Below are 229,872 nucleotides of genomic sequence, written 5' to 3'. Positions count from 1 at the left end.
ATCCGCGCTGCCCAAGCCCTACCCGTCCGCCTTATGGCGGCACGGCCGGCATAGCCTATAGCACGGCCTACGCGCCGATCCGCGGTGGCGAGGTAGACTTCACCATTTGGTATCCGGCCACCCCGGGCGGTAAAGCCATTACAGTTGGTGGCAATCCGCGGATTGCATGTTACCAATCTCTGGGGACACTCGACGGTGTCTGTGGATATGGTGGTGCCTTGGGAATTGAGTCCGCGGACAACACTGCTGCTCTGACCTACGCGTTTGAGATCGACGGCGAGCGGGGTGACGACTATTCGATGAGCTCTGCCTCACTCAGTATCGAGCGCGCAATTGGAAAAGTCGTACTGAGCGGAACCGCTGGAATGACGTCACGAGGAAATGCAACGGTTGGCGGTAACTTCGAAATAAACTTCTGAGCGTCTTCCGGATAAGAGATGCGGTGGCGATCGGTTTTCGCCTCCGCAAGCTCGTCGTAAGCGTTACTTATCAGTAAGCTATCGCCGAAATGGCGCAAATCTTCAACCAATGAAATGCAAAGCGCTGTTTGTCACGCGCTGCTTTGAATATGAGAAATCCCAGTCTTCGTCTCCCGTCGCGACGATTTTGCCAATCTTCGATTTTTAGCTGGATACGCTGCCGGAAGAACCTGACGAAGCTTGGTCCATGTACTTGATCGCAGACCATCTTGCCTATGACAGATCAAGTCGAACGCTTAATATGTTGGATGACTTCAATCACGAGGGGCCGATCGATTTGGGTTTTGTTGTCGCATGTGAATGAACCTGTTCATTCAGGTTCTTAGACTACCGCATGGCAAGGCTGTGCGTGGCGCTAAGCCGCCTATGCCGTTACCGAACGGTCCTCGATACAGTCGGCAATCATCTAAACCCTCCATTCGCTGCTGAAGAGTTCAAAGAGAAAACGACTGCTATCAATTAGATGCTCCTCTCGTGCATCGCTGCGCGATACCCTGACGGGCAAGGGGCAGACCGACTTCACTTACTTCAAGATCATTGATTGGGGCTGGTTTTATCTGTCCACTATCCTGGATGACTACGGCCGTTACATCATCTCTTGGAAGCTGTGCACAACGATGCGCGCCAAAGATGTAAAGGATACTATCGCATTGGCTTTAGCAGCATCTGGCTGTGACAGGGCCGTTGTTCAACACAAGCCTCGTCTGCTCAGTGATAATGGGTCATGCTACATATCTGGCGAACTGGCCGATTGGTTGGAAGAACATAAAATGGGTCATGTGCGAGGTGCGCCGTTCCATTCCCAAACCCAGGGCAAGATCGAACGCTGGAATCGAACCATGAAAAACCGCGTGTTGTTGGAGAACTATTACATGCCAGGCGATCTTGAACAGCAGATCAAGGCCTTCGTCGAGTATTACAACAATCAGCGGTACCACGAAAGTTTAGGCAACGTCACACCGGCGGATCTCTACTTCAGCAGGGACAAAGCCATCATTAGCGAACGGAAAAATATCAAGAAACTGACAATCCAGAACCGACGCTTGTAACATCAAAAGCATGCAGCATAATCAAATCAAAATTGGACCAGAGCCTCCATGCTTCAAGCAGCCCTCGTGTCCCAAATTATCTGACGACAGACAGTTGGGACCTGAAAAAGCGACCAAATGATGGGTCCAGTCCGCACGCTCTGTTTCAGTCAATGGCAGATTTTCGTCATCAGCATCCTGGCAGATGTCACTATTAGACGCTACATTGATTGTGACATCGTTTAGCCGAATAATATGGGCGTTGCGTATGACCTTAACCCGAAATCCACGCTCGCGAAGAACAGCGGGGTCGTTCATCTCGCCTTGTACGACATTGCCAAGCTCAAGTTGGTGTAAAAATGTTAATCCTGATCGAGTGGGTCTCGGGACTCAGCAGCGACATTAGAGGCGTTCCGGTCCCCGCTTCGACGGGTAATAATAGCAAGTTAAGACATAATACTCTCCAAAATAAAAGCTTAATAAATAACGCTATAATAGCATAACTTGCGCAACAACACAGCCAAGACGAATGCTGCGGCCAGCTCAGGAGCCCTCGTCTATGCTAGGTCCCTTAAGGGATTGACCGAGGGCGACGCCGACGTTTCACTTGTTTAATTTTTCTTAAACGCAGCGTTTGGAGCCCTTGCGCAGCGAATAAGTTGCATCTTCGGAGCAAGCGAGTTCAAGAAACATGCGGCTCTTTACAAAAGTAATAAAGTAATACTTAATAGGTTCACTTTTACGTTCTTTGGGAGGAACTCATGAATATTAGATCAACGCTCCTTGCGAGCGCCGTTACATTTTTGCCTGTTACTGCGATGGCTCAGGAATTGACGATTGGCTTTTCTCAGATTGGTTCAGAATCTGGCTGGAGGGCTGCCGAGACGACCGTCACGCGCCAAGAAGCCGAAAATCGTGGTATCGATTTGAAGTTCGCTGATGCCCAGCAAAAACAGGAGAACCAAATCTCTGCGCTGCGTTCGTTTATTGCGCAAGGTGTAGATGCGATCTTGATTGCGCCCGTAGTGGCGACTGGATGGGATGAAGTGCTGGAGGAGGCCAGCGACGCAGAAATTCCGGTCATATTGCTGGATCGCACAGTTGATGCCTCGGATGAATTATATCTGACGGCAGTGACCTCCGACCTTGTGCACGAAGGATCCGTTGCCGGGCAGTGGTTGGTTGATACTGTAGACGGTGCGGATTGCCGTATCGTAGAGCTGCAAGGCACGACGGGTTCGTCGCCAGCAATTGACCGCAAAACCGGTTTTGAGAATGCAATTGCGGGTCATGATAACCTTGAGATTGTCCGCTCGCAGACGGGCGATTTTACCCGGTCGCAGGGCAAGGTCGTGATGGAAAGCTTTCTAAAAGCTGAGGGCGGCGAAAACATTTGCGCCCTGTATGCCCATAATGACGACATGGCTGTCGGTGCGATCCAAGCGATCCGCGAAGCCGGGTTGCAGCCGGGTACGGATATTTTGATCGTTGCGATTGATGCCGTGCCGGATGCACATTTGGCGATCGCAAATGGTGAAATGAACGCCACTATCGAGTTAACCCCAAATATGGCGGGACCCGCGTTAGACGCGCTCGAGGCGTATCTGGCAGATGGCACCACACCACCAAAGTGGATCCAAACTGAATCGCGGCTTTATACGGCGGCCGATGACAATCAGGCGATCTACGAAGAGAAAAAGGGCTTGGGTTACTGAGTTTTGTGCCAATATGGCACCTATTCATAAACCTTTGAGTCCCGTGTGAATTTTAGCGGGGCTCGCCTTTTATTGCAGGATTTCCGAATGACCGACGATAAGCGCCCAGTGCTCTGCGCCGAGGGTATCTCAAAATTTTTTCCCGGCACGATTGCGCTGGATGATGTGAGCCTGACCTTGTTTGAAGGTGAGATTCACGCGCTCTTGGGCGAAAATGGCGCGGGCAAGTCTACTTTGATCAAGTGCCTTACGGGTGCATATCGGCGCGATGCCGGAACGATCTCAATTGATGGAACTGATGTTAATCCAACCTCGACATTGGCGAGCCAGTCATTGGGTATTGGCACGGTCTATCAAGAGGTCAATCTACTTCCCAATTTGACGGTTGCTGAGAACCTGTACCTTGGCAGGCAGCCCACGCGTGGCCCGTTTGTCGCGCGGTCGCGGATGAATAGAGACGCGCGCGCGTCGCTCAAAGCATTTGGGATTGATATTGATCCGGCGCAGCCGCTGTCCTCATATTCGGTTGCTGTGCAGCAGGTCATTGCAATTGCACGGGCGGTAGAGTTGTCAGGCAAGGTGCTGATCCTTGATGAACCGACGGCAAGTCTGGATCGGGACGAAGTTCAGCTATTGTTTTCGGTCATTCATAAGCTCAAGGAACGTGGGCTGAGCATCGTTTTTATCACGCATTTCATGGACCAGGTGTTTGAACATGCAGATCGCGCCACTGTTTTGCGGAATGGGCAAGTCGTGGGAACACGGCTACTGCGTGACGTAAGCCAAACCGACATTGTGACGCTGATGTTGGGTCGACAGTTAGAGGCGCGGAAGAAGGCGCCGAAACACGTAGTCCAAGGGGATACGTTGTTGGAAATCAACGATCTGGCCAAGACGGGGACACTTGAACCGTTCTCACTGAATATTCGCGAGGGCGAAGTCGTGGGGCTTGCTGGCTTGCTGGGATCTGGGCGCACTGAGACCGCCAACCTCATCTTTGGGGTCGTAAAGGCAGAGTATGGCAAACTGCGTTTGCGCGAGCGAGATATTCGGGTGAACAACCCACGTGATGCAGTTGCGCACCGATTTGCGTTATGCCCCGAAGACCGAAAGAACGACGGTATCGTGGGTGATCTGAGCGTCCGCGACAATATCATTCTGGCTTTGCAGGCACGTCAGGGTTGGACACGCCCTATCCCACGCAGCAAGATCGATGAGATTGCCAATCATTACGTCAGGACACTCGATATTCGGCTGGCGAATTTGGACATGCCAATTCGTTTGCTTTCTGGTGGCAACCAACAAAAGGCGTTGTTGGCGCGTTGGCTGGCAACCGATCCAGATTTTCTGATCCTCGATGAACCGACGCGCGGTATCGACATTGGCGCCCATGCCGAAATTATCGCGTTGATCGAGCGTCTTCAGCAAGACGGGATGGCACTACTGGTCGCTTCATCAGAAATGGAAGAACTGGTCGCATATTCGAGCCGCGTCATTGTTATGCGCGATCGCCGCCAAGTCGGCGAATTATCTGGCGACGACATCACGACCGATAACATCATCCAAGCCATTGCGGCTGAGCCAATGACAGGAGCAGCCTAATGTCTGGTCGTTTGTTTTTGCGACGAATTACGCCCCAACTGATCATTCTTGCCGTTGTTCTGGGTCTGAATTTCATCGTCTTTCCGGATTTCTTTAAGATTGAATTTCAGAATGGTCGCCTGTTCGGCAACCTGATTGATGTGCTGAAGCGTGGTGCACCAACGGCGTTGCTGTGTATCGGCATGACCTTAGTCATTGCGACCAAAGGAATTGATCTGTCGGTCGGTGCGGTCATGGCCATTGCTGGGGCGACGGCAGCGTCATTGGTTGTTGATGGTCATCACTGGGTAACCGCGCTGGCAGGAGCGCTTGCTGTTGGGGCGCTATGCGGGTTGTGGAACGGGTTTTTGGTGGCCGTTCTGCGTATTCAACCTATTGTCGCGACGCTTGTTCTGATGGTTGCAGGACGTGGGATTGCGCAACTGATTACCGAAGGCACCATTCTGACCTTTTTGAACCCCGGTTTGATCCATCTTGGGGCGGGGACGGTCTTGGGCATGCCTACCCCCATCCTAATCTGGGTTCTTCTTGGTGCTCTTGTGACGCTTGCTGTGCGCAAGACCGCACTGGGGATGCTCATCGAGGCGATAGGCGTGAACGAAGCGTCGTCGCGGCTTGCTGGCATTAATTCGCGGGTTCTATTGCTATGCGTTTATGTCGTTTCCGGTATCGGGGCTGCTATCGCCGGGGTGATTGTTGCCGCCGATATCCAAGGCGCGGATGCAAATAATGCGGGGCTTTGGCTTGAGCTTGATGCGATCCTTGCCGTGGTGATCGGCGGGAATTCCTTGCTGGGAGGACGGTTTTCGATTGTTGCATCGCTCTTGGGGGCGATGATCATACAGTCAGTCAATTCCGTCATTTTGCTGTCTGGAATGCCGCCAGAGTTCAATTTGGTCATCAAAGCTATTTTGATCCTCGCCATCCTCGTGATCCAGTCACCCAAGGTCGGCCATCTTATCTATATTATCCGTGCGTCTGCCCCACCACCAAAGGTGAAACCAGCAACGCAAGTCAAGGAAACGACACAATGATCCGATCCACTCATCTCCCGCTACTTGTTACCCTCGCGACCTTTGTTCTGGCCTACGCGCTTTGCGCATCGCAATATCCTGCGATGCTATCAATGCGGGTCATTGCCAATCTGCTCACGGACAACGCGTTTTTGGGGATCGTCGCTGTTGGGATGACCTTTGTCATTCTATCGGGTGGGATTGATTTGTCAGTAGGGTCGGTCATCGCCTTTACCGGTGTATTCTTGGCCGTGGTGTTGCGGGATACATCAATCCATCCTCTGGTGGCATTTGTCGTCGTTTTGATCATTACCACGGCGTTTGGCGCGGCAATGGGGGCGGCCATCCATTACCTAGAGATGCCAGCGTTTATTGTAACGCTGGCAGGTATGTTTTTAGCACGCGGCGCGGCCTATGTGCTTTCGACAGATTCCGTGCCGATCACCCACGAATTTTATGACACCTTGCAATCCATGTATTGGAAGTCCGAAAGCGGCGGGCGATTTCGCTTAATTGGCGGGATCATGATCCTCACATTCTTGGTAGGCATCATCACAGCCCATCGCACGCGCTTTGGTCAAAACGTCTATGCGTTGGGTGGCGGCGCCATGACGGCACGGCTGATGGGGGTGCCTGTTGCCTCGACAACGATCGGGATCTATGCGATTTCGGGGGGCCTTGCCGGGCTGTCGGGAATTGTTTTTTCGCTGTACACATCGGCTGGGTATTCGCTGGCGACCGTTGGTGTCGAACTTGATGCTATCGCAGCGGTGGTCATTGGTGGCACATTGCTAACCGGAGGATACGGGTTCGTCGCGGGCACGTTTTTTGGCATCCTCATCATGGGGTTGATCCAGACCTACATTGTCTTTGACGGGACATTATCAAGCTGGTGGACAAAGATCGTGATTGGCGGTCTGTTGTTCGCGTTTATTCTACTGCAAAAGGGACTAACTTGGGTAACGACGGCACGCAAAAAAGCAGTGACTGGCTTCGCCACGCTATCATGAGCTTTGTCCACTCCGGCGCAAGAAGCGAGAAGGCTTCGAACCATACGAACTTTGTGGTCGAGCAATTGGGGCGTGCGATTGTCGCGGGTGAGTATCCGCCAAACACCATGATCCCCCTTGATCCCGACATTTGCGAAATGTTCGGTGTATCGCGCACAGTTGTACGCGAGGCGAAAAAAACGCTGATCGCAAAGGGATTGATCCAGTCCAAGGCCAAGGTCGGCACACATGTTCGATCTTCAGATGACTGGAACATGTTCGATGAGGACGTGTTGCGCTGGCATGCAACACTGCGCAACCCTGCCAAATTCTATGAGGATCTGTTCGAAATTCGTATGATCTTTGAGCCAGCGGCAGCGGCGCGTGCGGCGGAACAGGCGAATTCCATCGACAGTGCCCGCCTCACCGAACTGTGCGATGATATGGCGAACGCGACAGATCACGCTTCCTTTGCGATTGCCGATTACGAATTCCACAAGCAAGTTCTGAAACTGTCTGACAACCGGTTCCTGCATTCGCTTGGCAATATGGTTCAGACCGCGCTCTACTCGATGTTTTTGATCGAAGCCGATCAAGCATTTCCCGAGAGCAAAACAGATGTCGCCCACAAGCATCGTGTTATTGCTCTTGCCATCGCATCTGGCGAGGCGAGCAAAGCCAGCAAAGCAATGACAGACGTCATTCGCGAAAGCTACAACCGTACTCGTGTTACGCCCTAACGTCTGGAATATCGGGCAAAATAAATTGTTGGCCCACACCAATTGCAAGCCAACGCGACCCGACACCCCAACATGGTGCGCCGCAAATACCTTGTTTCCAGCGGGTTAAAATGGCACGAAGCCGCGACTTGGCGGCACCGATCCCGTTATTTCTCCACCGCAAAGACGCCATTTTCAATGGCAGTGTCACCAATATTTCCTTCTGCCATTCCTGCGATAGCGCCTACATCGTCACCGTTATGGGCAAAGAAGTCACCGTCCAGCGCAATGTCGCTATCGACTACCGTGCCCGCGTGCGTCAGCTGTCCTGACAGCGTCAGGGTCAAGGTTGAGAAGGTGGGCGAACCTGATTGATCAATATTGCCAGTCCCGGTCAATTGACCGTCCATTGCGCCGTCTGTTTCATGTATGAAATTTGATGCCGTACCGGTTACTTCGTCAGTTCCAAAACTCACATTCATAGTAACTTCGGAGACGACCCCACCTGTGCCGAGGTCCCCATGAAGAAAGCCAACATATGCGGAACTACCGGAATCGGGAAGGTCACTCGTTGTTGGGGAAGCACCCGGCGCGACCCGACCTTCATCATCCAAATATTTGGATGACATAGCGGTTGCCTCTGCATTCAGTTCGGCAAAGGTCGTTGCTTCGGGCTCGCTGTCATCGCCACTGGTTTCGCCGCAAGCCATAACTGAAAGAACGAGGCAGCTTGCACAAATACGCGTGATAGATTTTTTCATTAATTTTTGTCCGTTTATGTCTTTAAAATGTGAGAGGATCAGCAGCGACGATGAAATCGTCAATCGTTAGACTTTCATGATCCACGTCACGCAAGATCATGCGATCACTGTCTGTTTCCAACAACGCGCCTGTGCCGCGATATTCGGTGATTGTGACATCGCCAAAATCCATTCCATCTAACCGGATTTGGTCAACTCCGTCAGTAAAGTCATAGACAATGTCCAATTCCGTGCCCTGAGAAAACACAAATATATCCGCCCCATCGCCACCAAACATGCGGTCGATCCCTTTGCCTCCGACAATGACATCAGCACCGTCAGCACCCGCCAGTTGGTCGTGACCATTGGACCCCGCAAAGACCACGGTCAGATCCTCACTACTGGTTGGGTCGAGGGGCTCTTTATCCGTTAGCGTAGCCACGCCAGAAGCACCTGTCGCTTGGGCAAGATCGACCACGTAATCGGCGTCACTATTCGCGGCGATAATTGTTTCACCGCCATCTGTTTGTTCAATGGCGTCGCGCAATGCGGCTGGACCATCCACCATGATTGGATCCGGTGTTGGCTCAATTGGCGTGATAGTGCCGCTAGATACGTCCAGCTCAATATCAGCAAAGCTTAGTGTTTCGACATCAATTAACCTATCAATGTCACCGGTCGAAAGATGCGTAACAATGAGCGTTTCTCCGTCAGCTGCATAACTGTAGTCTGCCAAGTTGCCCTCAAAGATGGCTATATCATTGCCTTCGCCACCGACGATACGATCATTGCCAGTGCCGCCGCAAAGGATGTCGTCACCGTCGCCGCCATTCAGGCCATCATCATCGTCAAAACCGTAGAGAACGTCGTCACCGTCAAGACCAATTAGGAAATCCTCAGCCTTGGTGCCCCCAAGACTGTTGTTCAGATTGTCCCCAGTAAGAATTTTGCCTTGCTGAAACGCCTCTCCGGATCGGCCACCCCACCAGTTTGGTGTTGTCTCATTCAACTCATCAATCAGCTCAGCCCTCGGGTTTGTGTCCCCAATCCAAGTGCGCAGCGACCACGACCCATATTTGCTCGACGCGCCAACATCGCCAAATTGCATGTTGGGACCGTCACCAACTTCCATCCAGCCATCCCAGAGATCTTGGTAGAGATCAGCCATGTCTTGTGAGCGAACATACTCGGCTAGGAATGTCTCAAAGTCGGCGGCGCTGTCGTCGATTGCAAACAGGTGGTGAACGTGTTGTCCGCCTTCGTAAAGGATAAGCTCGAGTCCATCTTCAGCAATGATATTCTTGAGGCTTTTCAGCTGTTCGATTTTGCTTGGAACAGAGCCGCTGTATTCCGGGTCACGCAGCATGGCTGTCAGCCACGCATTTGCATCGACATTAGGGTCCGCAATCGCCGCAGCAAGCGCGTTGCGATTTTCTTCATCGGACATGATGCTGCTGCCAAAATAGCTAGTCGCTGCGATCGCATCGAATACATCTGCGGGCCGTTGATAGTTCTCGGGATCAGCCTGTTCCCACGTTTGCGCATTCAAGATTGACCGAAGTGTGAACTCGTTGCCGGTCTGGACACCAAGTGCCGTCGTTAGACGTGTTTCGGCTTCGTCGCCAAAGACTTCTTTCCAGATCAAAGCCATCTGAGTAGCTTTGTAGGCGTAATAGGAATTGACGTTTCTTCCTAGTTCTTCGCCAAACTCTTCTTTGGCCATGGCCAATAACTCTTGGGTCTGCTGAAAAGCCCAGTTCCAACCTTCATTCGTGTATTCGACAGTGACCTTCAGACCCTCGTCAAGATTGTCGCGGACGTAGGTGGCGAATTCGCGCATGTACTCTTCGGTGGCGAGGTGTGGCATGGTGAACCAAGGGTCCGCGCCGATTTGGTTGGCCAGTTCGACCATCACCTCAACAGGAGGCTGACCACCCGTCCAGGTCTGGTTGTCGATCATACCGCGCTCGCTCCACTCACTGATGGTGGAGTTGTTCGTCCCCATCCAGTCCATAAAGCGGATTGCACGGGTGTCCTCGATCACGTCCAACCAATCGGGATTGAAAATGGCACCCGCCTCGTGAAGGTCGAGGTGTTCTTCTTTGATCATCGTGAAATTGCGAAGGTGATCGCCGGTGCCATTCGGGTCCGTCTCTGAAATATTGAGAAAGATCGTGTTGCCGCCAGCCTCAAATGTAATTTTGTTTCCTTCTTGGCTGATGATTTCAACATCTCCACCGAGTCTGAACTCACCTTCGCCTTCGTACTCCAAAACATATGTGCCGGCACGCGTTGCACGAACACCTTCATTTTCGCTGGTGTTTGACCAAGCCCAAATTGTTCCAATAGAGTCAATTTCTTCCGGAATTTCTGTCGGCCACCCATTTTCATCGAGGTATCCCGCCTCTGACATTTGCTCATTGGAAAAAGCGCCCCACTGGTCGGTGTGCCCGACCAAGCCGCGAGAGGACTTCATGATATCCAGAAAAACCATACCCGTTGACCAGTCAGACAGACCGCCAAGACCATAAGCAATTGTCGGATCAGCCAAACCATCCAGACTTTGCATTTCAGGTACACTATCTGTTGTTGTTCCGGGCGCACCACCCGGTGTTGGCGAAACCGCAGCAGCAGCAGTTGTTGTAATCGTCAGGCGTGCTTCTGATACATTACCAGCCCCGTCCGTTACCCAATATTTGACGGTCTCGGTCCCCGTGTAATCCTGCGTGGGACGATATGTGATCGTGCCATCGCCATTGTCAAAAATTTGCCCGTGCTTCGGCGGGGTGATGCCATCTATAACCACATCATTTCCCTCGGGATCAGCGTCGTTCGCTAGCAAATTAAGGATGCTGTCCTGGTTGCCTTCAACTGTAACTGTTTCATCTGCGGTCACAGGCGCTGCGTTATTGAGGTCGACCTCACCTCGGTAAACAGCGTCGCGGTAATTAAAGAATTCATTCCCCAACTGTACATTGTCATCGATGAATACCGGGGTACTAAATTTGTAAATTTCACCTGTTAGTCGGTCTGAATAATACTGCTGGACAAAGAAAACATTCTGGCCATCAGCAGTGCTGTAGTACCCATCAGTTTCCAAGATATGGACCACCTGACTAAGACCTAAATTGTAACTGTCATCACCTGCTGGGATCGGTGTTTGACCTAGACTGTCGGTCTTCGTGCCCCGAATTTGGACCGTCCGACCGCCGGGTACATCATGCGCTCCGTTGTAAACCAACGCCTCGTCCAATGCGATGCTAACAGGCACCGGCGTGATAACTTGTCCTTCAATAAGAGTATCAAACTCAGGCAGGTAACCTGCAATTTCTTCTGCGTCATCGCCAAGATTCTTGAATTCTGGATTGACGATAAAGAACTGCTTCATGTCCAACGTGAGTTCGTCATTCGTCCAATGATGCGACAAATCAATTCCTGCACGGTTAAAACCGTCGATCGTTGCATTTGTTATAACGATGTCAGAGGCATTGTTGCCGATTTGTATTCCGTTTAACGCGTTTGAAAATGCGGTGGGTTCCTTACCGATCAAATCGAAATCGGTAAGAACATAATGCGCCGTATACTCAAGCTCCGCGCCAACTTGCACGGACCACGCCGTGAACTCAGAAAATTCGCTATGGATATCGTGTCCCTGATTTGGGTTGGCTTTAACGACGATTAAACCCTGATGCGAAGCAAAGGTTTCGTTATTGTGGAATGTAAGGATCGGCGCATCATCAATGGTGATTGATCCTTTCCCATCAAGCGCGTCGGCGAGCTCAAACTGACCATTCTCTAAATTGATGTTCCCGCGGACGCTCGGATCGTCTGTGCGCGGACCTCGATGAAAATATGTGTACCCATGAGTTACGCTTGCAGCAACGTTGCCTTCGGCATGTACGAGCCGGCCTTGGAACCAGAATCCATCGCCCGTCCGGCCCATATCAAACAGGTCGAGATCGACCGTGTTCTTAGGATTCGTGAAAGCAACGCCTTCAGCATTGATCGCGATATTGTTTGTCCAAGTTCCAATTTCGTTCCCTGTTTCAGCGACAAAACCTGCGCCGAACGTGTCAAACGTTGCATTATTGTGCACCAGAACATTGGAATTATGGTGCACCAGCCCCCAACCGGGGGACCCAAAGACAGCGTTGCCGACAGCCATCGCAGGATTGTCCGCATCATCCACACCGTTGCTGTGGAAATGCAGCGAATACCGCCCCTGCACGTTGCTATCTGACTGAATGTCATCCCCAAAAACACTGACGGCTTTCGCCTCAATGGATTTGTCGGTTCGGCCAAGTTCTTCAAAAGCCGCGTAGCGGATGTCGCTTTCACGCGAATGCAACATCACATGCCCGCGCTCGCTAACTGCGGCCCCTTCCTCGGACGAAAAGGTCACGTTGCGAGAATAGTTCGCCACCGAAATTTTGAGATCCGCGCGCGGGGAATCGTGATCATGCTCTAACGCCACATCAAACGTGATCGTATCGCCGTCTATTGCTGTGATCGTACGTACTTCATCTTCGGATTCGTGATAGCGAACGGCACGAATGTCCTGATCCCATTTATGACCATCATAGCGTGAACCCGCGATGACGATCGTATCACCAACCTGCCAATTGGTGGGAACTTCGGCCAAGGTAATTGTCGTATCGCCCGCCATTGGATCAGTGAGCGCTTTATGGTGCGCTGATTTTTCCTGACCGTGCACCTCAATTTCTCCCAGCGCCACCAAACCGCGGCTGAGCAAACTGGGGTCCCAATTGACATCAATCGCCCCATTGTTTGCAAACACAATATCTGCATTGACACCTTCAGCGACAGGAGCATCGGCAGTACCGATCGTCAGCTTGCCCGTGTAGCCCACAACCATCGTATCAACGACTAGCTTTGTGTCACTTTGCGTCGCAAAGTGAAGCTCACCCATAACCCCAACAGAAAAAATGCTCTCCTCGGACATCCCGTCATAAGACACATCAACGCCCGTCGGAATGAAAACCTTAGCGTCTGCGCCGGGTACTTCGCGGTCACGCCAAGTGTCTGGATCAAACCAAGATCCGTTCGAGATCGCGACATGCGTCGCGCCAGACATTGACACAAGATCGGCCGCGGGAGAGTGATTATCCATTTGGATCCCCATCTAAGAGATTTGAAAAATAAGTGGGCTTAATTTTCTGACTCAATTTACAGTCAGTTTTCATTCAGGACGGTTTGTGCTGATTTTCAGATACTTGAATTCACAAGCATAAAGATTGACTTGGTCAGGGCATGTGGCTCTCGCGTTAGAAACAAATTTGTACAAACTTGCCGTAGATTACTACGCCTGTCAGCAATAAGTATTACTTTATCAATAAGTGGCGATTATCTGCTCAATAGCAGTGTCACCTCAGTGGCGTTTTGGAACTGCGCATGTTTTATTTTTCTGCTCATGGACGAGCTATCATGGGCTGTGAACGTAGTTCTATCTCGATGTCAGCTGTGGGGAAGCGTGGCGGGTGTCGAAAGTATGTTTTCAGAGTTAGTCATCGCGGCGCAAGGACTTTCAGCGGTTTCGGTAGCCGAAAGCAATCAGATTCCGGTTTACTGCAACGGGGCCGATCTTATCCTAGCCGTTGAAGATCTGGTGTAAGTCAATCTGGCTGTTGAGCGAAGCACATTGCGTTAGCACAGTTTTTGCACCCGTTATTGGTCGGTAGTGCGGGTTGCGTCTACTTGAGGAAATTCAATAGGTTTTCATAAAATTTATTAGACCGGATTGAGCAATATGACGGCCGACGATTGGTTTCTTGAACATAACGAAACTCCGAATCCGACGGCGGCAAAGGGCCATGTCGTGATCACCCAAATCGCCAGGAAATCGCCTGCTGCCGCATTGGCGTTGGAGGCAGGTGATGCACTGGTCAGCGTGAATGGTACTCCGGCGGCCAAAGCTGATATCCCAGCGATATTATTGGCGAACAAGCAGGTGACCTATGTCTTTCATCGGCATAGGGCTGGCACTATGGTGCGGGTCAAAACTGCTGCCCTACCCATGGGGGTCCGCACAGAACCGTCATCTGACGACATCGTTGCACGGTATCGGACGCAAACGCTCGATCAATTTGAGGACGCGATGACCCTTTGGGAACGTGGCGATCATGATCATTTGCGCAAGATTTGTGATGGGACCGCTGCGACCAAAATCTTCAGGAAGTTTAGCCACACCACGAACGATAACGACCTTGTCACATTTGTGCGGGCAGTTTGCGATATAGAAGCGGGCGATCAAGAGGTGTTTAGGGGTATTCTAACGCTCCGAAACGAGATGGGGAACGGCACGAATGGCAGCGTGGCGCGGCTCGCCGATTTTTATGCCGCGCGATACAGATGGCAAGCTGGTGAAGAAGATGCTTGCCGCAATATTCTCATTCCGCTTATGCACGAGGGCGGTTGGGACAGCCCACGCATGACAGCCTTTGCCAAAGAGGTGGGCATCAAACAGTCTGAAAATTACTCCCGTCTCGGGAAGCAATACAATTACCTGTTGGACGCAATGGCCCTAGAGGTCGTCGCGGGGGGCGACTGGGTTGCAAACGTCACGGCGTGGGCTAAGGCTTTGCCGCCGGACAAGGTCATGCCGGTTTGTCTGATGCTGACATTTCGCGGGAACGGTCCCTACAATATGGGGCTGACAGCATTTCGGACCATGTATCCGTTCATAAAGGACCGTGTGGAACGTTTTGTTGTCATCACCAGTGTTCCCGATCGGGGGAATGATCCCAAAGAATGGTATCTGGCCGAGGATGCGGCGATAGCCGAAGGATTGCCGCTGGTTGTGTTGGCTGACCCATCGGCGTTTTTTGCCGATGCAAATGTATCTGCTGCGCCGGAATATATCGCGCTGAGTCATGAGAACCTCGTGGTCTGGGACGATTCCCTGCATGATGATTACGCGTATTGGGAAATGGTCGCCGACATCGGGGCAGACTGACTGCCACTCATTTGTAGGAGCCTTTGTGAACTCTGGGTCCTGAACGTGCGAGATTGTTACTGGCCGCAGACAATCTGACCACGATGCTGTTCGCGTCACACGGGGGGATCGGTGGATAGGCTTCGGACGACCAATTTGCAAATTCATTGGTATAAGCGACGCATTGCATAAACGCCTGCATCGTCGCCTCGGCTTGACCCCAACTTCTGCCACACGTCGAAGAGGTCATCGAGCTAGACCGCGCGACATGTGCTTGCGGAAATTAACTCCATGTCATCAGTGAAGAAGTGAGTTAGCGGCTGGACATTGTCCCCTCACAGTTCCGCGTGATCGTCGGGCGCGACATTCTTGAGTATATCGAACTGTTCTACAACCCGAAGCGTAAACACACGAACAACGGTATACTGTCGCCAGATAACTATGAAAACAGACAGAGCAAACTGGAAAAGGCGAGTGTCGAGCAAACTAGGGGTGCCCTCAGATTGCACCGAGCGCCTTAAGCCGTTTTGCGCATTTCATTAGCTGCTGTCTGTTCCTCTAAAGTAGCCCGTCGTTTTGCAAGGTGAGCACGTTGCCATTAATGACCTCGCCCTCGCGACGGCATAGTTCAGCGGAGCTGTCTTCGCTCAGAGTTTTTGCTGTCTTTCTTATCGTCCTCCTTTCGATGGCTACGATGAGTGTTAAACACTCATTTAGCAAATGATCCTATTTGGTCCCAGAAGTGCTGACGGCAAACAGTCAAGTACTTTCAAGCTCACTTTCCGTGGGAACATAGATGCGTTGTGGCAAAAGTTACTTTCAACTACGGTTGCGTAAAATATTGACGTGCAAATTAGTTGAAGAGAAACGTAAATGGGCCTTACTGCAGCAGATAGCACACATAAAGACATGATTACTTTTGTAATTCCTGTCTTTAACGAAGAAGCTGTGATCCCCCAATTGGTCGAACGGTTGGATGCGCTATTTGAGCGTGTTGATGCTGATGTTGACGTGGTTTTCGTAAATGATGGTAGCCACGACGGAAGCGCAGAATTGATCGAAAATTATGCGTTCAACAGGCCATATCGTTTAGTTAATTTGTCGCGGAATTTTGGACATCAGATTGCAATTACTGCTGGTGTTGCCGAAGCACAGGGTGATGCGATCATTATCATGGATGCCGACTTGCAAGATCCTCCTGAGGTGGCAATCGATATGATAGAAGCTTGGCGTAATGGCTATGATGTTGTTTCAGCCAAACGTGCACGACGACAGAATGAGAGGCTGTTCAAGCGCTGGACAGCGAGTGTTTATTATAGACTGTTGGCCAAAATGACCCCAATCGATATTCCGCAAGATGTGGGGGATTTCCGTCTTATTGATCGTAAAGTCGCTGATGCGTTGAATGCAATGCCTGAGCAAGATCGTTATTTTCGCGGGATGGTCAGCTGGGTTGGTTTCCGGCAAACGCAGGTCACTTTTGAACGACAGGGCCGTGCTGCCGGGGAATCAAAATATCCGCTTGGTGCAATGATACGGTTGGCGGCAAATGGAATTTTGGGGTTTTCTGATCTGCCCCTACGGATCGCTCTATGGTTTGGCATGATGATTGCTATGGCGTCATTCGCAGCAGGTATTTTTGTTTTTGTGGGTTGGTTGTTTGGCGGTGATACTGTTCCCGGTTGGGTGTCTAGCATGCTGCTTTTATCGTTCTTAAGTGGTGTGCAGCTTCTGACACTAGGTGTTGTCGGTCTGTATGTTGGGCGCATTTACAATGAAGCAAAAGGTCGGCCACTTTATTTAATAGATCAGATGCAGGACCGTCATATTGAGGCCAATTTAACAGAAGACAAGCAGGCCGGGCAGCGTCGGCAATAACTGCAGCAAGAAAAAGAGAAAGCAGAAAAAATGCAAGTTGCAATATTATGTGGCGGACTTGGTACGCGCATCAGAGAAGAGACTGAGCTAAAGCCAAAACCCATGGTGGAGATTGGTAACAAGCCAATCCTTTGGCACATCATGCGTGGTTACAGCCATTTTGGGCATAATGACTTTGTTCTATGTACGGGCTACAAAGGCGACGTAATCAAACAGTATTTTCTGAATTATCAAAACCACATTCAGGATATCGAAATTGATTTAAAGACATCCAAGGTATCACACCTTGGCACCATGGAAGAAAATTTACCATGGACGATCCGCATCCAAAATACAGGTGTACATACGCTGACCGGTGCGCGTCTAAAACGGGCCACGCGTTATATTGATGACGATATTTTTCTAGCCACATATGGCGATGGTGTTAGCAATGTCGACATCAACGCGGTGATTGCACATCATCACGCGGCAGGTAAACGCGCAACTGTTGTTGCTGTGCGTCCATCATCCCGGTTTGGGGAGCTCGCGCTAGAAGGAGACGCTGTTACATCTTTCAACGAGAAACCACAAACGGGCTCGGGTTGGATCAATGGCGGTTTTTTTGTGTTTCAGAAAGATATTTTCGAAGAGTTGCCCGACGATGACGATATAACACTCGAAGATGGCCTATTGCAGCAATTATCCGAAGCCGGAGAGTTAAGTGTCTATAGGCACAGTGGATTTTGGCAGTGCATGGACACCCAACGCGAAATGAATCTGCTTGAGAAGTATTGGCAATCAGGCAAAGCGCAATGGAAGCTTTGGTAATGTCGGACACTTGGTGGCAGGGTCGGCGCGTATTTGTCACCGGACATACGGGATTCATGGGGGGGTGGTTATGTAGCTATCTGCTGAGCAAAGGCGCAATTGTGTCTGGCTATGCTTTGGCCCCTGTTACTGATCCGTCATTCTTTCACGCAGTTTCGTTGGGCAAACGTCTAAATGCGTCCATAATCGGAGACGTGCGCGATTTAGACACTCTGTCGGCCGCAATGTCAGACGCCCGACCAGAGGTTATTTTTCATCTTGCGGCACAGCCATTGGTGCTGCGGGCAAATGCGGAACCGATCGAAACATTCGAAACCAATGTGATGGGCACTGTCAATGTGATGGAGGCAGCACGGCATCAAAATGACCTGTCTGCCATGTTGCTTGTTACAACGGACAAAGTTTATCAAAATAACAACTGGCATTGGCCATATCGCGAATCTGACCCGCTGGGCGGCAAAGAACCGTATAGTGCAAGCAAAGCAGCAAGCGAGCATGTCATCACAGCATATGCCAACAGCTATTTTCCCGATTTGGGTATTGCTGCCTTGCGCGTGGGGAACATTATTGGCGGTGGCGATTGGGCCGATAATCGCTTGCTACCCGATGCAATCCGTAGTTTTGCAAAAGCAGAACCACTGACGCTTCGTAACCCTCGGGCTGTGCGTCCCTGGCAACACGTACTGGACCCATTGCCGGGGTATCTTCAATTGGCGCAAGCGCTTGCAGAAAAAGGCACAGCGTTTTCTGGGGGGTGGAATTTTGGTCCTGTGGCATCTGATTGCCAGCCGGTCGCCATTGTTGCCCGCCAGATGGCACAGGCTTGGGGCGATGGGGCGAGTGTTCAGGTTGAAGAAACATCACATATATTCGAGGAAAAGCTTTTGTCTTTGGATAGCGCCAAAGCTCATGCGGAACTGGGTTGGTCCCCTACATGGTCTTTGTCAGACGGAATTCTTGCCTTAGTGGACTGGTATAAATCGCACTCTGAAGGCGCAGACATGTGGGCTTATACACAAGCACAGATTACGAAATTCGAAGAAAGACGTACATAAATGGCAACACATTGTAGGTTCTGTAATAGCCAACTGGAACACGTGGTTGTCGATCTTGGGCTTAGCCCAGTATCGAACCGTTTTCGTGACATGCCAAGTGCAGATCATGAAGGGCAAATGTTTTACCCACTTAAAGTTATGGTATGTGATACCTGTTGGCTGGTGCAGTTAACTGACGTAACAACACCACCGCATTTTGATGAAAACTACGCTTATTTTTCTTCTTTTTCAGTGTCTTGGTTGGCGCATGCAAAGCGCTATGCTGATATGATGCAGGAAAAATTGAACTTGGGTCCTGATGCGCTTGTCGTTGAGGTGGCAAGCAACGATGGTTATCTGCTTCAATATTTCAAAAAAGCGGGCATCAAAGTTCTGGGAATTGAACCATCAGCGAATGTCGCTGCCCATGCCAAAGAACAACACGGAATTGAAAGTATCGTTGATTTTTTCGGCGAGAACCTAGGTAAATCACTGCGGGAAAAGGGTGTTTCAGCAAATTTGATTGCTGGTAACAACGTGTTGGCCCATGTGCCAGATATCAATGATTTCATTGCCGGTATTGAGCTAATTCTTGCACCTGATGGGACAGTTACGTTCGAATTTCCGCATTTATTGCAAATGCTAACATTGGGGCAATTTGATACGATCTATCACGAACATTATTCGTATCTATCGCTTCTAACAGTTGAAAAAGTTTTGAACGCGCATGGCTTATCTGTTTACGGTGTTGAGGAACTGCCAACTCATGGCGGTTCATTGCGTGTATTTGCCAAGCACACGAACAGTGATGTTCAGGATAATACCCTTGCCAAACAGTTAGAAAAAGTGCGGCGTGATGAGGCAACCGCGCGTTTAAATAGTCATGCAGGATATAGCGCATTTGCCGCACGACCTGCACAGTGCAAAGCGGACTTGTTAGCATTTTTGATAGAAGCACGAAAACAAGGTAAGACAGTATGCGGTTATGGCGCACCCGCCAAAGGCAACACCATGTTAGACTATTGTGGAATTGGTCCGGAACTGTTGCCATTCACCACAGACCTAAGCCCGCAAAAGCAAGGTAAATTTCTTCCCGGAGCAAATATTCCTGTTCACGACCCCAGCGTCATTACAGAAACACGCCCCGATTACATTCTGATTTTGCCTTGGAACTTGCGAGACGAAATTGAAGCGCAGCTAAAAGATGCGCGCGATTGGGGCGGAAAATTTGTTGTAGCAGTACCAGAGCTGGAAATTTTCTAATGGAATTTACGCCAACGTCCATTCCAGATGTTCTAAAAGTTACTCCAGAGCCGCATCATGACATGCGCGGTCATTTTGCGCGAACCTATTGTGGCCAGCAATTCAAGGAGATGGGATTAGAGCAACCAATCGCGCAGATGGCATTATCGCATAACACCAAACGCGGAACACTCCGCGGCTTGCATTTCATTCCTGAAGCATATGGTGAGGCTAAACTGGTACGCTGTGTGCGCGGTGCCATATTTGATGTCGCTGTCGATTTGCGTCCGGGATCTGAAACCTATCGTCAGTGGACTGGCATCGAACTAAGCGCAGCGAATATGGGTGCGCTTTATATACCCCGTGGTGTGGCGCATGGGTTCGTAACCCTATCGGATAACACTGATATCCTTTATCAATTCAGCGCACCACACCGACCGGGTATTGAGGTGGGGATAGCTTGGGATGACCCGCAAATTGCTGTGCAATGGCCGATTGAACCTACTGTCATTTCAGAACGTGACACCGCACTGCCAAAACTGTCGCATATTGAACCCATATCATGACCAAACCACGCATATTGATCACTGGTGCGCGGGGATTTGTTGGGGCGCAGGTTCTTGCACAATTGGGTGACCAATTTGATTTGCACGCTGTGTCGCGTACAGTAAGCGCAGGAAAAGGCGTCACATGGCATGATGCTGACTTACGTGATGTTGCAGCAAGTGCCGCACTCATCCGCGATATCCGCCCAAGTCATATGGTTCATAGTGCTTGGGAAACAACGCACGGTGAATTCTGGGAAGCAGAAAGCAACCTAGATTGGCTTGAAGCAAGCAAGGCGCTATTTGCAGAATTTTGCGCGTATGGTGGTAAGCGTATTGTCGCCTGTGGTACCTGCGCAGAGTATATGGGTTCGTCCGAACCACTGCGCGAGGGTGATGATACGCAACACCCACCGTCGACCTATGGACAATCGAAAAACAATCTGCGGGTTGTCTTAGATAATACACCTGTATCCTATGCCTGGGCGCGAATATTCTATCCTTATGGTATTGGCGAAAATCCGAAACGATTTGTTCCATCCATTTGCCAGTCATTGTTAAAAGGTGAACCAGCTAAGTGTTCATCAGGTACACAGTTGCGCAACTTTATGGATGTGCGTGATCTGGGTCTGGCCATTTCAATGCTTGTAGAACATCCACTAAACGGACCCATTAACCTTGGGTATCCGACCTCTTACAAATTGGGCGACGTCGCAATGATGCTCGGAAAAATTGCGAATAGACCTGACCTGATAAAACTGGGAGCTTTGCCAGATCGCGTAGGAGAAGCACCAGTATTAATCCCAGACTTGTCACGGCAGAAAACAGAGCTGAAGTTTACCCCAAAGATGACGTTGCTCGAGGGTCTAACCACCGCGTATCATTGGTGGAAAGACCACATGGTCGATGATAGTACTGTGGGTCAAAAACCCCTATAGAACACATAAATTAAAGGGCTAGATATGGTAGACAAGTTGTTCGAGGATGAACGCAAAGCCAATATTAAGGCAATGCAGGATGATGCCGCGTTTGCGGAACGCACGAACGGTTGGCTCGCACATGCCCAAGAAAGAAAATATTCCTATCAATTCGATTGGATGGGCCTGCCAATCATCCAATACCCTCAAGACGTCATTGCGATGCAGGAATTGGTCTGGGCGATCAAGCCAGATTTGATTATCGAAACAGGTATTGCACGGGGCGGTTCTGCTATTTTCTACGCATCATTGCTTGAACTGAACGCGATGTGTGGTGGACCGGCTGATGCCAAGGTTGTTGCAGTAGATATCGACATTCGTGACCACAATCGTAAAGCGATCGAGGCGCACCCGATGGCGAAGCGTCTACATATGATCCAAGGCTCTAGTATCGACGCAGATATTGTTTCGCAGGTCAAAGCGCATGCGGAAGACAAGAAAACTGTTTTGCTGTGTCTTGATTCCAATCACACGCATGAGCACGTCCTCGAAGAGCTGCGCGCCTATGCGCCATTGGTGACCAAAGGCAGCTATGCGGTCGTATTTGACACGCTTATCGAAGACCTGCCCACAGAAGCGATCGGTGATCGTCCATGGGGGTCTGGTGATAACCCATTGACCGCGATCAATGCTTATTTGAAGGAAAACGACGGCTTTGAGATTGATGAGGAACGTCACACCAAGCTTCAGATTACTGTCGCCAAAAGCGGCTATCTAAGGTGTATCCGCTAGCATCATGGCCCAGTTTTCAGTTCTGATTCCCGTCTATAACGGAGCTAATTTTCTGGCGGAAGCGTTGCAGTCAATCGCGGATCAGACACTTGAGGGCGTGCAGGTTGTGGTCAGCGATAACGCGTCTACAGATGGCACAGCAGAAATATTACAAAATTGGCAAGACAGACTGAACCTGCGTGTCATCACCCAACCCGCTGTTTTACCAATGCAAGCACACTTCAACGCCATTCTGGATGCGGTTGAAACTGAATTTTATATGCTGCTGTGCCACGATGATTACCTAGCCGATCCTGATGCGCTGCGACTTGCACAGGATGCATTAGTTGCAACACCAGATGCCGCAGCCGTATATTGCGACCTTGTGTATGTGAACCCGCGTCGTAAAAAATTAGCGCAGCGCACGTTTCGACGTGGCACCCACTTTTCAGCAGATGAGGCAGGAAAAAGAACCATAGAGACAGCACGTAACCAGTTTGGAATTCCCATTGGGGTTAGGCGATCATCGCTGGGCGACCTACGCTATGACCCGCAGTTTCACTATGCGATGGATGTTGATCTGTCTTGGGCAATCGCACGTCATCAAGATGCACTGCATATTCCCAAACCACTCATTGCGAACAGGTATGGGAACACAAATATGACATGGGCATTGCTGTCTAAGGCGCTGGATGAATATTTGGCGCTGGCGAATAAATACGACATCAACATGAATATCACCGATCACATACGTTTGCGGGGGGTGAATTTCTTTGTTGCTCAGCAAAAGCGACTGTTTAGCCTTTATCAAGGTTTCATATCATGGCGCGGATAACACGCGATGCTATTGTCGCCTTATTAAATAACCAATTGATCCGTTTTGGTCTGGTAGGACTGGCAAACACGATATTCAGCTACGGAGTTTATGCCACAGGGGTCTACCTTGGGTTAGCATATTATATCGCTAGTCTCGTTGCCCTTTTGGTTGGGATTGTGGTCAGCTTTTTCATGCAAGGGCGTCTTGTCTTTCGCGCGCAGCTAAGTGGAAGATTTTCGTCATTTTTGGTCATGTGGGGGCTACTTTACTTACTAAATATCGGTTTGATCCGGTTATTCGTAACGTTTGGTATGGATTACTATTTTGCTGGACTGTTGGCGGCAGTTCCAGTCGTTGTAACATCATTCATCCTGCAAAAATTGATTGTTTTCAAAGGATAATCAGAATGAAAGCATCTGCCGCCCAACATACGGCCCCAGAGCTACGCAAGGGTCTGATCATTATGCTACTGGCAATTGCAGTTATGCGTATCGCTTTGACCTTTGTTCACGAAGCAAATTGGGACGAATACCTTAACCTTTCTATGGTTTACGAACACCAACGTGGTGAACTGCGCGAGATTTTACAAACAGGATTCGTTCATCTGTTTGGTTGGGTTACGCTTATCTCAGAGAATGAAGCCAATCAAATAATCGCCGCACGTGTGTTTTACCTCCTGATCGGCGTTCTCACATCATTCGCGATTTGGAATATCACATCAGTACTTACTTCTCAGAACGCAGCATATTTCGCCGTGCTATGTTATTGGGCCTTAGGGTATACATTAACCCACGCTGTGTCTTTTCGCACGGACCCTTTGGCAGCATGTACCATGATGTGCGCACTATGGTTGGTCGTTTGCAGGCTGCCGACGGTACGGGTTGCGTTAATGGCAGGTGCCTTAGTGGGTCTTGCCGGGGTTCTGACCATCAAGGCTGTGTTCTACTTGCCCGCTCTTGTTCTTATTGCGTTTATTCGCAGTGAAACGACCGCTAAGGGTGGCATGCTGATTATGTTCGCGGGTATCGCTGCTGCAATCAGCTTTTTTGTACTGACCACGCTGCATGCTGCAACATTCCCTCAATTTTCGTCCCCGTTTGACTTTCTTGATCGCACAACAGGCAGCACATTACAGACATGGGATTATTCAATCCTAACTGCATACCTTAGGTCAGCATTGCTACAAAGCACTGTATTTTTTGTGGTTCTAACTGTTGGTTTTTGTGGGTTTTTGATCCAACTAAAAGACGAGGCGCGCCATACAAACAACTGGATCGTACTTGCTTTACTGACGCCCCTTTTGTCAGTTTTTATTTATCGTGACGTTTATCCCTACTATTACCCATTTATCCTAGGACCGGTTATGGTACTTGCTGGGTTCGCCTGGGAATATTTTTCGAAGCACATCAACACCAAGGTGATGCTATTGATCGCAAGCATGCTATGTTTGAACGCTGCGCTAATCACAGTTGAAAAGTTGCAGCGCCCAATCAGAACGCAGCGCGTTACGCTGGAAGTGATACATAGTACCTTTCCAAGTGATGTGACTTATATCGATGGGCGCTCAATGGTGTCTTCTTTGCGTAAGCGAGGATTGTTCATGAGTAGATGGGGGATGACAGATTACCGCCACACCAGGCAGCCGGTTATGCAAGATATTATTCGCACAGAACAACCGCAGTTCTTGCTTGCAAACACATGGCATTTGCAACTGGATGTACTTTCCCCCGAAGTATCAGAAACCATGACGAGTGGATTACTTGCATCTGATCTGCGCGTGTTACAAAATAATTACACCCAATTTTGGGGGCCACTGTACGTACCTGGAAAGACGATCCAACCAGGTGGCGAAATGATGGATATTCTTTTACCGGGGAATTATAGACTTGTGTCTGATGGGGCAGTGACACTTGAGGAAATGATTGTATCTCCTGGGGACGTCGTGCATTTGAATATAGGTGGCTATTTTGTTGGCTCAAACGATACAGCTACATTCATTAAGAATATAGATACTCCACCGGTCCTTCCACCTGATCAAAGCTTGTTCGGGGGTTTCTGATGTAAGCGCATTTTCAGTGCTGCAACATCGATCGTGTGCGCTGATAAATGTAAGACACCAACAACTGCTGCTGTATCGAGGCTCTTGGCCCCATTGGTATCCGAGGATGGTGAAACCGCTGAATACAAGTCAACGGTTCTCGTACACGCAGATCGTACGCCAGACCTGATACCATGCGACATTCTTCTGGAGGCTGCGGGACAAGACGTGCTCGCGTAGGCATGGCACATCACCTGTGCCAAGGGCATGCTGTGTGGGAGACATCCGCCGCAGCAAACCCTTGCTATGCCCGGTTCGATGTGCTCAGCAAGCCGCCATGCCCCTTTCGGAAGTCCACTGGCTGCGTTGCAACTGCGATCTTGACCGCCTGTGCAGGGACGATCACCACGCCATCACATTGCGGGCGATCTCAACTACCTTTTTGCTTGGTGTGCTCTAGGGCAAGTGCACCACAAGCGCGCCCTGCACAAGCTCGAATCCGTCATGTGCTGGATGTACAGGCTCAGGCATCACCGCAACCGCGGCAAAGCCCAATGGCTGCTCCGGCACCGCCACGCGACGCGCCGCAACTTCGGCCACCGTCGCCCCAACCTCATATGTCTCCGATACAATCGCAGCGCGCTCAGTAACCGTCCGCTGCACAACCTTGCGCCGCCCAAATCTTTCATCACCGTCAAGCATCTCAAACCTCCACCATTCATTTGGGCAAGACTCGCAGATCATGATTGGCCAAGATACCATGGGGCGTACGAACCGCTTACTTTCTGAAAAAGTCTTTCAACTGTTCTTGTGAATCGTTGCTACCGGCATCCCGCAACCCAAGAACTCCGTCATCATACTCGATTACCTGAACACCGTCAGCGATCTTTCAGCCCGCCCAATTCCACGGCAACAGTTGATTGATGTGTTTCTGCTTGTGACCGTTTTCGATGGTCGTGAGGAAGCCTGTCAGGCAGCTGAGGGGTTTGACTTTGTTGAGCTTGTAGGCATTGACCTAGGCCTCTAGAGTTCCGCCAAAATTTTTTAGGGTCCGTCCAGCAAAGGACGGACAAATGAAGGCACGTTTGACGCATCTGGGTTGTTTTCCTTCGAAGATGTGGAAGTGCTGGGGTGGGATTGATATAAGGGCTCGATGCTGTCACCGTTTTGTATGCATCGAATGCGTCCTTTGTCTTGCGTCGCAGATATCCTCCGTAGAAAACTCTCAGTGTTTTCTACGGGAGCTGCTTTATTCGATTGCGGTACCATGGCAAATGTGGCGGCTCTTCGCTACGCCATTTATCGCCAAGGGCCGCCCAACGCCCAGCCCTTAGTGTTCTTTCAAACAAGCCGGTACAGGGAATGCGGTTGTTTGAATTCTTCATCAAAGGATGAATGTTGAGCGTAATTACTAACAAGGCGTATTTTCAAATCCGCAGTATAGGAGTGTTGTTGCTGGTACTGTGGTGATTAGTCTTGGGGGCCTTGTAGCGGGTTTATCGGACTGTTTTTCGATCATTGGGCTGCCGGAGTAGCCTTTCGAATTGGGCGTATGTGTTTCTCAAATGGCACGTATCGTTGTCGAAATGTTGCATCTTGCAGGCATTGGGGTTCGGTGATCCGGTCCATTCTAAAGTACCGAAAATCATCGCGAGAAGGGTCCCATGCGACCAAGTACCAAAGTGGTGGTAGGATTAGCATGGCCTGCGGCTCTACGGTCCGGCGCGTGATGCTGCCTTTTGCGTCACGGTATTGGAAACGTAGATGGAAGCGCCCCAGAAACGCAGGTTCAAACGCCGATAGTAGCGCGGGGTCCATGGCGCCCATATCGGATATATCGACCTGCGGTGCGAGCGGCCCGATATAGAGACAATCGAGGAAGCCGCGCAGGTCACGCACCTTATCAGAAGGTAATGATTTTTCTATTTTTGCTAGTCCGGCGTCGGCGAGCTCTGAAAAGGGGAGATTTCCAGCCGCGCGCATGGACGCCACGCTAATCAAGAGCGCAAAAATCTCGGGGACAGACAGCCGGGGGGTGGCCTGAACCGATTGCGGGTCCAACTGCAACCCTCCGCCGGGTCCTGGGTCAGAATGAATGACATACCCTTCGTCGCGCAGTGCACGAATATCGCGCAACACGGTTCGCCGCGAGGCGCCGACGTCGCGTGCGAGTTCTGCGACAGTCATGCTTTGGTTGCGGCGAAGGCTACGCACGATGGCGTCTTGTCGTCTACGTGGGTTCATTTTCACAAGCTAGCAGTTATTGGTGACAATATTTGGCACCATTGGATCTTAGACATTTGATCAAGGCATCGGCAATGCCGGTTCCAGTTTTCGTCAAGCATTCCACATGAAAAAGATAGGATCACCCATGTCTGCGATTTCCGATTTCCCGAAACCAACATACGTTCACACCAATGGTGTTGTCCTCGAAGTTTTTGAAGCTGGACAGCATAATGCAGGGAATCCGATTATACTCTGCCATGGGTGGCCAGAGCATGCCTATTCGTGGCGTTATCAGATACCTGCGCTTGTCGCAGCGGGTTATCATGTCATTGCTCCAAACCAGCGAGGGTATGGTAACTCGTCGCGTCCCGGCGAGGTCACAGCATATGACATTGCAAATTTGACGGGCGATCTGGTCGGTCTGCTGGACCATTTTGGCTATGCTGATGCCACTTTTGTCGGCCACGATTGGGGGGCTAACGTTGTTTGGGGCTTGGCGCTCCTTCATCCGGATCGTGTAAAGAAGCTGATCAATCTTGCGCTTCCATATCAGGTGCGCACTGACAAACCCTGGATTGCATTCATGGAAGAAGTGTTTGGTGCCGATAACTACTTTGTGCATTTTAATCGACAGCCGGGCGTAGCGGACGCTGTGTTGGACGAAAATGCCTCTCAATTTTTGTGCAACCTGTACCGTAAGAACCTTCCCCAGCTGCCGCCTCAGCCGGGTATGATGATGATCAATCTTGCCAAAACAGAGGAACCTCTTGGCGATCCAGTGATGAGCAACGAGGAACTCGCGGTGTTTGCCACTTCGTTCAAATCAAGCGGGTTTACAGGCAGCATCAATTGGTACCGAAATCTTGATAGGAACTGGCAGATTTTGGCGGATGTCGATCCGATTATTCGAAAGCCTGCGCTCATGATTTATGGAGAGCTAGACATGATCCCGCAGTTTGAAAACCTCAGCGATTTCGTGCCTTTGGTTGACGTGACAAGTCTGAATTGTGGTCATTGGATTCAGCAAGAAATGCCAGAGGAAACGACCCGTACCATCCTAGAATGGTTGGCAGGGCAGGAAACTGACTAAACTGCGGTTTCGAGGAAATCTCTCAGTCATTTCACCTAAGGTGCAATCATCAAGGGTGGAGTGACTAAGGAAAGCCTCAAGATGCGTGAATACGTTTTTGGCGGAGTGGGTAGCGTGATACGTAAATTGTGCCGATCCAAATCAGCATCTGTCCCAAGATAAACGGGCGCATCAACTCGCTTTCGACCATGCTCCGGGCGAGTTCGACGACAGCGACGCAGGTAAAAAAGACGAACGGCATACCGCCGCGCCGCAATAGCTGCGCAATGAGCCGGACAAAGGCCCAGCACAGCACAAATATCGCCAAGGCCAGTCCGACTAAACCGAAATGGACGGTGATTTCGAAATATGAATTGTGAAACGAAAAGACCTGATTGGGGCTTTTGTGAAATTCCGCAAAGATCTGGCGGACGAGATCGTTTTCTTCGTAGCGCCAGAAGCCGCCAGAGCCATGGCCGGTCCAAGGACGTTGGCGGATGACGTCTTCTGCGTAGCCCCATAGCTCTGTTCGGCCGGTTAATGTACTGCTTTTGCCAAGCCGTTGAAGAAGGAGTGCCAGCGGTGTTTCTGAGCTAGCTGAGATGGCAAAGGGGATCGCCACACCCAGGATGCCACATAGGATCAGCCCAAGAGCAAACCTGTCCATCGGTGTCCGCGATCCGCGTCCCGCAAAGAAGCTAAAGATGACGATCATAACTGCAATTAGGACCGCCAAAACAAGTGCGGTCGCAGAGTGGCTCGCGACGATGAGCATCAGCGCTAGTGCGGCAAGACCAAGAGCGATTGAGCGCACCCAAAGTCGCATCCAAGGGTCAAGCGCGACGCAGAGTGACGATAGCCACAGTAGCAGCATCTTGGCGCCGAGCATGTTCTTATGCGCAAAGATCCCAGTCATTGCACCGTCGTGATACGAGGTGAAAAACACACTAAGGATCCCGCAAATGCCAGTTGCGGCCAGCACAGTGAGCAGGATTTCTCGTGGGCGCATCCAGACGACCAATAGAATGCATACTTGCATCGTGAGGATCATCTGGATCGCGGTTCGAAAGGCCACGGATGGCAAGACTGCCGTGGCCGATGTGACCATCGCCCAAACAGGCAAAAGCATCAGCGGCCAACATCGCAAGAGGATAGGCAGGGTGGTGTGGGCTTGTCGAAAAAATGCATAAAAGAAATAGAGCGCGAGCGGATAGAGGATGAGCTCATCGCGGGGAAAAACCGTAAAGGTGACAACGAACCACATCACCGTCAGCAGCTTTTCAACGGGCCGGGCGGGTAGCCGTACCGCTGGGGCGGTTGGATATGTGCCGGTCATTACCATGCTAATGCAATCTTTGTTGGCGTGGCGCATCTTGGCCACAAATATGATGTGCCAGACGCATTGCTAAAGCAACGATTGTGTGGGTTGGCGGGGCCGAACCCGCGCTGCGAAACACGCTCGATCCCGCTATATAAAGCCCAGCGATACCGTGCATTTTGCAGTTCCCGTCGACCACGCTCTCGGTCGCGTCGCGACCCATGCGTGCCGTGCCAAGCTGATGATAACCGTCGCGTGCTTTGCCTCTGACGGCGTTATGTAGCTGTTCCGGGGCAAAGTCGAAGGTCAGTTTCGCCACCCCAGATTGGTCGAGCACCGTTTCTAGATTTTTATGACCATTTATTACATTTTGAATGTCAATATCTGAAAAATCATACGCTATTTTGATCTCTGGCAGGCTGTCGTCGTCGACATTTCCGGACAGGGTAATACGGTTGCTTAGGTTACGTGTTTGGTCTGCGTGATAGCAGAGTTTGAACCAATTTGCGCGGTTTGGGATCAGATGATCAAGTTGGCGTCTGTCTGGATGCCGACGACCACGCAGCAGGTCGGGCAAGGCCCGCAACGTGGTTGGCAGATCACCCAAAAGGTTGCTCAGGTGCGACATGATGCTTGTGGGCGTGGGCTTTTCTGGGGCGCCCAAGCCAGCGGCACTGACCAACGTTTTACGCCCGAGCAGCCGCGATTTGAGGTATTTGGCTGACAAGATGCCCGAACCGTGCCGGGCATCTTCTTCTGGGTGGTTTTTAGCCCAGAAAAACATGTTCATGCCGTCCATCACACCGCGTTTCGATGTTCGAAAGACGCGCCTGCGAAACCCGCCGTCGGGTGCGGTACGCCATCCAAAGACGCGGCTATCAGTATTCTTGGGAAAGGTGATATGCGCGATGCTGCCTGTCAGATGGCCCGAATAACCCCGCCCCAGCTCTGTCAGGTGTCCAAATATGTTGGGATTTCGGGCCTGATCTGCAAGCAAGAGCCGGGCGGTTTCGACCCCGCCGCTTGCGATGATGGTGACCCGCGCATGCAAGGCGATTGGCGCGTGTGTTTGTTGCGTGGGGCAGGCGCGCACACCGATGCAATTTGGATCTGACCCCTCTTGTGTCTGCATAAGAAGCCCAACCACCACGGTCGAAAGCAAAATATCCGGACCGGTGAGCGCCTGTAGTCTGCCAGCGTGGCGGCGCGATACAGGCCCGTCGGTGCCAAGCGTTTCTATCGCGTTCAAATCGAACGATGAGGAGTCATTTTCATCTGCGACCGACGTGTCAAATGCCGATCCACCTAGAAAAATTGCGGCCGCGTCATGATGTGCGGCGAGTTCATCATAAGATATCGGCCACGCGTCGCGCTCAAACTCGGGCTTGGAAAACGGCAGTATACGCCCACCCCAGAGCCATGATGTCCCGCCAAACGCGCGGCAATTGGTTTCGTTCAAAGGCGAATGGGCGGAAGGGACTGACCGTTCGGCGCTGGGGCCTGCTGTTGGTTGCTCGCCACCCGCGTCGATGAGCAAGACGGACCGCCCGTTTTCAGACATGGTCAGGGCGACGGCGATGCCAGCGGGGCCAGACCCGACGACACAGGCGTCATAGTCCCTTTGTGCGGCAGTTTGGAGGTCGATTATCGGCATTGGCTTGTCCATTCATCGATACGAACGTTCATGGCTAGTGCGCCGCGTTTGAAATCAGCGATATGTCTTGCCAGGGCACCGGGGTAATCAGATCGCTCTCAATCTGATCGAGCCACGTGTTCGCAGCGAATGCATTGGTGCATGTGCCGTCAGCCATGTCCAAAATGATCGGGGTGTATTGTTCCTGAAACTGAGGTTGAAAGAACAGCTGTTTCACACCTGTGTCATGTTGGCTGGCGGCCTCGGTCCAATTTTGGCGCTGGCAATTGGGTCTGTGAAATTGTGCAACAAGTTCGGGTTGGTGTTTCCAGAATGTATCCACGTCAAAGCTGGCGTGATTGCGGAAACCTTCTTTGATTGGGTTTGCGTGGGCCATTTCAACCCAATTCAATCCCATTAAATCGCGCAGTTCCCCGTCATAGGTCAGGGCAATGCCACCGGCAGCGGTGACACCCATCGTGGGCTGCGGATCGAATTGGTTCATATAGTCGCCAAAGACCTCGCCACGGTGCGAGAGCTCAAATTCCCACCCGATCCGAACGCGGGATTGGTAGTAGGAAAAGGCGTTGATGACGATCCAAGCCGACCCGGCAAGGACGAGGATCACCGCAAAATTACGATCAAATCGCGGGGCAAGCGCCAGATCGCGTAGCCAGACCGCGCATATCACAACGGGAAGCGCAAAGATCGGCATGATCGGCTGGTAGAAGCGCCATTGCACAAAGTGATCACCACCCAACATGACGTAGACGCTGAGCATACCCAACACCGTCGCTGTGGCGAGGATTTGAGTCCGATGCCCGGCGGCAGGGCGCGTGAACAACGCGAAAAGGCTGGTTCCGCCCAGCACCACCCATGCAACAATGATGAGTTCCGCGAACGGCTGCCCGCTTACAAAGCTGATCAGGTATTTTGCCCCGTCGATGATATTTTGTAGGCGGTCGGCGGACACTTTGGCGTAGTAAGTATTTGGGAACGGGTAACCGAAATAGGCAATCCGCCCGGCAATCACGGCCCCGAAAGAGATCAGCGCAGTGATCATTCCAATGCCTGCAACGCGCCAAATCGCGGGCCGTAAGATAACAGCAAGAGCGACGAGACCAAAGGTGACAGCGATGCCTTCGGGGCGGATGGCTGGTAATGCGAGCGCCACGACCCAGAACCCGATGTCCACGCGCGGTGGCTCTGTGGCTTCGTCTGTTAGATACGACAGCCGGTCGAGCAAAATCATGCAAGAGGCTGACCAGATGGCGACCTCCATCATGGACCATGTGGACCATAGGAAAAATGCAGGCATTCCCGCCAAGGCAAGCGCCATCAACCCCAGCGTCAGACGAGGCTGCGCATTGGCCGTGGCACGTGAAGCGATTTGAAACCCGAAATAGACGGCGACCGTCGTGAAAATCGCGGTAATGGTCAGTATTGTGATTTCCGGATTGTCGTTGAACAAGTAGGGCAGAACAAGGATCAGCGTCCAAAGCATCGAGGTCGCACCTTCGACCCGTTCGCCACCGATATTGTAAACAAACCCATGTCCGTTCGCGATATTCTGAGAATAAGACCGGGTGATCGCGGCATCATCAATACCATTCGTGCCCGGCGCGAGGGCCAAAAACCACGCGACGCCGATCATGACACAGGTCATCAATGCTGCAACTGCAATGTAGGTAGTACGATGTTGATACAAATTGCTGAAACCAGACATAAGCAAACCGGCACTAAATCAATAAAAAATGGCGCAAACTAAAAATACTGCGAGTCCAATGGTACGGTGAGCTTGGCTTTGATGCAAGTTTAGGAATGTTATTTGATCAACGCTCAAAATGCGGTAAAATTTCTCTCAGATAGATACTTATTTTATTATTTTTCTGCGTTTGCAGCGTTCTAGGAGCCAGTTTATTGTCGCCTTTTGCCAAATTTCGTTTTGCGCCATCTGGGCGGGATGCATCCCGTTACAGCGATGAAACTCTTACCATAATTGATGATCTCGGCGATATATCGCCCGATAATGCAACCTTAGTCTGCGAAGTCTCTATATGCGGTGATCCGGGCCAATGCTGCCTGATCCTTTCGCCCTCTGATGATTCGGGTACAAAGGATGCTGGTCGTGACCAATTATAGACGCGACATTGATGGGCTGCGTGCCGTGGCGGTTTTGCCCGTCGTTTTATTTCATGCGCATGTTGGGGGGATGTCGGGGGGATATGTCGGGGTCGATATCTTTTTCGTCATCTCGGGTTTTCTGATTACCTCAATCATCGCGCGAGAGATTGCGGCGGGCGAATTTTCGATCTTGCGATTTTACGAACGCCGTGCGCGTCGTATTTTGCCTGCGTTGTTTGCCGTTATCGCTGCCACACTGATTGCGAGCTATGTGTTCTTTATGCCGACAGAGTTTGTTGAAGCGGCCAAATCGGCGATTGCCACAGTGCTATTTGTGTCGAATTTCCTGTTCTGGTCCGAGACAGGTTACTTTAGCCCGGGCATCTATAGTCAGCCGTTGTTGCACACTTGGTCGTTGGCGATCGAAGAGCAGTTCTACATCTTTTTTCCGCCGCTCATGATGTTGCTGGCTTGGGTTGGCTGGCGTGCCCGGCGCGTCATTGTTGTGCTGACGGTCATTTCCTTTTTGCTCAGCGCGGTGACGACTGCGATGCGCCCAGAGATGGCGTACTATCTGTTGCCGTGGCGCGCATGGGAGTTGGGCCTAGGCGCGTTGATCGCGCTTTGGATCAGTGACATCCGCCTGTCGCGACCCATTCGTGAAGTGCTGAGCATCGCGGGTCTTATTGCGATTGCTGTCGCGGTGCTGGGGTTTGACGAGGCAACCGTTTTTCCGGGATATGCTGCACTATTGCCGGTCGTTGGTGCGGGTGCTTTGCTGATCTGTGGTGCCCAAGGCGATACGCTGGCCGCGCGGCTATTGTCGCTGCGTCCCGTTGTTTGGATCGGCTTGATTTCTTACTCGCTCTATTTGTGGCACTGGCCCGTGATCGTGTTCTATCAGCAGCTTACCTTTGATCGGCCAGATTTCTGGGGCTGCGTGATCGTTGTTGGACTTTCGATTGGCCTTGCTTGGTTAAGCTGGCGCTACATCGAGGCCCCATTTCGTAAGGCACCTGCCTCTGGGCATTTGGCGGCTGCGGGCAGGGGGTTTGCGCAGCGTACAATATTCGGGATGTCATTGGCCGGGATGGCAGTGGTTATCATGGCCGCAGGTGCGGTGGTGGTCGGGCAGGGGTGGTCTTGGCGGCTATCGCCAGAGGCTGCGCGGTTGGCCGCGTTTACCGATGATCGGCATCCGCAATTGCGCAACTGTACGGCTCGCTATGATGGCTGGCGTTCGCCAAGTGATCCTTGCATTTTTGGACCGGGTGACGGGCCGCCGACCGTTGCAATTTGGGGCGATAGCCATGCCGCCGCGATGCTGCCAGAGGTCGAAGCAGCCGCGCACCGCGCCAATTTACGCGTGGCCTATCTGTCGCGATCCGGTTGCCTGCCGGTGCGCAATGTTGACCGGCTGGATGGGCGCACTGGGCGCTGCGCAGAGTACGGCAATGGGGCGATGGACTATCTATTGCAGACGCCTTCTTTGACGACAGTGATCGTCGTTGCGCGCTATGCAATGGCGGCCGACGGGTATTTGACCGACTATGGATTGGCTGAACGAGATTTTGGTCCCACAATATTCGAGGACCTCGACACCGGACGCTGGCCCGAGGACGCGCGTTTAGGCGCGCTCATGGAGAAACTGGATGAAACAGTGTCGGGTTTAACTGACGCAGGGCTTCAGGTCGCTGTGATCTATCCGATACCCGAAATTGGCCACAAAGTGCCGGAAACGCTGGCGAAACTATCGCTTCAGGGGCGATCTGTGGGTGATTTTGGATTAGCACGCAGCGCCTATAATGCGCGCAATCAAGGTGTGATCGCCGGGCTTGACGAAATTACAGCACGGAACGGGGCGGTCCGCATTCGACCCGAACAGCAGCTATGCGATGAGAAGCTGTGCCGCACCTATCTGAACGGAGATGCGCTTTATTATGATGATGATCACCTGAGTAGCGTCGGCGCGGCGCTTCTTGGAAAAGAACTGGATCAAGTGATGCAAGCCGCACCATTGGCCGTTCAGTCGCAGTTATCGGATGGAAGATTGTGATGTTTGATGTGGTTTGTGCAATCGACCCGCGCTTTGCGGGCGGGACCGCCGCCGCGCTTGCCAGTGATGTGACTGCGTTCTTGGATGCGGGTCGGTCGGTCGGTTTGATTGAGGTGACGAGCCCCTATCTGGCCGATATGCGCGCGCCGCGCAGCAAAGTGATTGAGGCACTGCATCAAGACCCCCGACTGCGGATTGTGAACGCCGCGACCGACGGTGTGATCCGTGCAAAGACAGCGTTCTTGCATCATCCGATGACGTTTTTCTACGGGCTTGACCAAAAGATTAGGCTTGAGGTGGAAAGTGCATTTTTGGTCGCGCACCACCTGCCATTTCGTGGCGACGGTTCGTTGCAGTATGACCCGGTTGCCACCAGTTGGCGCAGCTATCGCGCGACAGGGGCTTGGCCTGTTTGGGCGCCTGTGTCCGGGGTATGTCGCCAGCAGTTGCAATCATTCGCGCCATTCATTCGCATCGCTGGAGAAGATTGGCCAAATGTCTTTGATATTTCGGAATGGACACCGCAGAGGCAGAAATTCGGGGATGACGTACTGACGATAGGGCGGCATGGGCGGGCGGATCCGCTAAAGTGGCCGGAAACTGCGGCCAAGGTCGCTGCCGGTTTGCCTGTGCTGCCGCAATCGCGCATTCGGGTGATGGGCGTGCCAGAGCAGGATCTGCGCGACATGGGCGTCGATATGTCTGGCTGGCAGATCACCCCATTTGATACCATGCCCGTGCCTGTGTTCGTCGATGAGCTGGATATTTTTGCCTATCATTATCATCCGATGTGGGCCGAATGTTTTGGACGTACGATTGCCGAAGCCATGTTGATGGGTGTTCCTTGCGTGTTGGACCCCCGGCTCAAGCCAACGTTTGGCGATTTGGCGATCTATTGCCCGGTTGAGCAGGCTGGCGAGATGATCGAAAAATTACGCGCTGACCCAGTGGGCGCGCGCAAAATGGCTGCCACCGCCCACGAAGCGATGATCGCCCGCCACGGCACGGGGTCTGTGGATGGCCGGTTAGATCGTTTTGCCTCTGGCAGCATGACGCGCGCATCGGTTCGGCGCGTGGCATCTCCTCTGGCGGTGCTGCGCAAGACGATGGGTATGATCCGCCGCAAAGAATATTTTTTATCGCACCTGAGTGCGAAACAGTAATGAGATTGGGCTATTTATGAAGCAACGTATTCGATCCGCCATTGTTTCCGCGTCGTTGCAGATGCGTCAGCACAAGCCCGAAAATGCAATCGTTCTCTCATGTGATCCGCGTAGCGGGTCGACGTGGCTGAGCGAGGTGCTGAGCGCGTCAATCCCGAGCGCGGTGATTTGGGAGCCATTTCACCGCGATCACGTGCCTCAGATCCGTGATATCGACTTTGCCTGGCGGCAGTATATTCCGCCAGAGGCGCATTGGCCCGAAGCCGAAGCGCTGGTGCGGAAAATTCTAGCCGGTGGTGTCGTGAATGAATGGACGACTTGGGCCAGCCCGGTCACGGATTTCGTCAAAGCGGAGCGGCTGATTGTAAAATGTTGCCGCGCGAACGGGTTCTTGCCGTGGATGGTGCGCCGCGTGGCATTTCAAAAGCGGCCGATCCATTTCTTGCGCCATCCTTTTGCGATTGCGGCCTCGCAGATCAGGATGGGCAATTTTGATACCGCTGGCATGGCCGAAGACCTTGCACGGGGTCGATATGCATCGGACCTAGAGGAAAGCGCCGCCTATATCCGGGGTCTGGAAACGCCTGAGGAAAAGATCGTCGGCATGTGGTGCCGGACCCAAAAAACGGCCCTCGAAGACGAGGTAACCCGCGCACGTGTGACGCGGATGTACTATGAGACATTGACCGTTTCACCCGCCGCTGAGATTGAGCGCCTGTTCGCAGGTTGGCGGGAATCGGTGCCAGAAAACGCGCTCGCACAGGTCCAAAAGGCCAGTCGGATGACGCAGGACCAAAGCCTTCTTGAGGACCCGGAGCAGCAGGTTAACAAATGGCGAAGCAAGTTTTCTGATCGCCAAGTTGAAAGAATGTGCAAAGTTTTGCTCAATTTTGACATCACGCTCTATGGCGAAGGCCCGATGCCGAATCTTGGCTAGCATTGGATTGGCCTTGGACGCGCCTAGAATTTTTATGGCATGGATTCAATAGGCTAGGCGACGTAGGGGCAGCTTGATCAAAGTGATATTGCGAAATGCAACCTAAGCGATAGCGTTTCCATAGCGATTTGGCTCTGTGCGAAGGCCCCAATGTAGGTGTGTTTATTAGGCAATTGCGCAACAGAGCATCACATCTGCGCAAGGTATGGTTAAAAATACCTTGCGATCATTTCCCGCTCCGATAAACATATGAGCATTGAAATAAATAAGTACGGCGGAGCGCCCCTGTTATTACAACCTTTGGGTCCGCTGTTTGTTAAATAGGTGGATTCAATCGATATGTATCATTCATATTCTCTACATATGCGCAGGTCTTGGACCACGTCTTCGCGGGGCAAACGTATTTTCGATATTGTCGTCGCTGCAGCCATGCTTGTGCTATTTACGCCCGTCATGCTGACGGTTGCTCTTATGCTGAAATGTTCAGATCGCGGACCGATTTTTTATGGCCACACACGTGTCGGTAAGGGCGGTGTCGAGTTTCAGTGCTTTAAGTTCAGAACAATGGCGACGAATGCCGATGAACGTTTGGAAGCGCTTCTGAAGACTGATCCAGAGATGCGCGCAGAATGGGAAGCATCACGTAAGCTACGCCATGACCCTCGGATTATTCCGGGCATTGGTCACATGCTACGCAAATCTAGTTTGGATGAGTTGCCGCAAGTGCTGAATGTCTTGTTAGGTGACATGAGCGTGGTTGGCCCGCGCCCTGTGGTCGAGGACGAACTGGATCGTTACGGCCGCTATCGTCATGCGTATTTGTCTGTGCGTCCGGGGCTGACTGGTCCTTGGCAAGCTGCCCAGCGTTCTGACAGTACCTATGGAGAGCGTGTTCGGCTTGATGCGGACTATGTGCGCAACGGAACCTTAATGCGTGATATCGTCATCATCATGATGACGGCGCGCAAGTTTCTCAAATTCAATACGAGTGGCGCCTACTAGATCGCTCTTATTCGAACCAGAGTTCTGGCCATTCGCTGCGTCGCGGCGGATGGTCAAATACGCATCTAGCAACACGATCGGCCCGCTCATGAGCCAAGCGCCGCAGATCCAAACCCACAATGTGCCACCTACGCTGATACACACGGCACCGGCGACGATGATGGTAAGGCAAATGATAAGAATGACGCGCTGTAGTTGCATATCAAAATTCTTATCATGTAAATATGTGGTTTCGGCTTCCATTTCTAATTGTACGCATCCAGAGCAGTCGCCAATAGGGCGCAATTATGTCATTTCGGCGGCTTCTTGCCGACAAAATGCAACAAATAGGCGTATAAGCGCCTATTGTCGCTATATCCTAGGTTAATCATGCGCGCAGTTCGATTGAAATCAACCAGCGATAGTTTTTTCGCCAGCGTTTCCCAGCTCATAAGCGCGCGCGCGCTTATGATGTTATTGCAGTTTTTGAGCCTGCCAATATTGGCGCGACTTCTGAGCGTCGAAGACTTCGCGATCATGAGTCTCGGAATGGTTGTGCCGCTTTTCGCGAATACTTTTAGCGATGCGGGGTTTGGCCGGTCACTTATTAGGGCGCAGCGGTACGATGTCGATGAATGGAGCACCGTGTTCTGGTTTCTCGGTGGGGTGGGCCTGCTATTGGGGTTGGCCGTTGCGGCCATCGCGCCGATCTATGCAAGCAGCATGAACCAGCCCGGATTGGTCGCGGTCATACTCGTCCTTTCACTTATGCCGATGTTGCAATCGTTTTTGTCGGTCCATCAGGCGGCGATCGAGCGCGATTTTCGCTTTGATGTGATGTCTGGTGTGATTGGCGTGTCAGGTGTGACGAGTGTGGCGGCTGCTGTGGCGCTGGCCTATTTGGGGGCGGGCTATTGGGCGTTGATTGCACAGCAAGTGCTGTTGGTTGCAATTCGGTTCATCGGCGTGATGAGCCTATCGCCATTTCGCCCAAAGTTCGTTTTTCGTCGCGCCTTGCTTCGGCCGCATCTCAGGTTTGGGGTGAATACCTTGCTCTTCTCGGGTGTGATGGTTTTGCACGCCCAAGCGCCGGTGATCGCCTTCAACCAACTCTTTGGAACCTTCGCGGTCTCGCTATGGGCGATGGTGGAACGGGTTTCGCGTTTTCCGCGGCTGGGGGTGATAGGCCCGCTTGCTCAGGTTGCGATGGTGTCGATGTCGCGGCAATGGCGTGACGGAGAAGGGCGCGCCGATGTAGCGAGATCGTATGTCTCGGCGATGCGACTGTTGGCTGTTGTTTTGTTTCCGGGAATGTTGGTTCTCGCCATGAATGGCCGTCCGGTGTTTACTTGGCTTTTGTCGGATCGCTGGGCTGATATGGCTTTTGTCTTTGGTTTAGCTGTTCCTGCATTCTTGGTCGATATGATGACATCGGTTGGCGCACGGGTGTTTATGGTCGCTGATCGGACAGACTTGCGCCTTCGGATGGCGATTGAGCGGTTTGTGCTGGGGATCACGGTTTTCCTATGCGCACTGCCCTATGGGTTTGAGCAGGCCGTGATTGCGCGCAGTGTTTTTGCTGTTCTCTACATGCCGCGCTATTGGAGCTACATGAACCGATGTGTGCCAATTTCAATACGTGAAGGGGCGGCGCCAATGATCGTTCCGACAGTGGTCGGGTTGATCTTTGGGTTGGCGGTCAATGGGCTTGTGGGCGCGACAGCTTGGGGCAATTTGACGACAGCAACGGCGGTCTTGGGGTTGTGCATAGTCGCAAGCGCGGCTGCGGGTTTGGTTACCTGGCGTGCCATCAAGCGCGATATCCAATGGCTGCAAGGATCAACCGCAGTGGTGAATGACAGATAAAACCTGACGGAATGGTCGAATGGTTCGCCCATAACCCTATGGTCTAAGCCATTCGTATTTAATATTTTTGCATGTATGTGCCGGGTACGGTTCTACCTAAAGATGGGCTTGCATCCCGTGTAGGGGATGATTATTCATTGCCGCAGCCGCCCGGTTGATGACTTGATCATGGTATCAAAAATCATCTACCTAGCTATTCAACAATAGCAGGCCGCAATATGACCTTGTTCGCAAAGCACGTCAGATTAACGCCGTTTAACTCTAGAAATACGGTTGTGTCATGAGAGACGTCACGCATGAAGTTCCAGATCTTTATGGTGTTTCCACCTGGTCTGATGGGTTGGTTGATATCGCAGATAGCGGTGATCTAGCGCTGCGCAATCCGCATGATGATAGCCTTCCGGTTTCGTTGCCAGAAGTCATGAGCGCGCTGACCCAGCGGGGCATTTCAGCCCCTATTTTGTTGCGTGTTCAGCCCTATCTGGATCGTGCGCTGGCCCGTTTGCATGATGCGTTTGAATCAGCCTTTCGTGAGGCAAACTACAAAGGTTGCTACAGGGGCGTTTTCCCGATCAAGGTGAACCAACAGTCGGATGTTGTGGAACGTCTGACCGAGGTCGGCCGGCCCTATCACTTTGGTCTTGAGGTTGGGTCAAAGCCTGAGCTTCTGATCGCCTTGTCTCAAACGATGTCGCCCGAATCTTTGCTGATCTGTAACGGCGCCAAGGACGCGGCTTTTATCCACCTCGCGATTTTGTCGCAAAAGCTGGGTTTCAACACGATTATCGTCTTGGAAAGCCTGCAAGAATTTGAGACCGTCCATCGGATTTCCACCGAGCTGAATGTGCGCCCGACGCTGGGCGTGCGGATCAAATTGACCGAAACCGTTACGGGTAAATGGCAGGCATCTTCGGGTGATCGTTCGGTCTTTGGCCTTAGTGCGCTGGACGTGGTTAAGCTGACCGCGCGTTTGGAAGAAACCGGTTTAATGGATTGTCTGGTGTTGCAGCACACCCATCTGGGATCGCAAGTGCCAAACATCATGGATGTGCGCCGCGCCGCGACCGAGGCTTGCCGCTTTTACGTTGAACTTAGCCGCCTTGGCGCGCCGCTTTCTTATATGGATTTGGGGGGCGGTCTGGGTGTGGACTACACGGGTGAACGCCGTCCAGACGAAAATTCGGTCAACTATACGGTCAATGAATACTGCGTGAATCTGGTCGAAACTGTCCGCTATGCGATGGACGAAGCCAAGATTGAACACCCCACAATCGTCACAGAGAGCGGGCGTTTCGTCGTCGCGCAATCGGCGATTTTCGTGTTCAATATCTTGGGGGCGACGCTTTATGATAATTCTGAAAAACCAGAGGTTTATGAGGGCGATCATCACCTTCTCACAGATTTGCTCGCGGTTGAGGGATATATCGCGGGGTCCCGTCTGCAAGAGGCGTTGAACGACGCGATTTATTACCGCGATGAAATCCGGGCGTTGTTCCGGCGCGGACAGATTGACCTGCAACTTCTGGCACGTGGTGAGCAGGCTTTCTTGTATCTGTTGTCGCGTTTCAAAACAGCCGCAAAACTCGAGGACAGCGCTGGCCAAATTGATGAGCAGCTAACCGGGTTCGTTGACTATTATCACGGTAACTTTTCGCTGTTCCAATCGTTGCCTGATGTCTGGGCGATTGATCAGCTACATCCGATTATGCCGCTCCAGCGTCTCAACGAGGAGCCAACGCGCAGCGCTGTTTTGACAGATGTGACCTGTGACAGCGATGGCAAAATCGACCAGTTTGTTTTGGCGGATGGTGTCGCGAATGCGCTGCCTGTGCACGAACTCCGCGATGGCGAAGACTACTATATCGGGGTCTTTTTCGTGGGTGCGTATCAGGAAACTTTGGGTGATTTGCACAACCTCTTTGGTGACCCGAATGTCGTAACAATCTCGCTGGATGGCGAGGGCGGCTTTGACATCGAACACGAAGTAGAAGGCGATACAATTGCGCAGGTGCTATCCTATGTTGAATATGACCCGCAAGATTGCCTTGCTACCTTCCGCAAGACGGTGGAGAAGGCCGTGAAAGCGGGCAAGGTGAACGCCGCAGAACGGCGCACAATGATGACGGCTTATAAAGATAGTCTTGCAGGTTCGACCTATTTTGGCACGGACGGCTGAATGAACATGAAGGATCAAAACATGGAAAAAGTTCTGGTTGTAGGGGCTGGCGGCGTTGGTGCCGTTGCCGTTGTCAAAATGGCGATGCACCCCGAGATTTTCAAAGAAATCACATTGGCCAGCCGTACGGTTTCGAAATGTGACGAAATCGCTGCCAACGTAAAGGCGCGGACAGGTGTCACCATCAAGACCGCAGCGCTGGATGCGATGGACGTTGCCGCAACCGTGGCCCTGATCAAAGAAACGGGCGCTGAACTGGTGGTGAACCTTGCGTTGCCGTATCAGGATTTGGCACTGATGGATGCTTGCCTAGAGGCGGGCGTGCATTATCTGGATACCGCCAACTATGAGCCCGAAGACGAGGCCAAGTTCGAATATCACTGGCAATGGGCCTATCAGGAACGCTTTGAAAAGGCGGGGCTGACGGCTGTTCTGGGCTCTGGTTTCGATCCGGGTGTGACATCTATTTTTGCGACTTGGATTCGCAAGCACAAGCTGGACGGCATTCGCCTGATCGACGTGTTGGATTGTAACGGCGGCGATAATGGCAAGCCATTCGCGACCAACTTTAACCCAGAGATCAACATCCGCGAAGTGACAGCCACAGCGCGTCACTGGGAAAACGGTGACTGGGTTGAAACGCCTGCGATGTCCCACAAGGTTGCGTTCGATTTCCCCGCTGTGGGCGAAAAGAACATGTACCTGATGTACCACGAAGAACTGGAAAGCATGAAAACGCACTTCCCCGAGATCGAGCGGGCGCGTTTCTGGATGACCTTTGGTGATGCCTACATCAACCACGTCACTGTTCTGCAAAACATCGGCATGACCAGCATTGAACCAGTGACCTATGAAGGCCACGAAATTATCCCGCTTCAGTTCCTGAAAGCCGTGCTGCCAGACCCAAGTGATCTGGGTGCGCTGACCAAAGGCAAGACCTGTATTGGTGACATCATCACGGGTCCTGCGGGCGACGGCGAAAAGACCTATTACATCTACAACATCTGTGATCACGAAGAATGTTACGCAGAAGTCGGCAGCCAAGCCGTTGCATACACCACTGGTGTCCCTGCGATGATTGGTGCGGCGATGATGATGAAAGGTATTTGGCTAGAACCGGGTGTTTGGAACACTGAACAGCTGGATCCAGACGCATTCATGGACATGCTGAACACCGATGGTCTGCCTTGGCAGGTGGTCGAGCTTGACGGGCATCCAGAGTTCTAAGCGGACAATGGATATCGAAGAACTCTCCCGCGCTAGTTTCGCGCGGTTTGACCTTACCCGAGTGCCTTCGCCATGCTTTGTCGTGGACGAAGTCGCGATCGAACGTAACCTGAGCATCTTGGCCGACGTGGCCAAGCAATCAGGTGCGCATGTTCTATTGGCGCTCAAGGCGTTTTCGATGTTTGCGACGGCGCCTTTGGTCAACAAATACCTGTCGGGTGTTTGCGCGTCGGGCCTTTATGAGGCCCGGCTAGGCCGCGAAAAATATGCGGGTGAGGTCACAACCTATTGCGCCGGGTTCAAGGCGGATGATCTGGATGAAATCATCCATCTATCCGATCACCTGATCTTTAATACGCCAAGCCAGCATCAGCGTTTCGCCAGCCAGGTACAAACCGCGCGGGATGCGGGCGAAACCGTTAGCCTTGGTCTCCGTATCAACCCGGAACATTCCGAAGGGTGGAATCCAAAATACGATCCGGCAGCGCAATGTTCGCGGCTCGGCACGCCGATATCAAAGGTCAGCGCGGCTGATCTAGTTGGCATCGACGGGCTGCATATGCACACGCTCTGCGAACAGGGTTTTGAACCCCTCAAGCGGACTTGGGATGCGGTCGAAGACCGTCTTGGGCCGTGGCTGAAGAACATGAAGTGGCTGAACCTTGGTGGCGGGCATCACATCACCAAGGCTGATTATGATCGCGCGGGGCTGATCGCGCTGATCCAGCACATCCGGGAAACCTACGGCGTTGAGGTTTACCTCGAACCCGGCGAGGCCTGCGCGCTGCATGCGGGCATCTTGGTCGGCGAAGTGTTGGATGTTGCCGAAAACGATATGCCGCTGGCCATCACGGATATCTCGGCGACATGCCATATGCCCGATGTGATCGAGGCGCCTTATCGCCCTGATCTATTGGGCGAGGTTGCAAAGGGCACGACCTATCGTTTGGGCGGGCCATCGTGTTTGGCGGGTGACGTGATCGGTGACTATACGCCGGCACAGGAATTGGCACCGGGCGACCGCATCGCGTTTTTGGATCAGGCCCATTATTCGATGGTGAAAACCAATACGTTTAACGGGGTTCCCTTGCCTGCGATTGCGCTGTGGAACTCTGACACGAATGATCTGCGGATGATCCGCGAATTTACCTACGAAGATTTTGTGGAGCGCTTGTCATGACTTATTTCCTAGAAGGCGAGTTGTCGCCAACCGAACGTGACCCACAATCGGCCAAATTTCGGGTGATCCCCGTGCCGCTAGAGCGTACCGTGTCCTATGGTTCAGGCACCGCAGGCGGGCCTGATGCCATTCTTGAGGCAAGTGTCGAACTAGAGCGCCTGTTTCGTGGCACCGAACCCTGTGCAAGGGGGATTGCGACCGAAGCTGGGGTTGACTGTGCAGGCCCCTTGCCCGAGGTGATGGAGCGCATCGCCGTCCGAACCGAGGCCGCGGTCAAAGACGGTGCCGTGCCCGTTACATTGGGCGGCGAACATGGGCTTTCTTATGGTGCGGTGCGCGGAGTGGTCCGTGGTCTAGGCCGAAATGTTGGAATTGTACAAATTGATGCGCATGCCGATTTGCGTCGTGCCTATCAAGATGAGCGCCATTCGCACGCGTCCGTTATGCAATTGCTTGCCGAAGAAGATAATATTCGGATCGCTCAGTTCGGCGTCCGGGCGCTTTGCACCGAAGAGGCAGAGCGTCGCAAAAACTGCGGCGTTTTCTATCGCGATGCCGAAGAACTGGTGACCGAAAACATCAGTGCAGTCGATCTGCCCGACGATTTCCCCCAAGACGTCTATGTTAGTTTTGATGTCGATGGCTTGGATCCGTCGATCTTGCCTGCGACGGGTACACCGGTGCCGGGTGGGTTGGGGTACTATCAGGCGCTGAATCTCGTGCGTCACGCGCTCAAGGGGCGTCGTTTGGTTGGGTTTGATGTGGTTGAACTGGCACCGCATGACGATAGTACGGTGTCTGACTTTACCACGGCGCAGATTACCTATGCGATCATGGAAATGGCTGATTAATTTCAGTTATTTCACCTCTGTCATTAAGAATAAGTTCCGCCGGAAGGTCGTCCGGCGGTTGTAGTCCAGCCGGTCGGTCGTTATCGTCCGCCGCAACAAGCCAAGCTGCAAGAGCCTAGCCAACAGTCCGTCATTTCAACGAGGCAGGCCATGGCGTCAGATCATCCCGCAAAAAAACCAAAACGTCTGTCGCCTTGGCGTATTTTGACTCCCGTCAAAATGCAGATCAGGCTCGCGATGGCGATCTCCGCGAGTTCAGCCTTGTTTGGTTTAGCGGTGATGTTGCAGTTGATGATGGTTGTGCAGCGGCTGATCGTTGACCCGACAACGGTGCCGTGGCTGTGGTTTGCGGGTGCTGCAATATGCACTGTGGGTGCCTATGTCGCCCGACTTGGTGCTTTCAATCAGGCGCATTATGCGGCGTTTCGGCTTGAACGGGTGCTGCGCATCGGATTGGCAGAGCGTCTAGCCCGCGTATCGCTAGGCTATGTCGAAACCCAAGGTGCAGGTGCGCTGGCCAAGGTCATTCATGACGACGTTAAGGCGCTGCATGTCTTTGTCGCAGATAGCACCCCGCTTTATGCCCGCGCCTATGTGACGCCTGTTGTCACGCTTGGGCTGTTAATCGCGTTGGATTGGCGACTGGCGTTGGTGACGCTGATCATTTTGGGGCTGGGCTATGGAATCTTGAGCGGCGCGCAAAAACGCCGTCGCGATATGGTGCGTAAATATAACGCTGCCCGTGAACAGGTTGGTGCGGCGGTCGTGGAATACGTGCAGGCCATGCCAGTTGTGCGCAATTTCGACAGCGGCAAGATGAGCTTTGGCCGCTATCAAGATGCGTTGGATGGCTATCTTAAGGTCATGTTGGATTGGTATCGCGCGGCTGGTTTTCCGGCGCGATTTTCTTGGCTTGTGCTTAGCCCTATGCCAACCCTGACATTGGTTTTGGGCACCGGGCTTTGGTTGACATCCGCTGGTGATTTATCTGCGTCGCGGTGGCTTGGCGTGCTGTTGATTTGCACCGGAATGGCCGAGGCGATGATGCCAATGATGATGCTGCGTCATATGATCGAGAAAGTCTCGCTTAGTGTCGCGCGCATCGAAGAAGTCATGAACGCCCCAGAATTAGGGCAGGGCGAGCCGGGTGAAACCCAGCCTGATCCGACGGCGCCCGCGCTGCAATTTGATAATGTGACCTTTGCCTATGGTCCTGATCTAGCCCCCGCGCTGCGCGACATTAGTTTTGATGTCGCCGAGGGCAGCGTCACCGCACTTGTTGGTCCATCGGGGGCGGGAAAGACCACCGTTGCACGCTTGATCCCGCGATTTTGGGACGTGGCAGAGGGCGCAATTTCATTGCATGGTCAGGATATCCGTCAAATGACGACTGATCAGCTGATGGAACAAGTTGCCTTTGTGTTTCAGGAAAGCTTTCTATTCGCGGAATCTATCGCGGCAAACATTCGGATTGGTAAACCGGATGCGTCCGATCAAGAGGTGATCGCTGCCGCGACTGCCGCCCAAGCGCATGGATTCATCAGTGATTTACCGCAGGGATACGATACCCCGGTCGGTGAACGGGGCGTGTTTTTATCCGGCGGGCAACGTCAGCGCATCGCCATTGCGCGCGCACTTTTGCAAAGCCGCCCGATCTTGGTGTTGGACGAGGCGACCGCCTTTGCCGATCCAGAAAATGAGGCAGAGTTGATCGCTGCCCTGTCCGAGCTGATGCGCGGGCGGACTGTGATCATGGTGGCGCACAGACTATCCACGATCCGCGATGCAGATCAGATTTTGGTCTTTGATCGCGGGCAGATCGCAGAGCGCGGCAAACACGATGAGTTGGTCACACAGGGCGGGGTCTATGCCCGGCTGTGGAACAATTATGAACAGGCGCAGAACTGGTCTTTGGGCGGTGCCCGCCAGACGAAAATGGCCCCAAAGATGCAGGAGCTGGCAGAATAATGTCGAAATCATCAAATGCTGCGCCGCGCAAAACAAATGCGAGCTCATTCCTAACCACCTTTCGCCAATTGGCGTATAGCGTCGGGCCAGAGGCAGCACCGGGCCTGCGTTGGTCATTGGCTGGATTAATCGCAGCCGCTGCATTCCAAGGATTTGGCCTAGCTGCGATTGCGCCGCTGTTCACCGCTGCCGCGACTGACCCTGACCTCAGCCGGGCGTTGGTCTGGTTGGGCGTGATGATCGCCCTGATGGGGACGGCATCGGGTTTGCGGTGGTTTGCGCAGGGGTTCGATTTCGACGGTCGCATGGTCCGCGCGACATGGCGTTTGCGCGGGCAATTGGGTGCGAAACTACGTGAAATCCCACTTGAACAGCTACAAAACAAACGTGCCGGAGAGTTGAATTCGATGGTGCTGGGCAACGTGGATGAGAACCTGCTTTATGCGCTGACCGTGCTTAATCTGGTGTTTACGGCGATTATCACACCGCTTTGTGCGGCACTGGGTATTTTGATGTTCGACTGGCGGCTCGGGCTGCTGCTGCTTTTGATTTTTCCGGCGATTGTCCCGCTGTATCGTTGGCGGCGGCCAGCGCTAGGGCGTGGTAAGCGCATCTTGGGGCAAGCCCACCAAGAGGCCAGCGCAGATGTGCTTGAATATACCCAAGGGCTCGCGATTTTGCGTGCCGCAGGTCGGGCCGGGGAAAAGGCCGAGAAGCTGTCTGAGACGTTTCACAAACTTGAATCCATTCAGGCCTTTGGCCATCGCAAAGGGGCGAAACCCAATATTATCGTCGCCAGCGTGGTTGAGCTTGGGCTGATTGTCGTCTTGGGGCTTGGTATTTGGCTGGTCGTTGCAGGCAGCTTGCATCCCGCAACTTTGGGCGCAGTTTTTGTTATCGTTGCCCGCCTGTCAGAGCCGCTATCCACCTTTATTTTGTACACTGCGATGCTTGAGGTGATGGAAGCCGCGCTTGAACGGATCGGTGCCTTGATGGCGACCAAACCCCTGGCGCAATCAGAACCCGCACAGGTGCCCGACAAATTTGGGATCGCCTTTGAGAATGTTGATTTCACCTACGCACAAGGCGATGGTCAGGCGATTAGTCGCTTTAGCGTGGAACTGCCCGAACGGTCGCTGACCGCGCTTGTCGGGCCGTCGGGTTGTGGCAAGACGACGCTCACTCGGTTGCTGCTAAGGCATTTTGATCCGCAGCAGGGTGCCGTCACCATCGGTGGCGTCGATTTGCGCCAAATTCCAGCGGACCAGATTAACAGCCTGATTTCTGTGGTGTTCCAAGATGTTTATTTGTTCAACGATACGGTGCTAGCCAATATTCGGATGGGCCGCCCAGAGGCAACTGACGAAGAAGTCCGCGCCGCCGCCAAAGCGGCACAATGTTTGGATTTCATCGAACGTTTGCCGCAGGGGTGGCAAACCCCGCTGGGCGAAATTGGTGGCCGCCTATCGGGCGGCGAACGTCAACGTATCTCGATCGCGCGGGCATTGCTTAAGGATGCGCCGATTATCGTGCTGGATGAACCGACCGCCGCACTTGATACCGAGAGCGAGCTTGCTGTTCAGCGCGCACTTGATGCGCTGGTATCGCAAAAGACCGTCATTGTGATTGCGCATCGGTTGTCCACCATTGTCGGCGCTGACCAAATTCTGGTGATCGAGGACGGCGCGTTAAAGCAAGCTGGCAAACATGATGATTTGTTGGCCGCTGGTGGGCGCTATGCACGGATGTGGGACGCACAAGGCGCGATCAAGAAATGGTCTGTCGCGCGTTAATCAGCGTGGCACGATCATCGGCGTATGACTGATGGGATCGTCAATGATGATCCCATCCAATCCAAACACTTGTTGCAGTAGCTTGGGCGACATGAGCGTACCAGGCGCGCCTTCGGCGACGATCTGTCCGTCTTTCATGACAATCAGATTGTCGGCATAGCGGCATGCTTGATTGAGGTCGTGCAATACGGCGACGATTGTGCGCCCGTTTTCATTGTTCAGCTTGCGCAAGAGTGTCAGCAGTTCAATCTGATGTGCGATATCTAGAAAAGTCGTCGGCTCATCTAGCAGCAAGATCGGTGTTTCTTGCGCAAGTACAAGTGCGATCCAGACGCGCTGTCGTTGCCCCCCGGACAGGGCGTCGACCTCTTGGTCGGCAAGATCGGCAACACCAGCGGCTTGCATCGCAGTTGCGACGATGCGTTCGTCCTCTGGGCTGTTTTGGCGGAATGGTCCCTGATGAGGATAGCGACCGCGCGCAACGAGGTCTGCCACACGGATACCCGCAGGTGCTTGGGCGCTTTGCGGGAGCAATCCAACCTTTTGGGCAAGGCCCCGCGCCGAAAGCTGTGCAATATCAGCCCCGTCCAGAACAACACGGCCGGTTTGGGGGGACAGCAAATTACACATCCCGCGCAAGAGCGTGGATTTGCCACAACCGTTTGGCCCGATAATGACCGAAATCTGTTGGTCGGGAACCTGTAGTGACAGGTTTTGGCTGATCACGCGCCCGGCGTAAGACAGTGACAGGTCTTGGGCGCTGAGGCGCGTGGTTGTTTGCTGGTTACTGGCGTCCAAAGTGGCCTCTGACTGGCATGTGGTTTGAAATCTAGGGCAATAGCTGCGCGAGAGGGCGGTCCACCGCATCCTGCCCGGCAAAGGCAGCACAGCTGTTTTGAACAGCACGGGTCAATGCAGTGACATCCTCTGGGCCGTAATGTGCGGTGCGGTAGCTCATCATCACGCGCAGTTGTTTCTGCCCTTCGATGACGTCTTCGACCACCTCGAATTGCAGGCCAAGCACGGATTCATTCTTGTCAGGGTCAACCTGCCTAAACCGGATCGTCTGATCCGGACCTTCAAGCGTGCCGTTTAATTTGTTCTGCGCGTGAATTTGAATAAAGACCTCGAACATATGTTCTCCCAATGGGGCTTGGCCGTTGGTTAGCGCCTCTTCGACAAGGTCGATTGGAATTTCGCAATAGGGCAGTGAGCCGTTGATCATGTCACGGACATTCCCAATTAGTTCGCGTGGGGTCAGGTGGTCCGGTGCTCGTAAGCTATGGGCTGTGACCGTGGTAAAGTAACCGACGGTGTCGAAATAATCTGGGTCCGTTCGTCCGGATGCTGACGTTCCGATGGTCAAATCGTCCAGCCCGGCGAGCCGCTGCAACGCCACAGAAATCGCGGCATATACCGTGTTGAACAGCGATGCAGAGCAATCTTTGGACAACCGATAAAGTGCGTCCGTCACAGATTGCTCGAGCGCAATTTCGGTCCACCCGCCGTCGGCGGCATGGCTCTCAGAAACGGCCAGAGGTGCGGCATCGGCCGCCCGAATGGGGCGCGGGTCAGATGCGTTCTTTAGGGCGTCGGTCCAATAGTCCAAGGCAGCTTGGTCAAAACCGGCCTCGGATTGTTTGCGTGCGAATGCATGAAAGGGCGCAATGGGTTGGTCCCATGTGGGAGCTTGGCCGATTGCGCGCGCCGCGTAGGCCCGTGCCAAGTCATCCATCATCAGGTTCACCGACCATTCATCCAGCACGATATGGTGGAACAGGAACGATAGGAGCTGCCCGTCTTCCCCTTGAATAAATCGCAAACGTATCGGCAGCTCTGTCGCCAGATCAAAGGTGTATCCTGCCTCTTTGGCCAAGATCGGATTGGGGTCTTGGACCGCCTCAGATGGCCAGAACCATTGAAGCTGGTCAACTTCGGCCATTGGTACGCATTCTTGTTCGACGGTGTCGCCATCGGCGTAAAAGCGGCTACGCAAGGCGGGGTGGCGCTCTAGAATGTCGCGAAATGCAGCGGCAAAGATTGTTTCATCGACGGGATCAAGAAACCGCAGGACAAATGGAATGTTGAACATCGGCCCAAAGCCCAAGGCCGCGTAGATTTTCCACAATGACGCCTGCGCAAGAGAGAGCGGAATGCGTGAGCGCGTTTCGTATTTTTCGGGCAAAGCTCCGGGTGTCACAGCGGCCCAATCGTCGGCGGGCTGATCGGTTTCCGGGGCCTCGTAATGCGCAATCTTTGCCAAAGATGCCGCGGTTGCGTGTGCAAACAGGTCATTGAACCGCAGTTCAATTCCGTGTTTTGACGCGAGCCGTCCAATGACCCGCGTTGCCACCAATGAGTGGCCGCCAAAATCGAAAAAATCGCTGTCGGCGATCATATCTGGCGCATCAAGCGCGAGCTGGAATTCGTTGAGAATAGTTTGGGTTATTGGATCGTTTTGCGTTTGCGTCGCGACTGCGGTCGCTTGGGGGGCCAATTGCGCAAAGAGTGTTTTGCCGTCGATCAATTCAGCCGCAATCGGATGCCGGATGAGCGCAAGGTGAACGGTCTTACCCGATAGGATCACGCCAAGGCTTACTGGTCCTTGTGTCGCCAAGTCCCACGGTTTTGCGGCGATTTCTGATGCCACCTTTCCGGCATCTGCGGGATCAGCAGCCCAACGGATATGCAGCCCATTTGTCGTCTTGGCAGGTTGCACCCAAAGTTCACCGGCATCGTCAAATTGGTATGTGCGTGCCAGCTCTGGATTCGCGGCGACCAACCCGACAAACGTGTTTGCAATCTCGCCAGCTTCGGTGCCATCGGGCAGCGCGACAAGATCGACCAGCGGCGCAAGGCCGTTTTCCGTTTGATGGTGTTCGAACCAAATGCCAGTTTCGGTATCCGTAGCTGGACGCACGCCAATTTGGGTATCTGGAAGCGGGTTATGGCTTGTCATGGGGTGTTCCTGCTGGTTCCGAAGGGGGTCGCAATATGGCTGGAGACCCTGTCATGACGGGCAGATCTGGCGCGTGTAAACAATGGCAGGGGGTCAGCAATGTCAAGTAAATTTGTCAGGATTACAGCCCCGCTCGCTGTCGTTGATATCCCGCCAGTAGCCAGATCAAATATAGCCCACCAATGATCCCTGTAACTTGGCCGATGGGCAAGGTGATCGCAAATGGAGCGACCCGCGTGAGCAGGTCGGCGGCGAGCATCAGGCAGGCCCCAACCAGAGTTGCCCCGACCAAAGGTTGCGTGCCGGAACGCCCCAATTTGCGGGCTAGTTGTGGCGCGGCCAATGCGACAAATGCGATGGGTCCGGTTGCGCTGGTTGCAAGCGCGGCAAGCAATAGGGCGGCCAAGAGCATCCAGCGGCGGGTTTGTTCAACAGCGACCCCCAATGGTCCGGCGAGGTCATCGCCCATTTCCATCATCGCCAGCGGACGCATGCCCAACAGCATCGGCCCGAACAGCACGATAAGCCCGGCCCACAGTGGCCAGACATGCCCCCAGTCGCGCCCGTCCACAGAACCAGCGAGCCACAGATTGGCCGAAATCGCGAGGTCAAGATCGCCCTTTACGAGCAAGAGCGCGTTGATCGCCTGAAGAATAGCGCCAACGCCAATCCCCGTCAGAACTAGCCGATATGCGCTGACCTTGCCGTGTTTTCGCGCCAAGAAATAAACTGCGCCACCCGCGATGAGCGCCCCAATCATTGCGGCCAGCACAACATTTGCACCGCTGCCACCAAAGACAATGATCCAAGTAAGCGCACCTGTCGCCGCGCCAGTGGTAAAGCCGATGATATCCGGCGATCCCAGTGGATTGCGTGAAATGGCCTGAAAAACTGCGCCAGAGGCTCCCAAGGCTGCCCCGGCCCCGATTGTAACCAGCAATCGCGGTATGCGGATATTGATCAGCACATGTTCAATTGCCCGGCTTGGTGGGGTGCCGCGAGCGACCTCCCACATTTCGCTGGGGCCAATCGGTAATCGCCCAAGTGTGAGCGCAACATATGAACCGAGGAACAAAAGGCCTAAGAGGATTACGTTCAGCCACAGCGCGCGTCGGGCGATAACCAGCGACCACTTTTTCCAGCGCAGTGTCATATGTGTTGTTGCTGTCATAGGCTATTCAATCTGAGCCGACGCGCAAGGACGACAAAGACGGGCCCTCCGATCAACGCGGCCATAATGCCGACGTCGATTTGCGAGGCAGGGTCGATCAGTCGCCCAGATAGATTGGCGAAACTGACCAGCGCTGCACCGATTAGCATTGAGACGAGCAAAAGCGGGAAATGCGCTGGACCCGTAATATGGCGTGCTAAATGCGGGGCGGCTAACCCGACAAAGCTGATCGGTCCGGCGGCGGCGGTTGCAGTTCCGCAAAGGACAACGACGACAAATGCGGCCGCGAACCAGATTTTGCGCGGATCGGCACCAAGGCTTTGGCCAAAGTCCTGCCCAAGCGCCAGCGCATCAAGTGGGCGGGCCAAGGCGATTGCGGCGATCCCGCCGATCACCGTCAAACCAATACTGGGCCAAAGTATATTCCAGCCGCGTCCTTGTAGTGATCCAACCGCCCAATGGCGGAATTGGTCAAACACTTGGGCCTCGGCATTTACCGTGATGACTTTGGTCACTGTCATCAGGACAATTGACAGCGCAGCGCCTGCCAAAACTAACCGGATCGGGTCGTGCGATTGGTTCATACCAGCGAGGAAAAACACGGTCACGCCTCCTGCTGACGCGCCCAATACGCCAGCCCATAGCGATGCCCCGATGTGGATTTGTCCAGTTGCTGCGATCAGACAGACAATCGCCAGCGTTGCCCCGGCAGAAATACCCAGCAACCCCGGATCAGCCAGCGGATTACGGCTTAGGGTTTGCATCACGGCACCAGCAGCACCCAGGCCTGCGCCCACAACCAGCGCCAAAAAGACGCGCGGCAATCGTTGGTCGCGTACCAGCAAATGCGCCCCGTCACCGGGGTCAAAGGCCGTCAGCGCGGCCAGCGTTGTCTGCATCGTAATGTCACGCGGTCCGACAAATAGGCTGGCGGCCGCGCTGATGACAACACCAAGGACAGCCGCCCAAAGAAGCCAGCGTTGCATTGTCATGCTCAGCTCCGGCCAAAGCGTTCGGCGATACCAGCAACGATTTCCGACGCACTGTAATAGTCGACGCGGAACGAATTACGCCCCAACCCATAAACCTGCCCGTTCTTGACGGAAGGTAGATTGCTGAGGATGGGGTCGTTCATCAGGCGCTGTGCATCTTCATCCGTACCTGCCAGAACAAAGGTCGTTAGCGCGGTCAGCTCGGTCAGATGTTCATAGGCTGCGCGGATAAAGTCCGCGGCGGGCGGTATATTCGCACTTTGCCATGATCGCGGTGGATCTTCGAGCGTAAAGCCAAGCGCCGAGAGCAGGCGCCCATGAACCCCATGTGCAGTCGCAATGGGATTTGGTGCGCCGGGGCCATTGTAGCTGATGATGTTAGTCAACCCCTGCGGCAGGTTGAGTTGGGCGCGCGTTGTGTCGAGTGTCGTTGCGAATTCATCTAGTAATGCTTGCGCGTGGGCCTCTTGGCCCGTCGCGTGACCAAGTTGAAGCGCCAGTTCCTGCCAGCCGACAGCGCCGTAATCCAATACGATGACTGGGGCGACCTGCGACAGGGCTGCGCGTTGGGCCAGCGCTGAATCTGCCCCACTTGCAGAGACAACGATCAGATCCGGGGCAAAGGCCCAAACGGATTCCAGATCAACCGCCCCAGCCCGCCAGAGCTTTTCGACACCGCGATCTGTTGCGATATCCTGCCATTGGCCAAAATAGTCGCCGCGTACAGTTGTCGCGCTCGCGATCAGTGGCGCGTCAATGGCCAGCAGGCTGCCCGATAACGTCACCGAGGTTGACAGTATTCGTTGCGGTTGTGACGGAATTTGGGTTGTCGAGCCGTCAGCGTTGGTCATATTGCGTGGCCACGATGATTGCGCCCATGTGCTGCGTGGCAATAGGCTCATGCCTGCCGCCGCACTCGCACTGGTCAGAAATGATCGGCGTTTCATGCGCCCTCCAACCGGCCAGCAATCGGCCGTTTCGGGGTTGATTTCTTTAGGGCGGGTTTGGGTGGCGCTGTGCTGATTGTCTGAAACAAATCATCCAGATTTTGGTCAAACGCCCCCGGTTCACATGCACGCAAGATAAACGGCACGAGGCCCGCGCTTGCTGCGTTGAATTCATCTTTTGATGCGGGGTCTGCGTCGATCCATAGCTTTAGCCCTTGGGCATCTGACGCGCCGCCCCAAGTCAAATTGAACCCATCACCGGGACCAGCGGCGAGCACTTCGCGGGTGGCGGTGCAGTTGATAAAGGTGGGTGAATCAAAGGGGATGACATTGATCAGTGGCGAAAAATAGAACCGCTGGCCTTCTTGCAGGCCCTGATCTGCAGCAAGCTGTTCCACCCGATAACGACCATAACGGCGCAATTTTCGAAAATCTTTGCCCACGCGCGAAAGGAACGCGCCCAAGGTTTCATTCGCCTCGGTATTCACCAAGAGCGGCAGGATATTCACAACGAGCGCGGGGATCTCGGCGCTGACGCTGCCAAAGCGGCTCATATAAGGCAACCAAATCGGAAGGCCTTCTTGCGTGGGTTTGAGTTCACGCGTGACCCAAGCCGCAGTCAGTAGTGTGAGCAAATCGGGCCAACCCATATCGTACCGCGCCGCAGTTTCACGCAAGAGCGCGGGCAATGACGCAGGTAGATCGGGTGCGCCCGATAGGGCGGTGCAGCCATAGTCTTCATCGTCTTTTTCAAGAATGGTCAATGCGGGACCATCCGCCAGATGTTGTGCCCAATATTCCTGGTCGCGGGTGTGATGTTTGCCAGCGCGATAGGTGTCTTCCTCTTCGAGGTAGCGCGGGAATGGTTGAAATGCCCCGAGTTCTGGCGTTGCACCAATCTCTTGGGCGTAAAGCGCTGCAGTCCTGCGTTCGATCAGCGACACACCGTAACCGTCCAGCATGATATGATGCCCGCGCAAATAAAATTGCCAGACATCCGCGTCAGTTTTCAGCAGCCAGAGAGCCGAAATCTGGTCGTTCTCCAGATCAATCGGCACGGCAATATCGGCTTCCATCATTTGGCGAGCGGCTGAGGTAGGGTCGGGTTCTTTTGTGAGGTCGTGAAACTGCACCGTTGGTATGCGGGCCGGATCAATCTGCTGGCGCGGCCCGTCTGGCCCATCGCGAAACCGCAATGCCAGTACATCTGTTTCCTGCGCAAGCTGCTGCAACGCTATGCGCATTGCGTCTTCGTTCAATGGGCCGCTGATTGTTGTGCAATGCGCGACCGTTGAAAGCGGCCGATCCGGGTGCAGTTTAAATTCTTCCCAAAAATCATATTGGGCCAGCGTGAGGGCAAGCCACGGCGCAGTCGGAGGGTTGGAAGACATCAGATTTCCTTTGCCTTATGTGGCTGAAAGAGCGGGCTGTTTGGTGATCAAGGCAGCAGCCTGGCGTGCGGTGCGCGCGCCGATCAATTGGGCGGGGCTTAGCTTGCAACCAAAGTTTTGGTTGAGATCACCTGCGATGAGAACAAGGTGTTTTGGACGTAATCCAAGCTGCATCAGCGGGCTGTCAGCATCGGCTGGGCCGGTCGTGCCGATGTGTTTTAGGTAGATGTCCAGAACGCCGGTGACCAAGCTGGGGTCGACATCATTGTTTTGCGGTTTAGGCGATGCCTTGGGACTGTCGCGCAGCATCCGTCTTGCTGCGCCACGGTCAAATTTACCATTGGCCGAAAGTGGCAATGTGGGCACCAGCAGGAACCGATCTGGCAGATGCGATTGGGGTAGCCGATCGCGCATGTAGCTGCGCAGCGCGGCGGTGGTGATATTGGCACCATCTTGGGCGACGCAAATGGCGGCAATCGTGGTCTCGCGTCCATCGTCAGATTGTAGATCGACGATCATCGCTTGTCGCAGATCAGAATGTTCACCAAGGACAGTTTCGATTTCGCCCAAGGACACGCGGACGCCGCGCACTTTGACGTAGCCGCCGACTCTGCCAGCGAACAGTATCGTTCCATCATCAGTCCATTGTCCCAGATCGCCGGTACGGAACGCACGGCGTAACCCGCCCTTGCCGTCCTGCAGCGTGACAAAATCCGTTGAGATGATTTCACTGTTAGCGAGGTAGCCAAGCGACAGGCAATCGCCCAACGTATGAATGCGCCCCACAACGCCGGGCGGGCAGGGTTCCCCATTGGAATTGCAGATGACGTATTCCGCGCCATCCAACGGCCGCCCATAGGGGATTGCACCAGTTTCATCGGTGATCTCGTGCCAGATGCTCCAGATGGTTGTTTCTGTTGGCCCACCAAGTGATACCAGCCGCGCATCGGGGCGCAAACTGCGTAGACGCGCAATTTGCGTAGGTTTGATATAATCGCCACCCTGCGCGAAAATCCGAAGCGTCTGCAATTGTTCCGGGCGCGCGCAGTCCAGCAGCATTTCGAGGATCGCAGGGACCGATACCCAAATCGTGACCTTATGGCGGGCGACAATTTGGGCCCATTCCATCGCGTCTTTGTCCTGACCGATCTCGGGCATGACCAGTGTTGCTCCCGCGCTGAGCGCACCAAAGATGTCAAACAACGACATATCGTGGTGAAGCGGGGTTGCCGACATCAGGACGTCATTTGCGTCGACATCCCATTGGCGCAGGGTTTGATCCAAGACATTGGCAGTTGCACGGTTGTTCAGAACAACGCATTTGGGCGCACCGGTCGTGCCCGAGGTGAACAGATAATAGCTCGGATCTTGGGTCAGACTACGTTGGCGCAGTTCCGTGTCCGAGGGCAGGGGTACACGTGCGGCTGGCAAATCATTTGGCGTAACGGTTGGCCAATCGGCGATGTCATCCATTGAAATGACAAGTTTTGGCGCGCAGCGTTGCAGTTGATAGTCGCGTCTTTCTTGCGGGGCGGCGGCATCAAGTGGCACCCAGATAAGCCCAGCACAAGAGGCCGCGATTTGCAGTGCAATATGTTCAATGCTGCGGGGCAAGTGGATGGCCAAGACATCGCCTGCGGTCAGCCCATGTTCTACAAAACCGCCAAGCAGCGCTTCGACAGTTTTGCGTAGTTCCGCATAGCTGATGCTGCGATCCCCTTGGATCAATGCGGTCCCAGTGCCTGTGCGCAGATGTTCCGCGATCTGAACCAGATGCGGTGCCGGATCAGGAATATCTGGGGTCTGTGCCGGCAGTTTTGCAGGAACAATGGGGAAGGGCAGCGATAGGGCGGTCTGGTTGCAGATGTGGTCGATCACCGAAACCATCGCGTCCAGCATCGCCGTCACGGTATCACGGTTTAGCGCGGCCTGAGCATAATCGGCGGCGATTTCGATGCCGCCATCTGGTGCATTCATTAGCCGAATATCCAGCGCGACCTGAGGCGTCTGGGTTTGTGTTGCGACCTCTCGCATTGGTGTATCAGGGTTCTGGCTGGCCCAGTTGAGCCCATTGGTCAAAACAACCGGCAGCGCGAGGGGCTCTTGGGTTTTTGCCAACAGATGCCGCGCAAGATCGACATCGGCATAGCCCATATGCGACAGCCCTTCCATGACTTGGGTCTGTAGGCGGGCGGCACGTTCGGTTGCCGTGCCATCAGTCGCATCGTGATCAACGACGATGAACGAAGACCGATTGCCCAACCCGGCGTCATCCAATGCAGGCGCTGTTGGTAGCCCAACGCAGATACGCATATCGGTCGTAAACCGCGCCAGCACTTCGAGCGCGACAAAGCTGAGCAGACTATTGATGAATAGCTTGTCTTGGGCGCCCGCGCGGCGCAGAGCACGTTTTTGGTCTGCGCTGATGTGTTGTGTGACCCTGCAATAACGAGATGATTTGATGTGGTGCAATGGGGTCTTCCACGGCAGTCGTGGGGCGCTTTCGACCGATTGGAGCGCCTTTTCCCAATATCGCTGATCGACGAGGCGCGCAGGCGCCGGGGCGGCATGGCGCGGTTTGGGTGGTTCTTGCTGGGTGATAGGATCGCTGTTGAACAATTGTGCGCAGACCTGCGCGATAGCTGGTCCATCAAGGGCAAGCGCGTCAAACTTCACCGCGACGGCATCGTCCTGACCATCTGGCATCTGAATGATGCAGACCTCCCACAGGGGGGCGTCTAGCGGTCGCGCGATATGCGCAAATTCATTCCACCAGTGGTCAAGATCGGCTTGGGCGTCTTGCGCGGTGCTGAGGTCGATGGTGCGCAGGACGGGTTGCACGTCGGCTGCGAATGACAGCGACAGGCGCGGCGCATCAATCTGTGTGCGCAGCGCGGGGTAGGCAGTGGTCAACTCAGAGAGCCGCGTTTTTATTTGCGCGTGGTTGGCCTTTCCACGGAATAGCCGGACCTCTTGCATAGCGACTCCACCCAGCGGAAGTGCTTCCTCGCGGCCCATCAAATATGCGCGTTGCAATTGTGAAAGGGGCTGGCTGCAAAGTGCAGTCTGGTTTTCGTCGGCCAACGATTGGAGCCGCGCGACAAACCTATCGAACAGCGCGGTGATCCAGTCCTGATCAACGAGGTCCAGCCGGATGTCCCAGTTGATGAGAATTCTGTCATCGAGCTTGGCGATTTGTGCATCCAGCGCGACACCGGGGCCCTGCGATACGCTATAGATCAGGTCTCCGAAATTGCGAGCGGCCCTTTCGGGCAAAATCGTGCCGAGCGGATGATCAAACCCCGCGGTAAATATGACAGGCGCGTCGGGCACTTGGCCCAAATGACGAGCAAGATCGCGCATAAGCTGCGGGCCGGGACGTGCTCCATGTGTTACCGCGTTTATCAGGTCGCTTTGCACGCGGGTCGCCGCATCGGACAGACTTCCCTTGCTACCAACACCGATGAGCGAGAAATCTGAAAAATCACCGATCAATGCGGCGTCAGGGCGATGAAATGTTGGGACGGTTAGGCGCAGCGCGTCTTGATCACAGGCTCGTGCCAGTTCAGTGCCAAACACCGTAAGAGCCAGCGCCGAAGGCGTGACGCGCAATGCACGGGCGACCTTGTAAAATTGATCGGATTCTTGGGCCGATAGGGTCGTCGCAAGGCGTGCGGTATTCGTGCCGCGATCACGTGGAGAAATCTTTGGTTTGGGCAAGGCTGGTGCGGGCGGTAACTTTGGAATTTGTTGTGCCCACCACTGTTGCGCGGCGTTTGTCCGCGCCGACAAATCGGGCGCGCGACGTTGCTGATCAAGATACTTGGCAAAATCGCCACCCTGTTCGGGCAGCGCATCTGGGCCGTCTTCATATAGAATGGCCAGTTCATCCATTAGATACGGAAAACAAGAAGGATCAGCGCCGACCATATCAATGTCGATGTGCAAACGACGCCGCCCATCAGAGAGCTGGGTCAGGGTGAACTCGCATGCTTCACCTTCGGAAAGGGCGAGGCGCTGATGAGTCTTGGCATCGCGAATACGGGCTAGTGCGGCCTCGCATCCCAAGGGGTCCAAGCCCCGGAGCACGTTGCGATGTAGGTTATGCGCTGGCGTGGGCGATACGACGCGTGGTTGCCCTTGTGGATCGACGGCAAGGCGCAATTGCGGGTGTCGTTTGACCAATGCGGCGACAGCTTTGGACAGCCGGGGTCCATCGATTTCAGCATGGTTTTTGGTCGTTTCGAGTTCAACATATAGATGCGCTGAGGGTTCTGTGCCTTCTTCGCCTTTGGCGTGTCCATTGACCCAGCAGGCGGCCTGCATCGCGGTAAGTTCGTACATCTGCATTCACCCGTTGACAATTCCAGACATAAATACTCAAGTATTAGTGTTCGTCAACCTGTGGAAATGACCTGTCGTATGTTGAGCCGCTATAAAGCTGAAATTGTTACATATTTATGGCCGCCTGCGAAATGTGGTGCCAAAACTGGACGAAGCTAACAATCGAAGCGAGCACAGGTCGCATCGAGAAAAACCGGAAATGAGATGACTGATTTCACCCCTTGGCCAGAAAATTTGGCGCAACTGTATCGGCAGAAAGGGTATTGGATTGACAAACCTCTAACGCATGGGTTGCGCGATCGGGCGGCATTGAGCCCCGATAGCACCGCGATTATTTGTGGTAATCGTGCGTTTACCTATGCCGAGGTTGATCGCATGTCTGATGCCTTGGCGGGTCGCTTGTTGGCAAAGGGTGTAAAGCCCGGCGATCATGCGGTGGTTCAGCTGCCCAATTGCGCTGAATTCTACATTACCTTTTTTGCACTGCTCAAAGCAGGTGTGATGCCAGTGAACGCATTGTTCAACCATCGTGCGCTCGAGTTGCGGTCCTATGTCGAACAACTGCAACCGACTTTGTTGATTGCGGCGCGGACCCATCCGCTGTTCAAGGATGACGCGTTCGCGTCGGAATTGCGCGACATTGCACCGACTTTGGCGCAGGTGATCTATCTGGGTGATGGCGACCCAGACCAAGATTTGACCGCATGGTTGACGGCTACGCAGGACGCGCCCAGCCTTCCTGAATGCGATCCTGCGGGTGTTGCTTTTTATCAGCTTTCAGGCGGCAGTACGGGCACGCCAAAACTGATCCCCCGCACCCATAACGATTATGATTATTCCATCCGCGCAAGTGCCGAGATATGCGCATTGACCCCGCAAACCCGGTTCCTATGCGCGCTGCCTGCACCGCATAACTATGTGATGAGCTCACCGGGTGCTCTTGGTGTGTTTTATGCGGGCGGCACGGTGGTAATGGCCGATAATCCGGACCCGAACCTGTGCTTTGGCATTATCGAACAACACGGTGTGACAATGGCGGCACTGGTGCCCTCTGCGGTCGGGCTATGGCTCGAGGCAGTACGCGAAGGTACACCCGCCTCCAAGAGCCTTGAGGTGTTGCAAGTTGGCGGTGCCAGCTTTGCCGAAGCGCTAGCGCGGCAGGTGCCTGCGTTGTTGGGATGTCAGCTGCAGCAGGTCTTTGGCATGGCCGAAGGGCTGGTGAACTACACCCGCTTTGATGACCCCGAGGAACGCATCTTTACCACACAAGGCCGCCCGATTTCAGAAGATGACGAGGTGCGGGTACGCAACGCTGACGGCTATGACTGCGCGGTTGGTGAACCCGGTCAACTATGGGTGCGCGGGCCATATACGTTCCGTGGTTATTTCCGCAGCCCGGAACATAACAAATCCGCTTTTGATGCCGAAGGGTTCTATTTCAGCGGTGACCTCGTGCAGCGGGATGCGGACGGGTATTTGCGTGTGGTTGGCCGCGTGAAGGATCAGATCAATCGTGGCGGTGAAAAGATCGCCGCAGAAGAGGTCGAAGGTCTGCTACTGCGCCACCCAGAGGTGCTTGAGGCGGCATTGGTTGCGCAACCTGATGATCGTCTCGGTGAACGTGGTTGCGCGATTTTGGTCACGCGCAATCCGCTGCGCCCGGTTGAATTACGCCGCCATCTGATGGGGCTGGGGATCGCGGAATATAAACTGCCTGACAAGTTTATCTTTGTTGAAACCATGCCGCTGACGGCAGTGGGCAAGATCAACAAGCGCGTTTTGCGCAACACAATTCTAGAAACTCAATGACGAAGGATATGAACGTGACTGTAACCACAACTGAAGCAATCAATTTCGATTGGTTGGAAGCCCGCGTAGCGACGCTAATCGAGGACGAGGGCCCGATTGATCCGGGTGAAAGCCTGATCTTTTATGGTTTGGATTCACTGCGTGTCATGAAACTGGCGGGTGAACTGAAAGAGCACGGGATCACCGTTAGCTTTGAAGATCTGGCCAAGGATCCGACCTTGAATGCGTGGTCAGCGTTGATTGATGCGCGCAAGGGTGGCTAAGGCGCGGGCCGTGTATGATGATTGGCAGGTCGCGCTTGGGCAACTACGCGCGGCGTTGCCGACTTGCCGGGTTGCGATGCGATCTGCTGATTGCGCTGGCGGCGCGCGGGAACGCCGTGCAGCGCAACATGATGCTGGTCGGCGTGCAGCGGCGGCTGCGGGGATGGACCTAACGGGAATGTCCTGTCTGGCTGGGCGTGGGGCAGATGGGGCACCTGAATGGCCCAATGGTTTGTGCGGTTCGATAAGCCATTGCGGGGGTTGCTCGGTTGCGATGGTAGGCGCCCTGGCGCATTGGAGCGGCCTCGGCATCGATATAGAACAGCATCTAAACACAGATATCGCGGCAGAGATTGCGCCTGTCGCGCTGACGCAAAGCGAACAAGATGAATTTGGATGTGATCCCTTACAGGTCGCCTTGGCCTTTTCGGCCAAAGAGAGCCTATTCAAGGCGCTGAACCCCTTGATCAAGAAACGGTTCGATTTCGATGCCGCAGAACTATGTTGGGCTGGTGGGTGCGAACCCCAGTTGCGTCTGGTCTATGACCTATCACCTGAATGGTCGGCAGGCCGTACCATTCAGCCGATTTTGATCCCGTGCCGGGCAGGGGTTTTAACCGCCGTCGCGCTGTCCGCCTAAGCGCGCAGCGTTGCCCCGCCGTCAATATATAGATCAGCCATTGTAATGTGGCCTGCTTCCTCAGACAGCAGGAATATCGCGGCTTTGGCAATGTCATCGGGGGTGGCGAGTTTGCCCAGCGGAATACCAGTGCGATAGTTTTCTAGATCACCCGCCAAGACACGCTTGGGGCCTTCGTCGTCTTGCCACATGCCAGTTTGCATCGGTGTCAGGGTCGAACCGGGGGCAATCACGTTACAACGCACGCCGTGTTCCGCCAGTTCAAGCCCAAGGCACCGTGTGAGCATTGTTAGCGCGGCCTTTGACGCGCAATAGGCCCCCATATTCATCCGTGGGATGCCAGCAGCGTTAGAGCTGACCACGACCAGTGCGGCATTGGATTGTGTGATCAGGCGTTTGCCAAGGGCCCGCATGACGTGAAAACTACCATTCAGGTTGATGTCTTGGACGCGCTGCCATTCCTCTAGGCTGGTTTCCAGTAGGGCGCCCATGCCCAAAACCCCGGCCGTATGTAGGCCAAGGCTGATCGGGCCAATCGCTGCTTCGGCTTGGGCGACCATTTGATTGACGGCGCGCGCATCGCGTAGATCGCAGGGGATCCATTCGGTTGATTGACTACGCTCATCCGCAGGGATCGCGTTAAGCGCGGCCTCGGTATCAGTGGCGGCGACCTTGGCTCCGGCGTCTTGCAATAGGGCCACGGCACGTTGCCCAATGCCGCCCGCCGCACCAGTAACAAGGATACCGCGGCCTTCGAATCCGGTTAGGCGCATGCGGCGACCTTTGGCATGTTGGCCAGCACATCTTGGGTTGAAACCACGCCGCCACAGCAGCCGGCGACCCAGTTCATAGCCATCTCGTGCCGTGCGCCATCGAAATCGGCCTGTGCATCTGCAATCGCAAAGGGTTCGATGTCGCGTTGGAATGCTTCGGCCGCAGTTGCGAGGCATCCAATATGGGCATAAATTCCGGTGATTAGTAACTGATCGCGACCGCGCGCGCGCATCAGCGTTTCGAGGTTCGACCGTTGAAATGCGCTATAGCGATGTTTGACCAATACGATGTCATCTTCTGCCGGGGTCAGTTCCGGCACGATCTGTTGATGCTCTTCCCGGCGTGACATGCCCGGCCCCCAAAGGTCTGCTTGCAAGCCGCGATCTGCACGTAGCTGATTGCCTTCTTGGGCGGTGTAAAAGACGGGAATACCTTGCGCCCGCGCGGCGCTTGCCAGTGCTGCGATGTTTTGGATGACATTTGGCAGAGGCGACACGTCTTGCGGGAAAGGCGCGCAGAAATAGCGCTGCATATCATGGATCAAGAGCGCCGCACGTTCGGGCGCAAATGCCCACGGGGCACGTGCAGTTGGCAAAGCGTCCTGTGTCGGTAGTGGATAGGACGGTATTCCGGGAAGAGCCATTGGGTGGTTTATCCTGTGGTTAGTTTAAGTCTTGAAGCGCGGCATCGCGCGGCAGGCCAAGCGCGGCCAGCAATGCACCGAATTTCGCACCTGTCTCTGCGGCTTCGCTTTGGGGTTCAGAGCCGAGGACAATACCAGCCCCTGCATATAGCCGCGCTTGGCTGCCACAGAGTTCGGCGCAGCGGATGGCCACATACCATGCCCCATCGCCAGAACGGTCGCACCAACCCACGGCACCTGCGTAAAAATCGCGTGGCACCGGTTCGAGTTCGCTGATCAGATTTGCCGCACGGTCGCAGGGCATTCCGCAAACCGCCGGTGTTGGGTGTAGTTTTGACGCCAAAACGACAGCCGGGGTTTCGGGGTCTTTTAATGTCCCTTGGATCAGCGTTCCGATATGCCACATGGACTTTGTTGTGGTCAGTGTCGCCCCGTCCGGCGCGCCCAGTTCAGAACAAAAGGGTGCCAATGTGTCTAGGATATACTCGACCACGACGGCATGTTCGCGTTGATCTTTGGCAGAATTGCGCAGGCCCTCAGCGGCGGCGGCATCTGCTGTCGGATCGTCCAGCCGCTTTGCTGACCCAGCGAGCGGGTGTGACGTGATTTGCGCACCGGACTTGCTGAGCAATAGCTCTGGCGTTGCTCCGACAAGGTGGCGGGGTGAGACTCTGCTGCCAGTTGTGGGGAGGGCAACCTGAAACGCGGTCACGGATGGATCGTATGATAGCCGAGCGAGAACATCATTCAGCGGAATTTCTTGCGCCTGTTGCAGCATCAATGTGCGGGCAAGAACAACTTTGCTCAACCCTTGGGGAAGCTTTTGTTCGGTGCGCATGATGTCGAGAGCGCGGCTCACGCTGTCCATATAGGTCTGTGCGGATGGCTGCGGACGCGGGCGCACGACAGTAATTTCGCTGGTGACGCCTTGGTCTTTATTCTGATCGCCAAGCCATACACCATCACCGCGACCAACTTGCCAAAGGTAGTCTGCTTCGGCCTTATTGAACGGCAATGCGCCCCCCAGCATTGCGCCATCCGTTGCTCCGTTGAAAAAGCCACCAACCCTATCCGCGAGCGTTTGATCACTGCCGCGTGGAATGGCCAGCGCGGGTCCTGCTGCGCATATCATCCCATTTTTGTTACGAAAAGCAAAGGGTTGATCCGGTATCGAATGCGCCCCTTCAGTGGAGTGAGCGTTAAGGAATGGCAATGTCATCTGGCTGCCTCGGTGTTACGCGCACATGTGTCTGGCGCGTCCTGTTCACGAAAATGCGGAATGCCCCGTGGGGTGCAATCTGCTGCGAATGATCGGGTTGGGTTTGCTTGTTCTTGGTCCACGTTTTAGGAACGTGGTCGAGAACTGGCCCGGTGCGGGCCTGGCTGCCTGCGCGGAACATGTCAGAGTGGCACACCGCCTTCAAGAAATAATTTAGTATATTGGTCAGGTATTTGCGGAAATCTGCTGTGCAACCCTAGGGCACGATGTAAAATAGTCACATTCCGACAATTTTAGTCGCCTATTATGTTGTATCAGAAATCACGGGACTACTGTCCGCGCGAATCCACCGCGTTTGTCGCCGCTGTGGTTTCAGTTCACTGCCAGCCATTTTTAGCCAGCCTTTCAACTCCAAGGGATAAAAATGGAACAACGGCGAACCGCGAGATTGCTCGGTGGTGTCAGTATTGTAGCGATTTGCGCAATCTCACCTTTGTCAGTGCTTGCTCAAGATACTTCGGACGAAACTTATTCACTCGGTACAATTTACATCACCGGTGATACGATGACACGCAGCCAACAGCGGACAGCATCATCTGTCACCGCCGTTGAAGACGACGAAATCGAAGCGCTTAAGGGTGCTGATGCGGTGAGTGATTTGCTTGGCGCGATGGCAAACGTAACTGCACCCGCCGAAGGAGGTCAAGACGGTACTCCGGCAGTGCGCGGTCAGGACGGTGAGGGCCCCAATTCTGGAGCGACTGCGTTCTTTGGGGGGTCTGCCCCACGTTTGGCTGTCAATGTAGACGGGCACTACCTCAGCTATAACGAGCTTGTTTATTCTACCAGTTCTCTGTGGGATGTAGAGCGTGTCGAGCTATTCCGTGGTCCGCAAACGGTCAGCCAAGGCGCAAATAGTATTGCTGGCGCATTGGTTATTGAAACCGCTGATCCGACCTTTACCCGTGAGGGTGCTGTGATGCTTGAGGCAGGAACCGGTGGCAAGCGTCGGGCAGGGCTGATGGCTTCTGGTCAGGTGGCGCCGGATGTTGCTGCGCGATTCACACTCGACCACACACAACGTGAAAACTTTATTGAATACACGAATCCGGCTTTCTCGATTGGCGACACAGATCAAGATCACTATTCAACGACAGGCCGGTTCAAATTGCTTTGGGAACCATCCCAATTGCAGCAGCTGAGTACGCAGTTCACCTACGCCTATTCTGATAGCAATCGTCCCACGTGGGAAGCCGCGAATGGTGACTTTGCTGACTACGAAAGCACGGTCGGAGCCAACCCAAGCTGGGGTCAGGTTACACAAACGGCTATTCACGACATCAGCTATGACTTTGACGAAGGTGTCACACTTTCCAATCAATTGCAGTTCTCTGCGATGGAAACAACGCGAACCACTTCTCCTGAGGCTGCAGGTAGCGCGGAAATCGACCAAGATAACATCTCGAACGAAACCCGTTTGGTCTTTGGCGACGAAACAGACACGCTGAGCGGTGTCGTTGGGCTGTTTGCGTCACATACCAAGAGTGATGAGATGTTGAACCTGCGCGGTATTTCAACGTTCGACGATGAAAAGGACAGCATAGGTGCGTTTGTCGGTCTGGACTACCGACTGACAGATCGTCTGTATGTCGGTGGGTCGCTGCGCTATCAAACTGATCGGGTCCAGCGGCTTGGCGAAAGCCCTTTCACCCCGAATGCTTTGGATTACGATCAAACATTCGAAGCTTGGCTGCCAAAGCTGACGGTTGCTTATGACGTAAACGAAGACACCACGATTGGTGCGATGATTGCTCATGGCTATAACCCGGGTGGTGTGACGCTTGGTTTCTCTTCGCAAGAATGGGTGGAATTCGACGAAGAGACTTCGGTGAATTTTGAAGTCTTTGGGCGTACTGAAGTGATGGACAATCGTTTGGGTTTGACCGCAAACCTGTTCTACACAAAGTTTGACGATATGCAGCGCTACGTGACCTCCGAAGCGGTCGATGGCTATTTCGAAGCGGTCACAGTGAACGCAGAAGCGGCGCATTCATATGGGCTTGAACTGGGCTTTGACTTTGAACCTAGTGACGTATTGCGGGTCAAAGGTAACCTTGGTCTGCTAGAAACTGAAACAGAAGAATTTACCAATGCTTCAGTTGATTATAGCGGCAATAGTTTTGGTAATGCACCGAGCAGCACCTTTAGCCTAAGCGCGGATTGGCAGGTTGTCCCAGACATCACGCTGAGCGGTCGTATCCGTCACACTGGTTCGTACTACTCGGATGATGAAAACACCGAAGCGGCCAAGATTGATGCCTACACCGTTGCCGATACACGCGTTGTCTTTACGCCGCGCGACAACGTTGAGCTCTACGGTTACGTCAACAACGTATTCGGTGAGGATGCTGTTACCAGCATGCGTTTTAGCCGTACCTTGGCAGAGTACGAAGCGACTATGGTACAGCCGCGCGAAATCGGACTGGGCGTGCAAGTTACGTTCTAATCGTTACCCATCGCGCCTGTTGTCAGGCGCGATGGTTCTCTGCGGGATTTGAGTTCATCCATAGTACAGCGACAGTTCAGTTTGGTCGGTGTCGTTTCGGTAATCTCGGAAGGGCGGCGTTCATACCTAGGCCGAGCGTGTTTTGGGCCTGCGACAACAGCTGCCACGAAAATCGAAATAAAATTGGCTCATGCCCGTTATGAGGTGTTTGCTCGATGTGATCCCAAGTGACCGGAAGATCGTCGGGCATTTGCATGTGAAAAAAGTAGCGGGTGACCACATGTTGTTGCGCCATGTGGGTATACACATGTTTATCTACCCCGAGTGGGACAGGTATGTTGTAACCATGCAATCCCGTTTCTTCGCGAAATTCGCGGATAGCGGCGTTGATTGGTGTTTCGCCGGGTTCGATGGTGCCGCCCGGTACTTGGAAGGGGACATCGGGGAAATCAGGTTCACAAAAGACAAGCAGGCCACGCGCGTTGGTCGCGTAGATTAGGGCTTTGTCCGGGTGCGTGACGGTTTTGGTCATCGGGTTACCTTGTTGAACAAAGTAACCCATCAATTGCAGGGGATCGCAAGCCTAGAGTAACCGCGTCAGCCGAAGTGCGTCATAAATCGCGGCATGGGTATTGCGGGCGGAAACCGCGTCGCCGATCCGAAAGACCCGGTAAGCCCCGTCGGGATTGTAATCGACTGATTGGGTTTGGCCGTTGACCAGTGCTTCGTAATCGACTGCGCCGCGATTGCGGGCGTTTGGCTTGAGGTCAAAATAGATATCGTCAAGCGGCCGGGTGCCGTGGTTGACGACCACCTGATCTACGACACGTTCGCGGGTGAAGTCCCCATAGTCCGAACCGAATACCGCGCGCAGTTGGTTGCCTTGTCGATGGACAGACTTGAGCCGCCAAGTGACCGTAAACGTCGTGTCGCGTTGTTGAAGCGCGCGCATATAGGGGACGAGGTTCATTGCCATGACCTCGGGGGCGAAGGCCCTATCAGGGGTGACGATTTCGACCTTGGCCCCGGTTGCGGACACAAAATCAGCGGCTTGGAGTGCGGCGTGATCACCCGCGTCATCGTAGATCAGAACATTTTGGCCGGGTTTGGCGTCACCGCCCAGAATATCCCAAGCAGAGATCACCAGTTCATTGCCTGCTTCCAAGACTTCGGTATGGGGTAGGCCGCCAGTAGCGATGATAACCTCATCAGGCGATGTATTCAGAACATCGGCTGCATCGGCAAAGGTGTTAAAGTGAAATGTCACTCGTTTCTTGACGCATTGCTGGAACCGCCATTCGATGATGGAAATCATCTCTCGGCGGCGTTCTTGAAGAGCGGTCAGGCGAATTTGTCCGCCGGGTTGGTCAGCGGCCTCAAAGACGGTGACGGTATGGCCGCGCTCTGCGGCGACGCGGGCCGCCTCGAGCCCGGCAGGACCGGCGCCAACGATGGTGATGCGTTTCGCGGTTTCAGCAGGCGCAATGGCATGGGGTTGTTCAATCTCGCGACCTGTTGACGGGTTGTGCAAACAGAGCGCCATACCACCTTGATAGATCCGATCGAGACAATAATTGGCACCGACACAGGGGCGGATATCGTCCTCGCGGCCTTCGATGACTTTGCGTACCAAATGCGGGTCGGCCATCTGGGCACGGGTCATGCCCACCATGTCCAGCTTGCCGCTGGCAATTGCGTGCCGCGCGGTGGCAACATCTGGGATTTTCGCGGCGTGAAAGGTCGGAAAATCAGTGGCGGATTTGATTTCTCCGGCGAAATCAAGATGTGGCGCGTTGCGCATCCCTTGGACGGGGATCACGTCGGTTAGCCCGGCATCCGTGTCGATATGCCCTTTGATGACGTTTAGAAAATCAACCAGCCCGCTGTTCTTGAGCTTATGCGAAATCGCCAATCCGTCGTCTTTGCTAAGCCCGCCTTGTAGGTCTTCGTCGCCAGTATAGCGGACGCCGACAATGAAATCCTCGCCGCAACGTTCGCGAATGCCGCGCAACACATCAAAGGTAAACCGCAGCCGATTATCAAGACTTCCGCCGTATGGCCCATCAAGATCATTGGTCAAAGGCGACCAGAATTGATCCATCAGATGCCCGTAAGCTTGAATTTCAACGCCGTCCAATCCGGCCTCTTTCATACGCTCGGCGGCGTCAACATAGTCCGTAATGATGCGGGCGATGTCCCAATCTTCGATTTTCTTGGGAAAGGCCTTGTGCGAGGCTTCGCGTTCATGGCTGGCGGACACGACAGGTAGCCAGTCTGCTTTGTCCCAACGGGTGCGGCGACCAAGATGGGTGAGCTGGATCATCACCGCGCAACCTTCGTCATGGCAGGCGTCGGTGAGGGCTTTCATATGGCCAACGACCTCGTCTTTCCAAGCAAGGATATTGTTGAACACCGGCGGACTATCGCGCGCAACGGATGCCGACCCTGCTGTCATTGTCAGGGCGACACCCGCTTTTGCGCGTTCGACGTGATAGGCGCGATATCTGTCTTTGGGCATCCCGTCTTCGGGGTAGGCGGGTTCGTGGCTGGAAATCATGATGCGGTTCTTCAGCGTCAAATGTTTGAGCTGATAGGGCTGTAAAAGCGGGTCGTTTGACATGTTGGCTGCCTTTGCGGGTAAGCGATCTGGAATCAGATTTGAAAAAATGTGCATGACTGTCAAGAAAAAGGTCATGAGTGATCATGATTGCCCGTCAAAATTAGCAAGCCTGTACATAATATGCACACTGGTGTTATCGTGACGGTCGAAAGAACGCATCGTCAGGTAGGGACACATATGTCGCAAGATTCACAGGCAGAACGCGGATGGCGTGGCTCTCCGGAACTATGGATTAATGCGGCCTACGACGCTTTGATCGACAAAGGGGTCGATGGGGTCAAGATTCTACCCCTGGCCGAGACTTTGGGCCTGTCACGCACGAGTTTTTATTGGTTTTTCGAGAATCGCAAGCAGCTCTTGGCAGCATTGATCGAACGTTGGGAGGCGCGTACGACCGAGGCCTTGATCCGCGCGACTAGCGATTATGCGGCGACCGAAACCGAAGCAATGTTGAACGTCATCAGCACTTTTTTATCCGAAGATGTGTTCGACACGCGGTTGGAATTGGCCGTTCGTGCTTGGGCGCAACAAGATGCAGATGTCTTGCGCCGGTTGCAAGAAGCAGACCAGTGCAGGTTGGATTCCTTGCGCGAAATGTTGATGCGCTGGGGCCATTCTGACGAAGACGCAGATGTTCGCGCGCGCACGATCTATTTGGTGCAGGTCGGATATATTTCTATGCGCGTGCACGAACCCATTGCTGAGCGACTGGCACGGTTTCCCAACTACGTCGAGATTTACACAGGGCAGCGGCCCCCTCAGCACGAGATGGATCGGTTTATGGCGCGGATCGGTTATAAAGACGGTCAATCATGAAGCTTGGTATCTTGGGTGGAACCGGATGGCTGGGCAGCGCGATTGGTAAGGCTGTTTTGCATCAAGGTGTCGTAAACGCCAGCGATCTTGCTGTCGTTAACAAGAGCGGAGCGCGCCGAGACTATTTTGGATATGATGTGCAGTGGCCAAAATCGGCCCAAGCATTGGTCGCCTTTGCCGATGTCATCATACTAAGTGTCCGGCCAGATGACTGGCGGCAAATTTCCATGCAGGCAGAGGGCAAGCTGATCATTTCCTTTATGGCTGGGGTGCCGCTTGATGTGTTGCAATCAACGGGTGCCCGTGTTGTCCGCGCCATTCCCAACGCAGGTGCCGAGAATTGCACCTCTTTTACACCGATGTGTGCGGGGCCGGGTGTCACCAATCAAGATCGGGAGATTGCCCATCGGCTGCTTGGCGCAATCGGGAGCGTTCGCGAAGTAGACACCGAAAATCAGCTAGAGGTTTTGACCGCAGTGACCGGGGGTGGGCCTGCATTTCCAGCGCTCTTGGCAACAACGCTGAGCCAGTATTTGACCACGAGCGGATTGCCTGCTTTCGTCGCAAAAGAAGCGGCGTTGAATGTCGTGCGCGATTGCGCGCAATTGATTGACGATCCACATGCGGTTGTAAAACGATTTGTGGATTATGCCGGTACGACTGCCGCTGGTATCAATGCGGCACAAGATGCAGGTTTTCAGACTGCAATCTTCGAAGCGATGGATGCCGTACGCAAAGGCCCCGCCACCTAAGTTCGCGGATTGCCTAAAAAATGCGCAGAGTGAATTGCCAACTGGGGCCTTCGCTCTTATGTTCGTTCTATCATTTTTTATCGGTGAAATATCTTGAAAACGCCATCAAAACGAAAAATCGTCTCGTCCCGCCACCTTGCTGAAGGGGAAAGCTGGGAAGCATCAGAATTTGAATTTGGGCTTATCATTGCGTTCAACGCTTTTTCGCGTTGGATGGTGAAATGTATGGCGGCATCTGGCCACACAGAAATGAGCCCGCTAGAGATCTTGGTGTTGCACAACGTCAACCATCGCGGACGTGACAAGCGCCTGAGTGATGTCTGCTTTTTGCTGAATATCGACGATACACACACGGTAAACTACGCCTTGCGGAAACTGCTTAAGGCGGAACTCATTGTTTCGGAAAAGCGCGGCAAAGAAGTATTCTACCGGACGTCAACGCAAGGGGCGAAACTGTGCGAAGCATATCGAGAAATTCGTGAACGCTGCCTGATTGATGGGCTGGGGCGCATGGATCTATCGGGCGAAGAGCTTAGCAGCATTGGCGCGAGTTTGCGGGCCTTGTCAGGGCAATATGATCAGGCAAGCCGGGCCGCGTCCTCGTTGTGACGCAGCCCGCATAGTTTAGCGGCTCATCGCGTCGGGCAAATAGGTTACGATCTGCGGGAACAGCGTGATGAGCACGACCGCTAAGAGCAGCAGTACAAAGAACGGCAAGGCCGCCTTGGCAATGCGTAAGATGTCAATTCCCGTGAGCCCTTGGATCACAAAGAGATTGAACCCAACCGGCGGGGTGATCTGGCTCATTTCGACGACAAGCACCAGATAGATGCCGAACCAGATCGGGTCGATCCCGACCTCCATCACCATTGGCATTATGATCGACGTCGTCAGCACAACAACCGAGATTCCATCCAAGAATAGCCCCAATATGATGAAGAAAATCGTCAACACAGCCAGCAAGACATAGGGCGATAGCCCCATTTCGCTAATCCACGCAGCGAGGTTGCGCGGCAGGCCCGTGAACCCCATCGCCACGGCCAAGAATGCGGCGCCGAGCAAGATAAACGCGATCATGCATGACGTGCGTGCCGCCGACAAAAGCGCGTCGAGAAAATCGCGCATCGCAAAGCTGCCTGATAACACAGCCAATACAATCGAAAGCAAAACACCAAGAGCTGCCGCATCAGTCGGGGATGCAATCCCAGTGTAAATCGCGCCAATGACGCCAGAGATAAGCAACCCAACCGGGATTAGGCCGCGCGCCTCCCAGAGCTTTTCGCGGATCGGCATCTTTTGTGTTTCATTGGGGATGAGCGATGGGTTCATCCATGACCACAGCGCAACATATGCGCCGAACATGGTCACGAGCATTGCGCCCGGGATCAGCCCCGCGACAAAGAGCCTTGCGATGGATTGTTCGGTTGCGACGCCATAGACGATCAAAATGATCGACGGCGGAATCAAAAGCCCCAGCGTGGCAGAGCCAGCCAATGTTCCCAAGATCAGGCTTTCGGGGTAGCCACGTGATTTGAGCTCTGGGATCGACATTTTGCCGATGGTCGCAGCGGTCGCGGCTGACGACCCTGAAACCGCAGCAAAGATCGCGCAGCCCAACACGTTCACATGCAAAAGCCGCCCGGGCAAACCACCAAGCCAAGGTGCCAGCCCGTTAAACATATCGCGACTTAGCCGTGACCGCAGGAGGATTTCCCCCATCAAGATGAATAGGGGCAGTGCGGTCAGTGACCATGAATGACTGTGTCCCCAAAAAGTGACGGCCATATTGAGGCCCACCGAAGAGTTGGAAAAGAACGCGAGCGCCACCGCAGCAACAGCCGATAGCGACAGGGCGATCCATAGACCGCTGGCGAGAAAGACAAACAACACACCCAGTAGGATAAGGCCGATGAGGGGGTCTGACATGACTTAGGCCTCCTCGGATGCTGCGATGACGGGTTCGCGGCGCGCAATGGTTTGAAACAGGCTGTCCACAATGGCTAAGCACAGCAACGCCATGCCGACTCCCATTGTTGATTGCGGAATCCAAAGCGGAATTGGAACGCTACCGTTGGAAACATCGCCGTAGTGAATGCTTTCGGCGATGAGAACGCCAATAAAATAGACCGCAAAACCGGTCAGAAATGCTGCGGCGCCAAGGGCTGCGATTTCAGCCCATAATTGGGCTGCCCGAGGCAGTCGGGCCGTGATCAGCGATACTTTGATATGGCCGCCGCTACGAAAGGTGTAGGGCATCGCCAAAAACGTCGAAGCGGCCAACATAAACCCCGAAAAATCGGCATAGGACGGAATGGTTGACGGCAAAGGTGCGTCGAAAACGCGGGTCATAAAGTTAAGGAAGATTTGCGCGCTAATAAGGATGGCGATTGCGAGGATCATAAACGCTGAAATCCAAGCCGCTGTCAGGTAAATCCGATCGAGGAGGTGACGCATAGTTCAGTCTTTCGTTTTGAGGCCCGGCACTGTGTTAAGGAAACTAGCGCCGGGCCTGTCTTGGCAAATGAAATCGGCTCAGCCTTGATCGGCTGTACGATTTATTGGCCCTGATAAGTCGTCAGAATTGACTTGGCCGCATCAGAGGCGCTTGCCTCCCAGTTTGTCAGCATGGTCGCACCGATTTCTTGCAAGCCAGCGGTCAGCGCGTCGCTAGGTGTGACGATGATCATGCCGTTTTCTGCCATGATGGCTGTCTTGGCGTCCGCTTCGGCTGCTGACATTTCCCAACCGCGTGCTTCTGCTTGGGCTGCTGCCTCGAGAACTGCGGTCTGGACATCCTCTGGCAGACGGCGGAACGCGCGTTCGTTGACCACGACAATGTTCTTTGGCACCCAAGCGTTAATCGGGGTGTAGTGCGTCACAAAATCCCAAGCTGTGGAATTTGCACCTGTAGAAGGCGAGGTTACCATCGCTTCGACTTGGCCCGTGGCAAAGGCCTGAGGGATGTCAGATGCTTCGACTTGCACTGGGGCAGCGCCTGCGAGCGTTGCGAATTCTTCGAGTGCGGCGTTATAGGCGCGAAAACGCAGGCCGTTGAGCGCTTCGACCGTTTCGATTTCACCGTTGGTATATAGCCCTTGCGCAGGCCAAGGCACAGAAAACAGCGGCACAAGACCTTGCTCGGCCAGTAGTTCGGTCACGACAGGTTTTTGTGCTTCCCAGAGTTTAGCTGCATCATCGTAGCTGGTGGCGACAAATGGCTGGCTATCAATGCCAAAGGCGGCATCGTCATTCACGAGGCGCGAAAGAAAGAATTCGCCAATAGGCACCTGACCAGAACGCACAACGTTCCGGATTTCGCCATGCGGAAACAGCGAACCGCCCGAATGCACTGTGATTTCCAGCGCACCGTCTGTTGCCGCAGCAATATCGGCCGCAAATTGTGAAATGTTTTGTGTGTGGAATGTGGCGTCCCCGTAGGGCGTCGGCATGTCCCATGTGTCAGCTGACGATACGGTCGCGAAACCACATGCGGCAACTGCAGCAATTAATACGTTTTTCATCGGTTACTCCTCTGTTGGTCAGCATTCAGTTCTTAGCATAACCAAATACAACGTTGACAATTTGTCAGCGTATTGCAAAGAAAGCAACAACTTTATGCAAAGGAGCAGAAGATGACAGCGCGCGCAGATGCGAAATGGGATTTCTGGATCGACCGGGGTGGCACCTTTACCGATATTGTCGCGCGGTCGCCCGATGGGGCCTTGCTGTCACACAAGATTCTTTCTGAAAAACCAGAGTCTTACAAAGATGCGGCTGTGCAAGGTATACGTGAAATGCTGGGCCTGAAAGCTGGCCAAGACATTCCACAAAACACGATTGGTGCCGTAAAAATGGGCACCACAGTGGCGACAAATGCGCTGTTGGAACGCAAGGGCGACGATACGGTTTTGTTTATCACCCAAGGCTTTGGGGATCTTTTGCGAATCGGCTACCAGAACCGCCCGGATCTCTTTGCGTTAGATATTCAGTTGCCTGACCTGCTCTATAAGGACGCGGTAGAAATCGACGAAAGGCTTGGTGCGGATGGCGAAGTCGTCCAGCCGCTTGATCTGAAAAAAGCACGCGAGGCGCTTTGCCGTGCGTATGGGCAGGGGTATCGATCAATTGCGATTGCTTTGCTGCACAGCTACCGCAATCCGGCGCATGAAAAAATGCTCGGAGATATGGCCCGGCAGCAGGGCTTTACCCAAGTATCGCTTAGCCACGAAGCAAGCCCGCTGATTAAACTGGTTTCACGCGGGGATACGACTGTGGCGGATGCTTATTTGACGCCGATCCTCAAGAGGTACGTAAATCAAGTGCGTGATGCATTGGGCGCAGGGTCGGTTGATCGGCTGATGTTCATGCAATCAAACGGCGGCTTGACGGATGCGGATTTGTTTAATGGTCGCGACGCGATCTTGTCTGGCCCAGCGGGTGGTGTTGTCGGCATGGTCAGTACTGCCTGCCAAGATGGCTTTGACAAGTTGATCGGTTTCGACATGGGCGGCACCTCGACCGATGTGTGCCACTACGCTGGCGATTTTGAACGTAGCTTTGAAACAGAGGTTGCAGGCGTGCGGATGCGCGCACCGATGATGAATATTCATACTGTTGCTGCTGGCGGCGGGTCCATTTTGTCGTTCCGTGATGGGCGCTTGCAAGTTGGACCAGAGAGCGCGGGCGCTGATCCGGGCCCAGCATCCTACCGCCGTGGTGGGCCGCTGACAGTGACGGATTGCAATGTTGTACTGGGCAAGCTTCAGCCTGAGAATTTCCCAAGCGTCTTTGGGCCGAACAGCGACGAGCCACTTGACGCAGAGCGTCCGCGCGAAATGTTTGCTGCGCTCGCCCAAGAGATCGCAGCCCAGACGGGTGAAGCACCCATGCAGGTCGAGAAATTGGCCGAAGGGTTCTTGCGCATTGCGGTCGATAGTATGGCCAATGCGATCAAAGAAATCAGTGTTGCACGCGGGTATGATGTGACGCGCTACACATTGAATTGTTTTGGCGGGGCAGGTGGTCAGCATGCCTGTCTGGTTGCCGATGCGCTTGGGATGACTTCGGTCTATTTGCACCCTTTTGCCGGGGTGTTGTCTGCACTTGGTATGGGGTTGGCCGACATCGTTGCGATGCGTGAAAAACAGCTTTCGCTGCCCGTCAGTGATCGCGCTGGGATTGCTGCGGCGGGTGAGATGCTCAGCACCGATGCGATCGCCGAAGTCACCGCCCAAGGGGTGCCCGCCGATCAGATCATGGTGCATCAAAAGGTCTACCTGCGGATTGCGACGTCACAGACGACGTTGCCTGTGCGGCTTGCCGCGCCCGAACAGATGATCGAGGATTTCCGAGCCGCATTCGAAACCGAATTTGGTTTCCGGCCTGATGGCGATGATATTATTGCCGAGATGATCTCGGTCGAGGCGGTTGGCGCATCCGGGGCACGGGCTGCGTTGCCAAATGCAGCAACCCAAGATAGCGCGCATGGCACAACGATGATGTGGGCCGCCCAAGAATTGCGGACCGTACCGACCCATGATCGCACAAAGATGGGCGTCGGTGCCGTGATAACAGGGCCAGCGGTGATCAATGAACCAACGGGTACAACCGTTCTAGAAGACGGTTGGCAGGCGAATTGTCTGGATGGTGGTGCGCTTGTGTTGCGCCGCGTCGTGCCGCTCAGCCGCAAAGAGGCGATAGGCACCTCTGTCGATCCGATTATGCTCGAAGTGTTCAACAACCTGTTTATGTCCATCGCCGAGCAAATGGGCGCGACACTGGCAAAAACCGCCGTGTCGGTAAATATCCGCGAGCGGCTAGATTTTTCATGCGCGATCTTTGATGCCGCAGGCGACTTGGTTGCAAATGCGCCGCATGTGCCCGTGCACCTTGGCTCTATGAGCGCAAGCGTAAAGGCCATCTTGGCGCAGAATGACGGTCAAATTGCTCCGGGTGATGTGTTCATGATGAATGATCCGTTTAACGGTGGCACCCATTTGCCGGATGTCACAGTGATCACGCCGGTTTTTGACCAAAGCGGCACCAAGATTGATTTTCTGGTCGCATCACGCGGGCACCACGCAGACATCGGTGGCAAAACACCGGGTTCGGCACCGCCAGACAGCCGCCACATTGATGAGGAAGGCATTCTGATCAAAAGCTTTAAGCTGGTTTCAGCAGGGCAATTGCAAGAGGCCGCCGCGCGCGCACTATTGGGTTCGGGGCCTTTCCCTTGTCGGAATATTGATCACAACATGGGCGATCTAACGGCACAGATTGCGGCAAACGCGACAGGCGCGGCCGAACTGCACAAGGCGATTGATCAATTCGGGACCGAAGTCGTGCAGTCCTATATGCGGCACGTGCAAGACAACGCAGAAGAATCTGTGCGTCGTGTGATTGATGTGCTGGACGACAGCCAGTTTAGTTATCCGCTTGATAGCGGGGCGAAAATCGAGGTGGGCATTTCCGTTGATCATGAGAACCGCAGTGCGACGATTGATTTCACCGGAACCTCAGAACAAGACGAATACAACTACAATGCGCCAATGGCGATTTGTCACGCGGTGGTTCTTTACGTCTTTCGGACCTTGGTCGGTGCTGACATTCCGATGAACGAAGGGTGCCTGAAACCGATCAACATCGTCGCCCCCAAAGGCAGCTTTATTAACCCGAATTATCCTGCGGCCGTGATTTCGGGGAATACCGAGGTGAGCCAAAGCATCGCGGACGCGCTCTATGGCGCGTTGGGTGTCATCGCGGGCAGTCAGGGGACGATGAATAACTTTGTCTACGGCGATGAGGTTCTGCAGAACTATGAAACGATCTGCGGCGGTACTGGCGCGGGGCCTGCGTTTGACGGATGCGCGGCTGTGCATAGCCACATGACGAACACGCGGATGACCGACCCAGAGGTTTTGGAAACGCGGTTCCCTGTGCGTGTGCGCCGCTTTGCCATCCGACATGGGTCTGGGGGTGCGGGCATGTATCAGGGTGGTGACGGTATTGTCCGCGAATTGGAGTTCCTGTCACCTATGACTGTGACGGTCTTGTCCAGCCACCGCAAAACCCAAGCCTTTGGTGTCGAAGGTGGTGGTGCGGGGCAGCCGGGCGAAAACAGTGTGCGGCGCGCCGACGGTCAAATCGAACCACTTTACGGTAATGACCGCCGCGAAATGAATCCGGGCGATGTGTTCGTGATGAAAACACCGGGCGGCGGCGGTTACGGCGCCGTGGGGCAGGTGCTTGATCAAGCGGCTGAATAGGATCGCTTAGTCACGGGCGCGCGACATTTGCGCGCCCGAGATATTTTATAGCTCTACAGTGACCTGCCCTTTGGGGTTGGAACAGCAAGCAAGGATATATCCTTCGGCGATTTCATCCTCGGTGATCCCGCCATTGTGGACCATATGGACCTCGCCTGCGGTTTTGCGCAGCTTGCAGGTGCCACAGATCCCAAAGGTGCAGCCCGCCGCAATACTGACGCCCGATGCCTTGGCGACCGACATGATTGTGTCGGTCTCTGAACAACTGGCCGTAACATCAGAGCCTGCAAAATAGACCTCTGCTGTCGCGGTTTCATCAGGTAAATCATCCTCGGGTGGGGCCGTTTGGGTGGGTATCGGTGCGCCAAAGCTTTCTTGATGATAGCGCGCCATGTCAAAGCCCAGCCCGGCCAAGGCTTCGCGGACGGCTTGCATGAAGGGCTCAGGCCCGCAACAAAATACCTCGCGGTCAAGGTAATCGGGTGCGACAAGCCCAAGCATCAGTTGGTTCAAGACGCCCTTATACCCGGTCCAGGGTTGATATTTGTCTGTGCCTTCGACGATCCACGCCAGCTCAATCCCGGAAGTCCGCGACGCCATATGCTCTAACCGCTCGCGAAAAATAATCTCGGACGGGCGTTTGGCACAATTTACAAAGACGATATCGGGGTGGCTGCCACGGTCATATATATGTGTGGTCATCGACATCATTGGGGTAATGCCCGACCCGGCAGAGATAAACAGAAACTTGCTGGCCCGTGTTTTCAGATACGTAAAGTCGCCAGCGGCACCGATCGCTTTGATCCGCATGCCCGGTCGCAAGTTATCAAGCATCCAGCGCGTGCCAATCGAATTTTCCTGCGCTTTCACGGTAACAGACAAGGACATCGGTCGAGAAGGCGAGGATGAAATTGTGTAGGTCCGATGCAGCGGCCCGCCCGCCACGGGCAGTTCGAGCGTCAGGAATTGCCCCGGATCAAAGCGAAATAACGCGCCCGAAGGGGCCTGAAACGTGAAAGTCACCGTATTGGGCGTTTCGGGCAAGAAAGAAACACATTCCAAGGGTTCCGCGTCCGTCCAAAACGCGAGGGTCGGCTGGTCAATATATTGCATTATTCGGCAGCCATTGTGTTAGGGGCAATGTAGTCTTGCATGGTCTGTGCGTACCAATCGACAAATTGGGTGACGCCGGATTCCTCGACCGGGCTATAAGGCCCCGGAATATAGGCCGGAGAGTTGATCCCTTGTTGGTTCGCTTCGACGATTTCACGATCTTCATCGTTCGTATGGAGCCAAACCTCGGTCAGTCGTTTGAGGTCGTAATCAACGCCTTCGACGGCGTCTTTATGCACGAGCCACGTGGTGGTGACCTCGGTTTCTTGGGTGCTGATTGGCGTCACCCGGAATGTCAGCGAAATATCGGGCAAAAAGTGGTTCCACGTCGATGGATAGTGAAACACGAGCAGTGAACCGGCATCGGGCAAACCCACCCGACCCAATGGACGATGGCTGGCCACTTTGCCGTCCATTGTGTAGCTGACAGCGCGTTCTTGCAGTGGCATCCGCGCGAACCTGAATTGTCCGGCACCGCCAAGCGCGAATTGCGCTGGTGCGCCCGCTGCCTCGCAGCGATCAAAATGCGCTTGCAGTTTAGGTGAAATGCTACCGTCAGGGTTTACCCCAGCGATTTCAGGGTCCAACGAAAACGAATTGCACAGGGCAGGATGCGAACCCGCACAGTGATAGCATTCGCGGTTGTTTTCCCAAACCAGCTTCCAATTTGCTTTCTCGATGATGCTGGACTGATGCGCCACCTTGGCACTGCTCAGATCATGGACGTCTAGATAGGGATGGCCAAGCGACGCAAAGGGTTCAAAGTCAGGCGCTTCATCGGCTAAACAGATATAGATCAATCCGGCGAGGTTGCGCAGGTGAACAGGGCGCAGACTATGCTGCGACGGATCAAAGTCCGGCCCCATCTCGCGCGCCCAGAGCAACGACCCGTCCAGTTCGTAGGTCCATTGATGGTATGCGCAGACCAGCTTGGCGACTTGTCCACCGCGCGATTTGCACAAAATGGACCCCCGGTGGCGGCAAGAATTGTGGAAGCCACGGATTTCGCCATCTGCCCCTTTGACGAGAATGACATCATAGGCCCCGATCTTAACTCTGGAATAGGCGCCGGGTTTTGTTAGCTCTGCCGCAGGGATCGCGAACAGCCAGGATTTGTAGAATATCGCGTCCATATCTTGCTGGAAAATATCGGCGTCGCGATAGAATGCCCCTTCAAGCGCGTAACCGGGCTTGCGTCGGGCGAGCAGGTCGGAAAGAGAAAGGGTCATATGAGCCCCATAAGTTAAGGTGAGAATGTATCACTATTCAAAGCCGATTTTATGTGTTTTCAATGGTATAAATATTCACGTGAGATGAGATGAAATCATCTTAGCACGTTTCCGACATCTCTATTTCTAAAGGCGACAGAATGGCCCGTCCCTATGATCTACCCTCGATGAGCGCTCTGCTGTGTTTTGAGGCAGCCGCGCGACATCTGAGCTTTAAACAGGCAGCGAGCGAACTGAATGTCACGCCAACCGCAGTGAGCCACCAGATTAGAAATCTCGAAGCTGATCTGGATCGGCAGTTGTTTGAACGCGGGCATCGCGGTGTAGATCTGACCGAAATCGGGGCCTATTTATTTGTTGCGGTGCAAAAGGCGCTGTCGGGAGTGTCAGACACGGTCAAAGACGTGCGCATGCGGTCGGATCGTGACGATGTGGTTGTTGGGTTGACCACGGCCATGAGCGCCTTTTGGCTGACACCATTGATCACCGACTTTTGGAAGGAGCACCCGGAAATTGTGGTCTCGCAGTCAGTAAGCGACGTTGGCCCAGGTACAGAACAGGTCGATATCAGCCTGAACTACGGGGAAATGCCGGATGACGATAGCGAATGCTATCCGCTCTTTTGGGATCGTATTGTCGCGCTTGGTGCGCCGGAATTTGCGCGCAATCACGCCATTGATGGGCTAGATGCGTTGCGTGCGGCACCACTGATCCACTTTGTCTCCGAAGGCGAGTGGACAGGGTGGGAGGATTGGTTTGCAGCGCTGGATCACCCAAAGCAATCTGGGCGACAGATTAACGTAAATAGCTATATGATTGCGATCCAGCTTGCCCAAGATGGCGCCGGGGCGGTGCTTGGCTGGCAAAACCTCGTGCGTCCGCTGCTAAGGTCGGGGCGGCTTGTGCCGCTGGTCCAAGAGGATGTGACATCACCCTTTCCATATTATCTCAAGCTGCATGCAGGCGCACCGCCGCAGGCGCGCATCTTTTGTGATTGGCTCATTGCGCATCAAGGCCAGCCCCACGTGTAATTGCGCGAAACCGTGCCGAGAGGAAAATTTCTAGAAATTTTCCCCGTTGCTTACGTAACGTAAGTGACTTTAATCGAGTGCGAGGATGCTTACCAATTTCTCTGCAAATAAAAGGATTTAAGCCGTGAAGAATATTGTTCGACTTGCAGCGTTTTTGTGCCTTGCAACGCCGTTGGCCGCGCAAGAAGATGCGGAAGGGTCGCAAGATCATCCATTGTTATCGCGTTACCCCGGTTTCCACATCGAAGACTTTAACGCCGCCGATTTTGATCAGGCGCAGATGATCGGATCGGTTATGGCGGATGGTGAATTTGCCCTGATCGACGTTGTCGGCAATGTCAGCAATATTGAATATCGGATCGAAGACGAGGGCCTTTCGGCTTTTCAAGTGATTGCGAATTACAAGGCCGCGCTTGACGCGCTTGATGCTGAGATCATCGTTTACTGTACGAACCCTACGGAATGTGGTGGGACTGGCAGCGATTTTTACAACCGGGCTGCCCGTTATCCGCTGTTGTTCGGCGGACCGCGGATCGAGTTTCACCAAGACTTTGGGATACTGACGGCCAAAGTTGCACAGGGTGCCGAGACGGCGCATGTGCAGATTATCGCATCAGCCACTGGGGGTGGTGATCGTCGTGATGTGTTTCAGTCGATTGTGACCAGCGCGGTTCTTGAGACAGGGAAAATTGGCGTTGGCACAATCGAAGACGTACGCGCCGCGATTGCCGATACGGGTACTGTCGTCCTTGAAGGTGTGTATTTTGATTTTGATACAGCCGATTTGTCAGCGGAATCCGCCGAGACCCTCGAAACGATTGCAGCCTATCTCGCTGAGAACCCGGATGAGGTGTTCTTTGTCGTTGGTCATACCGATAGTCAGGGCAGATATGATTATAACCTGCAACTGTCAGAACAACGCGCTGCTAGCGTGGCGGATGCTTTGGTAGCGCGCGGTGTATCTGCTGATCGGTTAAAACCCGCTGGGGTGGGGCCGGTCGCACCTATTGCATCTAATCGATCCGAAGAAGGGCAAGCCGAAAACCGTCGTGTTACGCTGGTCCTACGCCCTTAAGCATGGCCTATAGCAATCAGATGGGCCGCTTTGCGGCCCATTTGTTGCCTTATGGCTCTATCTTGATCTGAGCATTCGCCACAGGGTTCAGTTTAAGATTGCAATTGATCGCAAATTCATGTGGTTTGCAGCGCATAGAATTTGCGTATTTTCGGAGCCACCAATGAATGATTTCGCCCCACAGGCAGCAAACACTACCGCGCTTGGGCGGCATGCAATTGCCGAATTTTACGACGCCTCTGCGTTAGAGGAGTGTGCCCCAGCGGCGGCGGTTTTACGTGCGGCAGCTGAGGCGGCGAATGCTACCGTATTGGATGTTAAGCTGCATGATTTTGGCGAACGGGCAGGTTTTACGGGTGTTGCTCTCTTGGCAGAATCTCATATTTCGATCCACACGTGGCCTGAATTTGGCTACGCGGCCATTGATATTTTTATGTGCGGCGATGCCGATTTGGAAAGCTGTCTAAAGGTGCTGCGCGACTATTTCCAACCAAGCGATGAATCGCTGCGTGTGCTTGACCGTGGCGTTGGGGGACAGCCGTCTGAGATGCGTCAGGCGCGCATTGCCTAGTGGTTCATGACCGGCTGGAAAATTCCATACATTACCTTGGTGACGGTCGGTTTGTCCTTGTTCGGGTACTGGCGGTTTGGCCCAGCGATGGTCCCGGTTGCGCCAATTCCGCTGATGGATATCTATCTCAATGCCTTCAAGCACGGCAATCTGGGGCATCTGCTAACCAATTGCGTAATGGTATTGATTGCGGGCTATGAAACAGAGCGCAAAGTCGGCTCCTACAAGACCTTTGCGCTGATCGCAGGCTGTATCGTCATTGGGAGCACGGTCCAATTTGTTATGGTTGACCATCGCTTTGTGGGGATTTCTTCTGCGGCTTACGGGCTGGTTTCTTTTGCTCTGTTATCCCATGCAAACCCGCGTCATTACACGACAATAATCGCGTTGATTGCTGCGATCATCGCTCTTGAAGCAGCGGCACAGCCGGGTCAGCTTGCGCTTTATACTCATGTCACTTCGGCTCTCATAGGAGGTAGCTACGCCATGTTCGGATCACTATTTGGGAAAAAGGGTCCTCATTTGAAACCAATGCAGATGATCCATTTGCCCAAAGTTCTGCCCATCATCGCCCAAACCGACGAAGATGATGCCGCCGAGGCGGAGCAGGCGTTTTTGCAAGAGGGCTTTGACGGTATGTTTGTGCTGGTCGAGGGAAGTGAGGTTTTGGGCGTCACCGGTTATAGCCCGGACGAACAGGTGCCCGACGTGATGTGGCTCTCGTGGACCTACCTGCGCCAAGATCAAACTGGCGCCGGACTGGGGAGCCAGATGCTGAACAACCTACTTGGGAAGCTCAAGGATATGGGCATTCGCAAGCTGTTCATCGCAACCAGTGATTACGATGACTTTGGCAAGCAGATCTATGCCGCCGCGCATAAGATGTACGCCGAATTCGGTGCACGCATTGAGCTAACGGTGCCCGCCTATCATTCCCCAACTGAGGCCAAAATTGTCTACGGGCTTGAGAATCCGGAGTTTGATGCGATCCGCGATACAACGCCCGCCCCAAACACAGGGCTGTCGATTACGGGTTCCGGGGTCGAACCTGAAACCGATGACGTCTACGGATTGTCGTGGGAGGAAAGTCCAGTGGGGCTGGCCGGAATGGAGTTCGCGAAGGATAAGGCCATCGAGCGCGGCGCGCGCCAGCTGGTTCTTGCCATCCCAAGCGACCTGTCAGATGCCAATAGTGAGGCGCTTCAGTCACATAACTTTCGCCTATGTGGGCGGTTATCTGACTATTACAAATTAGGGTTGGACCAAGTTTGGTGGTTATGCTCTATAGGCGATCAATAATTATGAATTTTCCGTAAGCAAAAAGGAATTTGTTGATGCTTGAAAGAATCAAAGGTCTCGCGATCATCGGCGTCGTTGGCTATGTTATCTACTCATTCATTGGTGGTGGTAGCTCAACACAAACAGCGGACCTTGGCCAAGTGCTTGATCGGACAGAATACGCCCTGAACGCTTATCAAGGCTATCTGAACGACAAAAACATTGCGGAAACAACCGACGCAGATCTGGCTGAATTCACAGCGTTCTACACAGACGTTCTGAACACAGAAACACGTTTTTACGACACAACCTTGGGTCTGGTTATTCAAGAGGACGCAACTTTCCTTGGCTTTGCTGACGAAAACGCCAACCGCGTTCAAGACAGCGGCGAAGGCAAAGTGTTCACTGTTGAAATCGACGAAGCAAACAACCGTCTGATCGCAACAGATGTTGCGGGTAACTCGTCTGGGTTGCGCTTTTCTGGCGCTGGTTTCCTCGCGGGTGCTTTGATGGGCAACCTGATTGGCCGTCAACGCGCAGCAGGTGTTACTGCATCAAGCTTTAACAACCGTAATGTGACGCCACGCAGCTCTTATCGTGCGCCATCCAGCGCGCGTACTGGTGGACCACGTACAGGTAAATAAGCCAACGCAATTCACAAACCAAAGCCCGGTTGCGCGACGCGTGCCGGGCTTTTTTGATTTACGCCGCAAAGGAATACCCATTGTCTACTTCGTCGCCAGCGCAACCCAACTACGCAGAGCTGCCCAAAAAGCAAGCCGTTGTGTTGCTGCTTTCTATTGTGATCGTCGCCCTATGTGGGATCGTCTACGAGCTGATCATTGGCACAGTTTCGAGCTACCTTTTGGGGAACTCCGTTTATCAGTTCTCGCTGACAATCGGGTTTTTCATGTTCGCGATGGGTATCGGATCTTATGTTTCGCGCTTTATCGAAGGGAACCTGATCCAAGCATTCGTTTACGTGGAACTCATCCTCGCTTTGGTGGGCGGGCTGTGTAGTATTTCGCTCTTTATGCTCTTTCCGGCTGCGCCGTGGTTTTACATCGTCGGTATGTTTTCATTTATCTCGACTATTGGGTTTTTGGTTGGGCTGGAAATTCCGCTGTTGACCCGCGTCTTGTCGGAACGTTCGACAACGCGTGAATCCATCGCAGATGTCCTATCCCTTGATTATATCGGGGCGTTGATTGGGTCAGTGGCGTTTCCGATTTTATTGCTACCATCCTTGGGCCTGATCACCTCGTCCTTTGCGATTGGTTTGGTGAATGCATCGGTTGCGATGCTAAACGTGCTATGGCTATGGGATCATTTGAACGCGCCGAAACGGATGCTGGCCTTTGTTGCGGCGACGGTTGTGGCCCTGTTCACACTGACCTTGCTGGCCTCGAAAATCACGGCCTATGCCCAAGATCACCTCTATTTCGACCGGATCGTCTGGCGTAAACAATCGCAGTATCAATCGTTGGTGATAACGAATACCTGGCAGCAGAACAACTTGCGCCTGTTTATCGACGGGCATCTACAATTTTCAGAAGCCGACGAATTCCGCTATCACGAGGCGTTGGTCCACCCGGTGCTGGCGCTGGGTGATGAGCCAGAGAATGTGCTAATCTTGGGCGGTGGCGACGGGCTGGCCATTCGCGAAGTGCTTAAGTACCCGAGCGTTGCCTCTATTGATCTGGTTGATCTGGATCCCGAAATGACGGCGCTTGGGTCGGAATTTGCGCCGATTGTTCGCCTGAACCAAGGCAGTATGCAGTCTCCTAAGGTCAGCGTTTATAACCAAGATGCGTTTCTATTTGTTCAGCACACTGACAAGCAGTACGACCGGATTATTATCGACTTTCCTGATCCGCATAACGAAGCCTTGGCCAAGCTCTATTCCGTTGAATTCTACGCGATGGTGTCGGCAATTATGACCGACGATGGCGCTCTGGTGACGCAAAGCTCCTCGCCGTTCTTTGCCCGTAACGCCTATTGGTCAGTCGCGCGCACATTGGAAGACATCTTTCCCGAGGTGATCAGCTATCAATCTTCGGTGCCATCTTTTGGTATCTGGGGGTTCAATATTGCCAGCAAGACGACCGACACCCCGTTGCGCCCATTCCCAGAGAATTTGCGTTCAATGACTGCTGATACCTTTGCCGCATCGCAATTTTTTACGACCGATTTGACGCCCAACAAACCGATTCCGGTTAATTCGATTTTCGATCCAAAGATTTATCACCTCTACATTGCAGATATCCGCGGCCGCTAATGCGTTTTAAGCGTTGTGTGCACTATGCCACCGCTGGGCGGTGGCATTTATTTTGCGTGGCTTGGCCTTAGCCATAAGCATTACTCAATTTATCAATATTTATTATTCGTTATGCTAAATCATAACGATCGCGTATTTCTTTTCTTGCAAGGACGGCAGCGAGCCGAGACCTGCTTTGCGATGAGGGTGCAGAGCCCGCCCCGCAAGCTACGGCCCGCCGGCTTTGCAACGAGACACACCTTTTGTTGGGAAAGGAAAACCGATGAAAATTGTATTCAAGCCACTTCGTATCGCCACTATTGCGGTCGCTGGACTGTTGACCCTGTCCGCCTGCACCAGTGAGCAAGTGATCGACAACACAGTCGGGATGGCTGCCGGGACAAGCAAGCTCGCTGCGCGTGGTGTAGTTGGCGCCGGGAAGTTGGTCGTGCGCGGTGCTGGTGCCGCTTTTGATGCGGCAACCACCGACGAATAATCACCAAAGAATGACAGAGCCCCTCGTGTTGGTGGCGGGCATATTGTCTGCCCCTGATCACGTTAACTGGGCGGCTTCGTCCGCCCTTTTTTATCCGATGTGATGATGCCGCGTTTGCGATCATCACCAATTGCCATGGCCCAGGCGGAGGAATGACCATGAACAGTTGGACGACAATGACAGAACAGGATTCTGGTTTTGCAGAAGTTCTGGCAACCAAGAAAACTGGTCGGCCTTTTGGTTATCGACTTCAGGGAAGTAGTGCGGGACCGCAACTGGTTGTCGCTGCTGCACACCCCAAGACCGAGGCTGTATTTGAACGGATATTGCGGATTCCGACTTTGCCTTGGATGCGCGGCACCATGGTTTTGATCAAGTTGGATGCGCTTGATGACCTGTTTGCTGATCTGGGTCTGTTAGATCCATTAGGGCAGGTGGATCGGACAATCATGTTACCATGGGCCGACACCAAGGCCGCGCGTGATCGCCAGCTTCGCCATAACTACCACCTGATCCTGCGGGCCTGCACCGAACTGGGCATGATTTCAGGGCGTGGCGTTTCTTATCCGATTGCCAGCCGCGAGAACTAGTTTGTCCCTTTTAGGAAAATACATCCCGCAGCGAGGTTGGCCCCGATGGCCGTTCGCGTAGATCAAGCTGCGTGAGCAGATCTAACAGATGCTGTTTCATCAGCTCTTCTGCCTCGTCTGCTTGGCGGTCACGTAATGCTTTGACCAGCGCGTGATGTGCGTTGCTTTCGCATAGCGCATTGCGGCGGCGCCAGTACAGGGCGATCACCAACGATGACCGCGAGATCAATTGATGCAAAAACCCTTCGACGATTTTCTGGTCCGCAATCCGCGCGATCTCTAGGTGAAAATCCCCTGATAATTTGAGCGCAAGCCCCGCCTGTTCGCGTTCAATGGCGCGATGTTCATTTTCAATATGACGTTCGAGCGCGGCGATATCGTCGGCGGTCGTGCGCAATGCTGCGGCATGGGCCGTTTGCGGTTCCAGCAGTGCGCGGGCCTCAAATACTTCGCGAGCCTCTTTCAGGGTAGGTTTGGCGACAAATGCACCCCGGTTGCGTTCAATCGTAACCAACCCACTATGTTCCATCGTGTGAAGCGCTTGGCGAACCAATGTGCGGCTTACCCCGAAAATCTCGCCGACTTCATCCTCGCGCAGTTTGGTACCTGGCTGGACCTTATGTTCGTGCACTGCTTCGGTCAGGCGGGCAACGATATCTTCGACGGTCGAATTGGAATTTTGAACTGTGATTGGCACGCTAACTCTCCTGTTCTTAACTTGTCGAAGGTCGTCACGGTTCTCAAGGTCCATACGAATGTAAATCATATTGTATACAATTTATGCCTAACTATTGAACAAAAAGAATGACGATTGCCTAAACTTGGGCCGCAACGCGTGACCAGTAATGGCGAACGGTCGAAATTTATTGGCTGGTTTGCCTGTCGCTGTTCATCCTGAACCCGACTTAGGAGGCGACATGCGCAAGCAACTTGATCTGGAACTTATCAGTCTGACGAAACGCTATGGCAGCACAGTCGCGGTCGACGCGATCAGCTATCATTTTAAGGTCGGTACATATGCCTGCCTTTTGGGTCCGTCGGGTTGCGGTAAATCATCGACCTTGCGCATGATTGCGGGCCACGAAACCGTGTCGGATGGATCTGTAACGCTTGGTGCGCGTGACATTTCCCATTTGCCCCCAGCGAAACGTGGCACCGCGATGATGTTCCAAAACTATGCGCTATTTCCGCATCTGAACGTTCGCGACAACGTTGCCTTTAGTCTGAAAATGCAAGGCAAGGATCAGGCAGAGCGTCATAAGCGCGCGCATGAGATGCTTGAGCTCGTTGATATGGTCAATCTGGCAGACCGGCTGCCTGCGCAGCTTTCTGGTGGGCAACAACAGCGGGCTGCACTGGCACGGGCGTTGATCACAAAACCCGATGTCTTATTGCTTGATGAGCCGCTGTCTGCGCTTGATCCGTTTTTGCGAATTCGCATGCGCGCAGAACTGAAAAAGCTGCAACGCGAATTGGGTATCACCTTTATTCACGTGACGCATGGGCAGGACGAGGCGCTCGCTTTGGCGGATGAAATCGTCGTCATGAATAACGCAATCATTGAACAGGCGGGCGCAACACGTGCCGTGTTTGACGCGCCCAAGACGGCATTTGTCGCACGTTTCTTGGGCTCTCATAATGTGATTGCGATGCCCGAAGGCACGCTGGCCGTGCGTTCGGATGCACTACACATAAAGCAAGCCGAAGGGGCGAAACTGCCCGGCACAATTACCAACATTGAATATCAGGGCACGCATGTCGCGCTCACCGCGACCATCCCCGGTGAGCAAGAGGTCACCGCAATTCTATCAGACAAAGAGTTCTTCGAAAATCCGAAGAACCTAGGCGAGGCGATTGGTCTCGACTGGGAGGCCGAGGCCGCACACGCCTTGGCCGGATAAACAAAAGTTCAACAACGAGGACACAGCCATGACAACAATTTCCAAAGTACGCTATTCGCGTCGATCCCTGCTTAAGTCAGGTGGCGCGGCGGTGGCGGCCGCCGCGCTTCCGGCTCCAATGGTATGGGGACAAGAGACAAAAAACATCACCTTGCGCCAGTTTGGCACCGGGGTTTCCAACCTCAATGATGTTGCCACAAAAGTCAAAGAAGATTTGGGTTTCACGCTTGAAATGACTGCGCTGGATTCAGATAGCGTGACACAGCGCGCGGCCACCCAGCCCGACAGCTTTGACATCGCTGACATCGAATATTGGATCTGTAAAAAGGTCTGGCCAACCGGCAACCTGCAAGCGATGGACACGTCGAAAATTGCCAACTACGACAAGATCGTTGGCATCTTTCGCGACGGTAAACTGACCCCAGAAAGCACCATCGCCCAAGGCACCGCGCCACATACAGTTGGCTTTACTTCTGGTGTGAATGACACCGACTTCGTGAATGAAGAATCCGGGTGGATGACCCTGATCCCAACGATCTACAACGCTGATACATTGGGCATTCGCCCTGACCTGATTGGTCGCCCGATCAGCAACTGGTCTGAACTCTTGAACCCAGAATTCAAGGGCAAAGCTTCGATTCTTGATATTTCGTCGATCGGCATCATGGATATGGCGATGGTCGTGGAATCCATGGGTGAATACACCTATCCCGACAAAGGAAATATGACCAAAGAAGAAATCGACCTGACGCTTGGTATCTTTACCGAAGCCAAGAAAAACGGTCAGTTCCGGGCATTCTGGAAATCATTTGATGAATCCGTCAACCTGATGGCCAGTGGCGAGGTCGTGATCCAGTCGATGTGGTCGCCTGCGATTACTGCCGTGCGGAGCCAGGGTATCCCCTGCGTCTACCAACCGCTCGAAGAAGGTTACCGCTCTTGGGGTGGTGGTATCGGTTTGTCTGCCTCCCTGTCCGGGATGGAACTGGATGCGGCCTATGAATACATCAACTGGTATCTGTCGGGCTGGGTCGGCGGTTTCTTGATGCGTCAGGGTTATTATTCAGCCGTGCCTGAAACCTCTAAGGACTACATGAGCGCAGATGAATGGGGTTTCTGGTTTGAAGGCAAAGAAGCCCAAGGCGACATCACAAACCCATTCGGGCAGGTGATGGAAAAAGCAGGCGCAACACGCGACGGCGGTTCATTCTATGACCGTATGGGCGCTGTGGCATGCTGGAACGCCGTCATGGACGAGAACCAATATATGGTTCGCAAGTGGAACGAATTCATCGCGTCCTAATTCCATGCGCCAGAGGGTCATTGGCCCTCTGGCAGTTTTTACCTTTGAAATAAGCGAGGCACCGTGCGCAATCATTCGATCATTGGCTGGCTGTTGGCTACGCCATTAACCTTGGTATTGCTGGTCTTTCTGGTCGCTCCGATCTTGATGATCGTCACCGTCAGTTTTTGGGGCGCCACCGAATGGTCGATCTATCCCGCGTTCCAATTCGACAACTACGAATTTTTGCTTGGGTCGAATGTGACCTACCGGGTCTTTTTTAACACCTTCAAATACGCATTGATCACATGGGCCTTTACGCTGCTTATCGGGTTTACGGTCGCCTATTATCTGGCATTTCATATCCGTAGTCAGACGTGGCAGATTGCGCTGTTCTTGCTGTGTACAATCCCATTCTTGACCTCAAATATCATTCGGATGATTTCGTGGATTCCGTTTCTGGGGCGTAACGGGATCGCGAACTCCACGCTGATGTCGATGGGCGTCATTGATGAACCGCTCGAATGGCTTTTGTTCAGCGATTTCAGCGTGATCCTTGCGTTTGTGCATCTTTATACGCTGTTCATGGTTGTGCCGATTTTCAACACGATGATGCGGATCGACAAATCTCTGATCGAGGCCGCAGCAGACAACGGCGCTACGGGGTGGCAAACCCAGTGGCATGTTATCGTCCCGCTGACGAAACCGGGCATCATGATCGGGACGATTTTTGTGGTGGCACTGGTGATGGGCGATTTTATCACCGTGCGTTTCATGTCGGGTAGCCAATCGGCCAATGTGGGCCGAATGATCCAGAACGATATCGCCTTGCTGCAATATCCTTCGGCCTCGGCGACGGCTGTGATTTTGCTGATCACTGTTTTGTTGCTGATTGGTACGCTGCTGCGCTTTGTCGACATCAGAAAGGAGCTATAAATGGAACCGCGTCCCAAGTCTTTTTACGTGCTGACCGCGTTTTTCGTCGTCTTTTTGCTGTTTCTTTACGGGCCGACACTGACCATTGGGATATTATCATTCCAAGGGCCGGGGGGTGGTCTGACCTTTCCGATGCGTGGCGTATCGCTGCACTGGTTCCGTGACCTTTTCCAAGAACAAGCCGTGGGCGATATTTGGGGATCTTTCGCGCGGTCCTTTGTGCTGGGGCTGATGGTGATGGTGACCACAGTTGTGGTCTCGGTCATGGGTGGGCTTGCGTTTCGCCAACGCTTTGCCGGGTCAACTGTGCTGTTTTATTTGATCATCACATCTCTTGTGATCCCGTCGATCCTCATCTCGCTTGGGGTTGGGCTCATCTGGTCGCAATCCGGGATGCCAGTACACTGGGCCACTTCGGGGTTTGGGGCGCAGCTCACTTGGACGCTTCCGTTTGGGTTGTTGATCATGTTCGCGGTCTTTAACCGGTTCGATAAATCCTACGAAGAAGCGGCGCGTGATTTGGGCGCCTCACCAATCCAAGTCATTCGCCACGTGGTGTTGCCCATTATCGCACCCTCTCTGATCGGGGTGGCCTTGTTTGGGTTTACGCTTAGCTATGATGAATTTGCACGGACCCTGCTGACCTCTGGCAGCTACAATACGCTGCCGCTCGAGATTTTTGGCATGACCACAAATGTGACCACGCCCGTGCTATTTGCATTGGGCACGTTGACGACTGGGTTTTCATTGCTGATCATTCTGGTTTTCCTGCTCATCGTGTGGGGCCTGAACCGTCGTCGGGCAAAACAGGGGTCAGACGCTGGCCGGGGAATGCTTTGATGGCGGTGATCATCATTAATCCCAACAGCACCCAAAGCATGACAGACGCAATGGTCGCCACCGCGCGTCGTGCAGCACCCGGCATTGCATTTGAGGGTTGGACATCCACCCTAGGGCCCGCCTCAATCCAAGGTCCGCAAGACGGCCGCAAAGCCGCACCACACCTGCTGTCGCTTGTCGAGCGGGCTGTGGACCAAAAGGCGGATGCGATCATCATCGGGTGCTTTGATGATACCGCCCTGACCGAGGCTGCAAAGATCGCGCATTGCCCGGTCATTGGTATTGGTCAGGCGTCCTATCACTATGCCGCCTTGCGCAATTGGCGTTTTAGTGTGGTGACGACGCTCGGGGCATCGGTTCCGGTGCTATCAGAGAATATCCGCAGTTGTGGGTTGGACCGGTTTGTCGGGCGCGTGCGCGCTTCTGAGATTCCAGTGCTCGCGCTTGATTCCGATACAATCAGCGCGTCTGAACGGATCATCCAAGAGGCCAATTGCGCGATCAGCGAAGATGGGATCGACGCGATAATTTTGGGCTGTGCGGGTATGGTTCAGGTGGTGGACCAAGTTCGCAAAGCGGTCGCGGTCAACATCATTGATCCCGTCGCCTGCGCCGCCAAAAGCTGCGCTTGGCTGACCTAGTGGCGTGCGATGCTCAGGCGGGCGACGAGCCCCATTTTCCCCGGTTCAAATGACAGGCTGCCCCCATGCTCAATCGCGATGGTCGAGGCAATCGTCAGCCCCATGCCGAACCCTTCGATTGAGGCAGAGTTCGCGCCACGCTTGAACGGTGCGGTCATGTTTTGCAGCTCGAGAATAGTGTCTTGACCGCCTTCATCTTCGATCAGGATATGGGCGTATTCTGCGTCGGTTTCGATCGCGACAACCGCCCGGCGCCCGTATTTGAGCGCGTTATCAATCAAGTTGGTCAGGGCGCGTCGCAAAGCCACCGGGCGGGCTTGTAGGATGATCTGTGACTCTTCGGTCATTTCGGTGCGACCGCGTCGCGACATAAAGATGGATTGCCCACCTTCGACGACGACTTTGGTCGTTGCGCCAAAGCCGACTGGTTTGCCTATGTCCTCATAGTCAGACACGACCGCATCCACCAATGACGTCAGTGAGAGTTTGCGCGCATCTTCGGTGCTTAGCTCTGCGCGGGTGTAGGTCAGAACGCTTTCGATAATGCCGGTCATCTGGTCGATGTCGGCCTCGAATTTGCCGCGCAGTTCTGGGTCTGCAATCAAAGCTGCGCGCAATTTTAGCCGGGTCGCGGGGGTGCCCAAATCGTGACTAACACCTGACAAAACCAACGCGCGTTCGGCCAGATGTTCGCGTTCAACAATGCGATAGGCGTTGACCGCATCAATCAAGTCACGCAGTTCGGCGGGCCCAACTGGTGTAAACATATCAGCCTGACCAAGCCGGCGATGCGATCTTAGTTTTCCGGCAAAGGTCGAGAAATCGGTCGCGGCATTTGTTGTGATCCCGGCAAGTATCGCCAACGCCAGCAGGCCAAGCATCACCGCCCCAAGGCGCGTATCCGCGGGCGAGGCGGCGCATCCCCAGAGCCCTTGCCCCTCAAAGAGTTGCCAATCCTCACCGGCGATGCTGGCAAACAGCATTGCGTCACTACAATAGGTCGCGAGCAAAACAGTGATTTCGCCCATTGTGTTCTTCGTGGAATGGGTATCACTGAGCGCGATTTCCGAAACCGGATAGCGCAGGGCAGACGACACAATGGCGAGCCGCAGGCTCTTGCCCGACAGCAAATCAGCGTGGTCTGCGTTGAGTGTCAGATGCGTGACCATCGCAGGTCGCGGTACATTTGTGAGCCGCTCAAATCGACCGCGCTGTGCGACTGCTTGGGCGTAGGCGGGCAGTGGAGCTTGGGTAATGCCGGGCGGCATTTCGGCACCCAGTGTGATGGCATCATAAAGCGTTTCACCAGCAAACCGCGCCGATTGCAAATGTGCGTGCCAGCGATGCGTTGCGTTCAGCCATAGCGCCGCCGAGGCAATCCCGGCCATAAACGCAAGCGCCAATAGCATAGGTCCGGCATAGCGCAGGCTGATTAACTTGCGGATCATGCGTCGACTTTGTTCACGTCGGTGGCAAAGACATAGCCGACACCGCGCTGGGTCTTGATCAATTTTGGCTGCTTTGGGTTTGCTTCGATTTTCGTGCGCAAGCGCCCCACCAAAACGTCAATCGCACGTCCACTGGCGTCGCCTTCTTCGCCCGTTGCGTCCATTGCGGCGGCAATTTCTTCGCGGGTGAGCGGGATATGCGGGTTCGCCAAGAGCGCCTGAAGCAACCCGATCTCGCGCTGAGAAAGCGTCACCTGATATCCTTGTGGGGATGTAACCTCATCGGTGCGGCCATCGTAGGTCCAACCGGCAAATTCGAACCGTGTTAACCTGCGCCGATGCGCGAGCGATGCAGTCCGCCGGGTGCGTGACATCACGGCCTTGATCCGCGCCAGCAGCAATTCGGTGTTAAATGGCTTGGCTATGTAGTCATCCGCCCCAACGGCGTATCCGGCCATCCGTTGCTGATCTGTTGATAGGGCAGAGACCATGATGATTGGTACGTCGTCTTCTCTGCGCAGCTTTGCACAGATTTCAATACCGCTTTCGTCGCCCAGCATCACATCCAGCAAAATAAGGTCGATACGGCCCGATGCCATATGCTTGCGGATGTCAGCCTCTCCCGCAGCGGCGAGCGCGATGGTTCCGTTCTGTTGCAAGAACTGAGTCAGAATTTGACGCATTTCGGGGTCGTCGTCGACAACGAGTATCCGTAGAATCGCCATGTCCGCCTCCTCCTTGCGCACAGAAACTTTACAGGTTTGCCATGGTCTCTTGGCATCTCATGTGGCCTTGAATGTAACAACATGCAACAATTTCAATGCTTATGTAACACACCGTAACAGAGCTGACATAAATCTTGCGTGTTGGGGCTGAAACGGCAATTTGGCCTGTTGAACCCGCACCATTTATTGCGCTCTTTGGGGTCGCACAACGATTTGGGTGTGCTTTTGGGAGGAACCAGAGATGAAAAAATCCGTATACGCGGTATCCGCATTCGCACTTTGTGTTGCAGGCGCAGTTCACGCTGAGCCACAAGCAGAAGTGCTGCACTACTGGACATCCGGTGGCGAAGCAAAATCTGTCGCCGTTCTGCAAGAAGAGTTCGCTGCAAACGGCGGTACTTGGACAGATATGCCAGTTGCTGGTGGCGGTGGCGATGCGGCCGGTACAGCGCTGCGCGCACGTGTACTGTCTGGCAACGCGCCTACAGCGGCGCAAATTAAAGGCCCTGCAATTCAGGAATGGTACGAAGAAGGCGTTCTGGCCGATATTTCTGCTGTTGCAGAAGAAAACGGTTGGGCTGACGTTCTGCCTGCGTCCATCGCAAGCCACATGCAGTGTGAAGGCACATGGTGTGCAGCACCTGTAAACGTTCACCGCGTTGACTGGATCTGGGCGAACGCTGACGTATTGGCAGCGAACGACATTACCATGCCAACAACTTGGGAAGAGTTCAACGCAGCCGCAGAAAAACTGCAAGCTGCTGGCATCATCCCACTGGCCCACGGTGGTCAGGCTTGGCAAGACGCGACTGTCTTCGAAGCTGTTGCACTTGGCCTGCTGGGACCAGACGGTTTCCGCAAAGCATTCGTCGAGCTAGATCAGGACGCACTGACATCAGACGAAATGATCGCAGTATTTGATCAGATGCGCGTTCTGCGTGGCTATGTTGATCCAAACTTCCCCGGCCGTGACTGGAACCTGGCAACAGCGATGGTCATGAACGGCGAAGCAGCGTTCCAAGTTATGGGTGACTGGGCAAAAGGCGAATTCCTTGCCGCTGGCAAAACACCAGGCGAAGACTTCCTTTGCGCGTCAACACCTGGCGAAGGCTTCCTGTACAACGTAGACAGCTTTGCAATGTTCGACGTTGACGGTGACGACAAAAAAGCTGGCCAAGCACTGCTGGCCGAGTTGATCGTTGGTACAAAGTTCCAAGAAGTGTTCAACCTGAACAAAGGTTCGATCCCTGCACGTGTTGACGTTGCGCTGGACGCTTTTGACAGCTGTGCCGTTCTGTCTGCTGAAGATATGAACGCATCAAGCGAAGGTGGCTCACTGCTGCCAAGCTATGCCCACGGCATGGCGCTGCGCGGTGCGCAGTCTGGTGCGATCACCGACGTTGTGACTTCGCACTTCAACTCTGACATGAGCTCTGAAGAAGCTGTCCAACAGCTTGCTTCTGCTGTGTTGAACAGCCTCTAAGGCACTTTCGTCACAACATGCTAAACTAACCCTGTCGCCCAGTTTTGGGCGGCAGGTTCTCAAAACGCGCGAGGGTTCAGGATGCAATTCCTAGAGCGAAATCTACCAAAAATCATGTTGGCTCCGTCCTTTGTCGCGATCCTCATTTTCGTTTACGGGTTTATCGCCTGGACGGGATGGGTGTCGTTGACCCGGTCGCGGCTAATGCCACGTTACGAAATAGACGGATTGATCCAGTATCAACGTCTGTTTGATTCACTGCGGTGGGACACCGCATTTGGCAACCTATTCCTATTTGGGGCCTTGTTTATCGGGATTTCGATGATTCTTGGGCTCGTTCTGGCGATCTTTTTGGATCAGAACATTCGCGCCGAAGGGGCTATTCGGACGATCTATCTCTATCCGATGGCGCTTTCGATGATCGTGACCGGGACTGCTTGGAAATGGATCCTGAACCCGGGGCTGGGTCTAGAGGCGATGGTCAGAAGCTGGGGTTACGAAGACTTCACTTTTGACTGGCTCGTGAACTCTGACATGGCGATCTATACAATCGTCATCGCCGCAATCTGGCAAAGCTCTGGCTTTGTGATGGCGCTGTTCCTTGCTGGTTTGCGGTCTGTGGATGGCGAAATCATCAAAGCGGCGCAGATCGACGGTATCCCAACATGGCGCGTTTATTCGGCTATTATCATTCCCTCTATGGCGCCAATCTTTTTGTCAGCTTTCATCGTACTTGCACACCTCGCGATCAAAAGCTTTGACCTCGTTATCGCGCTTACCGGCGGTGGGCCGGGTTTTGCGACCGATCTACCCGCGACCTATATGTTCTCGATGGCGTTCTCGCGCGGTGACATTGGTCAGGCGGCTAGCTCTGCGATGGTCATGATGGGCGTCGTCTTTGCGATTGTCGTTCCGTACCTCTACTCAGAATTGCGAGCAAAAAATGACTGATACTGCTATCGCTTATAGCCCCGCACGTAGCCAAGGACAGATTATGAAACTCGTATTGCGTTGGTTGCTCTATGTGCTGCTGATCACCTTTGCGCTGTTCTATCTCGCGCCGCTTTTTGTGATGTTGACCACATCACTCAAAACCCTCGAGGAAATCCGCACCGGTGATCTTATCTCTCTCCCGCGAGAGGTCACGTTTGATGCATGGCGCACGGCATGGTCCGGGGCATGTACCGGTATCCAATGCGAAGGCGTCCGCCCGTTCTTTTGGAACTCTGTGCTGATTGCCTTTCCGGCTGTGATCTTGTCGACGCTGATCGGCGCGATGAACGGTTATGTTGTCGCCCAGTGGCAGTTCAAAGGCGCGAATATCTTCTTTGCTTTGCTCTTGTTCGGTTGCTTTATCCCATTCCAAGTTGTCCTGCTGCCGATGGCACGGATGCTGGGGCTGATGGGGATTGCTGGCACTATTCCAGGGCTCATCTTTGTCCACGTGGTCTATGGTCTTGGTTTCACGACATTGTTCTTCCGGAACTACTATGTCTCGATCCCGAGCGAATTGGTCAAAGCTGCAAAAGTCGACGGGGCAGGGTTCTTTCGGATCTTTTGGTCGATCTTCTTGCCGCTGTCGTTGCCGATTATCGTGGTCACCGTCATCTGGCAGTTCACACAAATCTGGAACGACTTCTTGTTCGGCGTTTCGTTTTCCCAAGCGGGCACGCAGCCTGTGACTGTCGCACTTAACAACATTGTAAACTCCACCACTGGCGTCAAAGAATACAACGTAGATATGGCCGCCGCGATTATCGCCGCACTGCCTACGCTGATTGTTTACGTCATCGCTGGTAAATACTTCGTCCGCGGGCTGACCGCTGGCTCCGTGAAAGGGTAAATCCAATGGCACCTATTCTTGATATCAAAGGGCTATACAAAAACTATGGATCTGCTGAGATCCTCAAAGACATCAACGTGTCGATTGAACAAGGCGATTTCCTTGTTCTGGTTGGCCCATCCGGTTGTGGTAAATCAACGTTGTTGAACTGTATCGCGGGACTAGAGCCGATCTCGGGCGGTACGCTGAGCATCGGCGGGCAGGACATGGCAGATGTCAGCCCCAAGGATCGCGACATCGCAATGGTGTTCCAATCCTACGCGCTCTACCCCACCATGACAGTTGCCAAGAACATCACCTTTGGCATGAAGGTGCGTGGCATTGATCAGGCGGTTCAGGACGAAAAGCTGGCCCGCGTGGCAGAGCAGCTTCAGATTAAGCCGTTGTTGAACCGCAAGCCGAGCCAGCTCTCGGGTGGTCAGCGTCAACGTGTTGCTATGGGCCGCGCATTGGTCCGCGATCCAAAGCTGTTCTTGTTCGACGAACCGCTGTCAAACCTCGACGCTAAATTGCGTGTTGAAATGCGGACTGAAATCAAGGCGCTGCACCAAAACCTTGGTGCGACAATGGTTTACGTGACTCACGACCAGATCGAAGCCATGACATTGGCAACCAAGATCGTGGTCATGAAAGGCGGCGTAATTCAGCAAATCGGTTCGCCCGCTGAAATCTATAACCGTCCGGCGAACATGTTCGTTGCTGACTTTATGGGTAGCCCTGCAATGAACCTGATCCCTGCCAAGGCCAAAGCAAACGGCACGGGCAGCTACATTGAAATCGCTGGCTCGAACGGTGAAAACATTGTTCTCAAGGACGAAAGCGCGACAAACCTGCCGTCTGATGTGATCATTGGCGTCCGCCCCGAGGATATCCTCGAGGAAGGAATGCGCGCCGGTAAGTCACTGCAAAAGGCCGAATGCCACGTCGAAATGGTTGAACCAGCAGGCGCTGACACCTTTGTTGGGATCAAACTCGGCGGAAAACCTGTCACAGCCCGTCTGGGCGCCGAAACTAAGGCCCAAGCAGGTAAACCGCTTGAGCTGGCGTTTGATTTGGCCAAAGTCTCTTACTTTGAGCCGCAAACCGGCGAGCGTCTGGGCTAACCATGTTGCTGGTCGCTGATATCGGCGGAACAAATGCGCGCGTCGCAAGGGTCAAGGATGGCGAAACCGCGCCATCCGATACCTGTAGTTTCGTCAATGCAGAGTACACCTGTCTTGAGGATGTGATCTGCGATTACCTGAATGCATTTCCGACGGCCGCGATCGAAAAGATCGTTGTGGCGGTTGCTGGGCCGGTTCAGGCGAATGTTGGGCGGCTAACCAACCTCAATTGGGTTGTTGACGGTGGGCATTTGTCGGAACGCTTTGGCGGGGCAAAGGTTGTCGTCATCAATGATCTGACTGCCTTGGGGTATTCTGCGTTGCAGTTGTCTGCCGCGCAGCTTCAGCCGATTGGCGAACAGAAACACCATCACATTACTGACGGTCAGGCGCTGGTTGTCGGTATTGGGACCGGCTTTAACGTCAGCCCTGTGATTGCCAATAACGGCACCACAATTTGCCCCCCGGTCGAGGCTGGACACATGAGCCTACCGCTGCGGGTGGCACGTGCGCTTGATGCGCTCACACCGGGGTTGGCTGCGAATTTCGATACTGTCGAAGACCTGTTTTCGGGCAAAGGCCGCCGCAAGTTTCTTAGCCTGCGCACGGGAACTGATGTACCACGCGCAACACCTCACATTCAGCGCAAAGGCGCGCCAGATAACGCAGGTTTTGACGCGGCGCTCGATGAATACGCTGCTTTGATTGGGCATTTGCTACAGGATCTGAAAACCACATATCTGCCCCTTGCCGGGATATATTTGGCAGGTGGCGTCGCGCGAAGTTCTCTTATTGACGAACGGGCGGCCCGTTGTCTTGATACCTATGATGCGGCGGGCCAGTTTGTGCAGTCAAAAATCCCGCTGTGGATCATCAACGAAGATGCAGCCGCACTCGTTGGATGCCGGGCATTGGCGGCTTAGGCTGGGTTAGTTTCCCGGCGTCAGCCGTATCAACGCCCCGTTATCTGCGTCGACCAACACCATAACAGCGCCGTCATCCGCGATATCAACGTCACGGATGCGGCCCATCCCTTGCAGATATCGCGCTTCGCCAGTGACGCGATCTTGGTCCAGTTCAAGCCGGACAAGCGCACGCCCAGCCAACCCGCCGATAAGCGCGCTGCCATTCCATTCCGGGAAAAGATCACCGCTATAAAAAACCATGCCCGAAGGCGCGATCACCGGATCCCAGTAATAGATGGGTTGTTCCATGCCGTCTTGGGCTGTGATGTCATCGCCAATGGGCCGTCCGCTATAGCCTTCGCCATAGCTAATCACGGGCCAGCCATAATTCTTGCCGGGCTCCGGCCGGTTCAATTCATCGCCGCCGCGTGGCCCATGTTCAACGGTCCAAAGCACCCCATTTGGATCAAGTGCGGCTGCCTGAATATTGCGATGCCCGTATGACCATATCTCGGGCTGACCGCCTGCGATCTCTGGATTTCCGTCCGCCGCACCACCCATCGGGTTAATCCGAATGACCTTGCCGAGATGGGTTGATACGTCTTGGGCCAGTTCGCGCGCCGCCGGAACAGAGCGTTCGCCCGTTGTGACAAATAATGCGCCCTGCGGGTCAAACACCAACCGTGATCCAAAATGCAGCCGCGAATTCCATGCGGGTTCTTGGCGAAAGATGACAGTGACGTCGGTCATCGTGGCGCGATCTTTTGATAGAACACCTGTCGCAACCGCCGTTGTGTTGCTGGCAAATCCACGCGGTTCTGCGTAGCTCCACCAAACGCGTTGTGTCTGTGCAAAATCATCGGCCACTACCACATCCAACAGCCCGCCCTGACGGCGGGCAGAGACCTCTGGTAGGCCTACGATTGGTGCAGAGGTTTCCCCAGTGGGCGATACGATCCGCAAATAGCCAGGGCGTTCAGTCACCAGCCAACTACCGTCCGGCAATTGATCCATACCCCAAGGGTGGTTCAACCCCTCTGTTATGGTTTCGCGAATAAGCGTTATGTCATCTTGGATGATGGGTGCGCGGGTCTGACCGGCGACTGCAGGTTCCTGCCCGGTGGCATTCGGCGGGGCCGCGTTAAAATCTTGTGCCACGACAACACCGGGCAAAATGGCAAAGCTGGCGATAGTCCAAAACGCGCGCAAATTCATGACGACCCCCTTGATAAAACGGCGATCACACCAATCGCCGCTATCTAGGACTATGACTGCCAAGCGGGCTTGATATCAACGATCCTTAGCTCGGATAGTTGAAACCAAGCGTCACTTTATTGTGGGTTGCGCGGTCAATTTGCAGATCTTGCAAGGTCACCTGCCAATGGCGTTCAAGATAGGGCTGCACGTACCAATCATGGGCAATCGTTTCGTAATTGATTGCAAAGCTCACGTTTGATGGTTGCGCCGTGAACTGGCCGGTATCAGTGCTCGCGCGGATGACGATCTGGCCTAATCCGGCCACTGTCTGCGCCATCTCGGACACGGTCGCCGCTGTCAGGTTTAGCGACACGGGCGCGCCATCAATCAACAATTCAGTCGCGTCGATCACGCCCTGAGCAAATTGATTGACCTCGGTGGCAGAGATTTGGCCGTCCCCATTTTGGTCAATCATCGCCCAAACATCTGCGCCTGCTTCGATTGATGGGACAATGATTGCCTCGACCATCACACGGTCTTGGGCCAGCGTCAAAGCAACCTGTTGATCGACTTGCGTATGTGGGTGCGCCCAAAGAGCGCCCCCGCTAAGCGTGAACAAGCCGCCTAAAATCCAATTCATCGGCTTCATTGTGCGGAAATCCATGCTGAACCGTAGTCATTCAAAGGGTTGCGATACATGTTATGAGCGTGGTCAGTCGGGTCGCCATCCATATCTTGGGGGGCATATTCCATTACGATTGATGGGCCGGTAACGCGAAAATACGCAGCGCCAAGCGGCTGTTCTGGCCCCCACCAGCCAAAATATGTGTCGTCAATTTCGGCAGAAATGACATTCATTTCAGCGGCATAGTCGTCATCATTGATGAACCCCAGACGTGCGGCGATTACATCAATCAGCAATTGCTGTTGCTCGTCTGTCAGTTGATCGCCACGAATGCCTTCGTTTGCGACGACTGTGCCAAATTCACCCGGCCCGGTCAGTAGGTTAATTGCAGAGCTGCTAACCACAGCGGCGTCACGTTGCACGTCATCAAGGCTGTTCAGCAGTGTTTGCGCGGCTTGCAATTCTTGTTCTGTGATAAAGATATCTTCGCCGTCAAAACTGATCTTAAGCGGCTCACCTCCGGTCAACATTGGCGAAAACGACGCCTGCCCACCATAGAATGTTACGTTGATGGCAAGGTGGTGCCCCCCAAATTGCAACATCCACGGTTGATCTACGGAAGGCTCCGCTAGGAATGAAATGAAGTAATACTCATCCCCAAATTGCGGGTATTGGCCGGGGCCTTCATCGAATAACTCTTCAGCGGCAAGCTGATAGCGGATGTTATTCATCCCGTCGGGGCTCATGACTTCGGCCAATAGAGCATCCATTGCCGCGTTTTGCGCCTCGGTCAAGTTTCCACGCATCACGCCACCACGTTGAACGGGGCCGGTGGGAAAGTTGGACCAGTTCGCGCGCTGCAAGTTGTCGCCGAAATCATATAGGGCCAGCGCGCGCTCTTCGTCGGTTAGTGTGTTCAGAAACGCATTCGCGGCCTCCACGATCGCGGTCGTCTTGGCGTCGGTCGGTTGCGGATCAAAACTATCCTTGAGGGTGATTTCCACCGCCGGCGTTTGCAGCCCACCTTGGGCGCCACGGTTTACTTGGCTGTAAGCAAAGCCTGCAACAACGAGCGCTGCCACAGCAGTGCCTGCGAAAAGCATCTTTTTCATGATATATTCCTAGTTACTCTGAGTTATTTTTCAGCGGTGAGCTGGATATCCAGCAACACCGGATAGTGGTCGGTGGGCCAAACCCCCATAAAGGGCCGGCGCACCACAATTGGATCGTGGGCCATGACCGCCTGACCGCTCAGGCCAATGTGATCAATCGCGCCAAACAGGTTCAGCCCACGGTTAAAGTGAAAGCTCGCGCCCTTGACCGGGGCAAATGTGACACCCGTGTCCGCGATGATTTCCAGCGCGGTATCGCCTAGCCGTGCGTTAAGGTCGCCCATCACCAGCACAGTTTCACCTGCGTCAATCCACGGGCTGATCCGTTCAGCGACCAGAGCAACGGATTGCAGTCGATTGCTTCGGCTTGAGAAATCAGTGTGGATATTGACCACACGAAACACTTGGCCCGATTGCAGATCCGTAAACTGCGCCCAAGAGGTAAAGGCCGGATAAGACCCGTTAAAGGTGCGCGAATAGATCACGTCAGGCGTGTTCGAGAAAAAGAACCATCCCTGATCCGCCAGCGCGAGCCGATCTCTGCGATACAAGATTGGCTGCGTCGACGGAAACTCCGCTGGGTCACCGACGGCGGCGGCCGCATATGTCGGGTTGTTTTCCAGCAAATAATCAAGCGTCAGATTGAACTGATCCGCCTCGCGGCCTGAATGGGTTTCCATCTCTTGAAAGGCGACCAGATCAGCGTCGAGATATTGAAACGCTTGATTGAGAGGGGCTTTGCGCTGTTCCCAATGGGTCAGAGACCAAGGGCCTGTCGCCTGACGCGCTGCAATATAATGCACGTTATAGGTCGCAACGCGCAGGTCACGTGCAGCCGCAGGGAAAACCTGTGTATCACCCGAATTCCGATAGATCTGGATCAGGACAGCGGCCACAAACACGCCCCCCAGCCCAACCGATACCTTGATCAACGGGCGGATAAAACGCATCGGGCTTCGCCGGTTCAATGTTTGGTCTTGCTTTGGCTTCGTCGTCATCGTGGTCATTCCTGACATTGATCAAGGGGCACGCATTGCGCGATCTGCACTGGTGTTTGGCTTAAGGCTGTTTGACCAGTTGCCACCGCCGCGCCCGACAGGCTCAGCATGACTGCAACAAAGCTGATTGGCAAAAACTTGTCTTTGAACATGGCGGGACCTCGTTCAGGAATGCGCGATGATTACTCGGCAGAAGCGGTCTCTGCTTCTTCGCGGCTTTTCTTCCAAACCATCGCGGCCGTTCCGCCAACAACAAGTGACGCCGCACCAATCGCCAAGCCAAGCATGGTTAGCCCGAACAGGGCAACAACCGGGGCCAGCACCAATGCGACCAGTGCAGCACCAACGGTTTGAAGCGTTTCTTTAAAGTTTGTCATTTCCATATGCCTTCGATTTCTTTCGATGAGGCACATATGGACGGCCAAATTTACAAGTGCTTGGCGCGAAGTTTACATATTTGTAAGGTTCAGCTTTTTGGTGAAATGTCCCAGATCATTCGCACAAACAGCCCTGAATCGTGCTGTGGGGCTTTTGACAATTGAAACTCTGCGCCGTGGCGTGTTGCAATCGTATGAGCAAGCGAAAGACCCAGACCAGCCCCTTCGGTCGTGCGGCTGCGATCCAAACGATAAAGCGGTTCCACCACGCGTGCGTATTCATCAACGGGAATGCCGGGGCCGTTATCGGTTACACCTAAAATTCCCGGCTTTGCGATGATGGTAACGGTGCTGCCTTCTGGGGTGTGGCGTAGGGCGTTTTGGATGAGGTTTTGCAAGAACTGATTCAACAAAACAGGATCACCCACCACGGTTGCGTCGCTAATATCCGTTGTCAGGTGACGCCCTGAATCTTCGATCACAGGCGCATATGTTTCTGCGGTTCTCTGGGCGAGGGAGGAGATGTCGACTAGTTCGAACCGTTTCTCCAAGGCGCCGCTTTCCAGTTTAGACAGCCGTAGAAAAGCGTCAAAAATAGCGATTGCCTTGTCAGTTTGCTCAAGCGCGGCACCGATTTCGGCGCGTGGGTCGTTGTCAGTTAGCAACGCGGCCTCTAGGCGGATGCGCAGGCGCGTTAACGGCGTTTTGAGATCATGTGCGATATTCGCGGAAAAACCTTTGGCTTTTTCAAGTGCTGCGGCAATGCGTGTGATCGCCTCATCAACCTGATGCCCCAATTGGTCTAGGTCGTCGCGGTCGCTGGCAGGATTAACGCGCGCTGTTAGATCACCTTCGGCGGCGCGCGTCAGCACCTGCGTAATCTCAGATAGCCGCTGCTGTGATCGCCACCCAAGTACAAGGCCAAAGCTAAGCGCGACAACCAATGCGATCCACCCAACCGCAAACAATGTATCGGCGAGCACCTCGTCAAATACAGTAAGTTCGCCAACGTTTTGCCCCACAATCAGCCAGCCGCCCGACACCGGACCACCCAAAAACAACCAAGGTTCTTTGGGCTGTCCCCGCATGCGCCCGGAATCAGGTATCAATTCATCGTCAAAGAAAACGCCTGCACGCCCATAGTTTTGATCACCGCGCGACAATAGGCTGACACGCTCAAGCGAGGACAATTGCCCCAGTTCTGGATTAAATGTGCCGTCCGCGATGCTTTGCTGGATTTCGGCAAAACGCGCCTCGAGCCGCCCATCGACGCGGCGATCCATTGCATCGCGCGTTTCAAGCAGCGCAAAAAGCGCAGCCCCTGCCAACACGGCCAAAAAGATGACAGTCAGCAGCAAGGCCTGTCTGAGTGCGGAAAGCCGCCAGAGTGACCGAAATAGGCTACGCAGTTTCGATAACATAGCCTGCGCCACGGATTGTACGGATGATGGTATCGCCAAAAGGCCTTTCGATTTTTGCGCGTAAGCGGCTCATGTGGGTTTCAACGACACTGGTCGTTGGATCAAAATTCATATCCCAGACTTTTTCCAGCAGCATATTGCGGGTCTGAATACGGCCCTTGGCACGGATCAGCGCTTCGAGCAGGCGAAATTCCTTGCCGTTTAGATCAATCTCTTGTCCTTGGCGTTGGCAGGTTTGTTTGAGCAGGTCTAACGTAACATCGCCGGCGACCAACTTAGTGACTTCGGTCTCGGGGGTTGGGCTGCCACGCCGCCCTAGCACGGCAACCCGCGCTTCAAGCTCTGTCAGTGCAAATGGTTTCGATAGGTAGTCATCTGCGCCCGATTGTAGCCCCTCGACCCGGTCATCAATGTCCGACAGGGCGGTTAGAAACAGGGCAGGGGTCTGAACCTTTGCTGCACGAATTGATTTCAACACAGAAAGCCCATCAAGTCCGGGCACCATGCGGTCCAAGACCAAGACATCAAAATCGCGGGTGGTCGCAGCGATCAACGCATCTTTACCGTCTGTCACCCAATCAACCGTATGACCTGCACGGGTCAGGCCATCACGCACCCAAGCACCGATTTCGGCATCATCTTCGAGAACCATTACTTTCATGCCCCTATCCTAGCTAAGACGAGGGCAGAGTCGAACAGATATGCTGCGCCGCGCATGATACACGGCGCAAACCGGGTTAGACCCGCAGTAGGGTCTTGATCGCGCGGCGTTCATCCATTGCTTTGTAACCTTCTGCGACTTGTTCCAACGGCAATTCTAGGTCAAAGACTTTGCCGGGTGCGATGTCTCCGGCAAGCACTTTGTCCATCAGGTCCGGTAGATAGCGGCGCACCGGGGCGGGGCCGCCAAACAGCCGCTTTTGCGCAAAGAACAATCCTTCGCCAGTGAATGTAACCTCGTGCGGGACACCAACAAACCCGACCGCCCCACCGGGACGACACACACCAAGCGCCTGATCCATCGAATCCTGAAGTCCAACGCATTCCAGCACCGCATCCGCGCCAACACCGTTGGTGAGCTCAAGGACCTCGGCGATGCCTTCTTCGCCGCGGGTCTCGACGATATCGGTTGCCCCATATTCCAGCGCGAGTTGTTGCCGCGGTTTATGTCGGCTCATGGCGATAATGCGCTCTGCGCCTTGCAGTTTCGCGGACAAAACACCCATCAACCCGACCGCCCCGTCACCAACAACAACGGCTGTTGATCCAGCTTTGACACCCGCTGCTTCGGCAGCGTAGTAACCCGTGCCCAAGACGTCAGAGACCGCCAACATATGTGGAATTTGCTCGGGAGTTGGCATGTCTTGGGTCGCAACCAAAGTACCATCTGCCAGCGGCACCCGCGCGAATGGCGCTTGGGCGCCTGTCATGAATTCGCGCTGCTCGCATGAGGATGGAAAACCGAACTGGCAGTGTGGGCAACTATTGTCGGACAAGACAAAGGAGCCAACGACAAATTGGCCCGGCTTTACAGTTTTGACGTCTGCGCCAACTTCGACGACGACGCCACAGTATTCATGACCCATGTGCATTGGCTGCGTGAAATCACCGTGACCGCGATAGGGCCACAGGTCAGAACCACAGATACAAGTCGCCGAGAGCTGGATAATCGCATCGGTTGGTTTAAGGATAGAAGGGTCATCGACGGTATCAAACCTGACATCACCGGGACCGTGCATAACAGTCGCTTTCATTGCTTTCTCCTGAGATTGAAACGAAATGCAGATGTTTCTGAGGTAGGTGACAACCCTCCTTACGACTATGCCCCTATGGTTCATTGAACCAATGAACTGAATTCATATATTTATCGGAACGGGCTAGAATACGGTGGCTATTGCATAGGTTTCATGAATGAAAAGAGATGATTTCGCAGATCTAACCGTGTTCGTTGCCGTCGCCGAAGAGGGCAGCTTTACCCAAGCTGCGGTGCGGTTAGGCGTATCGCAATCAGCGGTCAGCCATACAATTCGTCGGCTCGAGGCATCTCTTGGTTTTCGATTGCTCAACCGGACGTCACGTAGCGTGTCCACAACGGAGATGGGTGAAAAGCTGTTGGCGACCTTGCGCCCCGGTTTATCGCAAATCGAGACCCGGATCGAAGAACTGCGCAGTTTGGGCGATAGCCCAAGTGGAATGATCAGACTGACAACTTCCATGACGGCTGCGCGACAGGTCTTGTGGCCGGTGATGACACGTCTGGTCAGCGATTACCCGGATATTCAGATTGACCTGAACACGAATGCGCGGCTCGCTGACTTGGCCGAAGGGCGATATGACGGTGCAATCCGACTTGCCGAGGCGGTGCCCGCTGATCTTATCTCGGTTCCAGTTGGACCCCCGATTGAGATGGCGGCAATCGGTTCACCCAGCTATTTCGCCAAGAAAGGCGTGCCACAAACCCCGGCTGATCTAGATAGCCATGACTGTATCACTATGCGCTTTGGTGTTGGGACGACGCCCTATGATTGGGAATTTGAAAAGGATGGCGTGGAACTGGTCAAACGGGTGACTGGTCCGTTTATCTTTAGCGAGGGCGACCTCTGTGTTGATGCCGCGCGCGCAGGTTATGGTATCGCCTTTGTCACACTGCCCGAAGTACAGGCCGAAATTGCGACTGGAACGTTGCAACGGGTCTTGGCGGATTGGTGCCCGCCCTTTGAGGGGCTTCATCTTTGCTATCTTAGTCGACGGCAAATGAGCCCAGCATTCCGGGTTTTGATTGATCGGTTGCGGGACCAATATCAGCGAACTTTGGCCAAATAAAAAAGAGCCCCGGAAGGGGCTCTTTTGGTGTTCGGATTAGCCGCCGAAGTCATCAAGCATGATGTCTTCACGATCGACGCCGAGATCAAGCAGCATGTTGATCACGGAAGAGTTCATGATGGGCGGACCACACATGTAGAATTCACAATCCTCTGGGTTCGGGTGATCCTTGAGGTATTCGTCATGCAGCACGTTGTGGATAAAGCCAGTGTAGCCTGTCCAATCATCCTCGGGCAGGGCATCGGACAGCGCGACGTGCCATGTAAAGTTCGGGAACTGTTTCGCCAGCTCGTCGAAATCCTCAACAAAGAACATCTCGCGTTTTGACCGCGCACCATACCAGAAGGTGATTTTGCGGTTGCGGTTTTCCAGACGCTTCAGTTGGTCAAAGATGTGGCTCCGCATTGGTGCCATACCCGCACCACCGCCGATAAATACCATTTCTTTTTCTGTCTCGCGGGCAAAGAATTCGCCGAACGGACCAGATATAGTCACCTTGTCACCCGGCTTCAGGTTAAAGATATACGAAGACATCTTGCCCGGCGGGATACCTTCTGAACCGGGTGGCGGCGAAGCCACACGCACGTTCAGCATGATCATCCCTTTTTCATCGGGGTAGTTCGCCATCGAATAAGCGCGTTCAACGGGTTCGTTCACGACAGATTCATACTGCCACAGGTTAAACTTGTCCCAATCTTCGCGGTACTCTTCCTCGACGTCAAATTCGGTGTATTTGACGTGGTGTGCAGGTGCCTCGATCTGGATGTAACCACCCGCACGGAAGTTCACGTCTTCGCCTTCGGGCAGGTCGAGGACCAGCGCCTTAATAAAGGTCGCGACGTTTTCGTTGGAACGCACGGTGCATTCCCACTTTTTCACGCCAAAGACTTCTTCGGGGACTTCGACTTCCATGTCTTGCTTTACTGCAACCTGACAGGAAAGACGGTCACCACACTTTGCCTCGCGCTTGGTGATGTGGCCCTGTTCGGTCGGCAGGATAGACCCGCCGCCAGAGTGAACACGCACACGACATTGCGCGCATGTACCGCCACCGCCGCAAGCAGATGGCACAAAGAGCTTTTGCTCGGCCAATGTTTGCAACAATTTACCCCCGGCGGGCACCGAAATGGTTTTCTCGCCGTTGATGGTGATATTTACGTTCCCGCTCGATACCAGCTTTGAACGCGCCGCCAAGATGATCGTGACGAGCGTGATAACAATCGCTGTGAACAGCAGGATTCCTAGGCCAAAGGTTGCCACTAGTTGTCTCCACTCATAGTTTCACGCCAGAGAACGACATGAAGGCCATGGCCATAAGACCAGCCGTGATAAAGGTGATACCTAGGCCCTGAAGGCCATCGGGAATGTCGGAGTATTTCAGCTTTTCGCGCACACCAGCCATAGCCGTGATGGCAAGCGCCCAGCCAAAGCCAGATGAAATCCCGTAGGTAACGGATTCTGCAAAGTCATAGCTGCGTTCCACCATGAACAGCGAACCGCCAAGGATCGCACAGTTCACCGTGATAAGCGGCAAGAACACCCCAAGCGCGTTGTAGAGCGGTGGGAAGTATTTATCGAGAACCATCTCAAGAATTTGGACCAGAGCCGCGATCACACCGATGTATGAAATCAGCCCGAGGAAGGTCAGATCGACCTCTTCGAAACCGGCCCAGCCCAACGCACCAGGCGCTAGCAGATAGGTGAGGATCAGGTTGTTGGCAGGCACAGTGATGGCCTGCACGATCATAACTGAAATCCCCAGCCCGATCGCGGTCGAGATCTTTTTGGAAACCGCGATAAAGGTACACATCCCCAAGAAGAAGGAGAGCGCGAGGTTTTCGACGAAAATTGCCTTAACGGCGAGTGAGAGCAAACCTTCCATTAGTGCGCATCCACGGTTTGAATTTTGAATTCACGCTCTTCGACTTGTTCAGGTTTCCATGTGCGGAAAGCCCAGATCAAAAGCCCGATGATAAAGAACGCAGAAGGGGGCAGCAGCAGCAGGCCATTTGGCACATACCAGCCACCGTTGTTGACAGTCGGCAAGATCGTGTAGCCCAACAGGCTGCCAGAGCCGAACAGTTCGCGGATGATACCAACCAGCATCAAGATCAGACCGTAGCCCAGACCGTTACCGATCCCGTCAACGAAGCTGTCCAGAGGTGGGTTTTTCATCGCAAAGGCTTCGGCGCGGCCCATAACAATACAGTTAGTAATGATCAGACCAACAAAGACCGAGAGCGTCTTGGAAATCTCAAAGGCGTAGGCCTTGAGCATCTGATCAACCAAGATCACCAATGACGCGATGATGACCATCTGTACGATAATCCGGATCGAACCCGGAATATGGTTACGGATCATCGAGATGAACATGGATGAAAATGCGGTCACGGTGGTCACCGCAATCGCCATCACCAATGCCACCTTCAGCGAAGATGTCACAGCCAGCGCTGAACAAATACCGAGCACCTGCAAGGTGATCGGGTTGTTGTCGACCATTGGGTCGATCAGCATTTCCCTACGTGTCTGTGCCATCAGAGTTCTCCTGCTTTGAGGTTCTCAAGGAAGGGCCCAAAGCCCGCTTCGCCCATCCAGAACCTGACCAGATTGTTGACGCCATTAGTGGTCAGCGTGGCGCCCGCAAGCGCATCAATATGATAGTCCGCACCAGCGGCCGGAACAGCCTTGGTGACGCTGATCTGCAGTTCACCGTTTTCGTCCATCAGACGCTTGCCGTTCCACAGTGCTTTCCAGCGTGGGTTATCGACTTCGGCGCCCAAACCGGGTGTTTCGGCGTGCTCGTAAAACTGCAAACCATAGATATCGTTGCCGTTTTCTTCGAGCGCAATGAAGCCGTACAGCGTGGACCAAAGCCCGTAGCCGTGGATTGGCAGGATCACCTTATCGAGGTCACCCGCATCGTCACGTAGCAGATAAACGGTGACAAATTCGCCCTGACGCACGATGCCAGCCGGATCATCATCAAGCGCAACCGAAGTAGCAGGGTCATCTGCCGCCGCACGATCATCAAATGTCGCCGGATCAAAGGCATCGGTGAATTCGCCGGTGCTTAGCTCAAGCACATGTGGTTCGAATGCGGCAAAGGATTCGATGACATCCGCCTCTGGATCATAAATCCCAGCAACTTGCAGAATGTTGATCTGCTTATCTTGCTGCGCGTTGATTTCTTGCAGCGGACGCAGGGAAACTGCGGCCGCCGACACGATCATCGACGCAATGAGACAAAGTGTGACCGCAACAAAGACTGTCTTGGGGACAGAGTCAGTCGGCAAAGCCAGAAATCGTCCGATGGGCCCTTTGGGCTGTTCTTGTGGAGTGTTTGTTTCTTCAGACATGACGTTTGGCCCTGCGACGAATATTCGCTTGAACAACAAAGTAGTCGATCAGTGGTGCGAATACGTTACCAAATAGAATTGCGAGCATCATTCCTTCGGGGAATGCGGGGTTAATGACGCGGATCATGACAACCATGAAACCAATCAGCGCCCCATAGATATAGCGGCCAGCATTGGTGTGCGAACCCGAGACAGGCTCTGTCACCATAAAGACCAGACCGAATGCGTAGCCACCAACAACCAAATGCCAGTACCAAGGCATTGCGAACATTGGGTTGGTGTCCGAACCGATGAGGTTCAGCAGCAGCGAGAAACCGATCATGCCGCCCATACAGCCAACAACCATCCGGTAGTTTGCGATTTTGGTGACCATCAGGAACGCCAAACCGATCAGCGCGGCAAGTGTTGAAGTCTCGCCCATGGAACCGGGGATAAAGCCGATAAAGCTGTCCCACCAGCTCATGCCTTGCGCGGCAAGCGCCTGATAGCCATCGGCAGCAGAAACAGCCAATGCGGTCGCGCCGGTGAAGCCATCAACGGGCACCCATACAGAGTCACCAGACAATTGCGCCGGATAAGCAAAGTACAAGAACGCACGCCCTGTCAGCGCCGGGTTCAAGAAGTTTTTGCCAGTACCGCCAAAGACTTCCTTGCCGATGACAACACCAAAGATAATCCCCAGTGCAACCTGCCAAAGCGGCGTTGTTGCAGGCATGATCAGTGCATAAAGCATTGAAGTCACAAGGAAACCTTCGTTGACTTCGTGGCGACGCACTGTGGCAAAGACCACCTCAAAGATACCACCAGCAACGAGGGTCGTGATGTAAATCGGCAAGAAATACATCATCCCATGCAAAATATTGGCGAGCGGGTTGTTGGGGTTAAACCCAATCCCCAGCGCGTCGATCACAGCCGCGCGCCATCCAGAGGCGCCGAAATCCGCAATCGCGTTGTTGGTTTGCAAGCCAACGTTATAGGTGCCGACCAAAATACATGGGATCGTCGCGAGCACCACATAGGTCATGATGCGCTTCATATCGACATAAGACCGTGCGTGCGGCGCAACCGTCGTGACAGTTTTCGGCGTGTAGATGAAGCTCTCGATCATTTCATAGATCGGGAAGAAACGCTCCCACTTACCGCCCTTTTCGAAATCCGGTTCTATCCGGTCAAAGAAATTTCGCAGCCCCATGGGTTAACCCTCTTTTTCGATGGTGGCCAGACAGTCGCGCAGCGCAAGTCCGTACTCATATTTTGCTGGGCAAGCAAAACCTGCGAGCCCCAGATCCTCTTCATCCAGCTCTAGCGCGCCAAGTGCCTGCGCCTGATCCGTATCCATCGTGATCAATGCCCGCAATAGCTGCGTGGGCAAATAATCTTGGGGCATCAGGGTTTCGAATGTGCCGGTTGGCACCATTGCGCGGCGTCCACCGTTCAGGTTCGACGTCAGCGGGAATTTACGGCGCGACAATGCGGAACCCAGCACAGGCTGTACCGCGTATTTGTCGACCATGGGCCGGATCCAACCCATTGGGATTTGCTTGCGGTCTTCTTCGATCAAGGTGATCTGACGCGCATAGCGCCCAAGATAACCGCTTGGGCCATCGCCCATTCGCCCGCTCAGCACAGAGCCAGAAATCATACGAACCGGCAGATCGGCTGGCAAATCGCCCGCAGCCAGTTCAGCCATTGAGGCACCAACTACGGTACGCACCAAACGTGGATCAGCGCAAACTGGGCCAGCCAAGGCGACAACCCGCGACGCATCATAGGTGCCGGTTTGCATCAAGCGGCCAATTGCAATGACGTCTTGGTATCCGATGGTCCAGACCACTTTTTCGCCGTGGATCGGCTCAAGAAAGTGAATGTGCGTGCCAGCAAGACCAGCAGGGTGGGGGCCAGAGAAAGCAGCCGCCTCGACCCCAGCAACATCGCCACCAGGAATTTCGGCACCGTCAGCGTGACAGAGGTATGTTTTGCCTTCGGTCAGCAGTGTGATTGCGCTCAGACCTGCAACAAATGCGTCTGACTGTTCGCTGATAATTGGCTGCGGATCAGCAGCCAGCGGGTCAGTGTCGATTGCCGTTACAAAAATTGCGGCTGGTCGCGCGTCAGAGGCGGGCACCTTGGAATAAGGCCGCGTCCGGAACGAAGTCCACAGACCCGCCGCGCATAGGCGCTCGGCCAGACCATCGGCGGTCTTCGCATCACCAACATTTGAAAAGTCGATGGGGTCGCCTTCGCTGGTAATTTCGATTTCGACGCTGATCAGTTTGCGACGGGCGCCGCGTGTGATCGTCTTGATTTGGCCTGCAACAGGCGAAACAATTTGCACCTCTGGCGTGTCTTTGTGCGCCATAATCGGCGTACCTGCGACAACAGCGTCGCCTTCTTCTACAGCAAGACGCGGTTTAATGCCGATGTAGTCATCGCCAAGAATCGCTACTGTCTTTACGGATGATGCAGATTCTATTTCGGGTCGTGGCTCGCCTGCAATTGAGATGTTCAGACCTTTATGTAGTGCAAATCGTTGCAATGCTTACCTCGTCGGGACTGTTTCTCGCCTTCCGCTTGTGCAAATGCAGCATGCAGTCGCGGAATTTGTGAAAAGTTAAGTGTGTCGCTTCATTTCGCCGTGGATAACCGAGGAAAAATTTGTTGAAAAGGCATTAATAGTCGCATGGCACATACTGTTTTGTCATGTTAGAGAGCAGCCGATCGAAAATTGAGGTGAATTGTGTCCCAGTCAGTCAAATTATCGCGTCGTAGCTTTATGCTAGTGCCGCTCGCCCTTGCCGCATGTAAGCCGGGCGAATCGCTTTTGAAGGTGTCCGGCCGGACAATGGGCACCACTTACAACGTCGCAATCGCGGATGCGCCGCGCTTTGTGTCGCAGTCAGATGTAAGCGCTGCGATTGAAGGCGCGCTGGCGACAGTCAACCAGCAGATGTCAAACTGGGATGCCGATTCGGAAATCTCGCGTTTCAACGCACAGCAAAGCACTGCGCCACAGCAGATTTCGCCAGAACTGGCTGAGGTCATGACCGCTGCCGAAGAAGTTCACCTCGCGAGTGGCGGTCGTTTTGATACAACGCTCGGCCCAGTTATCGAACTATGGGGCTTTGGCGCAGACGATCACCAGCTGACGACCCCATCCGACCAAGAGCTGCTGGCCGCCCAAGCAAAATCCGGTCACGCGAACACCTTGCGCGTTGCACCCGGCGAACTGCAAAAGACCCAAGCAGACGCTAACGTCTATCTGGCGGCGATCGGCAAAGGTTACGGCGCTGACCTTGTGGGTCGTGCGCTCGAACAGCTTGGCGTTCAGAACTACATGATCGAAATCGGCGGTGACCTTTATGCATCTGGTCACAATGCTGATGGCGCGGCATGGCAGATTGGCATCGAAACACCTGATGCGCATGCGCGCGGTGTGTTGGAAATCGTACCCGTTTCAAACGTGGGTCTGGCGTCTTCGGGCGATTACCGGAACTTCTTTGAGCAAGACGGCCAGCGTTATTCGCACCTGATTGATCCGCGCACTGGTCGCCCTGTGACGCATAACACTGCTGCGACAACTGTGATCGCCGAAAATGCGATGCTGGCAGATGCCTGGGCAACGGCGTTCCACATCATCGGCCAAGAAGAAGGTCTACAGCTTGCTGAAGAGCTGGGTCTTGCTGTTCTGTTCACAGAGCGTCACGCAAATGCGAACACGCACGGCTTTACAACCACGGCAAGTTCGCGTTTCACCGCACTGACACAGGTTTAACCTAGATAAAGAGCACCTCTGATGGCGACGTTTTTTCTGACTTTCGGTTTGTTGATGATCATCATGCTGGGCATGGCGACCGGAGTGATCATGATGGGACGTACCATCAAAGGTAGCTGTGGTGGTCTCAATGCCATTGCGGATGCGGATCAATGTCTTGTTTGTAACAAGGATATTGATCCCGACAGCCCATTGCGTGAACGTCTGGCTTGTCCCCGCGCGCGCAAAATGCTCGAACGCGCCGGCCTTGATGAGGTTACTGATTAATCAATTTATCCCGCTTGTTAACCGAGCGGGATAAATGCCACGGTCAATAGCGCGGATGCCGCGATCAGACCGTATAGCCAAAGCTTCCACTTTGGCCCTTCGGATTTCCATACACTGCGATAACGATGTCCGCCCCAACAGCCGAGAACAAAGATTACTGTGGCGAGGGTCGGGGATAATGTCAGATCAGCCAAGGCGCATTCCTACAGAGGTTTGCGCTGATATCCGCATTTCATGAAGTTTTGGCAAGAGCAGCCAACACCGCATGTGCGGTGTCAGCGCGAGCGCTAGCCCTTTAGTTTTGCTCCAGATGCAGACCGCATTCGCGACCCTGCCCAAAGAAACGTGTGTCTTCTTCGCGCATACCATCTTCGAGACGGCGTGTCGTGTGGGTGTCACCGACGCTGACGTACCCTTGTTCCCACAGGGGGTGATACGGCAGGTCGTGTTCCTTAAGGTACATGTGCACGTCACGATTGGTCCAATCCACGATTGGGTGGAACTTGACGCGGCCATGCTGGAATTCGAGAATCTTACGGTCTGCACGGCTGTCAGCCTGCACACGGCGCAATCCGCTGTACCAAGTTCCGGCACCAACGTTGCCCATTGCGCGCTGCATGGGTTCAACTTTGTTGATGGTGTTATACTTTTTCAGGCCTTCTTCGCCTTGATCCCACAGTTGCCCAAAACGCGCTTCTTGCCAGGCTGGGCTCATTTCTGCGCGGTAGACGTGCAGGTTCAGGTTCAGCCGCTCGGTCAGCTCATCAACGAAACGATAGGTTTCGGGGAAAAGATAACCGGTATCGAACAGCAGCACAGGAATCTCTGGCAACTGTGTCGTCATCATGTGCAACATTACCGCCGACTGAATGCCAAAGCTGGACGACACAACGTGATCGCGTGGCAAGTTTTCCAAAGCCCATTCGATCCGTGCGGTTGCAGACTGATGCTCGAGCCATTCATTGGCGGCGGAAAACACCTTTGGTCCATTTGACGCTGGGCTAGTCTCTGTTTTTTGGGCAGCTTGAGTTGTCATTTCATTGCACTTTATTTTAGGTCAGCTGTGAAATTTCCGTTCACCACTACGGTTTAACGTTGATCTCTCTGCGGGCGACGCGGTTGCCAAACCGGTCAAGACGTTGGCGGTTTATGTTTGGTGTCCAACGGGATCTGGCCCCGCCGTTCACCTGATATGGGTAATGTAGAGCAAGGGCGCCAGAGATTCTCAATACATCTGGCCCACTTAAGGACGAACGTGACGCGTTTAACGCAAATCAAGAAACTGGCATTCTTGATATCGTCGTTCAGGGTGAACAATGTTTGGGTCCAACTTTGGGAAAATTGGGTATTTCACTACGTTTTGCCTGCAAATCAGACTCAGCCGCAAGAACCTACTTGCTTTATCCGAGTAAAATAGTCAGATTAGCGCCGTCCAATATATCGTGACCATCAAGCCATGTTCCTGACTTGCCAGATCGGTTGTCGCCAAAGCCAGCAAAGGCACGAACATGACCTATCACGCTCCTTACGAGCAGTGCTATCGCACACCGCTTCCCAAAGAAATTTTCCGCAAAGATGCCGATTTCGATGAAATCGAAAGCCAGTTGCTGACCGTGATGCGGCTATATTTCCAAGCCTTCGCCGCACCGGAATCGCATGCGTGGATTGGGGCGATGGATTGGGCAGAGGCGCAGTTTGGCCCAACCCAAGGCCCGATCATCGCGGCCCGTGTGTTAGCGGCGCTGATGGGTGTCCGGCGGACCCGGCAATCGGTTTTTCGGTTTAGCTCGCCGACTTGCCCTGATTGCGCGGCCATCGTCACGGAACACGAACGCCGGTTTATGGCGGCCGTCTGTGCGGTACGGCGTGGACAAGTCGGAGCAGCGCAGACGGAATTGATGATGCTGTGCGAGGGAAATGATACAGGCCGCACAATTGATGCGTTGAAAGCGCTACGCGCTGTGTTGCCCAATGTGGTTCAGCCACAGGACCAGAACGCACATGTTTGATCATCCCGCCGCGTTCTCTCACACGCAAACCCCTGATGCTGGTCAGCTTGACGTGGTGAGCGGTGCATTGCTGCCAATTGTTCGCCATTTCCTGAACGCCTATCTGAATCCAGAAAGCTTTGGTTGGCGTCATGCCTATGGGGCCTCGGCCGAAGTATGGGGCGAGGCGCGTGGTCTCGCAATTGCACACGGTGTGCAGCAATTTCTGTCAGCCGTTCTGAAGGCGCGGCCAGTGCCTGTGGCCTACATGGACCCGCTCGACATTGATCAGCGCGAAACATTGACCCATGACGAAGTTGACCTGTTGGGCCTGATTGCCGCGATGCGTGCAGATAAAACAGCACAAGCGCGTGAAACGATCATGCGGTTAACGGGTGGGCAGGTGCCCACGCAACTGGTCGAATCTGGGCTGAAACTAGCGGCGCAGCTTGATCGCAATCCGCGCCAGCGCAACGCTGCCCCACTGAAACTGGTTCACTCCTCGCGCTCATAAACTATTCGGAGCCCCAAGCATGTCCAAGCTAGGCATTATGATTTGCGGACACGGCAGTCGCGCGAAATCTGCTGAAGAAGAATTCGCGCTGCTCGCCAAAGCGATCCGCAAGAGATACCCGGACACCCCTGTCGCATATGGGTTTCTGGAGTATTCCGCACCGAATATCCACATGGGCCTGCGCGCGCTAATCGACCAAGGTGTAACCGAAATCGTGGCGGTGCCCGGCATGCTCTTTGCGGCGACCCACGCCAAGAATGATATTCCGTCGGTGCTGACGACCTTTCAAGAGAAAAACCCTGATATCACAGTCCGTTACGGCCAAGAGTTAGGGCTTCACCCATCCATGATCACGGCGTTTGAAACCCGCATTCTTGAGGCGCTCGGCAAAACACATGTGCATGACGGCGATCTCTATGACACCATGCTCGTGGTCGTAGGGCGCGGAACGTCAGACACGATGGCCAACGCAGAAGCCGCGAAAATGACCCGGATCGTTTCTGAAAACTTGGGCTTTGGCTGGTCTGAAACGGTTTACTCAGGCGTGACATATCCATCAGTCGGGCGCGGTTTAGAGATGGCGCTGAGGCTTGGGTTCGAGAAAATCGTTGTCGCACCTTATTTTCTCTTCTCCGGGCGCTTGATCGACCGGATCTATAACTATGTGGATCGCGTTGCGGCGACCGCCCCGGATGTGCAGTTCGTTAAGGCGCATTATCTGTCTGACCAAACCCACGTCATTGATACCTTTGTCGCGCGGATCGATGAAACGCGTGCCGATCACCCGCAACAGCCAGCAGGGTTGATGGCATCGTTTCAGACCCGCCGCGCCGCCGGCGAGGTGCATGTTCATCACCACCATGCAGAATTCCGCGATCCACTGGATGACGAAAAGCCAGATGATGGGAATCATCATGATCACGCGGATGGGCACGATCACGACCACCATCACCACCACGGACATAGTCACGGGGTTTATCGACATATTGCGCATCCACACGGCCCGCGCACGATGATCGACGAAGGGGTGTGCTGCTGCTTTATGAGCCAATTTCCCCAGTCCATCATCGACGCAGAACGCGAAAAGCTAGATTCGGGCGACTAATTTCGACTATATTTAAACGTAAGCGGGCAACTAAAGTCAGTTTGCCCGCAATTAACCGTGCAATTCGTGCGGTTGATGAAACTTTGCCGACAAATGCCCTGTGCGCATTAGTATATATTGTATCCTGAACGCGTATGGTATACGACCGCATACAGAGAGAGCCCCCTGGGTCGACTGTTCCTGCCATCGCCCAGTTCTGACAACATTTACTTCCGGATAGCCATGAGCCTGTATACAGATTACCTAGCTGAAATCGAAGCACGCAAAGAGCAAGATTTGCACCCTAAGCCCATCGACGATGGCGCGCTCACCAAAGAGATCATCTCTCAGATCAAGGATACCGATAACGCGTATCGCGCGGATTCTTTGCAGTATTTCATCTACAACACACTGCCCGGCACAACGAGCGCGGCAGCTGAAAAGGCGGCTTTCCTCAAGGAAATCATTCTCGGCGAGAGCGTCGTCGAAGAGATCACACCGACCTTTGCTTTTGAATTGCTGTCCCACATGAAGGGCGGCCCATCGGTTGAAGTGCTGATTGATCTGGCTCTGGGTGACGATGCCGCCATCGCCACTGAGGCGGCCGAAGTGCTGAAAACGCAAGTTTTCCTATACGAAGCAGACACTGACCGCCTGAAAGCTGCCTATGAGGCAGGCAATGCTATCGCAAAAGATATTCTGCAAAGCTACGCCGCCGCTGAATTCTTTACGAAGCTGAACGATATCGAAGAAGAAATCGAAGTTGTCACCTACATTGCGGGTGAAGGCGACATTTCAACTGACTTGCTGTCACCGGGCAATCAGGCGCACTCGCGTTCGGACCGCGAACTGCACGGGAAATGCATGATTTCTCCTGCGGCGCAGGCAGAAATCCGTGAACTGCAAAAATTGCACCCTGGCAAGCGCGTGATGCTGATCGCTGAAAAGGGCACAATGGGTGTTGGGTCTTCGCGGATGTCTGGCGTGAACAACGTGGCGCTGTGGACCGGTAAACCCACCAGCCCATACATCCCATTCGTGAACAACGCGCCAATCGTGGCTGGCACAAACGGCATTTCGCCGATCTTCCTGACAACTGTTGGTGTGACCGGCGGGATCGGGATCGACCTGAAAAACTGGGTCAAAAAGCTGGACTCTGACGGCAACCCAATCTTGAACAACGATGACAACCCAATTCTTGAGCAGAAATACTCTGTCGAGACAGGCACCGTTCTAAAGATCAACACCAAAGAGAAGAAGCTTTACAATGCCGCTGGCGACGAAGAGCTGGTTGATGTGTCGTCTTCTTTCACACCGCAAAAGATCGAATTCATCAAGGCTGGCGGCTCTTATGCCATCGTCTTTGGTAAAAAACTGCAAAGCTTTGCGGCACAGACGCTCGGTCTTGAACTGAAATCCGCTTTTGCTCCGTCCAAGGAAGTCTTCCACGAAGGGCAGGGCCTGACCGCTGTTGAAAAAATCTTCAACGCGAACGCTGTTGGCGTTCCACAAGGCAGCGTTTTGCATTCTGGCTCTGACGTGCGGGTAAAGGTCAACATCGTTGGCTCCCAAGACACAACTGGTCTGATGACTTCGCAAGAGCTAGAGGCGATGGCGGCGACGACAATTTCGCCAACCGTTGACGGCGCTTATCAGTCAGGTTGTCACACAGCATCCGTTTGGGACAAAAAGGCGCAAGCCAACATTCCAAAACTGATGAAGTTCATGAACGACTTTGGTCTGATCACTGCACGTGACCCCAAAGGCGCTTATCACTCCATGACCGACGTTATTCACAAGGTGCTGAACGACATCACCGTGGATGACTGGGATATCATCATCGGCGGCGACAGCCACACACGTATGTCCAAAGGCGTTGCTTTTGGTGCGGACTCGGGCACCGTGGCGCTTGCGCTGGCAACGGGCGAGGCGACAATGCCTATTCCAGAGTCAGTCAAAGTAACCTTTACCGGTGAAATGCAAGACCACATGGATTTCCGTGACGTCGTGCACGCAACACAAGCGCAGATGCTGAAACAGCATGGCGACAACGTGTTCCAAGGCCGTATCATCGAAGTACACATTGGCACATTGCTTGCTGACCAAGCCTTTACCTTTACTGACTGGACCGCAGAGATGAAGGCGAAAGCCTCGATCTGTATTTCCAACGATGACACGCTGATCGGATCGCTGGAACTGGCGAAATCCCGTATTCAGGTGATGATCGACAAAGGTATGGATAACGAAGCACAGACGCTTCAGGGCCTGATCGACAAAGCAGACAAGCGGATTTCCGAAATCCAAACGGGCACAAAGCCTGCGCTGACACCTGACAACAACGCAAAATACTTTGCTGAAGTTGTGGTTGATCTGGACGCTATCGACGAACCAATGATCGCCGACCCAGACGTGAATAACGCTGATGTATCAAAGCGTTACACACACGACACAATCCGCCCCATCTCTTACTATGGTGGCGAGAAAAAGGTCGATCTGGGCTTTGTCGGGTCCTGCATGGTCCACAAAGGTGACATGAAAATCGTTGCTCAAATGTTGAAGAACATCGAAGCTGCCAACGGCGAAGTGAAATTCAACGCGCCTTTGGTTGTTGCGGCTCCGACCTACAACATCATCGACGAGCTGAAAGCAGAAGGCGACTGGGACATCCTGCAAAAGTACTCGGGCTTTGAGTTCGACGATCTGTTCCCCAAGGCGCAAGCACGGACCGAATACGAGAACATCATGTATCTCGAACGCCCCGGCTGTAACCTGTGCATGGGTAACCAAGAGAAAGCGGCAAAGGGTGACACCGTTCTGGCAACCTCGACCCGCCTATTCCAAGGCCGTGTCGTAGAAGATAGCGCCGAGAAAAAAGGTGAATCCCTGCTGGCATCGACGCCGGTTGTTGTTCTGTCCGCAATCTTGGGCCGTACGCCAACAGCGTCTGAATACAAACAGGCCGTCAAAGGCATCAACCTGACAAAGTTCGCCCCACCGCTGCAAGTTCCTTCGAACACGCAGTCTGCGCACTTCTAAGCGAGGCGATCTGAGAAAAACAAACGCCGGCGGAAATATCCGCCGGCGTTTTTGTTTCAACCCGCTGCTTCGGCGCGTTTAACTTGTTGGTGTTCGTCCTCGATCAGGCCGATTTTCCAATACCCCGAGATATAGACATCGGTTTTGGGCACACCGCGCTTGTTCACGATCTCTTCGCGCAGTTGTTTGATCATGCTGCTTTCGCCAGCAATACAGGTCTGAACCGAACCGGAAAATTCAGGCATCGCTGCAATTTTCTGCACGCTTTGGGTTGCTGGCTGATGTGGGTCTGGGTGAACGATCCATTGCAGATCAACGCCAGCAGGGGCGTCGATCTCTTGGCGGTCTTCGGGGGTAGTAATCTCAAGAAACGCCGTGCCTTTGGCGTCGCGAGGCATCGCCTCGAGGGTGGCAGCGACGACGGCAAGCGCGGACATATCGGCAGCTAAAACATACGTATCCGCATAAAATTCAGAGAGCTTGATCGGACCGGGACCCGCAAATCCGGCCACATCCCCGGATTTACAGCGCCGCGCCCAGGCGGACGCTGGCCCCGCGTCGCCATGATCAACGAAATCGATGTCGATTTCGCCGCTTTCAACACGCAGATAGCGAATGGTGTAGGTGCGCACATCTGGGCGCGGCCCATCGTCCAATTGCCGCGCAAAATCATCGGCTGATTGATCAACCCGCGGCAAGAATAGCTTGAAATGCGCGCCTTCGATCCCCGGTTCGAGGGTCTTGATCCAATCGGCGGCACAGGTCACCCGGATCATATTTGGCGTAATCTGTGATTTTCTAACGACGGTCATTAACCGAGGGGTGCGTTTGGGAGGTTTATTCATTGCGATTTACTTTCGTAATTTGCGGATAAATCAATGCGCTCAGGGTTCATGCAACCGAGTATGACGCAGGCGGCAGAGAAGCCAAGAGTGCATTCCAATAGCTCAGGTCCTCGGCCGGGTCTGATCTTAGAATTGTGATCGCCCGTGCGTTCTGATCATAGATTTCGAGCTGCGATTGCCCCTGAAAATGGGTCACCCAAAGCGACCCGACTTGACTGATATCAAGGGCAAAGTTCGCAGCTTCATCACGCACAAGCAGAACCTTATCAGCCATTTGGGCCTGCCCGGCGCTGCTCAGGTCGGATTGTATAAACCCATCCCCCGGAACAAGCCGCGCATGCCCAATCTTGCGTCCGCACAGAAACGAGACAAAGCTGACCAAAGTCTGCACAGTCACACGCCAAGCCTGATTTTTACCAACATAGGGCAGGGTCTGATGCCGGGTGTGCCCGTTGTCGGCTAAAATATCATTCAGATGATGCCCGGTGTCGCGTGTCTCCCAATTGTCGCGGGCGTTACGCACCGCAGCGAGAGGCACCACGCCCGCATCGATCTGTTGCGGCGGAGTTTGCAAATTGGGGGAAAGCTGGGGTTCGATGGCATCAACCACCCGGCCATCATAGCCGCCCAACGTTTCAACGCGATGCGTGATATCACCATTCATATTGGCCAGCGCCAATGTTTGCCGTGCATTGTTTGGATCGTCAGAGCGCACCAGATTGGTGGGAACATCGGGCGAAACCCGCATATTCACCCGGCGGCGCGAAAGTTTGAACGGCATTGCGGCTGTTTGAAACGCAGCATAACCACCACGCCCCGTTAATAGAGCTGCGCCATTATTCGTGGTAATAAGCGCGTCTGTTAGCTGCGTACCAACAAGAGCAAGCGTTTCAAGCCCCGCGCCAACAGTGGTGACTTTGGTCTGTTCGCGCAGCGCTTTGAGCGTTCGAGGAAGCTCCTGCCCGCTATGACACAGGCAGGGTTGAGTGCATTTTGGCATGGGCCAGCCTTTAGTAGACGTCCCGCACGTAGCGTTTGTCACGCTTGAGGCGGTTCACGTATTCTGTTGCCGCCTCGGGGGTCATGCCACCCTGGGTTTCGATGATTTGATGAAGCGCTGCGTCGACGTCTTTTGCCATGTGAGTCGCATCGCCACAGACATAGAAATAACCGCCCTCTTCGAGTTGCGCGAATAGGTCTTTGCCATTTTCAGTCATCCGATGCTGAACATAGACCTTTTCCGCTTGGTCGCGCGAAAACGCGAGGTCCAATCGGCTGAGTAGACCGGATTTGCTAAAGGCACTGATTTCATCCTCGTAGATAAAGTCGCTTGCCCGGTGTTGGTCGCCAAAAAACAGCCAGCTCGCACCCTTGGCGCCGCGCGCTTGGCGCTCTTCCAAAAACGCCCGGAACGGAGCGATCCCAGTGCCGGGTCCGACCATGATCATGGGTACGCTGTCGTCTTCTGGAACGCGGAAGCTTTTGTTCGGGGAAACAAAAATACCTGCGTTTGATCCTTCTGTCACGAGGTCAGCAAGGAATGTCGAACAAACGCCGCGATGTGCGCGGTTTTCGTACATCCAGCGAACGGCGGCAACGGTCAGATGAACCTCGCCTTTGTTTGCATTTGGGCTAGAGGAAATTGAATAAGCGCGATGCTGTAACGGCTTGAGCCATCCCAATACCTCGACCGGATCTAGCGCGAGATCCGGTTTAATATTCAGTAGATCCAGCGTATCTTTGCCCCACAGGTAATGTTCGAGCGCCTCTTTGTCGCCGTTTGCCAGCACGTGGGTCAGTTCAGAATCCTGCACCATTGGTTCTAATGCGCGGATCAGATCGCGCGACGGCGTCACGATCTCTAGCTGGGATGTCAGCTGTTCACCGATAGGGGTGCCATTCACATCGGCATCAGGTGACAGGCCCAACCGGTCGAGCCATCCTTGTACAAGGTCAGGGGCATTCATGGGCATCACGCCAAGCGCATCACCGGCCTCGTAGGTTAATCCGCTATCACCCAAATCAAAGGCAATATGACGGATTTCCTTGGCTGATTTTTCACCCGACAGAATACGGTTTTCGATCATCTGCGACGGGTAGGGGTTCTTGCGGCTCCAGCCTGATTTTTTTGTGGCGGCTTCAACAGTCAGCGGTGCGGCTGCTACGGTGCTGGCGTCGGGAATTGCGTTCGCAACCCAAGCCTCGGCAGCGTCTTCAAAATCGACATCACAATCAACGCGATCCAGCATCCGCTTTGCGCCGAGTTGTTCAAGCCGTGTATCGACCAGCTTGCCCGCCTGACAGAATTCATCATAGCTGGTATCGCCAAGCGCGAGCACACCATAGTTCAACTGTTCTAGGCGCGGTGCCGTCGTCGCCGACAGCGCCTCCCAGAATTGGTGGGCATTATCGGGCATTTCGCCTTCGCCATAGGTCGAGACAATGACAATCAGGTTTTGCATTGCGGCCAGTTGGTCAAGACTGATGTCATCCATCTCAGCAACGCGCGGCGCAAACCCTTTGCTGCGGGCAAGCGCTGCGGCGCTTTCGGCGACGGTTTCGGCATTCCCGGTTTGCGTGCCAAAGATGATATCAATCGGCTTTGTTTCGACAGGGGTTGCGGCTGGCGCGGCCTGACCGCCGCCAGTGGCCAATCGCGAATGTAGCCCTGCGAAAAACCCTGCAAGCCATTGCTTTTGTTCGCCAGAAAAAGGCGCATCATCAGGGATGTAAGGAACTTTGGTGATCGTTTCTGTCATAGTCTACTCCGCAGCGGTCCGGGCCAGAAGGTCCGGCATGGCGTGTTCGGCAAAGAGCGCGTCAAAGCTTGGGATTTCACCCAAGGCCGCGCGGTTCTTTGCGCTTTGGTGCATGATCCAGGCGTAAGTTCCCGGACTATCCATGCTGAGAATGTTGCGCATGCTGAGTGCGCGTTTGAAATCCGTCAGACGTTTATTCGCGACCAAGGCGGCAAGCCCTGCGTCATCGTAATCTTCGACAGATTTTTTAGCGTGTTTGGCAAGTGCGGCCATCACGCCGAAGTCTTCGGTCAGGATCAGATTGCGCGCTGCTTTGTCACGCGCCAAACGGTCACTGTTCCCGACGCGCTTGGTCGCGATGGTTTGGGCCTGCTCAAGAACGATGTAACTGCCAAGCAGTCGGAACATTTCTTGCGTGTCCATTTCGCCATAGGCAGGCAGCGCACCACGATGCACGGGGCGCCCTTGTTTCCACGCCGTCTTGAGCGCGCTGATCTGATGCGTAGCCAAGGCGGTCGCCAATTCGTCGATAAGTTCCTTGCGCGAGCGGGCGGCCAAAATTGCGTCTGCATCTTGGTATTGCAACAAGGCCTTAGGCATAATCCACGCCATATGCTGGCGCGTGTTGTCCCAGTCATCGAGTAATTCTTGACCCGTGGCAGAGCCAGTCGCCGCGACATGCCATGACAGCAGTTGTTTCACCGCGTCTTCGTGGATTTTCGCGTGATCTGATCCATCTACCAGCGTGCCTGCCAAGACGGAATCGTGGCTAATCATATCGGGCACCCGATGATCCGGATCAAACTGATAGGCAAACCCACCAGACATCCCGTTTCCGAAACCTTTGGCAAAGCCACCAAGGTTCAGGATCGCACCATTTGTCATATATTCGGCACAGAAATCGCCAACGCCTTCGACCACGGCCGTCGCGCCAGAGTTCCGCACAGCAAAACGATCGCCTGCCTGCCCTTCGATAAAGGTTCGGCCGCCGGTCGCACCAAATAGGGCAAAGTTTCCGACCAGCACGTTTTCGGCATCGCGCGCGCCGCCGGGGCTACGCACCACGATCTGCCCGCCCGAGGCACCTTTGCCGACGCCATCGTTACAGGTTCCGGTGTGTTCCATCACCATGCCGTCGTTGCAGAATGCGCCAAAGCTTTGGCCAGCCGATCCGTTGGTGACGATACGCACGCTATCTTGGTCCAAATAGCGACGCCCGCGTGAATCCTCAAAGGCAGCGGCAGGCAAATCGGCTAGTTCATGGTTCAGCATCCGTTCGATATCAATGCCGAGCTGCCCGCCGACCGTCTTATTTCGGTTGTTCAGCGGGGCATTCGGGCGCAATTCGATAGCAGGTTCGTTGGCATCAACCAGCCGCGCCTTGAGCTGATCAAATAGCGCGTCATCGACGGCAAAGTCCTTTTCCAGATAAATCGGGTCTTCGACCATGATTTCTGGCACATAGGTTAACATCGCGCGCAGATCCAACTGCCCAACAGAGGCTGGATGATCCAGCAGATGCAACAGATCGGTGCGCCCGCGTGCTTCGCGCAATGATTTCAGCCCAAGGTTTGCCAGAATTTCTCGCGTCTCATGGGCAATATTCAACAGATATTGCGCCAGCGCGCGGGGGTCGCCGTCAAACACCTCTGGGTTCGTGGTCAGACCGGCGGGGCATTTCACGTTACAGTTCTTTGCCATCACGCATTTGAGCATCATCAATGCGGTCGTGCCGAATTCAAAGCTGTCACCACCGAGCAACGCGCCCTTGACCACATCAGACCCGGTTTGCATCGCACCCGAACACCGCAACATGACCTTTTGACGAATACCGTTTGCACACAGCGCCTGATGCACCTCGGCAATACCGATCTCGGCGGCGCGGCCTGTGTATTTCAACGAGGTAACCGCAGCCGCACCAGTACCGCCTGTACCACCTGCGATGTTGATCACATCTGCACCCGCTTTGGCCACACCGACGGCGATTGTTCCGATCCCTTCGGAGCTCACCAGTTTGACGATGACCCGGACGCGGGCGGCTTTGGCATCGTGGATGAGCTGACCAAGATCTTCGATCGAATAGGTGTCGTGATGCGGCGGCGGTGAGATCAGTTCGACCCCCGGCGTTCCACCACGGGCCGCAGCGATCTCAACTGTGACTTTGGGCGCAGGGAGCTGACCGCCTTCGCCCGGCTTTGCGCCCTGACCGATTTTGATCTCGATCTCTTCGAGGTTGGGATCGGCCAGATAGCCCGCCCAAACGCCAAACCGGCCTGACGCGAACTGCTTGATACGGCTGGAACGGATCGTGCCATAGCGGCTGATATGTTCACCGCCTTCGCCCGAGTTGGACATGCCGCCAACCATATTCGTGCCGTGGGCGACAGCCTCGTGAGCGGAGGCAACCAAGGCCCCATGCGACATCGCACCCGACGCCAGACGCCCGGTAATCTGCGAGGCAGGTTCAACCTGATCAAGTGTGATCCGATCCGGTGCCACACGCAAACGCGACAGATAATCCAGCGCCATTCCTTGCACCGCGACTTTCAATACGCCTTTGGTAATATGGTGCCCTTCGACGTCTTCGCCGAAACGCTCAACCAATGTCGTCGCAAGAACATCCAGCCTGCCGATATCATCTGCCTTTGGCCCTGTCAGGCGCAGCAAAAACTCATTATTTCCCAGTGCTTCGCATTCCAGTCCACGGATCACAAAGTCACGGTTGCCCGCGCGATTGAACAGCATCATTTCGCGCTTCATCTCGCGCGTGGTGTCCAAAAACGTGATATCCGCCGGAAATGCCAAAACATCGCGCAAGGCTGCTGGGCGACGGTGCCGTTCTTCAGCCATTGTCTGGCTAAAGCTGCGATAGCCCGGTGTGATCTCAAAGCCGTCGATTTGCGCTTGGGTCAGCTTTTCAAAAGACGTATTCACATAACCTGCGTCGTCGATGCCAAAGGCGTCTTCCATCTGGCGCAGGGTCAGCAGCCGCAACGGGTCTGTTTCGCCTTCTGCATCGGCAAAACTGATGGGTTCTTCGGTCAGGTCAACAAAGCCACGCACAGCGGTGGTGCCATAGCTGTGGCCCGCCCCTTCGGAGCGTTCCTTGAACAGACCAAGGATCGGGATGTCTTTGTCGCTGGTAACCTTAAGCGCGCGTTCATGCCAATCTGCCAAGGATTTCGCAACGACATCAAACCGGACGCCACCCACTGGCGTTTTCATATTCGGCAGATACTTTGCGAATACGGGATCATTTGTATCCAAGAAATTGGGTTCAAAGAACTCACCACCTGAATAGCTTTCGACGGTGCATAGCCCGACTTTGCCCATTGTTTTCATCAGGGCTTTTTCGGCGGCTTTCTTAAACTTGCCATAGGCCGCGGCAGGGTTATCGCTGTACATTTCTTCGGCGCGCATGCGCACAGACAGCGGATAAATCGCCGCCGCCCCAAAGCCGAGCGCACAAGCAATATGATGCGACGAACAAATCTGTCCGCTTTCAACAACCAATGACACCTTAAAGCGCATGCCTTCTTCGATGAGACGCTGGTTGATTGCGGAAACAGCCAAGGTCATCGGCATAGGGGCCTTGGCGCGACAGATATGCCGATCGGTCAGAATGGCGATACCACCTTTTTCGCGGGCAAAGGCGACCACCTGATTTGCGACCTCATCAATACTATCGACGAGCGCACGTTCATTCGCTGCGCCATCCCCGAATACGGGGGCATATAGCGTGTCGAACCGCTGCCAAGGTGTGTCTGTCTGGGCCTTGATCTTGAGCATATCAACCATGCGCAGCACAGGTGAATTTACGACGATCTGGCGTGATCGGCTTTGACCGAGATGGGGCTTTTCGCCCAAAGCCACGCGCAGGGTCATGCCATCCGATTCACGGATCGAATCCAGCGGTGGGTTGGTCACCTGCGCAAAGCGTTGGCTGAAATATTTCGCGACGCCGCCTTCGTTGTCAGATAACGCGTTAATCGCGTTACCATAACCCATCGCCGAGACCTTCTCGACTCCGGTTTGCAACATCGGGTCCATCAGAAACTTAAAGCTTTCCTGATTGAGCGTATAACCGACGTAACGCGCGGGGCGATCCAGATCACCTTCGTATCTTGCGGCGGCGGTTGCCGGGTTCGCGTCTGCCTCGGGAAGATCGTCAATGTTGACTTGTGCGGCAGCCAGCAGGGCAGGGTAGTCATATGCGCTTGCCAGCGTTTCCAATGCCTCAGCCGTTTCATAGCTGCGGCCCGTCGAGTGATCAAAATAGATCATACCGCCTGCCTCGACCCGCCCACGGCGGATCACATCCTCGGGTGGGAAACTGATCTGGCCCGCTTCGGACATAACGGCCAGATATTCGCTGGTCTCAACCGAACGCATCGGACGCAATCCCAAACGGTCAAGCCGCGCACCGATTAGCGTCCCGTTCCCAAAAACCAAGGCCGCAGGGCCGTCATTCTTTTCCTCAGAGAGCGAGAAATACTCAAGCATCATGCGTACTTGGGGCGACAGGCTGGTGTCATTTTCCCAAGCAGGCGGCATCATCGCAACGACCGCTGTGACCAAATCCAAACCTTCGTCGTAGACGCGCGCGTTCAAAGTCTGGTCCAGACGGCAACTGTCCGACTGACCCTTTGGCCTAGTGATGGCTTTGTTGCGCGCCAAGGCGATTGCGGCCTCGGACAATCTGTTCTTTTTGTCGGTGTTTAGCTCGCCGTTATGCGCCATCAGGCGAAATGGCTGTGCCATTGATGGGTGCGGGTCTGTATTCGTTGAAAACCGCGTGTGAAAATACATCGTATGCACGCTGTGATCAGGGTCCGATAGATCTTGGAAATAGGGGATGATTTCCCAAGAATTCAGACGTCCCTTGAATACTTGCATCCGCGATGACAGGGACAAAGGATAAAGCCCATCAAGACCTGCATCGGTATAGGCCTGTGCCTCGATCACCAACAAAACCTGATGAATTTCACGATCAAATTCATCTTGTGGCATACCGTCTGGGGCCGCAAATACCCACTGCCGCACGGGGAGCTGATGTTTGACCGAACGCTCCCCAATTGCGTCGTTGTTCACCGGCATATCGCGCGAATGTAAAACGCGCATACCGCGTTCCGCGAGTGCTGTTTCAATCAGCGCCTCGGCGCGAGGGTGCTCTTCCGTGTTTGCTGGCAAAAAGAAGTTCCCAACACCGAAATTCCCCGCCGTCAGCTCAAGCCCAGTCAGCTTGCGAAAAAAGTTCAACGACAGATCGACAGATATGCCCGCACCATCACCAACACCTTCGGAAGACATCCCGCCACGGTGCGGCACGGCACAAAGCGCCTCGTGACCGCGTTTCAAAACGTCATGCGTTTGCTTGCTGTCTTTGCGCGTTAGAAACCCAACACCACAGGCGCTGTGTTCTTGTGCCGGATCATAAAGACCAAATGTCGATGGATTGCTCAGCAAGCCGACCTCCCAAAAGTCAAAGAGCATGCATTTCCGGTTTGGTCGTGCGCTCTGAATGATGTGATGTCTGGCTTTTGGCTGGATCGCCGCGAGGGCGTAGCGCGTCTTAAACGCGAATTGCTGAAACTACAAGAATAGGGCGCGAAAAATTCGCTTAACGCCACGGCGCAGCAAGTTTATGTCGCAAGGATACGCGATGGTTTGCGTATTGCAAATCCCTTTGTCCTTGGCCCGTGACCTAGATTGCAAAAGCTGGTTATAAAACAAAAAATTTGATCATGAGGCATTGCATGACCCCCGCTCCATTCCACTTAGAACAGTCCGAAGGGCCAGCAGACGGCCGCGCCTATTGGGTCAACGCCGATGATGGCACGCGCCTGCGTGTTGGGTTTTGGAATGCTGGCGCGACGCCCAAAGGGACGATCTTGGTCTTTCCAGGGCGCACAGAATACATCGAAAAATACGGTATCACGGCCAATGATTTTACTGCGCGGGGTTACGGATTGTTCATTATCGACTGGCGCGGGCAGGGGCTATCTGATCGCAAGGCAGACGACCGGATGACCGGCCACGTCGACAGCTACGCTGATTTCCAGCAAGACGTCGCCGCGATGATCAAGGCCGCACAGGACTTGGATTTGCCAAAACCTTGGTATCTGTTCGGGCATTCGATGGGCGGCTGTATTGGGTTACGCGCGCTGACCAATGGACTACCCGTCGTGGCATGCGCATTTACAGCCCCAATGTGGCAGGTCAAATTGCCTCTTCATGAGCGCATCGCTGCATGGCCTGTGTCATGGGCTGCGCAAAAACTGGGTCAGGGGCATCGCTATGCGCCGGGGACTTCTGGGGTAAGCTATGTTCTGAACACCGAATTTCAGGATAATCGACTGACGCATAACCCGGAGATGTTTGCCTATTTCCAACGCCAAGCCCGAGCATTGCCCGATCACCAAATCGGTGGACCCAGCCTAGGTTGGTTGTTTCAGACGCTCATTGAGACCGCCAAGCTCGGCCGCTGCCCATCCCCTGATCTGCCCTGTGTCACCTTTTACAGTAGCAACGATGTGCTTGTCGCCGGATCAGCCATCGAAAGGCGGATGCGGAATTGGCCCAAAGGCAGGCTTGAACCGCTAGCGGCGTCCAAACACGATATGCTTTCCGAAGTGGACGAGATCCGCATGCAAATCATTGAAGCAACCACAGCAACCTTCTCGGCGGCTGCTGAAACTTTGGCTGATTGAACAACTGCTTATCGGTTGACAAAAATGCAGCGCTGCGATTGAACCAAGCGCGATGGTTCTTTGTGCATCCCAGATGAAGCGCAAAGATGAAAAAGGGAACACGGTGAGGAATAGCCAATCGGCGCCAATTCCGTGACTGCCCCCGCAACTGTAAGCGGTGAGCAATCCGTCGATCCACTGGCGTTATCGCTGGGAAGGGACGGTGCGCTTTGACCCGCAAGTCAGGAGACCTGCCATCTGATTTTAACCGTAACTCGGGCGGGGTGTTCCGATGGAGGCAACGATGCGACACAGACTTTGGTCTGCTCAAAATTGCTATCTCTTAACACGCCCCCGCCGATGGCGGAGGGTATGTTGGATAATTTACACGAAACGATAAGCGAACAGCGGGTCACACCTGAACGCACTGTCACAACGCCTGCGGCGCTCTCGGCATGCAATCTCGGCTGGCACACCGCGACCGGCGAAGTGATCCTCGATAACGTGAGCTTTGAACTCGGGCCGGGGCGTATGATGGGCGTGATTGGCCCGAATGGCGCAGGCAAATCAACGCTTTTGCGGTTGCTATATCGGTTCTACCGGCCCACATCTGGCAAAATTCTGCTCGACGGGCAAAGCCTATGGGGAATGCGCCCCCGCGACGCGGCCTGTCAGGTCACCGCTGTGCTGCAAGAACAGCCGACTGATTTTGCGCTGACGGTGCGCGAAATTGTGGCGCTGGGTCGTGCACCGCATCGGCGCGCCTTGGCGCGTGGTGGCATACGCGACGCGCAAATCGTCAGCGATGCGCTTGAACGGCTTAACCTTGATGGAATGGAACATCGCGCATTTGGCACGCTCTCTGGTGGCGAAAAGCAACGGGTGATGGTCGCGCGTGCGCTGGCGCAACAACCGAAATTGCTGATCCTTGATGAGCCGACAAACCATCTCGATATCCGGCATCAGCTAGAAGTCCTGACGCTCGTCCGCAACTTGGGGATCACCATTGTCACGAGCCTTCATGACCTGAACTTGGCCGCGGGGCTATGTGACGACGTCTTGGTCCTAGAACGCGGCAAAACACTTGCGTTTGGACCCCCTGTTTCTGCGCTGACGCCCCAAATTGTTTCGCAAGCCTTCAGTGTCGATGCCCGGCGCGAGGTGCTTCAGCCGTCGCAATCACCACATTTCACATTTCACCTTCCTGAAAACAAAGGACAAAATTCATGAAAACCGCCTCTCTTACTGCCGCTGCCTTGATGGTTTGGCCTGCCTTTGCACAGGCCGAAGCTGTTACTGTCCAGAGTTGCGATCGGTCGATTACATTCCCCGAAACACCCCAAGCGGCAGTATCCAACGACGTCAACATCACCGAAATGATGCTCGTGCTTGGTCTGCGCGAGCATATGATTGGCTATACCGGGATTTCGGCTTGGCGGACGCTGGATCCTGAGATGCGCAGCGGTGTCGCCGAATTGCCTGAGCTATCCACCATCTACCCCACGCGCGAGGTCTTGGTCGGTGCGGGCGCTGACTTTCTATTTGCCGGATGGAACTATGGTTTGAAAGTGGGGGGCGAGGTCACGCCTGCGACGCTCGAACCTTTCGGGATCACGGTCTACGAACTCACCGAAAGCTGTACGCATATCATGGACAAACCCAAGGCATCCTTGGACGATATGTATAACGATATTCGAAACCTTGGTGCAATTTTTCGCGTTCCAGAGCGCGCAGACGCGTTGATCGCGGGTTGGCAAGCCGAGGTCGAGCTGCTGACCGCAGAGGTCGATACAACAGATCCAATCAAGGCGTTTGTCTACGACAGTGGAGAGGATTCCCCCTTTACCGCCGGCCGTTACGCGATGCCGACGGCATTGATCGAAGCCGCAGGCGGTTCCAATGTTATGGACAGCTTTGAAAAAAGCTGGGCCACAGTCGGCTGGGAAGAAGTCATTGACGCCGCACCCGAGGTTATCGTGATCGTTAACTACGGTGAGGTCACCGCAGACCAAAAACGCGCATTCATGATGAATAATCCTGCCTTTGCAGACATTCCTGCGGTGGTGAACGACAACTTTGTCACGCTGGAATACGTGGAGGCAACGCCGGGGCCACGCAACATCGCTGCGATTGGCAAACTGGCCAACGCTTTCGCGGTCGCTGACCGGTGAGCGGCGCACGACAACATAGCAAAGGTGCTGGGCGTGCCTTTGCAATTTGGATGATCCTCGGAGTGTTAGGGCTTGTGCTGTCGATTTCGATCGCGGTCAGCATTGGTGCTGTCCGCGTGCCCTTGGGGACAGTTTGGACGATTGTCGGACATCATCTATTTCCCGGCGTGATCCCTGCCCAAGACTGGCCACGCGCCCACGAAGCCATCGTTTGGCAGCTTCGTTTGCCACGCAGTTTGCTCGCAGCTTTGGTCGGCGCGGGGCTGGCGGTTGTGGGGGCCACCTTGCAATCCGCAACACGCAATCCACTGGCTGATCCACATCTGCTTGGCATCTCGTCCGGCGGCGCGTTTGGCGCGATTACCGCGCTTTTGCATACGGGGATGATCTTTGGTCTGATCACCGTGCCGCTCTTTGCCTTTGCGGGTGCAGTGCTGGCAACAGTGCTGGTGTTGGTTGTCAGTCAGGTTGCAAATGCGACCTCTTCGGATCGGCTTGTCCTCGCTGGGGTAGCGGTATCCTTTATCGTCATGGCGCTTGCGAACGTGATGATCTTTTTAGGTGATCCGCGCGCCACCCACATGGTCGTGTTTTGGATGCTCGGTGGTCTTGGGCTTGCTCAATGGGCGCACCTTGTGTTTCCTGCGGTGGTTCTATGTGCCTGCTCTGTCTGGTTCATGATCCGCGCGCGCGATTTTGACGCCATGACCATCGGCGACGAAACCGCCGCAACGCTTGGTATCAATGTGACTAGATTTCGCCTTGCGGCATTTGTCGCAGGAGCCTTGGTGACGGGGGTGATGGTCGCCTTTTCCGGGATCATCGGATTTGTCGGGCTTATGGTCCCGCATATCGTGCGGATGGTGGTCGGCGGCGCCAATGGCCGCGTTCTTCCGGCAAGCCTGATCGTGGGGGCAATCTTTCTCGTCTGGTGCGATATCCTAGCCCGAACAATCATGGCACCCGACGATATTCCCATCGGGGTCGTGACAGGACTTATAGGCGGCCTGTTCTTTGTCTGGCTACTTAGGCGAGGGCGCTGACGACTGACCAACCGTGCGGGATCGCCTCAGACCATTTCGGGCGGCATGCCGGGAACAGGGGTCGCAGTTTTCTGGGCGGCGGTGGCGTTGTAGGGCACCAAAAACCCCTGTTTTCCGGCAGGATGCTGTGTTGCATTATCGTTGACGATTTGCTGCCAGTAAGGGAACGCACTGGCGGGAATAATAGACTGTGCAGGTGCGTCCTCAGGGAGCCAATGCCCCATGACGCGCTTGCGGATTTGCGCGGTTTCATCTGGATGGGTGAATTCGATCCCGGCTTCGGTGTCCCAGTGAAATGAGCGCCCGTTCAAATTCGCCGAAGATACAATGGCTGCTGTATCGTCAAAGATCGACACTTTGGCATGCAAATAGATCAACGGCGCATTGTGCAGGCTTGCACGTTCGGAATCGATGTCTTGGGCGTCAACCGACCTGCGCTGCACAGGGCTGGCGATCAACATCCGAGAGCCAAACGCCTGTTCAATGATATTGATTGCGCGCGTCTGGAGATGATCGCCAAACCGCCCGTCTAGCGCTGGGTTTTGTCGAAAGGCCACGGTTTCGGGCGCACCGGGAACCACAAGGATCATCCGTAGTTTTGGGTTTTCTTGGGCACGCTGCGCCAGAGCCTGCGCAAGCCCAAGATCACGAAAAAACTGCGTCTCAAGATAGATCAATTCGCGTGCCGATTTAATCAAAGCAAGATGGCGTTGATAAATTTCGGAAAGGACTGGTTTGGGGGACATCCCCCAAAGATTAGGCCCCTTTCGTTTCGCAGAAAGCGTGCGCAACAAACCGGGGGCGGGCGTGACTGGTCGCTTGCCCGCAGTCACATCGGCGAAACTGCGTAGGTGTCCAACCGCGGCTTTCGCCACTGCTTCATCCTCTAGCATTACCTGTACATCGTGCCATGTCTCTTGAGCAGGCTTGTCGTGCTGCCTGTCGTCATAGCGCCGTTCATCCAGATCAAGTCCACCGATATAGACCCAATGACTGTCGATCACTGCGATCTTTTGGTGATGCGAGGCTGGAAAAGCGGGCGCAACAAAGCGTGATCCCCGCTTGATCAGCGCGCGGATTCCCGGTGCGTCCAGTAGCGCGCGTCGCTTTTGTTGCGCAGGCAGCTCTGCAAGGCGTTCCTCGAACTGACGAATTTTCTTGGCGCCAAAAGGTCGAAACAACTGCCGTAGAATCCAGCCCATCCGCGCCGGATGTAACAAAGGTTCCACCGTCAGTTGACCATTGTCATAGTTCAAACCCTTGAGAATACGCAGGCTTTTCCAGCAGGCCTGATGCAGGTCCGTTGCCGCCACAGCATCAAAGTCCGCAAGATAGAGTTCGACGCGCACCCCATTGTTTAGGACATGCTGCAAGAGATCAGCCCAAGTATCGCCAATTGCGCGGGCCTCAACAGAGCGTAATTTTGTATTCGGATCAAAGATACGAAAACCCATGACGACTTCGGATTTTGCCGCCAGCACCTTGCGTTCAAAGGTAGGATAAGCCTCTTGCGCAGTGATCAACACCTCGAGATGGCGCGCCGGATATGTCGGTTGGTTGGTCATAATTACATCCAGATGCCATGTTCATTCCTGCGCATCGAACGCCGTCCCAATCAGGCTGTCGTCGAATTCAGAAATGGGAAAATGGATCACAACGCGGTGGGCGGCATCATCGGATGCATCAGTCACATGACCTTCCATTTGCTGCACAAAAGCACGGACCAACTGCACACCCAACCCGCCGGAATTTTCCGATGCCTCGGGCGCGATTTCTTGGCCAAGCGAGTTGCTGATCGTAAGAACGCCGCCTTCGCTCGTGGAGTCCAAAGTTACCTCTAACCACGGCTTCCCGTTGGCAGGTTTGCCAAGATATTTCAGCGCATTTGTCACCAATTCGGACACCGCCAACGTGAGCGGCACGGCCTGATCTGGGTAAACAACGATTGGATCATAGCGTTGGGTAACTTTGACCGCATCATTCGATGGCAACACAGATTCAACAATCTGCCCAACAATTGACCCCAGCAACTCATCTGCGCGTACGCGTTCTTCGGTCGATGTCTCATAGAGTTTCTGATGCACGCGCGCGATGCTCATGACCCTTTGCTGGATGTCGTTCAAGGCCGCCTTGATCACGGGTGTCCGCGCCTTACGCATTTTCATATTCAAGATAGACGCGATAAGCTGGAGGTTATTTTTAACCCGGTGATGAACCTCTTTGAGCAACACGCCCTTTTCATGAATGGCGTTGTGCAGCTCTGCCTCGTCGCGCAGCACGCTTTCGGCCATCATCTGCCATGTCTCGTCCATTTCGCGCAATTCACGCGGGGTCGCGACCTCGTACTTCGGAGGCGATATTTTGCGCGAGCGCATAAATTGCAGCATCCGGGCGCGCAGGTTTCGCGTCGGCCTGATCACCATGCGCTGCACAGCAAAAAACGCAACGCCAACGCAGGCGATCCACATCGCAACCGGAAAGAACAGCGACTGTAGGATACTCGTGTCGTCCCCCGTCAGCGAATGCCGTTTGTATTCCCAACTTCCCAAAGCATAGACCGTACCGCGCAAGATTGGGACCACTGCGAAAACACGCTTGAGCCCGCCACGCGTTTCCCCGGTAAAGGCCGCTTCTCCGCCTTGCAACAGCTCTGGAATGCTCGTGCCCGCAGGCAGGCGTTCGTGAATATTCTCAAGCCCGCCATCCGCCGATAGGATCTCTGCATCCGCGTTAAAGGTAATCAAATCAACGGGCCGGTCCTCGGCCAGCTTGCCCAATGGGCGAAACAAACGGCGATGCGGTAATGACACCCCAACGTAGCCGTCAAAAACGCCGTCCTGCATGACTGGCACGGCAACCACGATAACCGACGTTTTGCTGACTGGCGCGTCCAGCATCACAGCAACACGTTGCTCTGGATCAGTCCGCATATCCTGAAACAGATCCAGATAAGCAACATTCATGCCTTCACCACCAGAAGCACAAGCAACCGTACCTTCGGCGTTGATGTAACCTGCAAAGGAAAACCCCTGCGAGCTTTGTAAAAACGCGCTGAGCGTTTCGTCACAATCCCAACCCGTGCGGCGAAACCGCGGCACCATCGCCGCGATTGCTTGCGCCGCACCAAAGGCTGTCCGAATATATGCCTCTTCGCCCGCTGCGGCCTCTGCCGTCAAAAGCAGGATGTTCGCTTCTGACTTTCTGTCCGCCTCATCAAGCAGCTTGTAGGTCTGCAAAACGGACACCATGCCAATCGGCAAAAGCGTCACAGCAAGCAACGCCGCCATCCGAAACGTCAGGGTCTGCGCGTCAGATTTCAACCGTGTGATCAAGCAATTGTCTTTCTAGGTTGTGCACTGGCTGCGACGACCGCAAATGTGGCTGAATCTGTCAGCTCGAGCGGCTCATCATCTTCGATCCCCATCAACTCAACGAGCTTGGCACGCCCACGGTTCACCCGGCTTTTGACAGTCCCGACAGCGACCTCGCAGGTTTCAGCGGCTTCTTCGTAGGAAAAACCGGATGCGCCGACCAAAATCAACGCCTCGCGTTGTTCATCGGGCAGTTGGGCGAAGGCTTTTTCAAAGTCGCCAAGCGCCAAGCGCCCATCGTGTTGCGGCTTTTCTGAAAGGGTCTCGGCCCAGATGCCATCGACATCGGCGACTTCGCGTTTGCTCTTGCGGCGTGACGAATAGAACGTGTTGCGCAATATTGTGAACAACCACGCCCGCAGGTTGGTTCCTTGGGTGAACTTATCAAAGTTCTTCCATGCTTTTACGATGGCGTCCTGCACCAAATCATCAGCGGCCGCATTATTGCGCGTCAGGCTCATCGCAAAAGCCCGCATCGCCGGCAAATGCGTGACGATTTCATCCCTTGGGTCTTGCTCATTTGTCATCTTTAGAGTCCTGCTCTTTGAGTTGTGCAAGTAGGTCCATGAAACGATCTGGCACGTGCTCTTCGACCGTTTTCTGGTAAACCTTGCGCAAATTCTCATCGATCTGCTGCTCGAGGCTGGACTTTGTGTCGTTTTGATCCATCCTTAGGTCCTGTTATTTCCGAGGTTCAAAAAAATTATTCATTTCAGGGAACCAACGCGACGGTACCGCGTTTGGTTCCAAGAAAAATTAAAAAAGGTCGAATAAATGTCTCAAGACGATGATAGCTCTTATCTCTCGGTCAAGGTAGCAAGTCTTCTGCCTTATTTGCGGCGCTATGCACGCGCCCTGACAGGCAGTCAGAAAACAGGGGATAATTACGCCGCCGCGACGCTCGAAGCATTGTTGAGCGATAGGTCGGTCTTTGAAAAAGGGTATAGCGACAAAGTTGCGCTATTCCACGCATTCCACCTGATCTGGAATAGCGCTGGGGCGCCAATTGATAGTGGCGAGCAAGGCATCACTGAACGCGCGCAGGCGCATCTGGCAAAGCTGACGGCAAACACACGCGAGGCCCTGCTGTTGCATACTGTCGAAGAATTCAACGTGGCGGAAATCGCTGCGATTATGTCCACCGATGAAGCCGAGGTTGAGAACCTCATCAAAATTGCACACCGCGAAATGGAAGATAGCATCGCGGGCCGTGTTCTTGTGATCGAGGACGAAGCAATTATTGCGATGGATTTGCAAGATATCGTCGCCGATATGGGGCACGCGATCACCGGTGTTGCACGGACGCACAAGGCGGCTGTTTCACTCGCCAAAGAAGAGCGCCCAGACCTCATTTTGTCTGATATCCAACTGGCGGATGGGTCATCGGGTATTGATGCCGTCAATGATATTTTGGCAGCGCTGGCGGACATTCCGGTGATCTTTATCACTGCATTCCCCGAACGTCTGTTGACAGGTGAACGCCCAGAGCCCGCCTTTGTGATTACCAAACCATATTCCGAAGAGCAGGTGCGATCGGCTGTCAGCCAGGCCATGTTCTTTGCCAGTACGGAAACCCTAAACGCCTGAGTTTCCAACGTCTTCACACGAAAGCATTGGGCCGGCCAATCGGCCCAATGTCAGATGCGGAAGGTTGAAACTATGGAACGGAACGAACAGCCCGTTGGCGCAGCCACGGTCACCGATGTGATCGAACAGGCCTGCGACTTACCCGATGACGATTCAGTTGCCTGTGCTGACATTGTTCAGCAGCTAGAGACGGACAACTCCGCGCCACTTTTGCTTATACCGGCGCTGGCGGTTGTCACTCCGCTTAGCGGGATTCCCGGATTTTCCAGCCTATGTGGGATCGCGATTGCACTGATTGCGGCGCAAATGATGATGTGTCGATCACGCGCTTGGTTTCCGGGCTGGTTGCTACACAAGCGCATCCCGACAGCGCGATTGCGCGGCGCATTTGGAATGCTACGCAAACCGGCTCGTTGGATTGATACGCTCACCTCGCAGCGTATGGAAATTATACTTGATCGGCCATTGGTATTTGCACCGCAGGCTGTGTGTCTCATTTGCGGGGCGACAATGCCACTGTTAGAGCTAGTGCCCCTGACTTCGTCGCTATTGGGTGCTTTGGTCAGCCTGATGGCCATCGCAATGCTCGCGCGCGATGGGGTGTTGGCGCTGCTATCAATGCTTGGTCTGTGTGGGGTATTTGTGCTGGGCTTTTCCGTTGTGAGCTAGCGCAGCCTCGCATCTCATTCATCCAACAAAAAGGGCGGCCTAAGCCGCCCTTTCTTTGGTCTCTTGGATATCTTTAGACGGGTGGTTTACCGCGCACTGCCCGCGCAACCATTGCGATCACGAACAAGAGCAGGAATACAAAGAACAGAATCTGCGCGATACCAGCCGAAGCCGAGGCGATCCCGCCAAATCCAAAGACAGCAGCAATCAGTGCCACAACAAGAAATGTAAGTGCCCAACCAAGCATTTTAGCCTCCTAGGGTCGTTTGATTTCATGCGCCACACGGCGCGAACATGGAAAGTAAACGCCGTCGCGGCACACAAAGTTCCCCGATTTTTTTGAGATTCACTTGGGAACTATCTGCCCGCCCGTACGTTGTATCTGTAATTGGAAACAACGACAGGAGTTGAAAATGGCTCGCGCTACAACGAATGGAAAAACTGACCCGCAGGCGGATCTTCAGGCGCAGATCACTGCTTTGAAAACTGATATTGCGTCTTTGGCTGGAACGATCAAAGACATGGGCGCCGCCCAAAAAGATCACCTCGTCGCAGCGGCAAGCAACAAATCCGAAGTATTGCGCGCCAAAGGCGAAGCAGCACTGCACGATGCGCAGCAAACGGCGGGTAAAGTCATTAACGAAGCGGAAACCAAGGTGCGTGATAATCCTGCCGCCGCCGTCGGGATCGCCGCAGGACTTGGCTTTGTGGTTGGTTTGGTTGCTGGGCGCAAGTAATCACATGTTTTCGGTGATCAAACATAACATTCAGACCCAAGCCAAGCGCGCTGCGCTTGGCTTGTCCGGCGTTGTTTTGTTGACGGTCGGTATCGGGTTTTTGACCGCGGCCGCTTGGATGACGCTCGCAATGCTCGCAGACAACCGTATCGCTGCGTTGATATTGGGTGCCGCCTATTTTGGGCTTGGATTGATCTTTTTGGCGGTCTCAAAGTCCACGACTGTCGGTCACAGCCATAGCGCCCCACCGCCACCCGCGCCGCAAAGCGACCCAATCGCAGGGATGACAGCCGCCTTTGTCCAAGGGCTGAACGCCGGAATATCTGCGCGGCATCGCCGAGCAGCAAAACACGATACGTAAGATTTAGGATAGATCGAACCGTTACGGCGCATTGACCTTGCGCTTCCACTCACGGGCATAGCGGTTCAATCGTTCGTCGGGGTGCCGCGTAATTTTTTGTGTTTCTGGCCCCTGTGGCCGATCCAAAGCCAACAGAGCCGCACCCACGCTAGTTCCGGTCGCTGACGCGGCAATCCGTACATCTTGGCGCAGGGTCGCGAGCATATCCAGATAATCCGAATTCCGGGCAAAGGGGCCCTCGACGATCACGTCACCTTTGGCTCCGACCAAAGATAGGCATGTGTCTGTCATCAACGCCAAGTAATAGGCGAGCGCGACCATCTCTTGACCGTCAGAGTGTGCCTGGCCACACCACGTCATCTTGCGGCCCGCAAACGGACCCGTCGATGGTTCTACGGCGGGCATCAGATAAATGCCCTTGAGGACAGCATCGCGATCTGGCCCCGTCGGCACGACATCACGCCCTGCGCGGATGATCTCAAACTCGCGTCCGCCCATGAACCGCGCCGTCGGTACAGGGTCGCCCAAGGCGTTCACATTGATCAACGTATCGCGCGCGGGATCCAACACTGGTTGTTCAGCGCCCATCGCCATGCACACAACCCAAGTTCCGGTGGAAACAACGCTAAATGCATCCTGCTGATCCAATAAATACGGATAGAGAGAGGCATTTGAATCGTGAATGCCGCAGACAACTGGGGTATTTGCCGGAATACCCGTGCGTGCGGTGATTTCGGGGGTCACGGTCCCCAATACATCCGATGATCGCCGTGCAGGGGCCATCACATCGGCAATGCCAAGTGCCTTCACCAAAGGCGAATAATCACCCGTGTTCGGGTTCCACAGATCGGTGTGGCAACCCAAACTGGTCACATCGGTCGCCAACTGACCTGTCAGCCGATAGCCCCAATATTGCGGGTAGGTGACAATCGCTTTGATCCGGCCACGCAGGCTTGGGTCCACGTTCAACAACCAATGCAATTGTGCCCCCACATTCAACCCCATGGGCAGTGCAGGTGAGCCCGTTTCGCGAAAATCAGGGCGTATCGCAGCATAACTGTCGGTCTGAGGCCCCGCGAATTCGTAATCGAGCATCGGGATCGCCATACCATCATGATCAATCAGCGTCACAGCTGCACCATGTGTGGTGACGCTGATCGCGTCGACGCCATGCGCGGCGTGGAATTGCTGCAAACCTTTTAGGAAAAACGCCCAATGACCATCCAAATCGAAATGCGGATAGGGGCCGTCAGTAAGGACACGGTTAGGTCGCGTGATGACCGCGATTTCTGTCAATGTCTCGCCGTCAACCAAGGCAAGTTTTGCATTGGTCTTACCGACATCAATCACGGCAACATGTGTCATGGCATGTGAAAGACAGGAGTGAGCGGAACAGTGACGGGTTCGTTGCTTGGGTGGGTTTCCATGATATCGGCCATGTAAGCCCACCATTTTTGCATGATTGGATGGTTCGGAAGATCATCCATTTTGTGATCCTCAGTCCGCCAAAGCACACCGAACAGAATATTGGTGTCCGCATCCAAATGGATCGAATAATCGGATACACCCGCTTGCTTTAGCAGATCGATAAGTTCGGGCCAGATTTCATCGTGGCGTCGCTTGTATTCATCCAACTGACCGGCGTTGAGCTTCATTTTGAACGCATGTTTTTGCATCATTCTTTCCACATCGTCCAAAGCCGTGGCAAGGCAATCACCCCGATGAGCAATGCGCCAATAAAGATCGACATGACGATCCCCGGAACGTTCAACAGCCCTAAGCCAAAGGTCACCATCCCCATGACAAAGGCCGCGATCACAACGCCGGGAATAGACCCTGACCCGCCAAGAATATTTACGCCGCCCAAGACCACCATCGTGACGACCTCTAGCTCCATTCCTAACCCGATTGACGGCCGCGTTGATCCCAACCGCGATGTCAAACAGACTGCCGCAACACCTGACATCAGGCCCGTCAGCAAGAACAAAATGAACTTTACACGGTTGACACGGATGCCAGAAAACAAAGCGCCAGTTGGATTATTCCCAATGGCACAGACTGCGCGGCCAAAGTTGGTCTTGTGCAGCAGTATCCCGTAAATCACGGCGAGCACGGCAAATAGCACGAACTCAAAGCTGATCACCCAAAACACATAGCCTTGGCCAAAAAACGCAAAGTCTTTGGGATAGCCACGAAACGCCTGATCTCCCAATACAATATAGCTAATGCCGCGAAACAGGCTCATGGTGCCGATGGTCACAACAATAGAGGGCAGCCCCATGATCGTGACCAAGATGGCGTTGAAAGCGCCGCATAGAACGCCCACACTCAGCCCCGTCAACACCAGCACAAAGGTCGGGACATCAAATTGCGCGACCGCTCCCATTGCCGTTGACGCCAGCGCAATGATGGATGCAACCGATAGGTCAATCTCGCCCGCGATGATCAGCAGCGCCATGGCAAATGCAATCATCGCCTTTTCGGTAAAGTTAAAGGTCGCGTCCGATAGGTTCCAAGCGTTCAGAAAATAGGGCGAGGCAAAAGAATTCGCGACGAAAATGCCAATGGCAACCGCCATGAGCAAGGTTTCCCAGCTCTTGAGACGCTTTTGTAGTGGTGATTGCAAACGATCTGGAATGATACGATCGGCATGGGTCATTGGGCGGCCTCCGCATTCTTAAGGATAATACGGCCCTTGGTTCGGCCCGCGCGCGTGTTGACAGCAATGGCGATGATAATCGCCGAGCCAGAGATTGCCATTTGCCAAAACGGGCTGATGTTCACGACGGGCAGGGCGTTCTTGATCACCCCCAAGAACAGCGCACCCAAGACAGCCCCACCGATTGATCCGATCCCGCCTGATATGGCGATACCACCGATGACACAGGCCGCGACCACATCAAGTTCAAACCCCAGCGCGATATCAACATAGGCAACCGCATAGCGCGACACCCAGAGGTAGCCGACCAAGCCAGCGAGTGCGCCCGACAGAGTAAAGGCCCAGAACTGTGATTTACCGACGTCAATGCCTGTGTAAACCGCCGCATGCGGGTTTCCCCCCACTGCATAGAATGACCGCCCCAAGGTCGTGCGGGTCATCAGCACAAAGAATATCACAGTCATTAAGATAGCAATCCAACTCAGCATCGGCAGGCTTAGGAAATCCGCGCGAGGGAAGGCTTTGAATGCGGGCGACATTTCGTGAGAGTTGACCCATTTGCCATCCGATATCAGAAAGATCACGCCGCGAAAAATGGTCATCGTCCCCAAGGTCACAACGATTGGCGGGATGTCTAACTTCCAAACCAAAATACCGTTGAACGCCCCCAAAATCGCGCCCAATCCCACCGCAATCGCAATAATTATTGGAACCGGAACACCCGGCGCCGCGACGTTGATCATCGCGCAGACCATACCTGTCAGCGCAAGATTGGCCGCGACCGACAGATCGATACATTTTGTTAGAATGACGATCATCTGGCCAATCGCCAGCAGGATTAGCGGAGAGGTATCGTTAAATACCGCAACCAGATTATGCGGCGCGATAAATCCGGGAAAGCGGGTCGCGACTAACCCCATTAGGACAACAATCGCACCTGTCAGGATCATCTCGCGTGATTTCAGAATATGCATCTAAGCCTCCGCAATGCCCGCCGCATGGCGGACCAAGGTTTCGGGGGTCATATCATCGCCGCTGACTTCGGCGGCGATGCGGCCTTCGCGCATGACGATCACGCGATCTGACATGCCCAAGACTTCGGGGATTTCAGAGCTCACCATGATCACAGCCAGCCCTTGAGCAGCGAGCTCTGCCATGAATTCATGAACGGCGGCTTTTGACCCGATGTCGATGCCCTTGGTTGGTTCATCCAAAATGATCACCTTAGGCTGGGTCGCAAGCCATTTGGCGATGACAACTTTTTGCTGGTTGCCGCCCGACAGATTACCAACTGGCGTATCAAGCGACGCCGCGCGCAGATCTAGCCGCTGCGTATATTCGCGAGCGAGCGCAAATTCCTCTGCCAGACGAATAAACCCGTTCTTTGATGTGCGTCTGAGCGAAGCAAGAGACACGTTCTGAAAAATCGGCATGGGCCGGATCGCCCCTTGTAGGCCGCGATCCTCTGGAACATAGACAATGCCCGCCTCGACTGCGGCTGCGGGCGAGCGGATCACAGTGATCTTGCCATCTACTTTGGTCACGCCCTTGGACGGTTTGGTGATCCCAAATAGGGACTGCATAAATTCGGACCGCCCTGCACCAACCAGGCCGTAGAAACCCAAAATCTCGCCTCGGTGCAGCCTAAAGTTGATACCTTCAAATTCGGTCGGGTGGTCGTAGCCAACCACCTGCAAAACTTCGGTGCCCAAGAGGCTTTCGCGCTTGGGGAATACCTGATCAACGGACCGCCCCACCATCATTTTCACCAGAGCGCTTTCGTTGATGTCAGCGATTTTGCCATCGGCCACAAATTGACCATCGCGAAATACGATATAGCGATCTGCAATTCTGAAAATTTCGTCAAACTTATGGCTGATGAACAAGATCGCCTTGCCCTGCGCCTTGAGCTGTTCAACAAGGTCATAAAGCTCGTGAATTTCTTTGTGCGACAGCGCTGCGGTGGGTTCGTCCATGATGACGACCTGCGCATCGATCGACAAAGCCCGCGAAATCGCAACAAGATGTTTCGACGCGATGCCCAGATCACGCAGATATGCGCCGGGGTCGATCTCGGCACCGATGCTTTGCAGGATATCTTTGGCGCGGCGTGTTTGCGCCTTGGTGTCGATGAGCCCCCATTTTGTTTTCGGCGCATGACCCAAAAAGATATTCTCGGCCACTGTCAGATCATCAAACAGAACGGTTTCTTGATGGATCGCGGTAATCCCGTGGGCTGCGGCATCTTGGGCGGTCGGGAAACTGACGGGATCATCCCCGACATAGATCGCGCCGCCATCGGGCTGGTAGATACCCGTCAGGATTTTCACCAGCGTGGATTTCCCCGCGCCGTTTTCGCCAATCAATGCAGTGACTTGGCCCGGATAGAGCCCCAATTGCACCTGATCCAGCGCTTTAACGCCCGGAAAGGTTTTGGTGATGCGGTCGAGCCGTAAAACAGGCGCGTCCGTGGAACTGGTACGTTGCATAGATAGTCCAATAGGCGGGCCGCCATCAGGATGACGCCGGCCCAGTAAGAGATTAGAAAATGTCGACGAAATCAGCGATGTTGGATGCATCGTAGACAAACGGATCTGCCATCGCGCCAGAGTTGGTCTCGTCCAACGTTACAGCGCCCATACGCCCCATTGGAATTGACGCGCCGGGTTCGGCTGTTGCCTCGCCGGTGGCCAATGCATGCGCAATCATGGTCGCCGAATACCCTAGGTCAATTGGGTTCCAGATCGCAAACGACTTTGATGCGCCGGATTCAATGGCACCCGCCATCTCGGATGGTAGGCCCAGACCGGTCACATTGATTTCACCAGCTTTGCCAGCGTCGGCGACGGCTTGCGCGGCGGCAACGATACCGACAGAGGTTGGCGCGATAATCGCATCCAGATCAGGATAGGACTGCATCAGGCCCTGCGCCTCGCGGTAGGATTTATCGGCAAGGTCATCGCCATAGACGGTGGCGACGACTTCGATGCCGGGGTAGTTGCCCATCACCTTGTGCATTTCGTCGATCCAGATGTTCTGGTTCGTCGCAGTGGCCGAGGCTGACAGCACCGCAACCTCGCCGCCATCTGGCAAGTGATCGGCGGCCAACTTAATGATCATGTTCCCGATCAGCGGGTTCGATGATGGATTCAGGTGCATCATTCGCCCTTCTTCGGCGACGCCAGAATCCCAAGAAATAACTGTAATGCCACGCTGCATTGCGCGTGACAGGGCAGGGGCCACAGCATCAGGGTCATTGGCCGAAATCGCAATTGCATCAACGCCCTGTGCGATAAGGCTGTTGATCACCTCAATCTGACCCTCAGCAGTGGTGTCGGTCGGACCTGTGTAGATGATTTCAACGTCGCCGAGTTCGGTTGCGGCTTCTTCAGCGCCTTGGGCGGCTGCCTCAAAAAAACCAATCCCCAGTGCCTTAACAACCAATGCGATACGCATATCCTCGGCCTGCGCAGCCGAAGCCGTAAACGCAGCCAAGACAGCCGCGGTCGACATAATTTTCTTCATTACACTCATTTCATCCTCCCTAAACAGTGTAATCGCGGAACTAAGAGGTCGCCTCCTCAGTGTTCGCAGCCTCGACAGGGGCAACGATCAGCTTAACCTCTGCGGCGTCCAACATGGCCGCTGTCTTATCCGTAATCCCCTCGTCGGTGATGACGGTGTCGATCCGGTCCAGCCCACACAGCACAAGGCTGCTGCGCTGTTCGAATTTTGAACTGTCCACAAGAACCACCAATTCATCCGCTTGGCCGATCAGTTTCTGTTCGGCTTGAATCAATAGCGGGTCCGCCTCCATCAGACCTAAGGGCCCGATGCCTTGTGCGCCCATAAACATACGGCGGGCGTAAAAATTGCTGGTCACGTCATTTTCAAACGGGGACAGCACGATGTTTTGTTCACGGTAAATCACACCACCCGACAGCATGATTGTGTTCTTTGAATTCTTTAAAAGGTGCTCGGCGATTGGGAACGAGTTGGTAAACACCTGCACCCGGCGCGTCGCCAACGGGTGCACCATCTGAAAAGTCGTGGTCCCGCCGTTAATGATAATTGGGTCTCCATCGTCGCATAATGCGACAGCAGCGCGCGCGATTGCTTGCTTTTGCTTGATATTGATCGTTTCGTTAATCGCAAACGGACGCCCTGCCAAACCAAACACTTGCGGTGGAGTCAGGGCTTCGGCACCGCCGCGCACACGGCGCAGCTTCTTGCTTTCGTGCAACGTCGCGATATCACGACGAATAGTGGCTTCGGATGCACCAGTTAGCCCACAAAGATCAATCACCGTGACGACCGGACGGTCCTGAACGGCAGATAAAATCACCCTATGGCGTTCCGTTTCGTGCATTGATTCCTCCCTCAGAATTGGATGTTGCGTGAAAAAGACGGGCAGTGTCAATCATTATTTGTCATTATCAGTCATATAATCGCATCATTCGATCATATATGATCATTTATGATTGACATTCAGTCGCACCCCAGTCAGTTCTACTGTCGATTTATGTATCGTGCTTTTGCGCGCGAAGGGAGGAAATCATGTCGAAAACCGATAAAGGCCAGAGCCTTATCAACGGCTGGGATGACGCCAAAGCCGCATCCATGTCAGAATCTGAAAAACTGTTGTACCGCTCAAACCTGCTTGGATCTGACAAGCGGATTACAAATTACGGTGGCGGCAATACCTCTGCGAAGGTCTTTGAAAAAGATCCGCTATCCGGCGAAGAGGTCGAGGTTCTTTGGGTCAAAGGCTCAGGTGGCGATGTTGGTTCGATCAAGATGGACGGGTTTGCCACGCTCTATATGGATAAGCTGCGTGCCCTTAAGGGCGTGTACCGCGGCGTCGCATTCGAAGACGAAATGGTTGGGTATCTGCCCCATTGTACGTGGAATCTGAACCCACGTGCCGCATCCATCGATACCCCACTTCACGCCTATGTGCCACGCAAACACGTGGACCACATGCACCCCGACGCGATCATTGCAATTGCCGCATCAAAGAATTCGCATGAACTCACGGCCGAGATTTTTGGCGACGAAATTGGCTGGTTGCCATGGAAAAAACCGGGTTATGAGTTGGGCCTTTGGTTAGAAAAATTCTGCCTTGAAAACCCCAATGCCAAAGGGGTGGTCCTGGAATCGCACGGCTTGTTCACATGGGATGACGACGCAAAGGCGTGTTATGAACTTACGCTGGAAATCATCCAAAAAGCGATGGATTGGTTTGCAGACAAAACCGCAGGTCAGGCAGCATTTGGGGGCGCAATCCACACGTCGCTGGACGCTGACGCGCGCCGCGCGGTTGCTGCGAAACTGATGCCTGCGATCCGTGGCATGGTATCGGGCCAGCAGCATATGGTTGGCCATTTCGACGATCAAGACGCCGTTCTCGAGTTCGTGAACTCTAAGAATATGGAACCATTAGCCGCGTTGGGCACATCTTGCCCCGATCACTTTTTGCGGACCAAAATTCGCCCCTTGGTCGTGAATTTCGACCCCGCCCAGAACAATATCGACGAGGTGCTAAACGGGCTGCCTGATCAGGTTGCGGCCTATCGCGCCGACTATGCCGCCTATTACGACCGCTGCAAACACAGCGATTCACCTGCTTTGCGCGATCCAAATGCGGTTGTCTATCTGGTGCCCGGTGTCGGGATGATCACCTTTGCCAAAGACAAAGCGACTGCACGTATATCAGGCGAGTTCTATGTCAACGCGATCAACGTGATGCGCGGATCGTCTGCTGTGTCTGAATATTGCGGCTTGCCAGAACAAGAAGCGTTCGACATCGAATATTGGCTACTAGAAGAGGCAAAGCTTCAGCGTATGCCCAAACCAAAATCAATGGCAGGGCGGGTTGCATTGATCACGGGCGGCGCAGGCGGGATCGGGGCCGCCACCGCCCATCGATATTTATCCGAAGGGGCCTGCGTAATGCTGGCTGACATCAACGCCGATGCATTGGAAGAGGTCCGCGCAGGCTTTGCCAATACATTTGGGCCAGATGTCGTGCGATCCGTTCAGATGAACGTCACTGACGAACAGGCAATCATTGATGCATACGCCCATACTGCCGTTGAATTTGGCGGGGTTGATGTATTGGTTTCCAATGCCGGCATCGCGTCATCCGCGCCGGTCGAGGAAACATCGCTCGCCTTGTGGAACCAAAACATGGATATCCTATCGACCGGGTATTTCCTTGTCAGCCGCGAGGCATTCAAGCTAATGCGCCAACAAAACATCGGCGGTGCGGTCGTCTTTGTTGCCTCGAAAAACGGGCTGGCAGCGTCGCCCAATGCTTCGGCCTATTGCACTGCAAAGGCATCAGAAATCCATCTGGCCCGTTGTCTCGCGCTGGAAGGTGCAGAGGCTGGCATTCGCGTGAACGTGGTGAATCCCGACGCCGTACTCAAGGGGTCCAAAATTTGGGAGGGCGAATGGCTCGAACAACGGGCGGGCACCTATGGCACCGACAAAGAGGGCCTAGAAGAAATGTACCGCAATCGGTCCATGCTGAAACGGTCCGTCCTGCCCGAGGACATTGCCGAAGCGGCCTATTTCCTTGCATCCGATGCCTCGGCCAAGTCCACTGGCAACATCATCAACGTTGACGCTGGCAACGTCCAAGCATTCACGCGCTAAGGTTTCGCCATGAAGAACTATATCGACGCTGAAAACGCCAAACGCATCGACGCGCTGAATGCGGATTACAATGCATTGGCCGAACATCTGGATCGACGCGGTATCGACGCAAATGCGATCAAGGAACGCGCCAAAACATTTGCTGTCGCCGTCCCATCGTGGGGGACCGGTACGGGGGGCACGCGGTTCGCGCGCTTTCCGGGCGAGGGCGAGCCGCGCGACATTTTTGACAAGCTGGATGATTGTGGGGTGATCCACGGATTAACCCGCGCGACACCCAACGTATCCTTACATATCCCATGGGACCAAGCCGACCCTAAGGCACTGCTCGCAAAGGCCAATGAACACGGCCTTGGCTTTGATGCGATGAATTCCAACACGTTTCAGGATCAACCCAATCAAGCGCATTCGTATAAGTTCGGCTCACTGTCCCATGTTGATGCCGCAACGCGCCAGCAGGCGATTGATCACAACGTTGCCTGTATCGAAATTGGCCAGGCCATCGGATCAAGCGCACTGACCGTGTGGATTGGCGACGGATCAAACTTTCCGGGGCAAACGCATATGGGCCGTCAGTTCGACCGTTACATGGCCTCAATGCAAGAGATTTACGGGGCCTTGCCAGACGACTGGCAGCTTTTCAGCGAACATAAAATGTATGAGCCCGCGTTCTATTCAACCGTCGTGCAGGACTGGGGTACTTCCCTCATGATCGCGCAGGAATTGGGTGAAAAGGCAAAATGCCTTGTCGATCTGGGCCACCATGCGCCGAACGTAAATATCGAAATGATCGTGTCCCGCTTGATCCGTGCAGGCAAACTGGGTGGTTTCCACTTTAACGACTCTAAATACGGGGACGACGATCTCGATAGCGGCACCATTGATCCATATCGGATGTTTCTTGTTTGGAACGAATTGGTCGATGCCGAGAGCCCCGATTTGAACCTGTCGCATATGATCGACCAGTCGCACAATGTGACTGACCCGATCGAAAGCCTGATGATCTCAGCGATGGAAATCCAGCGCGCCTTTGTACAGGCATCATTGGTGAACCGCGACGCGTTAGCGGGCTACCAATCGGATAATGACGCGCTCATGGCGTCAGCCACATTGCGCCAAGCATTCCGCACAGATGTCGATCCAATCCTGCAAATGGCAAGGTTCGAAACCGGCGGTGCAATCGCCCCCATCATGACCTACCGGGCATCAGGCTATCGCGCAAAAGTATCAGAAACACGTCCCAAAGTATCAGGCGCAGGCGGGGGCATCGTTTAGGGCGTCAGCCTCTAGCCCTTTGAAATTCCCCCCGCGTATTCACCAAACTGAGCGTGTCATCGCAAATCTCGCGATGACACGTCAAACTAATCCGCGCGCCGGCCAGTTGGCTCACTCACATCTGACGAGTTCTACCCAAAGGCGGTTCACAACAAGCGCGTTCGAACTAGTATTATAACAAGAAGCGTGAGTATGCCTCGCCGGGTGGTGTTGGTTACTGATTGGTGACATTTTAGCTTTGCTGCTACCAATCGCATGCCTCATAATCAAGATTATGTAATATACTAGACCACCCGCGCGTTGCGCAGAAAGTTCACATCAGATGTGCGACTTCGGGTGCAGCGACAAAGCGCCATTTGCGCAGGGGGCCGGCCATCACGTTGAGGTAGTACATTTCAAATCCATATGGCGCGCCGCACGGGTGGTGCCCGCGTGGGACGCAGACCACGTCACCATCATGGACAGCCATTGTTTCGTTGAGTTGCAAATCGTCCGTGTAGACACGCTGGATACCAAAACCATCTCCGGGGTTAATTCGGTGATAATAGGTTTCTTCGAGATATGTCACGCGCGGGAAATCGTCTTCGTCGTGGCGATGGCTTGGGAATGATGACCAATGCCCTGCAGGCGTAAAGACTTCGGTTACAAGCAGGCTGTCGCAGTAGTCCTCGTTTTCCATTGCAATATTGTTGATATAGCGTGTGTTAACGCCTTCGCCACGTTGGGTCAGCTCAATCCCGTTGGGCCCAATTTTGCGTGCCTCGTGGCCAGATTGACCCGGTGCCTTGCAAACAGCAATTGTGGCGTCGGTTGTGGTCTCAAGCGACCAATCACTGCCATTTGGAACATAAAGACAATGAGGCGGTGTTTTCTCAAACACATTCATACGCTCGCCCAATTCGCCCCAATTCTGGCCCGCGGCGTTGATGATGGCCTTACCCTCGACCATCACGAGGATCACCTCGTTTTCGTCGGTTTTTTCGCTCCAGCTTTCGCCTGCGCGTAACTTGATCAGATCAAAGCCAACGTATCTCCAACCAGCACTTTGGGGCGTGATCTGGTGTACCTTGCCATGCGTGCCAAAAGGCCGCTTCAGAAGATCAGACATATCAGTCCTCCTCGGACGGGGTTTCAGGGGAGTAGGTCACAAACAGACGAACGGTGGCATAGACGCCCAAGGCCAAGAAAATCACCGCAAAGCCCGGGCTGCCGCTCAGGGCCTCGAACAGCCCCCACCCCAGACACAGCGCAACAATCACAGCGCGGCGCCAAATTGGGCGGTAGAATGGATCGTTCGCGTTTAACATAAATGCTCCTTAGGCTGGGATCAGCCCTGTTTCACGGGCTATCCGCTTGAGCGTATGAAGCCCAAGTGTTTGGTACAATAGCGGGTTTCGCAAATGCGGATCTTGCTCGGCTTCGATAACGATCCAGCCGTCATAATCGTTTTCAGCAAGGATTGTGAGAAGCGGCCCGAAATCGATAGCGCCATCCTGATCACCCGGCACGGTAAACGCCCCTGCCAAAACACCCGCCAGGAACGACATGCCTTCGGTTCGCACACGTGCGGTCACGTCCGCCCGGATGTTCTTTGCATGAAAATGTGCAACGCGGGCGATATGTTTTCGCAGCACAGAAACCGGATCTCCTCCGCCAAAGGCACAGTGACCGGCGTCAAACAACAGATACGTCGCAGGCCCCGTTGCCGCCATAAAGGCATCAATGTCTGCCGGACTTTCGACGACAGTACCCATGTGATGGTGATACGCGAGGATGATCCCTTCGCTCGCAAGATATGCAGCGAATGTTTCCATCTTTGCACCAAAGGAGACCATCTCAGCCGCCGTCAGGCGCGGACGATCGTTTACCGCAACCTCAGGATTGCCATGCACGGTGTTGGAACATTCGCAAACGATACATACCTTGCATCCATTGTGCTTGAGTTTAGCCAGATGGCCCTGCACCGCCGTGATTTCTTCGGCGACAGAGCGGGTCAACAGCTCCGTTGAATACCAGCCCGAGATGAATTGCATCCCATGCTGTGCCAAAAGTGCACGAAGCGCTTCGGGATCATCTTGTGGCCAGCGGTGGCCGTTTTCTATCCCATCAAAGCCGATGAGTTGCCCGGCCTCGGTCAGAATACGCGCGGTGGGAATGTCCGCACCAATGGTTTGGTCATCATCGTTGGCCCATGCGATTGGGTTTGTGCCGAACTGGATCATGGGTCTTTCCTTAATTCACAAGCGATTGCTTTGAGATCTGCGTCAGATATTCGACAAACCTGTCGCGCTGCTTTTGACGGTCCGATGTTTGCGGAACGGCCACGTCCCAAAAATAACCGTGCGCCCCCGCCGTGGTTTCGATCCCCGTACCGGGAAAATCCTTGGCGATGGTTTCGATAACGATCACGGTCGGAATATTGCGATCTCGCGCGGCGACAATCTCGGCCTCGAGCTGATCGGTATCCTTTGCTTTGACGGCAAAGGCACCCATTGATGCGGCATGGGCCACATAGTCGATCTCGGGCTGCGCATCTACGTTGCAATCGACATACATGTTGTTGAACGGCTCCCCGCCGCAACCCATTGTTTGCAGGCGATTAATGCAGCCATAGCCACGATTATCCGTCAGAACCACAGTGAATGGAATGCGCCGCATGACTGCGGTCGCCAGTTCGGAATTGGCCATCATATAGGACCCGTCCCCGACAAAACAGACCACTTCGCGATCAGGGCAAGCCAGTTTCAGCCCCATCGCACCGGCGACCTCGTATCCCATACAAGAGTAACCGTATTCCATGTGATAGCCGCCTTGCGACGGTTGCCAGAGCAGCTTGAGCGCACCGGGCATTGTACCTGCGGCGCACATAGCAATCGCCGTTTCGGTGGTGGCGCGTTGTACCGCGCCGATCACTTGGCCGTCAGTGGGATTTGCGGACTGGTCGTCAGGGCGGGCGCAATAGGCATCAACGGCACGGAGCCAATCTTCACGTGCAGCTACGTAGGATTTAGCGACCTTGTACGCCCCAAGCTCTGCGGACAATGCCTCCAGCGTTACCTTCGCATCGCCAACAAGGCTCTGTGCGCCGTGTTTCGCAGCATCATATCCGTGAATATTTATCGAAACGAGCGTCGCATCTTCGCGAAACAATGTACGTGAACCGGTGGTGAAATCTTGCAATCTTGTGCCGACACCAATGACAAGATCCGCGTTTTCCAATGCAACATTTGCTGCCGCCGATCCATCCACACCCGAAGCACCCAAATTCATGGGGTGATCTTGGGACAGGCCCGATTTGCCTGCCTGTGTTTCTGCTACCGGAATGTTATGCGCGCTCGCGAACGTCGCCAAGGTCTCTTCGGCCTGACTGTAGATCGTTCCACCGCCCGAAATAATCACCGGGTTCTGCGCGTCTTTGACCAATTCAGCGACATGTGCCAATTCGCCAAGATCAGGCTGCGGGCGGCGAATGCGCCACACTCTTGGTTCGAAAAATGTCACCGGGTAATCATAGGCCTCTGTTTGGACATCCTGACAAAATGCCAACGTCACCGGACCGCAATTGGCTGGATCCGTCATCGTACGCAGCGCGCGCGGTAACGCGTATAAGATATGTTCGGGCCGGGTGATCCGGTCGAAATACCGCGACACTGGGCGAAAACAATCATTGGCCGAAACGGTACCATCATCGAAATCTTCGACCTGTTGCAGCACGGGATCAGGGCGGCGATTAGCAAAAACATCCCCCGCCACGATCAAGATCGGCAGGCGATTTACATGCGCCAAAGCGGCGGCAGTCACCACATTGGTCGATCCCGGCCCAATGGAAGAGGTCACAGCCATGGCGCGGGTCCGCTTTTTGCCCTTGGCATAAGCAATCGCAGCATGCGCCATTGTTTGTTCATTCTGTCCGCGCCACGTCGGAAAGACGTCTTGGTAGGCATGCAACGCCTCACCGATCCCGGCAACGTTGCCATGCCCAAAGATCGCCCACATCCCGTCAATATAGCGGTCACCATCAGGTGTCAGCTGAACCGAGAGCCATTTCACCATTGCCTGAGCGGCAGTCAGTCGGATTGTGTTTACCATGGGTTACGATCCTTAATTGGCATTGAGTCGGGCATTTTCACTTGCGGCGTCCCAGATCTGACAGAGGCGTGCAAAGCGTTCTGACATTTGCGCAACGGCCCTTGCGTCGTCGGTTTCGCCCTTCATCCAGTGACGGGCCACATCCCCGAAAATCGTGCGGCCAACCGCAAATCCTTTGACCAAAGAAAACTGCGCCGCAATTTCAAAGCTCGCCGAGAGCGCGGCCTCTGGTGCATCCAAACCAAGCACAACGATACCGCGCGTGTGTTGATCATATTCTTCAATTGCGCTGACGGCGTTGGCCCAAGCTGCCTGCGTTTTCAGGGGCTCTAGTTTCCACCAATCGGGATAAATACCCGCAGCATAGAACTGTCGGATCAGGGTCGCGGTCGTTGTATCATCTATTGGCCCAACCTTTGAGGGTATGATCTCGAGTAGGAATTCGAGGTTGTTGCGCCGGGCGGCGGTGAACAATCGCTTCACCCGTTTTTCTTGGAGCGCCCGTGTTTCGGCATCATCATCGGGATGGCAAAACACTAGCAGCTTAACCACGTTTTCGCGGGCCCATTCTTTGAACTGACCAAAGTCTTCACCGAGCTCTGGTTCAAACGCAATCGGACGCGATCCGGGCAATTCAGTCGGACGACCAATCCAGAGGCCCGTGCCAGAGGCAGCATGAAGTGCACTGCGCCCGATCCGGTTATCGGTCAGAATGCCGTAACCATCCTGATCGCCCTTGACCTCCAAAGCAGCTTTTAGACACAGTTCTTTGAACGCGCTGCCTTTATCGAGGCTATAGCCTTCCATCTCTTCGAGCTGCATCCGGTGATCAAAGGCAAAAGTCCGCAGGCTGGACCAATCTCCGTCATTGCGTGTGTGCCTAGTCGTCGACCAGTGAATTTGCTCTAATGCGGGGTCGTTACGTAAATCCGCTTGTTTTACGCCCCGCTCGAGAAAGAATTCCAGCTCGGTGAGCGACGGGTACGCGGGCGTGCAGCCGTGACGCGATACCGCAAACGCGCCACAGGCGTTGGCGTAGCGCAGGGCGGTTGGCCAGTCGATGTCTTGGACATCCGGACAATCCATCCACCCCTTCAATAGGCCTGAAAAGAACCCATCCCCCGCCCCCAGGACGTTGAAAACCTCGATTGGGAACCCTTCTCCGCTTTGGCCCGCGTCCAAATTATCGGGGATTGCCCCCTCGAATGCGACAGCACCTAACGCGCCGCGCTTACAGATCAGTGTCGCGGTCGAATGTTCACGTACTTTGCGCAGGGCTTCGACGGTGTTGGTTGATCCACCCGCGATATGGAATTCTTCTTCGGTGCCGACGATTAGATCGAAATAATGGAGGGTTGCCAGCAACTTTGCTGTTACCGCTTCGCTCTCGACAAAGCGGCTCTCGCCGTCGCCGTGCCCCGCCACACCCCAAAGATTTGGTCGGTAGTCGATATCCAAGGCCGTGCGCGCACCATATTTGTGCGCAAGTTTAAGTGCTTTGATCGTCGCGGCTTCTGTCTGAGGATGGCTCAGGTGGGTGCCTGTGGCCACCACTGCACGGGTGGTTGCGATGTAACTCTCGTCAATGTCATCTTCGCAGAGCGCCATATCCGCACAGTTTTCGCGGTAGAATATCAGCGGAAATTGTTCTTGATCACGTATCCCAAGGATGACCAAGGCGGTAAGCCGCTCTGGATCGGTTGCGACGCCTTTGGTGTTTACACCTTCGCGGGCCAATTGCTCACGAATAAAACGCCCCATGTGTTCGTCACCGACACGGCTGATCAATCCCGTCTTCAGCCCCAAGCGGGCTGCACCACATGCGATATTCGTCGGAGACCCGCCAATGTATTTGTCGAACGATCCCATATCCTCAAGGCGCCCGCCGATTTGCGCGCCGTACAAATCAACGCCTGCCCGGCCGATAGTGATAACATCTAGGTCTTTGGTCATTGAAGGTGCCTGTAAGTTCGGTGATCGTTGGAAACTCCAAAAGCCGAGCGGTCGCCCGCCCGGCCCCCGGGGAGGTATGGTCAAAGCGCAGATTTCACATATGAGATTGACTGCGCCAAAGCGGCTTCGGGATCGCGAAGTCCGTGTATTTCCGCAGCAAACGGTTCAAAACTGAATGGACCATCATAGCCCAAATCAAGCAATTCTTTGATTTGCGGAATATTGTGCAGACGGTCTGCGGCATCAACAAGGACACGGTGTTCATCAAGCATTTCGTCAACCGCAATGGTGGGATGCGTCACGCCAGAGATATGCACAAGGCCCGTCAATTCTGGGTAGAATTCTGTCTCGCCCGCAAGGTGATGGTGAAACGTGTCATGCATCAATTTGTAAGTGCCCTGCCCGCCCGCAGCTTTGATTGCTTCTACGGCTGTCGCCTTTGTGCGCATTGATGAAATCGGAAAGCCTAGCGGCTCGACCAAACCGTGCAGGCCGCGCGTATCAAGGATCGGCTTCATCATACCAAGCGCATCAACAAGATCATCAAACGCGACGGGATTGCCATCGTTCAATGGACACATGACCAGCGCCCCTGCCCCACAGTGCGCCGCGTAATCGGCCATCGCGGTCGCCCGGTCGGCCAGATCATCAGACCAGCTATTGAATGGATAAAGCGCGTTGATCGACAGGATCGTGACACCATGCTGTACTGCCAGCGCCTTGACGTCATGGGCGGGTATGGCGCTGACAACATCGGGAATGTCATTGCGAATTTCGACCTCACTAATGCCGAGACGCATGGACATCGCGAAAAATTCGTCGAGGGGCAGCTTGGGTGCTGCGATATGATTCATTGCAAAACGCATGATTAACCTCAGCTATAAAGAGCCGGACGCTCTGGGTTGGTGATGGTGACAGCGCTTCCATCAGATTCTTGCGCCGCAACGCAGGCATCGCAGGTCACCGCGGCCATGTACCCATCCCAAGACGACGGGCCTGACGCTGTACCTTCGGCAGCCGCGTTGATGAAATCTTGCAATTCAACATCATAAGAGGCGACAAAGCGGTCTTTCCAATCCGTCAGAATTTCGTTTTGGCGCTTTGCGTTGAGGCGCATGGTGATCGCTTGCGGTTCAGGCAGATAGGCAACACCATCTTCACCGACGATCTGACATTGGATGTCATAACCGTATTTGCAGTTCACATAGATTTCGGTGTTGATCACAACACCTTTGGCAGTGGTCAGAGTGACGATTTGTGGGTCACGCAGCTTTGCGTGGCTCGCTGCGCAAGTGCGTGGAAACGTCACGCGGGCTGACACGTAATCATCATCCAACAACCAACGGAAAACGTCGATCTCGTGGACAAAGGTATCGTGGATCGCCATCGGCGTCACATATTGCTCTGGTACGGTTGGATTGCGATGGGCCGCGTGCACCATAATCGGCGCGCCGGTGTGATTTTCGACAGCATCCTTGAGCGCAACATACCCCGTATCGTAGCGGCGCATAAAGCCAACCTGGACAAGCCGTTTTCCGGCGGCGATCTCTGCGTCTACGATGCGTTTCGCACCCTCTGCGGTGGTCGCGAGCGGCTTTTCACAGAACACAGGCTTGCCCGCCTCGATCGCGGCCAGCACATAGTCTTCGTGCGTCGCGCCCGTTGAACAGACCAATACCGCATCAACGGTGTTTGCTGCGATCAGCTCTTGTCCCGTTTCATAAACGGTCGCGTCGGGGGCCAGATCTGCCTGCACCGCCTTTGCGGCATCCACAGAATAGTCTGCCAGCGCGACAACCTTTGCGCCAGCCAAAACCTGCTGGATACGACGGGTATGATCGCGGCCGATCATGCCGGTGCCGATAACGCCGATTTTCAAGATCATGGTGGTTTCCTTATTTGAAGTGCTTGTCGAGGTAGCGTTTTGTTTCCGCCAGCATGAAGCGGGCGCTGTCTTCGGCGCGGTCTTCCCATGCAAAGACGCAGTTCGACAAAACGCCGTCGAATTTCATGTCAGCAAGGGTGGAAAAGAACAGATCCCAATCGATCTCGCCCTGCCCATAGTCGAGGTGCTGATGGACGCGCACTTTGCTTTCTGGCGGATTGACGATGTAGCGCAGCTCTGAGGACTTGTTGTGATCATAGGTATCGGCCAACCGAACATGTTCGAGCAATCCAGCAGTCGCACGCAGGTTCGCCTCCATGTCGGGACCGTAAAAGAAAGTATGCGGCGCAATGAATGACGCACGGACCATGGGCGAGTTGATGGTCTTGATAATATCAATCGCTGGGTGAATTTCTTCGACCCAATCCTCGGGGTGTGCCTCTAGGGATAGTTTGATGCCTTCGCGCTCGAGGATCGGCACAAGGATATCCATCGCCTTGAAAAACTGACCTTCGCAGACTTCTGGGCGGTGAATGCCGCTGTTGTCGTTCAACGAACGGTTCGGGGAACCGCCTCGGCCAAACTCGGACACAAACATCGGACATTCCAGTTCAACGGCGAACTCTATCGCGCGCTTCCAGTTGTCGATCGCCATGTCCCATTCGTCTTGATAGGGGGACGCCCAGCGATACATCGGCTGAATTGTGGCAAGGCCGACATTGTTGTCTTTCAACGCTTTTTTGAAAGACTGGATACGTTCAGGATAGAGCTTTGGGCGGGTCCACCACGAAAAGAAATCCGGGCGCGGTGACATTTCAACATAGTCATAGCCAAGCGCGGCAACCTTGGCGACGGTATCTTCCAAGGACAAATGCCGGATCATATGCGGATCAAGTGTGTGTTTCATCGGGACAGGTTTTCGCTATTAAAGGGGGGGGGTAACCCTTGCCCACAATCACAGCGGACAAGGAAAACGGTTATTGGGCTTCGGGGAATTCCGCGCCGGTTTTGGCGCCCGTGATATATGCGACGACATCCTGTGGATCTGTCTCATCCACGCGCAGGTTCGCGCAGATACGACCACGCCGGAACACAACGATACGGTCCATCAAATCAAAGACTTGCCGCATATTGTGGCTGATCAGGATCAACGGTTCATCTTGTTCTTTGAGCGTACGAATAATGTTTTCCACCTGCGCTGTCTCTTGCACACCAAGGGCCGCGGTCGGTTCGTCCATTATCGTCAGCTTGGAATGAAAGGCCGCAGTCCGTGCAATTGCCACACACTGACGCTGACCCCCTGACATGTTCTGAATTGAGTTCAGAATGTTGGGAATTTTCACACCAGTCTTGACCAGACCAGCCATGGTTGCTTCGCGCATGGCTTTGTTATCCAGTATGGAAAATGGGCCCAGTTTGAATTTCACCTTTTCTCGGCCCAAAAACAGATTGGACGGCACGTCTAGATCATCCGCAAGCGCGAGGTTTTGAAACACGGTTTCGATGCCTGCCTCGCGCGCTTTGATTGGGCCATCAAAATGGGTCGGCTCGCCGTTTAGGATGATGTCCCCGCGTGTGCGCTGCTCAACGGCTGTGATTTGGCGCACAAAGGTGGATTTGCCCGCCCCGTTGTCGCCCATGATCGCCACATGTTCGCCCTTGTGGATCTTGAAATTCGCACCTTCTAGCGCGTGAACGCCGCCGTAGTGTTTCGTCAGGTCGCGCGTCTCTAGCACGATTTCGGAATTGCTGTAGTCCAACATTTGTCTGCTCCTTACATCCGTGCTGCGTTACGTTTTTGACGATACTGATCGAGAACAACGGCACCGACGATGATCACGCCCTTGACCATTTCTTGGTAGTAAGCGTCGAGGCGCAAAAAGGTGAAACCAGAGATGATGACACCAAAGATCAACGCACCCAGAACCGTGCCCAAGATCGAACCGCGACCCCCGGCCAACGACACGCCGCCAATGACTGTCATGGCAATCGCGTCCAGTTCGTACATGATCCCCATACCAGCTTGGGCAGTCAGGTTTTTGGAAGACAGCACGATGGCGGCTAATGCGGCCAGAACACCGGCGATTGTGTAAACAAGCACCTTGTGACGCTCGACCTTGATGCCAGACATCCGGCTGGCCTGTTCATTCGATCCAATGGCGTAAGTATGTTTGCCGTAAACTGTGTACTTCAGGATCAGGTGGAACAAGATCGCCAAAGCGATAAAGATAAAGACAGGTGTCATCCCCTTGCCAAGCGCCGCGTAGCTGTCGGTCGGAAAAGAAATCGGCTGCCCTTTGGACCACCATTTGGCCACACCACGTGCGAATACCATCATGCCAAGGGTTGCAATAAATGGGGGGATTTTCGTGTAAGCAATCAATGCACCATTGATCGCACCTGCAACCACACCACACAGAATGCCAATAAAGATTGGAACAATCACAGGTAAATCAGAAACCCCTGCGAACATCAGTTTGGGGTTTGCCATACCGTTGATTTCAGCAACCTGCGCAAACGACATCGCAATCATCGCCGTTGCGCCCACAATCGACCCCGGCGACAGATCGATACCCCCAAGGATGATGACTTGGGTCGCACCCAGAGCAATAATACCGATGATCGACACTTGAAGGATAATGATCTTTAGGCGGGCTTCGTTAAAGATGCTGTCAAAGCGGTCGGCGGTATCAAAGAGCAAGCTTTGACCCATCAAGATGGCCCCTAATCCCTCAAAGATGGCGACGATCAAAACGAGCGCGAAAAACACGTTCCACTCTGGCGCGCGCGCTTTCTTTTTGTCGTCGAAGGTTAGTCCTCCGATGCCGTGTGATGATTTCGACATTTATTGCTCCCAGAATTCTGCACGCTCTATTCGGCGTGACATGTGAAGCGGCAGCACGCACCGCTTCACTTTTTGGTTTCGCTCGTCTTGGCGAGCGTTAGTTTGCGTAGTTGCCAAGATTGGCCGGGATCACGAGCTCAAAGGGGACGTAAACCTTTTGGTCGACCTCTTCGCCCGCTGCCAATTTCAGCGCCGCATCAAGCGCGCCCGAACCTTGACCCGCAGCATTCTGGAAAACAGTGACGTCCAAATCACCCGCAGCCATCGCAGCCAGAGCATCTGCCGTTGCATCAACGCCGCCGACTTGGACCGCGCCCATGTCGATGCCTGCTGCTTTCATCGCCTGAATTGCACCAATCGCCATTTCGTCGTTATTGGCGATAACCGCATCAAACGGTTCACCCGACGACAACCAGTTTGTCATCAGATCTTGGGCTTCGTCGCGTGACCAGTTGGCTGTCTGCTGGTCGACGACCTCAATAAAGTTGCACATGTCCATTGCCAGCACATCTTCGATGTCTTTGGTGCGTTGAACGGCCGCTTGGTTTGATAGCTCGCCCATCATGACATAGGCCCGCGCTCCGCCGCCTTTGCCAGCCGCCCGCAGATTCTTGCAGATTTCGAATGTTTCCAGCGTCCCGGATTCAATTTCGTTGGAGGCTACAAACGCTTGGTTGTTGGGCAGGCTATCGACGTTGATTGGTTGACGATTCACATAAACAAGCGGCACGCCCGCTGCCTCTGCGGCAGCTGTCATCGCCAACGTCGCCGAGGTATCGACAGGGTTCACAATGATCGCATCAACACCTGAAGCGACAAAGTTGTTGATTTGATCAAGCTGCTTGGCAACGTCGTTTTGTGCGTCTTCGACTTGAATATCAACGCCGTCCATCTCGTCTGCCATGTCGATCATGCCGTTGCGCAGTACGGTCAGAAAATTGTCGTCGAACAGGGCCATAGAAACGCCGATGGTTTCAGCGGATACGGTCGAAGTGAGCATGGTTGCGACACTGGCCGCAAGAATGGTCTTTTTCATTGTGTTTCCTCCCATTCCGACGTCCGGCCCGTCGGTCATTCGTTGTGATACCGGAACGGCCAATTTATGGGCCGCAACCGCTACGCGCCCTCCTCGACGTGCAGCGGAATTCTGGTAGGGAGGGCAATCGTGTCCCGTACCCTCGCCCATAAGGCCGAGGGGTACACATGCACTGACGGGCTTTTAGGTCCGCCGTGCAGCGATATGTTCGGATAGTGTGATCCTCCCTGCCGCGGCATGTCTCCACGCTTTGGCTGGGATGTAACTGGCCCAACTTATGACACTAGGTCAACGGATAGCGCATCATATCACATCATTCTTGATGTAATTATCCGGGTCATTTTGATGTATTTACATCATTATACAGATTCTGGCAGATAGATCTCTGGCTGCAAAAACGACTGCCCAGGCACGGTAGAACTGCCATTCTTCACCGATTTTACCATCATATCGACCAAATCAATGCAAAGTTGGCGCAGCGGCGTTGAAATCACCATCGTCACATAGCCATCGGCGAGCGCGGCACGGCTATCTTCGGTCAATTCATTTACCACCATTGCAACTTCATGCGGTTGGACAGATTCGCGCAATGCAGCGATCGCGCCCTCCATTCCGCCACCGGCAATATAAAGGCCGCGCAGGTCGGGATGGCGCGCCAACAACTCAAGCGTCGCTTCATAGGTAAGCTGCCGCGTTTCAAGGTTCACGATGGAATCAAGCACCGTAAATCGCGGGGAACTATCCCGCACATAGCTCCGAAACCCGGTTTCCCGCAGCTCATGCCCGTGCCAGCGATTGCCACCCACAAAGACACCCAGTTTACCGCCAGAGCGCGCAGCAGTCGCAACCATCCATCCTGCCACACGGCCAACCTGCATGTTGTTTAGACCAAAATAGTTTTCCCGCACGCCCTGCGCAAAATCGTTCAACAGTGCAAAGGTCGGAATCCCTCGATCCTTAAGCCTCTGCACCTCTTGCGTAACGCTTTGGTGGTTCACCGCAGAACTGGCCAGCGCATCAATCTTGGGAGAAATCACATGAATTTCGTCAAGAAACGCCTCTGGCGTTTGCGCCGATGAAAACCGGATGAGCGCGCGCCCGCGAATATCGGTTCTCTCCTTCACCGCCCTTTCCATCTCAGAAGCAAAGGTCTTGTAGAACTCTTGCCGCCCTTTGTGCAAAACCACGCCAAAGGTCATTTCGGGCACCGATGTATCCAATCGCTGATCGAACAGCGCAGATGCATGATAGCCTACTTTGTGCGCGGCCATCGCCACCTTGCGCATTGTGTCTTCGCGCACCTTGCCCCGTCCATTCAGAACACGGTCCACGGTTGCAGGTCCGACACCGGCCTCACGGGCGATGTCTTTGATCGTTGGCCTATTCGCCATGGCGCACCTCTATGATGTGATTACCTCATATGATGTGAAGCCATCCCACTGAGCGCAAGCCAGAACTAGCAAGTCTCTCTAAAATGGACACGAATTGGCGTTTTTGTATCAACCAAAGTTTCCAGCCGCCCGTAATGATGCGCGATGACCGACAGAGCGATCCCCACTTCGGTGGCAGGCTCTTGATCCAAGAGCGCATCGATCTGCCCCACCTTCAAAAGCGTGCGACGCTGATCTGAAAATTCATGCGTAATATAGACGAGATCGGAACGTCCTGCGCGCTCAATGGCTTGCGCCACCTTCACACCCCCAGCCGAAGCATTGTAAATGCCAGCAATGTTAGGATGATCACGCAAGGCCCGCGCGGCCAGTTCACCAGCGCGATCACCGCTTTCACGGCTTTCGGCAACATGGACGACATTGCAACGCAGATGGCGCGCGACCAGCACATCTTCAAACCCGCGCCGTCGTTGTGCCTGGCCAATCATCGACCATAATCCGCCGATCAACATAATCTCACCACCGCTTGGACCCAGGAATCTGCCCAGTAGGTCACCCGCTATGCGCCCACCGGCATAGTCATCCGGCCCGACATAAATTGCCTTTTCGGCCCGGATATCTGCCGCCAAAGCAATGACGGGTCTGCCCGTGTCGGCATAACGGTCCAGATCAGCCGCAATTGGTCCGTCGTCAGGCAAACAGGTGATGATGGCATCATGTGTGGCCATTGCACATTGGATAATACGCTGGAGTTGCTCGGGCTTGGCAGGGTCACCGACATAGACCCGCGTCTGGATATTAAACGGGTTTACTCCCCTATTTTGTTCTGCAAACGCCTGTCCAACTGTGGCGTGAAACGGATTCTGCGGGGATTGCAAAATCGCGGCAACACGCAGCGTTCGTGCCGCCCTTAGATCCAATGCGCGATCCAGCTTTAACCGCTTTGCCGCTCCGATCACACGGCGTTCCTTGTCAGTGGAAACTCCACCTCGATTGTTGAGCACGCGGTCAACCGTCGCGGCAGATACACCTGCCTCGCGCGCCACATCGGCTGCCGTCACTTTGCGCCCCATCTTGCCACCATTTGAGGAAATTTCATCAAAACACGTTTAGCATGGCCTGCCCGTGTTTTGTAAATCCTCTCTGTGCCGTTTAGGCCCAAGGAGGAAAATCATGATCAAACACACCGACTTCGTGACATTCGACGCAAACAGATTGGGCGGCCTGTCGCAGCAGCGCGACCGCAAGCCGTGGCCCAATCATCGCCTGCACTGATGCTAAGTCGCGACGATTTCCCTTCCTTCGGCCAAAACATACGAGTTTCCCCATGCCCAAAACACTGAATATCGGCCTCATCGGATCTGGCTTTATGGGCCAAGCACATGCAGATGCATTTCGGCGCGCTGAAATGCTTTATCCCGATCTACCAGCTAAACCACGGCTCTATATGCTTGCTGACGCCACACCAGCGCTTGCGGAAAAGGCAGCCGCGCGATTTGGCTTTGAAAAAGCAACGGGCGATTGGCGCGCGCTCGTCACCGATCCCAACGTGGATATTGTCGATATCACCTCTCCAAATTTCTTGCATTTTGAAATGGCGATTGCAGCGATTGAGGCAGGTAAACACGTCTATTGTGAAAAACCCTTGGCCGTAACAGTCGCCGAAGCCGAAGCCATGACAGCCGCTGCAGAAAAGGCAGGGGTTAAAACAATGGTTGCCTTTAACAACGTGAAAACCCCTGCCGCGATGCTCGCCAAACAGATCATCGAGCGCGGCGAGATTGGTACGCCAATGCGTTTTCGCGGTTGGTTTGATCAGGGTTTTTTCAACGATCCAGAGTTGCCTTTTTCATGGCGCTGCACGCGCAAACAAGCGGGCTCGGGCGCCTTGGGCGATCTTGGTTCACACGTCATTTCTGTCGCCCAATATTTGATGGGGAACATTTCAGAAACCATTGCGCAATCGCAGACCTATTTTCCCACCCGCCCAGAACCCATTGGACAATCGGGATACAGCGCCAAAGCCGCAGACGATGCACCCCGCCGCACCGTCGAGAATGAGGATCAAATTCAAACCATGATCCGTTTTGCCTCGGGCGCAGGTGGTACCATCGAGGCCAGTCGTGTCAGCGCAGGCAAGGTTTTCGGCATCTACTGGGAGGTCTCAGGCGCCACCGGCACAATTATCATGGACGGAGAGCGGTTTAACGAAATCAAACTTGCCCGCTACGATGACCCAAAGCGTGACCGAGGCTTTAAAACCCTGCTTGCAGGCAGCCAAGTCCCTCAATTTTCGGCATTTTTCCCGTTTGATTTCGCGGGTGGTGGCTTGGGCTATTTTGACGTCAAAGTCATCGAAGTGCGGGACTTAATCTTTGGCATCTGTTCGGACAGTCCTTGCATGCCAGATTTTGGCTTTGGCCTGACCAACCAGCGGATCGTTGAAGCAATGGAACGTTCACTTGAGACCAAAAAGTGGGAAATCATCGGATAAGGTGCTCAAGGCCCAGTCAATTGTCGCGCAGTCGGAATGACGCCGAATCTCCACTGCCCTGATCAACTGTAAAACGCAGAACATTTCCGTTCCGTACTTCGACCAACTGGCAGTTATAGGGAATCTGCGTATTGCCCCATTCCATCGCGCGGCAAAAATAGCCCCCCTGCCAACTCCAACTGCCGCTGATAGCGCGGCCAATGGCGGCCCCTTCGATGTGGCCGTCACCTAACACATTTAGCCGCACACCATAGAGCGCGTTACGCAATTCTTTGCCCGCGACCAAAGATCGAAACGTCGCCTCGTCGTGAACAGGGGCAAAGCTTTCCGCAAAAGCCGACATCGGGATCAGGGAAAGGGTCAGCGATAGCACAATATCTTTCATCGAATGCCTCATCATTTGATGCGTGGTTTTATTACGTTGGACGTTAGGGTTTGGTTCAATCAACGCGCCTAGGCACAAGCGGGTGCTTTTTGTCGCGCGGCAGCTGCGCCACGAAAACCATTGCCAAGGCTTTGAGCCCACAGGGCAACAACGCATAAAGAAAATTCAAACGCTGCAACGCCTCAGCGGTATTTGGACCCTTTGGTGAAAACCCCGAAGATTGTAGCACTGGCAAAACAATCGCAGCGGCAAGTGCCAAAGAAATCTTTGCAGCAAATGCCCACACCCCAAATCCCATTCCGGTCGCGATGCCTTGCTTCATGAGAACATTTGCAAATAGAGCAGGCAAAATAACCATGTCTGCGCCCAAAGCAGCCCCGGATGCAGCACAGATAAGCCCGAACTGCCATGCCGCCCCGACAGGTAAACTGTAGGCCCCGATAAATGAAACGATGGCAAGGCTCATCGCGCACAATAACACCTGACGAGCGCCAAACCGGGCCGATGCCCACGACCAAAATGGCGCTGACATTCCGGCCGTCAAAAAGAAGAGCACGAGAAAGAGACCCGCATAATCACCGAGGACAAGGCGGTCTTCGACGAAAAACAAAAAGAGTGTTGAGGTGATCGCAACAGGGAGCGCGTTCAAAAGGGCAATCAAAAGCAATTGTAAAACTCTGGGCTGTAGCAGACCGCGAAACGACTGACTTTCTTGCCTGCCAGTCGCAAGGGGTGTCCAGAATGATCGGCTGAACAACCAAATTGCGATCGCGGCGGCTGCCAACACCACCCCAAAAATCGCGTAGCCTTGGCGCACCCCGTAAAATCCGCCAAGAACGCCGGGCAAGATGGCGGCGACGACAATCCCTACAAGTGCACCTGTCTCGCGCCGTCCGGCAAAGCGCAAATGTGCACTGTCAGTACCTGCCCCAACGATTGCAGCCCCCTGCCCGTAAAATAGGATTGTGCCGAGGCTATAAGCCGTAAAGACAAGGACCAAGCCCAACACCAACCCAAATATATTCGGCTGCATCACGAAGGCGATCCAAAAACCGACCCCCATGCCGACGAAAGCCCCTGACACAAAATACGATCTGTAGGTTGGAAAACGATCAACCAAACGGCCCAATAATGGGTCCTGCACAAAGTCCAAAGCACGCAGGCCGAACAAGAGATACCCGACTGTGCCCAAGCCAATGCCCAATTCGGCGGCAAAGCTCGGCAGGTGAATGTACAACGGAATACCAGCTGACGCTAGAAACGCTGCGATCAATGGTACTGTCACGTGATTGGCCAAGCTACCCTCCGACTACAATTTCAATACGCGGCACAGGCCATGCCGGATCAGTCAGAAGGGTTGCATTTCGCCATTTACGGAACGCGCGTTAGCCCCCCAAATCTATTTGCTTAACGCACGGGTTCGCGTCGCAATCACCTCAACAGTGCGCTGCGATAAACACAGACTGTCGATTTCAGCAATTTGTCACAAGGACCAAGGCTGGTCAGGCTGCCCCGAGATCAAGCTGCGAAATATCTTGAGGGTGAGATGACGTTGTATACCGGGCCTCACCATGACTTATGCCCGCAGACGGCAAGTGCCCGGCACCTAGCCTTGCGATAGAGTGCAACGCGTAGGCAGAACCTCTGCGTTCAGATTTTGCCGAAAGCTATCAAATTTGACCTTCGTGACAGCCCGGATCAGGGTCTTGATGGCGGCAGATTTTATATTGGAATGTCATCGCTTGCCCCGTTGCCGCAGACCACGAGAAATGGTTTGTGCTGAGCAATCCCATTTCATTGTGGCGGATAACGTGCCCGCTGCCCGAGCAGTCTGGGTGTTCGATGTAACCCGTTTCATCGCCATTTACTGCGATACTGAGAAATGTCTCTGTACCGTCTGCTGCCCGTTCCCAAGTGGTCTCGCCGCGCGGGACACTCACAACAGTGCGATCATAGGCACGGTTTTTGTGGGTCACAGTCATGACCTCTTGCGTATCCGGGTTGGTCATCGAAAAGCTCAGACTGTCGCCAGTCATGGTCGCACTCGTGACATTGCTTGGCAAAAAGAAACTACCCGCGCAGCCGTTTGCATCAAACAAATCATAGTTACAGCCAAACCCGATAGTCGGCAGCGCCAGATCAAGCACCCCCATTTGCATGAAGTCACCATATGCTTTGAGCGGCACCATCGCTTCAAATGGATTTGCAATCGCCCCTATACGTTCAAAAACCTGCTCCGCGGCCGGATAGGTACCCGCACTTAACGTGACATAATTGTTTGCACTTTCCTCGTCTGAGTAGGGTCCGCAAGACTGACCAGCGGCGGCGCCTTGGGCAAGGACCAAGAGTGGTATGAAACAAGTTCGCAGCATGTTACCCAATGTGTTTGAGTTAAATTCAACGGTTGTCGCCTTTGAAGGCAAACTAAAATGGGCCATCCGATCTGATCAAGACATCAGTCTTTTTGCCAGTGATTTAGGCGGCGATTTGACCAGCACCCGGGTTTCCGGACGACACGTGGCACAAAGCGGTCTGTTACTCTGAGGGCGTTACAAACGTTAGCCCATTGACCCGCTTGTCCTGCCCAAAGGCGATCAGGGCAAACCACTTAGAGAACGCAATACTATCGCCATCAGAACAGACCGGAATCGCGAAATCCTCTGCTCGGGCAGTATAGCTTGCAGGCACGCGACCAAGGATCGCAATCACTTCTCCACGGGTCAGGCCCACCCTCAAGCCCGAAGGCATTTGCCAGCGCGGCGAAGTCGCGGACATCGTAACGACCATATCTTGGTAAAAATCAATATTCGCGCCATTCAACGTCATCCGATCAATCGGTTCATCGCTGAACGAAACATCATCAGTCGCCTCTGGCGTTCCAAGTTTGGCAAAGGCCGCTAACGGATCACCCATTCTAAGACCATTTAGGTTAAATTCCGACGCTGGTAGGCAATCAAAGTCTTGGCCATATGCGCGGTCGCTTGTCAGGACGGGCGTCGACTGAAACTGATTTGAAACCCAGGTTTGGGAATCCCAATCCCATGTCTGACCTGCAGCCAGCTTTGCATCATGAATTCCGCCACCAAATCCATAGCTCACCGTTTCCGGGATGCACGACAGGCTCGCGACACGCGTCCCACTTTCTGTCACTTCTACCCATCCAAAACGCCGTTGAGGAAGACGCATTTCTTCTTCTGAAAACGGACGTTCGAACCCTCCGCCTACGTTGTAACCGTAGTCGAGATTGTAGAATGTGACAGCTTCGCTAATCGCACTACCGACACCTGACCACGGCACAAAATCAACACGTTCGATGGTTTCTGACAGGACCAGATCAGCCGGGCCACCAATCGGTCCGTAGTGATATGTCGCAATCTGATTGTCAAAACAGACTCGCACCTCAGTGCCACGCCCTTCGATCTGACAAGAGGTAAAGACCTCTTGCCCTTGCGGACAATCCGCGACGGCCTCTGCCGCAAGAAGGTTCGCAAAACAAAATAGACTAATCCCGAATTCGCGCTGCAATCGCCCGCCCCTTTTGAAATCTGTAGACAATATTCGACCAATTATTCGCAGGTGTCACTCTACCCCGCACGCACATCCTAAATGCAATCAGGGTGGTCTGTGAACATGCGTGATCGCCCCTGTCGACGCGCGTCAACAGGGGCGCCTGATTAGCGCGCTCCGATGTGAACGGTATCACCGTCAAATGTTTCGACAGACATCACAAACGGGTCGGTCGGATAGCATAGCGCTTGCTCTTCGAGCATGCCGATAGCGATTTCCTCGCCCATCCGCAGACTGTCGTAATAGTCCGAGAAATAGTGCACTCCAGCCATATTGCGACCGATCGAGATATTCGCAGCCAGTTTGTTCAACTCACCCCCCAAAGTAAGAGCGCTTGGAACGTCAACTGTGCGCAGCGCACCACCATTTTGAAATGCTTCATAAGCGATTGGCGTATCGCCTTTCTGGGCGTGGCGGAAACTCTTGTTCCCACTGGCATCAGTGACAAAAACGGCACCAGTGTCAAAATAGGCCTTAAGGATCGTTACACAGGCCCCGGCCACAGTGGCATGACCCGCAGCGTAGGATGGGTGCATTGGCGATCCTTCGGCAAAGGCCATTGGCAGCAGCGCATCATCATTGCCATTCGCAGCGTTAATCGCATCCACCGTTTGCTGAATCGACGCACGCATATCGGAAAACACAGTGCCCAGTTGTGGGAACTCAGTTTCTGGCAGGTGATCAGTGCTAAGCCGCGCGGCCAACGCCTCGGGGCGCAAGCGAAGGTGATTGTTGAATTTTTGATAGCGTGCAGCCTTGAGCGCACGTGTGGCAACTTCGGTCACAAGCGTCAGGATATGTGGCCCACCATAGAGCGCAAATCCACCCGCATTCGACGCCCGCCCGTCTGACGCACCCGAAGGATAGCTGTCACGCGCGCCAGACAAATGAGCAAAACCAGGATCGGTTGGTGCACCCATGGCCAGCAGAATGAGGCACGCATTAAGATAGGCCTGATAGAGCGCATCAAAATGGACATAAGTCGCCAGATCCCGAGGTGTCTGGATAAACCGCGTTTTACCAGAAATAAAACGCTGGCCCAAATCACCGGGGCCGCGCACGTCTTTGCCATCTTGAACATCGCGCCAACTGGACCAGTCGGTCATATAGTCGTCGCCCTCTTCGGCGACGGGAACGCGCTGGTCGATAACTTGCGCGCCATAAACGATCTTACCATCGGTCAGATCCATGAAATTTGGCACTTCGTTTCCGATCAGCAGGAACTGCGATAAAAACGGGCCGACTTCGACACCGGGTGATGACCCGCGAAAGAGCGTCTCGCGGTCAAGTTGCCCATTCACAGTTTTTCGTGGGCGGTTCGGAAAACCCGCTTGCGCATATGCGTAGCTGCGCAACCGATCACGCGCATCTGTCAGGGCCTGACTGCCGCCATTGCTGTCAAAGGCATGAAATGGCACGTCCCGCAAAAGAGCGAGTTCATAGACCTCTGCCATCTCAAACGACAGCTCATCTGATCCAAGCGCCGGTGCTGGTGCCATCGTGACCGCCTGCGCATCCGGACCTTCGAGATCGTAAGCGATACCCGCTGTCGGGGCCTCCCACTGGCGTCGGCCTTCGGGAAAGCTGGGAACAGGCACACGGTTGGTAAAGGCATCAATATACCCATCGTTGATCGCTGTACGAAATGCTTTGAAATGATCCCGATTTTTGACCAATCCCGTGTCGGGATCGTGCTCTAGCCCTTTGGTGAAACTCATCGCGAAATTCGCGCCCGAGTATTTTTGTTCATCGCCGTTGGATAATTGCTTGGGATAGGGGCGACCATGGGCAAGTGATGCCGCAGAACGGCGGGCAGCACGCGCTGCCTCTTGGCGGTTGGTTGACATAATAACCTCGTCAATTTGCAAAAAATGAATATTCAAAAAGTACGCGCCTAAAACTGACGCGCTTACAAAATAGCACAACTCAACCGCGAAATAACGGTCATGATACCCCTACCCTGTTGGCGCAGCGGTAGGTCGCGACAATCTGCGCATATGGCACCAACTGCGCGGTCAGTGGTCAGACTTGCAAACCTCTAAGATGGTGGTTTGGGCGAGCCTCGCAATCAGGCTTTGTTCGACGTCTTGCATCACATCGGCAACGCGGCGATGCAGCGCGTGTTCGATCGAACAATCGTGCGGCTCTGGCGTGGGTTCGCTCGCCACCAGCCGTTCGTCCAACGCAAGGTACACATCAGCAAGCGTTATTTGATTGGCATCACGTGCGAGCCGCCACCCTCCGGCATGTCCTTTTTCTGAGATCAGCAATCCCGCCTCGCGCAACTTGCCCAAGACCCGCCGGACGACCACAGGATTGGTTCCGGCGTGTTCTGCAATCTCTGCAGAGGTGCGCGGTTCCGTGGGGGTGCCAGCCATATGGCCCAAGGTATGCAGGGCAAGCGAAAGACGCGAATTCCGTTTCATTCAAGAATTTCCCTTAACACCGCAGTCACGCAACAATTCCTGTTGCGTGAATCTCGTAACTGATATAGTTGCATGAGTCGAATTCACCTCGTCCACTCTGAACCGAAAATATGCAAGGCAAACAGATTCTTGTCACCCCGCGAATTGAGCAAGAGCGCCCGAGACCGACGTGAAAACCACTAATTAGGCTCGATATATGACCGGCACACGCCTGAGCGCTGCGATCCCTTCCCTGCTTTGGGGGTGTCTATGTCGCACCAATCCCTTCCCGAAAAACGCATTCTCAAAGAAAGTGAAACGCGACCGATGACCAAATTTCTATTGAACATGAGCACCGCAATTGCCCTTGCCGCATTGCCTAATCTGGCGGCCGCGAACGATACGCTTGATGTGGTTGCGCAATTTGAAATCCAAGCGCCAGAGCCCGCAACGAGCGGATATATTTTCACCCGCATGGGTATTGCTGAAACGCTCGTCAATGCGGACGCGGACGGCAATCTGACAGCTGGCCTAGCTACTGCATGGGCAACGTCAGAGGACCGCCTATCATGGACATTTACCCTACGCGAGAACGTGAAGTTCCACGACGGAACAGCGATGACCCCTGAAACGGTCTTAAACGCGCTTGAGATTGCAAGAGGTAAACCCGGCCCGCTCAATGATCTGCCAATTACGGCGATCTCGGCCCAAGACGGCGCAATTGTGGTTACATTGTCCGAGCCTGTGGGCGCGCTGCCAGCCTATTTCGCCTATTTCCGTTATCAAATCCTCGCGCCAGCATCATATGCGCCAGACGGTGCTGGGGTCGCGATCATTGGGACGGGACCATACCAAATCACCCAATTAGAGCCGCCACTCAGCCTCGATGCGACAGCCTTTGCCGATTATTGGGGGCACGCCCCCCATATCGCAGATGTTACCTATTCCGGCGTGAGCCGCGTAGAAACCCGCGCTCTCATCGCCGAATCCGGTGAGGCAGAATTCGTATTTGGACTTGACCCTGCCAGTGTCGCGCGTTTGGATATGTTGGATCATGTCAATGTCATGGCCGTCGACATTCCGCGCACTTTGCTGATCAAAGTGAACGCAGGCCACCCTGCCCTGTCTGAACCCATAGCACGTCGCGCATTGAGCCTTGGAATCGATCGTGCAGGGATCGCAAAAGCCGTGTTGCGTTACCCCCAAGGTGCGAGCCAGCTCTTTCCGCCATCAATCGCAGGATGGCACGACGACGCGCTTGCGCCATTGACCTACGACCCCGAAGAAGCAAGGGCCTTGCTCGCTGATTTGGGCTGGCGGACCGGAGAAGACGGCATTCTCACCCGCGAAAGCGAGCGGTTCACGATTACCCTGACGACATATCCCGACCGACCAGAACTGCCACTCGTGGCTGCGGTTCTCGAACAGCAATTTCGGGCCATCGGCGTTGAATTGATCATCAACACCACCAACTCATCGGAGATACCTGCCGGGCACCAAGATGGTTCGCTTGATCTTGGGCTAATCGCACGGAATTTTTCGCTGATCCCTGATCCAATTGGCACAGTGCGCGGCGATTATGTCGGTAACGGGGATTGGGGCGCTATGAATTGGCAGAACGCAGAATTTGCCAACCTTGTACAGGCCATCGCACGTGGTGATGGCAGCAACACGCACAAGGCCCAAGCCGCAGCGATCTTGCAATCGGAGTTGCCGATTATCCCAATCGCTTGGTATCAACAAACGCTTGCCGTTTCTGATACAGTCACCGGCGCGACCGTTGATCCCTTCGAACGGTCCTTTGGCCTTCAGGAAATTCGGTGGTCAGAATGAACGTAATCGCTTCGCGCTTTGTGCAAGCGGTGATGGTTGCGGTTCTGATTGGGACCGCAACATTCATTATGATGCGCAGCCTTCCCGGAGATGCGGCATGGCGGATCGCCGCTGGCCGCTACGGCTATGACCACATTGACGCGGCCGCAGCCGATGCAGTCCGCAATGAACTTGGCCTAGACGGCCCCGCCCTGCCCGCGCTTTTGCAATGGCTTGGCGATTTGATGCGGCTGGATTTCGGCAACTCATTGGTCACCGGACAACCTGTCATAAACGAGATCACGCATCAGCTCGGTGCGTCGGTATCGCTGGCCTGCGTGGCGATTTTGCTCTCGTTGTTGATGGGACCACCACTGGGTATTCTAGCAGGCCTGAAACCGAATGGTTGGCTCGACCGTGGACTGCTCTTGGTCTCGACCGGGCTCAAGGCTATCCCTCAATTCTTGATGGCATTGGTTTTGATTGTCGTCATCGCCGTACAGTTACGCTGGCTACCGGCAGCCGGCCACGGAGAAGCAAAGCATTTTATCTTGCCAAGCCTCACGCTAGCGCTTGGGCTTGCCGCTGTTAATGCACGTATCGCCCGTGACGCGATGGCCCGCATCGCCGAGATGCCCTTTTGGCGCTTTGCACACTGGAAGGGCCTTTCCACACGGCAAACACTGCTGCGACATGGGCTACGTAATGTTGCCGTGCCACTTACCACATATCTGGGTCTGCAATTTGTGACACTGGTCGAAGGTGTCATCATCGTTGAATCGATCTTTGGCTGGCCGGGGATCGGGCACGCATTGGTGCACGCAATCTTTTCGCGCGATGTGCCGATGGTGCAAGGGACTGCCTTGGTGCTTGGACTTGGGTTTGTCGCTGTGAATACGGCCATTGATCTGACGGTCCGTCGCATCGATCCGAGGGTCGCATCATGAACCATATGAACGCACTGGACCTAAGGTCGACATCGTGGCGGATCACACCAATAATCGGGGCTGCGCTTGTCTTTGTCGTCGCACTTTTTGCATTGCTGGGATCGGTGATTGTACCGGGTGACGCCTTTGAACAATCCTTGCTCAAGGCGTTATCCGGGCCGGAACCGCTAGCACCGCTGGGGTATGACCATCTTGGGCGCTCAGTCTATCATCGTTTGGTCGATGCACTTTGGCTCTCGCCAATAATTGCCGTTGCCGCAGTGATCACCGCAGCGGGGGCTGGCCTCGTGCTTGGGACCTTGGCGGCGGCGATGGGGGGCTGGATCGAACGCCTGCTGGTCATTGTTGCTGATGCGCTCTTGGCGCTGCCCGGACTTCTGTTGGTTCTGATCGTGCTGGCGATGGTCCCGGGGACAGCGCTTGGGTTTTGGGCCGGGCTCTCGCTTGTGCTTTGGGTCGAATTTTTCCGGCTCACCCGTGCCACATCGCGAGAGGTCATCGCCTCACCTGCGGTGCAGGCCTCAAGACTGCTGGGGTTTGGCCCAGTCTATCTGTTCCGCGTTCATATTTGGCCAGAAATCGCACCAATGATGCTGACAGCCGCCGCATTTGGAACCGCAACAGCGATTATGGCGATTGCCGCCCTCGGCTTTGTGCATGTTGGGATGCGCGCACCGACGCCGGAACTGGGCCTGATGATGGTTGAGCTACTGCCCTATTGGCGCGAAGCACCGCTCGCACTTTTGTCGCCTGTCATCGCCACTTTCACCCTGCTTTTGGGTCTAACCCTGCTTGCTGGGAGCCGCATATCATGAGCCTACTCCAAGCCGAAGACATCACCATAATGGATGGCAAAACCACCCTGTTGAAGCCACTATCATTGCGTCTTGATCCCGGCGTCCCTCTCGTCATTCTTGGCGAAACTGGATCCGGCAAGAGCCTAATGGCGCAGGCGATTATGGGGACGCTTCCCGCCACCCTCACCGCTAAGGGGCGTGTTGCGATTGGCAAACAGATTTTGAATGCCGGTGCCCCCGATCAGTTTCGCGGCCTTTGGGGGCGACAAATCGGCGTCCTGCCCCAAGAACCTTGGTTGTCGCTCGACCCGTTGATGCGCGCCCGTAACCAAGTGGCAGAAACCCACACGCTGGTCCGGGGATTGCACCGCCAGCAGGCCGATAGACAAGCACGAGATGACCTCGCTGCCCTAGGCCTCGCTGGCGCTGAAAACAAATATCCGCACACATTATCGGGCGGGATGGCGCAACGCGTTGCCATCGCCGCAGCGCGCGCCGGTGGTGCGCGGATTGTGATCGCAGACGAACCAACCAAAGGGCTCGACGCGCCGCGCCGCGATGATGTTGCGAAGCTGCTGATGAATGAAATGGGCGACAGCGGCGGGCTTTTGGTGATCACACATGATCTGGCGCTCGCACAACGGCTCGGCAGTCAAATGATCGTGCTACGTCGGGGCGAGGTCGTCGAACAGGGCGACACCCATCAGATCTTCGCCTCACCACGCGCGACTTATACCCAAGAATTCTTGGAGGCAGACCCCGAGCGTTGGTCACCAAAAGAACCACGATCCCCCACCGCTCCTGCTGTCGTAACGGCACATGATTTGACCGTCGCGCGCGCAAACAAAACCCTATTTTCGGGTGTGTCGTTCTCGATTGCGCAAGGGCATGTATTTGGCGTGACCGGCCCGTCTGGTTGCGGTAAATCCTCGCTTGGTGATGCGCTCTTGGGGCTGATCACGCCGCGCGCGGGGCAAGTCTTGCGGCGGGCGGGCGAGGCCCCGCACAGCTTTCAAAAACTGTATCAGGATCCGGTTTCCGCCTTTCCCCGCAAACGCAGCCTTGGTCAGACATTGGATGACACTGTTGCCTTTTCGGGCTGTGCGCACGGCAAAATTGACGCGTTGCTCGAGCAACTTGACCTTGATCCAGCACTGCTGAAGCGTCGTCCCGATGCGGTATCCGGAGGGGAGCTACAGCGCCTGTCGCTGTTGCGTGTCTTGCTAAGAACTCCCAGCTTTATCTGCGCGGATGAGCCAACCTCGCGGCTGGACCCCATCACACAAAAGCGGGTGATCGCGCTCTTGACCCAAACCACCCAAGACGACGGGGTCGCCCTAATGCTCATCAGCCATGACACGGCGCTGATCCGTAACACCGCAGACACTGTGCTGGCACTGGATGCGCAATCCCATGAAAACGCGACGCCCGACGTACCACGCCAAAGCGTTGCAATACCCACGTTATGACCATTCAATAATTTGACGAAAGGAATCATCATGAAAACCGTCCCATTGGCATTAATCACCACGCTCATTGCCGCGCCGGTTTTGGCCCAAGACACACGCGCGTTAGACGCCCATGTCCACGGTGTCAGCACCCTAGAGCTCGCAGTTGAAGACGGGCTGCTCGAAATTCACTTGGATGCGCCGGGCATGGACATCGTTGGTTTTGAATACGAACCAAGTTCTGACACCGACAAAGATGCGGTCGCCGCTGCGATCCGGCAGTTGGTTTTGCCCGAAAACGTCGTGACGCTTTCACCCGACGCAGAGTGCCGGCTGACCGAAACGCGCGCGCATCTGCATGGAGACGAAGAGCACCATTATGACGATGATCACCATGACCACAATCACGACGAACATGAACACGACGACCACGCAGATGACGCGTCCCACAGCGAATTCAGTGCGAACTACGTCTTTGCCTGCGCCCATCCCCAAGAGCTGACCGAGATCACCTTTCCGTTCTTTGACAATTTTGGAAACGCGCAAGAGATCGAAGTACAGTATGTCACTGACGCGGGTGCGGGTGCCGCCGAGATCAGCCGGAATGACCCTAGCTTGCGCCTGAACGAACGCTGATACGCCAATGACTGAACTTGCCCTGTCGATGACCGATGTCTCTTATGCCTGGCCGGGGCGGGGCGGGTTCGCGATTTCATGTCCGACATTTGAAATCGGGCACGCAGAGAGCGTGCTGCTTCTTGGTGAAAGCGGTTCAGGCAAATCGACGCTGTTGTCGCTCGTTTGCGGAATTGTCGCCGCACAGAGCGGCAGTGTCGTGGTTGACGGGACCGACCTTGGTGCGATGCGCGCGGGCCGTCGCGATCGTTTTCGCGCGGATCGGATCGGGGTCATCTTTCAGCAGTTCAACTTGCTGCCCTATGCACGTGTCGCGGACAATATCCTACTTCCGTTACGCTTTGCCCCGGCACGCAAGGCAAGGGCTAACGACCCATTGAACGAGGCGGCGCGCCTATGTCGCGCGCTCGGCTTGCCCGACGGCGTGTTGAGCCAACCCTCAGGTAGCCTCAGCGTTGGGCAGCAGCAGCGCGTGGCGGTCGCGCGTGCGCTCATTGGATCGCCGCCGCTGATCGTCGCGGACGAACCAACCTCCGCGCTTGATGCAGCGACCCAAGACAGCTTTCTCAGTTTGCTTTTTGATCAAACAAATCGGGCCAAGTCCTCGCTTCTTATGGTCAGCCATGACGAAAGACTTGGGGAGCGCTTTGACAGGGTGATCAACTTGCAAGACATCGTGACAACACACAGGGGCACAGCATGATCCTTCGTCTTGCTATCGGATCGCTTCGTGCCCGTGCCTTGACCGTTGGGATGACGGTGCTCGCTATCGCTCTTTCGGTTGCGCTGTTCTTGGGGGTCGAAAAAACCCGCACAGGTGCGCGCGCAAGCTTTGCTGACACGATCTCTGGGACAGATCTGATCGTCGGGGCGCGCTCTGGATCAGTGCAGCTCTTGCTCTACTCCGTCTTTCGGATCGGCAACGCCACGAACAACGTCACATGGCAAAGCTATCAAGACATCGCGGATCGCCCAGAAGTGGATTGGATCGTTCCAATCTCGCTTGGCGACAGTCACCGACAGTTCCGGGTGATGGGAACAACACCCGCGTTCTTTGAACACTACAAATATCGCGGAGGTCGGTCGCTGAGCATTTCCAATAGTCACGGCCTTCAAGACCTCTATGACGCGGTAATCGGTGCCGATGTGGCGGAAACCTTGGGCTATGCCGTTGGCGACCCCATCGTGGTATCTCATGGGCTGGCATCTTTTACGGCGCATGACGATCAACCCTTTCGGGTCGCAGGGATCATCGCCAAGACCGGCACACCCGTCGACCGAACGGTTATTGTCAGCTTAGAAGCAATCGAGGCAATCCATGTGGATTGGCAAAGCGGCGCGCAGATTCCCGGTCAATCAACGCCAGTTGATGTCATTCGAAACATGGACCTAAAGCCAACGGCCATTACCGCCGCACTTGTCGGCGTCGAATCCCGCCTGCAAATCTTTGGATTACAACGGTGGATCAACGAATACCCCGAGGAACCGCTGCTCGCCATTCTGCCGGGTGTCGCCCTTAGCGAGTTGTGGCAAATCGTCGGTATCGCGGAAACGGCGCTCTTAGGGGTATCAGCGATGGTCGTGGTCACAGCGCTTCTTGGTATGATGGCGATGATTTTCTCTAGCTTGAATGAGCGACGGCGCGAAATGGCGATTTGGCGGGCGATGGGCGCGCGACCGACAACGATACTGGGATTGCTGGTGTGCGAGGCAATGCTCATGGCCGCGATAGGCGCAATTCTGGGGTTTGCTCTGCTCTACGTCGGGCTGATGCTCGCGCAGCCTTGGGTGGATGCCGCTTTCGGCATCTGGCTACCGATCGAGGCACCCACGGCCCGCGAATTTTGGGTCATGGCCTGCGTCGTTGGTGCCGCAGCAATCGCGAGCCTCGTTCCTGCGATCAAGGCCTACCGCCTCTCGCTTGCAGATGGCATGATGGTAAAGATATGAAACAAACACACCACATTAACCGCCGGAAATTCATTCTCGCCACGAGCATCGGCGCGCTCGTTCCGTTTCGGACACAGGCAACGCCCTATCAAGAAATCAAGTGGGAAGATCTAATCCCGCCCGGTGTGCCTTATTCCGAAATCATCGGCGAAGGCGAAATGGACGAGCAAAACGATACGTGGAAGCCGATCTTTGACGCGAATGCGACCAAATTGAACACTGCGCTCGATGGCGCATCGGTAAAGCTGCCGGGCTATATGATCCCGCTCGACACAGGTGCGAATGGCGTATCAAGCTTTGTGCTCGTGCCTTATGTCGGGGCATGCATTCACGTGCCACCGCCACCTCCGAACCAATTGGTTCTCGTGAACACACAAACACCCTGGCCGTCCGATAACCTCTGGGACGCGATTTGGGTCCACGGCCGCCTAAGCGCGAAACTGCAATCCTCTGAAATCGCCGAAATCGGCTATCAGATCGACGCAGAAGAGATTACGATCTACGAATGGTAAACTTGAAACTAAATCGACGGTCCTTTTGCCTTAGCGGGCTTGGCAGCCTTGCTGCATCTGGGCTGCGCGCCGAACAGATTGTCGATCTTGATTGGAAAGACTTAATCCCAGCTGGACAAGATCAAATTCCTGCTGATTTGCAGGGGTTGTTGCCCCATGACGAAACCGCGCTGGCCAGTCAGCAACCCGCGTCCTCTGGTGTGCGCACAGACTGGAATGGGCAGACAGTCCGCATTTCCGGGTTCATCATTCCACTTGATTTCAGCGGCACCGGGGTCACCGCGTTCATGCTGGTCCCCTATGTCGGGGCATGCATTCACGTGCCACCACCCCCCGCGAACCAGCTCGTTCTAATCACCTCTGAGCAGCCATACGCATACGAGACATTCTTTGAAGCCGTGACAGTGACAGGGATGTTCGGCACTGCTTCGACTTCGACGCAACTCGCCGAAGTTGGCTACGCGCTCTCTGCCGACCGGATCGAACCCTACGACAGCTAAACGCATCGTCATCATTTAGCATATTCTTTCATCGAAACTTGGACGCCAACAGCATTGACCTAACACATATGTACGGACAAAGTGTAGCTACACGAGAAGGACATACAGATGGCAGATTTGGATCAAAACTATGCGGATGTTTACAAAACGCAAATTGGATATGGTACGCGACCGTGTTTAATTCTTATCGATTTTGCGCAGGCATACTTTGATCCTGACTGCCCGCTCTACGCCGAGGTTGACGATGCACTCGCCTCTGCGCTTCGCATCCGAGAGGCCGCGACACTGGCAAATATTCCAATTGTCCTAACAAAGATGGAGCTCGATCCAGCCGGTGTCACCGCCGGGCGGTTTTTTGAAAAAGCGACGCCGCTAACTGCCTTCTTGCCCGGTGCAAAAACCGGAGAGTTTGTCGCTGGGCTCACACCGCGTGACGGCGAAATCATTCTATCGAAACAATACCCCAGCGCATTCTTTGGCACTTCGCTCGCGTCTACACTGACCTATCTGGGCTGCGACAGTGTGATCCTCACCGGGCTGACAACATCGGGCTGTGTCCGAGCGAGCTGCGTTGACTCGATGAGCCACGGCTTTCGCACAATTGTGGTTGCTGACGCTTGCGGAGATCGGCACGAAGCCCCCCATGAGGCGAACCTATTCGATATGAATGCGAAATATGCGGATGTGGTATCCGAACAATCGGTTTTGGAGTACCTGACCATGCAGAGCGCGGGACGCGGGGTTTAACCCCCGCCCCGCATTGCGCCGTTAGACGATTGCGCAAGCCTCATCAAAATCCAAACGCGGCAAACGATCAAAGACTTTGCTTGGGTCACCATACCCGATATTGCACAGAAAATTTGGCTTCCAACCGCGTTCAGCGAGGAATGTTTCCTCAACTAATTTTGGGTCAAAGCCCGACATCGGCCCCACATCAAGCCCAAGCGCACGCGCGGCCAACATCAGATACCCCCCCATCAATGTCCCATTGCGAAATGCGGTCTCCTTGGCAATTTCTTCTGAACCTGTGAACCAAGGACGGGCATCAACATGTGGAAACAGTTTCGGCAGTTGATCATAAAACGCGGGGTCCCACGCGATAATTGCGCAGACAGGCGCGGCCATTGTCTTGTCCAGATTTCCGCCTGACAATGCGGGGCGCAGCTTTTCGCGTGCTTCGTCTGTCGCGACAAACACAAATCGCCCCGGCGAACAGTTGGCTGATGTCGGGCCAAATTTCAGGATATCCCACAGCGCGCGCAATGTTTCATCCGAGACACCGCGATCTAACCAGCCATTCTGGCTGCGGGCCCTTGTGAACAGTCGGGCAACACTTTCATCGGTGGGTGAAAACGCGGTATCTCGCATAAATCTCTCTTTCGTTAGGTGGCTGACCGCAAGGCCAGTGTGGTTTCGATTTCTTGCGCCACTGCGGCAATACGGCCCTCTGCGTAGGGTCCACTGATGATCTGAACCGACAGTGGTCCCTGTGCGGTCATGGCAATTGGCAAACTCAGCGCGGGCAGTCCCAAAATTGACGCTGGCCGCGTAAACCGCGTCAGACCCGCGATCACTTGTGCCAGATCAGGCGAATTGCCCACATCGACCGCCGCGCCCTGCGGTGGCGCATCGGCTAGCGTCGGCATTAACAGCACGTCAAAGTCGTCTAAGACTTCGGCCATTTTCGCTTGTGCGGCGGCCCGTACCTGCATTGCCCGCAGGTAGGCCTGCGCAGGTATCGCCGCCGCCTGCACCAAGCGAGCGCGTACCTGTGCCCCATAGGTATCGCTGCATGTTTTCAGGCGATCTGCGTGAACGGTCGCGGCTTCGCTGATGGCAATGACATTAGCAGGTTCTGTTAACGCATCGAAAAACGGCAGCGCAGTATCCGCAATCTGATGGCCGCGCCGTTCAAGGATCAAAGCGACATCTGCGATCGCCTGCTGCATACGGTTTGACGCGCCCGATTGCATTTCACCTGCGAGCAACCCAATCCGCATCACGTCGCCCGTCACATCCAATGAACACGCCGCAATAATCTGCAACACCTCCGTGGCACATTTGACCGAAGCCGCCAAAGGCCCAATGCAATCTTGTGTCCACGATAGCGGCATCGCACCATCGACGGGCACCAAACCGTGGGTCGGCTTAAAACCAACAACACCATTGCAAGCCGCCGGAATGCGGATCGATCCACCCGTGTCGGACCCAAGAGCAGCCGGGGCAATGCCCGCGGCAACCGCCACCCCGGACCCAGAGGAAGACCCGCCAGCAATACCACCCGGCACAACCGGGTTTTCAGGCATCTGGTGATGCGCATTGTGCCCGGACGGACCCATCGCAAATTCGCTCATCCGCAGGCGCCCGATGTCGGCCTGCCCCGCGGCATCGAGCCGGGCAAGCACTGTCGCGTTTTGCTGACCCAAGCGTGCCGCACTGGGGTGCGCACCCATCCCTGTCAGCTCATCCGCGCGGTCGAACATGTCCTTATGGGCCAATGGTATGCCTGCCAACGGTCCGTTGGCAGCAGGCAGCGCGCGCACTTGTGCAAAGGCGGAACTGGTCGATGCTTTGGCCATCGCTGCATCTTGCAATTCTTGCGGTGAAACCTCTCGTCGATCGATCGCGGCACGCAGCGACGCCAATGTCTCGAGCCTTGGCAGGTTCATGGCTTCACCACGCTAAACGGTGATAGCACCTGCAAACCATCGGTCATTGGTAGCAATGCATTCGCAAAAACGTGCACAAGCCGCTCAGACTGGTCAGCATAGATTGCGCGATCTGCGTCGGTTGGTGGGCGACCCAGAAACTCTACTAGCTGTTCATCCACCATTAGCCAAAGCTCTGTGGTTGACGGCCACGAACAAGCTGTGACAAAGACACAGCAACAACCAGCGCACCACCGTAAAATAGGCTCTGAACAAAGGCGTCTGCGCCCAGCATGGTCAAACCCGTGATCCCTGTGATCAGAAAGTAAACTGACAGTAAGGTGCCCAGTGGATTGAACCTGCCCGGATAGAGCGTTGTCGCACCCAAAAAGGCGGCGGCGAAGGCGGGCAACAACAAGGTTGTGCCAGAATTCGGATCAGCCGATCCCGTCATCCCCGCATAAAGCACACCAGCGATTGCAGCCAACGTCGATGAGGCAACGAGTGACAACATGCGCACGCGGTCTACTTTGACGCCATTTAATCGGGCGACCTCGCGGCCACGGCCGACAAACAATAGCTTGCGCCCCGCGATGGTGTATTCCAGCACCCACCACATCACCAATGCCAGCGCTAGCCCGTAATAGAACGCCAATGGAATGCCAAAGAGACGGTTAATCACCACCATTTCAACCAGCCCCATCGAGATCCCCGAGATGGTTTGGCTTTGCGACATCCACAGCGTGAGCCCTTGCAAAAACGTTCCCACGCCAAGCGTGATAATCAGCGAGTGAATGCGAAAATACAGGATAAACGCAGCATTGATTGCGCCGATAAACGCCCCAACAGCGATCGCCAGAACGATTGAGATCCCAATGGGAAATCCCAATTGCACATTCGTCACCGCAACAAGCATCGCGGAGAAAACGAGCACATTCGCAGCGGATAGATCGAAATCTCCGGCGGTCAACGGGACAAGGATTGCGAGACTAAGCACAACAAGGACGGCCTGAGACCCAAACATCGAACTAAACGTACGCCATGTGAAGAACGTATCAGGCACCGCAAAAGCAAAGATCGCGATCAAAATTGCCCATGCCCCCAAGAGCGCAAAACGCTCGGCATCTTTTGCCCAATTGCGTTGCAAAAACGCGGACGAAGCTATTGTTGTTTGCGCGGTCATGCAGAGACCTCCATTGGTTGTTCGGATTGTGGAATGTCGCTGGCCAGACAGGCCCGCGCGATCTTGTCTTTGGTGACGTCTTGCCCTGACAATGTCAGCGCCGGCTCGCCGCGTCGGAACACAACCACCCGGTCACAAAGCTGCGCCAATTGTTCGTGGTCAGTCGAGGCAACGATGATCGACATGCCTTCGGCGGCGGCGTCATCTAAGGCCTTAAAAATCTGTTGCCGCGCGCCGTAGTCGACACCTTGTGTCGGCTCATCGAGACAAAGCAGCTTCGGCTTTTCAGCGAGCCATTTTCCCAAAAGAACCTTCTGCTGATTGCCGCCCGAAAGATTGCCAAGGTCAGCCTGCGGGTTGGCAGGTCGCACGTCATGCGCAACGATCAGCGCCTGCGTTCCCGCTGTCATTTTTGCCTGACTGATCCCGAACGGCCCCTTCATACGCGGCAAAGCAAGAAAGGTCGCATTTTCTGCCACTGACAGACTACCGACACCGCCCTGCCCCATGCGATCACCGGGTAACAGCGCGATACCCGCCTCATGCGCCTTGGCCGGGGGCAATCCTGCGACCTCTAATACGCTATCACCGATCGAGATTTGGCCTGCGCCCTGAGCTGCACCAAACAACAGATAGGGAATATCGGCAAAGCCTGAACCAATTAGCCCAGAAACACCGATGATTTCACCGGTCTTGATTTCAGCATCAAATTGCACGCAGCGCCCGCCAGAAAGCCCCTTGATGGATACATTGGGCACGCCCGGCACTGTACGAGGCGCCCGAACGTAAGCCGAGGTCGCGCGCCCCACGATGGTATCAAGGATTTCTTGGCGCGTCGTCTGGTCCGTTTGCATCATCGCCGCAAGCCGACCGTCACGCATAACCGCGACGCGATCTGTGAGGCTTAGCACCTCATCAATATCATGCGTCACGATGATGACCGACGCGCCAGTTTTTTTGATTTCGCGCAACACGCCGAACAATTTTTCAACGTCTTCCACCGATAAAAACGGGGTTGGTTCGTCTAGAACGAGAATACCCTCTCCGGCGCGCCCCGCGTCAGAGCGGCGCAATTCGGCAAACGCGCGAACAATAGCGACAAACGCCCGTTCGACCGGCGATAATGTCTCGACCGTCGCCGTGGGATCAATCGCAAGGCCAAATTCATCAAGAAGCGCTTGGATCTTCCGTTTCTCGGCACGCCAGCGAATGCCATATGGCCTGCGCGTGGTGTCTGAAATCAGCATGTTATCAATCACCGAAAGGCTCGGCACCAGGGCAAGGTGTTGATGCACAAAGGCTACGCCCATTTGCCGAATACGCGCCGCATCAAGAGGCAGCGGCAAGGTTTCCCCCCACAGCCGGACAACACTGTTTGGTTCTGGCGAATTGAACCCCGCCAGAACCTTGATCAACGTCGACTTTCCAGAGCCATTCGCACCGAGCAGCCCCACGATTTCCTTGCGCCGAAGTGTGAGGTTGACGTCCTTTAGGACTTCGACCGCGCCAAACTTCATTCGGATGTGCGACATCCGCAAAATGTCCGCGTCATGAGGTGCCACACCAAGGGCATCAAGAGGCTGCACAGTCATGGATCAGTCCAACATCCAAAGTGCACGATATCCCGCGATATGCGCATCACCATAGCCATCATCAAAGTTAGCGGGGATGCCTGCGGTTTCGACATTGGCGCTATCAAAGATCAACAGCGGAATACCCAGATCCTCGGGCACCTCGAGCCCACAAAGCTGGCGCATCTGAGCGTCAACAGCTGCGTAGCCTGCCCAGCCCAAGCTTTCGCCGATGTCCATTTTGACCGTGCCCTCACGCACCATGTCCAACACAAACGGCGTTCCGTTAAAGCTCGCGATGGGAACCTCGACACCCGCGATCCGCAAGGCCGGCGTCACAAACTGGGACATGCTGTCATAGATCGGCAGGATGTAATTGATATCCGGGTTCGCCAACAGCGCAGATTGCACACCCGACTGAATACGCGTACCCCATTCAGCTAGTGGTACGTTGAGATATTGCTGCTCACACTCAGGGCAATATGTGCTCAGTTGATCTTGAATGCTCTCAACAAATGGACCTGTGGGCAAAACGTCATCCGAGCCGATGATCAAAACATTTGGCGCGCCTTCTGTTTCCACGTAGGCCCAAGCCGCCAAAATCTCACCAACGGATGAGAAAGGCACCCTAGCAGACGCATCGACAAAATCCGCCTGCTCTTGGGTTTCATCATATAAATGCGTGGTGGTGATGACCGCTCCAGACTCTTTGGCCTGCAATAGCTGCGGCCCGATCCAAACAGGGTTGATGCCACCCGCCAAATCGATCAAATCGTAACCCTGTGTCACCGCATGATCGACACCTTGGATATATGAATCCATGCCGCCCTGCGTTTCCCAAACGGTGTACTCGAACCCGACTTCGGCGGCAGCGCGGGCCATCCCATCCTCTAGCGCCACAGCAAAGGGAATGGTCATCGACACTGGGATCGAAAAAACTGATTTGTCCGCCATGCACGACCGTGCGTCAAAAGGTTCGCCGGGCGGGACAAACACCGGAATTTCGGTATGTGTCGCGATAAGCGCCTGTGCATCCGCCATCGCATCGGCGTGCACGGCCCCCGGCAAGATCATTGGAATTAGCCATAAACTATTACGAAAAGTCATCCTGAAGTTCCCTCTGATGGTCCTCCTTCAGTATGTCCGTACATTATGTATCTACATAATGATTATTGTCACTTTATGGGTTATAATTTCTATATTGATGATTTTTACGGCAAAATTTTGCGACAACTGCCATTTTATTATGTACGTACATATCTATTCTTGAGGTGACGGCGCACACCTAAAACTCCCCCAACGAATCCCGGAACCGAAAATACGGCAAAGCACGATTGGTAGCTTCCCAGCACATGGAAAATCAGAGCAAATATCGAAGGCCCCACAATGACGCCAACAAACGTGTAAGATAGTATCGCGCCCGTTGCGGCACCCACACGGTTCGGGTCAGCAGAACGCGCTATCGCAGCCAAAAACACGCCATTCCACCCCGAAGCACAGGCGCCCAAGAAAATCATTATCAGCGACAGCACTGCGCCTGGCAAAGCCGGCTGAAAATACAATGCACAGGACAATATCCCGCCGACAAACCCCAGCATCGAAAGCACGCGAAACGGCCCCCAGCGATCCGCAACGACGCCCCAACCGACGCGCCCCGTTGCCCCAGCAACTTGTAGGGCCGCCCCTAACAGTCCGGCTGCAGGAATGCTCCACCCAATATCCACCAAAGACACCACAGCGAATGCCGTCACTGTCAGTTGCATCGCCGAATAAAGACAGCCCAATGCTGCTAACGTGCGCAAAGATGGATCTGTCAGGACGGCACGTTGCTCTGCAATCGCAGTTGCAACGATCCCCTTACCTTTGGCGAAACTGGGCACAGTTGCCTGCATCATGCGGCGGAACGTGGCAGGCAAAAGCAAAGCAGGCAAAACCGCCAAGCTCAGGATCGCAACTTGCCATCCCCCGAGCCAAAGCGCCAGCGAAGGCAAAATAACATTGGCCACGACTGCGCCTAACGGCACACCGCTTTGCTTCAGCGAAAATATCAAACTGCGTCGCGAATCTGGCGTCACCTTGTGCAAGATGACCGAAGAAGCCGGGTTATTAATGCCGTAGGCCACGCCCAACAGAACAGAAGCCAAGATCATCAAAGCCGGTGACGCAGATACTAGCAAAAGCAACCCCGCGATGAGCAGGAGAAGTTCGACCAGAATAATCGCCTCGCCACTTAAACGCTGCACCAGGCTACCCGCACTTAACGAGGCGAACAAACCAGCAAAATAGATAAAGCTGACTTGATAGCCGATCCAATATGCGCCCACACCCAGTGTTTCGGCAACAATCGGCGCCAGCGCTGTCAAACCTAGCACGCTCGCACTTGCGGCGATCTGAACACCCGTCATACGACCCAAAGTGAGCCAAAGTTGTGTTGGGTTGGACTTGGTCTCGCCAAAGTCCGTACCTGTTGACATAATAGTGTGAGACAAGAGCATACCTTCCGCAGTCGTGCACACAACAATGCTCATATGTACGTACAAATTGCAAGAGGCAGAAATTCAGTTGGCAAACCTAAAGCGTGATACCCCCCTATATCTTCAAATTGCTCATCGGCTCGAACAGCGCATTCGCGACGAAGTATACCCAGTGGGCAGTTTGCTCCCGACCGAGGCCGAACTGGTTGAAGCGTTTCAGGTCTCACGCCACACCGTGCGGCAAGCGATTGAACAACTCAAACGCAACGGGACGCTGTCTGCACGCAAAGGTGTCGGCACCAAAGTCGAATCGCGCGGTTCAGATTTCAGCACGCGCTTTCGCGGACAATCGCGCCACGATCTGTTCGATTTCTCCAATGAATCGGAACTGTTCTTTGAAACAAAGACTGAAGTGATCGCGCGCGGAGCTTTGGCGGACGAGTTACAGGTTACATCGGGTCGCAAATTCACTCACGCCGCTGGATTACGTTATTTTAAAGGGGAAACTGTCCCATTTTGCTGGAACGAGGCCTATCTCGACGAAAGCGTAAAGGAGGTGCTTCAGGGGGTCGACGTTCTGCGCAAGGCGCTGTTTCAGATGATCGAAAATTACACCGGAGAGCGCATCACCTCTATTCACCAAGAACTCAAGCCGATCCAAATCGAAGGGATGCTTGCTGAAAAGTTAGATGTCGCCGAGGGGTCATTGGGCCTACGCATGACGCGACGCTATTTGTCGTCACGCGGACGCATGCTTGAATACGCGATCCAAACTCTCCCGACCGAGCGCTTCAATTACAGAACGATTCTGCTGGCCGATGAAAAGTAGGCGCACTCCGCTCAAACTCACATCGCTGGCAGGCTGATTACGCCAAAAAAACCAGCAAGGAGAAAATTTGCTGCAATTGTACGTACAAATATCAGCAAATATATTGGCTCCACTCCGCGAATGTCCGGTTATGTCCATACAAATGCAACGAGAAAGGATTTGTCATGGACATGGGTGTCTTCATCCCAATTGGGAACAATGGTTGGCTCATTTCTGAAACTGCACCGCAGTACATGCCAACATTTGAATTGAACAAACAGGTTGTGCAAAAGGCCGAAGGCTATGGTTTGGAATTCGCACTTTCCATGATCAAGCTGCGCGGCTTTGGCGGCAAAACCGAATTCTGGGATCACAATCTCGAAAGCTTTACGTTGATGGCAGGCCTTGCGGCGGTCACAACTAAGATCAAGCTTTTTGCCTCGACCGCAATTCTGACGCTGCCCCCAGCATTGGTCGCCCGAATGGCAAGCACAGTTGATAACATCGCACCGGGTCGCTTTGGCGTGAATATCGTGACGGGCTGGGCCAAAAATGAGTACACACAAATGGGCGTCTGGCCCGGTGATGAATACTTTGGTTATCGCTATAATTTCGGTGCAGAATACGTCCAGGTGATGCGCGATCTTTGGCAGAACGGCAGTTCAGACTTCAAGGGCGAGCATTTCCAAATGGAAGACTGCAAACTGTCGCCGCAACCGGAAAAAGTCGAAATCGTCGCTGCAGGGCAATCTGCAAAGGGCATCGAATTCGCCGCCCAACACGCGGATTATAACTTTGTGATGGGCACCGGGATCAACACGCCCACTGCGTTCAAAGAAGGGGCAGCCAACCTCGTTGCTGCCGCTGAAAAAACGGGGCGCGATGTCGGGGCTTACGTATTGTTCATGATCATCGCCGATGAGACCGACGAAAAAGCGATGGCACGTTGGGAACACATTCGTTCAGGCGTAGATGCCGACGCGCTCGCATGGATGGCGGATCAGGGCTCCAAGGACAAAACAGCTGACGGCACCTCTACGGCAACACATATCAACCTACCCGAAGGGGCTGTGAACTTTAACATGGGCACATTGGTTGGCTCGTATGAAACCATCGCGTCTATGTTGGACGAGGTCGCCACCGTCGAAGGCGTAAAGGGCATCATGATGACCTTTGATGACTTCCTTGAAGGTATTGATACCTTTGGACAAAAAATCCAACCGCTGATGAAATCCCGCCAAGACAAGCTCGCGGCGATCGCAGCCGAGTAATGGACACCACAGCGAACAGCGGGCAGCAATGCGTGCTGCCTGCCAACCCATTTGACGCCCGCGATTTGCCCGAAAACATCCGGCCCATCGCGACACCAAGGGCCACGCAAACGGAGACCACCGTTGCGCCCGGTGGCGTGCTGAATCTCTTAGATAAATACCGGTCAGGCGTCACCACACCGGCAGACGAAATCGCCCGTTTTCACCAAAAGGCGCAGGACCCAATTGCCGCAGAGGCGGTTTTAGAGTGCCTCGATTGCGCTGAGGCGATCCAAACATCCACCGACCGCTGGGCATCGAATTCCGCGCGCCCGCTTGAAGGCATCCCCTTTGGCATAAAGGCAATCGTAGATGTCAAAGGTGCCGATATTACCTGCGGATCATTCACGACAGGCACGCGCATCGCAGATCACGACGCACCAATCGTGGCAAGGCTACGTGCCGCCGGGGCCATTCCCGTTGCGATGCTCGCTACGACCGAATTTGCGGCGGGTTCCCCGTTTAATCCGCGTCACGGCGTTGTCACCAACCCATATGACTCGTCACGCTGGACTGGTGGGTCATCCACTGGTTCTGGTGCCGCCGTCGCCCGGCGGATGCTGCCCTTTGCGCTTGGCACAGATACCGGTGGATCAATCCGCGTGCCGTCATGCTGGTGTGGTATTACCGGGCTGAAGCCGACACACGCACTTCTGTCGACCCAAGGGGTCGCTCCCCTAAGTTGGACATTGGATCATATTGGCCCGATGGGTCTCTCTGCCGCCGACATCTTGCAGGTGATGAAGACCGTTAGCGATGCTGATTTCTCGGCCAGTCAGCACACAATAAAAGGGCTGCGGATCGGCGTGCCCGATGGGTGGTTTTCTGAAAAGGTTGACGCTGCCGTACTGCAAAGCTGGCAAGAATCCCTGCGCGTATTCCGTGACCTTGGCGCCACCTGTGTGCCTATCAAGACCAGCGAATTATTTGGCGATATGGCGCGAAATCATGATGCAGGCTGGACGATCCTCTCCAGCGAACTTTCTGCATCACAACGCGCGAATGCCCCGAACCGACATCTGCAAGACGCCGGACTTCAGGCGCGGATCGCCCGAGGCGATGCCATAACGGCAGCGGAATATCTGCTCGCGCTTTCGCACCGCACCACGCTGATCCAACACCTTACGGCTAACTGGAACGTTGACGTGCTGATTACCCCCGGCCTTGGCGGGGAAGCAGGTCACCTGAATAGCCTGACGATCGACATCAACGAAGAGCAACTTGGGTTTGACGCAATTTCGCGAAACACGATGATCTGGGACCTCACTGGGTTCCCTGCGCTTATGCTGCCCAGTGGCATTGGCCCAAATGGTCTACCTCTTGGCATCCAGATCATTGGGCGCCCCTTCGACGACGCGCTTTGCCTTGCGTTTGGCGCGGCCTTTCAGAACGCTACAAAACACCACCTGCGATGCCCCTAGAACCTCTCAATACACTTAGCGCGACCAAAGCGCTCACCGGGCTAAAGCGCGGGGAATTTACCGCACTTGACCTTACGCGCGCCTGTTTAGAGCGTATTCACGCCCGCGATGAACAGGTGAAGGCATGGCTTAGTCTCGACCCAAATGCGGAACAAGAGGCCGCCAAGATCACTGCGGATGATCCTCGGCCTCTTGCCGGGTTGCCAATTGGGGTGAAGGACGTTTTCGACACCCACGATCTTCCGACGACGTATAATTCGCCGATATTCGCCAACCACCAACCAACGTTAGATGCCGCCGCCGTGACCATGTTGCGTGCAGCGGGCGCCATTATCATCGGCAAGACCGACACGACAGAATTCGCTGCCGCAGGGCGTAACGCCGCGACTGGCAATCCGGCGAATTTAGCGCATACGCCCGGCGGATCATCCGCAGGATCAGCAGCCGCAGTCGCCGATTTTCACGTGCCCCTTGCGCTCGCGACGCAAACAGGCGGCTCCACTATTCGCCCAGCGAGCTTTTGTGGAATCTTTGGGATGAAGCCCAGTTATGGGCTCATCTCGACCGAAGGCATGAAACGATACGCCCCTAGTTTTGATACCGTGGGTGTTTACGGACGTGACATCACTGATCTGGAACTCGCCGCCAAGGTCTTTGACCTGCCAGCAGCGACGCAGTCGGGTCCATTTCGGCTTGGCATTAGTTACACCGCGCATCGCGCGCAACTGTCACCGCCAATGGTCGCATTGCTCGATCAAATTGGGGAACTGCCCATGGTTTCCAGCTTTGAATTGCCCGCTGAGTTTGCACAGCTTGACGATCTACATCGCGCCGTCATGTTTGCCGAAGGGGCCAGCACATTTCTACCTTTGTCGCGGACCGCTTCGCACGAGTTACATCAAGATTTTCATGCGCGAATCCAAAGCCGTACTGCCGACACCATGCGCGAGGCTTTCATTGCCCGCGACGCGATGTCTCGCTTTGCCAACCAGCTCGAAAATATGATGATATCCAGCGGGATTGATGCGCTCATTGTTCCGGCCGCACCTGGCCCGGCACCTCTTGGGCGTGATCCGGGCAACCCAATCTTCAACGCAATGTGGACAGCGCTGCAAATGCCCTGCGTCACATTACCTGTGGCTAAGCACGCAGGATTGCCGATGGGAATTCAAATCGTCGGTCCGCGCGCCAACGACGGTCAATTGCTGCGGATCGCAGGTGAACTCTTTCAACACATCAAAACACAGGAGCACGCCAATGCCCCAATCTGAAGCCTTTACCGCTGGGATGCGCCGCCTTGCCGCGGGGGTCAGTCTGATCACCACAACTTACGACAACCAACGATACGGCCTGATTGCAACAGCGGTAACCTCAGTCTGCGCAGAACCACCGACCCTGTTGATTTGTGTAAACCGCACCGCCTCGATCCACGATCACCTGACCCGCGCGGGTCACTTTTGCGTAAACGTGCTATCTGTGGGTCAGGCCGACATTGCGACACGCTTTGCCACGCCCAAGAACCGCGAAACCCGTTTTGAATTAGGGTCTTGGGTCCAAATGCAAACAGGTTCCCCGGTGTTGCAGGGGGCCTGTGTCAGCTTTGATTGCAAAACATCACATGAAATGACCCAAGGAACGCACACCGTGCTCTTTGGTCAAATCCAAGACGTCTGGCTCCAAGATATGTCGCAACCGCTCACCTATCATGACGGTCGCTTTAGCACACTTGCCAAAATCGCTTAACCGGAGAACGCCCATGCAAGACCTCACAACCCTGTCTCGTGACACAGCAATGCCCGCCGCAGTGATCGACGCAATTTCCGCACTCCAACGCGGCGAAGGTGTTATCGTCGCCGACGACGCAGACCGCGAAAACGAATGTGATTTCATCTTCGCCGCGCAGACCCTAACGCCCGAACAAATGGCGCTGATGATCCGTCACGGCTCTGGGATTGTTTGCGCTGTTATCACTCAGGCTCACGCAGATCACATGGGTCTGCCGCCCATGGTTCACCAAAATGCGTCCCCCTACAAAACTCCGTTCACGATCTCGGTCGAGGCATCAAACGGCGTCACAACTGGGGTTTCGGCGCAAGACCGAACCAAAACAATCCACGCGCTCACGCAGCTGGATGCGGTGCAATCAGATTTGCGCAGCCCCGGTCACGTGTTTCCACTTGTTGCGCACCCAGATGGGCTTCGGGCACGACGCGGCCACACAGAAGCCACCCTTGCGCTGATGGAACTGGCGGGCTTGCCTGCGTCTGGCGTTCTTTGCGAAGCAATGACAGACGACGGGCGAATGGCATGCTATGCCGACATTGCGACACTGGGTGCAGCGCGAGGAATGCCGTTGATCACGATCGATGAAATTGCACAAGCATTGGCTGCCAGCTAGCTCGAACCACTCGGCATATGCTGATCAACCCGGTCCAGCATGGCCTTGGTTGCGCGCAGCGTTCTCTTCAGCGTTTTGGAATACCCCTGATCTTGCGTCGCCTCAGTCATCGGGACTTCGACCCCAATCGACACCTGCGCAGGCAGGGCCGCGATGATCTGCCCGAGGTCAATTTGCCCTTCACCCGGCGGCAGGCGCGCAGCACGGGCGGTGTGCAGCAGTTCCGCATCTGAATAGCTATCCCGCACAGGGGCATCGCAAAGATGTGCCAATCTCAAGCGCGCAGCAGGCATAGAGCGTAGTTGATCAATCGTGCTTTCGGAACGATCAAAATGCAACGCATCCACAAGAACCCCGACCTCTGGCCCGGCGGCACAGGCCACACGATGGGCGGCCATTAAATCCGGGACAACAGTCCATGGGAAAAACTCAAGCGAGACATTCAACCCGCGCTGCATTGCCAATTCGGACAGGCGCCCCAGCCGATCCGCCAGCCGCGACAGGTCCATATCATAAGGGGCGCAGATAACTTCGCGCGCGCCAAGGCTTGCCCCCGCATCCAAAAACGGAACGAGCCTATCGACATCACTTTGCGGCTCTAGCTTCACAAATTCAATGTCATTCACCATCAGCCCCGTATCGCGTAGGGCGGCCTGCGTATCACGCATCATGACAGGATCACGCATGAGGGGATAGCCGGGACTATCTTGGGTGACACGGATCAACCGCAATCCCACTGCATCGAACCCCGCCTCTGCAGCCTCCGAGATGAACCGAGGAGGCGATAAATCTACCGCCGTCAGATGCGCCACTGAAATCTGCCGGGTCATGGTTTCTGCCCCGCAGCGTGACGCCCAGCCACAAACCCAAAGGTCAGAGCGGGCCCCAAATTAATTCCACCAGCGGGGTAATGCCCGCCCATTACGCTCGCCATGTCAGTGCCCGCTGCATAAAGGCCAGGGATCACCGCTCCATGTTCATTCAATACCCGCGCCTGGCCATCGGTTTTCAATCCAGCAAAGGTGCCAAAACTACCGGGTATGACACGTACAGCATAATAAGGGGCCTTAACTATTGGCGCTAAACAAGGGTTCGGACGCGCCCGCGCATCCCCCTGCAATCGCATATAGGCCGACGTCCCCCGACCAAAGGCGCGATCAATCCCGCGCGTTGCATCACGGTTGAACTCTGCAATCGTCTGCGCCAAAGCCCCAGCATCAATACCGCAGCTCTGTGCAAGTGCGGCGATGCTGCGTCCTCGCTTCAGATACCCTGACCGAAGCCACGCGCGAACCGGCACTGGCGCGGGTCGTACGATCCCCAATCCATAGCGCCGCAAGAAACGATGATCACAAATCAACCATGACTCGGGCGTTTCCTTGGGGTCGGTGGCATCGAACAAGGCGGTGACATAGTCGTGATAGCCCAGCCCCTCGTTGCAAAACCGTTTTCCAGACCTCAAAACGCCAATCACGCCCGGCTTTCCACGATCAATGATGTGGGGAAATACACCGCGCCTTCCATCGGGCCAGTTGACCTCGGACACCGGACACCACGCGCCCGGTGCAGGAAAGTCACTGACCTGTTGCCCCCCTGCGGACGCGCCTAACCTCAGCCCATCACCTGTCGCGGCCTTAACCGCGAGCGAGCGGTGCGTTTGCGCATGTGGAAACTGCGCTGCACGCCTGATTTTATCGTTCGGGAACCCGCCGCACGCCAGCACCACACCATATCGCGCGCGGATCTGTGTTCGGCCCTCTGGCCCCAATAGCTGTGCACCAGTAATGCCCTGTGGGCCTTGTTCTAATGCGGTGATCATCGTGCGTGTACGGATTTCAACACCTGCGTCCAAAGCTGAACGCAGCAACCGCCCAACAAGCGCCTGGCCATTGCGCAGTTGCATCGCGCGACCGTGCCACGCCAAATCCCAGAGATGTCGCAGAATTCTTTGGCTGACGTAAATCGCCGAACGCGGCGAACGCATCACAGACATAAAGGCCTTCAGATCGGGGCCCGCCTGAATGGTCAGCCCCCAGAAAGTCGTCTCGGGCAAGGGCGGGCGCATCTGATCAATGTCGCCCTTTAATTCACGACCATCATATGGTCGGGCAATGACAGATCGTCCCCCCATACCGGCACCGGGCAGATGCCCATAGGTGTCAGGAATGTGCAGCCCCGCATCAAATTGCAGCGCGGTTTTTGTGTCGAAAAACGCCACCATTTCGGGCGCAGCCGCCAAAAACGCATCGACAAGCTCTGGATTAAAAGTTTCCCCCAAGACAGATTTCAAATAGCGCCTCGGGGCGCTGACATCTTCTGTGACGCCATTGGCTTTGGCGATTGCATTGCACGGCGCCCAAATCCAGCCACCGGACCACGCGGTGGTCCCACCGATGACGCTATCCTTTTCTACAACGACAACATGCAATCCTTGATGCGCCGCGGTGATCGCTGCAGCCATCCCTGCCGCCCCCGACCCGGCCACCAACAAATCGCATGTCTCATGTATTGCATCAGCCACGGCGCAATCCTCCCCGCATAGTGACGAAACGCATGTTCGGGCGCGAGATAGATAACGTCAAATGCTTGTTTGCGTCTTTGCGTAACATCAGGTTAATATCCATGCAGGAGGCCATAACCATGTCTGAAATGACCTTGAGGCAAATCGAAGTCATCCGCGCCGTGATGATGACGGGCACAATCAGCGGCGCGGCTGATATGCTCAATGTATCTGCGCCCGGTATCAGCCGTCTGGTCAAACATACCGAAGAATCGCTAGGAATACGCTTATTTGAACGCAAAGCAGGGCTTTTCACCCCGTCCGTCGAAGCCGCCCGCGTGTTCGACCAAGTCCGCGAGGTCTATAAAGGCGTCGAAAACCTACAGATCGCCGTTGGCTCTTTGCAAAAGGGCGAAGACGTGCGGCTCGCCTTTGCGACAGCACCGTCCATCGCGCAATTCATTGCCGCCCGTGTCGTGAAACAGGTCCGCGCCAGATATGACGACCTCTTTGTCGATATGAACATGCTAAAGATCGAAGAAACGGTCGAATACCTCCTACTCGAACGGGGTGAGTTTGTGATCATGAGCTCAGCCGTCGAAAATGCTGCCATCGAAAACGAAGAAATCGCCGAAGGGCGTCTTGTCGCGGTCCTGCCAGAAGGTCACGCGCTGTGTAACCAAGATGTCGTATCGGCCAAAGACCTCGCCAATGAAACGCTCATCGGTGTTCGGCCCTCTGACCCATATGGCGCGCTATTGGCCCAGCCATTCGAAATTGCCGATGTCCTGCCCAATTACGCAATGCGCGGGAGATTCGCACAAACCCTGATTAGCATGGTGCGTCACGGTCTGGGCGTCGCTGTGATCGACGAATTCTCTGTTGCCGAGGTCTACATGCCCGGCCTGGTGCGCCGACCGCTCGCCGAAGACGTGCGCGTCAAGATCTATGTCTCGCGCAAGAAAGGCCGCGTACTGTCCGGCTTTGCAGAGTATACTATTGAACAGTTTCAACGCGCTCTGGCCCGCGCTATCAACGAAGGGCCGTACAACCAGTCCACGAAATAACATCACGTTAATGAAATGGACAAAGAGGTAATTGACGTTAAGCGGTGAAAACCGCAGACAAATGTGCATCAATCGCCGATCTCATTGGCGACATATCTATCACTGCGAGGGAGGAGAACCATGAAGCAGATTATCCTAGGCGCGTTGAGCGCATTGGCACTGACTGCCACGACAGCCGTGGCAGAATATCCAGAAAAAGAAATCCAAGGTATCATCCAATGGGGTGCTGGCGGGTCAACTGACACCGTGATGCGTTCAGTCACGCCCCATGCCGAAGCCGCTTTTGGCGGAACTGTTGTGATGCAAAACATGACGGGTGCTGTAGGCGCAATCGCGTTGAACCACGTCGCTGGCAGCACCGCAGACGGTTACACGCTGCTCATGGGCGCAGAAAACCCGATGCTCTACAAGGTGATGGGACTTGGCGACAAAGACTATAGCGAGTTCGTGCCAATTTCGATCCTTGCACGCGGGACCGCCGTGCTGGTCGCGCACCCAGACGCGCCATTCAACGACTATGCGGAAATGATCGCATACGTCCAAGCAAACCCCGGTGAAGTCAAATTCGGCTCTACGGGGCCGGGCGGACTGCCATCTGTCGTCAACGCCATGATCGGTGCCGTCGAAGGTGAATTAGATGTCACCAGCGTGCCATATGACGGCGACGGCCCTGCGCTAACTGGCCTGCAAGGTGGTGCTATCGACGTGATGCCTGCCGTTTTGGGTGCCGCAATCGAAGGTATCCGCGCCGGAAACATGAAAGTCCTCGCGATCATGGACACCGAAGCCAACGCACAACTGCCTGACGCGCCATACGTCACTCAGTTTAACGACGGCTACAGCACTTACCTGCCATGGGGGCCATTCTTTGGCGTGTTCGTTCCCAAAGGTACGCCTGACGACGTGATTGCGACGCTGTCAGACGCATATGCCACCGGCGCGCAGCACCCCGACTTCGTGCAGTTGATGCAAGACCGTGGCTTCTCATTGATGGCAATTTCCGGTGACGAGGCTGACGCCTTCTTGACCAAATGGCAGCAAGGCACAGCTTGGCTCTTGCAAGACGCTGGTCTGACCAAAGCATCCCCTGAAGAGTTCGGGATCGCTCGCCCCGGAGAATAATCTCCCTGGCAGCGCCTTTTGGGGCAACTGCCAATATTGGGCGCCGCATTCCTACGCGAAATGCGGCGCCCGTTTCATTCTATACATGGGAGGAAACAATGGACCACATCGACCCAGAACATCATGATGGCACCTCTGACGCGACACCCGGCGGCGAAATCAACCAAAGACGGCCCGGCGAACTTGTCTTTGCGGCCTTTCTCGTACTCGCGAGTATCGGGCTACTGCACAGCGCCTATGGCATCGAAAACCCCTTTGGTCCCAATGGGCTATCTGCGCCGCGCTCTATTCCGCTCGCTGCGACATTTGCGATGGTGGTCTCTGCGGCTATCGTATTGTTCAAAACCGCAAAGCTCCCGCTGGATCGGGCCGAAACGCTCGCCAAAGATATCCTGCCGCCAATGGTTCTGCTGTTTGCACTGATGCTGGTGATCTACGGCGCATTGATGCAGCCGCTTGGCTTTCTTCCCACCTCTGGTCTGTTTTTGTTTATTGCGATCAAGCTTTTGGCGAAACGTAGCCTGCTCTGGACCGCGACAGTGTCGCTTGGCAGTTTGATCGTCATTTGGCTGATCTTCCGCATCGTGTTCAGCGTATTGATGCCCGCCGGGATCGTCCCCGAAGCAGAGTTTATCCAGTTTTTCCGCGACCTCACCAATGGGGGATCCACTTCATGAGTGCCTTTGCAGATTTTTTGATCGTCTTCACGCAACCGCAGCTTTTGCTACTGGTTGGGCTGGGTACATTTGCCGGGGTCTATGTGGGGGCCATCCCCGGACTATCTGTCACGATGGCCGTCTCAATCCTGATTTCCTTTACGTTCTCATGGGACGTGTATCCCGCGATCTCGTTGATGATCGGGATCTACATGGGCGGGGTCTATGGGGGGTCCCGTACTGCGATCTTGCTAAATATTCCGGGTGCACCCTCTGCAATTGCCACGGCACTGGATGGGTATCCAATGGCCAAAAGAGGCGAAGCAGGCACCGCGATCGGGGTGACGACCGTCATGTCCTTTATCGGTGGTTTCGTCGGCATTGGGGTATTGGCGCTTGCCGCGCCGCTCGTTTCGGACTTTGCGCTCAAATTCCAACCGCGTGACTATATGTTGCTGGCAATCTTGGGTATCTTGCTTGTTGGGTCTTTGTCCCAAGGGTCGCTTGTTAAAGGTATCTTTGCAGGTGCACTGGGGATTACAATCGGCGCTGTCGGGCGTGACCCGCTGACTTTTGCCGAACGGTTCACCTTTGACTTTCAGCTTCTTGAAGGGGGCATTTCATTCATCGCCGTGATGATCGGAATGTTTGGTGTATCCGAGGCGCTACTCCAACTCCACCATGTTGACAAAGACGCCGTGCGCCAAAAAATCAGCCGGATTGTGCCTTCGCTCTCCACGGTGAAAAAGCACTTGCCGCTCTCGCTGCAAACATCGACCATTGGGGTGACCATTGGTGCCCTGCCCGGCACCGGCGGCGATATCGCCGCGCTAATGGCCTATGACCACGCCAAGCGCGTCACCAAAAATCCATCCCGGCCCTTTGGCGACGGCGCAATGGAAGGGCTAGTCGCCCCCGAAACTGCCAATAACGCGGCAGTGGGTGGTGCGTTCATCCCGATGATGACACTAGGTATTCCCGGTGACGCAGTAACAGCCATCATGATTGGGGCACTGTTCATTCACGGGCTGAACCCCGGTCCGATGCTGATGATTGATCAACCCGACATGTTCTGGTTCATCGTTGGCTGTCTGGTGCTTGCCAACTTCTTTATGGTTTTCTTTGGGCTGACGGGCATTCGGCTGTTCACCAAAATCGTAGAGATGCCACGTAGCGTACTAATCCCATTAATCCTGCTGCTCAGTATCGTAGGCGCCTATGCCGTAAACAACGCGATCACCGATGTGTATTGGATGCTGGGCTTTGGAATTTTCGGCTACTTTATGCGCCACTATGGCTATCCGCTTGGTCCGGTCATTCTCGGCGTGATCCTGTCGCGACTGCTCGATGATAACTGGCGACGGGCGATCATCTCTGAACGCGAAGATCTCGGGCGCTTTTTCGAAGGTATCTTCAGCAGCCCTTTGTCACTCGTGTTGTTCATATCCGTGATCCTGATCTTTGTCTCACAAACCCCTGTTTGGGGCTGGGCAAAGGCGCGGATATTTAAATCAAGAAAGTCCGCATAATGACTCTTAGCCCAGATCTGAAACTTGGCCTGATCGGCGATAATATCGCTGGCTCTCGTTCACCACAGCTACATCAGCTTGCCGGTGGTCAACGCGGGATCACAGTGCAATATGACCGCTTGGTGCCAAAGGATCTGGGCCAAGATTTCGACCACATTTTTAAGCGCTGCCCTGATCATGGTTATCGGGGGGTGAACGTGACATACCCCTACAAAACCCGCGCGGCACAACAGGTGACCATCACTGACCCGCTGGTCCGCGCCATTGGGGCCGTTAACACAGTACTGTTTGACCAAGACGGCCCAAAAGGGATGAACACCGATTATTCTGGATTCATCGCGGCCTATAAATCTGCACGCGGAGAATTAGCACCGGGCGTTACATGCTTGATTGGTACTGGGGGTGTCGGACGCGCGCTCGCCTTTGGGCTTGTTGCGCTTGGTGCCCAAGAAATTCGCCTCGTAGATACCGAACCGCAAAAGGCTGAAACCCTTGCCGCTGAACTGCGCGCAGTCATCGGTGAACGAACGGTTAAGGTCTTCGACAACGCAGCTCAGGCTGCCAAAGGTGCGCACGGCTTGCTGAACGGTTCACCTGTTGGGATGGACGGGATCGGCGGTACGCCTCTGGCCAAACAGGCAATGACACAGGCACAATGGGCATTTGATGCTGTTTACACACCCGTAAACACGCAATTTTTGCAAGACGCGCGAATGCTCGGCCTCAAGACCATCTCGGGATATGAACTCTTTATTTACCAAGGTATCCACGCTTGGACCCATTTTTCGGGCCAACCCATCGACGAAGAAAAACTACGCGCCGACCTGATCACCCACGGAGAAGCCGCATGAAAACGTCTATTGCCACCGTATCCATATCTGGCAGCCTACGCGAAAAACTTGACGCGATTGCCAAAGCGGGTTTCGACGGGATCGAAATCTTTGAACAAGACTTCATCGCCGACACCGGCACCCCACGCGAAATTGGCAACCTGATCCGCGATCACGGACTTGAAGTATCGCTATTTCAGCCATTCCGCGACTTCGAAGGGCTGACCGGCACGGCCCGCCAACGGGCCTTTGATCGGGCAAAATACAAATTCGACACAATGTGCGAGCTTGGCACAGACCTAATGCTGGTTTGTTCATCTGTGCACCCAAATGCAGTAGGCGGTATCGACCGCGCCGCAGATGATTTTGCAGCGCTTGGTGAACTCGCAGCAGCGCAAAATCTGCGGGTCGGCTTCGAAGCCCTTGCTTGGGGGCGACATGTGAACGATCACCGCGATGCGTGGGAAATTGTACGCCGCGCCGATCATCCAAATATTGGCATCATACTGGATAGTTTTCACAGTTTGGCGCGCAAAATCGATCCCGATACCATCCGTCGCATTCCTTCGGATAAAATCTTTTTTGTGCAACTCGCTGATGCCCCGTTGATCGACATGGACCTGCTCTATTGGTCGCGGCATTTTCGGAACATGCCCGGCGAAGGGGACCTGCCCGTCACTGATTTCATGCGCGCCGTAGCCGCCACCGGTTATGATGGGCCAATCAGCCTCGAGATTTTCAACGACCAATTCCGCGGTGGGCGCCCTTCTGGTTTGGCGCGCGATGGGTATCGCTCATTGGTTGCCTTGATGGATGACGTCCAAAGGGCAGAACCTGACATCAAGATTGGTGTGCCACAGCTCCCCCCGCGCATCGGCGTTGACGGGGTATCGTTCATCGAATTCGCGACCCGCGACCAAGAGGCCAAAGCGCTCTCCAATTTGCTGCAATCCATGGGGTTTGCCCACGTTGGCAATCACATCTCGAAAAAGGTCGCGCTATGGCAGCAGGGCGACATTCGGATCATTTTGAACCAAGAAACCACCGGCTTTGCGCATGTCGCCTATGTCAGCCATGGCACCGCTGTCTGCGATGTTGGATTGAAAGTTTCCGACGCCGAAGCCACAGCAACGCGCGCCCAAATGCTAGGCGCTGCAACACATGCGCAGCCCATCGGACCGGGTGAATTGGACATTCCGGCAATCCGAAGCGTCGGCGGTAGCGTCATGCATTTCATTGACGATAGCGGTGACCTCGCAAATGTTTGGTCAACTGAATTTAACAACAATGAGACGGCTCCGCATAATGGCGCGGGCCTCGTCGCGGTCGATCACCTCGCCGAGACGATGAACTACGACGAAATGCTCAGCTGGTCGTTGTTCTATACCTCGCTGTTTGACATGCAACGCACCCCAATGGTCGATGTTGTTGACCCAGACGGGCTGGTACGAAGCCAAGCGATCAAAGCAACCGCAGGCACCGCACGTATCACTCTCAATGGTGCCGAGACCCACCGGACATTGGCGGGCCAGTTTCTTGCAGATAGCTATGGCGGCGCGGTGCAACACGTTGCCTTTGCGACAAATGATATCTTTGCAACCGCCGCGGCGATCACCAATTTGGGCTTCAAATCGCTCAGTATGACGGGGAACTACTACAACGACCTGCAAGCGCGGTTTGGGCTGACTGATGAACAGGTCAAAAAGATGCAAGATCTCAACATCCTATATGACCAAGACGACAACGGTGCCTTCTATCAAATTTACAGTGAACCCTTTGCAGGCGGGCAGTTCTTTGAAATTGTTCAACGGATCAAGGACTATGACGGTTACGGTGCACCCAATGCGCCATTCCGCATTGCTGCCCAGAAACGATTGACCCGTCCCAAAGGCATGCCCCAGCGCTAAACCAAGGTTCCCAATGTTTGACGTCATCACGATCACCGGTACGATCTTTATCGTGATCGGCGTAGGTTTCGCTGCAGTGCGTACCGGGGCCTTTTCTACGTCTGATATGGGGACGCTTGGGAAATTTGTCGTCAACTTTGCACTGCCCGCACTGATCCTACGCGCTGTATCTAGCCAGCCAATTCATGACATCGCGAATGTCGGTTACTTGGGTGCCGTGTTAGTTGGCTCGCTCGCGGTATTTTGGTTTGGCTATTTCTGGTCACGACAAATCAGCAAAGAAAGCCCCAGCGCCAGCACCTTTAGCGCGATGGGAATGTCGTGCGCCAACACTGGCTTTGTCGGCTTTCCAATCTTGCTCATCGCCCTCCCCGAGGTCGCGTCGCAGGCGCTCGCGTTAAATATGATTGTCGAGAATTTGGTGATGATCCCGCTTGTCTTGATCATGGCAGAACGCGCACAAGGTCAAGGCATTTCAGGCGGCAAACTCGCCAAGCAGATCGCGACCCGCCTGTTGCGCAACCCAATTGTGATCGCGCTTATTCTGGGTTTGGGCATCTCGGCACTTGGCCTGCGATTGCCAACGGTATTTGTGCGCCCGATTGATATGTTCGCGTCCGCCAGCGCGGCTCTGTCGCTCACTGTGATCGGCGGCACGCTCGCCTCTTTGCAGATCAACGAAATCAAATGGCCGGTCTTGCGCATTACCTTGGGCAAACTGCTGCTGCATCCGCTCGCGGTCGCATTGAGCCTCTTGGGGATGTCATTGATCGGCTTCGACGTCGGCGACGATCGGCTCTTTGCGGCTGCCATCATTATGGCGGCCACCCCTGTGATGGCAATCTATCCCATCTTGGCCCAACGGTATGGCGAAGAACGCAACGCATCTCTCGCCATGTTCACCATGACGGCGGCGTCCTTCGTCACGCTTAGCATAACGCTATCTATTGTTTGGGGCTGAAGGCTACGGCAAACGTGCAACTCATCCTCGGGACGTCAGCTTTGGCCCGCGATACCCGCGTCTTGTAACATTTCCGGATCGGGCAAATCGTGCAAACTCTCTAGCCCAAAGGCGACGAGGAACTGTTCGGTCGTCACGTATGTATAAGGCGCGCCGCGCTGCGGACTGCGCGGCCCTGTCCCAATCAGCCCTAATTCGTGCAATCGCCCAATCAAATCTCGGCTGATCTCTTTGCCAAATAGGTCCTTAAGGCCATCGCGCGTGATTGGTTGATAATAGGCAACGGCTGAGAGCACCGCAAAATCGAAAGTATCCAAGCGTGACAAAGGTTCATTCACATCCGCCGCCGTCTTGATCGCATCGGCATATGCAGCGCGCGTGCGCATCATCCAACCATCGCCAACTTTTGCGATCTCAAACGCGCGTCCGACCAGATCAGCCGATAAATCAGCCACCAGTAGATCAACCGAAACATCGCCCACAACGCGCGCCAGATCCTCGCGGGAAACCGGACGTGCCGATGCGAATAGAACCGCCTCGATCCGGTGCATCCATTCGCGCCAACGCTGTTCGGGCGGCAAATCGGACAAGGCAATATCCAAAGGTTCTTTTGCCACGCTCACACCCCATAGAGCCGAAAAGTCTTGCGCCCGGTCAACTCTCGGATCACGCCAAGCGAGACCAGCCGATCACACAATCGCCGCGCCGCGCGATCCGCCAAAGGCAAGGCCGAAGGAGCCAGCGCATCACGACTTAGGAACATTTGCACAGCATCCTGCGCGCCGGACGCCCGTAGCTTTGGGGCGACTGCGCGCAACTGCTCTGCCCGTCGGGTCACATCAGACGCAAGTCGCGTTGCTTCCCGCACCGCCTTGATCACCGCCCGATGGCAGGCATAAGCCAACTCATGATCCGATTTCCGCAAATCCGGCCGACTTAGACCAATTGCAAAAATCGGAACCAAGTCCCGCCATCCCAAAGTGCGCGCCATAACCGCATCTGCAAGGATCAACGCCCCAGCATCATCGCGCGGAGAATCCGCCAAAACCGCCTCTATCACGCGGGCCGCCGTGGTCACCGCGGCCCCGGACTTCTCGGCAAAGCACGCGTCAATTTGGGCCGCGGAAACCTGCGGTAGTGCGCGCTCCATCGCTGGCTTTGAAATTGGCCTTTCAACCGCACGCCGCCAATTCAGATAGATATCCCCCGCTGGCCCAGGTAAATCACCCGGCCGCAGCATATGCAGGATATCACGCAATTGCCCCCTTCGCTCGGGGCGACCTGAATGTGTCACACAGGCTTCTGCCGCGCGCAGCGCCAAACGATCACGCAACAGGTCAACAGGCACCGCCCGATGGTTCAGTATCTGCTGCAAATGATTGATTGCAGCACCCGCCAGAAATGCGGTGTCCTCGAGGGTCTGAGCACGGGCAACATTCACCCACCCCGGTAAATTCGGGATCACATCAGGATCAGCGTTCCATTTTGCAGCGTCTATATTCATGCCGTGACGCTAGATTTTAGCGGCGCTTTTGACAAGCCTCGCCACCCTCAACCGCCGTCACTTACAACTCGGGTGCGTTACGCGCCCCTTCGACTGGCAAAGTGAACACTCCGCCAGCCGTAGAGCCGTTTCTTAGAACGTGATCTTGGCGGTTAGGCTCAGCGTGCGCCCCGGTTCAGTGAGCGGCACAACGCGTTCGCTATCGATGCCATCTGAACTGCGCGACGCATATGTTGCATCGAACAGGTTCCGAACATCAACGCGCAAAGACAGGTTTTCGTAGTTTGTCGGCACGTATTGGGCATAAACGTCTACGACTTCATAACCCGGCAGCGGTGTTGGGGTGTCGGTATTTTCAAGGGCGATTTGTGCGGTGCCCCCGATTTCAAGCGCATCGTTCAAAGCGTACGCACCAGATAGGCCTATCATATGCCCAACAGGGCGGCCCAGATAGTAAGCTGTCGTTCCGACCGTATCGTCGTTCACGGTCACATCAGCATATGTGTAGTTTAGCGCAACAAAGCCCCAACCTGCGCTGTATTCAACCGCGCCATCAAACCCCTGCGCGTTCATCGAGGCCGTCGCACCACGTGCACCGGAATCAGGAAGCACTGCATTCAGATCAGAAATATCGGTATTGAACAGGGCACCGCGCACGGCCAAACCGTTTTGCTCGTAGCGCAAACCAATGCGTGCGGCTTCGGCACGTGAACTGGTAAAGCCGTCATACGTCCATGTGCTACGGAAATTGATCAACGCCGCTTCACCAAGCTCATAGCCGCCCCAGCTGCTTGCCAACCCAGCATTGAACGTAAGGGCATCCGTTAACGCATAGTCGATTGAACCGTTTACGCTGCCGCCGTCGTCTTTGAATGAACGACCGTCAGCCGCGTCAAATTCGGCAAAGTCATAACGGACACCAAAGGAGGTCGATACACGTGCTGTCAGGTCCTGACGGGCTTGGGCAAAGAGGCCAATGTTGGATAGCTCTTCCTTACCGCTCGACACGCGAGATGCGCCCGAGTTGTCAAAACCCTCTGCAGTTTCCCGAAAGAAATCAACGCCGGCAGTCAGCGTACCGTTGCCAAGTTGAAATTCATTTTTGACGACCCCACTCAGGCTTGTGTTCACCCCATACAACAAACCGACGTCCATGGCCTGCTCGTTGTAGCTAAGCTGAGCAAAAGGCGCGAATTGCCCTTGCGGGTTCTCGTCCGTATAGGTCAGCGTGTAGGACGTACGCTCTGACAACGCCTGATAGAGCTCCGTTTCACGGCCGACCACCTCGGCAAAGTCTGGGCGGATGAAACCACCTTGCATTGCGCGCTTGCCTTCATCGGATGTCTGCGAAGCAGCAAAACTAATCCGTTTACCCTCTTGGGTGGTAAAGGCCAGTTTTCCGATGATGTCAGTCAATTCGGGACGCGTGCCAACGATGGTGTTTCCGTCACCGTCTGCATAGTCTTCACCGGACGCGCGCGTACCGCTTAACAGGTATTCCACCCCTTGCGTCTCACCATAGAGCGCGACGGTATTGCGCAATCCTAGACCATTGTTTCCAGCAGTCAGGCTATTGAAGCCACCAAAATTGTCACCGGGCTCAAGCAAATCGCGCGCGTCTTTGGTGGTATAGTTTATCGCACCTGCGAGAGCATTCGGCCCCTGATCCGCAGGAGCGAGCCCCGCACTCACCTCGACAGATTGAAGCAGCGCGGGATCGAGCAAGATGTTCCCAGTATGGTGAAAGGCTGACTTGTTCTGGCGTGCACCGTCAATGGTCACAGACAAGAGGCTTTCCTCGATACCGTTGACAAATACCTTTTGCGCAATCGGTGCACCGCCGCTGGCTGTAACAGCGGATTCACCAGCAAAGACATCAGCAATTGTTGCTGCGTTCCGTTCTGCAATCTCTTCTTCGGTGATTGCGTCATTCCCTAGCACTGTTTGCGCGCTTGCGCCTTCGATCCGGATCGCGCCAAGGTCAACAGGGTCGGTACTTTGGGCCAATACGGCGCTAGATGCAGTTGCGAGCAATACGGCCAGAACAGCAGTTTTCTTCATATACATGAATGTTTCCTCCAAAATGAACGGCTGGCGAAAACATGTGTCTTAGTGCTGGCGAACAAGTGCGACTGTTATATCGCCATCACACAAAGGTGAAGGCAAAATGTAAACGGATACGACCGCGCTCTAGCGGCAACTTATCTGCGCGATAGACGCAAATTTGGTGGCACATCCGCACCGCAATTCATCATCACAAAAGCTGAAGACGTATTTCTTACTATTTCAGTTGGTTACATGCTTGACGTGAACAATTATTCACATTAGCAAAATCGCGACACCTCAGGATGTCTGCCAAGGCCACCATGTGACGGCCCCAGCCCTACACTATCTTATGCGAGCTTTGCTGCCTGCTTTTGCGGGCGGGTAAGCCCTGCGCAACCGTTGGAGAAAATTTTGACACATCCCCGTATCTTTTCGCGGGCAGCATTTCTGCTGGCAACGACCGCATTGTTCCCAGTTTCGGCCATAGCTCAAGAAACAGATGAAACTGGCGTCTATTTGGGCGTCGTCGTGATTGACGCGCTCAACGACGGTGGCGAAGGCGTCACCGCAACCGAGGCGATGAATACCGCAGGTGCACGGGTGGCGGTTGACCCCAAGGATTTGCCACGCGCAATGACGATCGTCCCAAGCGAATATTTTGAAACTCGCGGGGCGCGGACGATGGAGGCGACGCTGTCTTATACGCCCGGTGTCGTGACCGAGACCTACGGCCAAGACGGACGCTACGATGAATACGTGATCCGTGGGTTCGAGGCCCAACAGGTCGGCACCTATCGGGATGGAATGCCGCTACGCACGGTGGATTGGGCGTCCTGGCGAACCGAACCTTTTGCATTGGATAGTGTGAACGTGCTGCGCGGGCCGACTTCGGATCTTTATGGCATGAACGAACCTGGCGGTTTGGTGAACGGCGTATCGAAACGCCCTTCGTTTTCGCAAGGGGGTGAGGCCCGGTTCGCAGTTGCTTCGGATTTGGGTGCGCAAGTCGGCGTCGATTATACGGCACCGCTGTCAGACACGCTCGCGTATCGGATTGTAGGTCTCGCGGATACGTCGGAAACGAATTATGACGACGTTGAAACGTCGCGCGTGTATCTTGCTCCGTCGCTGACATGGGAACCATCCGACGAAACAAGGCTGACCGTCTATGGTCAATACCAACAAGACGAAGTTGGCGATACCTATATCCTGTTGCCGCAATACGGCACGCAGTACGATAACCCCTACGGCCAGCTGGATGAAAACACCTATACGGGCAATCCAGACTACAACACGATTGAAAGCACGCAAAACTACCTTGGATATGAGTTCGAGCAGGCGATCAGTGACAGGCTCACTTGGACGTCTCGGGCGCGCTATGCAACGAACGATTGGTTGAACGAAACATCATATCCGGGCGTATTTTTGAATGGGATTTATCTGGGTCTGCCCGGCACATCACCTGATCCTGCCGCAGTTGATACGGCTGTTATGCTGGATTTCTACGTTGATCAGACATTGGATCAGTTCAGTGCTGATAATGCGCTGACCTATGAATTTGGCACCGCACATGGGATTGGTTCTGTCGCTGTGGGTGTTGATCACTACACGGTTGATAGCTTTACGGAATATTCCTTTGGCTATGGTGGTGAACTGAACATCTATACCGGCGAAACAACGAATGTGCTTGCCGGATCGTTCCCCGCATCGTTGCCATCCGAGGCGCAGACGGACATCCGCCAAACCGGGCTTTATGTTGCGGGTATCGCTGACGTTGGTCCACAAACCAAGATTTCGGGCGGGCTGCGCTATGATGATGTTGAATACAGCCGCGCCGGGTATCAGACTGGTTTGGCTGGTGTCGCGACATTTGACTATAATGTCGAAGAAACCTTTGTGTCTGGCAATATCGGCGTGTCGCACGCATTGTCTGATGAACTGAGCCTGTACGGCGCCATCGCAAGGTCATTCAACGTGCCCCCAGCAGGCGTGACCGACAGCTACGCAGCGCTTGATCTAGAGGAATCTCAATCCTTCGAGGCAGGTCTGAAATACATCAGTGCCGATGGTGCAACTGATTTCAATCTCGGTGTATTTCAGGTCGAAAAGCAAAACGCGACCTATGACGACCCCAACAGCATCGACCCAACAGTGATGACGCAGGTTGGCAGCTTGCGTTCACGCGGGATTGAGGTTGAGGCGATCCATAGCTTGGACAACGGGCTGAGCCTGTTTGGGACGCTGGCCTATATCGACGCCAAAGTGGTCGATGATCCAACCTATGGCGGAAACCAAGTTGCGAGGGTCCCAGAACTGTCAGCGACCCTATACGCCCAATACGAACTGCAATCTGTGGATGGTCTGTCGATTGGCGGCGGCGCGCGTTTCACAGGCGAGCGTTACGCAGATATTTCCAACACATATGACTTGGATAGTGTCACGCTCTTTGATGCATCGATCACCTATGAATGGAATGACTGGACCGCGCAATTGACGGCGCGCAATCTGATGGACGAACGTTATGTCGCATTCTGCACAGGCACCACATTATCGCCCGGTGATCTCGGTGCACCCGCACTGAACAACTATTCAGGTGCTTGTACCCTTGGCGAAGGGCGCGACATTGCACTAACGTTTAGCCGTCCGTTGTAATGCGTAGCGTTTTCATCGCAATCGCAATGACTTTCAGCGCCGCTTTCGCGTGCGGTGCTGAAACTGTTTCGATCCAGCACCGCTTTGGGACGACTACAATTGACGGCACGCCCGAGCGCGTCGTTTCGCTGTCCTATATCGGACATGACTATGTGCTGGCACTCGGCGTGGTGCCTGTTGGTTTGCGCTATTGGTATGGACCGCACCCCTATGGGGTATGGCCCTGGGCCCAAGACGCGCTTGGCGATGCAGAGCCAGCCGTGATCTACGGTGACATTGACGTTGAACAGATTGCCCTGCTCGAACCTGATCTTATCCTTGGGCAGGCCTCTGGGATGACAGAGCGGGAATATAACATGCTATCCACCATAGCGCCGACGGTTGCACCGCTGGCCGAATATGGGGACTACGGCACGCCTTGGCAGGTTATGCATGAACGCATCGGTATCGCGTTGGGCCGTGCCGATACGGCCCGCGAACAAATTTCCGCGCTTGAGGAACGCATCGCCAAACTACGCCAAGATCACCCTGAATGGCAGGGCAGTACCGGCACAGTGGGCTGGCCCGTACGTATCGGCGCCTTTGCACAACAAGATATCCGTGGTCGATTGATTGCCGATCTGGGCTTTGCCATCACGCCCGCAGTGAATGATATGGTTCGGGGAACAAATTTCTATGTGATCGTCCCGCCTGAAACCCTAGAGCCAATCGACACAGACATTCTGATCTGGATGGATTCACCAAACCCAGAAGCCGCGCTTGATCGTATCCAACTGCGTCCCATGATGCGCGCGGTGCGCGAAGGGCGTGAAATCCTGATCGACGAAGAACTCTCTTCTGCGATGTCCCATTCCAGCCCGCTCTCACTGAACTTTGCGCTGGATTATCTGGTGCCTGTGATCGTCGCAGCCGCCGATGGGAACCCGCGCACCCACGCACGCAATGCCCACGCCAAAACAGTCGGAGCACCCGATGAGTGACTTTAATTTGGCCGTGCAAATGCGGCGCAATAATCTTCGCTACGTGCTTGGCCTTTATGTGATTGCGGTCGTGTTAATTGTCTTGCTCGCGGGAATTTCCCTGTTTTTTGGCATCCGTGACGTCGCACCGGGTACAGTGATCGGCGCGTTCACTGCCTTTGACGGCACGAACCCCGATCATGTGGTGGTTCTGCAAATGCGTATCCCACGCGCTGTGATCGCAGCGCTTGGTGGTGGGTCACTGGGTGTTGCGGGCGCCTTGATGCAAGTCTTTAGCCGTAATCCACTGGCCGATCCGGGGCTATTGGGGATCAACGGCGGCGCTGCACTGGGCGTGGTGATTGCAATTTGGGGTCTGCGTTTGGTCGATCAAACCGACCTCGTTATTCCTGCCCTTATCGGTGCGGCGATCGCCGCAGGGCTTGTTTTGTTGCTCGGCGGATCAGTGCGAAAAAACGGCCCTGATCCTACACGTTTCGTTTTGGCTGGTGCTGCAATTGGCGCGCTGTTTCTCGCGTTCACTTGGGCGATCCTCATCCTCAGCCGCGAAAGCCTGGACGTCTATCGGTTCTGGGTTCTGGGCGCATTCTCGGGTGTCAGCATGGCAAATATATCTAGCTTGCTGCCGCTCTACGCCATTGGACTTCCAATGGCTGTAATTTCAGCGATGTTGTTGAATCAACTGGTGCTCGGCGACGATACGGCACGGGCGCTGGGTGTGCGGATTGGCATCGCTCGTGTCCTGACCGTGCTGACGGTCGTCATCTTATGTGGGACAACCGTGTCGCTTGCCGGGCCTATCGCCTTTATCGGGCTTGTTGTGCCGCATGTTGTGCGACCATTCGTCGGGGCGAATATCAGCCTGTTAACAGTCGGCGCCTTCTTTGCGGGCGGTATTCTTGCACTGTTTGCCGATATTTTAGGGCGCGTCTTATTGCCGGGGTCCGAAATCGAAGCAGGCGCAATGATGGCACTCATCGGAGGGCCGGTGTTGATCCTGCTCGTGCGAATGAAGCGGGGGGTCCGCCTATGACGACGCTGAGCCTTCGGATCGGAGCCCTGTCCACGCGCCTGCCAGCGCGGTTGCTGCTGGTGAACATAGTGCTCGCGGCCAGTTTGCTAACCTTATTGTCTGTCGCGCTACTGCGCGGCGCGTATCCCTTGGGGTTGGGTGATATCCTTGGGGCCTTTGCCCGTCAGGGCGATCCAGTCATCCAGATGATTGTCTTGGAAAATCGGGTACCACGGGTGCTGACGGCGCTGGCCGTTGGTCTGGCGCTTGGCATGGCGGGCGAATTGATCCAGACCATGCTGCGCAATCCGCTGGCATCGCCCGATATTATCGGATTTTCCAGCGGTGCAGGCGTTGGGGCGATCTTGTCTGTTGTTCTGACCGGCGGAGTTGGCAGCGTCATGCTCGGTGCAATAACAGGCGGCGCATTGGCAGCCATGCTTGTTGTGATCCTCAGCTGGCAACGCGGTCTGTCGTCCGGCCAAGTCGTCGTGACGGGGATTGGCGTCATGCTGACCCTGACCGTGATCTCTGACCTTTTGCTGATGCAGGTGAACGAAAACACCGCAGCCGTACTGGTAAAATGGTTGGTCGGATCATTTGGGAACCGTTCATTTCATGATGTGCAACTGCTTTGGCTGGGGCTGGTCGTTCTGACGCCATTCATCTTTTGGCACCAGTTCACGCTGTCGCGCGCATCCTTGGACGACACTTTGGCAACCGCATTGGGCATTCGGCTCAACCGCGCGCATTTGATCACGCTGGGGCTCGCGGTTTGTGCCGTCGCACTGGCCGTTGCAGCGGCGGGACCGCTGCCCTTTGTGGCCTTTGTCGCGGGACCAATTGCCCACGGGCTAAACGGCCAATCACGACCAACAATACTGTCGGCGGCACTTGTCGGGGCGTTGATTGCCTTGCTTGCTGACGCGATCACGCAATTCTTGCCAGCCGGGTTCGCTCTGCCTGCTGGTGTCTTTACAGCCCTGATTGGTGCGCCCGTGCTGATCTGGGTTCTGATGATGCAAAATAGAAAGCGCCTATAGTTCATGACCACTTTATCTTGTCAGTCGCTTTGCCTGTCCTACGACAAAAACACTGTGCTGGACGACGTATCGCTTGATATCGCAGAGGGCGAAATCACGACCATTGTCGGGCCCAATGCCTGCGGCAAATCCTCTTTGCTGCGATGTTTGGGACGGCTGCAAAAACCAACGCGGGGGTCCGTGAATTTGGGCGATACCGCAATTCATAAAATGAAAACACGCGAGGTTGCACAGCGCCTTGCGTTCTTGCCGCAAAACACCACCGCGCCAGCAGGCATGCGGGTGATTGATCTGGTGCTACGCGGGCGCACCCCACACCAGTCGCCCATGCGCCAATGGTCGCGCGACGATGAACAACACGTACAAAAAGCATTGGAGCAGGTGAACCTAGAGGGTCGGGCAACACAGCTGCTGCAAAACCTGTCCGGTGGTCAGCTGCAACGGGCGTGGATTGCAATGGTGCTGGCCCAAAATCCGCAGATCCTGATCTTGGACGAACCGACCACCTATCTGGATTTGCCGCACCAACGCGATATCCTTCAGCTTGTGCGCGATCTACAAAAAGAAAACGGGCTGACGGTGATCATGGTGCTGCACGATATCAATTTCGCCGCACGCTATTCCGACCAGATCGTCGCGCTCAAGGATAAACGTGTTTTTTGTAGCGGTACGCCAACCGAGGTCGTGACCCAAGAAAACATGGCCGACATCTATGGCCTGGATTGCACGATCATCGCCGACCCGCACACGGGCCAGCCGCATATGATCATGAAGTGAGACCGCAATGACCACCGGAAAACATCACGCCACGACGACGATCGCGGGCCTTTCGTTTCAGGCCATGCGGCAATTGATGGTGCACGAGGCCGACGAACACGATCTGCCCATTTTGGAAAATAGCGATGCAGCAGTCTCAGTGGCGTCACCCTTTGGGAAATTCGGCATAGCTGCGCGTGATGGCGGCGTAGAGCTAACCGTCACAGGAAATGATGCCGAAGGATTGTTTTTGATCCGCGAAAATCTGGTCGAGCACCTTGAGCATTTCTTGCCGCAGGTCGCGCAAAAACTGCGATGGTCTGATGGTCCAGCTATAGGTAGCCAGCCCCCAAATCTGCATCTTGCTGAAGTCACCGCAAAGCAACAGCTTTGTCAGGATTTTGTGCGGGTCACCCTCAATGTGCCCAGCACTGATTTTTTCTCGGACGGGGCGATCCATTTTCGTTTTGTCCTACCGCATCCCGACGACCAGTCACCACAATGGCCAACGCTCAAGGAAAACGGCGCGCTCAATTGGCCCAAAGGGGACAAGGAATTGCATCGTCCAGTTTACACCGTTGCGGCGTTTCACGCCGAAAATAGCACTGTCGATGTCGACATTTTTCAGCATCCTGGTGGCCGTGTCACTGCTTGGTCTGCCAGCGCACAAACAGGGGACCGGGTTGCGCTTCTTGGACCCGCAGGAGGCAGTGTAATCGGCGAAACCAACCTACTACTATGCGGTGACGAAACCGCCTACCCTGCAATCGGACGCATCATCACAGCGCTTTCCAAAGACGCACAGGGGCATGTTTATCTGCTCAGCCATAGCGGGGCGCAGGATTACCCGCTGCCCACCCATCCCAGCCTTACGGTCCATTGGCTACATCCCAAAGACGGTGCATTTTCCGATAAGACCTTTGCGCGGTTCGAAAAAGAAAAGCAGCCTTATCTGTGGTTTGCCGCACACGCGGACCACGTCAAGAGACTGCGCACCCTTTTGAAACCTCGCAACCTACCCAAGGGCCGTAGCTATCTGGGCACCTTCTGGCACTGACCCCTTTGGCTAGCTATATTGCCCGCCCAAGTATATTGATATCGCGTCAGGATGAGGACCCAGCAACGGTATGCCAAAAGAAAAAAGCGGTCTCGCACCTCGCAAAACAGCCCATCAGGATCGCGCGCGTCTGCGCGTTGAAACAATTCTGCAATCAACCAAGACCCTGCTGAACGAACACCCATCGCATCAGGTCAATACACGAATGATCGCGGATCATGCGGGCATCTCGATTGGTTCGCTCTATCAGTATTTCCCCAAGAAGGAGGCGATTTTCTACGAGTTGTTCCGCCAATGGCTCGAGGCAACGCTCGCCGAACTTGATCGCGTGAACGATAGTTTAAGCCCTGACGCGACATACGAAGAATGCGTCGAAGCCTTCCTGCGCGGATTAACGAACCCGGAATTGAATTCGCAGTCAAACTGGAAACTGCGCTTTGCGATGTCATCTTCCAAAGAACTGGCAGCACTCGAGGAAAAACACAAAGTAGAGGTCGCCGCGCGGGTCCATAAAATCAAACAGCAATTTGGATCATCTCCTCCACCGGAATTGGCGATGCCGATGCTGCTATTGCAAAACGAATATACCGTCGCCAGCCTGATCACCCTATCACACATGGCGGGCACGCCATTCGAAGAAAAAATGTACCAAATGTGCAAGAAACTTCTGCTGATCGTCTTTGACTACGACCGCTGGGAAAACCTTCCAGCCGGTTGATACGGGTAACCCAAGTTTGCATGAGCGCCGACGCAAAAGGCCCGAACCACTGATGATGTGGCCCGGGCCTTCGATGAACTTACGTGTTTATCGTTAGGTTAGATCGTAAACACCGACCTCGCCTGCAATCCAGCTGACGCTTTCAAACAGGTGTTCTACCTCGTCGTTCAAAGACTTTTCTTCCTGCAAGAAGACCGAAGCCGAACCACCGTCGAGATCATCAAGACGTAGCGCAACGGTATCACCGCCATTTACTGTCGAAATTGACCCCAAGAAGGCGACGTCATCGTAGTCGGCGTCAAAGTCGATCGTACCAAGGTTGTGATCCAACTTGTCCTGAACGCCACTCGAGAACTCAAAGTGGTCAGACTGGCCTTCGTCCATGCGGATGACATAGACGGTTTCGGCGTCAAAACCACCGCGGCTGTCCTCTTGACGTTGCAGTTCCAGCGCAATCGTGCCGTCATCTTGGATGTCCGTCCGAACAACCACTGCCTCGGCATTGGCGTCAGAACCCACTTGCGCCAGAACAACATCTGACCCGGCCAGCTCTACGAGTGCCTCACCTGCATTGTCGGTTTGAACCCGCGTTGCAGAAACAGTGCGCCCATCAGCCAAAGTATGCGTGCCTTCGGACATCGCCATCCAACTGATTTCCTCAGTGGTATGTTTGCCGTCGAGGTAATCCCATTCTTCGATCTGATATTCGAAACCTTCGTCGGTGACGTTACGCACGCGGGCAAAGCTTTCTTGTCCGCCGTTGTTCGAAACAGGTCCCATGACAACCACGGCGTCTGGAATCTCTTGCGAGAATTTGACCTTGATCCAGTCAGAGCTGCTCAGCTGCTTTGACTCGACCCGGCCAAGCTCCATGACAGAGTCAGGCGTCGTATCTGGCGGCGTCGTTGTATCATTCGCGGCTTTGATCTCGGATTCGACAATTTCGGTGCCATTGCCCAGATCCTGTTGATCTTCAAAGTCGTAAACGGCAACGGGATCTTTGTCGCTGCCAACAGGCAACACACCAGCCAGAACATCATTCACCTGTTCTTCGCTATGTGCGCCATCCCAGATACGCACTTCGTCCAGATCACCGACAAGCCCGCGTGACATGAGTTGGCCATCACCCAATTTGTCGATGAACACCGTATCGGTCCAATCCTCTTTGGATTCCCCGACGACGTCGCCGTCTTGGTAAATCCGGACTGTGCCGCCTTCACGAACAACCGCGTAATGTGCCCAAACGCCATCTTGTGCGGCTACTTTGGAAACAGCGATATCGGTGTTCCCATGGCTCACCGTTAGATGCCCATTCTTAAAGTTCACATCAAAGTCGTTGCTACCGACAATCGCGTCAGCGACGCTAATGTTTTTGCCTTCGGCCAGCTTGACCCATGCCGCAATCGTAAAGTCATCGGAAAGCTCTACCGAAGGGATGTCCGCACCAGATGTACCAATCGACAGGGCCCAGTTCACCAGATCGCCGACATTGCTGTCACCACCGCCCGATGTCGGCGGTGTCGGTGTATCAGGCGTGTCGCCCGAACCGGTATCAGGTTCGTCCACTGGGACGTCAGGCTCTTCAACCGGAACATCAGGTTCATCTACAGGCACGTCCGGCTCATCCACCGGGACGTCTGGTTCATCGACTGGCACGTCCGGCTCGTCCACTGGGACATCTGGTTCATCAACTGGTGTGTCAGGCTGGCCCGATCCACCATCGCCCGAATGGGTCATCGCATAACTGTCCAGCACGACAATTTCATTCGATGGCAGCGAGAATTCAGAGATTTCGAACTGCTCCATAAATGCGTCGCTGTATCCGGTGACATTGATGTCGATCCGATAGGCATGGTGTTCGCCTGTCACACGATCTGTGATCCACAATGTGATCGGCATAATCCAACCGTCACCGTCACGCATGGCACCGTGATGCGCGAGCAGCTCTTCTGGCTCTGGCTGGCCCATGTCATTGGTTGTCGTGTCGATCCCATCGTAGTCAGAGTGGGTTGTCGTCGTCCAACGGTTTGAGCCCAATTGCAATGTGCCCGCGCTATCGACGATTGTGCCAGAGATGTAAATCTTGCCGTCACCCTTGCCCATCGTCAGATCAGAAGAGCTGTCAATCGTCAGCTTGGGACGATCCATCAGGTTAATCTCTGACGCGTTTTGCAGGCGTTCATCACCATAGAGATACGCCTCGATCTTGTTGTTCACATTCTTAAAGGTGAGCCCCATGTAAACGCCGTCGTGGTTCAGACCTGTGTCCGAAATCGCGGTGTTAAAGTTCTCAAAGTGTGAATTTACGATCGAGGTGCTTTCATGCTTTTGCGGCATCTTCACAGCGCGGCCCGCGCCATCTGCACCAATGAACAGACCGTTACTGATCACGTATTCGCCAGTGTAGCTAAAGATGTCAAAGACACGGTTTACTTCCCACGCAATCATGCCATCCATGTCGCTACGCAGGTCAGTTGTTGTCGCCATATCCTGACGGTGCCCCGTGTCCAACACGGTATTTACGGCGATAGCTTGGTTGTCGTGGAAACCGACGATGGCCGGTTCTTCGTTGTTGATCACGTCCTTCAGCGGGGCTGGGTCAAACTGCAACGCATCGCGATCTGGATTGTCGACACTGGTTTCAGCAGCGCGGAACATCCAACCAGTATTGGCATTTGCGGCAATGTTGTCTTGCTGAATGATTTGACGGGCTTGGTTTTCATAGGCCACACCGCTGTGACCAAAATCCGCGTCATGCTCATCCCGCTGGATCGAGAATTTGCTACCTGTGCCCGGAACGCCCGTGACAAAGTTACCGATCCACTGGCCCAATTCATCGCCGTCTTCTGACACGATACCTGCCCCATCAATGTCGTGGACAAAGTTGAAATCAATCGCCGCATTGCTTGAGTGTTGTACAATGCCCCATCCGGGTGATCCATGAACAGAGTTACCGTATAGCACGGCCATTTCGCTATCAGCGCTTGTGCCTGTCTCATGCAGGTGCAGCGGATAACGCGATGCAACGTTGTCAGTATCATTCAGCAAGCGCGATTTATCGGTGCGACCCAATTCGCTGAATTCGGCAAATTGCACCGATACATCTGGCGTGTGCATCATCATGACATGACCGCGTACACCTTCTGGGTTTTCTGATGTCAGGAACACATTGCGGGTTGAGTTGCCCACATAGATGTCCAGATCATGCCCTTCGGGCGAGGTGTGGTTATAGTCAAGCGGGCTGTCCAGTTTTACGACAACACCGTTGCCGGTTTCGCTGATTGAGGTAATCGTCCGGTATTCATCTTGAAACTTGCCCAGTTCGGTCCCCATGACGACAATCGTGTCACCAACGGCCCAGCCTTCGGTGCCACCATCAAGAGTAAGCGTGCTGCTGCCCGCCATCGCGTTACCGTCAAGCGCGGTATATGGGCTTTTCTCGTGGCCGTGGATTTCTACTTTGCCTTCGGCAACCAAACCGTGACCAACCTGCTCTGGGTCCAGCGCCAGATCAATTTCGCCATCAGCAAAAATCATCTGTGCCTTAACGTCAGCATCAACAGGGTTGTCGGCTGTACCAATTGTCAAACGTGACATTGTTCCCGTGTACAGCGATTCAACCAACATATAGGTGTCTTGGTTTGTTGCGAAATCGAGCGCTCCGTCGACGCGTACAACCTCTAACCGGACATCCGAAGTCGAGTCATACTCCACTTCGATGCCCATGGGGATGTGTACCTTGGCGTCTTCGGTTGGAATACGCCCGCCTTTCCATGTGCTAGGATCAGTCCACGCACCGGACGAAACTGCAACATGGGTCGCATCATTTACGTCAAACAAAGCGTCAGTCATGCCGTGCGCCATCATAGCGCCGTCTGTGTCGTTCATTTCCATTTCAATCTTCCCGATTGGGCTCCGGTGGAGGAGCCAAAGTTTCGATTGTCCGTCTTTCGCGCTCGGGGCAGTCAAAGTAATATTAAGAGCGGTTCCCGGTGGTCGGAGCCTCTCTGAGCAGAAAGACGGTAGATTTAGTCGTGAGTGTGTGTAGGCGGAGTAGCTCGCCTATAGGTTGTATAGCCACACAAGAGTACGTGAAATGGGGCGGTAAATGTGTCAAAATTAGGCATTAGCTAATCCAAATTGTGTCATCGAATTTATCCACAGTCTTGGCGCTCTGCGCTGTTTCTCTTCACATGATCCTTCTTTGCAACCCGCAAGAAATTCGTATCGGTAACCAACCATCGTCAGCACCAAATTTACCGGCCCCAAATTACGAGGCCGCGCTTTTACTAATGTGATAGCCTCCAGACATGGGGAAATTGGCATGTTTCGCTGCACGCGGCAGTTGTGAGCGGATTTGTGATGATAATCTGGCGTATTTCGGCTGATTATTGCTCATCTGAGTTTTGACCCAACGTAAAATTTAAGCATCACGATCTTGTTTGCGTGAAATTCCACCATCAAAAACGGGTCAAAAGAGCTCAATTAAGAACAAAACCGACCATAACGACGAATCGACCCACATATGGAAACGGTGTAGCCGAGCCCCCACTGTCCACCTAGACCAACTATGGCATAGAAGGTGTATCCGCCCCTAAATTGTGTCCTTTCTGTGACTTTTGTCACAGTTTAGCCACATATCGCCGCGTGAAAATTGGGCGCGAAACTTACGTAAACGTAAAATTTCGCCTGCTCATCACGCAGATGATTCTGAATATGTGGGGGATTCGGACGGCTACTGGTGCGCCTGTGACAGCGCGTCCCGTAGCAATCCGTTATCCAATCGGTCGGTTACTTGGCGCGCGGCATCAACCATCGTTTCGCGCCTTTCAGCGTCAGTCAAAAGCTCTGCCACAATTTGCGTGAAATGATCGTCGGATTGGGCAATCGCGACCAAACCATCCAACGCGTCACCAAAAGGATCAATCGCGCCAGAGGTCACGATCACCGGCAAACCTATGGCCAGATAATCGACGACCTTGATCGGAATGCCACTGCCAAATTGCATTGGCGCGACACCAATCGCATCGGGGCTGGCAATGCTGGAAAGATCCTCAACCCGCCCAATCAATGACAACCCCTCTTCTGCCGCCTCTGCGGAGTCAACAGTTGACGCAATCGACCCGACAACATGTAACTTTGCCTCAGGCAGTTTTTCACGCAGTTTCGGCCAGACCTCTTCGCGTAGGAAAGCCAAGGCACGGTGATTGCCCGCGTGTTGTGACCCCATAAACACCGCGTGCGGCGTTGTGCGTTGGGTCGAGGCTGGAAAATTCGCAGAGACTGCCGGACGCATCCATATGTGTTGGTGGTCCGGCATGACCACGCGCAACCTCTCTTCTTCGACGCGGCTCGCATGGATCAGCAGATCCGCTGCATCGCATCGCGCTGCCTCTTGATCTAGCGAAACAACCACATGATCCGGGTCCATCCCCCGCGACCGAAAACTTTCGGCACGAAGCGAAAATAGATCATGTAGAAACACGATCCGCTTTGCTTGTGGAAACGCAGAGAGCATCGGCGCAAAGCTACTGTATTCTGCGGTTACAACGTCAGGCGCATACGTCCTCGCCCGATCGACGACCTGGCGCGCCTCGGCGGGGGATAGCTCGGCACCAAGCATACTGGGGTACGGCGCATGTTTTCGGCCCGTCAAACGGCGCGCGACCTCTTTCATGCTGCGGATCAAAAATCGCCCCCAAACGGCCGGTGACGTCGAAACATAGCGCCCCGCGACCTGAACCGTAACAGCCCAATCGACACCATCGACCAATTCGACAAACTCTGGATGAATGCGCGCAAAGGGAAGATTACCAAAGGACCTGCGCGGCGCAAAAATCAGTTGGGTCGACAGCCCGGCCTCGCGACAAATCTTGAGATAAGTCTTAAGATACTGGCTGCTGCCAGTCTGCATCCCATCCAACCGGCGCCCGACCAGAATGACATGGTTTGGTTTACG

General features: G+C 54.4%; 197 protein-coding genes, 1 pseudogene and 1 riboswitch (1 of these 199 running past the window's edge). Of the genes and pseudogenes, 105 read left to right on the top strand and 93 right to left on the bottom strand.

Going from position 1 to position 229,872, the window contains the following annotated elements; translation table 11 throughout:
• The 7 genes and pseudogenes from TW80_RS18315 to TW80_RS14715 all read left to right on the top strand — a co-directional run.
• A partial coding sequence (locus TW80_RS18315) for a hypothetical protein (RefSeq protein WP_045998170.1) occupies nucleotides 1-419 on the top strand: 419 nt, incomplete at its 5' end.
• Nucleotides 420-988: 569 nt separating this feature from the next.
• Nucleotides 989-1,528: pseudogene (locus TW80_RS14745) on the top strand (transposase); the annotation flags it as partial.
• Between the two features lie 740 nt (nucleotides 1,529-2,268).
• Nucleotides 2,269-3,222, top strand: coding sequence for a galactofuranose ABC transporter, galactofuranose-binding protein YtfQ (gene ytfQ / locus TW80_RS14735; protein WP_045998168.1), 954 nt, complete (start codon nucleotides 2,269-2,271; stop codon nucleotides 3,220-3,222).
• An 87-nt stretch (nucleotides 3,223-3,309) separates the two neighbouring features.
• Nucleotides 3,310-4,824 (top strand): sugar ABC transporter ATP-binding protein, encoded by a 1,515-nt coding sequence (locus TW80_RS14730; RefSeq protein WP_045998167.1) that lies wholly within the window; start codon nucleotides 3,310-3,312, stop codon nucleotides 4,822-4,824.
• Nucleotides 4,824-5,858, top strand: coding sequence for an ABC transporter permease (locus TW80_RS14725; RefSeq protein ID WP_045998166.1), 1,035 nt, complete (start codon nucleotides 4,824-4,826; stop codon nucleotides 5,856-5,858). The genes TW80_RS14730 and TW80_RS14725 overlap by 1 nt, the downstream gene beginning before the upstream one ends.
• Nucleotides 5,855-6,847 (top strand): galactofuranose ABC transporter, permease protein YjfF, encoded by a 993-nt coding sequence (gene yjfF / locus TW80_RS14720; protein ID WP_204218510.1) that lies wholly within the window; start codon nucleotides 5,855-5,857, stop codon nucleotides 6,845-6,847. The genes TW80_RS14725 and yjfF overlap by 4 nt, the downstream gene beginning before the upstream one ends.
• The gene (locus TW80_RS14715) at nucleotides 6,844-7,566 is read left to right on the top strand and encodes a FadR/GntR family transcriptional regulator (RefSeq protein ID WP_045998165.1); all 723 of its coding nucleotides are present in this window, start codon (nucleotides 6,844-6,846) and stop codon (nucleotides 7,564-7,566) included. The genes yjfF and TW80_RS14715 overlap by 4 nt, the downstream gene beginning before the upstream one ends.
• A 146-nt stretch (nucleotides 7,567-7,712) precedes the next feature.
• On the opposite strand, the gene TW80_RS14705 is transcribed toward TW80_RS14715, so the two are convergent.
• A complete protein-coding gene (locus tag TW80_RS14705; protein WP_157033295.1) occupies nucleotides 7,713-8,369 on the bottom strand; it encodes a hypothetical protein in 657 nt (218 codons plus the stop codon).
• Entirely contained in the window at nucleotides 8,329-13,416 is a 5,088-nt protein-coding gene (locus TW80_RS14700; RefSeq protein ID WP_162197188.1) for an Ig-like domain-containing protein, read from the bottom strand. Before TW80_RS14700 ends, TW80_RS14705 begins: the two co-directional genes overlap by 41 nt.
• 636 nt (nucleotides 13,417-14,052) lie before the next feature.
• Here TW80_RS14700 and TW80_RS14695 point away from each other — a divergent pair.
• The 11 genes from TW80_RS14695 (at nucleotide 14,053) to TW80_RS14645 (ending at nucleotide 25,307) form a co-directional block, all read left to right on the top strand.
• Nucleotides 14,053-15,258, top strand: coding sequence for a hypothetical protein (locus TW80_RS14695; RefSeq protein ID WP_045998161.1), 1,206 nt, complete (start codon nucleotides 14,053-14,055; stop codon nucleotides 15,256-15,258).
• A gap of 852 nt (nucleotides 15,259-16,110) precedes the next feature.
• On the top strand, nucleotides 16,111-17,115 hold the full coding sequence (locus TW80_RS14690) for a glycosyltransferase family 2 protein (protein WP_045998160.1): 1,005 nt from the start codon (nucleotides 16,111-16,113) through the stop codon (nucleotides 17,113-17,115).
• A 30-nt stretch (nucleotides 17,116-17,145) separates the two neighbouring features.
• Complete coding sequence (gene rfbF, locus TW80_RS14685) at nucleotides 17,146-17,922, top strand: glucose-1-phosphate cytidylyltransferase (protein ID WP_045998159.1); 777 nt, start codon at nucleotides 17,146-17,148, stop codon at nucleotides 17,920-17,922.
• Entirely contained in the window at nucleotides 17,907-18,977 is a 1,071-nt protein-coding gene (gene rfbG, locus TW80_RS14680; RefSeq protein ID WP_045998158.1) for a CDP-glucose 4,6-dehydratase, read from the top strand. Before rfbF ends, rfbG begins: the two co-directional genes overlap by 16 nt.
• Complete coding sequence (locus TW80_RS14675; RefSeq protein WP_045998157.1) at nucleotides 18,978-20,219, top strand: class I SAM-dependent methyltransferase; 1,242 nt, start codon at nucleotides 18,978-18,980, stop codon at nucleotides 20,217-20,219.
• Nucleotides 20,219-20,764, top strand: coding sequence for a dTDP-4-dehydrorhamnose 3,5-epimerase (gene rfbC / locus TW80_RS14670; RefSeq protein WP_045998156.1), 546 nt, complete (start codon nucleotides 20,219-20,221; stop codon nucleotides 20,762-20,764). The genes TW80_RS14675 and rfbC overlap by 1 nt, the downstream gene beginning before the upstream one ends.
• Nucleotides 20,761-21,681: an NAD-dependent epimerase/dehydratase family protein gene (locus TW80_RS14665; protein WP_045998155.1), complete on the top strand. Its 921-nt coding sequence runs from the start codon at nucleotides 20,761-20,763 to the stop codon at nucleotides 21,679-21,681. The genes rfbC and TW80_RS14665 overlap by 4 nt, the downstream gene beginning before the upstream one ends.
• A gap of 24 nt (nucleotides 21,682-21,705) precedes the next feature.
• Nucleotides 21,706-22,452: a cephalosporin hydroxylase family protein gene (locus tag TW80_RS14660; RefSeq protein WP_045998154.1), complete on the top strand. Its 747-nt coding sequence runs from the start codon at nucleotides 21,706-21,708 to the stop codon at nucleotides 22,450-22,452.
• 4 nt (nucleotides 22,453-22,456) lie between these two features.
• The gene (locus TW80_RS17715) at nucleotides 22,457-23,266 is read left to right on the top strand and encodes a glycosyltransferase family 2 protein (protein ID WP_052701013.1); all 810 of its coding nucleotides are present in this window, start codon (nucleotides 22,457-22,459) and stop codon (nucleotides 23,264-23,266) included.
• Complete coding sequence (locus TW80_RS14650) at nucleotides 23,254-23,649, top strand: GtrA family protein (protein WP_045998153.1); 396 nt, start codon at nucleotides 23,254-23,256, stop codon at nucleotides 23,647-23,649. The genes TW80_RS17715 and TW80_RS14650 overlap by 13 nt, the downstream gene beginning before the upstream one ends.
• A gap of 5 nt (nucleotides 23,650-23,654) precedes the next feature.
• Entirely contained in the window at nucleotides 23,655-25,307 is a 1,653-nt protein-coding gene (locus tag TW80_RS14645) for an ArnT family glycosyltransferase (RefSeq protein ID WP_045998152.1), read from the top strand.
• A gap of 435 nt (nucleotides 25,308-25,742) precedes the next feature.
• Here the strand turns inward: TW80_RS14645 and TW80_RS14640 are convergent, their stop codons facing one another.
• Nucleotides 25,743-25,988: a hypothetical protein gene (locus TW80_RS14640; RefSeq protein WP_157033293.1), complete on the bottom strand. Its 246-nt coding sequence runs from the start codon at nucleotides 25,986-25,988 to the stop codon at nucleotides 25,743-25,745.
• An 813-nt stretch (nucleotides 25,989-26,801) separates the two neighbouring features.
• Nucleotides 26,802-27,530: a helix-turn-helix transcriptional regulator gene (locus TW80_RS14635; protein WP_045998150.1), complete on the bottom strand. Its 729-nt coding sequence runs from the start codon at nucleotides 27,528-27,530 to the stop codon at nucleotides 26,802-26,804.
• 127 nt (nucleotides 27,531-27,657) lie between these two features.
• On the opposite strand from TW80_RS14635, the gene TW80_RS14630 reads away from it, so the two are divergent.
• Nucleotides 27,658-28,602 (top strand): alpha/beta fold hydrolase, encoded by a 945-nt coding sequence (locus tag TW80_RS14630; RefSeq protein WP_045998149.1) that lies wholly within the window; start codon nucleotides 27,658-27,660, stop codon nucleotides 28,600-28,602.
• A gap of 76 nt (nucleotides 28,603-28,678) precedes the next feature.
• On the opposite strand, the gene TW80_RS14625 is transcribed toward TW80_RS14630, so the two are convergent.
• Genes TW80_RS14625 through TW80_RS14615 form a run of 3 tightly spaced genes read right to left on the bottom strand, consistent with a single transcriptional unit; the run spans nucleotide 28,679 to nucleotide 33,198 of the window.
• Complete coding sequence (locus TW80_RS14625; RefSeq protein WP_162197187.1) at nucleotides 28,679-29,917, bottom strand: O-antigen ligase family protein; 1,239 nt, start codon at nucleotides 29,915-29,917, stop codon at nucleotides 28,679-28,681.
• A 7-nt stretch (nucleotides 29,918-29,924) separates the two neighbouring features.
• On the bottom strand, nucleotides 29,925-31,553 hold the full coding sequence (locus TW80_RS14620; RefSeq protein WP_162197186.1) for a GMC oxidoreductase: 1,629 nt from the start codon (nucleotides 31,551-31,553) through the stop codon (nucleotides 29,925-29,927).
• A 34-nt stretch (nucleotides 31,554-31,587) separates the two neighbouring features.
• Nucleotides 31,588-33,198, bottom strand: coding sequence for a hypothetical protein (locus tag TW80_RS14615; RefSeq protein WP_157033291.1), 1,611 nt, complete (start codon nucleotides 33,196-33,198; stop codon nucleotides 31,588-31,590).
• 462 nt (nucleotides 33,199-33,660) lie between these two features.
• Between TW80_RS14615 and TW80_RS14610 the strand changes: the two genes are divergently transcribed.
• The 11 genes from TW80_RS14610 to TW80_RS14560 all read left to right on the top strand — a co-directional run bounded on the left by TW80_RS14610 (nucleotide 33,661) and on the right by TW80_RS14560 (nucleotide 49,854).
• Complete coding sequence (locus TW80_RS14610) at nucleotides 33,661-35,712, top strand: acyltransferase family protein (protein WP_162197185.1); 2,052 nt, start codon at nucleotides 33,661-33,663, stop codon at nucleotides 35,710-35,712.
• Complete coding sequence (locus TW80_RS14605) at nucleotides 35,712-36,875, top strand: glycosyltransferase family 1 protein (RefSeq protein WP_045998146.1); 1,164 nt, start codon at nucleotides 35,712-35,714, stop codon at nucleotides 36,873-36,875. The genes TW80_RS14610 and TW80_RS14605 overlap by 1 nt, the downstream gene beginning before the upstream one ends.
• 16 nt (nucleotides 36,876-36,891) lie before the next feature.
• Complete coding sequence (locus TW80_RS14600; protein WP_045998145.1) at nucleotides 36,892-37,812, top strand: sulfotransferase family protein; 921 nt, start codon at nucleotides 36,892-36,894, stop codon at nucleotides 37,810-37,812.
• A gap of 339 nt (nucleotides 37,813-38,151) precedes the next feature.
• Entirely contained in the window at nucleotides 38,152-38,814 is a 663-nt protein-coding gene (locus tag TW80_RS14595) for a sugar transferase (protein WP_045998144.1), read from the top strand.
• 369 nt (nucleotides 38,815-39,183) lie between these two features.
• Nucleotides 39,184-40,659 (top strand): oligosaccharide flippase family protein, encoded by a 1,476-nt coding sequence (locus TW80_RS14590; RefSeq protein WP_045998143.1) that lies wholly within the window; start codon nucleotides 39,184-39,186, stop codon nucleotides 40,657-40,659.
• 280 nt (nucleotides 40,660-40,939) lie between these two features.
• Complete coding sequence (gene speA / locus TW80_RS14585; protein WP_045998142.1) at nucleotides 40,940-42,835, top strand: biosynthetic arginine decarboxylase; 1,896 nt, start codon at nucleotides 40,940-40,942, stop codon at nucleotides 42,833-42,835.
• Complete coding sequence (locus TW80_RS14580; protein ID WP_239450561.1) at nucleotides 42,836-44,062, top strand: saccharopine dehydrogenase family protein; 1,227 nt, start codon at nucleotides 42,836-42,838, stop codon at nucleotides 44,060-44,062. It begins immediately after the preceding gene.
• Nucleotides 44,063-44,069: 7 nt separating this feature from the next.
• On the top strand, nucleotides 44,070-45,242 hold the full coding sequence (gene nspC / locus TW80_RS14575; RefSeq protein ID WP_045998140.1) for a carboxynorspermidine decarboxylase: 1,173 nt from the start codon (nucleotides 44,070-44,072) through the stop codon (nucleotides 45,240-45,242).
• Nucleotides 45,239-46,093, top strand: coding sequence for an agmatinase (speB, locus tag TW80_RS14570; protein ID WP_045998139.1), 855 nt, complete (start codon nucleotides 45,239-45,241; stop codon nucleotides 46,091-46,093). Before nspC ends, speB begins: the two co-directional genes overlap by 4 nt.
• Before the next feature lie 150 nt (nucleotides 46,094-46,243).
• Nucleotides 46,244-48,061 carry an ABC transporter ATP-binding protein gene (locus tag TW80_RS14565; protein WP_045998138.1) on the top strand — a complete coding sequence of 606 codons (1,818 nt, stop codon included), beginning with the start codon at nucleotides 46,244-46,246 and terminating at the stop codon, nucleotides 48,059-48,061.
• Entirely contained in the window at nucleotides 48,061-49,854 is a 1,794-nt protein-coding gene (locus tag TW80_RS14560; RefSeq protein ID WP_045998137.1) for an ABC transporter ATP-binding protein, read from the top strand. Before TW80_RS14565 ends, TW80_RS14560 begins: the two co-directional genes overlap by 1 nt.
• Here TW80_RS14560 and TW80_RS14555 read toward each other — a convergent pair whose 3' ends face one another.
• From TW80_RS14555 to TW80_RS14525, 7 genes are all read right to left on the bottom strand, one after another.
• Nucleotides 49,855-50,652 (bottom strand): ABC transporter ATP-binding protein, encoded by a 798-nt coding sequence (locus TW80_RS14555; protein WP_239450560.1) that lies wholly within the window; start codon nucleotides 50,650-50,652, stop codon nucleotides 49,855-49,857.
• A gap of 31 nt (nucleotides 50,653-50,683) precedes the next feature.
• Nucleotides 50,684-52,813 carry a condensation domain-containing protein gene (locus TW80_RS14550; protein ID WP_052701009.1) on the bottom strand — a complete coding sequence of 710 codons (2,130 nt, stop codon included), beginning with the start codon at nucleotides 52,811-52,813 and terminating at the stop codon, nucleotides 50,684-50,686.
• Between the two features lie 121 nt (nucleotides 52,814-52,934).
• Nucleotides 52,935-53,984 (bottom strand): FecCD family ABC transporter permease, encoded by a 1,050-nt coding sequence (locus TW80_RS14545; RefSeq protein ID WP_045998136.1) that lies wholly within the window; start codon nucleotides 53,982-53,984, stop codon nucleotides 52,935-52,937.
• Nucleotides 53,981-54,976, bottom strand: coding sequence for a FecCD family ABC transporter permease (locus tag TW80_RS14540; RefSeq protein WP_045998135.1), 996 nt, complete (start codon nucleotides 54,974-54,976; stop codon nucleotides 53,981-53,983). Before TW80_RS14540 ends, TW80_RS14545 begins: the two co-directional genes overlap by 4 nt.
• A 2-nt stretch (nucleotides 54,977-54,978) precedes the next feature.
• Nucleotides 54,979-55,923 (bottom strand): Fe2+-enterobactin ABC transporter substrate-binding protein, encoded by a 945-nt coding sequence (fepB, locus tag TW80_RS14535; RefSeq protein WP_052701008.1) that lies wholly within the window; start codon nucleotides 55,921-55,923, stop codon nucleotides 54,979-54,981.
• Complete coding sequence (locus TW80_RS14530) at nucleotides 55,920-57,314, bottom strand: condensation domain-containing protein (RefSeq protein WP_052701007.1); 1,395 nt, start codon at nucleotides 57,312-57,314, stop codon at nucleotides 55,920-55,922. Before TW80_RS14530 ends, fepB begins: the two co-directional genes overlap by 4 nt.
• Nucleotides 57,315-57,329: 15 nt before the next feature.
• Entirely contained in the window at nucleotides 57,330-61,658 is a 4,329-nt protein-coding gene (locus TW80_RS14525) for an amino acid adenylation domain-containing protein (RefSeq protein WP_045998134.1), read from the bottom strand.
• Between the two features lie 204 nt (nucleotides 61,659-61,862).
• Here TW80_RS14525 and TW80_RS14520 point away from each other — a divergent pair, with 204 nt between their 5' ends.
• Genes TW80_RS14520 through TW80_RS14510 form a run of 3 tightly spaced genes read left to right on the top strand, consistent with a single transcriptional unit; the run spans nucleotide 61,863 to nucleotide 64,370 of the window.
• A complete protein-coding gene (locus TW80_RS14520) occupies nucleotides 61,863-63,467 on the top strand; it encodes a (2,3-dihydroxybenzoyl)adenylate synthase (RefSeq protein ID WP_045998133.1) in 1,605 nt (534 codons plus the stop codon).
• Nucleotides 63,468-63,481: 14 nt separating this feature from the next.
• Nucleotides 63,482-63,730, top strand: coding sequence for a phosphopantetheine-binding protein (locus tag TW80_RS14515; protein WP_239450559.1), 249 nt, complete (start codon nucleotides 63,482-63,484; stop codon nucleotides 63,728-63,730).
• A gap of 10 nt (nucleotides 63,731-63,740) precedes the next feature.
• A complete protein-coding gene (locus tag TW80_RS14510) occupies nucleotides 63,741-64,370 on the top strand; it encodes a 4'-phosphopantetheinyl transferase family protein (RefSeq protein ID WP_162197183.1) in 630 nt (209 codons plus the stop codon).
• Here the strand turns inward: TW80_RS14510 and TW80_RS14505 are convergent.
• From TW80_RS14505 to TW80_RS14495, 3 genes are read right to left on the bottom strand one after another with little or no spacing between them, the layout of a single operon-like run.
• Entirely contained in the window at nucleotides 64,367-65,143 is a 777-nt protein-coding gene (locus TW80_RS14505; RefSeq protein ID WP_045998132.1) for a 2,3-dihydro-2,3-dihydroxybenzoate dehydrogenase, read from the bottom strand. The genes TW80_RS14510 and TW80_RS14505 overlap by 4 nt on opposite strands.
• Nucleotides 65,134-65,787, bottom strand: a complete 654-nt coding sequence (locus TW80_RS14500) for an isochorismatase family protein (protein WP_045998131.1) — start codon at nucleotides 65,785-65,787, stop codon at nucleotides 65,134-65,136. The genes TW80_RS14505 and TW80_RS14500 overlap by 10 nt, the downstream gene beginning before the upstream one ends.
• 19 nt (nucleotides 65,788-65,806) lie before the next feature.
• Nucleotides 65,807-67,006 carry an isochorismate synthase gene (locus TW80_RS14495; RefSeq protein WP_045998130.1) on the bottom strand — a complete coding sequence of 400 codons (1,200 nt, stop codon included), beginning with the start codon at nucleotides 67,004-67,006 and terminating at the stop codon, nucleotides 65,807-65,809.
• Nucleotides 67,007-67,430: 424 nt separating this feature from the next.
• Here TW80_RS14495 and TW80_RS14490 point away from each other — a divergent pair, with 424 nt between their 5' ends.
• Nucleotides 67,431-69,512, top strand: coding sequence for a TonB-dependent receptor (locus tag TW80_RS14490; RefSeq protein WP_045998129.1), 2,082 nt, complete (start codon nucleotides 67,431-67,433; stop codon nucleotides 69,510-69,512).
• A 76-nt stretch (nucleotides 69,513-69,588) separates the two neighbouring features.
• Here TW80_RS14490 and TW80_RS14485 read toward each other — a convergent pair whose 3' ends face one another.
• Nucleotides 69,589-70,044 (bottom strand): NUDIX hydrolase, encoded by a 456-nt coding sequence (locus tag TW80_RS14485; RefSeq protein WP_045998216.1) that lies wholly within the window; start codon nucleotides 70,042-70,044, stop codon nucleotides 69,589-69,591.
• A gap of 51 nt (nucleotides 70,045-70,095) precedes the next feature.
• On the bottom strand, nucleotides 70,096-72,132 hold the full coding sequence (gene hpbA / locus TW80_RS14480) for an N-methyl-L-proline N-demethylase HpbA (RefSeq protein ID WP_045998215.1): 2,037 nt from the start codon (nucleotides 72,130-72,132) through the stop codon (nucleotides 70,096-70,098).
• 177 nt (nucleotides 72,133-72,309) lie between these two features.
• Between hpbA and TW80_RS14475 the strand changes: the two genes are divergently transcribed.
• The 3 genes from TW80_RS14475 (at nucleotide 72,310) to TW80_RS14465 (ending at nucleotide 74,309) form a co-directional block, all read left to right on the top strand.
• Nucleotides 72,310-72,948, top strand: coding sequence for a TetR/AcrR family transcriptional regulator (locus TW80_RS14475; protein ID WP_045998214.1), 639 nt, complete (start codon nucleotides 72,310-72,312; stop codon nucleotides 72,946-72,948).
• Nucleotides 72,945-73,700, top strand: a complete 756-nt coding sequence (locus TW80_RS14470) for a pyrroline-5-carboxylate reductase family protein (RefSeq protein WP_045998128.1) — start codon at nucleotides 72,945-72,947, stop codon at nucleotides 73,698-73,700. Before TW80_RS14475 ends, TW80_RS14470 begins: the two co-directional genes overlap by 4 nt.
• A 93-nt stretch (nucleotides 73,701-73,793) precedes the next feature.
• Nucleotides 73,794-74,309 carry a winged helix DNA-binding protein gene (locus TW80_RS14465; protein WP_239450558.1) on the top strand — a complete coding sequence of 172 codons (516 nt, stop codon included), beginning with the start codon at nucleotides 73,794-73,796 and terminating at the stop codon, nucleotides 74,307-74,309.
• Between the two features lie 15 nt (nucleotides 74,310-74,324).
• Here the strand turns inward: TW80_RS14465 and TW80_RS14460 are convergent, their stop codons facing one another.
• The 3 genes from TW80_RS14460 to TW80_RS14450 all read right to left on the bottom strand — a co-directional run bounded on the left by TW80_RS14460 (nucleotide 74,325) and on the right by TW80_RS14450 (nucleotide 77,221).
• Complete coding sequence (locus TW80_RS14460) at nucleotides 74,325-75,626, bottom strand: TRAP transporter large permease (protein WP_045998126.1); 1,302 nt, start codon at nucleotides 75,624-75,626, stop codon at nucleotides 74,325-74,327.
• Nucleotides 75,627-75,629: 3 nt separating this feature from the next.
• On the bottom strand, nucleotides 75,630-76,154 hold the full coding sequence (locus TW80_RS14455; protein WP_045998125.1) for a TRAP transporter small permease: 525 nt from the start codon (nucleotides 76,152-76,154) through the stop codon (nucleotides 75,630-75,632).
• A 101-nt stretch (nucleotides 76,155-76,255) separates the two neighbouring features.
• Nucleotides 76,256-77,221 carry a TRAP transporter substrate-binding protein gene (locus tag TW80_RS14450; protein WP_045998124.1) on the bottom strand — a complete coding sequence of 322 codons (966 nt, stop codon included), beginning with the start codon at nucleotides 77,219-77,221 and terminating at the stop codon, nucleotides 76,256-76,258.
• A gap of 111 nt (nucleotides 77,222-77,332) precedes the next feature.
• On the opposite strand from TW80_RS14450, the gene TW80_RS14445 reads away from it, so the two are divergent.
• Nucleotides 77,333-80,965, top strand: coding sequence for a hydantoinase B/oxoprolinase family protein (locus TW80_RS14445; RefSeq protein ID WP_045998123.1), 3,633 nt, complete (start codon nucleotides 77,333-77,335; stop codon nucleotides 80,963-80,965).
• Nucleotides 80,966-81,010: 45 nt separating this feature from the next.
• Here the strand turns inward: TW80_RS14445 and TW80_RS14440 are convergent, their stop codons facing one another.
• Complete coding sequence (locus TW80_RS14440) at nucleotides 81,011-82,078, bottom strand: hybrid-cluster NAD(P)-dependent oxidoreductase (protein WP_045998122.1); 1,068 nt, start codon at nucleotides 82,076-82,078, stop codon at nucleotides 81,011-81,013.
• Nucleotides 82,078-83,307, bottom strand: a complete 1,230-nt coding sequence (locus TW80_RS14435) for an aromatic ring-hydroxylating oxygenase subunit alpha (RefSeq protein WP_045998121.1) — start codon at nucleotides 83,305-83,307, stop codon at nucleotides 82,078-82,080. The genes TW80_RS14440 and TW80_RS14435 overlap by 1 nt, the downstream gene beginning before the upstream one ends.
• 140 nt (nucleotides 83,308-83,447) lie before the next feature.
• Here TW80_RS14435 and TW80_RS14430 point away from each other — a divergent pair, with 140 nt between their 5' ends.
• From TW80_RS14430 to TW80_RS14395, 8 genes are all read left to right on the top strand, one after another.
• Nucleotides 83,448-84,338 carry a LysR substrate-binding domain-containing protein gene (locus tag TW80_RS14430; RefSeq protein WP_045998120.1) on the top strand — a complete coding sequence of 297 codons (891 nt, stop codon included), beginning with the start codon at nucleotides 83,448-83,450 and terminating at the stop codon, nucleotides 84,336-84,338.
• A 124-nt stretch (nucleotides 84,339-84,462) separates the two neighbouring features.
• On the top strand, nucleotides 84,463-85,413 hold the full coding sequence (locus TW80_RS14425) for an OmpA family protein (protein WP_045998119.1): 951 nt from the start codon (nucleotides 84,463-84,465) through the stop codon (nucleotides 85,411-85,413).
• A 163-nt stretch (nucleotides 85,414-85,576) separates the two neighbouring features.
• The gene (speD, locus tag TW80_RS14420; RefSeq protein ID WP_052701015.1) at nucleotides 85,577-85,984 is read left to right on the top strand and encodes an adenosylmethionine decarboxylase; all 408 of its coding nucleotides are present in this window, start codon (nucleotides 85,577-85,579) and stop codon (nucleotides 85,982-85,984) included.
• A 6-nt stretch (nucleotides 85,985-85,990) separates the two neighbouring features.
• Nucleotides 85,991-87,283 (top strand): rhomboid family intramembrane serine protease, encoded by a 1,293-nt coding sequence (locus TW80_RS14415; RefSeq protein ID WP_045998118.1) that lies wholly within the window; start codon nucleotides 85,991-85,993, stop codon nucleotides 87,281-87,283.
• Nucleotides 87,284-87,318: 35 nt separating this feature from the next.
• Nucleotides 87,319-87,906: a hypothetical protein gene (locus TW80_RS14410; protein ID WP_045998117.1), complete on the top strand. Its 588-nt coding sequence runs from the start codon at nucleotides 87,319-87,321 to the stop codon at nucleotides 87,904-87,906.
• A gap of 80 nt (nucleotides 87,907-87,986) precedes the next feature.
• The gene (locus tag TW80_RS14405; RefSeq protein WP_162197182.1) at nucleotides 87,987-89,540 is read left to right on the top strand and encodes a polyamine aminopropyltransferase; all 1,554 of its coding nucleotides are present in this window, start codon (nucleotides 87,987-87,989) and stop codon (nucleotides 89,538-89,540) included.
• Between the two features lie 262 nt (nucleotides 89,541-89,802).
• Nucleotides 89,803-90,015 (top strand): hypothetical protein, encoded by a 213-nt coding sequence (locus TW80_RS14400; protein ID WP_045998116.1) that lies wholly within the window; start codon nucleotides 89,803-89,805, stop codon nucleotides 90,013-90,015.
• A gap of 158 nt (nucleotides 90,016-90,173) precedes the next feature.
• Entirely contained in the window at nucleotides 90,174-90,605 is a 432-nt protein-coding gene (locus TW80_RS14395; protein ID WP_157033288.1) for a hypothetical protein, read from the top strand.
• A gap of 10 nt (nucleotides 90,606-90,615) precedes the next feature.
• Here TW80_RS14395 and TW80_RS14390 read toward each other — a convergent pair whose 3' ends face one another.
• Complete coding sequence (locus TW80_RS14390) at nucleotides 90,616-91,302, bottom strand: GntR family transcriptional regulator (RefSeq protein WP_446720139.1); 687 nt, start codon at nucleotides 91,300-91,302, stop codon at nucleotides 90,616-90,618.
• 220 nt (nucleotides 91,303-91,522) lie between these two features.
• Between TW80_RS14390 and TW80_RS14385 the strand changes: the two genes are divergently transcribed.
• From TW80_RS14385 to TW80_RS14365, 6 genes are read left to right on the top strand one after another with little or no spacing between them, the layout of a single operon-like run.
• Entirely contained in the window at nucleotides 91,523-92,506 is a 984-nt protein-coding gene (locus TW80_RS14385; RefSeq protein ID WP_045998210.1) for an ABC transporter ATP-binding protein, read from the top strand.
• A gap of 37 nt (nucleotides 92,507-92,543) precedes the next feature.
• A complete protein-coding gene (locus TW80_RS14380) occupies nucleotides 92,544-93,809 on the top strand; it encodes an ABC transporter substrate-binding protein (protein ID WP_239450563.1) in 1,266 nt (421 codons plus the stop codon).
• A complete protein-coding gene (locus TW80_RS18550; protein ID WP_446720138.1) occupies nucleotides 93,718-93,918 on the top strand; it encodes a hypothetical protein in 201 nt (66 codons plus the stop codon). The genes TW80_RS14380 and TW80_RS18550 overlap by 92 nt, the downstream gene beginning before the upstream one ends.
• A complete protein-coding gene (locus tag TW80_RS14375) occupies nucleotides 93,873-94,724 on the top strand; it encodes an ABC transporter permease (protein WP_045998113.1) in 852 nt (283 codons plus the stop codon). Before TW80_RS18550 ends, TW80_RS14375 begins: the two co-directional genes overlap by 46 nt.
• Complete coding sequence (locus tag TW80_RS14370) at nucleotides 94,725-95,564, top strand: ABC transporter permease (RefSeq protein ID WP_045998112.1); 840 nt, start codon at nucleotides 94,725-94,727, stop codon at nucleotides 95,562-95,564.
• Nucleotides 95,564-96,205, top strand: coding sequence for an aspartate/glutamate racemase family protein (locus TW80_RS14365; RefSeq protein WP_045998111.1), 642 nt, complete (start codon nucleotides 95,564-95,566; stop codon nucleotides 96,203-96,205). The genes TW80_RS14370 and TW80_RS14365 overlap by 1 nt, the downstream gene beginning before the upstream one ends.
• Here the strand turns inward: TW80_RS14365 and TW80_RS14360 are convergent.
• Complete coding sequence (locus TW80_RS14360) at nucleotides 96,202-97,653, bottom strand: sensor histidine kinase (protein ID WP_045998110.1); 1,452 nt, start codon at nucleotides 97,651-97,653, stop codon at nucleotides 96,202-96,204. The two genes, TW80_RS14365 and TW80_RS14360, sit on opposite strands and share 4 nt — an antisense overlap.
• Nucleotides 97,650-98,378, bottom strand: a complete 729-nt coding sequence (locus TW80_RS14355; protein ID WP_045998109.1) for a response regulator — start codon at nucleotides 98,376-98,378, stop codon at nucleotides 97,650-97,652. Before TW80_RS14355 ends, TW80_RS14360 begins: the two co-directional genes overlap by 4 nt.
• 241 nt (nucleotides 98,379-98,619) lie before the next feature.
• Here TW80_RS14355 and TW80_RS14350 point away from each other — a divergent pair, with 241 nt between their 5' ends.
• The 5 genes from TW80_RS14350 (at nucleotide 98,620) to TW80_RS14330 (ending at nucleotide 103,730) form a co-directional block, all read left to right on the top strand.
• Entirely contained in the window at nucleotides 98,620-99,861 is a 1,242-nt protein-coding gene (locus TW80_RS14350; RefSeq protein WP_045998108.1) for an ABC transporter substrate-binding protein, read from the top strand.
• Nucleotides 99,862-99,942: 81 nt separating this feature from the next.
• Entirely contained in the window at nucleotides 99,943-100,812 is an 870-nt protein-coding gene (locus tag TW80_RS14345; protein ID WP_045998107.1) for a carbohydrate ABC transporter permease, read from the top strand.
• Nucleotides 100,805-101,704: a carbohydrate ABC transporter permease gene (locus TW80_RS14340; RefSeq protein ID WP_045998106.1), complete on the top strand. Its 900-nt coding sequence runs from the start codon at nucleotides 100,805-100,807 to the stop codon at nucleotides 101,702-101,704. The genes TW80_RS14345 and TW80_RS14340 overlap by 8 nt, the downstream gene beginning before the upstream one ends.
• A gap of 5 nt (nucleotides 101,705-101,709) precedes the next feature.
• On the top strand, nucleotides 101,710-102,807 hold the full coding sequence (locus TW80_RS14335) for an ABC transporter ATP-binding protein (RefSeq protein WP_045998105.1): 1,098 nt from the start codon (nucleotides 101,710-101,712) through the stop codon (nucleotides 102,805-102,807).
• Nucleotides 102,808-102,809: 2 nt separating this feature from the next.
• Nucleotides 102,810-103,730 carry a glucokinase gene (locus tag TW80_RS14330; protein ID WP_045998104.1) on the top strand — a complete coding sequence of 307 codons (921 nt, stop codon included), beginning with the start codon at nucleotides 102,810-102,812 and terminating at the stop codon, nucleotides 103,728-103,730.
• Between the two features lie 6 nt (nucleotides 103,731-103,736).
• Here the strand turns inward: TW80_RS14330 and TW80_RS14325 are convergent, their stop codons facing one another.
• The 9 genes from TW80_RS14325 to TW80_RS14290 form a co-directional block, all read right to left on the bottom strand.
• Nucleotides 103,737-104,927 (bottom strand): PQQ-dependent sugar dehydrogenase, encoded by a 1,191-nt coding sequence (locus TW80_RS14325; protein ID WP_045998209.1) that lies wholly within the window; start codon nucleotides 104,925-104,927, stop codon nucleotides 103,737-103,739.
• Nucleotides 104,928-105,012: 85 nt separating this feature from the next.
• A complete protein-coding gene (locus TW80_RS14320; protein WP_162197181.1) occupies nucleotides 105,013-105,549 on the bottom strand; it encodes a DUF1007 family protein in 537 nt (178 codons plus the stop codon).
• A gap of 5 nt (nucleotides 105,550-105,554) precedes the next feature.
• Nucleotides 105,555-106,646, bottom strand: coding sequence for a DUF3500 domain-containing protein (locus TW80_RS14315; protein WP_052701004.1), 1,092 nt, complete (start codon nucleotides 106,644-106,646; stop codon nucleotides 105,555-105,557).
• A 23-nt stretch (nucleotides 106,647-106,669) separates the two neighbouring features.
• Entirely contained in the window at nucleotides 106,670-107,644 is a 975-nt protein-coding gene (locus tag TW80_RS14310; RefSeq protein WP_239450557.1) for an endonuclease/exonuclease/phosphatase family protein, read from the bottom strand.
• A 5-nt stretch (nucleotides 107,645-107,649) separates the two neighbouring features.
• A complete protein-coding gene (locus tag TW80_RS18150; RefSeq protein ID WP_157033287.1) occupies nucleotides 107,650-107,796 on the bottom strand; it encodes a hypothetical protein in 147 nt (48 codons plus the stop codon).
• 30 nt (nucleotides 107,797-107,826) lie between these two features.
• Complete coding sequence (locus tag TW80_RS14305; RefSeq protein WP_157033286.1) at nucleotides 107,827-108,021, bottom strand: hypothetical protein; 195 nt, start codon at nucleotides 108,019-108,021, stop codon at nucleotides 107,827-107,829.
• Between the two features lie 89 nt (nucleotides 108,022-108,110).
• The gene (locus TW80_RS14300; protein ID WP_052701003.1) at nucleotides 108,111-109,442 is read right to left on the bottom strand and encodes a sensor histidine kinase; all 1,332 of its coding nucleotides are present in this window, start codon (nucleotides 109,440-109,442) and stop codon (nucleotides 108,111-108,113) included.
• Nucleotides 109,423-110,103, bottom strand: a complete 681-nt coding sequence (locus TW80_RS14295) for a response regulator transcription factor (protein WP_045998101.1) — start codon at nucleotides 110,101-110,103, stop codon at nucleotides 109,423-109,425. The genes TW80_RS14300 and TW80_RS14295 overlap by 20 nt, the downstream gene beginning before the upstream one ends.
• 76 nt (nucleotides 110,104-110,179) lie before the next feature.
• Complete coding sequence (locus tag TW80_RS14290; protein WP_045998100.1) at nucleotides 110,180-111,196, bottom strand: zinc-dependent alcohol dehydrogenase family protein; 1,017 nt, start codon at nucleotides 111,194-111,196, stop codon at nucleotides 110,180-110,182.
• A 157-nt stretch (nucleotides 111,197-111,353) separates the two neighbouring features.
• On the opposite strand from TW80_RS14290, the gene TW80_RS14285 reads away from it, so the two are divergent.
• Nucleotides 111,354-112,265, top strand: coding sequence for a LysR family transcriptional regulator (locus TW80_RS14285; protein ID WP_045998099.1), 912 nt, complete (start codon nucleotides 111,354-111,356; stop codon nucleotides 112,263-112,265).
• A gap of 36 nt (nucleotides 112,266-112,301) precedes the next feature.
• Here TW80_RS14285 and nqrF read toward each other — a convergent pair whose 3' ends face one another.
• The 6 genes from nqrF to TW80_RS14255 are packed head-to-tail and all read right to left on the bottom strand — an operon-like array spanning nucleotide 112,302 to nucleotide 118,157.
• On the bottom strand, nucleotides 112,302-113,525 hold the full coding sequence (gene nqrF, locus TW80_RS14280) for an NADH:ubiquinone reductase (Na(+)-transporting) subunit F (RefSeq protein ID WP_045998098.1): 1,224 nt from the start codon (nucleotides 113,523-113,525) through the stop codon (nucleotides 112,302-112,304).
• A gap of 13 nt (nucleotides 113,526-113,538) precedes the next feature.
• Complete coding sequence (nqrE, locus tag TW80_RS14275; RefSeq protein ID WP_045998097.1) at nucleotides 113,539-114,147, bottom strand: NADH:ubiquinone reductase (Na(+)-transporting) subunit E; 609 nt, start codon at nucleotides 114,145-114,147, stop codon at nucleotides 113,539-113,541.
• Nucleotides 114,147-114,800 carry an NADH:ubiquinone reductase (Na(+)-transporting) subunit D gene (locus TW80_RS14270; protein ID WP_045998096.1) on the bottom strand — a complete coding sequence of 218 codons (654 nt, stop codon included), beginning with the start codon at nucleotides 114,798-114,800 and terminating at the stop codon, nucleotides 114,147-114,149. The genes nqrE and TW80_RS14270 overlap by 1 nt, the downstream gene beginning before the upstream one ends.
• Nucleotides 114,800-115,621 carry a Na(+)-translocating NADH-quinone reductase subunit C gene (locus tag TW80_RS14265; RefSeq protein ID WP_045998095.1) on the bottom strand — a complete coding sequence of 274 codons (822 nt, stop codon included), beginning with the start codon at nucleotides 115,619-115,621 and terminating at the stop codon, nucleotides 114,800-114,802. The genes TW80_RS14270 and TW80_RS14265 overlap by 1 nt, the downstream gene beginning before the upstream one ends.
• Nucleotides 115,614-116,813, bottom strand: a complete 1,200-nt coding sequence (locus tag TW80_RS14260; protein ID WP_045998094.1) for an NADH:ubiquinone reductase (Na(+)-transporting) subunit B — start codon at nucleotides 116,811-116,813, stop codon at nucleotides 115,614-115,616. The genes TW80_RS14265 and TW80_RS14260 overlap by 8 nt, the downstream gene beginning before the upstream one ends.
• Nucleotides 116,814-116,816: 3 nt before the next feature.
• Nucleotides 116,817-118,157, bottom strand: coding sequence for a Na(+)-translocating NADH-quinone reductase subunit A (locus tag TW80_RS14255; RefSeq protein ID WP_045998093.1), 1,341 nt, complete (start codon nucleotides 118,155-118,157; stop codon nucleotides 116,817-116,819).
• A 201-nt stretch (nucleotides 118,158-118,358) separates the two neighbouring features.
• Between TW80_RS14255 and TW80_RS14250 the strand changes: the two genes are divergently transcribed.
• Together TW80_RS14250 and nqrM are read left to right on the top strand one after the other, a co-directional pair.
• Nucleotides 118,359-119,393 (top strand): FAD:protein FMN transferase, encoded by a 1,035-nt coding sequence (locus TW80_RS14250; RefSeq protein ID WP_045998092.1) that lies wholly within the window; start codon nucleotides 118,359-118,361, stop codon nucleotides 119,391-119,393.
• Between the two features lie 21 nt (nucleotides 119,394-119,414).
• Nucleotides 119,415-119,660: a (Na+)-NQR maturation NqrM gene (gene nqrM, locus TW80_RS14245; RefSeq protein ID WP_045998091.1), complete on the top strand. Its 246-nt coding sequence runs from the start codon at nucleotides 119,415-119,417 to the stop codon at nucleotides 119,658-119,660.
• Nucleotides 119,661-119,677: 17 nt separating this feature from the next.
• On the opposite strand, the gene TW80_RS18310 is transcribed toward nqrM, so the two are convergent.
• Entirely contained in the window at nucleotides 119,678-119,854 is a 177-nt protein-coding gene (locus TW80_RS18310) for a hypothetical protein (protein WP_204218508.1), read from the bottom strand.
• A 101-nt stretch (nucleotides 119,855-119,955) separates the two neighbouring features.
• A complete protein-coding gene (locus TW80_RS14240) occupies nucleotides 119,956-120,696 on the bottom strand; it encodes a phosphoadenylyl-sulfate reductase (protein WP_045998090.1) in 741 nt (246 codons plus the stop codon).
• A gap of 472 nt (nucleotides 120,697-121,168) precedes the next feature.
• Here TW80_RS14240 and TW80_RS14235 point away from each other — a divergent pair, with 472 nt between their 5' ends.
• The 4 genes from TW80_RS14235 to TW80_RS14220 all read left to right on the top strand — a co-directional run bounded on the left by TW80_RS14235 (nucleotide 121,169) and on the right by TW80_RS14220 (nucleotide 126,282).
• Complete coding sequence (locus tag TW80_RS14235; protein WP_045998089.1) at nucleotides 121,169-121,669, top strand: hypothetical protein; 501 nt, start codon at nucleotides 121,169-121,171, stop codon at nucleotides 121,667-121,669.
• Complete coding sequence (locus tag TW80_RS14230) at nucleotides 121,662-122,162, top strand: hypothetical protein (RefSeq protein WP_045998088.1); 501 nt, start codon at nucleotides 121,662-121,664, stop codon at nucleotides 122,160-122,162. Before TW80_RS14235 ends, TW80_RS14230 begins: the two co-directional genes overlap by 8 nt.
• A gap of 19 nt (nucleotides 122,163-122,181) precedes the next feature.
• Nucleotides 122,182-123,267, top strand: a complete 1,086-nt coding sequence (locus TW80_RS18490) for a sirohydrochlorin chelatase (protein ID WP_045998087.1) — start codon at nucleotides 122,182-122,184, stop codon at nucleotides 123,265-123,267.
• A gap of 222 nt (nucleotides 123,268-123,489) precedes the next feature.
• Nucleotides 123,490-126,282 carry a bifunctional aconitate hydratase 2/2-methylisocitrate dehydratase gene (locus TW80_RS14220; protein ID WP_045998086.1) on the top strand — a complete coding sequence of 931 codons (2,793 nt, stop codon included), beginning with the start codon at nucleotides 123,490-123,492 and terminating at the stop codon, nucleotides 126,280-126,282.
• Nucleotides 126,283-126,338: 56 nt separating this feature from the next.
• Here the strand turns inward: TW80_RS14220 and TW80_RS14215 are convergent, their stop codons facing one another.
• From TW80_RS14215 to TW80_RS14200, 4 genes are read right to left on the bottom strand one after another with little or no spacing between them, the layout of a single operon-like run.
• Entirely contained in the window at nucleotides 126,339-127,127 is a 789-nt protein-coding gene (locus TW80_RS14215; RefSeq protein ID WP_045998085.1) for a siderophore-interacting protein, read from the bottom strand.
• A gap of 46 nt (nucleotides 127,128-127,173) precedes the next feature.
• Nucleotides 127,174-128,127 carry a hypothetical protein gene (locus tag TW80_RS14210; protein ID WP_045998084.1) on the bottom strand — a complete coding sequence of 318 codons (954 nt, stop codon included), beginning with the start codon at nucleotides 128,125-128,127 and terminating at the stop codon, nucleotides 127,174-127,176.
• 10 nt (nucleotides 128,128-128,137) lie between these two features.
• Nucleotides 128,138-129,886: a diflavin oxidoreductase gene (locus TW80_RS14205; protein WP_045998083.1), complete on the bottom strand. Its 1,749-nt coding sequence runs from the start codon at nucleotides 129,884-129,886 to the stop codon at nucleotides 128,138-128,140.
• 3 nt (nucleotides 129,887-129,889) lie between these two features.
• The gene (locus tag TW80_RS14200) at nucleotides 129,890-135,379 is read right to left on the bottom strand and encodes a glutamate synthase-related protein (RefSeq protein WP_045998082.1); all 5,490 of its coding nucleotides are present in this window, start codon (nucleotides 135,377-135,379) and stop codon (nucleotides 129,890-129,892) included.
• 263 nt (nucleotides 135,380-135,642) lie between these two features.
• On the opposite strand from TW80_RS14200, the gene TW80_RS14195 reads away from it, so the two are divergent.
• The 4 genes from TW80_RS14195 (at nucleotide 135,643) to TW80_RS14180 (ending at nucleotide 139,789) form a co-directional block, all read left to right on the top strand.
• Complete coding sequence (locus TW80_RS14195) at nucleotides 135,643-136,596, top strand: alpha/beta hydrolase (protein ID WP_045998081.1); 954 nt, start codon at nucleotides 135,643-135,645, stop codon at nucleotides 136,594-136,596.
• Between the two features lie 36 nt (nucleotides 136,597-136,632).
• Nucleotides 136,633-136,848, top strand: a riboswitch (cobalamin riboswitch).
• Nucleotides 136,849-136,947: 99 nt separating this feature from the next.
• Complete coding sequence (locus tag TW80_RS14190) at nucleotides 136,948-137,805, top strand: ABC transporter ATP-binding protein (RefSeq protein ID WP_084625819.1); 858 nt, start codon at nucleotides 136,948-136,950, stop codon at nucleotides 137,803-137,805.
• On the top strand, nucleotides 137,802-138,746 hold the full coding sequence (locus tag TW80_RS14185; RefSeq protein ID WP_045998080.1) for an ABC transporter substrate-binding protein: 945 nt from the start codon (nucleotides 137,802-137,804) through the stop codon (nucleotides 138,744-138,746). The genes TW80_RS14190 and TW80_RS14185 overlap by 4 nt, the downstream gene beginning before the upstream one ends.
• A 50-nt stretch (nucleotides 138,747-138,796) precedes the next feature.
• Nucleotides 138,797-139,789, top strand: coding sequence for a FecCD family ABC transporter permease (locus TW80_RS14180; protein WP_045998204.1), 993 nt, complete (start codon nucleotides 138,797-138,799; stop codon nucleotides 139,787-139,789).
• Nucleotides 139,790-139,815: 26 nt separating this feature from the next.
• On the opposite strand, the gene TW80_RS14175 is transcribed toward TW80_RS14180, so the two are convergent.
• Genes TW80_RS14175 through TW80_RS18145 form a run of 4 tightly spaced genes read right to left on the bottom strand, consistent with a single transcriptional unit; the run spans nucleotide 139,816 to nucleotide 143,829 of the window.
• A complete protein-coding gene (locus tag TW80_RS14175; RefSeq protein ID WP_045998079.1) occupies nucleotides 139,816-141,354 on the bottom strand; it encodes a phospholipase D family protein in 1,539 nt (512 codons plus the stop codon).
• A gap of 21 nt (nucleotides 141,355-141,375) precedes the next feature.
• The gene (locus TW80_RS14170) at nucleotides 141,376-143,121 is read right to left on the bottom strand and encodes a sensor histidine kinase (protein ID WP_045998078.1); all 1,746 of its coding nucleotides are present in this window, start codon (nucleotides 143,119-143,121) and stop codon (nucleotides 141,376-141,378) included.
• On the bottom strand, nucleotides 143,118-143,687 hold the full coding sequence (locus TW80_RS14165; protein WP_045998077.1) for an RNA polymerase sigma factor: 570 nt from the start codon (nucleotides 143,685-143,687) through the stop codon (nucleotides 143,118-143,120). The genes TW80_RS14170 and TW80_RS14165 overlap by 4 nt, the downstream gene beginning before the upstream one ends.
• Complete coding sequence (locus TW80_RS18145) at nucleotides 143,677-143,829, bottom strand: NepR family anti-sigma factor (RefSeq protein ID WP_157033285.1); 153 nt, start codon at nucleotides 143,827-143,829, stop codon at nucleotides 143,677-143,679. Before TW80_RS18145 ends, TW80_RS14165 begins: the two co-directional genes overlap by 11 nt.
• A gap of 105 nt (nucleotides 143,830-143,934) precedes the next feature.
• Between TW80_RS18145 and TW80_RS14160 the strand changes: the two genes are divergently transcribed.
• Both TW80_RS14160 and TW80_RS14155 read left to right on the top strand, forming a co-directional pair.
• Nucleotides 143,935-144,747 carry a response regulator gene (locus TW80_RS14160; RefSeq protein WP_045998076.1) on the top strand — a complete coding sequence of 271 codons (813 nt, stop codon included), beginning with the start codon at nucleotides 143,935-143,937 and terminating at the stop codon, nucleotides 144,745-144,747.
• A 72-nt stretch (nucleotides 144,748-144,819) separates the two neighbouring features.
• Entirely contained in the window at nucleotides 144,820-145,416 is a 597-nt protein-coding gene (locus TW80_RS14155) for an exopolysaccharide biosynthesis protein (RefSeq protein WP_045998203.1), read from the top strand.
• 73 nt (nucleotides 145,417-145,489) lie between these two features.
• Here the strand turns inward: TW80_RS14155 and TW80_RS17895 are convergent, their stop codons facing one another.
• A complete protein-coding gene (locus tag TW80_RS17895) occupies nucleotides 145,490-145,663 on the bottom strand; it encodes a DUF1328 domain-containing protein (RefSeq protein ID WP_045998075.1) in 174 nt (57 codons plus the stop codon).
• A gap of 166 nt (nucleotides 145,664-145,829) precedes the next feature.
• Between TW80_RS17895 and TW80_RS14145 the strand changes: the two genes are divergently transcribed.
• Entirely contained in the window at nucleotides 145,830-146,153 is a 324-nt protein-coding gene (locus TW80_RS14145) for a DUF883 family protein (protein WP_045998074.1), read from the top strand.
• A gap of 4 nt (nucleotides 146,154-146,157) precedes the next feature.
• The gene (locus TW80_RS14140; RefSeq protein ID WP_045998073.1) at nucleotides 146,158-146,514 is read left to right on the top strand and encodes a phage holin family protein; all 357 of its coding nucleotides are present in this window, start codon (nucleotides 146,158-146,160) and stop codon (nucleotides 146,512-146,514) included.
• A 21-nt stretch (nucleotides 146,515-146,535) separates the two neighbouring features.
• On the opposite strand, the gene TW80_RS14135 is transcribed toward TW80_RS14140, so the two are convergent.
• Genes TW80_RS14135 through TW80_RS14105 form a run of 7 tightly spaced genes read right to left on the bottom strand, consistent with a single transcriptional unit; the run spans nucleotide 146,536 to nucleotide 153,542 of the window.
• Nucleotides 146,536-147,879 carry an FGGY-family carbohydrate kinase gene (locus tag TW80_RS14135; protein WP_045998072.1) on the bottom strand — a complete coding sequence of 448 codons (1,344 nt, stop codon included), beginning with the start codon at nucleotides 147,877-147,879 and terminating at the stop codon, nucleotides 146,536-146,538.
• Nucleotides 147,876-148,190 carry an L-rhamnose mutarotase gene (gene rhaM, locus TW80_RS14130; RefSeq protein WP_157033300.1) on the bottom strand — a complete coding sequence of 105 codons (315 nt, stop codon included), beginning with the start codon at nucleotides 148,188-148,190 and terminating at the stop codon, nucleotides 147,876-147,878. The genes TW80_RS14135 and rhaM overlap by 4 nt, the downstream gene beginning before the upstream one ends.
• The gene (locus TW80_RS14125) at nucleotides 148,190-149,173 is read right to left on the bottom strand and encodes an ABC transporter permease (protein WP_045998070.1); all 984 of its coding nucleotides are present in this window, start codon (nucleotides 149,171-149,173) and stop codon (nucleotides 148,190-148,192) included. Before TW80_RS14125 ends, rhaM begins: the two co-directional genes overlap by 1 nt.
• Nucleotides 149,170-150,147 carry an ABC transporter permease gene (locus TW80_RS14120; RefSeq protein ID WP_045998069.1) on the bottom strand — a complete coding sequence of 326 codons (978 nt, stop codon included), beginning with the start codon at nucleotides 150,145-150,147 and terminating at the stop codon, nucleotides 149,170-149,172. Before TW80_RS14120 ends, TW80_RS14125 begins: the two co-directional genes overlap by 4 nt.
• The gene (locus TW80_RS14115; protein ID WP_045998068.1) at nucleotides 150,148-151,662 is read right to left on the bottom strand and encodes a sugar ABC transporter ATP-binding protein; all 1,515 of its coding nucleotides are present in this window, start codon (nucleotides 151,660-151,662) and stop codon (nucleotides 150,148-150,150) included.
• A 52-nt stretch (nucleotides 151,663-151,714) separates the two neighbouring features.
• Nucleotides 151,715-152,707, bottom strand: a complete 993-nt coding sequence (rhaS, locus tag TW80_RS14110; RefSeq protein WP_045998067.1) for a rhamnose ABC transporter substrate-binding protein — start codon at nucleotides 152,705-152,707, stop codon at nucleotides 151,715-151,717.
• Between the two features lie 31 nt (nucleotides 152,708-152,738).
• Nucleotides 152,739-153,542 (bottom strand): DeoR/GlpR family DNA-binding transcription regulator, encoded by an 804-nt coding sequence (locus TW80_RS14105; protein WP_045998066.1) that lies wholly within the window; start codon nucleotides 153,540-153,542, stop codon nucleotides 152,739-152,741.
• Between the two features lie 188 nt (nucleotides 153,543-153,730).
• Here TW80_RS14105 and TW80_RS14100 point away from each other — a divergent pair, with 188 nt between their 5' ends.
• A complete protein-coding gene (locus TW80_RS14100) occupies nucleotides 153,731-155,833 on the top strand; it encodes a bifunctional rhamnulose-1-phosphate aldolase/short-chain dehydrogenase (RefSeq protein WP_045998065.1) in 2,103 nt (700 codons plus the stop codon).
• A gap of 9 nt (nucleotides 155,834-155,842) precedes the next feature.
• Nucleotides 155,843-157,108, top strand: coding sequence for an L-rhamnose catabolism isomerase (rhaI, locus tag TW80_RS14095; RefSeq protein WP_045998064.1), 1,266 nt, complete (start codon nucleotides 155,843-155,845; stop codon nucleotides 157,106-157,108).
• 313 nt (nucleotides 157,109-157,421) lie between these two features.
• Here rhaI and iolB read toward each other — a convergent pair whose 3' ends face one another.
• The 13 genes from iolB to TW80_RS14030 form a co-directional block, all read right to left on the bottom strand.
• Nucleotides 157,422-158,216 carry a 5-deoxy-glucuronate isomerase gene (gene iolB / locus TW80_RS14090; protein ID WP_045998063.1) on the bottom strand — a complete coding sequence of 265 codons (795 nt, stop codon included), beginning with the start codon at nucleotides 158,214-158,216 and terminating at the stop codon, nucleotides 157,422-157,424.
• 1 nt (nucleotide 158,217) lies between these two features.
• The gene (locus TW80_RS14085; RefSeq protein ID WP_045998062.1) at nucleotides 158,218-158,415 is read right to left on the bottom strand and encodes a hypothetical protein; all 198 of its coding nucleotides are present in this window, start codon (nucleotides 158,413-158,415) and stop codon (nucleotides 158,218-158,220) included.
• A gap of 9 nt (nucleotides 158,416-158,424) precedes the next feature.
• Nucleotides 158,425-159,330, bottom strand: coding sequence for a myo-inosose-2 dehydratase (iolE, locus tag TW80_RS14080; RefSeq protein WP_045998061.1), 906 nt, complete (start codon nucleotides 159,328-159,330; stop codon nucleotides 158,425-158,427).
• Nucleotides 159,331-159,340: 10 nt separating this feature from the next.
• On the bottom strand, nucleotides 159,341-161,197 hold the full coding sequence (gene iolD, locus TW80_RS14075) for a 3D-(3,5/4)-trihydroxycyclohexane-1,2-dione acylhydrolase (decyclizing) (RefSeq protein ID WP_045998060.1): 1,857 nt from the start codon (nucleotides 161,195-161,197) through the stop codon (nucleotides 159,341-159,343).
• 12 nt (nucleotides 161,198-161,209) lie between these two features.
• Nucleotides 161,210-163,150, bottom strand: coding sequence for a bifunctional 5-dehydro-2-deoxygluconokinase/5-dehydro-2-deoxyphosphogluconate aldolase (locus tag TW80_RS14070; RefSeq protein ID WP_045998059.1), 1,941 nt, complete (start codon nucleotides 163,148-163,150; stop codon nucleotides 161,210-161,212).
• 80 nt (nucleotides 163,151-163,230) lie between these two features.
• Nucleotides 163,231-164,016, bottom strand: coding sequence for a TIM barrel protein (locus tag TW80_RS14065; protein ID WP_045998058.1), 786 nt, complete (start codon nucleotides 164,014-164,016; stop codon nucleotides 163,231-163,233).
• A gap of 8 nt (nucleotides 164,017-164,024) precedes the next feature.
• Entirely contained in the window at nucleotides 164,025-165,035 is a 1,011-nt protein-coding gene (locus TW80_RS14060) for a Gfo/Idh/MocA family protein (protein ID WP_045998057.1), read from the bottom strand.
• Between the two features lie 10 nt (nucleotides 165,036-165,045).
• Nucleotides 165,046-165,942: a sugar phosphate isomerase/epimerase family protein gene (locus TW80_RS14055; RefSeq protein WP_045998056.1), complete on the bottom strand. Its 897-nt coding sequence runs from the start codon at nucleotides 165,940-165,942 to the stop codon at nucleotides 165,046-165,048.
• A gap of 70 nt (nucleotides 165,943-166,012) precedes the next feature.
• Nucleotides 166,013-166,798 (bottom strand): ATP-binding cassette domain-containing protein, encoded by a 786-nt coding sequence (locus tag TW80_RS14050; protein ID WP_045998055.1) that lies wholly within the window; start codon nucleotides 166,796-166,798, stop codon nucleotides 166,013-166,015.
• Nucleotides 166,799-166,809: 11 nt separating this feature from the next.
• Nucleotides 166,810-167,880 (bottom strand): ABC transporter permease, encoded by a 1,071-nt coding sequence (locus tag TW80_RS14045; protein WP_045998054.1) that lies wholly within the window; start codon nucleotides 167,878-167,880, stop codon nucleotides 166,810-166,812.
• A gap of 97 nt (nucleotides 167,881-167,977) precedes the next feature.
• Entirely contained in the window at nucleotides 167,978-168,916 is a 939-nt protein-coding gene (locus TW80_RS14040) for a substrate-binding domain-containing protein (protein ID WP_045998053.1), read from the bottom strand.
• Nucleotides 168,917-169,275: 359 nt separating this feature from the next.
• Nucleotides 169,276-170,307, bottom strand: a complete 1,032-nt coding sequence (locus TW80_RS14035; protein WP_045998052.1) for a LacI family DNA-binding transcriptional regulator — start codon at nucleotides 170,305-170,307, stop codon at nucleotides 169,276-169,278.
• A 65-nt stretch (nucleotides 170,308-170,372) separates the two neighbouring features.
• The gene (locus TW80_RS14030) at nucleotides 170,373-171,380 is read right to left on the bottom strand and encodes a LacI family DNA-binding transcriptional regulator (protein ID WP_045998051.1); all 1,008 of its coding nucleotides are present in this window, start codon (nucleotides 171,378-171,380) and stop codon (nucleotides 170,373-170,375) included.
• A 254-nt stretch (nucleotides 171,381-171,634) separates the two neighbouring features.
• Here TW80_RS14030 and TW80_RS14025 point away from each other — a divergent pair, with 254 nt between their 5' ends.
• Nucleotides 171,635-172,801 (top strand): Gfo/Idh/MocA family protein, encoded by a 1,167-nt coding sequence (locus TW80_RS14025; protein ID WP_045998050.1) that lies wholly within the window; start codon nucleotides 171,635-171,637, stop codon nucleotides 172,799-172,801.
• Nucleotides 172,802-172,817: 16 nt separating this feature from the next.
• Here the strand turns inward: TW80_RS14025 and TW80_RS14020 are convergent, their stop codons facing one another.
• The 6 genes from TW80_RS14020 to TW80_RS13995 form a co-directional block, all read right to left on the bottom strand.
• Nucleotides 172,818-173,186: a hypothetical protein gene (locus TW80_RS14020; protein WP_045998049.1), complete on the bottom strand. Its 369-nt coding sequence runs from the start codon at nucleotides 173,184-173,186 to the stop codon at nucleotides 172,818-172,820.
• Between the two features lie 55 nt (nucleotides 173,187-173,241).
• Nucleotides 173,242-174,483 carry an MFS transporter gene (locus TW80_RS14015; protein ID WP_045998048.1) on the bottom strand — a complete coding sequence of 414 codons (1,242 nt, stop codon included), beginning with the start codon at nucleotides 174,481-174,483 and terminating at the stop codon, nucleotides 173,242-173,244.
• Nucleotides 174,484-174,856: 373 nt separating this feature from the next.
• A complete protein-coding gene (locus TW80_RS14010; RefSeq protein WP_157033282.1) occupies nucleotides 174,857-175,624 on the bottom strand; it encodes a hypothetical protein in 768 nt (255 codons plus the stop codon).
• A 97-nt stretch (nucleotides 175,625-175,721) separates the two neighbouring features.
• On the bottom strand, nucleotides 175,722-176,711 hold the full coding sequence (locus TW80_RS14005) for a hypothetical protein (protein ID WP_045998046.1): 990 nt from the start codon (nucleotides 176,709-176,711) through the stop codon (nucleotides 175,722-175,724).
• Nucleotides 176,712-176,860: 149 nt separating this feature from the next.
• Complete coding sequence (locus tag TW80_RS14000) at nucleotides 176,861-178,600, bottom strand: vanadium-dependent haloperoxidase (protein WP_045998045.1); 1,740 nt, start codon at nucleotides 178,598-178,600, stop codon at nucleotides 176,861-176,863.
• 168 nt (nucleotides 178,601-178,768) lie between these two features.
• Nucleotides 178,769-179,179, bottom strand: coding sequence for an RrF2 family transcriptional regulator (locus TW80_RS13995; protein ID WP_045998044.1), 411 nt, complete (start codon nucleotides 179,177-179,179; stop codon nucleotides 178,769-178,771).
• 249 nt (nucleotides 179,180-179,428) lie between these two features.
• Between TW80_RS13995 and TW80_RS13990 the strand changes: the two genes are divergently transcribed.
• The 10 genes from TW80_RS13990 (at nucleotide 179,429) to TW80_RS13945 (ending at nucleotide 188,507) form a co-directional block, all read left to right on the top strand.
• Nucleotides 179,429-180,991, top strand: a complete 1,563-nt coding sequence (locus tag TW80_RS13990; protein WP_239450556.1) for an ABC transporter substrate-binding protein — start codon at nucleotides 179,429-179,431, stop codon at nucleotides 180,989-180,991.
• Nucleotides 180,988-181,917 (top strand): ABC transporter permease, encoded by a 930-nt coding sequence (locus TW80_RS13985; RefSeq protein ID WP_045998042.1) that lies wholly within the window; start codon nucleotides 180,988-180,990, stop codon nucleotides 181,915-181,917. The genes TW80_RS13990 and TW80_RS13985 overlap by 4 nt, the downstream gene beginning before the upstream one ends.
• On the top strand, nucleotides 181,914-182,732 hold the full coding sequence (locus TW80_RS13980) for an ABC transporter permease subunit (RefSeq protein WP_084625807.1): 819 nt from the start codon (nucleotides 181,914-181,916) through the stop codon (nucleotides 182,730-182,732). The genes TW80_RS13985 and TW80_RS13980 overlap by 4 nt, the downstream gene beginning before the upstream one ends.
• Nucleotides 182,729-184,183, top strand: a complete 1,455-nt coding sequence (locus TW80_RS13975) for an ABC transporter ATP-binding protein (protein WP_045998041.1) — start codon at nucleotides 182,729-182,731, stop codon at nucleotides 184,181-184,183. Before TW80_RS13980 ends, TW80_RS13975 begins: the two co-directional genes overlap by 4 nt.
• A 30-nt stretch (nucleotides 184,184-184,213) precedes the next feature.
• A complete protein-coding gene (locus TW80_RS13970; protein WP_045998040.1) occupies nucleotides 184,214-184,798 on the top strand; it encodes a DUF2796 domain-containing protein in 585 nt (194 codons plus the stop codon).
• 7 nt (nucleotides 184,799-184,805) lie between these two features.
• Nucleotides 184,806-185,501, top strand: a complete 696-nt coding sequence (locus TW80_RS13965) for an ABC transporter ATP-binding protein (protein WP_045998039.1) — start codon at nucleotides 184,806-184,808, stop codon at nucleotides 185,499-185,501.
• Nucleotides 185,498-186,748 carry an ABC transporter permease gene (locus TW80_RS13960; protein WP_045998038.1) on the top strand — a complete coding sequence of 417 codons (1,251 nt, stop codon included), beginning with the start codon at nucleotides 185,498-185,500 and terminating at the stop codon, nucleotides 186,746-186,748. The genes TW80_RS13965 and TW80_RS13960 overlap by 4 nt, the downstream gene beginning before the upstream one ends.
• Entirely contained in the window at nucleotides 186,745-187,260 is a 516-nt protein-coding gene (locus tag TW80_RS13955) for a DUF3299 domain-containing protein (protein ID WP_052701001.1), read from the top strand. The genes TW80_RS13960 and TW80_RS13955 overlap by 4 nt, the downstream gene beginning before the upstream one ends.
• Nucleotides 187,254-187,760, top strand: a complete 507-nt coding sequence (locus TW80_RS13950; RefSeq protein WP_045998037.1) for a DUF3299 domain-containing protein — start codon at nucleotides 187,254-187,256, stop codon at nucleotides 187,758-187,760. The genes TW80_RS13955 and TW80_RS13950 overlap by 7 nt, the downstream gene beginning before the upstream one ends.
• Before the next feature lie 108 nt (nucleotides 187,761-187,868).
• Complete coding sequence (locus TW80_RS13945; protein ID WP_045998036.1) at nucleotides 187,869-188,507, top strand: isochorismatase family protein; 639 nt, start codon at nucleotides 187,869-187,871, stop codon at nucleotides 188,505-188,507.
• A gap of 21 nt (nucleotides 188,508-188,528) precedes the next feature.
• Here the strand turns inward: TW80_RS13945 and TW80_RS13940 are convergent, their stop codons facing one another.
• The 7 genes from TW80_RS13940 to TW80_RS13915 all read right to left on the bottom strand — a co-directional run bounded on the left by TW80_RS13940 (nucleotide 188,529) and on the right by TW80_RS13915 (nucleotide 195,651).
• A complete protein-coding gene (locus TW80_RS13940) occupies nucleotides 188,529-189,128 on the bottom strand; it encodes a malonic semialdehyde reductase (protein ID WP_045998035.1) in 600 nt (199 codons plus the stop codon).
• 14 nt (nucleotides 189,129-189,142) lie between these two features.
• Complete coding sequence (locus TW80_RS13935) at nucleotides 189,143-190,429, bottom strand: amidase (RefSeq protein ID WP_052701000.1); 1,287 nt, start codon at nucleotides 190,427-190,429, stop codon at nucleotides 189,143-189,145.
• The gene (locus TW80_RS18140) at nucleotides 190,426-190,593 is read right to left on the bottom strand and encodes a hypothetical protein (RefSeq protein WP_157033281.1); all 168 of its coding nucleotides are present in this window, start codon (nucleotides 190,591-190,593) and stop codon (nucleotides 190,426-190,428) included. The genes TW80_RS13935 and TW80_RS18140 overlap by 4 nt, the downstream gene beginning before the upstream one ends.
• Nucleotides 190,593-191,591 carry an ABC transporter permease gene (locus TW80_RS13930; protein WP_045998034.1) on the bottom strand — a complete coding sequence of 333 codons (999 nt, stop codon included), beginning with the start codon at nucleotides 191,589-191,591 and terminating at the stop codon, nucleotides 190,593-190,595. Before TW80_RS13930 ends, TW80_RS18140 begins: the two co-directional genes overlap by 1 nt.
• On the bottom strand, nucleotides 191,588-193,183 hold the full coding sequence (locus tag TW80_RS13925; protein ID WP_045998033.1) for a sugar ABC transporter ATP-binding protein: 1,596 nt from the start codon (nucleotides 193,181-193,183) through the stop codon (nucleotides 191,588-191,590). The genes TW80_RS13930 and TW80_RS13925 overlap by 4 nt, the downstream gene beginning before the upstream one ends.
• A gap of 3 nt (nucleotides 193,184-193,186) precedes the next feature.
• Entirely contained in the window at nucleotides 193,187-194,269 is a 1,083-nt protein-coding gene (locus tag TW80_RS13920) for a sugar ABC transporter substrate-binding protein (protein ID WP_045998032.1), read from the bottom strand.
• Between the two features lie 137 nt (nucleotides 194,270-194,406).
• Nucleotides 194,407-195,651: an MFS transporter gene (locus tag TW80_RS13915; RefSeq protein WP_162197180.1), complete on the bottom strand. Its 1,245-nt coding sequence runs from the start codon at nucleotides 195,649-195,651 to the stop codon at nucleotides 194,407-194,409.
• Nucleotides 195,652-195,682: 31 nt separating this feature from the next.
• Here TW80_RS13915 and TW80_RS13910 point away from each other — a divergent pair, with 31 nt between their 5' ends.
• The 6 genes from TW80_RS13910 (at nucleotide 195,683) to ribB (ending at nucleotide 201,573) form a co-directional block, all read left to right on the top strand.
• Nucleotides 195,683-196,465 (top strand): GntR family transcriptional regulator, encoded by a 783-nt coding sequence (locus TW80_RS13910; protein WP_045998031.1) that lies wholly within the window; start codon nucleotides 195,683-195,685, stop codon nucleotides 196,463-196,465.
• 164 nt (nucleotides 196,466-196,629) lie between these two features.
• The gene (gene rutA / locus TW80_RS13905; RefSeq protein WP_045998030.1) at nucleotides 196,630-197,715 is read left to right on the top strand and encodes a pyrimidine utilization protein A; all 1,086 of its coding nucleotides are present in this window, start codon (nucleotides 196,630-196,632) and stop codon (nucleotides 197,713-197,715) included.
• Nucleotides 197,715-199,175 carry an amidase gene (locus TW80_RS13900; RefSeq protein WP_052700997.1) on the top strand — a complete coding sequence of 487 codons (1,461 nt, stop codon included), beginning with the start codon at nucleotides 197,715-197,717 and terminating at the stop codon, nucleotides 199,173-199,175. Before rutA ends, TW80_RS13900 begins: the two co-directional genes overlap by 1 nt.
• Nucleotides 199,166-200,446, top strand: a complete 1,281-nt coding sequence (locus tag TW80_RS13895; protein WP_045998028.1) for an amidase — start codon at nucleotides 199,166-199,168, stop codon at nucleotides 200,444-200,446. Before TW80_RS13900 ends, TW80_RS13895 begins: the two co-directional genes overlap by 10 nt.
• Entirely contained in the window at nucleotides 200,433-200,918 is a 486-nt protein-coding gene (locus TW80_RS13890; RefSeq protein ID WP_045998027.1) for a flavin reductase family protein, read from the top strand. The genes TW80_RS13895 and TW80_RS13890 overlap by 14 nt, the downstream gene beginning before the upstream one ends.
• A gap of 13 nt (nucleotides 200,919-200,931) precedes the next feature.
• Nucleotides 200,932-201,573: a 3,4-dihydroxy-2-butanone-4-phosphate synthase gene (gene ribB / locus TW80_RS13885; RefSeq protein WP_084625805.1), complete on the top strand. Its 642-nt coding sequence runs from the start codon at nucleotides 200,932-200,934 to the stop codon at nucleotides 201,571-201,573.
• Here ribB and TW80_RS13880 read toward each other — a convergent pair.
• Nucleotides 201,570-202,403, bottom strand: a complete 834-nt coding sequence (locus TW80_RS13880) for a sugar phosphate isomerase/epimerase family protein (RefSeq protein WP_045998026.1) — start codon at nucleotides 202,401-202,403, stop codon at nucleotides 201,570-201,572. The genes ribB and TW80_RS13880 overlap by 4 nt on opposite strands.
• A complete protein-coding gene (locus tag TW80_RS13875; RefSeq protein WP_045998025.1) occupies nucleotides 202,400-204,094 on the bottom strand; it encodes an FAD-dependent oxidoreductase in 1,695 nt (564 codons plus the stop codon). The genes TW80_RS13880 and TW80_RS13875 overlap by 4 nt, the downstream gene beginning before the upstream one ends.
• A 119-nt stretch (nucleotides 204,095-204,213) precedes the next feature.
• On the opposite strand from TW80_RS13875, the gene TW80_RS13870 reads away from it, so the two are divergent.
• The 7 genes from TW80_RS13870 to TW80_RS13840 all read left to right on the top strand — a co-directional run bounded on the left by TW80_RS13870 (nucleotide 204,214) and on the right by TW80_RS13840 (nucleotide 212,145).
• Nucleotides 204,214-205,140 carry a LysR family transcriptional regulator gene (locus tag TW80_RS13870; RefSeq protein ID WP_045998197.1) on the top strand — a complete coding sequence of 309 codons (927 nt, stop codon included), beginning with the start codon at nucleotides 204,214-204,216 and terminating at the stop codon, nucleotides 205,138-205,140.
• 120 nt (nucleotides 205,141-205,260) lie between these two features.
• A complete protein-coding gene (locus TW80_RS13865) occupies nucleotides 205,261-206,262 on the top strand; it encodes a Bug family tripartite tricarboxylate transporter substrate binding protein (protein WP_045998024.1) in 1,002 nt (333 codons plus the stop codon).
• A 98-nt stretch (nucleotides 206,263-206,360) separates the two neighbouring features.
• Entirely contained in the window at nucleotides 206,361-206,939 is a 579-nt protein-coding gene (locus tag TW80_RS13860; RefSeq protein WP_045998023.1) for a tripartite tricarboxylate transporter TctB family protein, read from the top strand.
• The gene (locus TW80_RS13855; protein ID WP_045998022.1) at nucleotides 206,936-208,447 is read left to right on the top strand and encodes a tripartite tricarboxylate transporter permease; all 1,512 of its coding nucleotides are present in this window, start codon (nucleotides 206,936-206,938) and stop codon (nucleotides 208,445-208,447) included. Before TW80_RS13860 ends, TW80_RS13855 begins: the two co-directional genes overlap by 4 nt.
• The gene (locus tag TW80_RS13850) at nucleotides 208,447-209,298 is read left to right on the top strand and encodes a shikimate dehydrogenase family protein (RefSeq protein ID WP_045998021.1); all 852 of its coding nucleotides are present in this window, start codon (nucleotides 208,447-208,449) and stop codon (nucleotides 209,296-209,298) included. The genes TW80_RS13855 and TW80_RS13850 overlap by 1 nt, the downstream gene beginning before the upstream one ends.
• A complete protein-coding gene (locus tag TW80_RS13845; protein ID WP_045998020.1) occupies nucleotides 209,295-211,184 on the top strand; it encodes a bifunctional sugar phosphate isomerase/epimerase/4-hydroxyphenylpyruvate dioxygenase family protein in 1,890 nt (629 codons plus the stop codon). The genes TW80_RS13850 and TW80_RS13845 overlap by 4 nt, the downstream gene beginning before the upstream one ends.
• Nucleotides 211,185-211,197: 13 nt before the next feature.
• Nucleotides 211,198-212,145 carry an AEC family transporter gene (locus TW80_RS13840; protein ID WP_045998019.1) on the top strand — a complete coding sequence of 316 codons (948 nt, stop codon included), beginning with the start codon at nucleotides 211,198-211,200 and terminating at the stop codon, nucleotides 212,143-212,145.
• 35 nt (nucleotides 212,146-212,180) lie between these two features.
• Here TW80_RS13840 and scpB read toward each other — a convergent pair whose 3' ends face one another.
• The 3 genes from scpB to TW80_RS13825 all read right to left on the bottom strand — a co-directional run bounded on the left by scpB (nucleotide 212,181) and on the right by TW80_RS13825 (nucleotide 215,716).
• The gene (gene scpB / locus TW80_RS13835; protein ID WP_084625818.1) at nucleotides 212,181-212,696 is read right to left on the bottom strand and encodes an SMC-Scp complex subunit ScpB; all 516 of its coding nucleotides are present in this window, start codon (nucleotides 212,694-212,696) and stop codon (nucleotides 212,181-212,183) included.
• 68 nt (nucleotides 212,697-212,764) lie between these two features.
• A complete protein-coding gene (locus TW80_RS13830; protein WP_045998018.1) occupies nucleotides 212,765-213,649 on the bottom strand; it encodes a DUF1403 family protein in 885 nt (294 codons plus the stop codon).
• A gap of 132 nt (nucleotides 213,650-213,781) precedes the next feature.
• Nucleotides 213,782-215,716, bottom strand: a complete 1,935-nt coding sequence (locus TW80_RS13825; protein ID WP_239450555.1) for a TonB-dependent receptor domain-containing protein — start codon at nucleotides 215,714-215,716, stop codon at nucleotides 213,782-213,784.
• Between the two features lie 390 nt (nucleotides 215,717-216,106).
• Between TW80_RS13825 and TW80_RS13820 the strand changes: the two genes are divergently transcribed.
• The 7 genes from TW80_RS13820 to TW80_RS17710 all read left to right on the top strand — a co-directional run bounded on the left by TW80_RS13820 (nucleotide 216,107) and on the right by TW80_RS17710 (nucleotide 223,913).
• Nucleotides 216,107-218,347: a TonB-dependent siderophore receptor gene (locus tag TW80_RS13820; protein WP_157033280.1), complete on the top strand. Its 2,241-nt coding sequence runs from the start codon at nucleotides 216,107-216,109 to the stop codon at nucleotides 218,345-218,347.
• Between the two features lie 26 nt (nucleotides 218,348-218,373).
• Nucleotides 218,374-219,327 carry an ABC transporter substrate-binding protein gene (locus TW80_RS13815; protein ID WP_052701014.1) on the top strand — a complete coding sequence of 318 codons (954 nt, stop codon included), beginning with the start codon at nucleotides 218,374-218,376 and terminating at the stop codon, nucleotides 219,325-219,327.
• Nucleotides 219,320-220,360, top strand: a complete 1,041-nt coding sequence (locus TW80_RS13810) for a FecCD family ABC transporter permease (RefSeq protein ID WP_052700996.1) — start codon at nucleotides 219,320-219,322, stop codon at nucleotides 220,358-220,360. The genes TW80_RS13815 and TW80_RS13810 overlap by 8 nt, the downstream gene beginning before the upstream one ends.
• On the top strand, nucleotides 220,357-221,382 hold the full coding sequence (locus TW80_RS13805; protein WP_045998015.1) for a FecCD family ABC transporter permease: 1,026 nt from the start codon (nucleotides 220,357-220,359) through the stop codon (nucleotides 221,380-221,382). Before TW80_RS13810 ends, TW80_RS13805 begins: the two co-directional genes overlap by 4 nt.
• A gap of 3 nt (nucleotides 221,383-221,385) precedes the next feature.
• Complete coding sequence (locus TW80_RS13800) at nucleotides 221,386-222,159, top strand: ABC transporter ATP-binding protein (protein ID WP_045998014.1); 774 nt, start codon at nucleotides 221,386-221,388, stop codon at nucleotides 222,157-222,159.
• Nucleotides 222,160-222,166: 7 nt separating this feature from the next.
• Nucleotides 222,167-223,195, top strand: a complete 1,029-nt coding sequence (locus TW80_RS13795) for a siderophore-interacting protein (protein ID WP_052700995.1) — start codon at nucleotides 222,167-222,169, stop codon at nucleotides 223,193-223,195.
• 70 nt (nucleotides 223,196-223,265) lie between these two features.
• Nucleotides 223,266-223,913, top strand: a complete 648-nt coding sequence (locus TW80_RS17710; protein ID WP_052700994.1) for a TetR/AcrR family transcriptional regulator — start codon at nucleotides 223,266-223,268, stop codon at nucleotides 223,911-223,913.
• A gap of 93 nt (nucleotides 223,914-224,006) precedes the next feature.
• On the opposite strand, the gene TW80_RS13785 is transcribed toward TW80_RS17710, so the two are convergent.
• Entirely contained in the window at nucleotides 224,007-227,807 is a 3,801-nt protein-coding gene (locus tag TW80_RS13785) for a LamG-like jellyroll fold domain-containing protein (protein ID WP_045998013.1), read from the bottom strand.
• Between the two features lie 841 nt (nucleotides 227,808-228,648).
• Nucleotides 228,649-229,872 carry the 3' portion of a glycosyltransferase gene (locus tag TW80_RS13780; RefSeq protein WP_045998012.1) on the bottom strand. Its footprint extends 15 nt past the window's final position, so only the last 1,224 of its 1,239 coding nucleotides appear in the window; its start codon lies beyond the right edge, outside the window — the gene reads right to left on this strand; its stop codon occupies nucleotides 228,649-228,651.

Origin of the sequence: Loktanella sp. S4079, from assembly GCF_000967725.1 — a bacterium.
In the GTDB taxonomy this organism is placed as follows: domain Bacteria; phylum Pseudomonadota; class Alphaproteobacteria; order Rhodobacterales; family Rhodobacteraceae; genus Yoonia.
Note: the sequence above shows the minus strand (reverse complement) of the source record. Positions and strands in the feature narration are given on the sequence as shown.

Excerpts from the sequence above, each read along its gene's own strand:
- ytfQ (WP_045998168.1), top strand. The coding sequence starts at position 2,269 with ATGAATATTAGATCAACGCTCCTTGCGAGCGCCGTTACATTTTTGCCT.
- TW80_RS14730 (WP_045998167.1), top strand. The coding sequence starts at position 3,310 with ATGACCGACGATAAGCGCCCAGTGCTCTGCGCCGAGGGTATCTCAAAA.
- TW80_RS14725 (WP_045998166.1), top strand. The coding sequence starts at position 4,824 with ATGTCTGGTCGTTTGTTTTTGCGACGAATTACGCCCCAACTGATCATT.
- yjfF (WP_204218510.1), top strand. The coding sequence starts at position 5,855 with ATGATCCGATCCACTCATCTCCCGCTACTTGTTACCCTCGCGACCTTT.
- TW80_RS14715 (WP_045998165.1), top strand. The coding sequence starts at position 6,844 with ATGAGCTTTGTCCACTCCGGCGCAAGAAGCGAGAAGGCTTCGAACCAT.
- TW80_RS14700 (WP_162197188.1), bottom strand. The coding sequence starts at position 13,416 with ATGGATAATCACTCTCCCGCGGCCGATCTTGTGTCAATGTCTGGCGCG.
- TW80_RS14695 (WP_045998161.1), top strand. The coding sequence starts at position 14,053 with ATGACGGCCGACGATTGGTTTCTTGAACATAACGAAACTCCGAATCCG.
- TW80_RS14690 (WP_045998160.1), top strand. The coding sequence starts at position 16,111 with ATGGGCCTTACTGCAGCAGATAGCACACATAAAGACATGATTACTTTT.
- rfbF (WP_045998159.1), top strand. The coding sequence starts at position 17,146 with ATGCAAGTTGCAATATTATGTGGCGGACTTGGTACGCGCATCAGAGAA.
- rfbG (WP_045998158.1), top strand. The coding sequence starts at position 17,907 with ATGGAAGCTTTGGTAATGTCGGACACTTGGTGGCAGGGTCGGCGCGTA.
- TW80_RS14675 (WP_045998157.1), top strand. The coding sequence starts at position 18,978 with ATGGCAACACATTGTAGGTTCTGTAATAGCCAACTGGAACACGTGGTT.
- rfbC (WP_045998156.1), top strand. The coding sequence starts at position 20,219 with ATGGAATTTACGCCAACGTCCATTCCAGATGTTCTAAAAGTTACTCCA.
- TW80_RS14665 (WP_045998155.1), top strand. The coding sequence starts at position 20,761 with ATGACCAAACCACGCATATTGATCACTGGTGCGCGGGGATTTGTTGGG.
- TW80_RS14660 (WP_045998154.1), top strand. The coding sequence starts at position 21,706 with ATGGTAGACAAGTTGTTCGAGGATGAACGCAAAGCCAATATTAAGGCA.
- TW80_RS17715 (WP_052701013.1), top strand. The coding sequence starts at position 22,457 with ATGGCCCAGTTTTCAGTTCTGATTCCCGTCTATAACGGAGCTAATTTT.
- TW80_RS14650 (WP_045998153.1), top strand. The coding sequence starts at position 23,254 with ATGGCGCGGATAACACGCGATGCTATTGTCGCCTTATTAAATAACCAA.
- TW80_RS14645 (WP_045998152.1), top strand. The coding sequence starts at position 23,655 with ATGAAAGCATCTGCCGCCCAACATACGGCCCCAGAGCTACGCAAGGGT.
- TW80_RS14640 (WP_157033293.1), bottom strand. The coding sequence starts at position 25,988 with ATGCTTGACGGTGATGAAAGATTTGGGCGGCGCAAGGTTGTGCAGCGG.
- TW80_RS14635 (WP_045998150.1), bottom strand. The coding sequence starts at position 27,530 with ATGAACCCACGTAGACGACAAGACGCCATCGTGCGTAGCCTTCGCCGC.
- TW80_RS14630 (WP_045998149.1), top strand. The coding sequence starts at position 27,658 with ATGTCTGCGATTTCCGATTTCCCGAAACCAACATACGTTCACACCAAT.
- TW80_RS14625 (WP_162197187.1), bottom strand. The coding sequence starts at position 29,917 with ATGACCGGCACATATCCAACCGCCCCAGCGGTACGGCTACCCGCCCGG.
- TW80_RS14620 (WP_162197186.1), bottom strand. The coding sequence starts at position 31,553 with ATGCCGATAATCGACCTCCAAACTGCCGCACAAAGGGACTATGACGCC.
- TW80_RS14615 (WP_157033291.1), bottom strand. The coding sequence starts at position 33,198 with ATGACCTGTGTCATGATCGGCGTCGCGTGGTTTTTGGCCCTCGCGCCG.
- TW80_RS14605 (WP_045998146.1), top strand. The coding sequence starts at position 35,712 with ATGTTTGATGTGGTTTGTGCAATCGACCCGCGCTTTGCGGGCGGGACC.
- TW80_RS14600 (WP_045998145.1), top strand. The coding sequence starts at position 36,892 with ATGAAGCAACGTATTCGATCCGCCATTGTTTCCGCGTCGTTGCAGATG.
- TW80_RS14595 (WP_045998144.1), top strand. The coding sequence starts at position 38,152 with ATGTATCATTCATATTCTCTACATATGCGCAGGTCTTGGACCACGTCT.
- TW80_RS14590 (WP_045998143.1), top strand. The coding sequence starts at position 39,184 with ATGCGCGCAGTTCGATTGAAATCAACCAGCGATAGTTTTTTCGCCAGC.
- speA (WP_045998142.1), top strand. The coding sequence starts at position 40,940 with ATGAGAGACGTCACGCATGAAGTTCCAGATCTTTATGGTGTTTCCACC.
- TW80_RS14580 (WP_239450561.1), top strand. The coding sequence starts at position 42,836 with ATGAACATGAAGGATCAAAACATGGAAAAAGTTCTGGTTGTAGGGGCT.
- nspC (WP_045998140.1), top strand. The coding sequence starts at position 44,070 with ATGGATATCGAAGAACTCTCCCGCGCTAGTTTCGCGCGGTTTGACCTT.
- speB (WP_045998139.1), top strand. The coding sequence starts at position 45,239 with ATGACTTATTTCCTAGAAGGCGAGTTGTCGCCAACCGAACGTGACCCA.
- TW80_RS14565 (WP_045998138.1), top strand. The coding sequence starts at position 46,244 with ATGGCGTCAGATCATCCCGCAAAAAAACCAAAACGTCTGTCGCCTTGG.
- TW80_RS14560 (WP_045998137.1), top strand. The coding sequence starts at position 48,061 with ATGTCGAAATCATCAAATGCTGCGCCGCGCAAAACAAATGCGAGCTCA.
- TW80_RS14550 (WP_052701009.1), bottom strand. The coding sequence starts at position 52,813 with ATGACAAGCCATAACCCGCTTCCAGATACCCAAATTGGCGTGCGTCCA.
- TW80_RS14545 (WP_045998136.1), bottom strand. The coding sequence starts at position 53,984 with ATGACAGCAACAACACATATGACACTGCGCTGGAAAAAGTGGTCGCTG.
- TW80_RS14540 (WP_045998135.1), bottom strand. The coding sequence starts at position 54,976 with ATGACAATGCAACGCTGGCTTCTTTGGGCGGCTGTCCTTGGTGTTGTC.
- fepB (WP_052701008.1), bottom strand. The coding sequence starts at position 55,923 with ATGAAACGCCGATCATTTCTGACCAGTGCGAGTGCGGCGGCAGGCATG.
- TW80_RS14530 (WP_052701007.1), bottom strand. The coding sequence starts at position 57,314 with ATGTCTTCCAACCCTCCGACTGCGCCGTGGCTTGCCCTCACGCTGGCC.
- TW80_RS14525 (WP_045998134.1), bottom strand. The coding sequence starts at position 61,658 with ATGTACGAACTTACCGCGATGCAGGCCGCCTGCTGGGTCAATGGACAC.
- TW80_RS14520 (WP_045998133.1), top strand. The coding sequence starts at position 61,863 with ATGACTGATTTCACCCCTTGGCCAGAAAATTTGGCGCAACTGTATCGG.
- TW80_RS14505 (WP_045998132.1), bottom strand. The coding sequence starts at position 65,143 with ATGCGCCTAACCGGATTCGAAGGCCGCGGTATCCTTGTTACTGGTGCG.
- TW80_RS14500 (WP_045998131.1), bottom strand. The coding sequence starts at position 65,787 with ATGGCTCTTCCCGGAATACCGTCCTATCCACTACCGACACAGGACGCT.
- TW80_RS14495 (WP_045998130.1), bottom strand. The coding sequence starts at position 67,006 with ATGACATTGCCATTCCTTAACGCTCACTCCACTGAAGGGGCGCATTCG.
- TW80_RS14490 (WP_045998129.1), top strand. The coding sequence starts at position 67,431 with ATGGAACAACGGCGAACCGCGAGATTGCTCGGTGGTGTCAGTATTGTA.
- TW80_RS14485 (WP_045998216.1), bottom strand. The coding sequence starts at position 70,044 with ATGACCAAAACCGTCACGCACCCGGACAAAGCCCTAATCTACGCGACC.
- hpbA (WP_045998215.1), bottom strand. The coding sequence starts at position 72,132 with ATGTCAAACGACCCGCTTTTACAGCCCTATCAGCTCAAACATTTGACG.
- TW80_RS14475 (WP_045998214.1), top strand. The coding sequence starts at position 72,310 with ATGTCGCAAGATTCACAGGCAGAACGCGGATGGCGTGGCTCTCCGGAA.
- TW80_RS14470 (WP_045998128.1), top strand. The coding sequence starts at position 72,945 with ATGAAGCTTGGTATCTTGGGTGGAACCGGATGGCTGGGCAGCGCGATT.
- TW80_RS14460 (WP_045998126.1), bottom strand. The coding sequence starts at position 75,626 with ATGTCAGACCCCCTCATCGGCCTTATCCTACTGGGTGTGTTGTTTGTC.
- TW80_RS14455 (WP_045998125.1), bottom strand. The coding sequence starts at position 76,154 with ATGCGTCACCTCCTCGATCGGATTTACCTGACAGCGGCTTGGATTTCA.
- TW80_RS14450 (WP_045998124.1), bottom strand. The coding sequence starts at position 77,221 with ATGAAAAACGTATTAATTGCTGCAGTTGCCGCATGTGGTTTCGCGACC.
- TW80_RS14445 (WP_045998123.1), top strand. The coding sequence starts at position 77,333 with ATGACAGCGCGCGCAGATGCGAAATGGGATTTCTGGATCGACCGGGGT.
- TW80_RS14440 (WP_045998122.1), bottom strand. The coding sequence starts at position 82,078 with ATGCAATATATTGACCAGCCGACCCTCGCGTTTTGGACGGACGCGGAA.
- TW80_RS14435 (WP_045998121.1), bottom strand. The coding sequence starts at position 83,307 with ATGACCCTTTCTCTTTCCGACCTGCTCGCCCGACGCAAGCCCGGTTAC.
- TW80_RS14430 (WP_045998120.1), top strand. The coding sequence starts at position 83,448 with ATGGCCCGTCCCTATGATCTACCCTCGATGAGCGCTCTGCTGTGTTTT.
- speD (WP_052701015.1), top strand. The coding sequence starts at position 85,577 with ATGAATGATTTCGCCCCACAGGCAGCAAACACTACCGCGCTTGGGCGG.
- TW80_RS14415 (WP_045998118.1), top strand. The coding sequence starts at position 85,991 with ATGACCGGCTGGAAAATTCCATACATTACCTTGGTGACGGTCGGTTTG.
- TW80_RS14410 (WP_045998117.1), top strand. The coding sequence starts at position 87,319 with ATGCTTGAAAGAATCAAAGGTCTCGCGATCATCGGCGTCGTTGGCTAT.
- TW80_RS14400 (WP_045998116.1), top strand. The coding sequence starts at position 89,803 with ATGAAAATTGTATTCAAGCCACTTCGTATCGCCACTATTGCGGTCGCT.
- TW80_RS14395 (WP_157033288.1), top strand. The coding sequence starts at position 90,174 with ATGAACAGTTGGACGACAATGACAGAACAGGATTCTGGTTTTGCAGAA.
- TW80_RS14385 (WP_045998210.1), top strand. The coding sequence starts at position 91,523 with ATGCGCAAGCAACTTGATCTGGAACTTATCAGTCTGACGAAACGCTAT.
- TW80_RS18550 (WP_446720138.1), top strand. The coding sequence starts at position 93,718 with ATGACCGTATGGGCGCTGTGGCATGCTGGAACGCCGTCATGGACGAGA.
- TW80_RS14370 (WP_045998112.1), top strand. The coding sequence starts at position 94,725 with ATGGAACCGCGTCCCAAGTCTTTTTACGTGCTGACCGCGTTTTTCGTC.
- TW80_RS14365 (WP_045998111.1), top strand. The coding sequence starts at position 95,564 with ATGGCGGTGATCATCATTAATCCCAACAGCACCCAAAGCATGACAGAC.
- TW80_RS14360 (WP_045998110.1), bottom strand. The coding sequence starts at position 97,653 with ATGATCCGCAAGTTAATCAGCCTGCGCTATGCCGGACCTATGCTATTG.
- TW80_RS14355 (WP_045998109.1), bottom strand. The coding sequence starts at position 98,378 with ATGGCGATTCTACGGATACTCGTTGTCGACGACGACCCCGAAATGCGT.
- TW80_RS14350 (WP_045998108.1), top strand. The coding sequence starts at position 98,620 with ATGAAAAAATCCGTATACGCGGTATCCGCATTCGCACTTTGTGTTGCA.
- TW80_RS14345 (WP_045998107.1), top strand. The coding sequence starts at position 99,943 with ATGCAATTCCTAGAGCGAAATCTACCAAAAATCATGTTGGCTCCGTCC.
- TW80_RS14340 (WP_045998106.1), top strand. The coding sequence starts at position 100,805 with ATGACTGATACTGCTATCGCTTATAGCCCCGCACGTAGCCAAGGACAG.
- TW80_RS14335 (WP_045998105.1), top strand. The coding sequence starts at position 101,710 with ATGGCACCTATTCTTGATATCAAAGGGCTATACAAAAACTATGGATCT.
- TW80_RS14330 (WP_045998104.1), top strand. The coding sequence starts at position 102,810 with ATGTTGCTGGTCGCTGATATCGGCGGAACAAATGCGCGCGTCGCAAGG.
- TW80_RS14325 (WP_045998209.1), bottom strand. The coding sequence starts at position 104,927 with ATGAATTTGCGCGCGTTTTGGACTATCGCCAGCTTTGCCATTTTGCCC.
- TW80_RS14320 (WP_162197181.1), bottom strand. The coding sequence starts at position 105,549 with ATGAATTGGATTTTAGGCGGCTTGTTCACGCTTAGCGGGGGCGCTCTT.
- TW80_RS14315 (WP_052701004.1), bottom strand. The coding sequence starts at position 106,646 with ATGAAAAAGATGCTTTTCGCAGGCACTGCTGTGGCAGCGCTCGTTGTT.
- TW80_RS14310 (WP_239450557.1), bottom strand. The coding sequence starts at position 107,644 with ATGACGACGAAGCCAAAGCAAGACCAAACATTGAACCGGCGAAGCCCG.
- TW80_RS18150 (WP_157033287.1), bottom strand. The coding sequence starts at position 107,796 with ATGTTCAAAGACAAGTTTTTGCCAATCAGCTTTGTTGCAGTCATGCTG.
- TW80_RS14305 (WP_157033286.1), bottom strand. The coding sequence starts at position 108,021 with ATGACAAACTTTAAAGAAACGCTTCAAACCGTTGGTGCTGCACTGGTC.
- TW80_RS14300 (WP_052701003.1), bottom strand. The coding sequence starts at position 109,442 with ATGTTATCGAAACTGCGTAGCCTATTTCGGTCACTCTGGCGGCTTTCC.
- TW80_RS14295 (WP_045998101.1), bottom strand. The coding sequence starts at position 110,103 with ATGAAAGTAATGGTTCTCGAAGATGATGCCGAAATCGGTGCTTGGGTG.
- TW80_RS14290 (WP_045998100.1), bottom strand. The coding sequence starts at position 111,196 with ATGAAAGCGACTGTTATGCACGGTCCCGGTGATGTCAGGTTTGATACC.
- TW80_RS14285 (WP_045998099.1), top strand. The coding sequence starts at position 111,354 with ATGAAAAGAGATGATTTCGCAGATCTAACCGTGTTCGTTGCCGTCGCC.
- nqrE (WP_045998097.1), bottom strand. The coding sequence starts at position 114,147 with ATGGAAGGTTTGCTCTCACTCGCCGTTAAGGCAATTTTCGTCGAAAAC.
- TW80_RS14270 (WP_045998096.1), bottom strand. The coding sequence starts at position 114,800 with ATGGCACAGACACGTAGGGAAATGCTGATCGACCCAATGGTCGACAAC.
- TW80_RS14265 (WP_045998095.1), bottom strand. The coding sequence starts at position 115,621 with ATGTCTGAAGAAACAAACACTCCACAAGAACAGCCCAAAGGGCCCATC.
- TW80_RS14260 (WP_045998094.1), bottom strand. The coding sequence starts at position 116,813 with ATGGGGCTGCGAAATTTCTTTGACCGGATAGAACCGGATTTCGAAAAG.
- nqrM (WP_045998091.1), top strand. The coding sequence starts at position 119,415 with ATGGCGACGTTTTTTCTGACTTTCGGTTTGTTGATGATCATCATGCTG.
- TW80_RS14240 (WP_045998090.1), bottom strand. The coding sequence starts at position 120,696 with ATGACAACTCAAGCTGCCCAAAAAACAGAGACTAGCCCAGCGTCAAAT.
- TW80_RS14235 (WP_045998089.1), top strand. The coding sequence starts at position 121,169 with ATGACCTATCACGCTCCTTACGAGCAGTGCTATCGCACACCGCTTCCC.
- TW80_RS14230 (WP_045998088.1), top strand. The coding sequence starts at position 121,662 with ATGTTTGATCATCCCGCCGCGTTCTCTCACACGCAAACCCCTGATGCT.
- TW80_RS18490 (WP_045998087.1), top strand. The coding sequence starts at position 122,182 with ATGTCCAAGCTAGGCATTATGATTTGCGGACACGGCAGTCGCGCGAAA.
- TW80_RS14220 (WP_045998086.1), top strand. The coding sequence starts at position 123,490 with ATGAGCCTGTATACAGATTACCTAGCTGAAATCGAAGCACGCAAAGAG.
- TW80_RS14215 (WP_045998085.1), bottom strand. The coding sequence starts at position 127,127 with ATGAATAAACCTCCCAAACGCACCCCTCGGTTAATGACCGTCGTTAGA.
- TW80_RS14210 (WP_045998084.1), bottom strand. The coding sequence starts at position 128,127 with ATGCCAAAATGCACTCAACCCTGCCTGTGTCATAGCGGGCAGGAGCTT.
- TW80_RS14205 (WP_045998083.1), bottom strand. The coding sequence starts at position 129,886 with ATGACAGAAACGATCACCAAAGTTCCTTACATCCCTGATGATGCGCCT.
- TW80_RS14200 (WP_045998082.1), bottom strand. The coding sequence starts at position 135,379 with ATGCTCTTTGACTTTTGGGAGGTCGGCTTGCTGAGCAATCCATCGACA.
- TW80_RS14195 (WP_045998081.1), top strand. The coding sequence starts at position 135,643 with ATGACCCCCGCTCCATTCCACTTAGAACAGTCCGAAGGGCCAGCAGAC.
- TW80_RS14190 (WP_084625819.1), top strand. The coding sequence starts at position 136,948 with ATGTTGGATAATTTACACGAAACGATAAGCGAACAGCGGGTCACACCT.
- TW80_RS14185 (WP_045998080.1), top strand. The coding sequence starts at position 137,802 with ATGAAAACCGCCTCTCTTACTGCCGCTGCCTTGATGGTTTGGCCTGCC.
- TW80_RS14180 (WP_045998204.1), top strand. The coding sequence starts at position 138,797 with ATGATCCTCGGAGTGTTAGGGCTTGTGCTGTCGATTTCGATCGCGGTC.
- TW80_RS14175 (WP_045998079.1), bottom strand. The coding sequence starts at position 141,354 with ATGACCAACCAACCGACATATCCGGCGCGCCATCTCGAGGTGTTGATC.
- TW80_RS14165 (WP_045998077.1), bottom strand. The coding sequence starts at position 143,687 with ATGACAAATGAGCAAGACCCAAGGGATGAAATCGTCACGCATTTGCCG.
- TW80_RS18145 (WP_157033285.1), bottom strand. The coding sequence starts at position 143,829 with ATGGATCAAAACGACACAAAGTCCAGCCTCGAGCAGCAGATCGATGAG.
- TW80_RS14160 (WP_045998076.1), top strand. The coding sequence starts at position 143,935 with ATGTCTCAAGACGATGATAGCTCTTATCTCTCGGTCAAGGTAGCAAGT.
- TW80_RS14155 (WP_045998203.1), top strand. The coding sequence starts at position 144,820 with ATGGAACGGAACGAACAGCCCGTTGGCGCAGCCACGGTCACCGATGTG.
- TW80_RS17895 (WP_045998075.1), bottom strand. The coding sequence starts at position 145,663 with ATGCTTGGTTGGGCACTTACATTTCTTGTTGTGGCACTGATTGCTGCT.
- TW80_RS14145 (WP_045998074.1), top strand. The coding sequence starts at position 145,830 with ATGGCTCGCGCTACAACGAATGGAAAAACTGACCCGCAGGCGGATCTT.
- TW80_RS14140 (WP_045998073.1), top strand. The coding sequence starts at position 146,158 with ATGTTTTCGGTGATCAAACATAACATTCAGACCCAAGCCAAGCGCGCT.
- TW80_RS14135 (WP_045998072.1), bottom strand. The coding sequence starts at position 147,879 with ATGACACATGTTGCCGTGATTGATGTCGGTAAGACCAATGCAAAACTT.
- rhaM (WP_157033300.1), bottom strand. The coding sequence starts at position 148,190 with ATGCAAAAACATGCGTTCAAAATGAAGCTCAACGCCGGTCAGTTGGAT.
- TW80_RS14125 (WP_045998070.1), bottom strand. The coding sequence starts at position 149,173 with ATGACCCATGCCGATCGTATCATTCCAGATCGTTTGCAATCACCACTA.
- TW80_RS14120 (WP_045998069.1), bottom strand. The coding sequence starts at position 150,147 with ATGCATATTCTGAAATCACGCGAGATGATCCTGACAGGTGCGATTGTT.
- TW80_RS14115 (WP_045998068.1), bottom strand. The coding sequence starts at position 151,662 with ATGCAACGTACCAGTTCCACGGACGCGCCTGTTTTACGGCTCGACCGC.
- rhaS (WP_045998067.1), bottom strand. The coding sequence starts at position 152,707 with ATGAGTGTAATGAAGAAAATTATGTCGACCGCGGCTGTCTTGGCTGCG.
- TW80_RS14105 (WP_045998066.1), bottom strand. The coding sequence starts at position 153,542 with ATGCACGAAACGGAACGCCATAGGGTGATTTTATCTGCCGTTCAGGAC.
- TW80_RS14100 (WP_045998065.1), top strand. The coding sequence starts at position 153,731 with ATGTCGAAAACCGATAAAGGCCAGAGCCTTATCAACGGCTGGGATGAC.
- rhaI (WP_045998064.1), top strand. The coding sequence starts at position 155,843 with ATGAAGAACTATATCGACGCTGAAAACGCCAAACGCATCGACGCGCTG.
- iolB (WP_045998063.1), bottom strand. The coding sequence starts at position 158,216 with ATGTCTGATCTTCTGAAGCGGCCTTTTGGCACGCATGGCAAGGTACAC.
- TW80_RS14085 (WP_045998062.1), bottom strand. The coding sequence starts at position 158,415 with ATGTTAAACGCGAACGATCCATTCTACCGCCCAATTTGGCGCCGCGCT.
- iolE (WP_045998061.1), bottom strand. The coding sequence starts at position 159,330 with ATGATCCAGTTCGGCACAAACCCAATCGCATGGGCCAACGATGATGAC.
- iolD (WP_045998060.1), bottom strand. The coding sequence starts at position 161,197 with ATGGTAAACACAATCCGACTGACTGCCGCTCAGGCAATGGTGAAATGG.
- TW80_RS14070 (WP_045998059.1), bottom strand. The coding sequence starts at position 163,150 with ATGACCAAAGACCTAGATGTTATCACTATCGGCCGGGCAGGCGTTGAT.
- TW80_RS14065 (WP_045998058.1), bottom strand. The coding sequence starts at position 164,016 with ATGCGTTTTGCAATGAATCATATCGCAGCACCCAAGCTGCCCCTCGAC.
- TW80_RS14060 (WP_045998057.1), bottom strand. The coding sequence starts at position 165,035 with ATGATCTTGAAAATCGGCGTTATCGGCACCGGCATGATCGGCCGCGAT.
- TW80_RS14055 (WP_045998056.1), bottom strand. The coding sequence starts at position 165,942 with ATGAAACACACACTTGATCCGCATATGATCCGGCATTTGTCCTTGGAA.
- TW80_RS14050 (WP_045998055.1), bottom strand. The coding sequence starts at position 166,798 with ATGTTGGACTACAGCAATTCCGAAATCGTGCTAGAGACGCGCGACCTG.
- TW80_RS14045 (WP_045998054.1), bottom strand. The coding sequence starts at position 167,880 with ATGTCGAAATCATCACACGGCATCGGAGGACTAACCTTCGACGACAAA.
- TW80_RS14040 (WP_045998053.1), bottom strand. The coding sequence starts at position 168,916 with ATGAAAAAGACCATTCTTGCGGCCAGTGTCGCAACCATGCTCACTTCG.
- TW80_RS14035 (WP_045998052.1), bottom strand. The coding sequence starts at position 170,307 with ATGGCGAATAGGCCAACGATCAAAGACATCGCCCGTGAGGCCGGTGTC.
- TW80_RS14030 (WP_045998051.1), bottom strand. The coding sequence starts at position 171,380 with ATGGGGCGCAAAGTGACGGCAGCCGATGTGGCGCGCGAGGCAGGTGTA.
- TW80_RS14025 (WP_045998050.1), top strand. The coding sequence starts at position 171,635 with ATGCCCAAAACACTGAATATCGGCCTCATCGGATCTGGCTTTATGGGC.
- TW80_RS14020 (WP_045998049.1), bottom strand. The coding sequence starts at position 173,186 with ATGAAAGATATTGTGCTATCGCTGACCCTTTCCCTGATCCCGATGTCG.
- TW80_RS14010 (WP_157033282.1), bottom strand. The coding sequence starts at position 175,624 with ATGGCCCATTTTAGTTTGCCTTCAAAGGCGACAACCGTTGAATTTAAC.
- TW80_RS14000 (WP_045998045.1), bottom strand. The coding sequence starts at position 178,600 with ATGTCAACCAACCGCCAAGAGGCAGCGCGTGCTGCCCGCCGTTCTGCG.
- TW80_RS13995 (WP_045998044.1), bottom strand. The coding sequence starts at position 179,179 with ATGAAACGGAATTCGCGTCTTTCGCTTGCCCTGCATACCTTGGGCCAT.
- TW80_RS13990 (WP_239450556.1), top strand. The coding sequence starts at position 179,429 with ATGTCGCACCAATCCCTTCCCGAAAAACGCATTCTCAAAGAAAGTGAA.
- TW80_RS13985 (WP_045998042.1), top strand. The coding sequence starts at position 180,988 with ATGAACGTAATCGCTTCGCGCTTTGTGCAAGCGGTGATGGTTGCGGTT.
- TW80_RS13980 (WP_084625807.1), top strand. The coding sequence starts at position 181,914 with ATGAACCATATGAACGCACTGGACCTAAGGTCGACATCGTGGCGGATC.
- TW80_RS13975 (WP_045998041.1), top strand. The coding sequence starts at position 182,729 with ATGAGCCTACTCCAAGCCGAAGACATCACCATAATGGATGGCAAAACC.
- TW80_RS13970 (WP_045998040.1), top strand. The coding sequence starts at position 184,214 with ATGAAAACCGTCCCATTGGCATTAATCACCACGCTCATTGCCGCGCCG.
- TW80_RS13965 (WP_045998039.1), top strand. The coding sequence starts at position 184,806 with ATGACTGAACTTGCCCTGTCGATGACCGATGTCTCTTATGCCTGGCCG.
- TW80_RS13960 (WP_045998038.1), top strand. The coding sequence starts at position 185,498 with ATGATCCTTCGTCTTGCTATCGGATCGCTTCGTGCCCGTGCCTTGACC.
- TW80_RS13955 (WP_052701001.1), top strand. The coding sequence starts at position 186,745 with ATGAAACAAACACACCACATTAACCGCCGGAAATTCATTCTCGCCACG.
- TW80_RS13950 (WP_045998037.1), top strand. The coding sequence starts at position 187,254 with ATGGTAAACTTGAAACTAAATCGACGGTCCTTTTGCCTTAGCGGGCTT.
- TW80_RS13945 (WP_045998036.1), top strand. The coding sequence starts at position 187,869 with ATGGCAGATTTGGATCAAAACTATGCGGATGTTTACAAAACGCAAATT.
- TW80_RS13940 (WP_045998035.1), bottom strand. The coding sequence starts at position 189,128 with ATGCGAGATACCGCGTTTTCACCCACCGATGAAAGTGTTGCCCGACTG.
- TW80_RS13935 (WP_052701000.1), bottom strand. The coding sequence starts at position 190,429 with ATGAACCTGCCAAGGCTCGAGACATTGGCGTCGCTGCGTGCCGCGATC.
- TW80_RS18140 (WP_157033281.1), bottom strand. The coding sequence starts at position 190,593 with ATGGTGGATGAACAGCTAGTAGAGTTTCTGGGTCGCCCACCAACCGAC.
- TW80_RS13930 (WP_045998034.1), bottom strand. The coding sequence starts at position 191,591 with ATGACCGCGCAAACAACAATAGCTTCGTCCGCGTTTTTGCAACGCAAT.
- TW80_RS13925 (WP_045998033.1), bottom strand. The coding sequence starts at position 193,183 with ATGACTGTGCAGCCTCTTGATGCCCTTGGTGTGGCACCTCATGACGCG.
- TW80_RS13920 (WP_045998032.1), bottom strand. The coding sequence starts at position 194,269 with ATGACTTTTCGTAATAGTTTATGGCTAATTCCAATGATCTTGCCGGGG.
- TW80_RS13910 (WP_045998031.1), top strand. The coding sequence starts at position 195,683 with ATGCTCATATGTACGTACAAATTGCAAGAGGCAGAAATTCAGTTGGCA.
- rutA (WP_045998030.1), top strand. The coding sequence starts at position 196,630 with ATGGACATGGGTGTCTTCATCCCAATTGGGAACAATGGTTGGCTCATT.
- TW80_RS13900 (WP_052700997.1), top strand. The coding sequence starts at position 197,715 with ATGGACACCACAGCGAACAGCGGGCAGCAATGCGTGCTGCCTGCCAAC.
- TW80_RS13895 (WP_045998028.1), top strand. The coding sequence starts at position 199,166 with ATGCCCCTAGAACCTCTCAATACACTTAGCGCGACCAAAGCGCTCACC.
- TW80_RS13890 (WP_045998027.1), top strand. The coding sequence starts at position 200,433 with ATGCCCCAATCTGAAGCCTTTACCGCTGGGATGCGCCGCCTTGCCGCG.
- ribB (WP_084625805.1), top strand. The coding sequence starts at position 200,932 with ATGCAAGACCTCACAACCCTGTCTCGTGACACAGCAATGCCCGCCGCA.
- TW80_RS13880 (WP_045998026.1), bottom strand. The coding sequence starts at position 202,403 with ATGACCCGGCAGATTTCAGTGGCGCATCTGACGGCGGTAGATTTATCG.
- TW80_RS13870 (WP_045998197.1), top strand. The coding sequence starts at position 204,214 with ATGTCTGAAATGACCTTGAGGCAAATCGAAGTCATCCGCGCCGTGATG.
- TW80_RS13865 (WP_045998024.1), top strand. The coding sequence starts at position 205,261 with ATGAAGCAGATTATCCTAGGCGCGTTGAGCGCATTGGCACTGACTGCC.
- TW80_RS13860 (WP_045998023.1), top strand. The coding sequence starts at position 206,361 with ATGGACCACATCGACCCAGAACATCATGATGGCACCTCTGACGCGACA.
- TW80_RS13855 (WP_045998022.1), top strand. The coding sequence starts at position 206,936 with ATGAGTGCCTTTGCAGATTTTTTGATCGTCTTCACGCAACCGCAGCTT.
- TW80_RS13850 (WP_045998021.1), top strand. The coding sequence starts at position 208,447 with ATGACTCTTAGCCCAGATCTGAAACTTGGCCTGATCGGCGATAATATC.
- TW80_RS13845 (WP_045998020.1), top strand. The coding sequence starts at position 209,295 with ATGAAAACGTCTATTGCCACCGTATCCATATCTGGCAGCCTACGCGAA.
- TW80_RS13840 (WP_045998019.1), top strand. The coding sequence starts at position 211,198 with ATGTTTGACGTCATCACGATCACCGGTACGATCTTTATCGTGATCGGC.
- scpB (WP_084625818.1), bottom strand. The coding sequence starts at position 212,696 with ATGCACCGGATCGAGGCGGTTCTATTCGCATCGGCACGTCCGGTTTCC.
- TW80_RS13830 (WP_045998018.1), bottom strand. The coding sequence starts at position 213,649 with ATGAATATAGACGCTGCAAAATGGAACGCTGATCCTGATGTGATCCCG.
- TW80_RS13825 (WP_239450555.1), bottom strand. The coding sequence starts at position 215,716 with ATGTATATGAAGAAAACTGCTGTTCTGGCCGTATTGCTCGCAACTGCA.
- TW80_RS13815 (WP_052701014.1), top strand. The coding sequence starts at position 218,374 with ATGACTTTCAGCGCCGCTTTCGCGTGCGGTGCTGAAACTGTTTCGATC.
- TW80_RS13810 (WP_052700996.1), top strand. The coding sequence starts at position 219,320 with ATGAGTGACTTTAATTTGGCCGTGCAAATGCGGCGCAATAATCTTCGC.
- TW80_RS13805 (WP_045998015.1), top strand. The coding sequence starts at position 220,357 with ATGACGACGCTGAGCCTTCGGATCGGAGCCCTGTCCACGCGCCTGCCA.
- TW80_RS13800 (WP_045998014.1), top strand. The coding sequence starts at position 221,386 with ATGACCACTTTATCTTGTCAGTCGCTTTGCCTGTCCTACGACAAAAAC.
- TW80_RS13795 (WP_052700995.1), top strand. The coding sequence starts at position 222,167 with ATGACCACCGGAAAACATCACGCCACGACGACGATCGCGGGCCTTTCG.
- TW80_RS17710 (WP_052700994.1), top strand. The coding sequence starts at position 223,266 with ATGCCAAAAGAAAAAAGCGGTCTCGCACCTCGCAAAACAGCCCATCAG.
- TW80_RS13785 (WP_045998013.1), bottom strand. The coding sequence starts at position 227,807 with ATGGAAATGAACGACACAGACGGCGCTATGATGGCGCACGGCATGACT.